Origin of the sequence: Polymorphobacter sp. PAMC 29334 (assembly GCF_019431245.1) — a bacterium.
GTDB lineage: Bacteria > Pseudomonadota > Alphaproteobacteria > Sphingomonadales > Sphingomonadaceae > Polymorphobacter_B > Polymorphobacter_B megasporae.
In genome coordinates, this window is the sequence record NZ_CP080242.1 from 458,828 (window position 1) to 689,513 (window position 230,686).

Annotated in this window: 191 protein-coding genes and 12 pseudogenes (2 of these 203 cut by a window edge); 101 read left to right on the forward strand and 102 right to left on the reverse strand. The window is 61.7% G+C overall.

What is annotated here, in order from left to right:
- On the reverse strand, positions 1 to 1,074 hold the 5' portion of the coding sequence (locus tag KZX46_RS02140; RefSeq protein WP_219773727.1) for a vanadium-dependent haloperoxidase. Its footprint begins 324 nt before the window's first position; the window shows 1,074 of its 1,398 coding nt (coding positions 1-1,074); the start codon lies at positions 1,072 to 1,074; its stop codon lies beyond the left edge, outside the window.
- A gap of 1,190 nt (positions 1,075 to 2,264) precedes the next feature.
- Between KZX46_RS02140 and KZX46_RS02145 the strand changes: the two genes are divergently transcribed.
- The 5 genes from KZX46_RS02145 (at position 2,265) to KZX46_RS02165 (ending at position 5,254) form a co-directional block, all read left to right on the forward strand.
- Positions 2,265 to 2,753 carry a type VI secretion system tube protein Hcp gene (locus KZX46_RS02145; RefSeq protein ID WP_219773728.1) on the forward strand — a complete coding sequence of 163 codons (489 nt, stop codon included), beginning with the start codon at positions 2,265 to 2,267 and terminating at the stop codon, positions 2,751 to 2,753.
- A gap of 146 nt (positions 2,754 to 2,899) precedes the next feature.
- Positions 2,900 to 3,352, forward strand: coding sequence for a hypothetical protein (locus KZX46_RS02150; protein ID WP_219773729.1), 453 nt, complete (start codon positions 2,900 to 2,902; stop codon positions 3,350 to 3,352).
- Between the two features lie 9 nt (positions 3,353 to 3,361).
- Positions 3,362 to 4,126 carry a hypothetical protein gene (locus KZX46_RS02155; RefSeq protein WP_219773730.1) on the forward strand — a complete coding sequence of 255 codons (765 nt, stop codon included), beginning with the start codon at positions 3,362 to 3,364 and terminating at the stop codon, positions 4,124 to 4,126.
- 205 nt (positions 4,127 to 4,331) lie between these two features.
- On the forward strand, positions 4,332 to 4,703 hold the full coding sequence (locus tag KZX46_RS02160; RefSeq protein ID WP_219773731.1) for a septal ring lytic transglycosylase RlpA family protein: 372 nt from the start codon (positions 4,332 to 4,334) through the stop codon (positions 4,701 to 4,703).
- Positions 4,700 to 5,254 carry a hypothetical protein gene (locus tag KZX46_RS02165; RefSeq protein WP_219773732.1) on the forward strand — a complete coding sequence of 185 codons (555 nt, stop codon included), beginning with the start codon at positions 4,700 to 4,702 and terminating at the stop codon, positions 5,252 to 5,254. The genes KZX46_RS02160 and KZX46_RS02165 overlap by 4 nt, the downstream gene beginning before the upstream one ends.
- Positions 5,255 to 5,298: 44 nt before the next feature.
- Here the strand turns inward: KZX46_RS02165 and KZX46_RS02170 are convergent, their stop codons facing one another.
- Both KZX46_RS02170 and KZX46_RS02175 read right to left on the reverse strand, forming a co-directional pair.
- Positions 5,299 to 5,787, reverse strand: a complete 489-nt coding sequence (locus KZX46_RS02170; protein ID WP_219773733.1) for a hypothetical protein — start codon at positions 5,785 to 5,787, stop codon at positions 5,299 to 5,301.
- Position 5,788: 1 nt separating this feature from the next.
- Positions 5,789 to 6,238, reverse strand: coding sequence for a hypothetical protein (locus KZX46_RS02175; protein WP_219773734.1), 450 nt, complete (start codon positions 6,236 to 6,238; stop codon positions 5,789 to 5,791).
- A gap of 180 nt (positions 6,239 to 6,418) precedes the next feature.
- Between KZX46_RS02175 and KZX46_RS02180 the strand changes: the two genes are divergently transcribed.
- A complete protein-coding gene (locus tag KZX46_RS02180) occupies positions 6,419 to 6,754 on the forward strand; it encodes a response regulator (RefSeq protein ID WP_219773735.1) in 336 nt (111 codons plus the stop codon).
- A gap of 129 nt (positions 6,755 to 6,883) precedes the next feature.
- Here KZX46_RS02180 and KZX46_RS23395 read toward each other — a convergent pair.
- Positions 6,884 to 7,087 (reverse strand): annotated as a pseudogene (locus tag KZX46_RS23395) (energy transducer TonB); the annotation flags it as partial.
- 436 nt (positions 7,088 to 7,523) lie between these two features.
- Here KZX46_RS23395 and KZX46_RS02190 point away from each other — a divergent pair.
- Entirely contained in the window at positions 7,524 to 8,258 is a 735-nt protein-coding gene (locus tag KZX46_RS02190) for a PEPxxWA-CTERM sorting domain-containing protein (protein ID WP_226895811.1), read from the forward strand.
- A 690-nt stretch (positions 8,259 to 8,948) separates the two neighbouring features.
- Positions 8,949 to 9,780: pseudogene (locus KZX46_RS02195) on the forward strand (IS110 family transposase); the annotation flags it as partial.
- Positions 9,781 to 10,299: 519 nt separating this feature from the next.
- Here the strand turns inward: KZX46_RS02195 and KZX46_RS02200 are convergent.
- Positions 10,300 to 10,800, reverse strand: coding sequence for a hypothetical protein (locus KZX46_RS02200; protein ID WP_226895812.1), 501 nt, complete (start codon positions 10,798 to 10,800; stop codon positions 10,300 to 10,302).
- Between the two features lie 253 nt (positions 10,801 to 11,053).
- Between KZX46_RS02200 and KZX46_RS02205 the strand changes: the two genes are divergently transcribed.
- A complete protein-coding gene (locus tag KZX46_RS02205) occupies positions 11,054 to 12,844 on the forward strand; it encodes an FAD-binding oxidoreductase (protein ID WP_219773737.1) in 1,791 nt (596 codons plus the stop codon).
- Positions 12,845 to 13,224: 380 nt separating this feature from the next.
- On the opposite strand, the gene KZX46_RS02210 is transcribed toward KZX46_RS02205, so the two are convergent.
- The 3 genes from KZX46_RS02210 to KZX46_RS02220 form a co-directional block, all read right to left on the reverse strand.
- Positions 13,225 to 14,124 carry a lysozyme inhibitor LprI family protein gene (locus KZX46_RS02210; RefSeq protein ID WP_216711514.1) on the reverse strand — a complete coding sequence of 300 codons (900 nt, stop codon included), beginning with the start codon at positions 14,122 to 14,124 and terminating at the stop codon, positions 13,225 to 13,227.
- Between the two features lie 91 nt (positions 14,125 to 14,215).
- Positions 14,216 to 14,392 (reverse strand): hypothetical protein, encoded by a 177-nt coding sequence (locus KZX46_RS02215; protein WP_216711515.1) that lies wholly within the window; start codon positions 14,390 to 14,392, stop codon positions 14,216 to 14,218.
- A 1,236-nt stretch (positions 14,393 to 15,628) separates the two neighbouring features.
- On the reverse strand, positions 15,629 to 15,892 hold the full coding sequence (locus KZX46_RS02220) for a hypothetical protein (protein WP_219773738.1): 264 nt from the start codon (positions 15,890 to 15,892) through the stop codon (positions 15,629 to 15,631).
- A gap of 964 nt (positions 15,893 to 16,856) precedes the next feature.
- Between KZX46_RS02220 and KZX46_RS02225 the strand changes: the two genes are divergently transcribed.
- The 10 genes and pseudogenes from KZX46_RS02225 (at position 16,857) to KZX46_RS02265 (ending at position 25,510) form a co-directional block, all read left to right on the forward strand.
- Positions 16,857 to 17,324 carry a response regulator transcription factor gene (locus tag KZX46_RS02225; RefSeq protein WP_219773739.1) on the forward strand — a complete coding sequence of 156 codons (468 nt, stop codon included), beginning with the start codon at positions 16,857 to 16,859 and terminating at the stop codon, positions 17,322 to 17,324.
- Between the two features lie 565 nt (positions 17,325 to 17,889).
- Positions 17,890 to 18,399: a spore coat U domain-containing protein gene (locus KZX46_RS02230; RefSeq protein WP_219773740.1), complete on the forward strand. Its 510-nt coding sequence runs from the start codon at positions 17,890 to 17,892 to the stop codon at positions 18,397 to 18,399.
- 26 nt (positions 18,400 to 18,425) lie between these two features.
- Positions 18,426 to 19,139: a molecular chaperone gene (locus KZX46_RS02235; protein ID WP_216711518.1), complete on the forward strand. Its 714-nt coding sequence runs from the start codon at positions 18,426 to 18,428 to the stop codon at positions 19,137 to 19,139.
- Positions 19,140 to 19,238: 99 nt separating this feature from the next.
- On the forward strand, positions 19,239 to 21,536 hold the full coding sequence (locus tag KZX46_RS02240; RefSeq protein WP_226895813.1) for a fimbria/pilus outer membrane usher protein: 2,298 nt from the start codon (positions 19,239 to 19,241) through the stop codon (positions 21,534 to 21,536).
- Entirely contained in the window at positions 21,533 to 21,820 is a 288-nt protein-coding gene (locus KZX46_RS02245; protein WP_216711520.1) for a hypothetical protein, read from the forward strand. Before KZX46_RS02240 ends, KZX46_RS02245 begins: the two co-directional genes overlap by 4 nt.
- Positions 21,711 to 22,688 (forward strand): spore coat U domain-containing protein, encoded by a 978-nt coding sequence (locus KZX46_RS22640; RefSeq protein ID WP_226895814.1) that lies wholly within the window; start codon positions 21,711 to 21,713, stop codon positions 22,686 to 22,688. The genes KZX46_RS02245 and KZX46_RS22640 overlap by 110 nt, the downstream gene beginning before the upstream one ends.
- Before the next feature lie 390 nt (positions 22,689 to 23,078).
- Positions 23,079 to 23,261 (forward strand): annotated as a pseudogene (locus KZX46_RS22645) (transposase); the annotation flags it as partial.
- Between the two features lie 55 nt (positions 23,262 to 23,316).
- The gene (locus tag KZX46_RS22650) at positions 23,317 to 23,484 is read left to right on the forward strand and encodes a hypothetical protein (RefSeq protein ID WP_226895918.1); all 168 of its coding nucleotides are present in this window, start codon (positions 23,317 to 23,319) and stop codon (positions 23,482 to 23,484) included.
- Between the two features lie 5 nt (positions 23,485 to 23,489).
- On the forward strand, positions 23,490 to 23,843 hold the full coding sequence (gene tnpB / locus KZX46_RS02260; protein ID WP_370647442.1) for an IS66 family insertion sequence element accessory protein TnpB: 354 nt from the start codon (positions 23,490 to 23,492) through the stop codon (positions 23,841 to 23,843).
- A gap of 81 nt (positions 23,844 to 23,924) precedes the next feature.
- Positions 23,925 to 25,510: pseudogene (locus KZX46_RS02265) on the forward strand (IS66 family transposase).
- A gap of 1,085 nt (positions 25,511 to 26,595) precedes the next feature.
- Here KZX46_RS02265 and KZX46_RS02270 read toward each other — a convergent pair.
- Both KZX46_RS02270 and KZX46_RS02275 read right to left on the reverse strand, forming a co-directional pair.
- Positions 26,596 to 27,534 carry a hypothetical protein gene (locus KZX46_RS02270; RefSeq protein ID WP_216711521.1) on the reverse strand — a complete coding sequence of 313 codons (939 nt, stop codon included), beginning with the start codon at positions 27,532 to 27,534 and terminating at the stop codon, positions 26,596 to 26,598.
- A 1,131-nt stretch (positions 27,535 to 28,665) separates the two neighbouring features.
- On the reverse strand, positions 28,666 to 29,814 hold the full coding sequence (locus KZX46_RS02275) for a GGDEF domain-containing protein (RefSeq protein WP_216711522.1): 1,149 nt from the start codon (positions 29,812 to 29,814) through the stop codon (positions 28,666 to 28,668).
- A gap of 443 nt (positions 29,815 to 30,257) precedes the next feature.
- Between KZX46_RS02275 and KZX46_RS02280 the strand changes: the two genes are divergently transcribed.
- Positions 30,258 to 30,857 carry a PEP-CTERM sorting domain-containing protein gene (locus KZX46_RS02280; protein ID WP_226895816.1) on the forward strand — a complete coding sequence of 200 codons (600 nt, stop codon included), beginning with the start codon at positions 30,258 to 30,260 and terminating at the stop codon, positions 30,855 to 30,857.
- Positions 30,858 to 31,127: 270 nt separating this feature from the next.
- Here the strand turns inward: KZX46_RS02280 and KZX46_RS02285 are convergent.
- Positions 31,128 to 32,187, reverse strand: a pseudogene (locus tag KZX46_RS02285) (IS630 family transposase).
- Positions 32,188 to 32,347: 160 nt separating this feature from the next.
- Between KZX46_RS02285 and KZX46_RS02290 the strand changes: the two are divergent.
- A protein-coding gene (locus KZX46_RS02290) for an IS5 family transposase (RefSeq protein WP_219773741.1) occupies positions 32,348 to 33,102 on the forward strand; the annotation gives its coding sequence in 2 pieces (ribosomal slippage) (positions 32,348 to 32,681 and positions 32,681 to 33,102; 756 coding nt in all).
- A gap of 395 nt (positions 33,103 to 33,497) precedes the next feature.
- On the opposite strand, the gene KZX46_RS02295 is transcribed toward KZX46_RS02290, so the two are convergent.
- Positions 33,498 to 35,495 carry a glycogen debranching protein gene (locus tag KZX46_RS02295; protein WP_219774238.1) on the reverse strand — a complete coding sequence of 666 codons (1,998 nt, stop codon included), beginning with the start codon at positions 35,493 to 35,495 and terminating at the stop codon, positions 33,498 to 33,500.
- A gap of 179 nt (positions 35,496 to 35,674) precedes the next feature.
- Complete coding sequence (locus KZX46_RS02300; RefSeq protein ID WP_219773742.1) at positions 35,675 to 35,986, reverse strand: hypothetical protein; 312 nt, start codon at positions 35,984 to 35,986, stop codon at positions 35,675 to 35,677.
- Here KZX46_RS02300 and KZX46_RS02305 point away from each other — a divergent pair.
- Positions 35,964 to 38,474, forward strand: coding sequence for a TonB-dependent receptor (locus KZX46_RS02305; protein ID WP_219773743.1), 2,511 nt, complete (start codon positions 35,964 to 35,966; stop codon positions 38,472 to 38,474). The two genes, KZX46_RS02300 and KZX46_RS02305, sit on opposite strands and share 23 nt — an antisense overlap.
- A gap of 35 nt (positions 38,475 to 38,509) precedes the next feature.
- The gene (locus tag KZX46_RS02310; protein ID WP_219773744.1) at positions 38,510 to 39,505 is read left to right on the forward strand and encodes an arabinan endo-1,5-alpha-L-arabinosidase; all 996 of its coding nucleotides are present in this window, start codon (positions 38,510 to 38,512) and stop codon (positions 39,503 to 39,505) included.
- 36 nt (positions 39,506 to 39,541) lie between these two features.
- Here the strand turns inward: KZX46_RS02310 and KZX46_RS02315 are convergent, their stop codons facing one another.
- From KZX46_RS02315 to KZX46_RS02335, 5 genes are all read right to left on the reverse strand, one after another.
- A complete protein-coding gene (locus KZX46_RS02315; protein WP_226895909.1) occupies positions 39,542 to 40,522 on the reverse strand; it encodes an arabinan endo-1,5-alpha-L-arabinosidase in 981 nt (326 codons plus the stop codon).
- A gap of 76 nt (positions 40,523 to 40,598) precedes the next feature.
- The gene (locus KZX46_RS02320; RefSeq protein WP_219773746.1) at positions 40,599 to 42,170 is read right to left on the reverse strand and encodes an alpha-N-arabinofuranosidase; all 1,572 of its coding nucleotides are present in this window, start codon (positions 42,168 to 42,170) and stop codon (positions 40,599 to 40,601) included.
- Positions 42,163 to 43,089 carry a Gfo/Idh/MocA family protein gene (locus tag KZX46_RS02325; RefSeq protein ID WP_219774239.1) on the reverse strand — a complete coding sequence of 309 codons (927 nt, stop codon included), beginning with the start codon at positions 43,087 to 43,089 and terminating at the stop codon, positions 42,163 to 42,165. Before KZX46_RS02325 ends, KZX46_RS02320 begins: the two co-directional genes overlap by 8 nt.
- Positions 43,089 to 44,084, reverse strand: coding sequence for an AraD1 family protein (araD1, locus tag KZX46_RS02330; RefSeq protein ID WP_219773747.1), 996 nt, complete (start codon positions 44,082 to 44,084; stop codon positions 43,089 to 43,091). Before araD1 ends, KZX46_RS02325 begins: the two co-directional genes overlap by 1 nt.
- Before the next feature lie 4 nt (positions 44,085 to 44,088).
- Positions 44,089 to 45,624, reverse strand: a complete 1,536-nt coding sequence (locus tag KZX46_RS02335) for an aldehyde dehydrogenase (NADP(+)) (protein WP_219774240.1) — start codon at positions 45,622 to 45,624, stop codon at positions 44,089 to 44,091.
- A gap of 220 nt (positions 45,625 to 45,844) precedes the next feature.
- Here KZX46_RS02335 and KZX46_RS02340 point away from each other — a divergent pair, with 220 nt between their 5' ends.
- Positions 45,845 to 46,573 carry a FadR/GntR family transcriptional regulator gene (locus tag KZX46_RS02340; RefSeq protein ID WP_219774241.1) on the forward strand — a complete coding sequence of 243 codons (729 nt, stop codon included), beginning with the start codon at positions 45,845 to 45,847 and terminating at the stop codon, positions 46,571 to 46,573.
- A 62-nt stretch (positions 46,574 to 46,635) separates the two neighbouring features.
- Here the strand turns inward: KZX46_RS02340 and KZX46_RS02345 are convergent, their stop codons facing one another.
- Positions 46,636 to 47,952, reverse strand: a complete 1,317-nt coding sequence (locus KZX46_RS02345; protein ID WP_219773748.1) for a sugar MFS transporter — start codon at positions 47,950 to 47,952, stop codon at positions 46,636 to 46,638.
- 131 nt (positions 47,953 to 48,083) lie between these two features.
- On the opposite strand from KZX46_RS02345, the gene KZX46_RS02350 reads away from it, so the two are divergent.
- The 3 genes from KZX46_RS02350 to KZX46_RS02360 all read left to right on the forward strand — a co-directional run bounded on the left by KZX46_RS02350 (position 48,084) and on the right by KZX46_RS02360 (position 52,637).
- Positions 48,084 to 49,244 (forward strand): aldose epimerase family protein, encoded by a 1,161-nt coding sequence (locus tag KZX46_RS02350; RefSeq protein WP_219773749.1) that lies wholly within the window; start codon positions 48,084 to 48,086, stop codon positions 49,242 to 49,244.
- Between the two features lie 14 nt (positions 49,245 to 49,258).
- Positions 49,259 to 51,055: an IlvD/Edd family dehydratase gene (locus KZX46_RS02355; RefSeq protein WP_219773750.1), complete on the forward strand. Its 1,797-nt coding sequence runs from the start codon at positions 49,259 to 49,261 to the stop codon at positions 51,053 to 51,055.
- Positions 51,056 to 51,206: 151 nt separating this feature from the next.
- Positions 51,207 to 52,637 (forward strand): family 43 glycosylhydrolase, encoded by a 1,431-nt coding sequence (locus tag KZX46_RS02360; protein WP_219774242.1) that lies wholly within the window; start codon positions 51,207 to 51,209, stop codon positions 52,635 to 52,637.
- A 757-nt stretch (positions 52,638 to 53,394) separates the two neighbouring features.
- Here KZX46_RS02360 and KZX46_RS02365 read toward each other — a convergent pair.
- From KZX46_RS02365 to KZX46_RS02375, 3 genes are all read right to left on the reverse strand, one after another.
- Positions 53,395 to 53,760, reverse strand: a complete 366-nt coding sequence (locus tag KZX46_RS02365; protein ID WP_219773751.1) for a hypothetical protein — start codon at positions 53,758 to 53,760, stop codon at positions 53,395 to 53,397.
- Position 53,761: 1 nt separating this feature from the next.
- Positions 53,762 to 54,403 carry a hypothetical protein gene (locus KZX46_RS02370; protein ID WP_219773752.1) on the reverse strand — a complete coding sequence of 214 codons (642 nt, stop codon included), beginning with the start codon at positions 54,401 to 54,403 and terminating at the stop codon, positions 53,762 to 53,764.
- A 713-nt stretch (positions 54,404 to 55,116) separates the two neighbouring features.
- Positions 55,117 to 56,364: a hypothetical protein gene (locus KZX46_RS02375; protein ID WP_219773753.1), complete on the reverse strand. Its 1,248-nt coding sequence runs from the start codon at positions 56,362 to 56,364 to the stop codon at positions 55,117 to 55,119.
- 636 nt (positions 56,365 to 57,000) lie between these two features.
- Here KZX46_RS02375 and KZX46_RS02380 point away from each other — a divergent pair.
- From KZX46_RS02380 to KZX46_RS02395, 4 genes are all read left to right on the forward strand, one after another.
- Entirely contained in the window at positions 57,001 to 57,237 is a 237-nt protein-coding gene (locus tag KZX46_RS02380; protein WP_219773754.1) for an antitoxin, read from the forward strand.
- Positions 57,234 to 57,632 (forward strand): type II toxin-antitoxin system VapC family toxin, encoded by a 399-nt coding sequence (locus KZX46_RS02385; RefSeq protein ID WP_219773755.1) that lies wholly within the window; start codon positions 57,234 to 57,236, stop codon positions 57,630 to 57,632. The genes KZX46_RS02380 and KZX46_RS02385 overlap by 4 nt, the downstream gene beginning before the upstream one ends.
- Positions 57,633 to 57,968: 336 nt before the next feature.
- Positions 57,969 to 58,226, forward strand: a complete 258-nt coding sequence (locus tag KZX46_RS02390) for a type II toxin-antitoxin system VapB family antitoxin (protein WP_219773756.1) — start codon at positions 57,969 to 57,971, stop codon at positions 58,224 to 58,226.
- A 126-nt stretch (positions 58,227 to 58,352) separates the two neighbouring features.
- Positions 58,353 to 58,610 carry a type II toxin-antitoxin system VapC family toxin gene (locus tag KZX46_RS02395; RefSeq protein ID WP_226895819.1) on the forward strand — a complete coding sequence of 86 codons (258 nt, stop codon included), beginning with the start codon at positions 58,353 to 58,355 and terminating at the stop codon, positions 58,608 to 58,610.
- A 132-nt stretch (positions 58,611 to 58,742) separates the two neighbouring features.
- On the opposite strand, the pseudogene KZX46_RS02400 reads toward KZX46_RS02395, so the two are convergent.
- A pseudogene (locus tag KZX46_RS02400) lies at positions 58,743 to 58,961 on the reverse strand (BrnA antitoxin family protein); the annotation flags it as partial.
- Between the two features lie 66 nt (positions 58,962 to 59,027).
- The gene (locus KZX46_RS02405; RefSeq protein ID WP_219773759.1) at positions 59,028 to 59,216 is read right to left on the reverse strand and encodes a BrnT family toxin; all 189 of its coding nucleotides are present in this window, start codon (positions 59,214 to 59,216) and stop codon (positions 59,028 to 59,030) included.
- Positions 59,217 to 59,358: 142 nt separating this feature from the next.
- Between KZX46_RS02405 and KZX46_RS02410 the strand changes: the two genes are divergently transcribed.
- Positions 59,359 to 59,817 carry a hypothetical protein gene (locus KZX46_RS02410; protein WP_219773760.1) on the forward strand — a complete coding sequence of 153 codons (459 nt, stop codon included), beginning with the start codon at positions 59,359 to 59,361 and terminating at the stop codon, positions 59,815 to 59,817.
- 225 nt (positions 59,818 to 60,042) lie between these two features.
- Here KZX46_RS02410 and KZX46_RS02415 read toward each other — a convergent pair whose 3' ends face one another.
- The 4 genes from KZX46_RS02415 to KZX46_RS02430 all read right to left on the reverse strand — a co-directional run bounded on the left by KZX46_RS02415 (position 60,043) and on the right by KZX46_RS02430 (position 63,893).
- On the reverse strand, positions 60,043 to 60,318 hold the full coding sequence (locus KZX46_RS02415; RefSeq protein WP_219773761.1) for a hypothetical protein: 276 nt from the start codon (positions 60,316 to 60,318) through the stop codon (positions 60,043 to 60,045).
- A gap of 300 nt (positions 60,319 to 60,618) precedes the next feature.
- Positions 60,619 to 61,017: a hypothetical protein gene (locus KZX46_RS02420; protein WP_219773762.1), complete on the reverse strand. Its 399-nt coding sequence runs from the start codon at positions 61,015 to 61,017 to the stop codon at positions 60,619 to 60,621.
- Between the two features lie 235 nt (positions 61,018 to 61,252).
- A complete protein-coding gene (locus tag KZX46_RS02425; RefSeq protein ID WP_226895820.1) occupies positions 61,253 to 61,999 on the reverse strand; it encodes an ERAP1-like C-terminal domain-containing protein in 747 nt (248 codons plus the stop codon).
- A gap of 202 nt (positions 62,000 to 62,201) precedes the next feature.
- Positions 62,202 to 63,893 carry a M1 family aminopeptidase gene (locus tag KZX46_RS02430; RefSeq protein WP_226895821.1) on the reverse strand — a complete coding sequence of 564 codons (1,692 nt, stop codon included), beginning with the start codon at positions 63,891 to 63,893 and terminating at the stop codon, positions 62,202 to 62,204.
- A 477-nt stretch (positions 63,894 to 64,370) separates the two neighbouring features.
- Between KZX46_RS02430 and KZX46_RS02435 the strand changes: the two genes are divergently transcribed.
- The 3 genes from KZX46_RS02435 to KZX46_RS02445 all read left to right on the forward strand — a co-directional run bounded on the left by KZX46_RS02435 (position 64,371) and on the right by KZX46_RS02445 (position 66,685).
- Positions 64,371 to 65,219 (forward strand): NmrA/HSCARG family protein, encoded by an 849-nt coding sequence (locus KZX46_RS02435; protein WP_219773764.1) that lies wholly within the window; start codon positions 64,371 to 64,373, stop codon positions 65,217 to 65,219.
- A gap of 88 nt (positions 65,220 to 65,307) precedes the next feature.
- On the forward strand, positions 65,308 to 65,748 hold the full coding sequence (locus KZX46_RS02440) for a pyridoxamine 5'-phosphate oxidase family protein (RefSeq protein ID WP_219773765.1): 441 nt from the start codon (positions 65,308 to 65,310) through the stop codon (positions 65,746 to 65,748).
- Positions 65,749 to 65,812: 64 nt separating this feature from the next.
- A complete protein-coding gene (locus KZX46_RS02445) occupies positions 65,813 to 66,685 on the forward strand; it encodes a LysR family transcriptional regulator (RefSeq protein ID WP_226895910.1) in 873 nt (290 codons plus the stop codon).
- A 205-nt stretch (positions 66,686 to 66,890) separates the two neighbouring features.
- Here the strand turns inward: KZX46_RS02445 and KZX46_RS02450 are convergent, their stop codons facing one another.
- Positions 66,891 to 67,592, reverse strand: a complete 702-nt coding sequence (locus KZX46_RS02450) for a PEPxxWA-CTERM sorting domain-containing protein (protein ID WP_216711574.1) — start codon at positions 67,590 to 67,592, stop codon at positions 66,891 to 66,893.
- A gap of 284 nt (positions 67,593 to 67,876) precedes the next feature.
- On the opposite strand from KZX46_RS02450, the gene KZX46_RS02455 reads away from it, so the two are divergent.
- Positions 67,877 to 70,252 carry a BTAD domain-containing putative transcriptional regulator gene (locus tag KZX46_RS02455; protein ID WP_219773766.1) on the forward strand — a complete coding sequence of 792 codons (2,376 nt, stop codon included), beginning with the start codon at positions 67,877 to 67,879 and terminating at the stop codon, positions 70,250 to 70,252.
- 1,077 nt (positions 70,253 to 71,329) lie between these two features.
- Here the strand turns inward: KZX46_RS02455 and KZX46_RS02460 are convergent.
- Entirely contained in the window at positions 71,330 to 72,205 is an 876-nt protein-coding gene (locus KZX46_RS02460; RefSeq protein ID WP_219773767.1) for a PEPxxWA-CTERM sorting domain-containing protein, read from the reverse strand.
- 378 nt (positions 72,206 to 72,583) lie between these two features.
- Here KZX46_RS02460 and KZX46_RS02465 point away from each other — a divergent pair, with 378 nt between their 5' ends.
- The gene (locus KZX46_RS02465; RefSeq protein WP_216711572.1) at positions 72,584 to 72,844 is read left to right on the forward strand and encodes a hypothetical protein; all 261 of its coding nucleotides are present in this window, start codon (positions 72,584 to 72,586) and stop codon (positions 72,842 to 72,844) included.
- Positions 72,845 to 73,066: 222 nt separating this feature from the next.
- On the opposite strand, the gene KZX46_RS02470 is transcribed toward KZX46_RS02465, so the two are convergent.
- The 3 genes from KZX46_RS02470 to KZX46_RS02480 form a co-directional block, all read right to left on the reverse strand.
- Entirely contained in the window at positions 73,067 to 74,902 is a 1,836-nt protein-coding gene (locus KZX46_RS02470) for a hypothetical protein (protein ID WP_216711571.1), read from the reverse strand.
- Positions 74,903 to 74,940: 38 nt separating this feature from the next.
- Positions 74,941 to 75,783, reverse strand: a complete 843-nt coding sequence (locus tag KZX46_RS22655; RefSeq protein WP_226895822.1) for a PEP-CTERM sorting domain-containing protein — start codon at positions 75,781 to 75,783, stop codon at positions 74,941 to 74,943.
- A 91-nt stretch (positions 75,784 to 75,874) separates the two neighbouring features.
- Complete coding sequence (locus KZX46_RS02480) at positions 75,875 to 76,126, reverse strand: hypothetical protein (RefSeq protein ID WP_216711569.1); 252 nt, start codon at positions 76,124 to 76,126, stop codon at positions 75,875 to 75,877.
- A gap of 267 nt (positions 76,127 to 76,393) precedes the next feature.
- Between KZX46_RS02480 and KZX46_RS02485 the strand changes: the two genes are divergently transcribed.
- The gene (locus KZX46_RS02485; protein ID WP_219773768.1) at positions 76,394 to 76,678 is read left to right on the forward strand and encodes a winged helix-turn-helix domain-containing protein; all 285 of its coding nucleotides are present in this window, start codon (positions 76,394 to 76,396) and stop codon (positions 76,676 to 76,678) included.
- Here KZX46_RS02485 and KZX46_RS02490 read toward each other — a convergent pair.
- The 3 genes and pseudogenes from KZX46_RS02490 to KZX46_RS23155 all read right to left on the reverse strand — a co-directional run bounded on the left by KZX46_RS02490 (position 76,650) and on the right by KZX46_RS23155 (position 78,923).
- Positions 76,650 to 77,474: pseudogene (locus KZX46_RS02490) on the reverse strand (IS5 family transposase). The gene KZX46_RS02485 and the pseudogene KZX46_RS02490 sit on opposite strands and share 29 nt — an antisense overlap.
- A 73-nt stretch (positions 77,475 to 77,547) precedes the next feature.
- Positions 77,548 to 78,504 carry a transposase gene (locus tag KZX46_RS02495; protein ID WP_255614717.1) on the reverse strand — a complete coding sequence of 319 codons (957 nt, stop codon included), beginning with the start codon at positions 78,502 to 78,504 and terminating at the stop codon, positions 77,548 to 77,550.
- The gene (locus KZX46_RS23155) at positions 78,453 to 78,923 is read right to left on the reverse strand and encodes a transposase (protein ID WP_370647422.1); all 471 of its coding nucleotides are present in this window, start codon (positions 78,921 to 78,923) and stop codon (positions 78,453 to 78,455) included. Before KZX46_RS23155 ends, KZX46_RS02495 begins: the two co-directional genes overlap by 52 nt.
- Positions 78,924 to 79,021: 98 nt before the next feature.
- Between KZX46_RS23155 and KZX46_RS02500 the strand changes: the two genes are divergently transcribed.
- The 4 genes from KZX46_RS02500 (at position 79,022) to KZX46_RS02515 (ending at position 82,393) form a co-directional block, all read left to right on the forward strand.
- A complete protein-coding gene (locus tag KZX46_RS02500) occupies positions 79,022 to 79,306 on the forward strand; it encodes a hypothetical protein (RefSeq protein WP_219773769.1) in 285 nt (94 codons plus the stop codon).
- A 301-nt stretch (positions 79,307 to 79,607) separates the two neighbouring features.
- On the forward strand, positions 79,608 to 80,969 hold the full coding sequence (locus KZX46_RS02505) for a tetratricopeptide repeat protein (RefSeq protein ID WP_219773770.1): 1,362 nt from the start codon (positions 79,608 to 79,610) through the stop codon (positions 80,967 to 80,969).
- A 181-nt stretch (positions 80,970 to 81,150) separates the two neighbouring features.
- The gene (locus KZX46_RS02510) at positions 81,151 to 81,483 is read left to right on the forward strand and encodes a hypothetical protein (RefSeq protein ID WP_216711566.1); all 333 of its coding nucleotides are present in this window, start codon (positions 81,151 to 81,153) and stop codon (positions 81,481 to 81,483) included.
- A 436-nt stretch (positions 81,484 to 81,919) separates the two neighbouring features.
- Positions 81,920 to 82,393, forward strand: a complete 474-nt coding sequence (locus KZX46_RS02515) for a hypothetical protein (protein ID WP_219773771.1) — start codon at positions 81,920 to 81,922, stop codon at positions 82,391 to 82,393.
- Positions 82,394 to 82,719: 326 nt separating this feature from the next.
- Here KZX46_RS02515 and KZX46_RS02520 read toward each other — a convergent pair whose 3' ends face one another.
- Genes KZX46_RS02520 through KZX46_RS02530 form a run of 3 tightly spaced genes read right to left on the reverse strand, consistent with a single transcriptional unit; the run spans position 82,720 to position 85,702 of the window.
- Complete coding sequence (locus KZX46_RS02520) at positions 82,720 to 83,967, reverse strand: adenosylmethionine--8-amino-7-oxononanoate transaminase (protein ID WP_219773772.1); 1,248 nt, start codon at positions 83,965 to 83,967, stop codon at positions 82,720 to 82,722.
- Entirely contained in the window at positions 83,964 to 84,584 is a 621-nt protein-coding gene (gene bioD / locus KZX46_RS02525; protein WP_216711563.1) for a dethiobiotin synthase, read from the reverse strand. The genes KZX46_RS02520 and bioD overlap by 4 nt, the downstream gene beginning before the upstream one ends.
- Complete coding sequence (locus KZX46_RS02530; protein WP_219773773.1) at positions 84,581 to 85,702, reverse strand: 8-amino-7-oxononanoate synthase; 1,122 nt, start codon at positions 85,700 to 85,702, stop codon at positions 84,581 to 84,583. The genes bioD and KZX46_RS02530 overlap by 4 nt, the downstream gene beginning before the upstream one ends.
- A gap of 493 nt (positions 85,703 to 86,195) precedes the next feature.
- Here KZX46_RS02530 and KZX46_RS02535 point away from each other — a divergent pair.
- The 5 genes and pseudogenes from KZX46_RS02535 to KZX46_RS02550 form a co-directional block, all read left to right on the forward strand.
- Positions 86,196 to 86,444 (forward strand): annotated as a pseudogene (locus KZX46_RS02535) (tyrosine-type recombinase/integrase); the annotation flags it as partial.
- A gap of 679 nt (positions 86,445 to 87,123) precedes the next feature.
- A complete protein-coding gene (locus KZX46_RS02540; RefSeq protein WP_219773774.1) occupies positions 87,124 to 88,995 on the forward strand; it encodes a hypothetical protein in 1,872 nt (623 codons plus the stop codon).
- 512 nt (positions 88,996 to 89,507) lie between these two features.
- A complete protein-coding gene (locus KZX46_RS23400) occupies positions 89,508 to 89,690 on the forward strand; it encodes a hypothetical protein (RefSeq protein ID WP_370647423.1) in 183 nt (60 codons plus the stop codon).
- Positions 89,691 to 90,114: 424 nt separating this feature from the next.
- A complete protein-coding gene (locus KZX46_RS22665; RefSeq protein ID WP_226895823.1) occupies positions 90,115 to 91,146 on the forward strand; it encodes a right-handed parallel beta-helix repeat-containing protein in 1,032 nt (343 codons plus the stop codon).
- Positions 91,147 to 91,612: 466 nt separating this feature from the next.
- A complete protein-coding gene (locus KZX46_RS02550) occupies positions 91,613 to 91,966 on the forward strand; it encodes a MarR family transcriptional regulator (protein ID WP_216711586.1) in 354 nt (117 codons plus the stop codon).
- Between the two features lie 156 nt (positions 91,967 to 92,122).
- On the opposite strand, the gene KZX46_RS23405 is transcribed toward KZX46_RS02550, so the two are convergent.
- Complete coding sequence (locus KZX46_RS23405) at positions 92,123 to 92,218, reverse strand: PEP-CTERM sorting domain-containing protein (RefSeq protein WP_226895911.1); 96 nt, start codon at positions 92,216 to 92,218, stop codon at positions 92,123 to 92,125.
- Between the two features lie 141 nt (positions 92,219 to 92,359).
- Positions 92,360 to 93,106: a Crp/Fnr family transcriptional regulator gene (locus KZX46_RS02560; protein WP_226895824.1), complete on the reverse strand. Its 747-nt coding sequence runs from the start codon at positions 93,104 to 93,106 to the stop codon at positions 92,360 to 92,362.
- 234 nt (positions 93,107 to 93,340) lie between these two features.
- Here KZX46_RS02560 and KZX46_RS02565 point away from each other — a divergent pair, with 234 nt between their 5' ends.
- From KZX46_RS02565 to KZX46_RS02595, 7 genes are all read left to right on the forward strand, one after another.
- The gene (locus KZX46_RS02565; RefSeq protein ID WP_219773775.1) at positions 93,341 to 93,829 is read left to right on the forward strand and encodes a YsnF/AvaK domain-containing protein; all 489 of its coding nucleotides are present in this window, start codon (positions 93,341 to 93,343) and stop codon (positions 93,827 to 93,829) included.
- Complete coding sequence (locus KZX46_RS02570) at positions 93,829 to 94,473, forward strand: OmpA family protein (protein ID WP_226895825.1); 645 nt, start codon at positions 93,829 to 93,831, stop codon at positions 94,471 to 94,473. The genes KZX46_RS02565 and KZX46_RS02570 overlap by 1 nt, the downstream gene beginning before the upstream one ends.
- A gap of 35 nt (positions 94,474 to 94,508) precedes the next feature.
- Positions 94,509 to 95,453: a DUF2382 domain-containing protein gene (locus KZX46_RS02575; RefSeq protein ID WP_219773776.1), complete on the forward strand. Its 945-nt coding sequence runs from the start codon at positions 94,509 to 94,511 to the stop codon at positions 95,451 to 95,453.
- 114 nt (positions 95,454 to 95,567) lie between these two features.
- Entirely contained in the window at positions 95,568 to 95,843 is a 276-nt protein-coding gene (locus KZX46_RS02580) for a hypothetical protein (protein WP_219773777.1), read from the forward strand.
- Positions 95,844 to 95,882: 39 nt separating this feature from the next.
- On the forward strand, positions 95,883 to 97,814 hold the full coding sequence (locus tag KZX46_RS02585) for an AI-2E family transporter (RefSeq protein WP_219773778.1): 1,932 nt from the start codon (positions 95,883 to 95,885) through the stop codon (positions 97,812 to 97,814).
- Positions 97,815 to 97,816: 2 nt separating this feature from the next.
- Positions 97,817 to 98,731 carry a YihY/virulence factor BrkB family protein gene (locus tag KZX46_RS02590; RefSeq protein ID WP_219773779.1) on the forward strand — a complete coding sequence of 305 codons (915 nt, stop codon included), beginning with the start codon at positions 97,817 to 97,819 and terminating at the stop codon, positions 98,729 to 98,731.
- A 202-nt stretch (positions 98,732 to 98,933) separates the two neighbouring features.
- A complete protein-coding gene (locus KZX46_RS02595; RefSeq protein WP_219773780.1) occupies positions 98,934 to 99,086 on the forward strand; it encodes a hypothetical protein in 153 nt (50 codons plus the stop codon).
- A 2,287-nt stretch (positions 99,087 to 101,373) separates the two neighbouring features.
- On the opposite strand, the gene KZX46_RS02600 is transcribed toward KZX46_RS02595, so the two are convergent.
- Positions 101,374 to 101,586 (reverse strand): hypothetical protein, encoded by a 213-nt coding sequence (locus KZX46_RS02600; protein WP_219773781.1) that lies wholly within the window; start codon positions 101,584 to 101,586, stop codon positions 101,374 to 101,376.
- Positions 101,587 to 101,921: 335 nt separating this feature from the next.
- Between KZX46_RS02600 and KZX46_RS02605 the strand changes: the two genes are divergently transcribed.
- The 3 genes from KZX46_RS02605 to KZX46_RS02615 all read left to right on the forward strand — a co-directional run bounded on the left by KZX46_RS02605 (position 101,922) and on the right by KZX46_RS02615 (position 103,335).
- Positions 101,922 to 102,125 (forward strand): hypothetical protein, encoded by a 204-nt coding sequence (locus KZX46_RS02605; RefSeq protein WP_216711663.1) that lies wholly within the window; start codon positions 101,922 to 101,924, stop codon positions 102,123 to 102,125.
- A gap of 568 nt (positions 102,126 to 102,693) precedes the next feature.
- A complete protein-coding gene (locus KZX46_RS02610; protein WP_226895826.1) occupies positions 102,694 to 103,005 on the forward strand; it encodes an SWIB/MDM2 domain-containing protein in 312 nt (103 codons plus the stop codon).
- Between the two features lie 177 nt (positions 103,006 to 103,182).
- A complete protein-coding gene (locus KZX46_RS02615; RefSeq protein ID WP_219773782.1) occupies positions 103,183 to 103,335 on the forward strand; it encodes a hypothetical protein in 153 nt (50 codons plus the stop codon).
- Here the strand turns inward: KZX46_RS02615 and KZX46_RS02620 are convergent.
- The 6 genes from KZX46_RS02620 to KZX46_RS02645 form a co-directional block, all read right to left on the reverse strand.
- Positions 103,323 to 104,036, reverse strand: a complete 714-nt coding sequence (locus tag KZX46_RS02620; RefSeq protein ID WP_219773783.1) for a Crp/Fnr family transcriptional regulator — start codon at positions 104,034 to 104,036, stop codon at positions 103,323 to 103,325. The genes KZX46_RS02615 and KZX46_RS02620 overlap by 13 nt on opposite strands.
- A gap of 224 nt (positions 104,037 to 104,260) precedes the next feature.
- Positions 104,261 to 105,382, reverse strand: a complete 1,122-nt coding sequence (locus KZX46_RS02625) for a glycosyltransferase (protein ID WP_219773784.1) — start codon at positions 105,380 to 105,382, stop codon at positions 104,261 to 104,263.
- A gap of 1,070 nt (positions 105,383 to 106,452) precedes the next feature.
- Positions 106,453 to 107,613, reverse strand: a complete 1,161-nt coding sequence (locus KZX46_RS02630; protein ID WP_219773785.1) for an alpha-hydroxy-acid oxidizing protein — start codon at positions 107,611 to 107,613, stop codon at positions 106,453 to 106,455.
- On the reverse strand, positions 107,610 to 108,617 hold the full coding sequence (locus KZX46_RS02635; RefSeq protein ID WP_219773786.1) for an NADPH:quinone oxidoreductase family protein: 1,008 nt from the start codon (positions 108,615 to 108,617) through the stop codon (positions 107,610 to 107,612). Before KZX46_RS02635 ends, KZX46_RS02630 begins: the two co-directional genes overlap by 4 nt.
- A gap of 17 nt (positions 108,618 to 108,634) precedes the next feature.
- Positions 108,635 to 110,560, reverse strand: coding sequence for an NAD(P)/FAD-dependent oxidoreductase (locus tag KZX46_RS02640; RefSeq protein WP_219773787.1), 1,926 nt, complete (start codon positions 110,558 to 110,560; stop codon positions 108,635 to 108,637).
- 23 nt (positions 110,561 to 110,583) lie between these two features.
- On the reverse strand, positions 110,584 to 111,480 hold the full coding sequence (locus tag KZX46_RS02645; protein ID WP_219773788.1) for an MBL fold metallo-hydrolase: 897 nt from the start codon (positions 111,478 to 111,480) through the stop codon (positions 110,584 to 110,586).
- 259 nt (positions 111,481 to 111,739) lie between these two features.
- Here KZX46_RS02645 and KZX46_RS02650 point away from each other — a divergent pair, with 259 nt between their 5' ends.
- Positions 111,740 to 114,046 (forward strand): TonB-dependent receptor, encoded by a 2,307-nt coding sequence (locus KZX46_RS02650; protein WP_219773789.1) that lies wholly within the window; start codon positions 111,740 to 111,742, stop codon positions 114,044 to 114,046.
- Positions 114,047 to 114,063: 17 nt separating this feature from the next.
- The gene (locus KZX46_RS02655) at positions 114,064 to 115,305 is read left to right on the forward strand and encodes a cytochrome P450 (protein ID WP_226895827.1); all 1,242 of its coding nucleotides are present in this window, start codon (positions 114,064 to 114,066) and stop codon (positions 115,303 to 115,305) included.
- 22 nt (positions 115,306 to 115,327) lie between these two features.
- Here the strand turns inward: KZX46_RS02655 and KZX46_RS02660 are convergent.
- The 3 genes and pseudogenes from KZX46_RS02660 to KZX46_RS02670 all read right to left on the reverse strand — a co-directional run bounded on the left by KZX46_RS02660 (position 115,328) and on the right by KZX46_RS02670 (position 118,921).
- Positions 115,328 to 116,955, reverse strand: a pseudogene (locus tag KZX46_RS02660) (AMP-binding protein).
- Between the two features lie 83 nt (positions 116,956 to 117,038).
- Positions 117,039 to 117,677: a TetR/AcrR family transcriptional regulator gene (locus KZX46_RS02665; protein WP_219773790.1), complete on the reverse strand. Its 639-nt coding sequence runs from the start codon at positions 117,675 to 117,677 to the stop codon at positions 117,039 to 117,041.
- 68 nt (positions 117,678 to 117,745) lie between these two features.
- Entirely contained in the window at positions 117,746 to 118,921 is a 1,176-nt protein-coding gene (locus KZX46_RS02670) for an iron-containing alcohol dehydrogenase (RefSeq protein WP_226895828.1), read from the reverse strand.
- Between the two features lie 150 nt (positions 118,922 to 119,071).
- On the opposite strand from KZX46_RS02670, the gene KZX46_RS02675 reads away from it, so the two are divergent.
- On the forward strand, positions 119,072 to 120,262 hold the full coding sequence (locus KZX46_RS02675; protein WP_219773791.1) for a serine hydrolase: 1,191 nt from the start codon (positions 119,072 to 119,074) through the stop codon (positions 120,260 to 120,262).
- 666 nt (positions 120,263 to 120,928) lie between these two features.
- On the opposite strand, the gene KZX46_RS02680 is transcribed toward KZX46_RS02675, so the two are convergent.
- Positions 120,929 to 121,525 (reverse strand): PEPxxWA-CTERM sorting domain-containing protein, encoded by a 597-nt coding sequence (locus KZX46_RS02680; RefSeq protein WP_219773792.1) that lies wholly within the window; start codon positions 121,523 to 121,525, stop codon positions 120,929 to 120,931.
- 267 nt (positions 121,526 to 121,792) lie between these two features.
- Between KZX46_RS02680 and KZX46_RS02685 the strand changes: the two genes are divergently transcribed.
- Together KZX46_RS02685 and KZX46_RS02690 are read left to right on the forward strand one after the other, a co-directional pair.
- Positions 121,793 to 122,452, forward strand: a complete 660-nt coding sequence (locus KZX46_RS02685; protein ID WP_219773793.1) for a PEPxxWA-CTERM sorting domain-containing protein — start codon at positions 121,793 to 121,795, stop codon at positions 122,450 to 122,452.
- A 1,289-nt stretch (positions 122,453 to 123,741) separates the two neighbouring features.
- Entirely contained in the window at positions 123,742 to 124,149 is a 408-nt protein-coding gene (locus KZX46_RS02690) for a hypothetical protein (protein WP_219773794.1), read from the forward strand.
- A gap of 671 nt (positions 124,150 to 124,820) precedes the next feature.
- Here the strand turns inward: KZX46_RS02690 and KZX46_RS02695 are convergent.
- The 7 genes from KZX46_RS02695 to KZX46_RS02725 form a co-directional block, all read right to left on the reverse strand.
- Positions 124,821 to 125,354: a PEPxxWA-CTERM sorting domain-containing protein gene (locus KZX46_RS02695; RefSeq protein WP_219773795.1), complete on the reverse strand. Its 534-nt coding sequence runs from the start codon at positions 125,352 to 125,354 to the stop codon at positions 124,821 to 124,823.
- A gap of 617 nt (positions 125,355 to 125,971) precedes the next feature.
- Positions 125,972 to 126,118, reverse strand: a complete 147-nt coding sequence (locus tag KZX46_RS02700) for a hypothetical protein (protein WP_219773796.1) — start codon at positions 126,116 to 126,118, stop codon at positions 125,972 to 125,974.
- 113 nt (positions 126,119 to 126,231) lie between these two features.
- On the reverse strand, positions 126,232 to 126,477 hold the full coding sequence (locus KZX46_RS02705) for a hypothetical protein (protein WP_219773797.1): 246 nt from the start codon (positions 126,475 to 126,477) through the stop codon (positions 126,232 to 126,234).
- Between the two features lie 685 nt (positions 126,478 to 127,162).
- A complete protein-coding gene (locus KZX46_RS02710; protein ID WP_219773798.1) occupies positions 127,163 to 127,849 on the reverse strand; it encodes a PEPxxWA-CTERM sorting domain-containing protein in 687 nt (228 codons plus the stop codon).
- Positions 127,850 to 128,235: 386 nt separating this feature from the next.
- The gene (locus KZX46_RS02715; RefSeq protein WP_219773799.1) at positions 128,236 to 128,466 is read right to left on the reverse strand and encodes a hypothetical protein; all 231 of its coding nucleotides are present in this window, start codon (positions 128,464 to 128,466) and stop codon (positions 128,236 to 128,238) included.
- The gene (locus tag KZX46_RS02720; RefSeq protein WP_219773800.1) at positions 128,456 to 129,775 is read right to left on the reverse strand and encodes a hypothetical protein; all 1,320 of its coding nucleotides are present in this window, start codon (positions 129,773 to 129,775) and stop codon (positions 128,456 to 128,458) included. The genes KZX46_RS02715 and KZX46_RS02720 overlap by 11 nt, the downstream gene beginning before the upstream one ends.
- 661 nt (positions 129,776 to 130,436) lie before the next feature.
- A complete protein-coding gene (locus KZX46_RS02725) occupies positions 130,437 to 131,324 on the reverse strand; it encodes a LysR family transcriptional regulator (RefSeq protein ID WP_219773801.1) in 888 nt (295 codons plus the stop codon).
- Positions 131,325 to 131,441: 117 nt separating this feature from the next.
- Here KZX46_RS02725 and KZX46_RS02730 point away from each other — a divergent pair, with 117 nt between their 5' ends.
- The 9 genes from KZX46_RS02730 (at position 131,442) to KZX46_RS02770 (ending at position 140,925) form a co-directional block, all read left to right on the forward strand.
- Positions 131,442 to 132,593 (forward strand): epoxide hydrolase family protein, encoded by a 1,152-nt coding sequence (locus KZX46_RS02730; protein WP_219773802.1) that lies wholly within the window; start codon positions 131,442 to 131,444, stop codon positions 132,591 to 132,593.
- Positions 132,590 to 133,489: an NmrA family NAD(P)-binding protein gene (locus KZX46_RS02735; protein WP_219773803.1), complete on the forward strand. Its 900-nt coding sequence runs from the start codon at positions 132,590 to 132,592 to the stop codon at positions 133,487 to 133,489. Before KZX46_RS02730 ends, KZX46_RS02735 begins: the two co-directional genes overlap by 4 nt.
- A 455-nt stretch (positions 133,490 to 133,944) precedes the next feature.
- The gene (locus KZX46_RS02740) at positions 133,945 to 134,622 is read left to right on the forward strand and encodes a PEPxxWA-CTERM sorting domain-containing protein (protein ID WP_226895829.1); all 678 of its coding nucleotides are present in this window, start codon (positions 133,945 to 133,947) and stop codon (positions 134,620 to 134,622) included.
- A 312-nt stretch (positions 134,623 to 134,934) separates the two neighbouring features.
- Positions 134,935 to 135,189: a hypothetical protein gene (locus tag KZX46_RS02745; protein ID WP_219773804.1), complete on the forward strand. Its 255-nt coding sequence runs from the start codon at positions 134,935 to 134,937 to the stop codon at positions 135,187 to 135,189.
- Positions 135,134 to 135,562 carry a PEPxxWA-CTERM sorting domain-containing protein gene (locus tag KZX46_RS02750; protein WP_219773805.1) on the forward strand — a complete coding sequence of 143 codons (429 nt, stop codon included), beginning with the start codon at positions 135,134 to 135,136 and terminating at the stop codon, positions 135,560 to 135,562. The genes KZX46_RS02745 and KZX46_RS02750 overlap by 56 nt, the downstream gene beginning before the upstream one ends.
- 102 nt (positions 135,563 to 135,664) lie before the next feature.
- Complete coding sequence (locus KZX46_RS02755; RefSeq protein WP_219773806.1) at positions 135,665 to 137,689, forward strand: hypothetical protein; 2,025 nt, start codon at positions 135,665 to 135,667, stop codon at positions 137,687 to 137,689.
- Positions 137,690 to 138,182: 493 nt separating this feature from the next.
- Positions 138,183 to 138,512, forward strand: coding sequence for a UrcA family protein (locus tag KZX46_RS02760; RefSeq protein WP_216711436.1), 330 nt, complete (start codon positions 138,183 to 138,185; stop codon positions 138,510 to 138,512).
- A gap of 135 nt (positions 138,513 to 138,647) precedes the next feature.
- On the forward strand, positions 138,648 to 139,001 hold the full coding sequence (locus KZX46_RS02765; RefSeq protein WP_216711435.1) for a hypothetical protein: 354 nt from the start codon (positions 138,648 to 138,650) through the stop codon (positions 138,999 to 139,001).
- A gap of 22 nt (positions 139,002 to 139,023) precedes the next feature.
- A complete protein-coding gene (locus KZX46_RS02770) occupies positions 139,024 to 140,925 on the forward strand; it encodes a YcaO-like family protein (protein ID WP_219773807.1) in 1,902 nt (633 codons plus the stop codon).
- Here the strand turns inward: KZX46_RS02770 and KZX46_RS02775 are convergent.
- Positions 140,885 to 142,480 carry a BTAD domain-containing putative transcriptional regulator gene (locus tag KZX46_RS02775; protein ID WP_226895912.1) on the reverse strand — a complete coding sequence of 532 codons (1,596 nt, stop codon included), beginning with the start codon at positions 142,478 to 142,480 and terminating at the stop codon, positions 140,885 to 140,887. The two genes, KZX46_RS02770 and KZX46_RS02775, sit on opposite strands and share 41 nt — an antisense overlap.
- On the opposite strand from KZX46_RS02775, the gene KZX46_RS22675 reads away from it, so the two are divergent.
- On the forward strand, positions 142,370 to 142,621 hold the full coding sequence (locus KZX46_RS22675; protein ID WP_226895919.1) for a hypothetical protein: 252 nt from the start codon (positions 142,370 to 142,372) through the stop codon (positions 142,619 to 142,621). The two genes, KZX46_RS02775 and KZX46_RS22675, sit on opposite strands and share 111 nt — an antisense overlap.
- A gap of 717 nt (positions 142,622 to 143,338) precedes the next feature.
- On the opposite strand, the gene KZX46_RS02780 is transcribed toward KZX46_RS22675, so the two are convergent.
- From KZX46_RS02780 to KZX46_RS02790, 3 genes are all read right to left on the reverse strand, one after another.
- Positions 143,339 to 143,812, reverse strand: coding sequence for a hypothetical protein (locus KZX46_RS02780; RefSeq protein WP_219773809.1), 474 nt, complete (start codon positions 143,810 to 143,812; stop codon positions 143,339 to 143,341).
- Positions 143,813 to 144,150: 338 nt separating this feature from the next.
- On the reverse strand, positions 144,151 to 144,399 hold the full coding sequence (locus KZX46_RS02785; protein ID WP_216711431.1) for a hypothetical protein: 249 nt from the start codon (positions 144,397 to 144,399) through the stop codon (positions 144,151 to 144,153).
- 95 nt (positions 144,400 to 144,494) lie between these two features.
- Positions 144,495 to 144,833 carry a hypothetical protein gene (locus KZX46_RS02790; RefSeq protein ID WP_219773810.1) on the reverse strand — a complete coding sequence of 113 codons (339 nt, stop codon included), beginning with the start codon at positions 144,831 to 144,833 and terminating at the stop codon, positions 144,495 to 144,497.
- A 962-nt stretch (positions 144,834 to 145,795) separates the two neighbouring features.
- On the opposite strand from KZX46_RS02790, the gene KZX46_RS02795 reads away from it, so the two are divergent.
- The 5 genes and pseudogenes from KZX46_RS02795 (at position 145,796) to KZX46_RS02815 (ending at position 150,679) form a co-directional block, all read left to right on the forward strand.
- Positions 145,796 to 146,530, forward strand: a complete 735-nt coding sequence (locus tag KZX46_RS02795) for a LytTR family DNA-binding domain-containing protein (RefSeq protein ID WP_219773811.1) — start codon at positions 145,796 to 145,798, stop codon at positions 146,528 to 146,530.
- A gap of 119 nt (positions 146,531 to 146,649) precedes the next feature.
- Entirely contained in the window at positions 146,650 to 147,804 is a 1,155-nt protein-coding gene (locus tag KZX46_RS02800; protein WP_219773812.1) for an acyl-CoA thioester hydrolase/BAAT C-terminal domain-containing protein, read from the forward strand.
- 333 nt (positions 147,805 to 148,137) lie between these two features.
- Positions 148,138 to 148,581, forward strand: a pseudogene (locus KZX46_RS02805) (IS110 family transposase); the annotation flags it as partial.
- A gap of 885 nt (positions 148,582 to 149,466) precedes the next feature.
- Complete coding sequence (locus KZX46_RS02810) at positions 149,467 to 149,691, forward strand: hypothetical protein (protein WP_219773813.1); 225 nt, start codon at positions 149,467 to 149,469, stop codon at positions 149,689 to 149,691.
- Entirely contained in the window at positions 149,684 to 150,679 is a 996-nt protein-coding gene (locus tag KZX46_RS02815; protein WP_219773814.1) for a diguanylate cyclase, read from the forward strand. Before KZX46_RS02810 ends, KZX46_RS02815 begins: the two co-directional genes overlap by 8 nt.
- 383 nt (positions 150,680 to 151,062) lie before the next feature.
- Here KZX46_RS02815 and KZX46_RS02820 read toward each other — a convergent pair whose 3' ends face one another.
- The 7 genes from KZX46_RS02820 to KZX46_RS02850 form a co-directional block, all read right to left on the reverse strand.
- Entirely contained in the window at positions 151,063 to 152,019 is a 957-nt protein-coding gene (locus KZX46_RS02820) for an alpha/beta fold hydrolase (RefSeq protein ID WP_219773815.1), read from the reverse strand.
- Positions 152,020 to 152,102: 83 nt separating this feature from the next.
- Positions 152,103 to 153,701 carry an amidase gene (locus KZX46_RS02825; RefSeq protein WP_219773816.1) on the reverse strand — a complete coding sequence of 533 codons (1,599 nt, stop codon included), beginning with the start codon at positions 153,699 to 153,701 and terminating at the stop codon, positions 152,103 to 152,105.
- A gap of 16 nt (positions 153,702 to 153,717) precedes the next feature.
- Positions 153,718 to 154,806, reverse strand: coding sequence for an alpha/beta fold hydrolase (locus KZX46_RS02830; RefSeq protein ID WP_219773817.1), 1,089 nt, complete (start codon positions 154,804 to 154,806; stop codon positions 153,718 to 153,720).
- A gap of 22 nt (positions 154,807 to 154,828) precedes the next feature.
- Positions 154,829 to 157,885 (reverse strand): TonB-dependent receptor domain-containing protein, encoded by a 3,057-nt coding sequence (locus KZX46_RS02835; RefSeq protein ID WP_219773818.1) that lies wholly within the window; start codon positions 157,883 to 157,885, stop codon positions 154,829 to 154,831.
- Between the two features lie 246 nt (positions 157,886 to 158,131).
- Positions 158,132 to 158,836, reverse strand: a complete 705-nt coding sequence (locus tag KZX46_RS02840) for a LuxR family transcriptional regulator (protein WP_219773819.1) — start codon at positions 158,834 to 158,836, stop codon at positions 158,132 to 158,134.
- A gap of 689 nt (positions 158,837 to 159,525) precedes the next feature.
- On the reverse strand, positions 159,526 to 162,726 hold the full coding sequence (locus KZX46_RS02845; protein WP_219773820.1) for an efflux RND transporter permease subunit: 3,201 nt from the start codon (positions 162,724 to 162,726) through the stop codon (positions 159,526 to 159,528).
- On the reverse strand, positions 162,723 to 164,039 hold the full coding sequence (locus KZX46_RS02850; RefSeq protein ID WP_226895830.1) for a TolC family protein: 1,317 nt from the start codon (positions 164,037 to 164,039) through the stop codon (positions 162,723 to 162,725). Before KZX46_RS02850 ends, KZX46_RS02845 begins: the two co-directional genes overlap by 4 nt.
- Before the next feature lie 131 nt (positions 164,040 to 164,170).
- Here KZX46_RS02850 and KZX46_RS02855 point away from each other — a divergent pair, with 131 nt between their 5' ends.
- The 4 genes from KZX46_RS02855 (at position 164,171) to KZX46_RS02870 (ending at position 167,605) form a co-directional block, all read left to right on the forward strand.
- Positions 164,171 to 164,848: a response regulator transcription factor gene (locus KZX46_RS02855; RefSeq protein WP_216711508.1), complete on the forward strand. Its 678-nt coding sequence runs from the start codon at positions 164,171 to 164,173 to the stop codon at positions 164,846 to 164,848.
- On the forward strand, positions 164,835 to 166,187 hold the full coding sequence (locus KZX46_RS02860) for a HAMP domain-containing sensor histidine kinase (protein ID WP_226895831.1): 1,353 nt from the start codon (positions 164,835 to 164,837) through the stop codon (positions 166,185 to 166,187). The genes KZX46_RS02855 and KZX46_RS02860 overlap by 14 nt, the downstream gene beginning before the upstream one ends.
- A 73-nt stretch (positions 166,188 to 166,260) precedes the next feature.
- On the forward strand, positions 166,261 to 166,800 hold the full coding sequence (locus KZX46_RS02865; RefSeq protein ID WP_219773822.1) for a phosphatase PAP2 family protein: 540 nt from the start codon (positions 166,261 to 166,263) through the stop codon (positions 166,798 to 166,800).
- 103 nt (positions 166,801 to 166,903) lie between these two features.
- Complete coding sequence (locus tag KZX46_RS02870; RefSeq protein ID WP_216711511.1) at positions 166,904 to 167,605, forward strand: VIT family protein; 702 nt, start codon at positions 166,904 to 166,906, stop codon at positions 167,603 to 167,605.
- 663 nt (positions 167,606 to 168,268) lie between these two features.
- On the opposite strand, the gene KZX46_RS02875 is transcribed toward KZX46_RS02870, so the two are convergent.
- The 7 genes from KZX46_RS02875 to KZX46_RS02905 all read right to left on the reverse strand — a co-directional run bounded on the left by KZX46_RS02875 (position 168,269) and on the right by KZX46_RS02905 (position 179,999).
- Positions 168,269 to 169,006 (reverse strand): ATP-grasp fold amidoligase family protein, encoded by a 738-nt coding sequence (locus KZX46_RS02875; protein ID WP_219773823.1) that lies wholly within the window; start codon positions 169,004 to 169,006, stop codon positions 168,269 to 168,271.
- Positions 169,007 to 169,220: 214 nt separating this feature from the next.
- Positions 169,221 to 169,748 carry a DUF3833 family protein gene (locus tag KZX46_RS02880; protein ID WP_219774251.1) on the reverse strand — a complete coding sequence of 176 codons (528 nt, stop codon included), beginning with the start codon at positions 169,746 to 169,748 and terminating at the stop codon, positions 169,221 to 169,223.
- A 955-nt stretch (positions 169,749 to 170,703) separates the two neighbouring features.
- Positions 170,704 to 173,808: an efflux RND transporter permease subunit gene (locus KZX46_RS02885; protein WP_226895832.1), complete on the reverse strand. Its 3,105-nt coding sequence runs from the start codon at positions 173,806 to 173,808 to the stop codon at positions 170,704 to 170,706.
- Positions 173,805 to 174,848, reverse strand: a complete 1,044-nt coding sequence (locus KZX46_RS02890) for an efflux RND transporter periplasmic adaptor subunit (protein ID WP_216711353.1) — start codon at positions 174,846 to 174,848, stop codon at positions 173,805 to 173,807. The genes KZX46_RS02885 and KZX46_RS02890 overlap by 4 nt, the downstream gene beginning before the upstream one ends.
- Complete coding sequence (locus KZX46_RS02895) at positions 174,845 to 176,206, reverse strand: TolC family protein (RefSeq protein ID WP_219773824.1); 1,362 nt, start codon at positions 176,204 to 176,206, stop codon at positions 174,845 to 174,847. Before KZX46_RS02895 ends, KZX46_RS02890 begins: the two co-directional genes overlap by 4 nt.
- A 23-nt stretch (positions 176,207 to 176,229) precedes the next feature.
- Positions 176,230 to 178,404, reverse strand: coding sequence for a TonB-dependent receptor (locus tag KZX46_RS02900; RefSeq protein WP_219773825.1), 2,175 nt, complete (start codon positions 178,402 to 178,404; stop codon positions 176,230 to 176,232).
- A gap of 218 nt (positions 178,405 to 178,622) precedes the next feature.
- Complete coding sequence (locus tag KZX46_RS02905) at positions 178,623 to 179,999, reverse strand: transposase (protein WP_219773826.1); 1,377 nt, start codon at positions 179,997 to 179,999, stop codon at positions 178,623 to 178,625.
- Positions 180,000 to 180,097: 98 nt separating this feature from the next.
- Between KZX46_RS02905 and KZX46_RS02910 the strand changes: the two genes are divergently transcribed.
- The gene (locus KZX46_RS02910) at positions 180,098 to 180,382 is read left to right on the forward strand and encodes a hypothetical protein (RefSeq protein WP_219773769.1); all 285 of its coding nucleotides are present in this window, start codon (positions 180,098 to 180,100) and stop codon (positions 180,380 to 180,382) included.
- Here KZX46_RS02910 and KZX46_RS02915 read toward each other — a convergent pair.
- The 3 genes from KZX46_RS02915 to KZX46_RS02925 form a co-directional block, all read right to left on the reverse strand.
- Positions 180,351 to 181,139 (reverse strand): TonB-dependent siderophore receptor, encoded by a 789-nt coding sequence (locus KZX46_RS02915; protein ID WP_219773827.1) that lies wholly within the window; start codon positions 181,137 to 181,139, stop codon positions 180,351 to 180,353. The genes KZX46_RS02910 and KZX46_RS02915 overlap by 32 nt on opposite strands.
- A gap of 62 nt (positions 181,140 to 181,201) precedes the next feature.
- Positions 181,202 to 182,206: a YncE family protein gene (locus KZX46_RS02920; protein WP_219773828.1), complete on the reverse strand. Its 1,005-nt coding sequence runs from the start codon at positions 182,204 to 182,206 to the stop codon at positions 181,202 to 181,204.
- A 17-nt stretch (positions 182,207 to 182,223) separates the two neighbouring features.
- On the reverse strand, positions 182,224 to 183,063 hold the full coding sequence (locus KZX46_RS02925; RefSeq protein ID WP_219773829.1) for a hypothetical protein: 840 nt from the start codon (positions 183,061 to 183,063) through the stop codon (positions 182,224 to 182,226).
- Between the two features lie 180 nt (positions 183,064 to 183,243).
- Here KZX46_RS02925 and KZX46_RS02930 point away from each other — a divergent pair, with 180 nt between their 5' ends.
- On the forward strand, positions 183,244 to 183,753 hold the full coding sequence (locus KZX46_RS02930; RefSeq protein WP_216711358.1) for a hypothetical protein: 510 nt from the start codon (positions 183,244 to 183,246) through the stop codon (positions 183,751 to 183,753).
- Here KZX46_RS02930 and KZX46_RS02935 read toward each other — a convergent pair.
- Both KZX46_RS02935 and KZX46_RS02940 read right to left on the reverse strand, forming a co-directional pair.
- A complete protein-coding gene (locus KZX46_RS02935) occupies positions 183,750 to 185,129 on the reverse strand; it encodes a HAMP domain-containing sensor histidine kinase (RefSeq protein ID WP_216711359.1) in 1,380 nt (459 codons plus the stop codon). The two genes, KZX46_RS02930 and KZX46_RS02935, sit on opposite strands and share 4 nt — an antisense overlap.
- Positions 185,126 to 185,791 carry a response regulator transcription factor gene (locus KZX46_RS02940; protein WP_216711360.1) on the reverse strand — a complete coding sequence of 222 codons (666 nt, stop codon included), beginning with the start codon at positions 185,789 to 185,791 and terminating at the stop codon, positions 185,126 to 185,128. Before KZX46_RS02940 ends, KZX46_RS02935 begins: the two co-directional genes overlap by 4 nt.
- A gap of 182 nt (positions 185,792 to 185,973) precedes the next feature.
- On the opposite strand from KZX46_RS02940, the gene KZX46_RS02945 reads away from it, so the two are divergent.
- Genes KZX46_RS02945 through KZX46_RS02960 form a run of 4 tightly spaced genes read left to right on the forward strand, consistent with a single transcriptional unit; the run spans position 185,974 to position 189,745 of the window.
- The gene (locus KZX46_RS02945) at positions 185,974 to 187,023 is read left to right on the forward strand and encodes a YncE family protein (protein ID WP_219773830.1); all 1,050 of its coding nucleotides are present in this window, start codon (positions 185,974 to 185,976) and stop codon (positions 187,021 to 187,023) included.
- Positions 187,024 to 187,038: 15 nt separating this feature from the next.
- The gene (locus tag KZX46_RS02950; RefSeq protein ID WP_226895833.1) at positions 187,039 to 188,367 is read left to right on the forward strand and encodes a 2-hydroxycarboxylate transporter family protein; all 1,329 of its coding nucleotides are present in this window, start codon (positions 187,039 to 187,041) and stop codon (positions 188,365 to 188,367) included.
- Positions 188,368 to 188,426: 59 nt separating this feature from the next.
- On the forward strand, positions 188,427 to 189,188 hold the full coding sequence (locus KZX46_RS02955; RefSeq protein WP_219773831.1) for a hypothetical protein: 762 nt from the start codon (positions 188,427 to 188,429) through the stop codon (positions 189,186 to 189,188).
- Positions 189,185 to 189,745, forward strand: a complete 561-nt coding sequence (locus KZX46_RS02960; protein ID WP_216711364.1) for a cytochrome b — start codon at positions 189,185 to 189,187, stop codon at positions 189,743 to 189,745. The genes KZX46_RS02955 and KZX46_RS02960 overlap by 4 nt, the downstream gene beginning before the upstream one ends.
- On the opposite strand, the gene KZX46_RS02965 is transcribed toward KZX46_RS02960, so the two are convergent.
- The 6 genes from KZX46_RS02965 to KZX46_RS02990 all read right to left on the reverse strand — a co-directional run bounded on the left by KZX46_RS02965 (position 189,742) and on the right by KZX46_RS02990 (position 200,490).
- Entirely contained in the window at positions 189,742 to 190,551 is an 810-nt protein-coding gene (locus tag KZX46_RS02965) for a class I SAM-dependent methyltransferase (protein ID WP_219773832.1), read from the reverse strand. The two genes, KZX46_RS02960 and KZX46_RS02965, sit on opposite strands and share 4 nt — an antisense overlap.
- A gap of 182 nt (positions 190,552 to 190,733) precedes the next feature.
- Positions 190,734 to 193,649, reverse strand: coding sequence for a TonB-dependent receptor domain-containing protein (locus KZX46_RS02970; RefSeq protein ID WP_219773833.1), 2,916 nt, complete (start codon positions 193,647 to 193,649; stop codon positions 190,734 to 190,736).
- A gap of 552 nt (positions 193,650 to 194,201) precedes the next feature.
- On the reverse strand, positions 194,202 to 196,913 hold the full coding sequence (locus tag KZX46_RS02975) for a hypothetical protein (RefSeq protein ID WP_219773834.1): 2,712 nt from the start codon (positions 196,911 to 196,913) through the stop codon (positions 194,202 to 194,204).
- Positions 196,907 to 198,193 (reverse strand): ATP citrate lyase citrate-binding domain-containing protein, encoded by a 1,287-nt coding sequence (locus KZX46_RS02980; RefSeq protein ID WP_219773835.1) that lies wholly within the window; start codon positions 198,191 to 198,193, stop codon positions 196,907 to 196,909. The genes KZX46_RS02975 and KZX46_RS02980 overlap by 7 nt, the downstream gene beginning before the upstream one ends.
- A gap of 241 nt (positions 198,194 to 198,434) precedes the next feature.
- Positions 198,435 to 199,817, reverse strand: coding sequence for a HAMP domain-containing sensor histidine kinase (locus tag KZX46_RS02985; protein ID WP_219773836.1), 1,383 nt, complete (start codon positions 199,815 to 199,817; stop codon positions 198,435 to 198,437).
- Position 199,818: 1 nt separating this feature from the next.
- The gene (locus KZX46_RS02990) at positions 199,819 to 200,490 is read right to left on the reverse strand and encodes a response regulator transcription factor (protein WP_219773837.1); all 672 of its coding nucleotides are present in this window, start codon (positions 200,488 to 200,490) and stop codon (positions 199,819 to 199,821) included.
- Positions 200,491 to 200,664: 174 nt separating this feature from the next.
- Here KZX46_RS02990 and KZX46_RS02995 point away from each other — a divergent pair, with 174 nt between their 5' ends.
- The 3 genes from KZX46_RS02995 (at position 200,665) to KZX46_RS03005 (ending at position 204,859) form a co-directional block, all read left to right on the forward strand.
- Complete coding sequence (locus tag KZX46_RS02995; protein WP_226895834.1) at positions 200,665 to 200,961, forward strand: peptidase M4; 297 nt, start codon at positions 200,665 to 200,667, stop codon at positions 200,959 to 200,961.
- Positions 200,962 to 201,161: 200 nt separating this feature from the next.
- Entirely contained in the window at positions 201,162 to 203,726 is a 2,565-nt protein-coding gene (locus tag KZX46_RS03000; RefSeq protein ID WP_219773838.1) for a TonB-dependent receptor, read from the forward strand.
- Positions 203,727 to 203,860: 134 nt separating this feature from the next.
- Positions 203,861 to 204,859, forward strand: a complete 999-nt coding sequence (locus KZX46_RS03005) for a YncE family protein (RefSeq protein WP_219773839.1) — start codon at positions 203,861 to 203,863, stop codon at positions 204,857 to 204,859.
- A gap of 280 nt (positions 204,860 to 205,139) precedes the next feature.
- Here the strand turns inward: KZX46_RS03005 and KZX46_RS03010 are convergent, their stop codons facing one another.
- Positions 205,140 to 206,222, reverse strand: coding sequence for an alkaline phosphatase family protein (locus KZX46_RS03010; protein WP_219773840.1), 1,083 nt, complete (start codon positions 206,220 to 206,222; stop codon positions 205,140 to 205,142).
- 768 nt (positions 206,223 to 206,990) lie between these two features.
- On the opposite strand from KZX46_RS03010, the gene KZX46_RS03015 reads away from it, so the two are divergent.
- A complete protein-coding gene (locus KZX46_RS03015; RefSeq protein WP_219774255.1) occupies positions 206,991 to 208,109 on the forward strand; it encodes a metallophosphoesterase in 1,119 nt (372 codons plus the stop codon).
- Between the two features lie 63 nt (positions 208,110 to 208,172).
- Here the strand turns inward: KZX46_RS03015 and KZX46_RS03020 are convergent, their stop codons facing one another.
- The 4 genes and pseudogenes from KZX46_RS03020 to KZX46_RS23160 all read right to left on the reverse strand — a co-directional run bounded on the left by KZX46_RS03020 (position 208,173) and on the right by KZX46_RS23160 (position 209,857).
- Positions 208,173 to 208,766, reverse strand: a complete 594-nt coding sequence (locus KZX46_RS03020; RefSeq protein WP_219773841.1) for a DUF3617 family protein — start codon at positions 208,764 to 208,766, stop codon at positions 208,173 to 208,175.
- Positions 208,767 to 208,911: 145 nt separating this feature from the next.
- Positions 208,912 to 209,283 (reverse strand): annotated as a pseudogene (locus KZX46_RS03025) (LysR substrate-binding domain-containing protein); the annotation flags it as partial.
- Entirely contained in the window at positions 209,205 to 209,504 is a 300-nt protein-coding gene (locus KZX46_RS23410) for a LysR family transcriptional regulator (protein WP_219773842.1), read from the reverse strand. The gene KZX46_RS23410 and the pseudogene KZX46_RS03025, both read right to left, overlap by 79 nt.
- A gap of 218 nt (positions 209,505 to 209,722) precedes the next feature.
- Complete coding sequence (locus KZX46_RS23160) at positions 209,723 to 209,857, reverse strand: hypothetical protein (protein ID WP_255614750.1); 135 nt, start codon at positions 209,855 to 209,857, stop codon at positions 209,723 to 209,725.
- Positions 209,858 to 210,911: 1,054 nt separating this feature from the next.
- Between KZX46_RS23160 and KZX46_RS03035 the strand changes: the two genes are divergently transcribed.
- Positions 210,912 to 211,370, forward strand: coding sequence for a hypothetical protein (locus tag KZX46_RS03035; protein WP_219773843.1), 459 nt, complete (start codon positions 210,912 to 210,914; stop codon positions 211,368 to 211,370).
- Positions 211,371 to 211,534: 164 nt separating this feature from the next.
- On the opposite strand, the gene KZX46_RS03040 is transcribed toward KZX46_RS03035, so the two are convergent.
- Complete coding sequence (locus tag KZX46_RS03040; RefSeq protein ID WP_216710773.1) at positions 211,535 to 212,038, reverse strand: ferritin-like domain-containing protein; 504 nt, start codon at positions 212,036 to 212,038, stop codon at positions 211,535 to 211,537.
- A gap of 1,322 nt (positions 212,039 to 213,360) precedes the next feature.
- On the opposite strand from KZX46_RS03040, the gene KZX46_RS03045 reads away from it, so the two are divergent.
- Positions 213,361 to 213,675: a hypothetical protein gene (locus tag KZX46_RS03045; RefSeq protein WP_219773844.1), complete on the forward strand. Its 315-nt coding sequence runs from the start codon at positions 213,361 to 213,363 to the stop codon at positions 213,673 to 213,675.
- 168 nt (positions 213,676 to 213,843) lie between these two features.
- On the opposite strand, the gene KZX46_RS03050 is transcribed toward KZX46_RS03045, so the two are convergent.
- Complete coding sequence (locus KZX46_RS03050; RefSeq protein WP_219773845.1) at positions 213,844 to 214,458, reverse strand: PEPxxWA-CTERM sorting domain-containing protein; 615 nt, start codon at positions 214,456 to 214,458, stop codon at positions 213,844 to 213,846.
- Between the two features lie 346 nt (positions 214,459 to 214,804).
- Between KZX46_RS03050 and KZX46_RS03055 the strand changes: the two genes are divergently transcribed.
- From KZX46_RS03055 to KZX46_RS03075, 5 genes are all read left to right on the forward strand, one after another.
- Positions 214,805 to 215,047 (forward strand): hypothetical protein, encoded by a 243-nt coding sequence (locus tag KZX46_RS03055; protein ID WP_219773846.1) that lies wholly within the window; start codon positions 214,805 to 214,807, stop codon positions 215,045 to 215,047.
- Positions 215,048 to 215,131: 84 nt separating this feature from the next.
- On the forward strand, positions 215,132 to 215,281 hold the full coding sequence (locus KZX46_RS03060) for a hypothetical protein (RefSeq protein WP_219773847.1): 150 nt from the start codon (positions 215,132 to 215,134) through the stop codon (positions 215,279 to 215,281).
- Entirely contained in the window at positions 215,253 to 215,405 is a 153-nt protein-coding gene (locus KZX46_RS03065) for a hypothetical protein (RefSeq protein WP_219773848.1), read from the forward strand. The genes KZX46_RS03060 and KZX46_RS03065 overlap by 29 nt, the downstream gene beginning before the upstream one ends.
- Before the next feature lie 506 nt (positions 215,406 to 215,911).
- A complete protein-coding gene (locus tag KZX46_RS03070) occupies positions 215,912 to 216,424 on the forward strand; it encodes a hypothetical protein (RefSeq protein WP_219773849.1) in 513 nt (170 codons plus the stop codon).
- Positions 216,425 to 216,583: 159 nt separating this feature from the next.
- Positions 216,584 to 217,840 (forward strand): diguanylate cyclase, encoded by a 1,257-nt coding sequence (locus KZX46_RS03075; protein WP_219773850.1) that lies wholly within the window; start codon positions 216,584 to 216,586, stop codon positions 217,838 to 217,840.
- A 271-nt stretch (positions 217,841 to 218,111) separates the two neighbouring features.
- Here KZX46_RS03075 and KZX46_RS03080 read toward each other — a convergent pair whose 3' ends face one another.
- Positions 218,112 to 218,684, reverse strand: a complete 573-nt coding sequence (locus KZX46_RS03080; protein ID WP_219773851.1) for a helix-turn-helix transcriptional regulator — start codon at positions 218,682 to 218,684, stop codon at positions 218,112 to 218,114.
- Positions 218,685 to 218,882: 198 nt separating this feature from the next.
- On the opposite strand from KZX46_RS03080, the gene KZX46_RS03085 reads away from it, so the two are divergent.
- The 3 genes from KZX46_RS03085 to KZX46_RS03095 all read left to right on the forward strand — a co-directional run bounded on the left by KZX46_RS03085 (position 218,883) and on the right by KZX46_RS03095 (position 222,228).
- A complete protein-coding gene (locus tag KZX46_RS03085) occupies positions 218,883 to 219,494 on the forward strand; it encodes a GntR family transcriptional regulator (protein WP_219773852.1) in 612 nt (203 codons plus the stop codon).
- Between the two features lie 296 nt (positions 219,495 to 219,790).
- On the forward strand, positions 219,791 to 220,486 hold the full coding sequence (locus KZX46_RS03090; RefSeq protein WP_219773853.1) for a lasso peptide biosynthesis B2 protein: 696 nt from the start codon (positions 219,791 to 219,793) through the stop codon (positions 220,484 to 220,486).
- Positions 220,486 to 222,228, forward strand: coding sequence for an asparagine synthase C-terminal domain-containing protein (locus KZX46_RS03095; RefSeq protein ID WP_219773854.1), 1,743 nt, complete (start codon positions 220,486 to 220,488; stop codon positions 222,226 to 222,228). Before KZX46_RS03090 ends, KZX46_RS03095 begins: the two co-directional genes overlap by 1 nt.
- Here the strand turns inward: KZX46_RS03095 and KZX46_RS03100 are convergent.
- The 6 genes and pseudogenes from KZX46_RS03100 to KZX46_RS03125 form a co-directional block, all read right to left on the reverse strand.
- Positions 222,191 to 224,629: a prolyl oligopeptidase family serine peptidase gene (locus KZX46_RS03100; RefSeq protein ID WP_219773855.1), complete on the reverse strand. Its 2,439-nt coding sequence runs from the start codon at positions 224,627 to 224,629 to the stop codon at positions 222,191 to 222,193. The genes KZX46_RS03095 and KZX46_RS03100 overlap by 38 nt on opposite strands.
- Positions 224,630 to 224,706: 77 nt before the next feature.
- Positions 224,707 to 225,672, reverse strand: a complete 966-nt coding sequence (locus KZX46_RS03105; protein WP_226895914.1) for a TonB-dependent receptor domain-containing protein — start codon at positions 225,670 to 225,672, stop codon at positions 224,707 to 224,709.
- A 1,256-nt stretch (positions 225,673 to 226,928) separates the two neighbouring features.
- Positions 226,929 to 227,783: pseudogene (locus KZX46_RS22680) on the reverse strand (TonB-dependent receptor plug domain-containing protein); the annotation flags it as partial.
- Positions 227,784 to 227,822: 39 nt separating this feature from the next.
- Positions 227,823 to 228,800, reverse strand: coding sequence for a FecR domain-containing protein (locus KZX46_RS03115; protein ID WP_219773858.1), 978 nt, complete (start codon positions 228,798 to 228,800; stop codon positions 227,823 to 227,825).
- Positions 228,801 to 228,812: 12 nt separating this feature from the next.
- Positions 228,813 to 229,373, reverse strand: a complete 561-nt coding sequence (locus KZX46_RS03120; RefSeq protein ID WP_216710758.1) for an RNA polymerase sigma factor — start codon at positions 229,371 to 229,373, stop codon at positions 228,813 to 228,815.
- A 367-nt stretch (positions 229,374 to 229,740) separates the two neighbouring features.
- Positions 229,741 to 230,686 carry the 3' portion of a HEPN domain-containing protein gene (locus tag KZX46_RS03125; protein WP_219773859.1) on the reverse strand. Its footprint extends 8 nt past the window's final position, so the window shows 946 of its 954 coding nt (coding positions 9-954); its start codon lies beyond the right edge, outside the window; it ends in the stop codon at positions 229,741 to 229,743.

Sequence of the window (230,686 nt, forward strand, 5' to 3'; positions counted from 1 at the left end):
CGCCGCGTTCGTTTCCGAAATCACGACCGGCGCGTCGGTCACCGGGTGCTTGGCTCCCTTCGCGAAAAGCGCCGCCATCGTCATCGAATCGTCGAGCCATGCTTTGAGCACCGTGATGCAGGCGCCCGCCACCGTCGCAAGGCCTGCGCCATACGCCGGATGGGGAGGCGACCCGGCGGTAAAAGCGATTGGCAGAAACAGGTTCTTGTTGCCAGTTTGCCGCGCGATCTGCGACGCCTCGCTATCGAACACCATATCGGGGAGGCCGTAGGCGCGTTTGACGGCACCCTGACCGTCACCGGCGTCATGCCCGAAATGTTGCATCTGCATCAAGCCGCCATAGGCTTCCGGCCGCAGGCGGCGATGGATCTCCCATTTCTGCCGCCAGACGACCGCCAGTGCCCGCCCGGCCACTTCGGAAACGCGGGTCAGCAGATCAGGCCCGCCGAACGTGCCGAACGGGACCTGTCGCTTATATCCCCCGTAGGGACTGCCGGGATCGAACGGGACCCCCCAATTGAGGCACAGCAACGTCGCATTGAAATACGCCTGGTGGAGCGCGTCCTTGTTCACGAATCGGGCGATGTCGCGCATGGTCGCTATTCGGCGCGGCCCGCCGGGTTGCTCGAGGCTTGGAATACCGACCGGCGGCGCGCTGACGAAATCATTATCCTTTGAATAGCCATGATAGACAGCGTCATAGCCGGTGTTTTGAGCTCTGATCCAGCTATCGTAATCGGTCAGGAAGTTCTGCCCGGCGGCGTAAGGCCGGACCTTCTGCTCGATAAGCTGTGCGCCGTAAGCGATATCGTGAAGAAAGAACTGGGATACGATCGGCCCCTGATCTTCGTCCTTGAGTCCGCAACGAAAAAGCGTTGACGCCTTGAGATCGAGGTTGCCGGCGGCATCCATCGGCAAATCTCTGCCGAGATGTAGACCGCCCGGTTCGTCGGCGGCAATAGCAATGTTGAACTGCTTGCGCATATCGGCGAGAGCAACGCCGAATTGCGGTGTCGCGCTGAGCCCCTGAAATGGGACATCGCGCAGCATTGCCATCCACTGCAGCTCGGTCATTTCGGCGGCGGTCGAGCTCGACAGCACCGAGGGAGCCGGCGGCATCGAATAGTCGCTTGGCGGTCCGGTAAGCTTGTCACTCGATCGGGCGGCCTGGGGATTGTTCAGCTTGTCGGCAGAGGTCGGCGCGTTCGCTATTCCGGGCGTAAACTGCGCCGGAATGACCGGACCACTCGCGACCGTTTCATAGTCGCCACCGGTAGAGGCCACCGTCGCGAAGCGCTTGTACGCCGCCGGTTCGACTTCGCCGTACTTGTTATGCGGGAGCGTCTTGTGGAAATTGCCGAAAGCAATAACGTGTGGACTACCCGCCCCGTCATACTCAAGCGTCGTGCCGAGTTGCTCGTCACCATTAGCATTCATTGTTTTAATCCCTAATAATAAGATGAAGCGCGAGACTTCTTATGTGGCAAAACATTGAACGCTATTCCTGAGAGCCTTCAACAACAACGACTTTACGGGCGGGGGTGTAACGCATCGTGAAAAATGCGTGAAACCGACGTCAAATTAAAGGATATTGCGAGATGTCGTTATAGGCTCCAATCCAAGATCTCCCTGCTATATCCCGCAACTGATTGAAGCTAGCCAGGAACTACAATCATCGGGGAAAACGGTCGGGACTTATTGTTGATCCTCCCGCTGGAACAATAATCGCCGATTACAATCACGCGTCTAGAGTTTTATGGGGCCCCGCGGCAAAAGCTCGGCGAGATGCAGCTATTGTGGGCATCTCATTTGAAAGCCGCCGCTCGACCGGCGGCCTTAGTTCGCCGTCCGGTTTCGGGGATCGCTCAAGCCGCCTTGGATGACCGCATGGGAGTCACGCCTGACGCAATCAGCCGGACCGATATTTCCGGTCTAGTTCAAGCCATCGCAAAGACTCGAAAGTGCCGAAGGTCTTAACGTCCCCGCCAAAGCCACCGCGGTCTTGCGTAAGATCCGTCTATTAGCGGAAGATTAGGCTATGAAGGCTTATTAATAAGCGATTTGACATTTGGCCTCGCTGATGTTCGCTTTGATTTGGTCAATCGGCGCGAGGTCGTGCCGCGGTGAGTGAGGGAAATGAGCAACTATTCGAAGATCATATTGATTCTGAACACTATTTTGCTCTCGATACTCTCGGTCACTTGACAGATCACATCGATACAAGCAGCGAGATGTTTTACGCTATAATCGCTTGGGAGATAAACATGCCGGTCTATTTGAAGCTTGGTGCGCTGCAGGGCGCGGTCACATCCGGCCCATACAAGGGCTGGATCGAGATCGACTCATACAGTTGGGGCTTTTCGGTCGCTGTGCAGACCACCGCCGGTGCCGCCGGCAACCGCGCGTCGTCGGGCAAGGTGACGCCGGGCGACGTTCATCTCGTGAAGCGCCAGGACGACACCACGACCCAGTTCATGCTGCAGTCGCTCGAAGGTAAGAATACGCCTGAAGCACAACTTGCGGTGACAATTCAGGCGTCGGAAGGCGCGGAGTCAAAGTACATCGAATACGTGATGAAGAATGTCATCTGCACATCCTTCACGACTTCCGGTCAGAGCTCGGGTGGTGAGCCGACGGAGAACATTGCGCTTAACTTTAGTCAGGTGACCTTTAACCAGTTCCTGCGGGACGATACCAACGCAGAACGGGCAGTGCGCGGCGGTTATGATTTTACGACCGCAAAGAAGATCTGATTATTTTGTGTTCGGATTGGGTGGCGACATCCGGTCTGGTGCACGCGCCAAGCACGCGTGTGCATCATTAGCGGCGGTAGCGATCCAAACTGATCCGTTCAGCCACCGATTTTTAACTGGCGCGCAAGCGGGAGCTGAACACAGCGATGGGCGATGTGAGGACGCAATTTCCGCGCCGACAGGTGATTGGCCTGTTGGACGTCGGATTTGGTATCGCGATACTCGTTGTCTGGCTGGGTACCTATAAGGCTGGGGGCACCCTTGCCATTGCATCTGCGACAGCTGATCGCCTTCTGACATCGCTCGCTGAGACAGCAAAATTCGTGCCGGTCGGGCTGGGGTCGGAGACGCCGGCGGACGGTACGACGGCCGGTACGTCACAGCGCGACTTTGTCGTCTCGGACATCGTATCGGCACGGCGCGCGGTGGTGGCAGCTTGCGCGAAGCAGGGACTGGCCGCGCCGTTGCCCAACGACGTGAAGCTCATGCCCGATATTGTGTGTCAGGGTCGCTGGCACGACCGTGATGCGACTGCCCATGTAAATGGTAGTTGCCGTTCCGACTGTCGAATCGCGCTCGAAACACATTTGATCAGATAGGAGTTCCGCATGTCGCCGCGCGCCGACCTGATGCCGACTGCGAGCGGATGGCGACGGTTAAGCTATACGAGCCGCGGCGGCTTCGTCGATTGGGGTCACGCCCAGCCCGGCGCGGTGCGCAAACTCAAGCGTCTGATGGACGGCGAGACTTCGGATTGGCTGTCTCTGAAAAAATTGCAGGTCACTTTGTCGGGCAGCCCTGCGTTCGTTCTCGATTTTGGTGAGGAGATGCGCAAGGGGTTCCTCACGGTCGGCAATGTTGCACAGTTCGTTGTCCGCCGACGCCTGGACGGACGAGCGAAGGAGGCGGTCGCGCTGGCGATATTCCAGAAGGCTTCACTTGGCTTTGAAGCGCTTCAAGCTTCCCCGCCGTTTAGGTGGGTATCCGATAAGGGCTTCAGCGGGGAGGACCTAGTGTCCGATCTGATCGGTTTTTACGGGGTTTACCGTGGTTTCAGCGACGAGCGGATGCGCCGGATTGCTGGGGAAGTCACAGTCGATGAGAGCCTTAAGGTTTGGGATGACCATTTGCCGAACGGAATCGGCGGTCTGAAGAATTATCGGTTTGCGCCGATCCTCTTTCCAATCGATCCTCACTTTGACACGAGCTGGCCAGCCGAGTTCAGCGGCATCCGGCCTGCCCGCCCCGGAGGCGACTGGATTGCGGTCAAAGACCGGTTTATCGACGGCATCCTCGTCAACCGCGGCCAGCCTCTGGCCGCATTAACCGATGGAATCGTGATGACGGTTCCGCCAGCCGTCGGTAGTCGCTGAAGTGCACAATAACACAGGCAGGTTTGCGGGCCTCCCCAGCAATCGTCGGCGCTTCGAGATAGGATTGCTGGCGATCGGTTGGGTATCGGCGATTAGGTTCGTGACACGCATGGCAAGCGGACCGTCGTGCAGTCGCAGGGTGGGTCGATGATCGGGCCTGCCCATTTCTGTCGGTCTCGTATGACGGTACAGAGGAGGAAGTGGTATGGGTGAAGGATTGCCATCGAGCGGTAAGGCCTCGACTTACTCGGATTTCTTTATCGGCAAGCAGACTTCGAGTGGCGAGACCTACGCGCACGCCGGGTTTACAGCGGCGCTTCTTCCACGTGCTCGCTGGTATGCGGTGCCGATGGGAACGCGGCTAAAGCTGACGCGAGAAAGCCGATCGATCGTCGTGAAGGTAAACGACCGCGGGGCGGGGGACGGAAGTATGGAGCGGGTTCTCGATCTGAGCCGTGCAGCTTACGCCTATCTGCTCAATCGCCCGGCGGATTCGATCACCGATGCAAATGCTAGCCTGATCACGCTCAGCGCGATCGAACAGGTACCCGCCACGACCGTACTGGGCCCAAAATGAGACGGATCATCCCGCTGGCGTCGATGCTGCTCATCCTCGCGAGTCCGAGCGCTGCATCGAGCATCTCTGCGCATTCTCCGGTACTCGCTGCAGCAGCCCTTCCGCTCGCCAACCTGACGGTGATCAACGGCGACGCATCGGGCAAAACCCGGTGGGTTGCGTGGGCTGAGCTCGGACCACGGCAGGCAGTGCGGCTGGCACTGGTCGATCGCGATGGTGCGCGGACGGTAGTGCGCGGGGCGATCGTTCACGCTGACGCGTATGAGCCCCTTCTGCGCGCCATTCCGCAATGGACTTATGGCGGGCACTCTCTTGTTGCTTTCACCGTTTCATACGGAGCCGGAGCGCAGCAAGTCGAATTGATTGCAGACGATAACGGCGCACCGCGAGTGTTTGCGAGCGAACTAGGTGCAGCGATCGGCTGGACGATCGCACCCACGGGCGCGCCAATACTCGTGATCTACACCCGTGTCGGGTCGGCACTACAGCCGCGATGCCGCGTGTGGCGAGAAAGTGGTGATCTCGCCGAGATTCCCTGTCCGCCGTTCTAATAACGCTGAAAGTCGTCGCTAAACCGCTTTGGCCCTGCGGCAGCTCAGTGATAGCGCCCGGTGCGAGCGTCGCGATGTTGCGATGGCAACGAATGCGGCGGCAACGCGCTCTCGCCTGCCTCGAAAAGCATTATTTTCTGCGGCACGCCGCTATCCCAGTGAGAAAACCGGACCTTGAGTCGTCCCGGACCTTCGACCGGAAATTGTTGTGGCAGCGTCCCCACCGCTTGCCCCGAGGCATCGCGAACAATCGGTAAAGGGATGCGTTTCTCAGGGTCTGCCGTTAGAATTTGAACTGCTGCCGGCCGGTCCAGCCGGACGATGTCGACGGTAACGGCCTTGCGCCCGGCGGGACCTGGCACAGAGCAACGCTCGGCAAAGGCCGCGAGCGGTATCCAGTTCGGGCCAAGTGCCCGGGCGACAGCCGGCGGAAGTCCGGTACACTGTCGAATGTCGAGCGCCACTGAATACGGTGCGGCGGCAGTAAGGAGTGCTGCGCCGAACACTGCAATTAACGACCGGCCGAGCTCCATTTCAGTCTCGGGTCCAGAAGGTCACGCGGGCCCAGTCCGGGCGCGACCAAGGATCGCGCACCGTCTTCTCGCCGCTGCTGTGCGCTCCAGGCCAACTGCTCGCCGCTCCCGAGGCTGATCGCGGGAAAGATCCTTCGCTGCTCGAGGGCAAAGGCGGACCAGGCATCACCATGACGACGTGGCCACTCCCGCTCTGCGAAGCGAGACCACCGACTACGACGACCCCGTGATTGGCAAGTTCGCCCGCCTGCTGCACGGTGACCTGATGCCAGCCGCTGTCCTTACTCTGCAGATGTGTCATCAAGGTGTTTGCTGTGCGGTAAGGCTCGTCTTGGCCAAGTGACCGAAGCATGGACCAGATCGAGTGGCTGCAGTCGTTCGGAAAGGCGCGGTAGCCGGCTGCTCCGGCGGCTGCAAGCTTTTTGGCCTTTTCCTTATCGTCGTCTCCCACTCTGTCGCTCCTGACCGCCGCAGCTCCAGTTTTAAGATGCGCCGCGTAACCGGACAAGCAACTTCTCTTTGTCGATTTCGACACTGACCGACGGCCCCCCGTCCGCGGGTATAAAATTGGCCGTGTACTCGGCCGATCCGGGAACCGAGCGTCCAAAGCCGCGGGTCGAAAAAGGTGTTTATGGTCGATGATGAGGTGATCGCCCGCCACGCCTTAGCCGACTATCTTCAGCAATGCGGCTATGCCGTGATTGCGGCGGCGTCGACTGAGGAAGCGATGACTGTACTGAACGCCCCGGATTATGTCGTCTCGGCCATGCTGTGTGCATTGCCGGCGATCGGTTCGCAAAATGGCCTTCGGCTATGCCGCTGGGTTCGTGACAACCATCCGACGATAAAAATCGACTGGCCGGCACCCTCGATGCAGCGGCTGAAGCTGCTGCCGAGTTTTGTGACGCCGGGCTGGGACTGGTTCGTCCCTATGACCCAGGCGCTATCGTCTAGCGGGTCCAACTGATGCGCGAGCGCCGCCGGCGGAGGCTCGCGGTAGTTTGATTGGCGCTCGTCGGCGGCGGCTCCGGCAGCTTTGTACTCGGAGGCAGCGCTTAGTTGCCGTTACCTGAATCTCACCGGTGGCTATCTGACCTCACCGCCACCGATTGACCAGTTGATTGGAACGGCATTTTAGAAGCTGCAAGCCACCCATTTTCTTGTGCGCAGGGCGAGGGTTGAGCTGGGTAAATGCTATCCAGCATGCTTCTTCGTCAAGGTCCGGCTGTCCGCTAGGTGCGGTGACCCGACAATCAGAGACATGACCATGCTGATTAATAACGATCTCGATCGTACTTACATTTTCCGTGGTTTGAACCGTTGCGACGCTACTTAGGTGTCGTTCAGGTCAGTGCGATCGCTGCTACCAAGACCGTCGTAAAGCTCACCGGTCCCCATCGCACAGACGCTTTATTGAACGAGGCGCAAGCTGATAGCTTAGCATGCTGTCGAACGTCCGCAATCCGACCTGATGATGCTAATGCCCGCGACATAATTGGAGTCGAGAGCCGCCCTCGGATTCTCAGCTACTCGAACGGCAGGTAAGCCGCGATGCATACCGGAAAGCCGCGAGTCCGCGTTCGGCCCCCAACAGGTGGAGCCATGGCTAAGCTACGGCCAGACACCATCACCGGGTTCTGTCGTCCGTCGCTCTAAGGACAGCAAATAACTAAACGCCGCATTTACAATTCTTAAGAATCAGTAGATGCTTAATTAAATCCAAACGGGGCATTCGCATGACCACATCAAAGTCGACCAGCCTTATCGCTTTTGCGGTTAGTGTGCTCGCCGTAGCCCTGCCGGCCAACGCAGCGATATACGATGCTGTGACAGGGTTTTCGTCGTCGAACGCAACGGGCGTTTTCAGTTATGGAACGGGCGTGACGGGGACGAGTTTCACGCCTCTCACAAATTACAGCGCGCCTTGCCAAGGCATGGTTTCAGGTCTTGGTTGCTGGCAGACTACGACGCCTGTCTTGCTCGTGCCCTTGGTCGGCAAGAATCTGACGGGCTCGACGCTTGATTTCTCCACCGTGGTGCTGCCGACGAATGTGTTGCTGGTACATCCCGGGCAGAGCACGGACTCGATCGTTCGGTTCACTGCACCCACGACCGGAAAGTATAACGTCAGCGGTTTCTTTGAACTGCTCGACACCCATCCTACTGGCGTGAATGCCATTATCGCGTTCGATAACACGGTAGTGTTCGACCAGATGCTGAGCGGGCCCGGAGCCTTGAGCCCTAGCACGCCTGGTGGCTTGGTCCCGTTCGGTGCCAACGGCATTCTTCTGCACGCCGGCGACTTCTTGGACTATGGCGTTAACAATGCGGGCAACTTCTATAACGACTCAACCGGGCTGTCGTTGACGTTCGCGGCGGTACCCGAGCCGGCATCTTGGGCGCTGATGATTGTCGGCTTTGGCCTGGTCGGCTTCTCCGCGCGTCGCCGGACCAACGCTGTCGCCGCCTAACGCTCAACGGCTGAAGCAAGCGAGAGGGCGTGAGCGATCTTCTCCCGCCCTTTTTCGTGCCCCGCTGGCTGCGGTAGACCCCGGATGCCAGAGCAAATTAAGCGCATTCGTATGCCAAGCTATCTGCTGCGTCCGCTATATAGAGGTCATCACCCAAAAGTCGTCAGTCCGCCACCGGCCCCCTTATGTCGGTGCCAGGCGCTGTCGCTGCCAGGGAGGGTGGCGGTGGGATAGCGGACGCTCGGCGGCGCATGTTAAGTGAACGGGGAGGAAGCCTAATGAAGCGAAACTTTGAGTTCGATCATTTCACCATTGTCCGTTGGGGTGACCGGCTCATCGATCTGCCCAACGCCTATGACCTTTAGTACTTTGGCACGGATATAATTGGTCGTGAGGTTACGCTGAGCTTCAGCCAGAATAGCTATGCCATCAATCCGAACAGCTTACCTTCAGGCGTTACGCTGATCTGTAGCGGCAACGTGCGCGTAGCCTTCAACAACCTGAGCGCGATTGCCGCGCCTCTGAACCATGAAGGCATCGAAATCGCCTACTTTGACCAGGACTGCGAATGGGACTCGTTCTTAGAAGAGCAAATGACCCGCGAGCAGGAGCCGCAGGGCCTACACATAAGCTTTGTCAACGGTTTTGCAGTCCGCATATTCTGTGAGAATGCGACGCTCATCACTATCGATGTGCCAAAGTGGAGGTGTCGACCATCACTCGAGGGAGGCATCCGTGTTGGACGTTAGCATCATCGGGCTAGATATTGCGAAGTATGTTTTTAGGCGCACGGCGCGGATGCGTCGGGCCAAGCGGTGTTTCGCAAGAAGATCAGTCGCCCCAAGTTATTAGCGTTCTTCGCCGGTCATGCGCGCTGCCGGGTCGTGCTGGAGGCGTGTGGCGGCGCGCATCACTGGGCGCGGGAGCTGCTCGAGCTGGGCCACGAAGTCCAGTTGATTGCGCCGGCCTATGTAAAACCGTTCGTGAAGCGCCAGAAGAACGATGCCGCCGATGCCGAGGCGATCTGCGAGGCGGCGCAGCGGCCGAGCATGCGGTTCGTACCGGTGAAGACGGAGGCGCAGCAGGCGGCAGCGATGGTGTTCCGTGGGCGAGATCTTCTGGTGCGGCAACGGACCCAGATCAGCAACGCTCTACGCGGCCACATGACTGAGTATGGCTGGATCGCACCCAAGGGCCTTGCTCATCTGGAGAAGCTGGTCGCGCTGCTGGCCGATCCACCGGCGGAGCCCGAGGGCGTGCGCTCGGTCTGCACGGTGCTGCTCGACAGCCTGGCGGTGCTCGACCGGCAGAACACGACGCTCGGCAGGAGATCATACGCCGGTCACGTGAGGATGCGGTGGCGCGCCGGCTGATGACGGTCCCCGGCATCGGTCCGATCACCGCAACCGCGATAGCGGCGCTTGCGCCACCGGCAGGGACGTTCGCCAAGGGGCGTGACTTTGCCGCCTGGGTTGGTCTCACGCCGCGTCAGCACTCAACCGGCGGCAAGCCAAAACTAGGCGAATCGATAAGGCTATAAATCACGTGGCCCCAGTGGACGTTTTAGAGTCCCCTCCCGAACGCAGCAATGTATCAGAGCCGGAGATGAGCGCGCACGCTCTACGGTTTAGGTCTGCAGGGAGCGGCCCCCGAGCCGGAATTTGATTGCAAATGACAGGCAGATGGCTTCACTCGCGATAGTGGAACTCGCTGCCGAGCGTTGGCGGTTCTCATTTTCGATGGGCGGTCCAGCGTATGGGCCAGGACGGGTCGAAGATCTAGCCGCGCAAGACATCAAAGCGTGCTGGATTATCTTGATGCCGGCCGTACACGAATGCGGAAAGCAACGCCGCGTCGTTTACAACGAATAAGTACGAGGTTGAACGCGCCTCCGCGGACGCGACTGATCGTGTGGCAGGAGTCTCAGATTCGGCCGTGATTCCGATGTGTCGGACGTCGGCTAAGCCGCGTCGGATCTCGAGAGCAGTTAGATCGCTACCGGCACCTCTCGTTTCGCACGCTTTGCCGCTTGGTAGCGCTGTTATAGTCCTACCCCTGCAGGTCGCTTGGCTCGCCAGTCGCGACCGATAGCAATAGCTGCCGCAATCCACAGGCCAGCCGCTGCCATTACACCGGAGATCTCGCCGCCAGCAGGGGCGCGCACAACGAGTCCCGCAAAACCAAAGGCGATCATCACCGCGCCCAAGACATAGAAGGGCGGAAACGCAGCAGCAAACGCGATCGGCAGAAAATGCAATCCAACGACGAGCGCCATCGCCGGCAGAAGAAATTCAGGCCGGTGCAGCATGATGACGATGTTTGATGCCATGAACAGACCGATACCCTCGCCAACGCTGCTCCAAATAATCGCGCGCTTCACCATTGCTGACGGCCTGATCCCGTCCCCCGACAAGCGAATAACGTAAGTCGCTATCGACCCGATGGCGGCGAACGTGAGGAACGGCGCGGTGAGAGCCAGACCGGCGACGTGCCATTCCCAAAACATCGTAAACGCAGCGAACGCTGCGCCGAAGAAGCTCATTATTAAGGCGCCCCAAGAACCCACTATCGCCTCTGCAGATCGACAGCTTAAGGTACGGCGGCATTACGAGGCGGTCGAGCGAAACCAACCGCCTTAACCGGGTAGCAGCGGCCTGATCTCCGTTTGAGGTCGACCCTCTATCGTTTTCCGGTTTCTATTTTACCCGCTTCATCGTCGCGGTATTGCTGACAGGTGGGTGCGTTCGGTACAGTGACATCGCTCTGGGCCAATCGGCAGCTTACGAGAGGCTGACATGATTAAGTTCGACAATTTTGCGCCCGACCGTCGCGGCGTGATCGCAGGGCTAGCTTTCACCGGCCTGTTAGGCTCTGCCGCCGCCGACGCAAGCGCGGCAACAATACCCTTCGCCCGCGTTCGACCCGGTGGTATCGGCTGGCCGACGGCGGCCGACTGGAACACACTCGGTGAGACGGTCGGCGGTCGCCTGTCGCCGGTCACGCTGCCGGTATTGGCTCAGGCCGAGGCAGCGAAGCTGCTCGCCAATCCGTTCTATATTCGCGATCAGGCCGGCCTCACCCAGTCCTCGGGCCGAATCGATGGCTGGCAGTCAGCCCCAAGCGCCTATGTCGTAAGGGTACGGAATGCCGCCGATGTCGCCGCGGCTGTAACGTTTGCCGCTCGGCACCGCCTGCGACTGGTCGTCAAAGGCGGTGGCCACAGCTATCTCGGCGGATCGAATGCCGCCGACTCGTTGCTTGTCTGGACCCGTGACATGGAGACGATTGAGCTCCACCACGCCTTCATACCCGCAGGCAGCGCTTCGACCGGTGTGCCGGCGGTCTCGGTTGGGGCCGGTGCGATCTGGCATGATGTCTACAACGCCGTGACGACGCGCGGCGGTCGGTACGTCCAAGGCGGCGGCTGCACGACGGTCGGCGTCGCCGGCTTGGTGCAGGGCGGCGGTTTTGGCAGTTTTTCCAAGACCTTCGGCATCGCCGCGGCCCACTTGCTCGAGGCCGAAATCGTTACCGCCGACGGCCAGGTTTGCACGGTTAACGCCGAACGCGACCCTGACCTGTTCTGGGCGCTCAAGGGCGGCGGCGGCGGGACCTGGGGCGTGGTCACCCGGCTAACTCTGCAAACACACGAGTTGCCGGCGACCTTCGGCCTCGTCCACTGGAATCTCAAGGCAACCTCTGACGACGCTTTCCGTAACCTGCTGGCGCGTTTCGTCGACCTATACGCCGACCATCTGTTCAATCCGCATTGGGGTGAGCAGGTGGGTCTGCGCCACGGCAACCGTATCGAGGTCCTCATGCTATTTCAGGGGCTCGACGAAGCAGCGGCGCGCACGGCGTGGCGCGACCTGACGGAGCACGTCGATGCCCGTCCGCACGACTACGTCGTTGAGGAGCCGCTGATCATCGGCGCGTTTCCGGCCAACCGCTTCTGGGACGGTGCGTTCGTCGCCCAGCACCTGCCCGGTGTTCTCGTCGTCGATGACCGGCCCGACGCCAAGCCCGGCAACTGGTGGTGGGCGGGCAACACCGAGGAGGTCGGGGCATTCTGGCACGGTTACGAATCCGCTTGGCTGCCAGCGTCGCTGCTGGATCAGGGTCAACGCGCGCAACTGGTCGACGCATGGTTCGCCGCCAGCCGACTCTGGTCGGTGACGCTCCACTTCAACAAGGGGCTGGCCGGTGCGCCGACTGCAGCGATCGCGGCGTCGCGCGAGACTGCGATGAACCCGCAAGTGCTCGACGCCTTTGCGCTTGCGATCGTGGCGATGGACGGGCCATCGGCTTATGATGGCTTACCCGCGCCCGATCTGGTCGAGGCGCGGGGCAACCTCGCCCAGATCAGGGCCGCTATGGCGGCACTACGAAAAGTGGCGCCCGACGCGGGCAGCTACCTATCGGAGAGCAACTTCGCCCTTGTCGATTGGCGAACCGCTTGCTGGGGACGGCATGCCGCCCGTCTCGACGCGGTAAAGGCGCGGTACGATCCCGATGGGTTGTTTGTGCTTCACCATGGCATCGGCAGCGAACTCTGGGGCAGTGATGGGTTTAGGCGCGTAGTCTGACGAATGCGACCAAGCGTCCAGTCTCGACAAGCGGTTCAGCGTCTCAAATAAACTGTGATCGAGGCTTCCGCGGTTTGAGGGGAGGCTCAACGAAGGTCCGCCCTTCAATCTTGTCATCGCGGAAGCTGCCAGACCGCTTTCGGCCCCCGTTTTGCCGTCGAGTGCCACCTGAACCAATGACCGTTTTTGGGTAGCGTGTTAGATCCAGTGCATGACCGGGTTTTGGGTCCTTGCTGCTTCGGACCCGCTGGCTTCGCGAGGTGAGCGGCAACATCGCTTTGGCTATTGTCGACGGCGAATAAATTGTTCTGACAGGAGCTGCTCTCCAGGCGTATTACGTCCTCATGACTTGAAACTGACGAGCTTGAACTCGTGTACAGTCACGGTTTGATTGCGTCTAGATCGCGTAGTCTTTCGCGATAGACGTCGGCAAGACACGCTTTATCAAGACACAGTTGCCGCGCATTTAGGAAAGTCGTTTCGCCATGATGCAGCGCTTCGACCGTCGCAGGGTCGACACTATCGTCCAGTGCTGCGAAGCGCGCAGCGAGCGTCCGATCGAGCGCAGCCAGGGTCGGGTCAGTACAAATCGATCTAGTTATCTCACCCTGGCCAGCATGGCACTGAAAACTTGGACTTTTCTGGGCTTCCATAAAGGCGCTCGGCGCTTGCGAGGGTTTCGATCGATCCGACCGCGGCGGCGGTAACGAGACCGTTGACGAAAGAGGGTCGCTTGATGGCTCGATCTGCCCGACGCTCGCGATAGTCCTCGGGGCGTTCTTCATAGCTCTGAGATGATCCGATCCGGGTTCGTTCGTGACCGGCTCAATATGCGCTACGATCGCCGGTGACGAATTTCCCGACGCTCTGGGAAAGATTCGAAATGTCGACTGCGCCACCATTGCTGGAGGTTGCCGATTGATCGATGCCACTATCTGCGCCTTGGGCTGGTGTTGAGGCGGCTTCGTTTCCCAGCCAAACGTGGCCGCCGCAGCGATCACAAGCAACCCGGTCCCGAACCACCAGACCCATTTCGCGCCGGGTCGCTTCAATTGAGCAGATCCCGATTCGGGAACAGCGGATAACGGTAGAGGCATCGAGCGCATTGGGTTGGCTGTATGATCATCGGCTCCCACCGATGGTGAAAAAACCAATTTGGGCGTCGCACCATGACGCGGTCCAACCAGGTCTAAATTAGTTTTCCGCGCGAAGCCTGGCGTCAACGTATCTCCGTAGCGTGCATCTGCCAGCTGTCTGCGCCAGTCGTCATCGTTGGACATTGAAGATCCACCTCAAGCTCGGACGGATTCCCATCGCTTGATTTCAGCTACGGTGCCGCACATGCGTTATCGGACTCACTGCCTGCAGTGGTTAGGGTCGAGCCGGCGTTGGAACCTGCTTGATCTTGGCGAGCGATGCTCGATTCAGTGCGGCGATCTCAGCGGATTGCGGCACGGGCGGCAGAACCCGTTTGTGGGCCTTCCGCGCATTGCTGGACCCCGCCGCCATCAATGTAATCGCGCCAACAAAAATCAGAAGGAGCTTCACGATCGCTATCCCTTGCCATACGATTTAGGTTAACAGTCTATTAACACATAATGTTGTTTCGCTCAAGTCCGCATCCTATCCTAAAGGACGACCCGGATAGCCATCCTCACTCGGCATGCTCAATACAAAACGCGCTATCGCTTGTCACAAATTGAAATAAAACGTAAAACTTTTTTCTAAATCGACCAGTTTCTAGTTGTTACTTGAGACGAATACGGCCCAACTCCTTTAGACGCCGTGTGTAAATGTCTTTCAAGCATGCGGTATCACCGCATGCTTGACGCAAATTTAAAAACCTTGTTTCTGCATGATGTATTATACGATTTTGATAATCGTTAAGTTTACCATCGAGTCTCGCAAAATCGAGCGCTAATTGATAATCCAAATGCGACAGCAAAGGTGTTGAACATATCGCATTAGTAATTACGCCATGTGAACGATTACAATCAAAACTCGCTCTGTACGCGGGCCTATTGGTCGACGAGACATCGCTTATATCTGTGAAAGGACCATTATTCGAATCCGGGCCGGCAGAAGGATCATATTCATTCAAAGAAACTCTTGAATATTGCCCCGATCCTATAAACGCGCCCTGATCTAGCCTCACTTCTGGCCTAGAAGTTGTCGGATTGGTATTGCGTGTTAAAATAGCCTGAGATTGACTAGCTACTGATAAGGCAAAAAGTAACATTGTAATCATTGGACTCACTTCCTACATGGACGGCTTCCTCTAGAACGAGACGGTTAACTTGTCGCAAGCTAGGCATCCGGTATCAAAACACCTTAATAATTAATCAATATAATTTCCGGCCTGATCCATTACGATCTCAGTGAGCGTTCGCTATGTCAATCCGACTTAAGATAGTCGAGCCTGAAGCTGTTTCTGATCAGCATGATATGGGAGCGATGAACTGCCAGCGCCGAGGTTCATGGCTGACTCCCCCCCAAGCAAAGCGATCCGAAAACGCCCCTGTTGTCACCGTTGATGACGGCGAGATCGTCGTACCTGGTCTTATCACGGTAGCGCCGTCGCTGAGTGCCGAGGCCGCGCGCACGCCGGCTATGGTATCCTGCTCGTGCGTCACTCTGCGCGAGGTTGGCCGTCTTGGCTCGGTTGTCGAAGCGAGATGCCCATAGGGCGCTGATATCTAGGTTCGGCCAGACCGTAGCCACCTTCGGTCAATTGCTCGAGATGGCCGCGGTGGCGAACGACGATCGAGTTTCGCGCCCGCTCGATTAAACTCTTTTTTCTAGCGCGATGAGCGCCGAGGTGATCCCGGCACGACGGACACGAAGCGTCATTCTAAGCGAATCGTGGGTGAGGTGAATGTTATTTCTGTCGAGCCGGTCCAGACACATTAGCAGCGAGGGGGCGATGCGCTGCTCGATCGTCTGCCCTGCGGCTGCAATCGAACTCGCTGACTGGATCGCCAGCGCCTGTACAAAATAGAGCAGATGCCGGCGCAGCGCGGTGGTGGCTTGAAGCGGATCGGTGAGCACGCTGACTGGGAGTTTAAAAGCCGCGCTTCCGTGATCTTGACATAGGCATTGTGCGGCGACTGGTCGAGCAAAGAACCGTCGCGGTTTCCGACATCCCTTCGCGGCCGACAATACCGACCTCGCACGCCTCGAAGTTGCGCGCGGGCGACGATCGAAACGATGCCGTCCTCAGGAAAGTAGACGTGCTCGATCATGTTTCCCTCTTCGTGCAACTGAAAGTGATGCGGTCAAGCGACGTGGATTAGGTGAGGGGCGAGGAGTTTGAAGTCGTCCGCGGAAATGCTCCACAACGGACTGTTGCGCACCGTTGCTCGGGACATATCCATCCATCATCACCTCGGAGATGCGTACGCTTGCGGACAAATAACTCTAGGGCTCCAACATTTAATACCGCGGTCAGCTCGATCGTAACGCAAGCAGCCGTCGCTCGTCGCTCATAAAGTCGATGCAAAAATGCGGCGCGCGCTCATGAACTTTGGATGCGGCGCGATATCTGCGGGACAACGCCCTAATGGATACGATGACCACTCTCGCGATATGACGTTCGAATTCTTTGAAGTTTCGAACGTCATGCTAGCATTGTCATATCACATTATCAGAGCATTGGCACCGCCAGTTCAAGGAACCAGCGGGACTCGCGGGTTACGCTGCCATCCGCAAGACGAGGTCAAGACACCGCTTACGACCAATCAGGTCGAGAGCGTACAAGACTTTCCGTGACGGTTGGAAAACGGCCCGAAATGGATCATCCAAAAAGTTACGCATCGCAACGCGTCCTAGGTCAACTTTCGACCGTAACTAGCGAAATCGAAAGTGAGATATGATGTCAGCCCGGTCGCCCAGCACGTCGCGTAGCATAGTTATTGCTCATCCCATTCCGCTCGTGGCGGAGGCGTTAGCGACGATCGCTACGAAAGCTGGATACGCTCTGGACAAGGCCTGTGGCGATGCGATGGGGACCGCGTTGGTCACGGCCGACCTCGCGATTGTCGCGGTACAGCTCGACGGGATTGCAGTCCTCCGCACACGTCGCGCGGCCGGCATTCCGACTGTTGTGATCGTCGACCATCCGACTATCGAGACGCTACTCGCTATAGTCGGGCTCGCCGCCGAGGGGCTGGTGTTGATGACCAGCCCAGCAGCAGCGGTTGCAGATTGCTTGACAGTAGTTGCTTCGGGCAAGCAATGGCTCGACTCCGAGGCAACGCGGCTAATCATCGACCGCGTTGCGCGTCCTGCCCCTCCAATTTTAACACGACGCGAGCGCGACGTTGCCAATCTTGTCGCCGCTGGTCAGCGTAATCGCACGATAGCCGAGCGGCTCAGCATTACCGAGGGCACCGTCAAGATGCACCTCCACAACGTCTACGGTAAGCTCGGCATCGAAAGCCGGACTCAGCTGGCGATGGAATTGCGCGTGTGCGGGGTATGATCGCACAGCTTGCTATTTAGGACTAGAGAGCCATCCACGTCCCCTCAGCTACTGCCGTTGTTGCAGCGTTGCAGCGTTACCGCACTGCTGGGCAAATTATCGGTTACGCAGCATGAAAACCGGCGTGGGCGATGATTGCCAGGTCGCAGGCGTGAACGGCTTGGCTTACTCGTGATGGTCAACCGCGCTTTGGGTCTTCTAGGCGTAAGAAGGTAGCTGATAAAAGGTCGGCTTTGCTGCATTCGACGTCTGGATGCGATCGGACCGCTATCGACCCCGTCTTAACCCCGGGGCGTCGTCGCCGAGGAGAGTATCATGCAGGGTACGGCTGGGCGTTTTTACGGGAAGCGAAGTCAAAAATAATAATATTCTGTATGTCTACCTTATGTGCAAAAGTGCACTGCTCAGCCCTAGGCATATTAAAGCAATTATAATATGTACTCAACCTTCGATACACTGGTCCAATATTTAATCATAAATTAAGATACAATTCTGTTGGTATGGCAAAAGATTGCTCCTACCGAATAAATGATATTGCTCAGTTGCTTAGATTAGGGACTATCAAATGATGTTGAAGGTTTGGCCGTGCTATTTTGACGCAGCGTTCAAGGCAATTTTGTCTGTGCTGGCCTTGGGTGCGGCAATGCCTGCGCTGGCCGCAACATCGACTGCCAGTTTTCAGGTCACGGCGACGGTCGCTGCGACATGTGTCATCAGTGCTACTAACCTTGCATTCGGGACTTATTCGGGGGTTCAATCCGACAGCACATCGACTCTGTCAGCGACGTGCACGAACACGACGCCGTATACCGTCGGCCTGAGCGTCGGAGCGGCGACCGGTGCGACCACGACCGCCCGGTCGATGACCGGCCCCGGGGCCGCGTTGTTGGGCTATGCGATGTATCGCGACAGCGCGCGGACGCTCAATTGGGGTGCTACGGCCGGAACCGATACGGTCGGCGGGACCGGCAGCGGTGCGGCGCAGACGTTGACCGTCTATGGACGGGTCGCCGGGAGTCAATACGTCGCTCCCGGTGCGTATACTGACACCATCACCGCAACGATCACCTTCTAGACATTCGAACCATGATGGGTCGGGCGATGAGAAGCGTCGCGGGTCTACTCGGTGCCTGCGCCGTGTTCAGCGGGGGCACGGCTTCGGCACAGGTGCTGAACGTCCTGCCGGTGACGATCGAGCTTGCCGCGGGACAGCGAGCGGCGGCGTTGACGATCATCAATGAGGGTGATGCGGAGGCATCGTTCCAATTGCGTAGCTTCCGGTGGACACAGGGCGAGGACGGTTCGGACGTTCTGGCACCATCGGATGAGATCTCGGTCAGCCCGCCGCTCGGCACCATCGCGCACGGCGCAAGTCAGGTCGTGCGCATCGTCCTGCGACAGGTGACGCCGGGGAGGGAAGGCACCTATCGGCTTCTGCTTGACCAGATCCCGGCGCCTGCTGCGCCGGGCACGGTGCGGATCGCGCTGCGGCTGTCGCTGCCTGTCTTCGCACCGCCCGTCGCCCGCGCGACCCCCGATCTGAAGTTCCACGTTGAACGATCTCACGATCAGATCTTCCTCGTCGCCGTCAATCACGGCGTGCGTCATGAGAAGCTGCGGGACATCACTCTAAAAACCGGCGATGGCACCGTGCTGGCGGTCGAGAAGAACGTTTCGCCTTACATCCTCGCCGGAGCAACGCGGCGCTGGCATGTCGGCAGCAAATCGATGAACGATCCGACGGTACAGCTGTCGGCACGCGGCGAACTCAACCAGATCACCGATCAATCGGTAACCGTCACGGCAACACCTTGAGCCGTGCAATGGCTTCCGATCGCCGCGCTCATGCTCGTATCGACAGGTCTCACCGGGGTGGATGCTGCAGCCGAGCAGCCGCTTCTGCTGGAGGTTCATGTGAACGGCCGTCCCTCAGCGCAGATCGGTGAGTTCATCCTGAGCGATGGACGCCTGTCCGCGCGACGCAGCGAACTCCGCGAACTCGGCATGACCTTCCCCGACCCGCAGACCCCTGGACAGAACGACTTGGTCGCGTTGTCGGGATTGCGCGGACTTGCGTTCCGCCTCGATCTGCCGAGGCAGGCGATCTACCTGACAGTCGATGACGCGTTGCTGACTCCGTCTGTCCTGCATGCCGGCGCCGAGGCGTCACGGAGCGGCGATGTCCAAAGCGGCACTGGGCTTGCCCTCGACTACGACTTGACGGGATCAATGGCGGGCGGACGCGCATCCGCGGCAGGCCGGGTCGATGTCCGCGCCTTTTCGCCGTGGGGCATCGGCAGCAGCGGGTTCCTGATCTACGCGAACAGCGACAGCAACGGTTCGGGTGGCGTCGCCGCGACGTCGGTCATCCGGCTCGACACCAGCTACACCTTCTCCGATGCCACCACCCTCCACCGCATCCGCGTCGGCGATTTCATCTCGGGCGGGCTGAGCTGGACGCGGCCGGTGCGGATGGCGGGGGTGCAATTCAGCATCGACTACGCGCTGCGGCCCGATCTCGTCACTTTCCCACTGCCGTCGGTGAGCGGTTCGGCGGCTGTGCCCTCGACGATAGACGTGCTGGTGAACGGCACACGGCTATTTTCGCGCGAAATTGAAGCCGGGCCGTTTACCGTTCCACAATTGCCCGTGGTGACCGGGGCGGGCACGATTTCGACGACGCTGACCAACGCGCTGGGACGGCAGGTCAGCACCACTCTGCCGTTCTACGCGACCTCGCTGCTGCTCGCCCCGGGCCTGCAGTCGGCGTCGGTCCAGGCAGGCGCGCTGCGGCGCAATTTCGGGCTGCGGAGCGACGATTACCGCCGTATGGCCGCGAGCTTCACCTACCGCCGAGGCCTGTCGGACCGGTTGACGATCGAGGCGAGTGGCGAGGGAACGGCGAAAGTCGCGATGGGCGGCGGCGGCGCGGTGCTCAACATCGACAACTTCGCCGTCGTGAACGCCGCCGCGGCGGCTAGCGGCAGCCCAGCCGGGGTCGGCTCGCAGGTCACGATTGGCATTCAGCGGGCGGGCCGCAAGCTCAACCTGAGCGGGTCGGCGACGGTCGCCAGCGCGCGTTTCCGCGATCTCGCCGCCGATGACGGCGATGCATCGCCGCGGCTGCAGATCAACGCCAATGCCGGTTGGACGCTGGGACGCTTCGGCGCAATCGGCGTCGCCTTCGTCGGTATCAAGCGTGATGCGCTGTCCGCCCGTGACGTCGTCGGGCCGGTCAAGACCGCTTTCATGCAGGCGCCGGTCTCCATGGAGAGCTTGATGTTCCTCCAGCCTGCGCAGAAGGCCTATGTCGCGTCGGCCAGCTATTCGGTGCAGGTGAAGCGCATATCCCTCTTTGCAACCGGTTTCCGCGACTTCGCCGGCATCGGCGGGAGCGGCGCTTTGCTCGGCATCGCCATGCCCCTCGGGCGGCGCAGCTCGGTCAGCATCGATTCGAGCATCAGCAATGGTAGTCGGATGCTTCAAGGCCAGGCGACGCAATCGGCTGTCGCGATCGGGGATTGGGGATATCAGGTCGTCGCGTCGCCGGCCAGCCCGCAGCGTGCCTTCGGTGAGATCCGATATAAGGCACCCTTCGCCGCGCTGGCGGCCGGCGCCGACTATAGCTCGAAACAGACGACGTTCCGCCTGGAAGCGCAGGGATCGGTGTCGATGCTCGATGGCAGCGTCTTTGCGTCGAACACAATTTACGACAGCTTCGCAGTCGTCGACACCAGCGGCCTCGCTGGGGTCCACGTCCGCAACGAGAACCGCGATGTCGGAACGACTGATCGTCACGGCCGCCTGCTCGTTCCCGAACTCCGTTCCTTCGATCTCAACCATCTGTCGATCGAGCCGAACGACGTTCCGCTCGATAGCGATCTCGACACCGCCGGCCGCTTGGTCCGCCCGCAGGACCGCTCGGGTGTCGTCGTCAGATTCCCGGTGAAGCCGAGCAATGCGGCGCTGCTGCGCATGGTCGCTGCCGACGGGAATCCGATCCCAATCGGCAGCACGGCACGGCTCGCGAACGGTGAAGCTGTTCCGGTCGGCTATGACGGCGAGGCTTTTTTGCCGGGCCTGTCGGCGCGAAACGATGTCCAGGTTGAACGCGCCGACGGCGGGCGCTGCGTTGTTCATTTCGAATATGCGCCCGTCGTCGGACAGGTGCCCGTTATCGGCCCGCTGCGTTGTATCGCCCAAACGCCGTGACGGCCGCCGCGATCAGATACGCCTTGCTTTATGGGTTGGCTACCGTTTGTGCTGTGCCATCGGCGGCGACAGAGTTGGGCCTTTCGACGACATTTAACGTTGGTGCAGTCGTCGTCGACCTTTGCTTGGTACCGAATGCGTATCGCGCGATTAAGGAGGTCGACAGCCGGGTCAATGCGCAGTGCGAAGGGCGACGGGCGGTGGCTTACGCCGAAGCACTGCCGGTCGCTGCTATCACGCGCACCGCGAACGGGGTGGTCACCGCGATCAGCCTCGAGTTTTAACGGCAAAGTGTGCGGCCTTCAGCCCTTGGCGCGAAAGCGCAGCGTTCTTTTTGTGCTTGTGCTTGTCCCTGCATTGGCTTTCGGGTGGCAGGTAGACGCCGCCTGCGTTCTCGACCAGCCGCCGAATATGACCCTCGGCCCGTATAGCGGAATGCAGGTTGATACAGGCTCGACCAATCTGACGGTCAATTGCACCGCCGGTTCGGCGAACTATACGGTCGGCCTTAGCGGCGGTAATAGCGGCGTCACTACTGCACGGACGATGAAATCGGGCACGGTGGCGCTCAACTACAGCCTGTCTCGCGACGCCGCGCGAACGCAGAACTGGGGTAATGTTGCGGGGACCGACACCTATGCCGGCAACGGTGCCACCGCTTCGGTATCCGTACCGATATACCCAAGGATTGCTGCAGGTCAGCTTGTCGCGCCGGGAACCTACACCGATACTGTGAGCACAGCATCGAAATCGTTCACTGTCAGTGCAACGATCCTACCTTCGTGCAGCATTTCTACGAGCGCGATGAGCTTCGGAATATATGCCGGAACGGTACTGGACTCGACATCGACCATCACGCTCACGTGCTCCAATACAACCTCATACACGGTCTCGCTCAACCAAGGTGTCGCGACAGGAGCAACAACGTCCGCCCGGCAAATGACCCGTTCCGGTGCTACTACGCTCAATTATACGCTGTCGTCGGACGCCGCCCGAACGGCAAACTGGGGAAATACCGCCGGTGGCGACACCGTGGCCGGGACCGGTAGTGGGAATTCTCAGACGCTGACTATCTACGGTCGTGTACCGGCTGGCCAGCGCGTTATGCCAGGTTCGTATGCAGATACGATAGTCGCAACGATTACGTATTAGAATGTCGTCGGGCTAGCCCGCTATTGGCATCAAACGCGTCGAAATAATTTGTTATAATCATCCGCTGGTCATAAATGATCGGGTCGAAGTTCTACGAAATACTGTCTACCGGTTGCACAAGACCTGCTAAACTAATTCACAAGACATAGCACTCGAGCGAGTGATTGGCGTCTATACAGCGCTGGATATCGCTGATCACCGGAAGCCGCCCGACGCTCCCGGCCCCCGGCGCCGCTCCGCAGCCTGATCTCCTAAATCGCTCCCCTGCCTGCTTTCGTAAGCGCTGTGCTGACCCCGCCTTGTTGACGACGTCATAACGCGCGAGTCCTGCTGGTCCCTGGGGCTGCCGGTGCTGATGCTATGATGATGTCATGTGACGATGCTAGCTCGATGGGCGGTCGTGCGGCGCGGATTGAGGTTTTCACCGGCACGAGGCGGCGGCGACCCTGGTCCGATGATGAGAAGGCGCGGATCGTTGCAGAGAGCTATGCCGGCGACGGCATCACCGTCTGTGACGTGGCGCGCCGCAACGGCATCTGCCCCAGCCAGCTGTTCACTTGGCGGCGGCAGTTGCGCCGTCCGGTGGAGAGCGCCGAACCGCTATTGTTTGTGCCGGCGATCGTCGAGCGTGAAGCCGCTCCGGCGCCGCTACCGGCACAGCGGCAGCAGCGTCGCCGATCAGCTCGCCGCGGCAGTAGCCCAGGTGAGCATGGACGGCATTTCGGTGCGGATCGGCCGGGGCGCTGACGCGACTCTGATCGCTGCTGTACTCGATGCGCTGAAGGGCAGCCATTGACGGCGCTGGGGCCAAGCGGTGCGACCCGCGTGCTGGTTGCCACGCGGCCGGTAGATTTTCGCAAGGGGATGGACGGGTTGGCGGCGCTGGTGACAGCCCAGCTCGGCGGCGATCCGTTCTCGGGTGTTGTCTATGTGTTTCGCGCCAAGAAGGCCGACCGGGTAAAGCTGGTCTGGTGGGACGGCACCGGCCTGTGCCTGATGGCCAAGAAGCTGGAAGCCGGCGCCTTTAGTTGGCCATCGGTGCATGACGGCATGATGCGAGTGACCGCCGCCCAGCTCGGCGCGTTGCTCGAAGGCCTGGACTGGCGCCGCGTGCATCAGGCAAGGCGCACGCGAGTACCGCAGATCGCGGGATAACGCGTTGTATCTGCGGTAGATTGACTCGGCTTTCCGGAAGTCCTCGACGCGCGTGCGCGCGCGTGATTCACTGCCCCTATCATGCTCGCCGCAGCTGATCTCCCCGACGATCCAGAGGTGCTCCGCGCCATGATCGTCGCCGCCAACGCCAGGACGGCGCTGCTTACGGCGGAGGTCGAGCGCATCAACGCCGACGTGGAGTTGAGGGCGATCGCCCAGGCCGAGGCCGATGGCGAGATCGCGCGGCTGAACAGCATCATCGCGGCCTTCATGCGCCACCGCTTCGGACCCCGTTCGGAGAAGCTCGACGACGACCAGTTCGAGCTGGTGCTCGAGGATCTCGGTATCGCCATCGCCAAGGTGGAAGCCAAGCTCGATGCCGCCAGTTCGGCCAAGGCGCGGGCCGAGAAGCAGCGCCGTACCAACCGCGGCCAGCTGCCCGCGCATCTCGAGCGCGTCGAGCAGCTGATCGACGTCGACAGCAAGCAGTGCGCCTGTTGCGGCGGCGACCTCCATGCCATCGGCGAGGACGTGGCCGAGCGTCTCGACAAGGTTCCGGCAAGCTTCCGTGTATTGGTAACGCGTCGCCCGCGCTATGCTTGCCGGTCGTGCGAAGGCGAGGTGGTGCAGGCGCCAGCACCGCCGCGGATCGTCGAAGGCGGGCTGCCGACCGACGCGCTGGTCGCCCAGGTGCTGGTCTCCAAGTACGCCGACCATCTGCCTCTCTACCGCCAGGCCCAGATCTACGCCCGTCAGGGCGTCAACCTCGACCGCTCGACGCTGGCCGACTGGACTGGCCGGGCTGCCTGGTGGCTGACCCGCTGCGCAACCACCTGCTCGCCGTTTTGAAGCGGGGACCACGGCTGTTCGCCGACGAGACGACGGCACCGGTGCTCGATCCGGGACGACGACGTACCAAGACCGGGCAGATCTGGGCGTATGCGCGGGACGACCGGCCATGGGGCAGCGCCGATCCGCCGGCAGTGGCATTCATCTACGCGCCCGACCGGAAGTCCGAGCGGCCACTGGCGCATCTCGCCGGATTTAGCGGCATCCTGCAGGTCGATGGCTATGCCGGTTACAACAAGCTCGGCCGCCGCAATGACGTGGCGCTGGCGTTCTGCTGGGCCCATGTGCGCCGCAAGTTCTTCGAGCTCGCCAAGGCCGACGCCTCACCAACAGCCACCGAGGCGCTGCAGCTGATCAAGGCACTCTACGCCGTCGAGGACGCGATCCGCGGTCAGTCGCCGGACATGCGCCGGTCGGTTCGTCAGGAACAGAGCCTGCCGATAATCATCGCCCTGCACCGGTTGCTGACCGCGCGGCTCGGCCTGGTCAGTGCCAAGAGCAAGCTCGCCGAAGCGATCCGCTACGCGACCACGCGCTGGACAGGCCTGACGCTGTTCGTCGACGACGGCCGCGTCGAGCTCGACAGCAACATCGTCGAGCGCGCCATCCGGCCTATTGCCCTCAATCGCAAGAATGCCCTGTTTGCCGGCTCCGACGATGGCGGCGAGAACTGGGCCGTCATCGCCAGCCTCATCGAGACTGCCAAGATCAATGCCGTCGATCCGCTCGCCTGGCTGACTGACACCCTCGAGCGCCTCGCCCGCGGCCACTCCAGCCAAAACCTCGATCAGCTCATGCCCTGGAACTTCCGCAGCTAAAGGGCCTCAAAACATCGCTTACCTGCTTTCGGCGGGACGAGAGTTAGCATACTCCGGTTTCGGAACAGAGGCGGAACGGATTGGCATCGGCGCTCTGCCCTTGGCTTCAACATTTATTTACGAACGTTGACAAATCGATGGCGATTATGGGCGCGCGATTTTATAGTGATACCGAATTTCCAGAAGCGAACGCGACGTTCCGACGGTCCTGCCCAGACAAGGGTCCAACAGTCGCCGGCAGGTAGCTCAACGATGCGGTGGATATGTCGGACTTCGATTTGGCGGACAGTCCCGGGCGCGCGATGCACCAGTTCGCTATTCCAGGCGCCACTCGATAGGGCGTGGAATACCTCCTCAACATAGCCGCCAGCCAGGATCTCGGTCTCAAAGCCCCATGGGTGATCGTGCGGATTGGCGCGCGGTGCCTTACGCCGGAAGTGATGAAGCGTCTGACCGTTGTTGAGGTGATATCTGATGAGTGACGGCGAAAGCCGCTCGACGCGGGTGATCTCAGTCCCGGCCGGGACGCGCTCTCGGGCGGCAGGAGCTACTCGCAGTCCCATCGCACCATATCGAGCTCCGGCCTCTGCATCGTAACGATTCGCGCCATATCAGACTTATGCAGCTTCGCCCCCTGCTTCAGCTTATCGCCAGCGTGGTGCACCTGAGCAGCTGGCAGGCGCGGTCGAACGCATTACCTTCCACGACACAGAGAATGGCTACTGCGTCCTTAGGGTCAAAAGCCCGTGGACATCGCCACTGCCATTTTGATTTGTAACCATCTGAAGTTATGCCGAAAACCTTTTACTGGCGGGTTTAGATAGGCGCCGCTCTGCCGCCTTTCTGCGGACATATCATTTGAGGATTACAAGCTCTTGCCTCAAATTTGGAGGGGGTCCCACTTTAACGCCGATTCGAAGGGCTGCTGTTTTCAAGGTGCGGTTCGTTCGAGATGGGGCGGGAGCTGCCAACAGACTCCCGTCAACGAATGTCAGCTTCCCAGGTCCGTTGCGGGAAGCGGTCAGTCCGTTAACGGCCGCATGTCTACCGCAAGCTCGAGATGCGGTTGTAGCGCAATATCTGCGTCAACCGCTGATCGCACATCCTGCCGCGGCCGCCGAGCGGCTCGCCATTTGCCATGCGACGTGGTCCTCGGCGGCCAGGGAAAACACGGAGCGCTGGGCAGCCTGCGTGACTGCGTCGGTCAGCGAGCGACAACGCCGCGCCTGCGCCCATGGGCTATTGTCGTCGGAGAGGATCGTAAAGTCGCTTGAGAACCCCGGGAGGTAGCGAACGGTGAACACGTCGCCGGGTCCTGGGTAACTCGTGGCGTTGTGGGGTGGGTAAACGTTGAAGTCGTCGTCTTCGAAGCTCGTCGCGGCCGTTCGCCCGTCGGAGCCCCGAAGCATGACGTGATAGCCGACCACGTCATGGCTATTATATTGGGTGCTCGTCGCATAGCTGCCGGTGACCGTCGCCGCGGCTACCGTCCCGAACCGATGCAGCAGGCGGTTAGCCAATGCGGTGCCGAACACCAGGTTGGCGACGAGCGCGGCGACCACCGGCAATCCCAGTGCGATGCGGTTTGGTTGCGAACGCACGCTACCGTTAGTGCGAGTGAGTATTACTCCGACTGCGATCGGACCGAATATGCCGGCGAAGAGCATGAAGAAGCCGTGGCGCAAAATCAGTAGCGTCAAGTGTAGCAGCAAGTCGGTCAGAGGCGATGCGCTTGCCGACGGATTCGCTGGTGGCTGCCAACCGATGTCCGGGTTCAGAGCGGATGCCCGCTCGTCGAGCGACACCCATTTTGCCGTGGTCCCGGGCGCTACCCAAGGCGGCGAGTTTACCGTCGCCCCTGCCGCCTTGAGTGCGAGCGCATCGAGCAAGTAGCGTGCCTCGAGTTGCCCTGGGTTGGAGAGTTCAGCCCCACGGGCATCGATCACCGCCAGGTCTGCGTCATGCCGGGCGACGATCACCAAAGCGCTCGACCTGATCAACGCATCGTCGCCGCCGCTCGTCATCGCGGTCGAAGCGCCGGTGTCGCCGCTGTGCGGCTGTCGATCGAGCTGACCCTGCGCAGTCTGTCGATCGGCAAGATGATAGAACGAAAGCGTCGCGAATCGTGGCGGCGCGTCAGCCGACCGGCCCTTTGGTCGCGCTTCCCACCGGCAGGTCGACATGCCCGCCGCGGGGTAGTTGCTCCAGCTGTCCAGCACTCCGCCGGTACCGGCAAACAGCAGCGGCTCGAGGTCGAGGTTGCTCAGTAGTTGGCACGCATCGGGATCCGGCCGCAGATCAGTCGGAGCAGGGGCTGCAGCGACGATCAGCAGCGCAAGACAAGCGGCCGAACACGGGGCTATCGTTGAGAATTTGACTTGTGCCATCGAGCGAGGGGTGCGGCGTAATGGCAAGGACATGGGACCACTGTGATGACGGTGTTATTCCCTACACACCAGCACCGACGATGGCTTGTCGTTTCGATAGGACGCTGAGAAATCTGGCCATTTTTCGTTGCCGCTCGGCGGATGATGGATAGCCGTGAAACGATATGAGGTGATCGGCAAAGATGAAATCGTACAACCTTATCGTGTACGCCATCCTGGTCCTTTACGCAATAATTTGCGGCAGTCTTGCGCCGGCCCAAATTGGTCCTTGGTGGGAGCTAGCTATCACGACTGCATATTTGGCCGCTGGGTGGTACGTTGCGGGACGCTACCCCGTTTCGGCAATCTGACGACGGTTGGCAGGTACCTCGAGGCCGGATTGGTCAGAGCAATATCCCCATCTTGAATCATCTCGGTCAGAAGGAGGGATGTGAAGACCTAGGTCATCGACCCGATCTCAAACACCGTGTCACCGTCGAGGGTTTGAGGCTTATCTTGAGCCGAGGCACCATAAGTGATTATCCGGCGACCGTGTTCGTCAACCTCGCCTACCACGATGCCCAGACCATGATGCTGGACGTCGATGCGATCCAGAAGGATTTGCCGAATTTCTAAATCCGGGGGTGTCGTCCAGACATCTGGAAGCATCACGGAAATTATCGTTGTGCCTGCGCACGAACAGGCCGACTGGTGGCAAGATTAAATAATAGGGCGAAAGTCAGCTTCAGCATCATCAACCCCGGAGCGGTGCTCGACAAGCTTTTTATCTCAAGCTGCTATCCGCACCTCAGAATCATACGCGGTGCTATCCACGATTGCGTCACACTGTTTGATTCCGCCGCCCCGCGCCTTGACGGCGCAAAGCGCCTGATCGGCGCTGGCGACAAGTTGGCTGAGATCGGATCCGTGCGTCGATGACAGCACGTAGCCGATGCTCGTCGCGATCTGGACGGTATGGCCCGCGATGCAGAACGGTTCGGCGATTGCTTTAGCGACGCGCGTCGCCAGCGCCTTGACCTCGTCTGCGTTCTTTGCCTCGGTCTGCACGATGACGAATTCGTCGCCGCCGATCCGTGCGGCAAAATCACACTCGCCGATACTGCCGAGCAGGCGATCGGCGACGGCCTTTAGCAAGGCGTCGCCAACCGGATGGCCGAAGCAATCGTTGACCGGCTTGAAGCGGTCGAGATCGAGACAATGAACGGCGATGATATCGGCACCCCCGGCCGCGTGCACGAATTCGTCGTAGCGCTCGCGGAGCGACAGCCGGTTGGGTAGACCGGTCAGGTGATCGCGGCGCGCGAGCAGCGAGAACGAGCGGCGCATGGTGATGTCTCCGGCCGCGCGCCGGTACCGCGCCGACATTGACTGGATTGCACCACCGACGAAGAGCGCGGTGAGCAATCCAAGCACCACGTGCGTGGCGTCGGGCGTCGACCACGTGACAATTATGGTCGGGACCGTGGCGACAAGTAGGCTGGGAACACTGATCCACGGTCGCAGTGACACGCCCGCGGCGACTCCGGCCCCGTAGCCGAACAGGAGGCCGATGATCGCTGCATTCGATGATCCCGGACCGGCCATCAGTGCGGCGGCGCAGAATGCGCCGAATATCCCGGCAAAAGCGAGGTAAGCGCCGCCGAAGCGCCGCTCGAGTGCCCGGGCGCGGTCGGTCGTCAGACGCGCGTCGGCCAATTGGCGGCGGTAACGCAAAAGCACCGCGATCCGAGCCAGAGCCGCCAAGGTGCCAAGTGACACCAGCGACGCCAGCACCGTGCTGCCGGTCTGAAACACGACCAGCGCGCCGATCGTCAGAAAGGATACCGCCATGATCGTCGTCGGCACGAGCGTCAGAAACAGACTGCGCACGAGATCGATATACGTGTCGTCGGGCAGCCTGAATTTAAATGTGGCCACGAGGAATACCAATGCGTTGACGGACAATACTCACGCACAGAAGCTAATATCGTGTGAAGGGCACCCTGTGCCAACAATGCCATTCGATCTCGAGCGCGGACTGGAGGCATCTGCCCAGACTGGCTAACTGCGCGGGATAAATGACGTCAGGCCCGCTGGGATCCCCAGGCCGACGCGAAATATGGCCCGAAGCACCGGGCCTCGCAGGCGCCAGAGCGCGGCAGCCTGCGTTTGCGATTCATTAGTACGGTAAAGGTGTAAAGAAATCCGACAGTATGATGACAAATCAATGCGATTGCCGCTTCCCCAACTAATGTCTCTGGATTAACCGCCTGTTATTCTTCAACTTGTTTTCTTTACGATGATGTTTAGGGCTCGCGGCCGCAATTGGCACGGAGCTTGCTCTGCCCCCCGAGAGCCAATGATGGTTCTGGAGAGACACGATGAGCCTAAAGTCCCTGATTGCCGGCGTGCTTGCTCTAGGCACTGCCACAGTGGCTGACGCCACCGTCATTCTCACGTCAAACTTTGACTCGCTCGCGCTTAGCACCGGCAGCTACACGACCGTGTCGTCGATCGAGGGTTGGACAAGCACGACAAACGGCATCGAAATCCAGAACCATGCTGCCGGAGCGCCGTTCTCAAGCCCGAACCTCGTCGAGCTCGATACCTTCGCCAACAGCTCGATGTTCCATACTCTCAGTGAGGGGACTTATCTCGTCAGCTATTACTACTCGCCGCGCCCGGCCATTGGCGCTGCCTCGAACGGGATCACGCTGTCGATCGGCTCGACCGCCCTCGACACTGTGACTGGCACCGGCGGCAGCGACACGATGTGGACGCTTCGCAGCGTCAAGTTCGCCACGACCGGCGGCGCGCTGACCTTCGCAGCGACCGGTACATCGGACTCACTCGGCGGCTATCTCGACAACATCACGATCGCTGCAGTGCCCGACGCATCGACGTGGATCCTCATGATCGCGGGCTTCGGGATGGTCGGAATCGCCGCGCGCCGCCGCGCGCTGCACACCGTGGTCGCCTGACCCGCGGATCAACCGCACCCAAGGAGCCGCGCTCGCGGCTCCTTGGGTGCGGCCGGCGCATCGACGGGCATTGCGCTGAACGAACAGCTACTTTCGGTGGCGCGAAATGCTCACCTGTGTTTCCGACCCTGGGGCCGCAGCCACCCTCGGATCCGCGACTTGTCGAACGGCAGCTATGCCGCGTTCGATGCCCGAAAGCTGACAGGTTGCAATCGGCTCCGATGCCGCCCCAGCACCGTGGCCGCGGCGAGTAATACCAAGACTCTTCGATCAGAACGCATGCGCCCACGTCCGCAGTCCGAGCGACATGATCTGCCATGGCTGATCGGTGAGACAGTTCCAAGCGAAGCAACAATGATCGAGGATGTCATCGTAGGATTTGAAGATGCAGTTCGACAGCCAGTTGTCGCGCATAAACTGCCAAACGTTTTCGACCGGGTTGAGCTTGGGGCATTTTGGCGGGAGCGGCAAGAGGGTGATATTGGCCGGAATGACCAGCGCCCTTGAGCCGTGCCAGCCCGCCTGATCGAGGAGAAGCACGGCATGGGCGCCGCATGACACGGCGGCCGCTATCTCCGCGAGATGCAGCGTCATCCCCTCAATAATGCAGCGTGGCAGGACCAGACCGGCGCCTTTGCCCTCGGCCGGGCAGATCGCGCCGTAGATATACGCCGACGTGGTGTGCTGGTCCTTGGGCGCCGATGGCCGGGTCCCGCGCTTGGCCCACCGGCGCGTGATGCCATTCTTCTGGCCGACCCGGGCCTCGTCTTGCCACCATAGTTCTATAAGTGTGCCGACTGGGAGCGTCGCTTCGATCGCTGCCAGCTGGGCGGGGAAGTCTTTTTAAAAACGTCGATGGCATCGGCCCCTTGCGCATGATGCCGGAGCCGGGCCGTCAGCTTGCGGTAGCCCATGGCGCGCAGATCACGGCTCAGGGTCTGCTTGCTCACCGACACGCCATAGTCGTCGAACAGCCACTGGATCAGGCCGACGATCCGCCAGCGCACGACCCCATGCGAGGCCGGGATCGGGCCTTGCTCGATGATCGCACTTAGCGCCTGCTTATGCTCGGGAGCAAGTACCGGGCGCGGACCACGCGCCTTGCCATCCAGCAAGCCATCAGGGACTGGGGCATTGAACCGCAAACCCAATCCCGAACCGACTGCAGACCAGCACCACCGACTCGCGCCGCTTCTTGCCGCGCACCGCCATCGTAAATCACCGCCAGCGCCAGCAACCGCGGAACCTCGTTCGCGTATCCGCTCAGTCGCGCCTGCCGCCGAAGACCAGCCCCGTCAAAGTCGTCCCGAAGCCCAACCGCCGATGCCACCGCAAACCTCCCACTGCATGCGATGTTGAATCAAATCTTGCCCTGCTTGGGGATCCCCCGCGTTGAGTCAGAGACAAAGGGATCTAGGCTCAGGACCTATTAAAGTGCTTGCGGAGACGGTGATCGGTTGATTCAATGGCGGCGCTGAGGAGGCGTCGTGATGAGTGATCTGATTTGGTTGTCCGAGGCGCAGATGCGTCGGATCGAGCCACATTTTCCGTTGTCGCACGGGGTGCCGCGGGTCGATGACCGCCGGGTCATCAGCGGGATCATCTTCGTGATCAGGAACGGCTTGCGCTGGCGGGATGCGCCTGCGGACTACGGTCCGCCCAAGACGGTCTACAACCGCTTCATCCGCTGGAGCCGGCTCGGCGTGTTCAACCGCATCTTTGCAGCGCTGGCGGCCAAAGGCGGCAAGCCTGACCAGTTGATGATCGACGCGACCCACCTGAAGGCGCACCGCACCGCTGCCAGCCTCCTCAAAAAGGGGCTCTTCCCCGATGTATCGGACGGACTAAGGGCGGCCTGAACTCGAAGCTGCACGCGGTCTGCGACGGCCAGGGCCGGCCGCTGGTCATGCTGCTCACCGAAGGGCAGACCAGCGACTACAAGGGCGCAGCGCTGATGCTCGACGCCCTGCCGAAAGCCAAGGCGATGCTCGGCGACCGGGGCTATGACGCCGACTGGTTCCGTGATGCACTGATCGCCAAGGGCATCGCTCCCTGCATCCCGTCAAAGGCCAACCGCAAAATCGCGATCCCCCACGACCGCGCCCTCTACCGCCAGCGGCACCGCATCGAGAACATGTTCGGCAGGCTCAAGGACTGGCGGCGCATCCACACCCGCTACGACCGCTGTGCCCACACCTTCTTCTCGGCAATCGCAATCGCCGCCACCGTCATCTTCTGGCTGTGATCAATGAGTCCTGAGCCTAGTATAATTTCGGACTTGGCTTTTCCGCAAGGGGAGCGAGGGCAACGACAGCGGCAGCGAACGTAAGCATGACACCGTTATACTCTGTTCGCCAATTTCTGTAATCGGGGCGGGAGCCGGCGCCGATCCGCGGCTCTTCGAATGGCAGTCATTCCGCGTCCCATGCCAAGAAGCCGACAGGCAGCCACCGGCCCTTATTAGTCAATGTTACACGAAGTTTTCTCCACCGAATAATTGGATACTCCCAAGTTCATAGCGCTGACGAGTCGTCAGTTGCCCGCTCAAGTCAAGTCTAGCCTTGCAGCTTGCGAACCGCGCAATTGCTCGAAGATACGCGTGCGGCGCGGCTGGTGATGAGGGCGAAGAGGTCCAGAATATTAAAACAGCTTTAACTCGACCAACCGGACCTGCTTGCCCGACTGCGGGCGAAGCACGACGCGCACTTGGCTAGTCTGGAGCGCCGGCCAGCGGATCGAAGTTACGCCGTTCGCAAGGGGCGTTGTCCCTGCGATGAGCGGGATCGCCCGCCACGCGCCGCCCCGCCAGAATTCGAGACGATAGCTCGCCGGAGCCGCAAACCGCCTGTCGTCGACAAAGAATGCGAGTTCCGCCGATCCGACCGCCATAACCCGCCCGAGGTCGACCGCGAACCACGCTTCCGTTGTTCCGGCTTCCACCTCCCAGCCGTTCGGACTCTCTCGGAAGAACATCACGCGACCGTCGACCGCATCGTGCACCATCTTCGGGGAGGCCTCGTTCGACACACTTGGCTTTGGGAACTGGCCTCGGATCAGTTCGACTGCGAGATCGACGGGTCGTGCGATCAAAACGGGCGCGCGGCGCGTCAACGGAATGGCGATCCGCGCCAGCCGCGGTGTCGATGCCTCCAGTGCGCCGTCGACATATACCGCCAGTCCGACCGTACCACCGAAGTGCTTGCCGCCTCGGTCGTAGGCCACCGTCACCAGATGCCCGTGATACGGCACGTCCTGCGCGATGAACCAGCTCATCGGTGCAAGGTCGCTGGCATCATCCGACGCAAGCGGGTCGATCTCCAGCACATCGTCCTCGCGCGGCCGGATCCCTACTACCCCGCCCAAGATAAGGTCTTCGAAGCCCGAGTGAAAATAATGGTGGCTACGCGCCAGCCCGACGATCGGCTTACCGGTGGCTGGGTCGTAGTCCTCCTCGATGTCGAGGCGGTCGCCTTGAAAATGTAGCCGCGCATACTGGCGCAGCAGTCGTAAATAGTCCGACCGGGTAACCCCGTGCTGTCGATAGTCACGGATCAAGTTGCCCATGGCGAGCAGCAGCTGTGTCGTCTGGAACGGCCAGACCGGACCGTTCCACTGGCATTCGCGCAACCCCGTCAGCTTGTCGTACCGATACTGGTGCATGTAATATTCGTAGCTTGGCTCGACCGTGCGAAGCCCGAACGGTGCACCAAGCTCGGATGGCGACAGGTGATGCCACGCCGCGCCGAAGCGCGCCTCGTCCGCCGGTAGCCCGAAGGTCCACGGCAGGTAACCGACGAGTTCGCGGCCGCGGATGGGATTCCATTCGTGGACTGTGTCGTTGTCGACCTTATAACGGTCGATGAAGTGGTCGAGAGCTGGACTCCAAAGCGATGCCTCGACATGTATCCGCAGGCTGGCCGCGCGGGCTGCAAACTCGGCGGCGGTCGCTTGATCGCCCGCAAGAGCCGACAGCTGCGAGATGGCCCGTGCATTGGCGAACATATAGGAATTGATCGAGGGCCGGAACGCTTGGCCTCCAGTAAAGCCGTCGAGTCCGCCCGAGGCGTCGATCGAGGCAATAGTATATTCGGTGGCGTCAAGCAGTGGCTCGATCCAATAAAGCTGCCGAGCAAAGTCGAAGCGTTCGTCCCACAATGCATAGGTCTGGCGCATCACAGTGAGGTGACTGGCGGCACCGGCAAGGTCGCCGTCAACGAGAAAGCGCGCGTAGGTCGCGTCGGCGATTGCCTCGCTGAAGTGGCGGTCGTTGCCGCCGCGCTCATAAAGGAAGTCGATATAGTCGTCGGCATACCGCCGGTTGCGCAGCCACCGACCCTCGTAGATGTGAAAGCCCGAAGCATCGTTGAGGCTGGCATACGGCTCGCGTTGCCAGCCAACATCGTCGAGGAACTCAGTGGTGATAAAGCCAATGGCTCCCAGATCGCGCTGGTGCGCGCGGTACACCGCCCAGCGGTAGTAATATACCGAATCAAGCGTGGTGTCGGACGAGGCGAAAAGCGGAATGTTGCCGCGGTACCACGCGGCATCGTTGCCAAAGTGGGCGATCAGCACCGATTCCTCGTCTAGTCTCGGGGACGACTGGCTGAAGGGTGCCGCGGCGATCGCGAACAGCGTCATCACGGCCAAGATTGTGGTGCGGATCCCGATCGTTAGAGTTTCCGCGCGCGTCAATCTGCTCACCTCCCGCGTGCCGCTTTCGGCATTCCGCCTTAGCATAGCGTGATAAATTAACATCACCCATCAATTTCTTGTCCGAGTAGTTATGACTTTCTACTTGTTCTTGCCCCTTGTGCGTTCTAGCTCCTGTCTAAGTAATAGCGTGCAAGCCGGTTGAACGGTGGCGCGGCCATGGGGAGATTTTGAATGATCGACAACCGGCTCATGAGGTCCGTTTCGACCTTGGCGATAGTGGTCGTCGCCACGGCCGCTACCTCTGCCGTCGCCCAAACCACTGGAAGCACCACCGATACGGCCCCCTCGACATCGGTCAGCGATGCTCCCGGCGCCACCAGTGGGCGCACTGACTCGACCGCTTCTGCCGCATCCGGAGACGATGATATTATCGTCACCGGTGTCCGTGCCAGTTTGAAGACCGCACAGGCGATCAAGCGCAATTCCACTCAGGTCGTCGACTCGATCGCGGCCGAAGACATCGGCAAGTTACCTGATAATACGGTGTCCGACGCCCTCCAGCGCGTCACCGGCATCCAGGTGACGCGTGCCAGCGGCGAGGCGACTTCGGTCCAGCTGCGCGGGTTGCCCGACATCGAATCCTACATAAACGGCCGGGAAATCTTCACCGGCACCGGTCGCGGCGTCGCCCTACAGGATATTCCCGCCGAACTGGTTGCGGGCGTCGACGTCTACAAGACCAGCACCCCGGACCAGATCGAGGGCGCCATCGCTGGCTCGATCGACATCCGCTTACGCCGTCCGTTCGACCTGCCGGGTTTGCAGGTCGCCGGCGGCGGGCGCGCCATCTATGGCGACCAGGCCAAGAAGTGGAGCTACATTGGAAGCGGCCTCGTCAGCAACCATTGGACGAGCAAAAGCGGCCAGGAGTTCGGCGTGCTCATCGGCGCGTCGTACAATCGCCGAAAGTATGAGGATCAGACTGCCTTCAACTTCGGATTTAACACGTTAACCAGTGCAGCCACTGGCAACGTCCCGTTGCTGATTCCCGATACCGTCGGCGGACAAGTCACCGATGGCGACCGCAAGCGCATCGGCGGCAATGTCTCGCTGCAGTGGAAGCCGACCCCGAACCTCGAGATCTATGCCGACGGCCTGTTCACCGGCTACCGGAACGACTTCGACACTGACTTCTTCGTTGGGCTGCCGAAGGCCGGCGACGTTGTCTCGACGACGGCACAGCCGGGCTCGGTTGGGTCGGAAACCGGTGTCGGCGTCGCCTCGACGATCACTACGCGCAACAATTTTACGATCAGCAGCGAGCAGACCTTCAAGCAGAAGACAGACGGTTATCAGGGCAACGTCGGCGCTCGCTGGCACCTTGGTGCAGCGACTGTGTCGACCGAATTTACGTATGATTACAGCAAAGTTCTGAGCCAGCAATTCGTCCTCGACACCGCTTATGTCGTTCCGCAGATCAATTACAACTTCAACGCTGGACGGACGCCCAGCCTCAACTTCAACGGTTTCGACTACACCAATCCGGCGGTGCTCAACCTCAACACATTATTCGATAATGCAAACGAGGCGACGAGCAAGCATTACGCCTGGCGCGGCGATGTAAATTATGACATCGGATCCGGGTTCCTGCGCAACTTCAAGGTCGGCGCGCGCTATTCGGACCGTAGCGGTAATTCGGCCGGCACCAACGGCACCGGTTTCCCGCTCGGCTTCCTGCCCGGCTCGCAATTTCCCGGTTTTTCGAAGAACTCCGCGAACAGCATCATCGACGGACGGCTCGGCGTTGATGACTTCGCGCTCGCCAGCAGCAGCTTCATCCGTAACAATATCGGCGAGCTGCGGACCATCGCCGGCCTGCCGCTTACCGGCCACGCATTCGATCCAGCCCAGTCGTTCAGCCTGAAGGAGCGCGTCTATGCGGTCTACGGCGAAGTCGGCTATGGCTTCGACGTTGGCTCGGTACCGATCTCGGGCGTCTTCGGCGTTCGCGCCGTTAACACCGTTACCGGGCTGCAGGCGGTTCAGGTCAACACCGACAACACCGGCGCGACGAGCTTGTCGCCAATCAACGGCCATCGCAACGACCTCGATCTGCTCCCGAGTTTCACGCTCAAGGCGCAATTGCTCGACAACGTCGTTGGGCGTGTCGTCGCTGGCAAGTCAATCCTACGTCCGCAGTTCGCGCAGCTCAACCCGGCGACCAGCCTGACCCAGCTCGGGATAACCGGCGGCGCATTCGGCAGCGGCAGCGGCGGTAATGCCAACCTCAGCCCGGTCAAGTCGAACAACCTCGACTTGACGCTCGAATGGTACTTCTCGAACACCGGCTCGATTACGGTCGGCGGTTTCTACAAGCGCCTCGACAACTACATCCAGACCTACGCGTCGGAGGAGACCTTCAACAATTCAGTAGGTCTGCCGCAGACATACCTGGTCGCGCGTCCGCGCAACGCCGGCAAGGGAACGCTGAAGGGCATCGAAGCTGGCTATCAGCAGTTCTTTGACTTCCTTCCAGGTCCGCTCGCCGGCTTTGGTGCGCAGGCGAATTTCACCCTTGCCGACGGCAAGGTCGCGGCACCACCGACTGCAACCGGCGCCTCTGGCGGCGACCAGGCGATCACCTCGACATCGAAGTACAGCTATAACCTCGTCGCGATCTACGAGAAGTACGGTTTCTCTGCGCGGCTCGCGTACAATTGGCGTTCGAAGTACGTTGATAGCTACTCGACTTCCTACGCCGGTGGCCGGATCGTCGTATCCCCGCTCAAGTATCTCGACTTCTCGGCGAGCTATGCGGTCACCGAGGCGATTACGCTTACCGTCGATGCGACCAACCTGCTCAAGGAAACCTACCACGATAACTTCGGGACGACGTCATACGAGCCGCGCGATACGCGTCAATACGACCGTACCTTCGGCGCGGGCGTTCGCGTTCGTTTCTAGTCGGGGGACTAAGGCGGGGGCGAACGGAGCCTGATATGACTTCGAAGATTGGCCTTTGGGCGATGATGGCAAGCAGCCTCATTGCGTGCGCCGCTTTTGCTGCCGAGCCCGAAATGCTGGGCAACGTCACCCCCGTCCACGATCCAGCGATCATCAAGGCCGGCGATACCTATTACGTCTTCTCGACGGGACAGGCCGCCGACGCAACCGGGGTGATCCCGATCCGGTCGTCGAAGGACCTCGTCAACTGGACTTTGAGCGGCAAGGTCTTCGACGCGATCCCGTCGTGGGCAACCGAGCAAATCCGCGGCGTAAAAGGGCTATGGGCTCCCGATATTTCGCAGATTGGTGCCACTTATCGGTTGTATTACAGCGCCTCGACGTTCGGCAGCAATCGTTCGGCGATCGGGCTGGCGACCGCAACGACGCTTGACCCGACAGCTCCCGGTTACGGCTGGAAGGATCAGGGCATCGTCGTCTCGTCCGACCGCAAGGACGACTATAACGCCATCGATCCGGCGCTGTTCGTCGATACGGACGGCAGCCAGTGGATGGTTTTCGGCAGCTTCTGGACCGGCATCAAGCTAGTCCGCATCGATCCCGCGACCGGCAAGGCCTCGACCACCGACCCGGCCGTCCACGCGCTCGCCCGCCGGGGCCGGCCTGACGCGATCGAGGCACCCTACCTCGTTCACCGCGGCGACTATTACTATCTGTTTGCCTCGTTCGATTTCTGCTGCAAAGGTGCGGCGAGTACCTATTACACCGCCGTCGGGCGGTCGAAGGCGGTCACTGGGCCATATGTCGACTACGTTGGCAAGCCGATGCTCGACGGGTTTGCGCAGATCGTCCTCCACGGCGACCTCGACAAGACCAAGCGCTGGAAGGGCCCGGGTGGCGGTACCGTCCTCCACGACGGTGACAAATGGTACATCGTGCACCACGCCTACGACGCCCAGAACAAGGGCATTCCGACACTGCAGGTGACACCGATCGGATGGACTGCAGACGGCTGGCCCGCACCGCGCTGAGGGTTCGCGCGCTTTAAAGCGTATGACCCAGCCGTCCTAGTAGTCCGCGACCGGCCAACCATCCGCACCCCAGTTCAGGGGCGCAATGCGCAGCGTTGGCGCGCCGTGGTTCTGCTTATCGTAGGCGTGATAGACGACATAGTCCGTGCCGTCGGCATCGTGCAGGAACCCCGGGTGACCGGGACCGCGGAAGCGCTCCTTCTCCTGCAGATCGGCGCGAAGGAAGATCGTGCCCTCGCCGTCGATCAGCTTGCTGCCGTCCTTGCCGACATACGGCCCGCGGATATCCCTCGAGCGGCCGACGACGGTGTAATAGGTGCTGTTCACGCCTTTGCAGCAGTAATCGTACGAGGCGAACAGGAAATAATAGCCGCCATGGTCGATTATGAACGGCGCCTCGACCGGGGCAGGGGCGTCGGCAGGCGCGTGGCGGCGGGCAATCGAGAAAGGCTTGGTGGCGGGATCGCGCGGCTTGCCAGTCTTGGGGTCGAGCGCGAACAGCTTGATGCCCGTCCAGAAGCTGCCAAGTGCCAGCCAGTGTTTGCCCTGACGATCGATAACATGGTTCGGGTCGATCGCGTTGAAGTCGTCGCTTTCCTTCGACATTAGGACCATGCCCTCGTCCTTCCAGCCGTAGCCGGGGGCCTTGGGATCGAGGGTCGGACTGGTAAACAGGCCGATCGCCGAGCGGTTCGAGCCGAAGGTCGAAACCGCATAGTACAGGTGGTAGCGGCCACCCCAGAACGAGATATCCGGAGCCCACATCTCCTTGGTGCCGGGTACCGCCGCGAGCGCCCAATCGGGGAGTTTCGTGAACAGCGGGGCCTGCGCAGTCCAGTTGACCAGGTTGGGCGAGGTCTTCGACGAAAGGTCTTGGCCCGCAGTCCCGGTGCCGAATACGTAGTAGGTGCCGCCCTCTCGGATCAGCACCGGGTCGTGCGTCGGTACGAGGTCGCCAGTCAGTCGGTCGTTGAGCTTTATCTGTGTAGACGCACTGCCGGTCCCGACCAGCAGCAGGGCGGCAAGCGCGCCCCGGACGAAGTTGCGGTTCGGCAAGCGGACTCTCCCTAATTATCGTCTGCCTGAGGTTAAGTCAGCGCAGGTCGAGCATCACCACCGACTTTGGCGGCAGCTTCACGGTCAACATGCCGTTCGCCAATCGAGCACCATCGAAAGCGACCGGTTTGACCGCCGCCGGCTGCTCGACACTATTGAGCGCGTTCATCGCAGGCGAAGTCAGGACCTGCCCCCCGACGCCGGTCGCGGCCGCACCGGCAATCGTTGCCGTAACCGTCACCTCTTTGTTCGGGTCGAGATTCGCCAGCCCGACATGAATCTTGCCGTTCGTGTCCCGCACTGCTGAAGCACTGACCGCCGCCATCGTCCACTTATCCTTGCCGTACCACGGTGACTTAAGCTCAATCGGTAGCACCGTCGCGCCCATCCACGGTTGGTACATGGCGAAAACATAATAGGTTGGGGTCAGCACCATTTTGTCGTCCTTGGTCAGGATCATTGCCTGCAGGACGTTCACCATTTGCGCGATCGCGGCCATTCTCACGCGGTCGGCATGGCGAGCGAAGATGTTGATGTTGATCGCTGCGACCAGCGCATCGCGCAGCGTGTTCTGCTGTTGCAGGAAGCCCGGGTTGGTCCCCGGCTCGCCCGAATACCAGGTTCCCCACTCGTCGACAGCCAGCCACGTCTTCTTTTGGGGATCGACCTTGTCCATCTCCGCCGCGTGCCTGGTAATAAGCTCGTCCATCCGCCCGGTCTCGGACAGCGTCTCGGCCCAGCCGGCCTCGTCAAACTGAGTGGCGGATGCGCGCGGCGGCCAATGGCCGGGGATCGTGTAATAGTGCAGTGATACGCCGTCGACTTGCTTGGCGGTCTCGCGTGCCATCACCGCGGTCCAGTTATAGTCGTCGGTGTTGGCACCGCTGGCGATCCTCAGGATCTTGGTGTCCGCAGGGGCCTTGATGAAGGTCGCATAGCGCCGCGTCAGATCGGCGGCATATTCGGGCCGCATGTTGCCGCCGCAGCCCCATAACTCGTTGCCGATGCCAAAGAACGGCACCTTCCATGGTGCCTTATGGCCGTTCTTGGCGCGTTCCTCAGCGAGCGTCCCGGCGGGGGAGGTCATATACTCGACCCACTCGGCCATCTCCTGCGGCGTGCCGCTCCCGACGTTGCCCGAGATATAGACGTCGGCACCGATCTGTTCGGCGAGGTCCATGAATTCGTGGGTACCGACGGTGTTCGGCTCGGTGACGCCGCCCCAATGGGTGTTGATCTTGACCGGGCGCTTGTTGCGGGGACCAATGCCTTCCCGCCAATGATACTCATCGGCGAAGCAGCCACCCGGCCAGCGGATCACCGGCACCTGCAGCGCGCGTAGGGCGCCGACGACGTCGTTGCGGAAGCCGCGCGTGTTGGGGATCTTCGAGTTCGACCCGACCCACAGCCCGCCATATATCCCGGTACCGAGATGTTCAGCGAACTGCCCGAAGATCTCGCGGTTGAAGATTGGACCGGGCTGGTCGGCGTGTACGGTCAGGTCGGCGGTTTCGCGGGTCTGCGCGGCGGCAGGAGCGCCGCGTAGGGTCGTCAGCGTGATCGCAAGCGCGATACGCAGAGCGAGCCTATTCACGCTGACATCAATCATCGAATGCCTCCACGATTTCGCGCGTGCCGCTCAGGAAGGCGTCGGCAACGAGGCGCAGCGGCGCGGTATCGACTTCGCTGCGGTGCTCGTGGACCAGCGTCGCGAAGCGCTCGTATAGCGCCGGATACTCGCGCTCCTCAAGTTGCTGGATACCGGTCGGCAGGGTCAGCACCGCGCCACCCGACGAAAGCTTGCAGATGCCGCAATCCGTGCCGACGGTGATGTCCCAATTCTGCGGACCAGTTTGGCGCCAGTCGAGGTCCATGGTAATCTCGGTTCCCGCGATATCGCGAAAGGCGAGGTCTGCGGCGATCGGCGCGGCGCGGTTGGCGGGCAGCGACAGCGTTGCGGACTTGAGGAAGATCAGGTGCGGCAAGATATGCGTGACGATCGATAGCGCATTGATGCCGGGATCGAAAACGCCGAGGCCACCCGCCTCCCAGATCCATGCCTGCCCCGGATGCCAGACCCTGACGTCTTCGCGCCAGACGATCGACACCGACTTAAGTTCGCGTCCGGCGAGCCACGATTTGGCCGGCTCGACACCGGGTGCGAAGCGCGAATGCCAGCTGGCGAACAGCGTCACGCCTGACGTCGCCGCAATTCTCTCGAGCGCCGTTACTTCCGCCAACGTTGCGCCGGGAGGCTTTTCGAGGAACACGTGCAGCCCTGCTGCGAGCGCCGTGGCTGCGAGGTCGTAGCGCACCTGCGGCGGAGTACAAAGCGCGACCGCGTCGATCAGCGGACCGTCGGCGAGCAACGCTTCTAGGGTCTTATAATGTGGAATTCCGGGTTCGCCGGGATGATGCGGGCTAACCGTCGCCGTCACAATCAGGTCGCCGTTCCCGGCGATCGCGGGCAGATGCTGGTCGCGGGCAATCTTGCCCATGCCGACAATCGCAATGCGGATCGGCGTGATCAAAGTATCGGGACCGCACCGCTAGCGTCGGCTTCGGCGACCGCGAGCCGGTTGCGCAGCGGAAGGGTGAATGGCGGCGCCTCGATCTCGAAGACGTCGCCCACCTGCGTCCGCACCCCGTCGGCGAACGACAATGTCGCGGTGCCGAAGAAGTGGACGTGGACGTCGCCCGGGCGGCGGAACAATGGGTATTTGAAGTGGTGCGCTTCGAGGTTGGCGATGCTGTGCGACATGTTCGCCTCGCCGCTGAGGAACGGCTTTTCCCACACAACCGCGCCGTCGCGGACGATGCGGCTAGTACCCGAAACGCTGGCAGGGGGCGGGCCGACGAGGAGTTCGGGACCGAGCGCCGCCGGGCGCAGCTTCGAATGCGCCAGCCATAGATAGTTATGCCGCTCGGTAACATGGTCGCTGAACTCGTTCGCCAGCGCGAGGCCGAGGCGGAACGGCGTGCCGTCGGGGCCGATCAGGTAGATGCCGGCAAGCTCGGGCTCCTCGCTGCCGTCCTGCGCGAACGCGGGCGAGGTCAGGTCCCCGCCCGGTCCGACGAGGGTCGTGCCGTCGCCCTTGAAGAACCATTCGGGCTGCTGCCCGGTCTCGCCGGGCGCGGGCTTGCCGCCCTCGACGCCTTCGAGGAACATCCGCATCGAATCGGTCTGGGTCGCCGCTGCCGCCGCCGCGCGGTGCATCTGGTCGCGCCCCTCAGCCGAACCGAGATGCGTCAGCCCGGTCCCGGTCATCAGCAGGTGCGCCGGGTCGTCATGGTCGATCGGGGCGAGCAGCTCCCCTGCCACGAGTGCGGCCACGATATCGACCGCCGCGCCGGTGCCGCACGTCGCGACCATCGCCGCGAGGTCGACCCCGGCGGCGATTGCCCGCGTCGCCAGTGCACGGACTGTTTCGACGCCGATGACGAATGCCGCACCGTCGTCAGTTGCGGCGATCACCGACCTGATGCCGTTGGCGCTGCGATGCTGGAGGAGGCGCAGCGTCATGCGTCTACGCCGCGATGCCGTCGATCAGCCGCGGGAACGCCATCGCGCCGTCGTCGCGCAACACCGCCGGAAGCAGCTCGGCGGCGAGGTTCTGGTAGCACACCGGGCGGAGGAAGCGGTCGATCGCGAGGCTGCCGACCGACGTCGTGCGGCCGTCGGAGGTCGCCGGGAAGGGCCCGCCGTGGACCATCGCGTGGGCAACTTCGACCCCGGTTGGCCAGCCATTGGCGAGGATTCGGCCTGCCTTGCGCTCCAAAACGGGCAAAAGGCGCGAGGCCATCGGCACGTCGTCGGCGTCCATCTGCAGCGTCGCGGTGAGCTGGCCCTCGGTCGTCGCGAGAACCTTCGCGAGTTCAGCCTCATCGGCACAGCGGACGACGAGCGATGCCGCGCCGAAGACCTCATGGCCGAGGCTTTCGTCGCTCAGGAAGTCGGGCGCACCCGTGGCGAACAGAGCCGCCCGCCCGCGGCTCGCGCCCTCACCGACCGCGCCCTGCGCGAGCGTCTCGACATTGTCGTGGGCGAGCAGGTGCGCGACGCCCTGCTCGTACGCGGCGTGGATGCCGGGGGTGAGCATCGTCGCCGCGCTCGCCGCCGCCATCGCCGTCCGCGCCGCCGCCTCGAATGCGTCGAGGCCGGGTCCGGGGATCGCCAGCACGAGGCCGGGGTTGGTGCAGAACTGCCCCGCGCCCATCGTCAGTGAACCGACGAACGCGGTGCCGAGCGCCGCGCCGCGCGCCGCAAGCGCCGCGGGGAACAGCACGACCGGATTGACGCTGCTCATCTCGGCATAGACCGGGATCGGCACGGTGCGGGCCTGTGCGAGACGGACGAGCGCGAGGCCGCCGGTCCGCGAGCCGGTGAAGCCGACCGCGGCGATGCGCGGGTCCTGAACGAGCGCGGTCCCGAGCGCGTTGCCGGGGCCGACGAGGTGACCGAACACGCCTTCGGGCAGGCCGCACGCGGCGACTGCGGCACGGATCGCGCCCGCGACCATCGCGCCGGTGCCCGGGTGCGCCGGGTGGCCCTTGACGACGACGGTGCAGCCGCTTGCGAGTGCCGACGCGGTGTCGCCGCCCGCAGTCGAGAAGGCGAGCGGGAAGTTGCTCGCGCCGAACACCGCGACGGGGCCGACCGGGATCATGCGGAGGCGCAGGTCGGGGCGCGGCAGCGGCGCGCGGTCGGGGAGCGCGGGGTCGATCCGCAGCCCGAGCCAACCGCCGCGCTCGACGACGCCGGCGAACAGCCGAAGCTGCCCGACGGTACGCCCGCGCTCGCCCTCGAGCCGGGCGCGCGGCAGGCCGCTTTCGAGCATCGCCTGGACGATCAGGTCGTCGCCCAATGCCTCGATCTCGGTGGCGATACGGCGAAGGAAAGCGGCACGCTCGGCGGTGCCGGTCTCGCGGTAGGCGTCGAACGCGGCGTCGGCGGCGGCGCAGGCAGCAGCGATGTCGGCGGGGCCATCGATCGCGTACTCGGCGCCCATGGCTTCACCGGTATCGGCAGCAATCGAACGAAAAACAGACGCCGAGGCCATCATCGCCACCCTAAATCGCGGTTACTTGGAATACTCGGACAATAGGGTTAGACATTGGCCAAGGCAAGATTGTCTTTTGGCCAACGCGCTGCGAGGCTGGCAAACTATTGGGGGCGGCGGAGGGAAAGTGGCGAAATTGACCGTCGATGCAGTGAGTGAAGCTATAGCCCGTGAAGGCGTCGGCAGCGATGCGACCAGTGGCGATACAGTCGCCGGCAGTGGAATTGCGAGCGGCGGCTACGGCCGCCAGCCCCGTGGTACCGGGCGGCGACTACACGGCGCGATCGCCCACAAGCTCGGCGTCGCTATTCTGTCGGGAGCGTATGCACCCGGCGACCGGCTTTCGGGCGAGGTTGCCTTCTCCGAGGAGCTCGACGTGTCGCGCAGCGCCTATCGCGAGGCCGTTCAGGTGCTAACTGCGAAAGGACTGGTCGAGAGCCGCCCCAAGGCCGGGACGCGCGTGCTGCCGCGCAACCGCTGGAATTTGCTCGATCCTGACGTCTTGGCGTGGGCCTTCATCGGCGACCCCGACCTGAATTTCATCCGCGGGCTGTTCGAACTCCGTGCCATCGTCGAGCCCGCCGCCTGCGCGCTAGCTGCCGAACGCCGTGACCGTGCCGATTTGAAGGCGATGAAGGACGCGCTGACCGCAATGTCGCGCCATACGCTCGCGAGCGAGGCGGGACGCGCCGCCGACCGCGACTTCCACCACGCCATTCTGGCCGCGACCCGCAACGACGCGCTGATCGTGCTAAGTTCGAGTATTGGCGCGGCGGTCAACTGGACGACCCAGTTCAAGCAGCGCGCGCGCGCCTTGCCCCGCAACCCGATTCCTGACCACCGCCGCGTCTACGATGCCATCGCAGCGCAAGACGGGGTCGCCGCCAGCGAGGCGATGCGAGTGCTTGTGGACCTGGCTCTCGAGGACACGAATCAATCTATGGAGCCATAAGCTTCAGGGCACTCGCGTTGGTGCTCGTTCGGGCCAGCATGACATTGAAGACGAAAGCCCTTTTACTCCACCGTTCGGTCGGGCAGCGCAGCCGTCACCCGCGCGCCCCACACCGCATAGAACAGCACATACAACTCGCACGCCGCCGTCAGCAGGAACGACGTCTGCAATCCATATGTATCCGCCAGCCACCCCTGCACGATAACCAGCGCGCCGCCCGCGATCGCCATGATCAGCAGTCCCGAGCCCTCCTCGGTCAGCGGGCCGAGGCCGCGGATGCCGAGGGTGAAGATCGTCGGGAACATGATCGAGTGGAACAGCCCGACCGAGATCAGCGCCCACATCGCGACGTGGCCGGTCGTGAACGTCGCGACGATCATCACGACGAAGGCCCCGGTGCTGGCGAAGGCGAGGACCTTTTCGGCGGGGATGGTCCGCATCACCGCGCTGCCGACGAGCCGCCCGACCATCATCCCGCCCCACAGCAGGAACAGGTAGTGCGACGCCTGCTCGTGGGTCAGGTTGCCGATCTCGGGCTGGCTGACGAAGTTGATGAACAGGTTGGCGACGCCGATCTCAGCAATCAGGTAGATGAAGATCGCCGGGATGCCGAAGACGAGGTTGCGGTGCGCCCACAGCGACTGGCCGCGCCGCGCTTCCTTGCCCGAGCGCTGGGTCGCGGTGCCCATCGCGGGGAGCGGGAAGCGCGCGATGACGACCGCGAGAACGACGAGGATGCCCGCGACGATGAGATACGGCAGGACCACCGCATGCGCGTCGGCGATCCGCTCAGCTTGGGTCAGCACTGCGGTGCTCCCCGCCGCGGCGGTGCCCGAAGTCGAGCGCCCGAGGATCAGGTAGCCGCCGAACAACGGGGCGAGCGTCGCCCCCGCCGAGTTGAACGCCTGCACCAGATTAAGCCGCGACGACGCGGTTTCGGGCGGGCCGACGACCGCGACATACGGGTTCGCCGCGACCTGGAGCAGCGTGATGCCGCTGGCGATGACGAACAGCGCGAACAGGGTCACGCCGTACGAGGGGATACGCGCGGCCGGAACCATGACGAGCGCCCCCGCCGCCATCATGCCGAGGCCGATGACCATCGCGTGCTGATAGCCGACGCGCTCGATCAGCTTGGCCGACGGGATCGAGGCGAAGAGATAGGCGATGAACCAGACGCTCTCGATCAGGGTCGTCTGGGTGTAATTGAGGTCGAACACGGCGCGCAGGTGCGGCAGCAGCGTGTTGTTGATGACGGTGATGAAGCCCCACATGAAGAACAGGCTGGCGAGCAATGTCAGGATCGGGCGGAAACTTGCTTGCGGCTTGCCGCCCGCGGCGGCCGACACTGTCTTTCCTGCTCGTGCCGGAAGTGCCATGCGCGTCCCTTTCCCAAGTCCTAATCGGCGTTTAATCGCGGCCGGATCATCTTGCCCTGTTTCTAATTGTCCGACTATATACCGGCAAGCGCAGCGTCAATGTTGAACGCTGGCACGACGATTGGGACGATATGCGAAGTTTGATCCGGACGCGCGCGGCACTCGCCTTCGGCCTCGGGGCCACGCTTAACCTGACGTTGGCATCAACCGCCGTTAATGCCGCCGAAGCACAACGCGCGGCTGCTGGGAGATTAGCCGACGGGACAAAGATCGAGCTGATCACGCTGAGCAACAGCCACGGCGTCGCCGCTCATATCCTGACCTATGGCGCGACGCTCCAGGGGTTGCTCGCGCCCGATCGCAACGGCAAGCTCGCCGACATCGTCCTCGGCTATGACGCGCTCGCATCGTACGTCGACCATCCGAATTACTTCGCGGTGACGGTCGGGCGTTACGCCAACCGGATCGCGGGCGGGCGCTTCGTCCTCGACGGCAAGACCTATCAGCTCCCGCTCAACGACAAGACCAACTCGCTCCACGGCGGCGGCAAGGGCTTCGACAAGGTCGCGTGGCACGTCGCCAGGATGACCAGCGGACCCGTCGCGAGCGTCGTCCTGACCCACCGCAGCCCCGACGGCGATTCGGGTTACCCGGGCAACCTCGACGTGACGACGACGTACGCGCTCGACGAGGCGGGGGCGCTGACGATCACCTTCGCCGCGACGACCGACAAGCCGACGATCGTCAACATGACCAACCACGGCATCTTCAACCTTGCGGGCGAAGGCGCGCCGCAGGGGACGTCGCAGCATGTCCTGACGATCCCGGCGTCGGCGATCACTCCGGTCAACGCGAGCCTGATCCCGACCGGCGCACTTATGTCCGTCGCGGGGACGGTGTTCGACTTCCGCAAGCCGCGCCTGATCGCCGAGGGACTGCGCGACGGGCATGACCAGCAGATGCGCTTCGGCCAGGGCTACGACCATAATTTCGCAATCGATGCCGGGCTGACCGCCGAGCCCAAGCTGCTGGCGCGGCTCCACGATCCGGCGTCGGGGCGGACGCTCGAGGTGCTGAGCACCGAGCCCGGGGTGCAATTCTACACCGGCAATTTCCTCGACGGCACCTTCGTCGGCAAGCACGGTCATCTGTACCGGATGGGCGACGGCATCGCGCTCGAGCCGCAGAAGTTTCCCGACGCGCCAAACCAGCCGGAGTTCGTTTCGGCGCGGGTCGATCCCGGCAAGCCTTATCGGCACGTCATGGTTTATCACCTCTCCGTCCAGCCCTGACCCGGAACCCGACGATGACTGATATGTCCGCCTCGAAGCTCCGCAGCCGCGCCTGGTTCGACAACCCCGCGAACGTCGACATGACCGCGCTGTATCTCGAGCGCTACCTGAACTTCGGTCTCAGCCTCGGGGAACTACGGTCGGGGAAGCCGATCATCGGCATCGCGCAGACCGGGTCGGACCTTAGCCCGTGCAACCGCCATCACCTCGTGCTTGCCGAGCGCGTCCGCGACGGCATCCGCGAAGCCGGCGGCATTCCGCTCGAGTTTCCGGTCCACCCGATCCAGGAAACCGGCAAGCGCCCGACCGCGGGGCTCGACCGCAATCTCGCCTACCTGGGGCTGGTCGAGGTGCTGTACGGCTATCCGCTCGACGGCGTCGTGCTGACGATCGGCTGCGACAAGACCACGCCGGCGTGCCTGATGGCGGCGGCGACGGTCAACATTCCTGCAATCGCGCTATCGGTCGGCCCGATGCTTAATGGCTGGCACAAGGGCGAGCGCACCGGCTCCGGCACCATCGTCTGGAAGGCGCGGCAACTACTTGCCACCGGCGAGATCGATGATGCCGGCTTCATCAAGCTGGTCGCCTCGTCGGCCCCGTCGACCGGCTATTGCAACACTATGGGCACCGCGACGACGATGAATTCGCTCGCCGAGGTGCTCGGCATGCAGCTGCCCGGTGCCGCCGCGATCCCGGCGCCGTACCGGGACCGACAGGAAATTTCTTATTATACCGGCAAGCGCATCGTCGAGATGGTCGCACAGGACCTTAAGCCCTCCGACATCCTGACGCGCGAGGCGTTCCTGAACGCCATCGTCGTCAACTCGGCGATCGGCGGCTCGACCAACGCGCCGATTCACCTCGCGGCAATCGCCCGTCACATTGGCGTCGAGCTACCGCTTTCGGACTGGCAAACCCACGGCCACAAGGTGCCACTGCTGGTCAATCTGCAGCCTGCGGGCGAATTCCTCGGCGAGGACTTCTACCGGGCCGGCGGCGTGCCCGCGGTCGTCGCCGAGCTGATGCGATCGGGTCTGATCCATGAAGGCGCGCCAACCGTGAACGGGAAGTCCATCGGCGACAATTGCCGCGACGCGGCGATCGAGGACGCGCGCGTCATTCGCACTGTCGCCGAGCCGCTGGTTGTCGACGCCGGCTTCATCGTGCTGCGCGGCAACCTGTTCGAAGCGGCGATCATGAAGACTAGCGTCATCGGCCCCGAGTTCCGCGACCGCTATCTGTCCGACCCGACCAATCCGATGGCGTTCGAGGGCCCCGCGGTCGTGTTCGACGGTCCCGAGGACTATCATCATCGCATCGACGACCCGGCGCTCGGCATCACCGCCAAGACCCTGTTGTTCATGCGCGGCGCCGGGCCGATCGGCTATCCGGGTGCTGCCGAGGTCGTCAACATGCGGCCACCTGTGTACCTCATCCGCGAAGGCATTCACGCACTGCCGTGCATCGGCGACGGCCGTCAGTCGGGGACCAGCGGATCGCCGTCGATCCTCAATGCATCGCCGGAAGCCGCGGCGAATGGCGGCCTTGCACTGCTGCACACGGGCGACCGTGTCCGAATTGACCTCGGCCGCGGCACCGCCGACGTGCTGATTTCGGATGAGGAGTTACACCAGCGCCGCAACGTCCTGATAGCGTCGGGGGGCTACGCATACCCAGACTCACAAACGCCGTGGCAGGAGATCCAGCGCGCCACTGTGGGCCAGCTCGACAAGGGCGCGATCCTCGAGGGGGCGGAGAAGTACCAGAAGATCGCCCAAACGATGGGGCTGCCGCGGGACAACCACTGAACGGAAGGTGACAGGTAAGGCATCTCCTCCCACTCGTGATCTTGTTGTGGGAGATGCCGAAGGGCGGATTGATCCCTTCCGAACCAGGCGAATGCCACCAACCACAACCGGCCGCAACGATCCGGCCAGCACTTAGGGAAGACCAATGACCATCAACCCGACCGCATCGCGCCGCACCGTCCTCGCTGGAATCGCGACCCTTGCCGGCAGTGCCGCGCTTCCCGCCGGCGCGGCCACGGTCGGGCCGGCCCCCGTCCCGTCGAACCCGCTCGTCCACCAGCGCGCCGACGCGCAAGTGTTCCGCAACGACGACGGATATTACTACATGACCGGATCGGTGCCCGAGTACGACCGGCTGGTACTCCGTCGCTCGCGCACGCTCGCCGGCCTCGCCACTGCGCCCGAGGCCATATTGTGGAGACATCTTTCCAGCGGCCCGCTGTCGGGTTTCGTCTGGGCCCCCGAGCTGCACAAGGTCGATGGGCGCTGGACCATGTACTTTGCCGCCGGCCCGAGCGGCGGCGGCGAGGATGTTTTCCGTATCCGAACGTGGGCGGTGGTCTGCGACGGATCCGATCCGATGACCGGTAAATGGACCCTGCTTGGACAGTTACAGACGCCGTGGGACAGCTTCAACCTCGATTCCACGAGCTTCGTGCACCAAGGCAAGCGATACCTGTGCTGGGCGCAGCGCGAGCCAGGCATCGACACCAACAGCAACCTGTACCTTGCGCCGCTCGCGACGCCGCTGACGTTCGCGGCCACACCGGTGCGGCTGTCGGTGCCGACGCTGCCGTGGGAAGTCCGCGGCTACAAGGTCAATGAGGCTCCCTCTTTCCTGGCGCACGGCAACCGAGTCTTCTTGAGCTATTCCGCCAGCGCCACCGACTCGCGCTATTGCCTCGGTCTCCTGACGGCCGATGCGAACGCCGACATTATGCAGGCGGCGTCATGGTCGAAATCACCAGAGCCGGTGTTCGAGACGTCGGCGGTCACGGGTGTCTACGGCCCGGGCCACAACAGCTTCACGGTGGACGAGCAGGGCGGCGACATCCTCGTCTACCATGGCCGCGATTACGATAAGATCACCGGAGATCCGTTGTTCGACCCGAACCGTCATACCCGCGTACAGCGTCTGTATTTCGATGCCGACGGCCGCCCCGATTTCGGAATCCCGGTGGGCAACGGTCCGATACCTTCTCGCCTGTCGCCCGCCGGCCAGCCCGCCGAGTTCCTGGTTCACCACGGAGATGCAGTAGCAATCGGTAAAGGAACAATTCCCGCAACCCAGTTCCGCCTGCTCCCCGGGCGCGACGCGGGCAGTGTAAGCCTGCAGCCGGTCGATGCGCCGGACTTCCGCGTAAGCTGGAGGGACGACTCGACGGTCGCCCTTGCCCGCGACGATGGCTCGCGGCAGTTCGCCACGAAGTCGAGCTTGACGCTTCACCCCGCGCTGCGCACGCCAGACGGCTACAGACTTATCCCGGTTGGCAAGCCCGGCGCGGTCGTCTCGCACGAGGGCGGCCGCGTGCTCATCGGTCCCGCAGGCGATAGAGCGAACACGATCTTTATCCTGAGCTGAGCTTTTTCAGGCACTAACCGTCCTCCAGCTTTCATACAGTTACATGGCGAGATGTACGTATGTCAGATATTGGAGAAATCCTAGAGTTTCGAGTGACAGTATATGGGTCCTTTCGTCAGCGAAAGTTGCTGAATGACCGTCTGCTATGCCGCATCTAGTGCCAGAACTGCCAGGCAGCTATCGGCCCCCGTCTTTATATAACGTGTCGTCGTTGCCTTCAGGGCAGGGACGGGTGGACAGCGGCGGTCTGCTTTTGATGCTGAAGAGGGTGTAAGCAGACGTTGCTGATCAGCGCTCAAGCGTTACGCACAATCCTGAACGCAATGTAGCCTGCCACAGCTATAGTAGCGCAAAGCAAGGCGACGGTGCCGGAGGTCAGGTACATATTCGAGACCAAAGCCCCCAACGTCCACCTTGTCGCAGGCGGCGGATTGGCTGCATCGATCAGAGAAGCGTGTGTCTAGATCGGAGTAATGCAAAACAAGAGCCCAGTCGAGACGATCACCCATATCGCAAGCTTCCACCACATACGATCATCCAACCACTTCCACTTTAAGAAGCGGCACGACGCCAGCAGCGTCCGCAACTGGGGCTTCCCGATATACCGAAGATAGTTGGGCTATGGTCCGCTTTTCCACATCCGACGCCCGAAAGCGGCCGGTCCGGTAACGGCCCTTAGCGAAACGAGATCTAAATGAGCGGCGACTTTCGGGGGTGGCCGGACGCGGCGGGGAGGGGGGTGGGTCTTGACGTAAGTCTACTCGATGATTGGGATAGAGCTTACTTTGCACATGCGGAGACGTTCGACCAATATGCGCCTTTTTAAGACAGCAGCCTGATGGATTTGACCCTTATGCAGCTGGATATTTGCCACTATCAGATGCATTCCTGTGTCGTCGATAGTGGCTTGTGTGCGATAGCGAGTTCCAAGTAATGCAAGCGCCTCATCAAGACGAGTATTGCTCGTCTTTGCATCCCCCTTACGTTGGGCAGCATCAGAGGCGACGAGTAGTTCCTGAGCGTGTTGAGGCTGACAAGCAGCTGCTGCTGTTGTGGGAAGTGCGGCTGCAATCGCTGTGCCAGAGCCGAAAAAAGCAAACATCAGACCAACCGTCATGGCCATTTTATCCCGGAGAGACACGTGTCAAAACTCCATCCATTCCTTGATAGTACGCCATATGATAGTTCGATGCCACAATCTGAGCTTCAACGCGGCTAGACTGCTGAAACGTTCTGCTTTTGGAGATTCCGCTCTGAATCCGCGCGTTTTGGTTGTCATTAAGCTTATTATAATCGACGGTTCTGGGCGTTTCAGCCGTAAGTAACAATGCGAATACGCGCGGCCCAGACTGAACGATCATAAGAATAAGTTGTTCGATTATCTGATAGGCAATGTCGCCACCGCTGAACGAGACGCCATTCATTGATCCCTCGGTGCGATCATAGGGATGAGTATGCAATGCGCCGACAAGAGTGAATTTCGCAGAGTCTTTTGCGAAGAGGTCGGGCGAAAAGCTGCCGGCGGTGCTGGCTAGGCCTCCGATGTTTTGGACGCTGAGGTGACCACTCGCATCGGCGAAGATCGCGCCCTGCTCTTTGGCGTGGCCTCCGGGATAACTGGCTGCACGTTGAACCTGGAAAATACGGTTGTTTACCGCTGAAAATCGGATGGTCCGCGGCGCCTCTCCTGGAGCCGCCAAGTTGGCGATGTCAGCGAGTACCGTCGGACCAATATGGTAGCTCCGAGAGGGATTAGGCGCGGTCATATATCAATCTTTCGCACGGAATGCCTTTTGTCTAGCCGATAATCCTGAAGCGCAACGATCTGGAGATTAAGCCGCTATCTCGCCGGGTGGATTTCCTACCAATTGACCCGGCGCGTCTGCTTCACCGCCTGTCACCCCCGAGAGTAGACGGACTGATCACCACCCTCCTGCGCCGTCTGCACCCGCCACGGGCTATTCAGTCGTCAACGCCCATAAGATGAACGGGCGTCCGGGGCTAGAGCACGACGTGGCCGCTGAAAGACCGAATGTGGGTCTTAACAGCGTACCGCGGTGCCTGAGCTAAGGTCCGCTTTGTCGGATTTAGCGGCCGGGAGCTGCCGGGCGGCTATCGGCCCCCGAGGCTGCGCCAGGACCGGCGCCGCCGCAGCGACGACCAAAGGGGGTGGACTCCGCACTGTCCGCTTTACGGGAATTTTAGTAGAAAAGCGGTTAATTAGAAGGCTACGATAGATGCTTTTTCTGCGTTGGCATTGTCTCGGCAGCGTTACCTCTGAGCTACCTTGAAGCGCGCGAAATAGCGTTTCGCAGCTCTGAAGCCGTCGACGCTGAACGACGTGGTGTTCGCGTGGCGGCAGATCGTGGAGAGTGGGACGAAGGTGGTTGAACGTTTCGGCTATTCGCGCGGAACTGCTCATCGCCAGGCCCTTTAATCGACAGGCGGTCGCTCGCCAATGCACTCGGTCGTTCGAAGACTACTCCTGCGTCTTCATCGTCAGGTACACTCCGTTCGCCACGCCAGCGAGCAGGAGAAGATTGGTATCGAAGCTCACCAGTCTGAGATTGGCGACGACGTTCCAGCAGAAGATCAGGCCAAGTATGACCGTCCAGGCGATGATCTGCAGGCGATGGAGCTGCACCTGCCCGCCCTGCCAGTTGCCGGCGATATCGTTCCAGAAATTCCGTGACGCAGCAACGGAACCTTTGGATGCGTCGACTACCGCAGCCGCCCCGGCAGTAGCGCCCGATATTCCAATCAGCACGAAGAGAGCAGCGGGGAAGACGTTCAGATACTCACCAGTGACAAGCCAGACGTAGATGTAGCCTGCCGTAGAGAGCATCAGCCAAAACGCCATCTGCACCAGAGCTAGGCTATACGCGTTCTTGTTGCTGACGCCATCTCGGAGAAGCGCGGTTTCATAGCTTAGCCCGCACAGGCCGATCAGCACGAAGACGATGCCCGCAAGGGCCAGCCACATCACTACCGGCTCGTAGAGGAGGAACGTGATCGGATGCTCCCGGCCATCCGTGCCGAGGGTCGTCGCAGTCGATGCCGCAGGTGCCGCTGCGTCGATGGGAGCAAGGCCGATCGTGATTGGCACACGGCCTTCGTGGGTCGGCTGCGCAAGAATGTCGCGCCAGAAGGTCGCAGCTGCACTGGTCGCATCCTCGTCAGGTTTGACGGTGAACGAGAGGGCTTGGGGAGCTTGCTGAGCCACGGCGTGGGCAGTCAGCGTCGATGGATGACCTTCGACAAAGAGCTTGTATTCGAATCCCTTCGTGAACTCTGTCAACGCCGATTGTGCGGACACGTAGTCTGAGCGCAACGCGGCTCGCTGGGCGAACGGGGCCAACGAGATCGCCGCTTCGGAGTCGACCACGGCCTTCCGCAGCTTTTGAAGTTGTGAATCGGCGACCACGTTCTGCACGATCACGCAGATCCGCTTGCTGAACTGCCACTGGACCGGATCGACGCCGATGATCTGGAATCGGTCCTGCTTAGAAGGCGTGGCCGCTACCGTGGTCGAACTTGGCAGATCGCAGTGGAGACTCTCGCGCCCAAAGTACCCGTTGACGCCGGTCACCAAGCAAGCCGCTAGCAGAAGCAGAATTCCGATGAGACCGATCTTGCCGCTCGGTCCGGCAAGCATCGTCATGAGCGTGTGTCCGAACGATGCACTCGTCGGTAACAGGTTGCCGACGCCGTTGCCGTTTGTCGCCATTGCAATTCCCCCTCGACTTAATTGAACCCTGCCCAAAAAAACCGGCCTAGTCATGCGCGATCTTTCGACTTCGATGAGACGTGAAATGATCGTGCAGGACGGTCGGACGAAGGAGATCCACTCGATTGCATGCCATCCCGAATGAGGCTCGACACGATTACGGTCGGGAGCAGCGCAATTCGGCTAACCAAGGCACAGTTTTTTTTGGCTAAGCCTATGTCGGCGTCGAGCCACAAGCCCGCCATTTTACCGGGTAACCATCTGAAGTTATGCCAAAGACCACTTTGACGATCGGGTGCCGATAGGGGCCGATCGAGCCCCTTCCGCGGACAGATCATTCGACGACAACAAATGGTTGCCTCAAATTTGGAGGGGTTCCACTTGAACGCCGATCCACCGAATGGACAAACGACAGGTTCCAAGGAGCGCCAAGCTCCTCGAGCATTTTGTTAAGGGGTGATCGTGTCGTTGGATCTATCTGACCGGAGGTCCGCTTTCCACGCCGAGTCGCTTTGAAGCTGCCGGTCCGCTTGCGGCCCCGTCCCAGCCAACATCGCTGATCGATGCGTAGGAGCGCACTGGTCTTTTGCCGCCGGACGCCATATATGTTTGATGCATACCACCGGGAGTAAAAGCATGGATACTGCCAAGCTGTTCTGGACCGGCCGCAGCCAAGCGGTGCGGTTGCCGCGCGCGTATCGGATCGACGGCGACGCCGTTCGTATCCGGCGGGCGGGGGCGGCGGTAGTGCTCGAGCCCTTGCCGGTCAGCTGGGCGTGGCTTGATGGCCTACAGCCGGTCGATGCCGACTTTTTTGAGGACGGCCGCGATCAGCCGCCGCCGCAGCCGCGAGCGGCGTTCGACGCGGCGTGACCTTCTTGCTCGACACCAACGCGGTCATTGCCGTGCTGCGCAATCCGGCAAGCACCGTCGCACTCCGGCTGCGCCGACAGTCGCCTGAGGATGTGGCAATATCGGTCGTGGTCCTTCACGAACTCTATTGGGGTGCCTACCGTTCGGCGCGGGTGGAGCACAACCTCGCGCAGGTCGATGTGCTAGCCTTCCCGGTGCTCGACCTTGATCTCGATGATGCGCGCGAGGCGGGGCGTCTCCGCGCCGAGCTGGCGGCGGTAGGTCTGCGGATCGGTGGCTACGATCTACTGATCGCCGGCCAGGCGCGCGCCCGGGGGCTTATTGTCGTCACCGCCAACACCCGCGAGTTCGAGCGCGTCGTGGGGCTAAATTTCGAGGATTGGGCGGCGGTTTGACGAAGCGCTGACTGACCTGGACGGTCAGAGTGCCTTGTCCGTTTTGGGCGAAGGGGCAGCGGCAAGAGCGAACTCAGATAGCTGAGGGTATCGACCTCCGTCTTCGCCACTGTGAATTTCCGATTTTTGAGCCCGACACCTGAAAGCCGCCGGGCAGAGATCGACCCCTTGTCGAGCCTTAAGGTCGGAAGGTTCAGCCGGGACGCTCCGCGAGCTCGGGTATTCCTTACATCGAGCTTCGAAGGTCGTAACTGCGAGCCTTCCAGAGACGAGGCTAGGCGCGCTTATGCGCCGTATGTATGTCATTTGAGCACATTTCTATATCGCGACCCCCTTATGGCGCTGAGTGTGAAAGATCGAGAAACCGATAGCCTCGCCCGCCAGGTGACGAGCATGACCGGTGAGACGCTGACTGAAGCGGTGCGCGGTGCTCTTCGGCTGCGGTTGCGCGATGAGCAGCTCAAACGCGGCGAGCGGCCTTGGGACGACCAGGCAATTGACGCGATCCTCGAGCGGTTCAACGCGCTTCCTTTACTCGATCAGCGATTTGACGATGAGATCCTGGGCTACGACGAACACGGCCTGTCGTCCTGATGGTGATCGACAGCGCGGCGTTGATGGCGATCCTCTGCCACGAGCCGGAAGAGCAGACCTTTCGGAACGCTATCAAGCTGGCTTCGAGTCGACTGCTTAGTGCCTCAACGCGCGTCGAGATCGGTATTGTCGCTTAGCCGTGCGGGAGAGGCTGGGCTCGAGCAATTACAGGCTTTGCTAGACACGCTGAAGATTGAGACCGTGCCGGTCTCGGCCAACCACGCCAGCCTTGCAATCGACGCCTTCCGACGCTTTGGCAAGGGACGGCATTCAGCGGGCCTCAACTTCGGCGATTGCTTCTTATATGCGCTCGCCAAGGCAACAGGCGAGCCAGTGTTATTCAAGGGCGAGGTCTTTTCACACACTGACATTGAGCAGGTCTAAACAAGCAGCAGCTATGCCGCATTCGCACCGACAAGCGGTCAGTCCGTGAACGGCCCCCAAGGTGACAGGCTGTCCGCAGGGGCGGCGAAGGTGTCTTTTCTCGGCTCCGCCGTGGCGACGCGTCGCGAGAGCTCAGCGGTCCTCGCGTGCGATGCGCTCAAGCGCATCGACGACGCGTGTTTGCAACCCCGCACCGCCCTGCTTGAAATGCTCGATCACCTCGCGCGGAAGGCGAAACGAAACACGCTGCCGCTCGGACGTCCGCGGCCGTCCGGGCTTACGCTTAAGCGCCGCCGCTAGCGCCGGAAATGCCTCGAGCGGCTTGGCCCGAGCCAAATCTTCTTCGGTCCATTCCGGATCATCAGCATCGGCAGGTCGGGCTTGGGCAAGGCAATCAGATGGCGGGCAACCCTACCATCAGACATGACCGCGGTACGCCTTCAAGTGCGGGCGGCGAAAGCTGATGCCGCGAACTGTCCCGTTACGCAGCGTTGCGGCGAGGCAGCGCGGTACTCCGTCGAGCGTCCCGTAAATTCGATAAAGCGGTTCGTCGAACCGCCGAACTTCGACCACCGCGACGATGTCCAAGTCGTCAGCGCGCGCCAAATACGAAAGTCCGTCTCGGAACTCCTGCAGAGAGAGCTAGCTCTTTGCGAAGACCCATGTGATCGGCGTTGGAGAGGCGGTAGCTGACCGCGGGCGAAGAAGGTGATAGAGGACGTGTCGCTTCGTCCTAGGAGTATGGCGCATGAAGACCTTGGCTCTTGCCCTCGCGCTACTCGCGGTAGCGTCACCTTCCGCCGCGCAAGAGGCTCCCCGGCCTCGGCATCGCCTGACACCGGAGGACGCGGCCCGTTTGCTGGCGAACCCCGCAGCGCAGAACCTAATCGCGCAGAAGATCGCGTCGCTCGCGAGCATCGTTCTTGACATCAAGGTCGGGCCGCTTGCGGCGTTGGCAGACCCGCGCGACGATGTCCGCCCCGAAGACACGCTGTACTCGATCGAGCGACGCCACGACCCCGATCTTGACCGACATCTTTACGAGAGGTCACATCGCGCCGTCGCTACTGCCGGTGCGGTAGCTGGCGGCGCGGTGACGGAGGAGGCCGAGTTGCGCCGCACGGCTGCCCGTCTGCGCGCCGCGCTCGCCCCGTTAGTCGATGCGGCTGAGGCGCCCAAATCTCGCCAGCAAAGACCCGGCTACTAGATAGAAAGGATCTAAGAGGACCCCGCCGCACAATAGCGGCAAGTTTTGTAGATCTGAACGAACGGCTAGTTTGGAAAAGGGGCTAGAGCGCCTCGATTGTCGATTTCTGGGTGACCTCTGCGCACAGAGGTGGCTGAACAATGGTCTGCTGACCGCGCCCGCTCGTCCGGGAGCCGCCAGGCAACTACCGGCCGCCCGTTGCGGTAACCTCCCCCGATCGCCGGGTCAGCGGCCCCAGACGTGATGGACGTCTCCAATAGTTCCGGTCGCGTCGTCGACCTTAACCCACGTCTGGGCTCCGATGCCGGCGTTGCGAACCCGCCAGACGAGCCGATCGCCGTCAGCCCGGACCGTCGCCATCTCCAATGGCCGACCGACCTGCCGTACGTGCGGCGCGGTGGCAGCCAGTGCCACCGCGTCTTGCGCAGTGAGCCGGGTCGGCGGCGGCCGCTCAGCCGTGCCGAGCAGGCGGCCGAGCCAGTTGCGGCCATCGGCTCTCATCACCGCCCGCCTCCGGCCTGCGCCGGTGACGCGGCCTGGGACATTGGCGTCGCGTTCTGTTGGGGCTGGGCCGGCATCGCCCCAGCCTTGTAATATAGTTCCATGGCAATGCCGAGCATGAAGCCGGACGCGATCAGCCCGGCTCCCTCCGGGATCACCCCCGTGCCGCCCCCACGCGGCTAGGGTGGGGTCGGAGCCTGCCCGTCGCCAGAACATAGGCGTTCTTTACTGGGAAGCGCAGCGATGAAAGCAACTTCGCCCAACCGTTGACTCGGACCTGCGCCACGGTTTCGGCCAGCGTCACTTCGAGATATCGAAAGAGCGATGATCCAGAACAGCTGCCAGTGCGCTTCTCGGCCTGGAAATTGTGGCGAGGTGATCAGCGGTGCCGTCAAGGTCCGTCGCCGTTTTCGCGTAATTGGTGTCCCGCCCGAACTCGTAAAGCTGGTCGATACCGCTGAATACCGCAAGGCCTCTCGAAAAGACGCCGACGACCGCCACGAAGAAATCGATGATCTCGCCAACGGCGAAGCCATGGCGGACCACCCATGCGATCAGCACGCCGGCCATGATCGCCAGCGACTTCGGCTCGATGAGGGCGCGCAACTGAGCAGCGATTGCCGGACCGATCTTTCCAACCGTTCCTTCCAGCATCTCCCCGAGGCGCTGCTCGAACGTCATCGCGCTCACGTCAGCCATCGACATCGCTCCCGTCGTAACCACATCAAGCGCAGCGGTGTGACAAGTTCGAGCGCAGTGATTCTTGCAGCTCAGCGGATTCAGGATGAATGAATGGCGACCTGTCGGCGGCGACTGACGTCGTGCTCTGCGTCGGTTCGACGGCAGCTATTTAAACCTTATTTGCAAAAGCCGTCAGACGGCTTCTGGCCCGTGATCACCTCGGGGAAGGTTCAATAAGAGATCTGGGTACAGGCTAGGCGTTGCCGCTCCGAATTCGCGCTGTCAGCGCCAGTTCGTCGCGCGCAATAAGCACTTTGCGGCGAACATCCAACGGCAGCGAGCGCTGATCGGTGAGGAAGCGGTCGACCACGGCCAGTGCCGCATCGTCCACCTGGCCGCCGATGAAGGCGTCGATCCACGCGGGCAGGAAAAAAATCCGGCGGTGCTGACGAATCCACTCGAGCCGGTCCAGCGCTGGACGGAGGAACGGCAGGGTGAGCGTCGCCTGGTCGACCGAATTAAAGTCGACAAGGCTTTCGCTGGCCCACGCTTCGTTAAGGGCCGCATCGTCGAGGTAGCGGTTGAAATACTCAGCCTTGGTCGCGACTACCGGCGTTGCAGCGCGGGCGATGAACGCGTCCTTCGCCTTCTCCGTCGTCTGGTCGAGCACTTGCTCGGCGTCGAGAAGCGCGGTCGCGTCGGGAGCGCCGATCGCGATCAATCGCCGGACGATCGCCCAGCGGGTTGGTTGGCGGATTGCCGCGCCGACGAACATCGTGCGCCCGGCGAGAAGCGCGCGCAGGCGGTCCAAGGCCAACGGCGCGCGCGCTGTCGCAACAAGTCGATCGAGCGCGTCCTTGCGTAGGCCGTAGCCGAGACGCACGTCATCGCTGCGCGTGAGCAGTGAAGCCTCCCAGCGGTCGCGCAGCGCCGCTGCCTTTGCATCCGGAAGGTAGAGGTCGAGGGCAATCGCGCCCCGCGCCAGAATCGTCCGCGACACCTGCTCGTCGGATTAACCCGGGAGATGGTCCAAAAGGACGGCGAGATAGCGATCCGGAGCGAAACGCACGTCGCGGACCGTGTCCCATAGCGCATTCCATAGCATCGCACGAAGGAGCGTATTCTTTACCTCAGCGACATGGGCAACGATCCAATCGACGGTGCGATCGTCGGGTAGGAAGAGGCCGTAGCCCTGGTCGCCGTCATTGGCCCAGACATAGTCCGGCGCCGGGAGGCCGGTTGCCCCGGCTACTGCGGCCGTCCGCCCCTTGAACGCGGCATCGAACACGACGTCGGCGCGGTCGTGATAGCCCAGCCGGACGCGGACCTTTATCGGCCATGCACCGCCCGGTTCGCCGGGAAGCGACCGTGCGGGCCGCTGGGTGAGCATCAGCGAGGCGATCCGGCTCCGCCAGCGCCAGTCGCGTGTCGACGCGGGGGAGGCCAGCACGCAGCATGTACGCCTGCCCGAATGCTCCAAGGTCGGCCCCCGATGCCTCGCCAATTGCGCCGAGCAGATCCTGCCACGTCGCGCTGCCATAAGCGTGGCGCGTCAGAAAGAGGTGCAGTCCGCGCTGGAACCCGTCCTCACCCGCCAGGAAGGCGAGCTGTTTGATGACCGCCGGCGCCTTGTTGTAGACGATCGGGCCGTAATTGCTCTTTGCGGCGTCGAGATTATCGAGCGGTTGCCACAGCGCCTGCGTGCCGCTGGTCGCGTCGGCGCGGTAAGCGGGGGTTTTGACGGACAGCAGGAACGTCGTCCAGGCGTTGCTATCGGGCTGAAGCTCGTCCTGGATGCGCGCGGCCATATAGGTCGCAAAGCCCTCCTTTAGCCACAGGTCGTCAAACCAGCGCATAGTGACAAAGTCGCCGAACCACTGGTGGCTGATCTCGTGATAGATTGTCGCGTCGCGGTTCAACCGCTGCGGTAAAGTTGGCGGCTCGCGGAAGACAAAACGGTCCTCGTTGTAGAACACCGCGCCGACATGCTCCATTCCGCCGAACGGAAAGGCAGGAGCGAGCAGCAGATCGAGCTTGGCGAACGGGTAGGGGACGTCGAACCATTCGGCGAGCCAACGGACGGCGGCGCGGTTGGTGGCGATCTGAGCGTCAGCGTCGACTTCGCCGCGGCGCGAGGCGCGGGCATAGAGGGCAATCGGCTGATCACCGACTGGCTCCGAGGTCCAATGCGCCCATGGTCCAGCGGCGAAGGCGGCAAGATAGGTCGAGATCGGCTCCGTCTCAGCGAAGCGCCAGCGGGTGGCACCCGCGACCGGGTCCTTCGCCGCCAGTGCGCCGTTTGCGAGGATCGTCCATCCGAGCGGAGCCGTGATTGCCCAGCGGAACCGCGCTTTGAGGTCGGGCTGGTCGAAGCACGGGAACAGCAGGTTCGCATCTGACGGCACCAAAAGCGTGTAGAGGTAGGTCTGCCCGTCCTTCTCGTCACGGAAGCGGATGATCGCCGCACCCGCCGCGGCAATCGGTGTCTCGAAACGGGTCGAGATCTCGTTTGTGCCGGACTTCAACAGGCGCTCAGGGAGAACGAGGTGGCCTTGCGTACGCCCGTCGACTGCTATCTTCCGGCCGTTGACGTGTAAGTCGGCAAGCACCGGTCCGCGGAAGTCGAGCACGAGGTCGCCGCTTTCTGCGACGCGATCGAAGCCGATGGTGACCGCGCCGGCTGCTTTCTCCCCACCTGTGAGGTCGAGCGACAGTTCGTAGTGCAAGCCCGAGATTTGCCCGACCCGGCGGCGCGCCAGCGCGAGCGGAATGCCCGCCGATACGCTTTCGTCAGGCGCCGCAGTCACCACCCGCGCGTGCGCCGCGAACCAGCCGAGAGGGGGGAGCAGCAGTACGGAGCGCAGCAGCCCGCGTCGGTCGGTCGGAGATTGCAAGACGGCCCTTTCAAACAGTGCAGCCACGACCCTAAACCAGCGGATGCCTGTCACAAGCGGCTAGTGTCGCAACCTATCAATGAATAAGTGGCGGCACTTCCCCGTTACGCGCGACCCTTGCGGATCACAAAGCGGCAGCAGCGTGTTGATAAACCAAGGCCCTGCAGAGCAGGGCGCCCTTGGCGCGCGTATGGCTGATGCTGCGTCCAAGCGGCACACCGGGCACACGCCTGTCTTGCAGAAAACATCACAGCGGCCGCCTGAACCAAGGTCGGCTCGGCTGCGGTCGATACCCGAAAGCGGACCGGCAACTATCGGCCCCATTGGGTCGGCCACCTTGGGATCAGCCCCAACTCTGTGATGAACGGTCGAACAACCAAGCCCTCGTTCCAAATGCGGTACGTATCGTCCCGACTCCGACCGCTACTCTTCTACCTCCATATCGCCATCTCGTAACCAGGATCTGGAGTAAGAACTATGTCGCAATCTTTTCTGGTAATTGGCGCTACCGGCAATCAAGGCGGTGCCGTGATAAACGCGCTTTTACGCGACGGCGGGGACTGGAACCTTAAGGCCCTAGTGCGCAATCCTAGCTCGAAACGCGCGCAAGCTCTAGGCCGACGCGGGGTCGAATTGGTCCGAGCCGACCTCGATGACGCGGGATCGGTGAACCAGGCTCTTGCCGGGGTCTACGGCGTCTATAGTGTGCAAAGTCCGGAGGCGGGCGGACCCGAGCGTGAAGAAAAGCAAGGCATCATGGTGGCGGACGCTGCCAAGGCAGCGGGTGTCGCCCACTTTGTGTATTCGTCAGTCGCCGGTGCGGACCGCCGGTCGGGCGTGCCGCATTTCGAGAGCAAGTGGCAGGTTGAGCAGCATATTGCGGCGATCGGCTTGCCGGCGACGATCATCCGTCCGACGTTGTTCATGGATAATTTCGCCACGTTCAAGTTCCGCCTCGTCATGCTTGCGATGCTGCGATCATTCGTGCCCGAGAACCAGAGGACGCAGATGGTGGCGGTGCGCGACATCGGCATGCTCACAGCGAAAGCGTTCGCTGAGCCCAAGCGCTTCGTCGGTCGCGCCATCGAACTGGCAGGTGATGCCGTGACGCGTGGCGAACTGGTACGATTGCTGCGTCATCACGGCATCAAACCGGCTCCTTCGATGAATATACCAGGCTGGATGCGGGGACAGGTACCCGAGGAATATCAGCTGATGATGAATTGGATCGCCGGAAAGGGGTTTGAGGCAGACATCTCCCAACTCAACGCTGAGTTTCCGTTCCTCACAAGCGTCGATCGTTGGGCGCAAAATCCCGAATTCTAATTTGACGGACCAACAGCACAGATCAATTCGTTGCGGGGAGACGATTGGCGCGCATGGCTTATATCACTGCAAACAGAGGACTTCCGAGATGGCCGATTACACGATGACCGAGCTTTCGAAGAAAATGCGCGAGATCGATTTCGCGATGCTGTTCACTAAGTCGGAAGGCGGTGAACTCGCAGGCCGACCAATGAGCAATAACGGCAAAGTCGAGTATCAAGGCGACAGCTACTTTTTCGCGTATGACTCGACGCGGACGGCGCAGGATATCGGCCGCGAGCCCAAGGTCGGCCTGTCCTACCAGGGCTCGGGGGGCCTGCTGGGAAAGCCGCCGATCTTCATCTCGATCGAAGGGGATGCCTCGCTGATCCGCGATAAGCAGGCCTTCGCGTCGCGGTGGTCGAAGGACCTTGAGCGCTGGTTTCCCGAGGGTATTAATACGCCGGGTCTCGTCATGATCAAGGTAAGCGCGACACGGATCCACTACTGGGACGGATCGGACGAGGGTGAGTTGGCGATGGAAGATTGATCAGTGATGCTCACGACGAACGATTGGCGTCACGGGAGCATCTGCGCTGCTCGATCCCGCTGACCTGAAGGCGTTCCTTCGCGTCGTGGAAACCGGCAGCCTGTCGGCTGCGGCGCGGTCGCTCGCTGCGCCTAAGTCGTCGATCAGTCGATCTGTGGCGCGCCTTGAGTCTGCGGTCGGAACTGTCCTCGTCGAGCGATCGGTGCGGGGTCTTCGGCCAACCGATGCGGGCATCCTTTTTGCGGTGCATGCCGACCGTATCCTCGCGGAAATTGATGGAGCGCACGCAGCGCTAGACGAGCTCGTCGGCGCGCCGCGGGGAACGCTGAGAATTAATGCCGCGGTGACATTTGCCGCCGGTCTTATCGCGCCGATGTTGCCCGCTTTCCTCGCACGCTACCCCGACGTGCGCGTCGTGCTCGAGACCGAAAACCGCATCATCGATCTCGCGCGTGAAGACGCCGATATCGCGATCAGGATCGGCCCGCTGGAAAACTCCGATCTGCGGGTACGGAGCCTGGGTCCGATCGAGCTCTGGTCCTGCGCAAGTCCTTCCTACCTTGCCAAGAACGGTCAACCGACCTCGGTCGCCGATCTCGTCGGTCACCGATTGTTCGGCTGGTTCGACGGGCCGAGTGAATGGACGTTCACCGGCCCCAACGGGCAACTCGAAACTGTTCAGGTTCCGACAGGGACTGTCGTTCCCGAGCCGATCGTCTTTCAGGCGCTGCTGGTCGGAGGCGCGGGCATCGGGCGGCTGCCGGACTTCCTAGCGCGCGGCTTGATCGAGAGTGGGCAACTACTGCGCATATTGCCCGGGTTCGGTTCGGAAACGACCGCGGCGCACGCGTTATATCCGAACCACCGGAGTCTATCGACCAAGGTCCGTGTTTTTATCGACGAGCTGATCAACTTCATTGGGCAGCAGACTGACTGATGAAACCCTGCTGTCGGGATGAACAAAGAACGTGCCCGCCAGATCCCGACCAAGACCAAACCGCTCGATACCGGCCGAGGCGCCGGTTGCAGGCTCAGCCAAGGTAGAGACTGGAGTGCGGCATCAGTATCCAGCCTAGAGCATCCGGCGTGCGCGCCAAAGCAATCAGCGTGTGCGTGGTAATCATCTGTCCGAACGTGCTTATCTATTGCGCGACGTAGGTCCTTCGGCGTAGCGCCCCGCCCGCGAGGCCGAAGCCGCCGATCATCAGCGCCCACGTCGTCGGTTCGGGCACCGCAGCCGTCGTTGCCGACGAAGCGTCGAAGTTACCCACCGCAAGGGTCTTCCCGAATGGATCGCCGCCGATCGATTTTCCAAGGAAAAAATCATAGCCGCCATTGCCGCTGCCGAGATCGAAGCCGCCGAAGGCATCGGCGATCGGATCGGCGTCAAGGCTGTAGCCGGCGGCGTTGATGAAAATGTTGCCGACGCCGGCGAAGGCGCCATTGAGTATCTCGACGATCGGATAGTTTCCTCCGCCAAGGTCGCAACCGGGCCCGCAGTCGCCTTCGGGATTGCCGTAGCTTTGGGCATCGAACTTGGTGAAGCTGGTCGATCCGAGCTTAATCCTGAGCGAGGCCTTGGGATCGTCGGACAGGCTCGCGGTCAGGACGCTTGAGAAGCCGAGGCCGGTACCGTCGTTGACCGATTGAGTGTGGTCGACGAGCTTGCTCGTGTCGTAACGAGCCTCGAAGGTGATCGGCGTATTGACGCCGAACGCCGCCGCCGTCCCCGGATTGATCGCAAGGATATGTCCGGAAAAGTCCACTTTGACGTAGTTCGCTTGCGCTGCCGACGCGGCGAAGGCGATGGGCAATACTGCTAGACCCAGTCTTGAAAAACGCATGACCATCTCCCTTGCGGTGCCCACGCTTCGTCGCGCGGGCCCATGAACTGAACGGAACGGACAGGACGAAAACGGGATAGTGGCGCGGCGTCAGGACAAGCGCGGGGACAGCGTCATTCCACGGTCAAAGAATCGTCAAATCGGCTAAAAAAGATGAGATGGCGGCCGCGGCACAGCTTAGTTACGCGGGAAAGATGCCCGCGAAGGCGTTTGCGCCGACGATCGCAGTCGGACCAATCTAGATGTGATAAGCCATCCAACTAGCCGCGGCCGAGAGGAGCATGGTGGACCAGGATAGTGGCGCGGGCTCGGTCTGTGAGGTGCCGTCGTACGATATACGGCTGTTCGGGACTTTCACGATCGTCGCTGCGAACGGCGAACCGGTTACGCCAGGCGCACGCAAGGCGCGGGCGTTGCTCGCCTATCTAATATTAACGGGCGAGCCGGTCCCGCGCGAGTGGATCGCCGCCCTTTTGTGGAGTGACCGGGGCGACGAGCAGGCGCGCGCCAGCCTGCGACAGACCCTGTACGAGATGCGGGCATTTGTTTCGGGCGAGTGTCCACCGATGGCGGCGTTCGACCGGACGCGGATCTGGCTCGTCGCTGGCAGCGTCATGACCGATCTCGACCGAATGCGGCTGCTCGGAACAACCGGGGAGGCATCTGCGCTGGTGGCGATCGTCGGCGATCAGCCGCGCGACCTTTTGATCGATCTCGACGGCGTCGATGCGGCATTCGACGACTGGCTCGTCGTCGAGCGCGTCCGTCGGCGTGACGAACGGCGTCGGATCCTCCTGGCGATGGGTGAGCGCGCACTCGCCGGCAGCGACGCGGCGGTGGCGCTCCATCTGGGCAACTGCCTTCTTGCGATCGACCCGATCGACGAGGCCGGAGCGCGACTGGCAATGACGGCGCACCATCGTTCCGGCGACCGTGACGGGACCCGTCAGACCTTCGCGCGGCTCGAAATGGCGCTGCGCGACGACATCGGCATGGCACCGTCGGAAGAAACTGTCGCGATGCACCGGGATCTGATGTCGGCACCGCCGGCGCGTCCTCCCGACAAGCCGGCGGCCCCGTCGTCCCGCCACAGCGTCGACGACGTCACCGGCGTCGAAGCGGCGCGTAAATTCACTGCGCCGGCGGCGCGGCGACCGTATTTGCGGCGGGCGACGGTGGCCGTGACCGTCGCCGGCGTGATCGCCGCTGCCGTCGGCCTCTGGGTCTGGCCGTCGAGCGGAGCGGAGCAGCGCATGCTCCTCGTTGAGCCGCTTCGTGTCGCGCCCGGCGACGGCACCGCACAGACATTGAAGGAGGGGCTGTCGACCGACCTCGCCCGCATGATCGTCGGGAACGACGCGACTTTGACCGTGGTCGACGCCGGTGACCAGCAGAGCGCTACACGGACCCGCTTCGCGGTTTTTGGAAACGCCCAGAGCAGCAATGGCGTCCTCCACGCCAACATCAAGCTCGTCGGCGACCATGATGCGATCCTATGGTCGAACAGCTTTTCGCGGCCGATCGGCGACGTCGACGCACTCCGCGAACAAATGGCCGCGGCAGTCGCCGATGTGACCTTATGTGCTTTGGGCCGCCACGATCCCGGTGCCCTCGACCTTGAGACGATGCGTCTGTTCCTTGGTGCCTGCGAGCAAAAACATGGAGACTGGGAGGTATCGGTCAAGTTGCTCAAGCAGGCGGTTACGCGAAAACCTGATTTCGCGCACGGCTGGGCGATGCTGGCCGCAGCAACCGCGTCGGTCGCCGACGAGAGCGACGACGCCATGGCAGCGAAGCTTCGGGAACAGGCGGGCCTCTACGCAACAAGGGCGCTGGCGCTCAACCGCAACGAGCCCGAAGCGTATTATGCCCGCGCCGAGATCCTGCCGGGGCTCGTGAACTGGCACCGTCGCATGCAAATTCTAGCGGCAGGCCATGCCGTCGATCCGACCAATTCGGTCGTGAACAGTACGATTGCCGGGAACCTCGCTCTCGTTGGTCGCCTGCACGAGGCCGTCGACTATGCTCGTTCGGCCGTCCAGTTCGATCCGTTCAATCCGCGTGAGCTCGCGTGGCTGGTTGAACTACTTGCCGACGATGGGCAACTTTACGCATCGGCGGCGGTCGCGCAACAGGCCGGGCAGCGATTTCCGCTGAACCGCTTCATCCTGCGCAGTGAGTTCATCGCCGCCGCTCTGGTCGGCGACCCCCGCCGCGCCCGCGCCCTGCTTGCCGACGAACTCTCACTTGGCCTCGAGATGGACAGCGCGGCGAACTGGAACCAGTTTATCGCTGCCCGCATCGATCCGGCGCCCGCCCGGCTCGACGATGCGGTTCGGTCAATCGTTGCCAGCGCATCCGACCCGCAGCACGGCGGGCTTGGATCGGTCGTGAAGCTTGGCGTTCTCCAACAGGTCGCCGCAGGCTACGAGCTTATCGCGCGAACGAGCCTAGACAGCCACACGGAGGTCGACACCGATCAGCTCTTTATCCCGACGATGGCGGCGTTCCGCGCAGATCCCCGCTTCATGGACCTTGCCGTGCGCGTAAAGCTGGTCGCGATTTGGCTCGAGAGCGGGCATTGGCCCGATTTCTGCGACAGGTCGCTTTCGTATGATTGCAGGATGGCAGCGCAAAAGGCTTTCGCGCACGGTGGATGAACAAATCATTGTGGCGCCTCAGGCCGACTCCCGACATCAGGCTGCATCACACTTAAATCACGCAAATGAACGTGAGAACGGCGGTTGAGTGGGAGCGCCAAATGTCGTTTTCGGGTCTCGCAGTCTTACGGAGTGAGCTTCATGAAAGTCCGCTTTCGCAGCTGCTCGCGCAAAGCCGTCGGACCGCGTTCGGCCCTGGTGCCCCATTGGCGTCGTCGCTGCCTCCAGGATTGAGAAAGAGTAGATTGCGGTCCGGCAACTCCGCTTGGGTCAGGATGCGACCGTTTTGTTCGACACGCCCGCAATGAACCTCATGCGTGCTGGGCTTGCGGGGTAAGCGGACGACGGGGCGCTGGACTGTACTCTTCCGGAAGCGGTGCTCGGCGGCTGCGCCCTGTGCCATCCGGGGGGGAGCGGTGATGACGGGCTGCAACTAAAGTCGAGTAGCGTACAAAGGAAGAGTCGTGATATCGCGCAGATTGTAGCAAAGTCGGCGCTGCGTTACGGCTGCAATTCAGCCAAGTGCAGGATCATCGGCATCGCTTTAGGATGGACTGTTCCGACAGGTTTGTTCGGTGCCGTCGCAAGGACTGCACACCCGTTCGCTTTCCAATAAGCGCCATACGGCAGTAAGCGTTTGCGACATTTGAAGGACGATCGGGAAGCGGGCGCAAGGCGACCGCCGCGCCAAATCATTACGCTGCCGCATAGATCGCCTCCGCAACGATTGATGCTTTTCAATGCGGCCGCGGTGCGGCGCGGATCAACGGGAGGCGTACATGATCGATGAACGCTTGCTTCGGCGTCGGGCGGACGAGCACCGTGGCCGCGCTCTTCAAGCGTAAAAAAAGCAAGTGGCAAAGACGCACAGAGAGTCTGCCCAGCAGTATGCCGCCCGCGCGGATCATCTGAAGGCCGGCGTCACGCCAACTGGATCGATGGCCTAGAATACCAATCGCCGCGTTCTGCAAAACGGCCGAGCGCCCCGCGGTCTACTTGGATCGGCATAGCCTGGTGCCAGGCGAGGCGGGACGGCCAAGTAAGGCCGTCCCATACAACATGATTGAGGATGGTCATTTAAGCCGCGACGGTAGTCGGGCGACGGCGGCGTACGCTTAGGCCCACGAAACCGAAGCCCGCGACCATCATGGCCCATGTGGCTGGCTCAGGTACGCCACCGACCGGCGGCGTGACGACGATGTTGCTTGTGTCGACGTTGAAATAGAGCCCCGCGCCGGTAACGTTGCGATCGACGTAGAACAGTGTGAAGTTATGCACGCCGGCAGCGAGGACCGATGTCGTCACAGGAGCCGCTGAAACGCCGTGGATCCCACCCTCTTGAGCGATGACATTGCGGTCGAGCGCAAGGAAGGCGTCGTCGTCAGCGCCGAAGCTGAAAGTGACCGATTCGGGCGCAGTCAGGTTAAACTGACCCGAAATCGTTGCGCCCTGAAATCCATGGGAATCGTCAGTTCCGGTTCCGTTGTTTGGATAGAAATTATAGTTCGCGAACGGGCTCGTGACGGTCGCGGTGCCGGTATAGGTAACATGGCTATTCAGACCCGGGCTCCACCACGTGATCTGGCCGTCTGGCGTGGTGTCGTGGATAAACGGAGCCGCTGAGGCCGCGTTATAGACCGGCAGGCCGAGTGCGCCCAACGTCGGCTTGACTTCGTCATAGTAGGTCGGCGTGCAGCAGCCGATCGTGTTGAAATCGGGGTCGCCGCTGCCGCCGCCATAGGTTCCTGCAATCGTATAGTAGTTGATAGTGAATGTGTTAGCAGCCAGCGCCGGCGCGGCGACCGTCGCGGCTAAACAACATAATCCAAGCGAGATTGACTTTAGCATGCTGACACCCCTCCATCCTTCAAAGCGACCAAGCGCGACGTTGCGCGATATCGTCATGATTAATGAATGATTTCCGTGCGTCCGTCCTCCTGCATTAGCAGGCATGAACCGGCATTTACCTGCATTGCGACGTCGGCTCGGGGCGATAAGCTTCCAAGCGTCGCGACGCCGGATCTGGGCAGAGCGTCCGACGTCAGCTTATCCCAGATGAAATCCGAGAAGAGGTGAGGCGGCTTTCGGGCCCCCTTATTGCTGGTTAAGGCACAAGAGAGCCGCGCCGGTGCGGTTTGCCGCCAGCGTGCTTTTGGCATAGCTAATTGAATAAGCATCCGGTTGAGGACGTCCGACGGTGAAAAGCGCAACGCGCATGCTGGTTGTCGCGGTCACTGCGGCCTTACTGGCCGGCTACGGTAAGAAGGAGCCCTCGTCCGGTGCCTTGAGGAATTCGGGTCGATTTACGGGCATAGGTGTATTCGCTCCGCGATGGCTGTGGGCGAAGATGAACATGCTCGAGCCAAGTCGGACGCCGCTGATGCAAGGATCGAGAATGATGAAGACGTGATCGTCGTCCTCTACAGCGACACCGGAGAGGTGCGCCAGTGCGGCGACCACAGTGGCGACTGCGTTGGAATGGATCCTTGGAGCGGGGCGAAGGCACAAGGAACGCTGCCAGCTCGATTGACGAAGCACGCTTCCGACGCTGCGGTTCAGGATCAGACCACCACGGTTGAAACCTTAAAGTAGCGCCATAGCTGTGTGACGCCACATTAAGACCCGCGGAAGCGTTCAGCTTCCATGTGCCGGGGAACGACTGCGGGAGATTGAATGCGGCACGGCATCGCGGTCTGCGACGGCAGCTATCTCCCTTATGACTGCCCAAAGCGGATTCGCGACTATCGGCCCCTTTCGGGCCAAGAGCATAAGCCAAGTCTTATCGATAGCTCCAGCCTCTCCCAGTTCGTTAAGCTAACGATCGACGCGATGGCCCACCATTGGTCGAAGACGGGGTGTAACTTTGGCTGTCGTGCTCGTGGCGATTGATTGAAACAGGTCGAACGCTGCCGCGGCGGGCAGCGTGCCATAGGTGCCATTGATGCTCGACTCAGCTGTACCCCCGTTCCAGGCGAGGCCGGGGGGCTTGGCGAACTGCGCCATAGTCGCCGTTCGCGCTGAATAATGGAGCGTTCCCGCGCCGCCGGTCAGGGTCACGCTTTCGCTGTTGCCGGGTCCGACTAGGTCGACCTCATAGGCCGCGATCGGGCAGATGTTGCCGGCGGCGACACCGAGGTCGCGGGCGAGATCCCATGTTACCTTGCCCTTCTGCGCGCCGGTCGGGTCGGTGGCAATAAAGGTCGCGCCGGTGACGCGCTCGTCGGTATCGGTGGCGAGCTGGATTGTAAGGTTCCAGCCGGCTGCGACCCCGCCCGGCACGGCGCACAACTTCGTCGTCTTGTTGACGAAAAAGCTCAGTCCGCCGCCTACGGTCGTCGGCGGCGAGGCGATGTTCCAGCTATTGATCCAGCAGTTGAGGTTGGTGCCGTCGTAGTCGATTATATACTGTTGCCACACTGCCGCCTGTCCGTTCAGGGCATAGGCGTTGAACTGGAGCGAATAGCCGAACACCTGCGATGCGCCGATCTGCGGCAAGCCGTTGGCGCTGTACGCAAGCGCGCTAGACACTGATAACGTCACCTGTGGCGACTGGATCGGCCGGCCGTGGTTGTGGAGCAGGTAGTTCGTCGAGCTGCCCAGGGTGCCGGTGGTCGGCGCGATCCCTGTCACCGCCGTGGGACCGCCCTGGAAGGCGACAACCAGCCGACCATCGGTGCTCCGCGTCGCGGCGACCGCACTCGCGACGAACCCTGCCGCGACGCCGGTCCACGGCCCGTTGACTGCCGTTTGCCAGTTGCCATAGGCATTACCGTCCATGCCGATGTAAAAGAGTTCGAGCCGTCCGTCCTGGTCCATGCATAGAGAAAGCTGCTGCGCTTGGCCGCCAAAGTTCGACTCGCCGTTCCAGCCGCCGCCGGCGCTGACCTGCCAATTGTGATAGATTCCGTCGTTTGTGCCGATATAGAAGATCTCGAGCCGGCCATCGGCATTTCGTATCGCTGTCACGTCCTTGCCGAAGCCGCCGAGCCCGGCCGCAGTTGCGCCCGACCCGCCACCGCCCCAGTCACTTCCGTTGGGCGACGTCTGCCAGTTGTGGTAGAGACCGCGGTCCATCCCGACGTAAATCAGTTCAAGCCGGCCGTCGGCGTTGGCCAGCAGGGTCAGCCGCCGGGCTTTGCCGCGAAACGCCGCCCCATCCCACGGACCGTTGCTTGGGGCGCGTTCCCAATTGTGATAAATATTGACGTCAAGGCCGATATAGAACAGCTCGAGTCGGCCATCGGCATTGGCCGCGAGCGCAACCTCCTTTGCCGACGCTCCGGTCAGCCAGGCGCCCGGCCAGTTATCCGATCCAGCATTATCCGGCCAATTATGATAAATGCGATTGTCCATACCGACGTAGAAGAATTCGAGGCGGCCATCGCTATTGCGCGCGACCGCAAGTTGGCGTGCGGTGATATTGAGCGCCTTACGAGCAGACCACCCCGACGTCGCTGACGCCGATGTCTGCGACCAGTGATAGACTTGGAAATCGCCCGCAATTACAAACAGTTCAAGCCGCCCGTCGGCATTGGCCGCGAGAGCGACCTGCTGGACGATGTTAAGGTCAGCCCCGACGTCGAGCACCTCGCTCGGCCCCCAGCCATTGTTCACTGCCGTTTGATAACGGTAATACACTCCGTCGGTCATGCCGCGCTCCTGACGAATAAATCCGAGCCGAGTAATCTCTAGAGCTTGCTAGCCCGCCAATTAAAAAGCTCTCGACCACGCTTACGCCGGAGCGTTAGCCCAACGCCGCCAAAACCGGCGAGAAGAAGAAGCCACATAGAAGGCTCCGGAACTGCGCCGACGGAAGCACGGTTACCGACACCGTCACTGATCTCCAACTTCACATTTGGATGTAATGCCTGATAGGCCGGGTCGATATAGATATAGGGATCGGCAAATGCGATAGACGAAGACGTGAAGTGGGGATACCCAAAAGAAGCGGCTGTTGTCGCCAAGATGATCTCGCCAGACGACTCACCAGCTATGAAGGCGGTATGAAAGATTCCATCGATCGACTGGCTGCTGGGATTTGGGTACCCGCCACCAGCACCTACGCGAAAATCGCCGTTATCTATCATTCCATAAAATGTATTTTGAAAAAAGCTGATCAAAGCTGTGCTAGCCGGAGAGTCACCTGTCCCCGGAGCGGGAAGCACACGTGACGCACCAATAGCGTACAAGATGTCGACTGGTACAGTCGATGTTGCGCCAACAACGTCGTAGTAATAAGCTAAACCATTTTCCGCTTCGGAACTAATACCATCCTCTAGCTTTGCTACAGAAGAAGCGCTGCTTTCGAGTCTCGCCGAAGAAGTGCTTGTTACCGCTGTCGCGGATGCGCCATTGAGACTGTAGTATAAAGTTGTGTTAAGTGCACTACTTTTGAGATAAATAGGCTCCGCAGATGAATCAATAATTAGGAGCGTGGTAGCAACCGCCGGTGGCGGGGCCGCTTGTCCGGGCGATCCAATTGCCCCTGAAATAAAGAACAGAAACAATAATTGATCAATTCGCATAATCATCAACCTGTAAAACTCTGTGATGGTCTGAACGGCAAATCGTAATAAAGCTATAATCCGAACCTTGGGTATAGGCGTCTGACGTTGCTTGAAGTCATGGCCCGCACGCGACGTTTTCCAGCCTTGCGCAGATCTGCGAGGTGCCGGGGCCGAAACTCAGCTGCAATATTATCAGCAGTAGCATAGCCGCAGCCGATGCCAGCTGCATCGCCAACCAGACGTGGTGGCGTGGAACGACAGGTTCATCCATCAGGCCCCCCGTTAATACCGCCTCGCCTGACTCCGGCGAGGTGCCACAGTTGCGATCGGAGCGGATGCCGATGCACCCTAAATCTTCAGCTGTCATAGCGAACCCCTTGGTCGGCACAGAGGATCGACCGCGGGTCGGCGAGGTAGGCAAATCAATCCTTCTCAAAAGTCATTAATTGTCACATATACAACTACTTGCGGTATAGAGCGCATTCAATCTGCGAATTCAGGCGCGTTTGCTTTTCACTGGAGGGGCACGATCTTTGCGATCGAACAGTGCTCGTTTATGGTGTTGCTCATCCAAATTTGCCGCTATTCAGACGTGCCGTTCTTTCCGGAGTGATCCTCCATGGATGTTTCGATTATGGACGACAGCTTCTATCGGTGGGGGCGCTTCACGCTAGACCCCGGTCGCCGTTCGCTTTGTTGCGACGGCGAGACTGTCAAAGTCAGTGAGCGGCTCTTTGATGTCCTTCATTATCTTGTCGCGAACTGCGAGCGCGTTGTGGGCCGGACCGACTTGCTCGAGGCGGTGTGGGCCGGCCGGATCGTTGATGACAATAATGTCAGCCAAGCCATTTTTGAATTGCGCAAAATTCTAAGAGTCCGTTTGAGAATGCTCACGGGTGCACGATCCGTCGTAGCATGAGGCTGCCGAGGGCGACGTGGACCATGGCTTCGGAGACGTCGATCCGCTGTTCGTAATCCCGCACGAGGCGCTTCCATCGTGTCATTTAGCCAAAGGTGCGCTCGACGACCCACCGCCGCTGCAGCACTTTGAAGCCGGGCTCCTTGTCGGTGCGGCGGATGATCTCGAGGACGAAGTCCTGGTAGATGGCCGCGTCCATCAACTTGGTGCGGTCATAGGCGCCATCGGCGAACAGGTGCTTGAGCCAGGGCCACCGCTTGCGGATCGCGGCAACGATCGCCTGCGCGCCGGCGCTGTCGGAGATGTCCGCCGTCGTCAGGTTGATCATCAATAGCCGCCCGTCGGTGTCCACGGCGATGTGACGCTTGCGGCCGAGGACCTTCTTGCCGGCGTCGAACCCACGGCTTTGCGCTGCCGGAGCCTTGATCGACTGACTGTCGATCACTGCTGCACTCGGGCTTTGCTCACGACCCTCGCGTGCCCGGTCCAGCATCAGCGTGACGTCGTGGAGCGTGCGAAACAACAGCCGCCGCACAAGCCGCCGAAACCACCAATAGACCGTCTGCCATGGCGGAAAGTCGTTCGGCAGCATCCGCCAGCCCCCACCCGTCCGAGCAAGATAACGCAAGGCGTCAAGCACCGCGCGAAGATCCGTCGTCGGCTTACGCCCTCGTTTTGGCGCGGGTGGCAGAAACGGCTGGATAAACCGCCACTCCTCGTCCGTCAGATCGGTCGGGTAGCGCTTCGCTCGCTGCTCAAATCCAGCCATCCGGCCACGGCTCGCTCGGGTCCACATCCCAAGCTTGAATCACAACCGCGCCACCCCTTCAAGCCATTCTCAAACGGTCTCTTAGCTCGACTTTGTACGTTTATGTGGCGAAGCAGAGTGCCTCTGCCATACGCACAAGGCGCGATGCTGGGATATTGTGGATTTCCCGGTCGGACGGGGAGCGTTGATTAATGTCGCCGACCCACAGCGCCATGCGCACGGCGCCGATGGCATCGCTGAACGTGAGACTGGTTTTTTGATACCAGGCGGCAGCGTACGGGGTGGATTTGCTGTTGAGCAATTCGCCGGCCCATAGGGTGACGAGGCTGTAAAGGCCAAGGAGCGCCGGCGTCGTTCGAGCGATGGCGTTATCGGACCATTGTCGCTGTGTCTCGACGCCAAGGTGGGCGCGGGTTTCGGCAAAGGTGACCTCGATCTGCCAGCGGCGGACGAACAGGGCGATGATCTGTGCCGCATCGAAGCTCACGTCCGTGCTGAAGAAGGCTTGGGGTGCGCGCCGGTTATCGGGATCGCGCACCAGCACCCATCGCACTGGCAGTACCGGCGTCCCGGGACGATACCACAGCGCAGTGCCGGTGGTGATGTCGAGGGCTTTGCCTTCAGCCTGACCGTACCAGGCGGAGACAATGATCCTGCTCCACACTGTTGCCGGATCACTGAGCAGGGATTTGAGCTTGGGCAGCGCCTTTCCCTTTTGTGCTGGACGGCCTGGGGTATTGCCTGTCCGCGCGGGCGGCGGCGCGAACAGGCTGGCGTCGAGCCTCAGCCGGCTGATCAGGGTTGCCCGTCGGGTGATGGCGTGGGCTAGTTCGTGCACAGCAAAGCTGCTGTCCCCGACGAAGATGATGCGCCTGTCGGGCAGCCAGCGGCACAGTTGCAGCGCGCCCTGCCGGGCCCAATCGGTCAGCACCTTGTGACGTCGTCCGGCCTGCAGATCGGCGCGTTCGGATGGCGCCAACAAGGTCAAGACCGGCAGGGCTTTCATCAAGCGTGTCCACGGCACTGGGGTAAGCACCATGAAGCTGAGCCAGCGCAAGCCGCTCGCCTTGACGAAGTGGCCATGGCTAGAGCGCACTGGATCCCGGTAAATGCCCCGGGCGCTGATCTTGCGCCCCAGCGGCGTTCGATCGTATCGTCAAGTCCCACAACAATGGGCCCGTCGGGAACAAGATGCCCGATCACCATCGCGAGGATGTGTTTGGCAACGGCGCGCGGGCACCAGCGCGCGCGACTGAGGATCTGGTGGTAACTTGCGAAGTTGGCGGCTTCGGCGCGCCCGGTCATCCGCAGGCAGGAGGTAACGGTTCGCTTGCCGGTGGCCAGCAACGCCCCCATGGCCAATACCAGCAGGTGTTCCCAGCTCGGAGCGGTAAAGCATTGGCGTAGAGGGCCCAGCCAGTCGCGCAGGATTTGCGGAACGGGGTCGCCAATAGCGGGTCTGGGATGGTGCAGCATCCCCTGCTTCGAATCCCGCTGCAAACTGGTTGCAATGCAAGTGCGCTGCGGCGGATTGACTCGGGCAACGCTTGCACAGCACCGGCTATGACTGACCCATGGACAGGAACGACATCGCGGCCCGCATCGAGGCGTTTGACGCTGCCAGTGGCGGCGGCGTGGGTTGGTATCAGGACAAAGGTGCCTTCTGCCTCTATCTCCTGACAACCGAAGCCCCGATCGCCCGCTTGAAGCCGACCGGTAACGGCGACGACGTCCGGATCAACTACTGGTCACACCGGCGCAAATGGGAGGACATCGACGACATGGGCGGATGCGTTCTGCCCATCGATCAGGCCCTCGATCATATCGCTAACAATGGCCTGTTCTGGACCTGGACCTGACCAAAAATCGTACAAAGTCGAGCTAAGGGCCGGCGGCGGCTCCGATCGCAGCATCGTTACAATTCCCGGCAAAGGATTCCGGTTCGTCGAGGCGGTGACCGCCGGCCCGAGGTCCGGACGCGGGCTAGTGGATCCAGAAAGATCGACGCGACGTGTCTGGCGGCGCGATTATCTATCGCTCGGCGCCGCGCTTCTGGCGCTGGTAGTGGTTGGGCTTAGCCTCGCGATCTGGATAGCTCGCCCACCGATACCAACCGGTCGCCCGCTAGCCGATCGAGTTTTTTCTCCCCCGGCATATTCTGTGGCTGTGCTCGGGTTCGATAACTTAAGCGGTGAACCGGCCCAATCCTATCTTTCGGACGGCCTTTCCGAGCAGCTTATTGACTCACTGACGCAAGTCCAGCGGCTGCGTGTTGCAGCGCGCGTCTCGGCCTTCTCATTCCGTGGGGGCCACGCCACCATTGATCAGATCGCCCATGCCCTCAACGTCGGTGTCGTCCTGGCCGGGAGCGTGCACCGCATCGGCAACCGGGTAGCGGTCACCGCGCAACTGACGAACGCCCTGACCGGGTTCAACATTTGGTCCAGGACTTATGACCGCGACCAGAAGGAGATCATGACCGTCCAGTCCGACATCGCATTAGCGGTAGTGCGGTCGATGCAGCTTCCCACGTCTGAAGCCGATCAAATTAAGCTGGCTCTCGGCGGAACGAGCAACTCGGCGGCTTACGACGCATATTTGCGCGGCATGAATTATCGGCGCAACGCGCACATCTTGCGCGACTATAAGGCGGCTCTGGCCGAATTCGATCGTGCGCTAGCGATCGATCCAGGCTTTGCGCTAGCCTATGCTAAGAGAGCTATCACTTTGGTTGCGGTACAAGCGCTGGGTGCGAACAGCACGCTGGCGGAGCAGCATTTGATTCAAACCGCTCGGACAGCGGCGGACCGTGCGGTCGCGCTGGCGCCGATGTCGGGGGCGGCGCATTCCGCGCGCGGAGCAGTCCTGGGCCATCTCATGCTCGACAAGCTGGGCGCCTTCGATGAGCAAGCGAAGGCCATAGCCCTAGCCCCTGGTAACGCCAGCATTGAAAGCAACTATGCATCCGCGGCTTTAGCGCTCGGCCATGTCGACGAGGCTGTGGCAGCGGCTCGCAGAGCGGCTGATCTCGACCCGCTTGATCCCAATTTCTGGGGGCAGATGGGGCAGATTCTCTATGAGGGTCACCGCTACCACGAGGCGTTGGAGGCCTTGGACCGCGAACGTGCGGTAGCTGGTGCCTTGCCGCTGCGCCATCGCGTCCTGCAAGCTCTGGTCCTTTTGATGTCAGGCCAAGCGCAGGCCGCACGGACGATGTGTGCTTCAGGCAGTGACTGGCAAGAAAACCAGCTCCTCGCATTGGCCGATCAGGCGCTTGGGCACCAGGCAGCGGCAGAGGCCGACCTGGCGAAGGTGCGCGCAGCGTTGGGAAACGACGCCGCTTCCAACTACGCAGAGATTTATGCGCAATGGGGCAGGAAGGCCGAGGCGCTTCACTGGTTTGACAGGGCGGTTCGGTCGCGGAGTCCAGGATTACTTGATGTCCGTCTGGACCCGCTGCTCGACCCAATACGTGACGAGCCGCAGTTCAAGGCGAGCCTGGCGCGACTTGATCAAGGTTGAGATATATCGCTGGTGGTTGGTCGGGGGCCGCCCGGTCGACTGGGCCAGTGGTCGAGCGTCCGGCAGCGTTCTCGCGTCCGACCGCCGGAACCGGACTGTCGCCTTTCGGCCCCTAGGGCGTCCAAGAGGAATTGGAGCCGCGGCAGCGGCGACTGAGGGGCGGCCAAGCGATCAGCAGCTCTTGGTACAACTTGCTAGAGAGCGGACCGACCGCAATCAGCCTGTAGAAGAGAATGTAGCGATGAGGGCGTGTACGAATCATATCGTCTCGACCGTGCTGTGTGCATTGCCGACGGTCGGTTCGCAAAACGGCTTTGCTCTATGCCACTGGGTTCGTGACAACAATCCGACGATAGCAATCGCGCCAGCCGGCACACTCGATGTCGCGCCTGAAATGGCCGCCGAGTGTTATGACGCCGGGCCGCGACTGGTTCGTCCCTACGACCCCGGCGTTATCGTCGAGCAAGTCCAACTGATGCGCGAGCGCGGCCGGCAGAAGCTCGCGCTAAGCTGATCGGCGCTTATCCGGGCCGGCTCGACGACGGTGTCGCTGACCGAAGTCTCTGCTCCTCAGCGACCACGATACGAGGGTCGAGGCCTAACCTAAAGCCCGCTTTTTGACGATTGGTCGCCCTCAAGCTGCTAAGCAGCACCCGGCCAGTCCCGTCAATTCGATCCGGCACCTGCTGTCGCGACAAACTTCCGTCTATCACAGCCACAACACTCTCACGACGATTTATCGACATCCCCATGATTACGCACGTCAGCCGCATCGCCAGCACACAGCTTACATCGGCTCACAGGTCCTTTGAGCGAGTTCCCAACGAGCCGTTCAGCACATAAAATGCAAGCCGCTTGTGACGTGGGGTCGATTGCTCTCGACCAGCGTTTTGTCACTTTACCACAGGTTAGGGACTTGATCGACTGATCGCTTCGGGCAATTATGCTACATGCGGGTTTTAGATGATCAGGATTACAAAGATTATCGGATCAAGGTGACTGAAGTTTATGCTGAGCAAATGCGAGCTCTGATCGGCTATCAGGCTGACTTGGCCAAATGGATTTTTGCTACTTTAATCTTGATAAATTCGGGCGCGTTGGCCGGAATAGTTTCGTCTTCGCGGATCGTTGATGGCGCGGCGCGCATAGGCGCACCATGGTTTATTGCCGGAATTGGGACAGCGCTCGCTTCCGGGTTCATATCGTGGCTGAATACAACGATCGCGATCGGCATCTACGGCAAGATCGTATCGCCGGCCGCCATATTTGACAGAGCATCACAGCCGGAATTTAAGAAATATCGCACGCTATCGGTTCCGGCGCTGGCTTGCTGTGCGATTGTGGCGGGTCTTGTTTCGGTAGCTTGCGCAGGCGTCGGAGCAGAGGACGTTATGAGCTTCGAGTTAAAAGCACCGATCGGGTAGCTTTGCCGCGTATCATACGCCGAGGCGGGGTAAGTGCCCGATCACTGACCGTTATTGTGTCTCCGTCGAACCCGGTGCTGGGTGCCAGCGCGATGCTAATAACCAATGTTCTACATACTCGACAGTAGATTAATAGGCCGGCTACGGCGAGCTGACTGTCTAGAGACCAACATTCCACTTACGACTCCCGAAGGTTCGTCTGGTGCATCGGCGGGCGCTTCAAGGACTACCAACGTTCGCGGCCCTTCAGCTAAACGTGGATATCTTTAGCACTGTTCGGTTGACGGCACGATCGGCAGCGCGAGCGCCCAAAAACGGATGGTTCTTCACATTGAGGCTATGGCTTCTGCGATGCTGTCGTAGACGAGGTCGAGATCTTCGTCCGAGATGCAGTACGGCGGCATGACGTAGACGGTGTTACCAAGTGGCCTCAGCAGCACGTCGCGTTCCCGAAAGAAAGACATCAGGCGCGGCGCAAGAGTAGACAGGTATCCGTTGCTATCCCCGATTTCGATCGCCGTGACGGTGCCGAGCTGGCGTCCATTAATCGCGCCGGGCTGCGACTGAAGCATAATGAGCCCCTTAGACTGGCGCCGCGCAAGATCGGCGACGCGTTCCAGCACCGGCTCTTCCCGCCAAATCGCGAGGTTGGCGTTCGCGGCGGCGCAGGCGATCGGGTTGGCAGTATAGCTTGACGAGTGGAAGAACATGCTCGACCGGTCGGTGCCGTAGTGAGCGGCGAAGATAGGCTCGATCGCCATCGTCACCGCTAGTGGGACGGCGCCCCCTGTCAAGCCCTTCGATAGGCAAAGGATATCGGGCACGATCTTTGCTTGCTCGCAGGCCAGCAACGTGCCGGTTCGTCCCCACGCCGTCATCACTTCGTCGGCGATAAACAACACGCCGTGCTGCGCACAGATGCGACGCATCTCGGAAAGCGTTGCCGCCGAATAGACCAGCATGCCTCCGGCACCGAGCAGCAGAGGCTCGATGATCAACGCTGCCGCTCCCTCGCGACAGGCCTGATCGAGCGCGTCCAACGTCGTTTGCTCGCCGCCCACGGTCGGGAAAGGGATAGTCTCCACGTCGAACAGGAGCGGTGCGTAGGCGCGGTTAAAGACGCCGCGCGCACCGACCGACATCGCGCCGATCGTGTCGCCATGATAGCCGTGCTCGAGCACAAGGATGCGATGCCGAGGTTCGCCGCGGTTCAACCAATAGCCCAGCGCCATCTTCAGCGCGACTTCAACGCTGGTCGAACCCGAGTCGGAGAAGAAGACACGCGTAAGAGCCGGCGGCATTATCGCGCGTAGTCCGGCTGCCAGCGTCTCTGCTGGTTTGTGCGTCCACCCCGCGAAGATGATCTGATCGAGGTTACCGACCTGTTCGGCGATCGCGGCGGCGATGCGTGGGTGGGCATGGCCGTGGGTCGTCACCCACCAGGATGAGATCGCATCAACGATCCGCCGGCCATCGGCGGTAAAAAGCGCGGCGCCTTGGGCGCGCTCGACCAACGGGATCGGCTCGGCGAGGCCGTGCTGCGTGAAGGGGTGCCATATCGAGGATCCGCTCAACGGAAATCCTCCAGTCTGAAGTTGGCATGGAACGCTGCCCGTAAGCTGGTCGCCGTCAGCGGGGTAAGGCGCGGGAGCCGGCCCAGGCGCCTGACTTTGCCAAGTTCGACGACGATCGCTTCGCTGTCTTCGTTTGGATTGCCGACGAATGCGATACCGAGGATCGGTACGGCGCGGGCGCGCAGGGCTTCGATGGACAACATGCTATGGTTGATTGTGCCTAGTCCAGTACGCGCAACGATCACGACTGGATGGCCCCAATGGGCGAACAGGTCGGCATAGAGCAACCGCCGCGTGACCGGCACCAGCACGCCACCGGCCCCTTCGACCACCAGCGTCTCGCGCGTAAGTGAAGGCGTTAGAAGGTCAGGATTAATCTCGATACCGTCGAGCTCGGCGGCGCGGTGCGGCGAACAAGGCGTCGTCAGGCGATAGGCCTCAGGCAAGATATGTCGTTGCGGCACCCCGAGTGAAGCAACGGTTGAGGCATCGCTGCCGTCGTCCAACCCGGCCTGGATCGGCTTCCAGTACACAGCACTCAGCGCTGTGGTAAGAGCGGCGGCGAAGACAGTCTTGCCGACGTCGGTGTCGGTGCCGGTTACGACGATCGTGGTCACAAATGCTCCTGCAGGGCGGTCACGAGCGCCGCAATCGACGCCTCGTCGACGTTGAGCGTGAACGACAGTCGCAGCCGCGCGGAACCGGGCGGGACGGTGGGCGGACGAACGCCACGCACATCGAATCCTGTCGCCTGCAACGCGGCGGCAATCTCCATCGTCCGGCGGTCGTCACCGATGACCACTGGTTGGATCGGCGATCCTGACACGGGCATCCCGATGCGGCACCACTCGCGCGCCGCTGAGTGGAGAAGCGCGTGAAGCCGGTCTCGGCGCTCTGGCTCATCGCGCAGGCAGCGCAGCGCGTCGCGGACCACGGCCGCGATTAGCGGCGACGGCGCGGTCGAGAAAATAAAGCCTCGACCTCGATTGATCAGGAAGTCGCGCACCGTGGCTGGCGCGAGGATTAGGGCCCCTTCGCACCCCAACGCCTTTCCGCACGTGCGTAGCACGACGACATTGGCTCCCCCGTCGAGATCCGCGGCTAAGCCGCGACCATCAGGGCCGAACACGCCGGTGGCATGCGCTTCGTCGATCAGAAGCATTGCGCCTTCCCGTTCGGCGAGCAAGGCAGCGTCGGTTAGCGGCGCGCGGTCGCCGTCCATGCTGTACAGGCTCTCCATCGCGAGCCATGGCGTTCCCGATCCACCACGATTGCGCCACGCGGCAATCACGTCGGCAGCAGCGTCCACGTCGTTGTGTGCAAAGGCCCTTGTCTCCGCTCGGCCAAGTCGCATTCCTTCATGCGCGCTCGCGTGGATTAGCTCGTCATAGACGACGAGATCGCCGCGCTGCGGCAACGTCGAGAAGAGCAAGGCGTTCGCACCGTAACCGGACCCCACGAAAAGAGCGGCTTCGGATCCAAAGAATTGGGCGGCTTCTTCCTCAAGCATCTCATGCTCTTCGCAGTTGCCGCGCAGCAGGCGCGATCCTCCCGAGCCGGTGGGAACTCCGCGCGCCAAGGCCGCAATGACCGCGTCTCGCAGACGGCTAGATGCCGCCAGTCCCAAATAATCGTTCGATGAGAAGTCTAAACCGGACCGGGGCGTCAGAGACCGACGTCGACCCATTGCGGAAAGCTGCGTCAGTCCGTCCACCAAAATATCAAGTGCGCCCATTCGCCCGTGCTAGCGCCAGCGTCGCCGCTTGCCGAGAGGCATTCGGTCGCTACACCGACCATATAAAAGCCTCGACGTGAACCGGCATCGTGTCATCAGGTCGCCGTGGTAATTGGAGCAGTTATGCCATTTCCGTGACAAGCCGTGTGAACTCCGCGCACTAAGCCCAAGATTAAGCGATGGCGTTCCGTCCCTCCCCATCCCGAGATCGCCCATAGCGGCTTATCTTTATGTCCGCCTTTTGTTCGCTTCGAGGAGAAGAAGAACCATCAACACGTCCAACAATCTTGATGAAGATCGAGTTTGACCGGAACCCGCAAGACTTCTCCGTAAGTGATTATGATTTAACATTCTTCGGCCCGTGCAGAGAGACCGTAATTGGACGATTAACAGTCTTCCCGATAGCGGTTTGCGGTAAAAATTAGGGGTCACGCGGTAAGGCAGCGGGTCTTTGAGTTGAGTTTTTCTGCTGGATCATCGACGCCGCGCCAGGCATGTCCGGACTGCGGGATATGCCGGAACGCCTCGGCAAAGGGCAAGCGAGTGGGTGGCGGCCGTTGGCTTGCCCCGGCTGGACTACGGCATGCACTCACTCAGGCGGACAAAGGCGGCGCTGGTGTACAAGCGTACCGGCAATCTCCGCGCCGTTCAGATGCTCCTCGGGCATACCAAGATCGCGACGACCGTTCGCTATCTTGGAGTCGACCTCGAGGATGCGCTCGCGCTCTCCGAGGCCACCGATCGCGACCTTATCGCGCGCGCCTGCCGTGCGAGCCGCGCACTCTCTTCGGTCATCGCGCCGCGGCCGTAGCGACCACGCTCTCAGCATCCGATCAAGTAGGGTTCCCGTGAGTTAAATCGTCCTCGATTAGCGGAGCGGCGGCGAACGGCCGCTTTCCTGCATTGAACATCTAAGAGCGGACACGCAGAAATCCCTCGCGCTCTGGCCAAACCGCAGCGCCTGAATGAAGGTCCGGTCTTGCGAGGCGCTTGGCAGCCTAGAATGTCGAATTGTGGGTCTTCAAATCAGCGCGCCGCGCGCTCGCCCACCTGTGGCCACCACTCCGACGCGCGACGCCCTGTTTCAATCACCATCATTTAGGCAAGCGGGGCATGCAACCTCCTTCGAACTCGAACACGCCCCACCGGACGAAATCGCTCCCGCCCCGGATCGTGATACGCGAATTTGGCTATCGTCCGCGAGCTAGCTAAGGGCGCTCTACGAGTGGCACGATCGAGCAGCCCAATGCTCAGCGCGTTGTCGCAATCCTGCACGACGAGGGGGGCATGCATAAACGCCGCCCGATTGCTCCTCTGCCGACTACGGCGTTTCGGACAAGTTACAAATTTGATAACGTCATCGCGACGATTGTAAGGCACCCACCTTTCCATATGCCATAGCAATCAGAGGAGGGACGGCGATGGCGGGCGAGGCGGCGAGCAGCGCGGCACCGGACAGTGGTTACACCGCGGTCGTGTACTTCCACGGCATCGGCCAGCAGCGACGCTTTGAAGAAACCAGCCGCCTGATCGACAGCCTCGACCGGTACCTCGCCGGTTGTTTCTCACGCGGCCAGCCCCGCGGTATGTTGATGGGGATCAAGCCGCAGCTGCGACCCGGAATCGCCGATCCGAGCGATGTTTTCACCCATATCGTCACCGTCTTTTCGCCCGACCGCAGTGGCCGCACCGAGCTTTCCTCCGTCCGCTTCCACGAGGTCTATTGGGCCCCGATCATGGCGGGCGAGCGCTCGCCACTGGGCGTCGTGCGCTGGCTCGGCCGCCAATTGACGCGTCCGCTCGGGACGGTGCGGTCACCTTGGCGCGAACGGCAACGCCTCCGCCGATCGGCGTTGGCCGCACTCTACGAGGACAAAGCGCACTGGCCGCGAGGCATCCTTGAGCAGGATTTCACGACCTTGGTGCAGCGCTACGACGACTTCGAATCACCTCAGGCACTTCGCGCCTTCGCGGAGGGCACCTTCGCGCAATTCAATTTCTATCTCGAACAGCGATGCGCCGGCGACATCGAGGCCATTGGCCGTCATCTAGCTTTGGCAAGGGCTTGGCGCCGGGCCTATCTGGCAACGGAGGCGCGCAACGCAGCGCTGCTCGCGTCGCTGGCTCTTGCTCTCGCTTTGCTCGCTGGCGGCGCGGTCGCGCTTGTCCTTGTGCTCCTGCAGCGCTTCACGGCGGTGACCGCGGGCAGCTCGCTGGCGCAGCTCGCTGCAGCCGCACCACCGACGCTGACGACTGCAGCCAGCTTGGCGCTGACGCTGGCGGGACTGTTCGGCATCGGCGGCTTCCTGACCGGATACGTCGGCGACATCGAGGCTTGGGCGACCTATGAGGAAACTGACGAAAAGTTCGAGAAGCGGGCGAAGGTCATTGCGCTCGGCGCCAAGGTCTTCGGCCAGGTGTTGGGCGACGAAAATTGCCGCCGAGTTGTCGTCGTCGCCCACAGCCTCGGCACGACGATCGCCCATGACACGCTGCTGTCGCTCGTTCGGACCAACCGTGTCTCCAACCCCCAGGACCCGATCAAGGGGCCGGTGCCGCTAACCAAGATCGAGCATCTCGTCACGCTCGGCAGCCCGATCGACAAGATCGAGTATTTCTTCGAGAGCTACCGTTCGCCCTTCCATCGCTATCGCCGGGTCGTCGAGGAATTGCGCGGCGACATCAGCACCGCGCCATTTACCCGGATGCGCAAGCCGTTCCTCCACTGGATCAACTTCTGGGACGACGGCGATCCGGTCAGCGGCGCACTGCATTCGCCGACCGGCAAACTGGGGTTCGTCCAGCGGGTCGACAATGTCCATGTCGCCAACCGGCCATTTCCCAGCCCTGGCGCCTCGCATTCCGGATACTTTTTCAACCGCGACGTCATCGCGACGCTGTTCGACGTCATCTACCACCGCGCCGCGAGCTTCCGCGCGCTGCCACCGCGACCCCGCCAGGATCCCGACTGGTCGAGCGCGTTCATCGGACCCGCGATCGATGCACCAGGCGCCCGGCGACTATGGACGCTCATGGCGATCGCGCTGCCGTGGTTGGCGCTAAGTGCGGTGATCGTGCAGCTGAGCCTGTCGCACGGTGCTGCCATAGCATGGGTGCCGTTCGGGATCACCGTAACGATTATCGGCGTGGCGGCCCTTACGCTTGGCAGGCGCGAGCCTCGTCACGCGCTGGAGACCGCACCGATCGTCACCACCTCGGTCGGGGCATCTGAAGCCATCTCACGGGACGCCAAGAGCTTCGAGCCGTTGCGCAGCGAAGACGCGGACATATAGCTATTATATAATCCACGGCCCAGGCGAGCTCTCGCTGCGCGCTCAAATTTGCTGAATGAAGGACCGCTTTGGGTCTTTGCGTAGGTCGGGCTGAGCGTCCAAAATTGGGGCTTCCGGACATACCGAGGTCCATGGAACAATAGCCCGCTTTGCCACGTCGAACGCCCGTATGCCGCCAGGCGGCGACCGGCCCCGACGCAGCGCCGCTACCAACTGCCGGTTTTGGGGGTCACTAAGCTGCCTTGAATGACTGCATCGGGGTTCGGCGGCCTTATCTGTGGGGCCAAGCTTCTGCTGGTTTCCCGCGTCGCTAACCTAAAAGTCAGTGATCATCCGTGTAACCGACGTCTCGGACAGCTTGCCGAGCCCCCCCCGCAATAAAACGCTTGGATGTGCTTCATGGCTCGCGAACGCATCGATGATCTCGAGGTACTGCTAACCGTAACGCGCGAAGGCAGCTTCACCCGCGCGGCCCCCAAGCTGGGGTATCGAAGTCGGCGCTCGGTGAGACAGTGCGGGCGCCTGAAAAGCACGTTGGCCTGCGTCTTCTCGTCAGGACAACACGCAGCGTTTCCCCGACCACCGTCGGCGCGCGCTGCCTTGCGCGACGCGGAGGGCGATTTTGCGAGGACGGTCGTGCGCGTTACGCTCAATTCGGGGAATTCATTTCTGGCGGACGGGAACCTGTTTGGTGAGCGACAGTGCTTTTGAACTGCAAATCGGCGGGTGATTTAATGCTGCCGAGGCAAAGATCAGTCAGCGACCTGCCGCTATCGTCATAGGTGCAGGGCATAATATCAGGCATAATCATCACACTATCATTAGTGTGAGGGTCGGTAAGGCACTTTAAGAGGGGCGAATTCGGGATTAGCACATATATCGCAACAACTTGTCGCGTCGCTCAGAGGTATTATCGGACCGAGCCCAATGCCGCGCCACTTCACACAGATTTAAGCTGTTGTCCCTAAAGACTTACTTGAGTTTGTAAGTGTGGAGTTGCGTATTATGATTAAGCTTGTTAAGCATGCGGTACTATGTGCGCTGGCTGTCACGACGTCGGCAGACGCAAAAATCCTTTATGCGACATCTTCGACCATAATGAGCATCTGGAAGACGGCGGTGAGCGGCGACACCATCCGGCTGTCGGGGACGTTTGCCGGCACCACGTCGCTCCAGAACAAGACCGCCACGAAGGCGATCACGATCGATGCAACGAAAGCGACCTTCATCGGGACGCTCAAGTTTCAGTCGGTCAATAATATCAAGGTCGTCGGTGGACGGTACGACTCGACGGGCGGTCCGACGGCGTACGGTCGAGGGATCGTCGTCTACAAAAGCAGCAACCTTTCCTTTGACAAGCTCACCGTGGTGGCAAGCGGCACCGACGGCGAAACCGGAGTCGGGCTGGAGGGCGTCACCAATGCAAGTGTGACGAACTCGACCTTCACCAACGTCGGCGTCGGTGTCGGCGTCACCGGATCGAGCTACATCACGCTGACCGGTAACAAGGTCGTCGGCGCGACGAAGGACGGCTACGACGCGTACAACGACCATAATGTGGTCATCGCCAACAATAGCTGCAGCGGCAGCAAGCCGCAGGCGGGCGCGCACCCTGATTGCGTCCAGCTTGCCAGCACCGGCGGACTGCCTGTCCAGTCGGACATCAAGGTCATCGATAATATCGCGACCGGCATGACCCAGGGATTCACCTCATTCTTGGGGTCCGCGACGGGTAGCCTGCGCATCACCATGACGGGAAACATCATCAACGGCCTGATGTCGCAGGGCGTCGCCTGCTATGGCTGCGTCGATAGCTTCATCACCAACAACTTCCTGTCGTCGCAGCCCGGTGCCCCCCACTTCGTCAACTTGAATGTCATTGGCGGGTCGAACAACGTCGTGTCCGGCAATACCTTTGGCTCGCTGAACACGTCGTCGGTCCTGCCGACCGACTATGCTTCGGCTTACTTCCGGCTCACCGGCACGACCTACAAGCCGACCTTCGCCGACTTTTCGTCGATCGGCGCGACGGCGAGTATGGAGCGGATCGGTGCGACGATCCCCGAACCCGCCGAATGGGCGCTGCTAATCGCCGGCTTCGGCCTTGTCGGGTTTGCCGCCAGGCGCGCATCGCCTCGCGCTGTTGCTTGAGTACTTTTGCCGCTGCCCCTCGTGGTCGGCGGCAATTATTCACGTTCTTTGAGACGAGTGCGGAACGACCGATCGAAAACAAACCCAGCCCGACTTAATCTTCGAACTGGTCTTGTCGTTCGAAGGGTCAACGAATTCGATCGATCAGTTGCAGCAGACATCTTTATTCGCATGACGGAATATGGCTGGGCGGTGCACATCGTCTCGCTGACCGAACGCATGACGTCCACGAACGGCGTTACCGGCAAGTGGCAGAAGCGCTTGGCGTCAGCGGCCTCTGTTGGCCGCGTCGAGGCGGCGCCACGACCCGGAGGCTTCGAGCCGTAACCAGACGTTAAGGGTGCCCTAGACCGAAAGAAATCGTTACGCCGCCGCCCTATTTGGTCTAGAGAGGTGTGCTATGATTGACCCAGCCCGCATTACCTGCGCGTCCGAAATTGCTGTCGGCGAAACGATGTCGGCGTGGATGGGAACGCTGATCAACTATGTGCATTCAGGTCAGCCCGATCTAACCAATCGCCAGATGGCGGTGCTGATGATAGTTTATTTTCTCCCGGCACCGCACACTGTGCGCGGTCTCGCGGCGCAGTTGCGGGTTTGTAAGCCGGTCGTAACCCGGGTACTCAATAAACTTGGAGCACTGGGTTTCTTACGACGGCAGAAAGACCTCTCCGATCTTAGAAGCATATTTGTTGAGCGAACGCCGCAGGGACGCGCGTTTATTGAGGACCTCATTAAATTGTGGGATCCTGGTTACAATCTGGAGGTCAGAGCCGAAAGCTTGAGAGTCGTGTCAGAACGGCGCGATACGGGACGTTGACTCAACCCCGCCGCGAATTGACCGGAGGAAGCAGTTGGGGCATCCCACGGCCCCTGACGCATCCATATTACCCCGGATCGTTTCCAAAATAGGGGAGCACCCTGCGGTGCGCCCCTGTTGTCTGCCCAGCGATGATGCTTAACTGGCGACCACGCTTCAGCGGCGGCGCGCGCAATAACCGACCAGGCCGAAGCCCGCGACCATCAGGAACATCAAAGCTGGCTCGGAAACGGTCGCGAGTGCAAAGGTTATGCTGCTGCCGACACCTGCCGGTCAATGTCGGCTCCGCGAAGCGAGTAACCGATATGCGTTAATGTCTACAGGTCCTATTACAGAGTGGGTGTTCGGTTCGACCACAACCCGCTGTGTATTGTTCTAGCACCTTTGCCACCGCTAATCGTCGCACTCTGAACTCAAAACATTGCTTAACAGCTTTTCGACCTCGGCATGGATGATCTCGTAACAGTCGCAAGCGATGCTCAGCAGCCGATCGCGATCGACGACGGTAATCTTGCCTCGACGATGTTCGACAATGCCTTCAGCCTGAAGATCACGCGCAACTTTTGAAATCGCGTTTCGCTTGACCCCGAGCATGGCGGCCAGGAATTCCTGTGTCATCGGCAGGCGATCGCCGTCGGTGCGATCGTGCGTAAGGAGGATCCAGCGCGCACACCGTCGCCGCACATCGTGAAGAGCGTTGCACGCGACAGACTGCAATGTCGTCCGGGTGAGAACGTCTCGGTACCGTGATACTGCCGAGCAGAACCGAACGCTATCGTCGACCATGTCCTCGAACGCCGCCGCGGTGACCCTCTGCGCCGAACCCGGCAGTTGCACCTGAAAACGGGTGAATGCGGTATCGACGAACCCGCTGGCACTCATGCCCGCAGCGCCCTCGCAGCCGATTGCGGCGGTTTCAGCGCAGCGTCCATCAGGCATGACGACAATCAGGGAGATGATGCCGGCGGTCGGGAGATAGACATGCTCGAGGCGTTGGCCGGGCTCATACAGCACCTGCCCGAGCTCGAGAGGAACAGTGGTCATCCACTGTGCTAATGCGGGTTGATCCTCGGCAAGCACGCGGGACAGAAGGTAGTTGGTGTCGGGCCAGGCGTCGTGGGCTGGCAGTTGCATGGCCATGAGAAAGCTCTTTCGCTCGCGCCGCAGAACCAACCCTGTTCGGTACCGGACGCAGACTCTGAGAGACCATACGACTTCCGGGAAAATCGTGGCGAAAATACGAATTGCCGCGGGAACCACGTCACGATCGCATCGTTAAGCGCACTGTCAGATACATAACGAGCTCTGGCGACGCTGCTTTCGGCGTTGGCCTCGAGGAGAGGCGCTCGTTTTCAGATCACTCTGGAGCCAGCAATGGTCGTATCGGCAAGTACCCAGTTTGGGGATGGCGGCGAGTTACCGAGCGCCGATCCCGCCTGTGATGGTCTTGCGGTTACGACAAGTGTCGATTGCACGCCGCAGCCGCAGGACGGAATTATCCAGCTTGTCGAAGAGACAGTGCGCATCGACAAGCGCAAGGTCGAAACCGGCAAGGTTCGGGTGCGCACCGTCGTCGACGAGGAGCCGGTCGTCGTCCGCGCCACCCTGTCGGGCAATTACGTCACCGTCGACCGCATCCCGGTCAACCGCGTCGTCGATGCTGCACCGCCGCCGCGTGAAGTCGATGGCGTCATGATTATCTCGGTCGTCGAAGAGCGCATTCGCGTTGTCCGCGAGCTTGTTCTCATCGAGGAGGTCCATATGCGCGATGTGCAGACCTCCGAGCCGTTCGAGCAAACCGTAATGCGCCGCGTCATGCGTGCCGAGATTGAACGTGAACACATCGCTCGGGAGATAAATTAATGGCCAACGACCGCAACAATACCGACGGCGCCCCGCCGAGCCACGTCCATATCGAAAAGGGCAAGCCGGTCAACTGGCTGGCATGGATGGCGCTCGGCCTTGGCTTGCTGGCGCTGTTGTGGGCGCTGACACGCCACCGGGACACCCCGATCTCGACCGAGACCGTTTCGACGACCACCACATCGCCCGTCGCGGCAGTCGGTTCAACTGTTGATCCGACCCCTAGCTCAACTGTTGGGGCGACTACGACCGCGTCTGTTAGTACCCTTGGTGCCTATCTTGCCGGTAACGAAGCGGCACCGCGCACCTTCGCCTTCGATACGATCCACTTCGCGACGTCGTCGAGCGAGCTGACCGCACCGGACAGGTCGACGGTCGATGATGTCGCTGGCGTGCTCGGCAAGTACCAACAGACGAACATCAAGATCGTCGGGTACGCAGATGCCCGTGGCGCCGCTGATGCCAACCAGAAGCTTGGTCTCGACCGTGCGAACGCGGTCAAGGCTGCCTTGGTCGGCAAGGGCATAGCCGCCGGTCGTATCGGTACCGGCAGCGGCGGAGCCGCCGACCCGGTGAACACCAATGCGACGTCGTCCGGCCAGGCGGAGAACCGCCGCACCGAGCTCGTCGTCGTCAACCGCTAACTTCGTTCCACCCCAGCCCAGTAGAAGGACATATCATGTCACGTACAATTACCGCACTGTTCGACACCCGTGCCGATGCCGAAGCCGCAAAGAACCGGCTTGAAGCTGCCTCGCTCGAGGTGAGCCATGTCGATATTACCGACAAGACGAGCACTGGCTACACCGATAACCTTGGCACCGGCACGACGTCGCCCGAATCGCAGGGGTTCTGGGCATCGCTCAAGGGCGCGTTCAGCCCAGGCGAGGACCGCCATGTCTATGAGGAAGGCGTCCGCCGCGGTGGCGCGTTGCTGACCGCGACCGTCCACGACAACGACACCGACAAGGCCGTCGACATTCTCGACAACGCCAACTCGGTCGATATCGACGGCCGCGCCAATGACTGGAAGCAGTCGGGCTGGGTCGCCCCGGTTGCGGCTTCCGGCATGGCCGCCGCGCCGATTGCAGGCAATCGGACCACAGGCGCGAACGAAGAAATGATTCCGGTCGTCGAAGAAACGCTGCGGGTCGGCAAGCGGGAAGTCGAGCGCGGTGGTGTCCGAGTCCGCTCGTACATCGTCGAAACGCCGGTCAGCGAGCAGGTCACGCTCCGCGACGAGCATGTGTCAGTCGAGCGTCGTCCGGTCAGCGGCGGCGCGGTCCCGGCCGATGCCTTTCGTGAGCGGACCATCGAAATGACCGAGACCGACGAGGAGGCGGTCGTTGCCAAGGACGCGCGGGTGGTCGAGGAAGTCGTCGTTCGCAAGACGGCCGAAGACCGGACCGAGACGATCAGCGACACCGTGCGTCGGACCGAGGTCGAGGTCGACAACGTCGCCGGCACCGACACGACGCGTGGCGCGATGACCGGGTCAACGACGGCCGGTGTCGGCCTTGGCGACAAGATCGCCGGCCTGGCCAAGGAGGGGGCCGGCAAGATGACCGGCAACGACGAGCTCGAGCGACGCGGCGAAGTCCAGCAAGGCAAGACCGCTATTTAGCTTTTACCATCGAAGGGGAGCACTTCACCGATGAAGTGCTCCCCTTTCATGTCGTTTAGGACGCAGGCAGACAGCCTCATTTCAATTTCATTCTGGTTTCTGCTCGGGTGGTGTTTGGCTTCGATCGACAGCGAGATCGTCAGCAGGTCTGGGGAGGGGCTGCTGCTTGATATCGTTTTCGAAATCGTCGGCGCGGGCCTGACGGTTTCCTGTTTTGCTGGTGCGCGCCGCGCCGGTCAGCGGCTTCGACCTCTATTGGCTTTTCATCACCGTAATCGCCGCGATCGTTATCTTGATCGCAAATCAAGCGGTCGCGGGTGCGCGAGCACAATTTTACGCGTCGTATGGGGCCATCGATCTTACGACCGGCGGCAACCAGCCGGACAATAGTGTTAGCATTACTCTAGTAACCGAAGTGGAGAGGCGAGCTTGCCAACACCTGCATCGCCTGTCCCGGCACTGCCACCGGTTGAGCCGCCTGCGTCCCCCGATGTTGCAAAGGCGCTGACCACCTTCGTCCTGTCTGTCACGATCCTCTACTTTGGGAAAGAGGTGCTGGTGCCGGTGACGCTGGCGCTCTTGCTCGCGTTCGTTCTCGCGCCGCTTGTAAACCTGCTCCGTCGCCTGCACCTTGGGCGCGTTCCGGCTGCTCTGCTCGCGGCAACGCTGGCGCTCGGCCTGGTTCTCGCGATCGGGACGGTGATCGGAACGCAGATTGCGCAGTTGACCACCGACCTGCCGAGCTATGCAGCGACGGTCGAATCCAAGGTCAACCGCGTCAAGGCCTACACGCTCGGTCGAGTGTCCGAGCTCACCGACAAGATCGGATCGCAAACCAAGGCACCTGCGCCAACAGTCACATCGACATCGGCGGGAGCCAGCACGACGGCGCCCGTAGCAGCGCCCACGGAAACGACCGGCTACACGCCGCTCGATCTTGTTCGTCGGTACCTGTCGCCGGTTCTGTCACCGTTGGCGACGTTCGGCGTCGTATTTATCGTCGCAATTTTTGCGTTGCTCCAGCGAGAGGATTTGCGCGACCGAATGATCCGCCTCGCCGGCTCGAATGATCTTCACGGGACGACCGTCGCGATCGACGACGGTGCCCAGCGCCTGCGCCGTTATTTTCTGACTCAGTTGTCGATCAATGCGCTGTTCGGTGTGGTGATCGGCATCGGCCTACTCGTGATCGGTGTCCCCAACCCGGTCCTCTGGGGCATCCTCTCGGCGCTGCTCCGCTTCGTGCCGTATGTCGGATCGCTGATTGCGGCCGTACTGCCAGTAACGTTGGCGGCAGCGGTCGAACCGGGCTGGTCGATGAGCCTGTGGACACTCGCGCTTTACGTTATCGTCGAGGGCGTGACCGGTCAGGCGATCGAGCCGATGGTGTATGGGCGGAGCACCGGCCTGTCGCCATTTTCCGTTGTCGTCGCGGCTATCTTCTGGTCGTGGCTGTGGGGGCCGATCGGCCTGATCCTGTCGACGCCGCTGACGCTGTGCCTCGTCGTCGTGGGACGCCACGTGCGGCGGCTCGAGTTCCTTGACGTTCTTCTCGGCGATCAGCCTGCGCTGACGCCGGTTGAAAGCTTCTACCAAAGGATACTCGCCGGCGACGCCGACGAGGTTCGCGACCAGGCCGAACGGCTCCTCAAGGACCGTTCGCTGTCGAGCTATTACGATGATGTCGCCTTGAAGGGATTGCAGCTCGCGGCGATCGATGCGCAGCGCGGCAATCTTCGGCCCGACCAGCTCTTTCATATCCAGTCGACGATCATTGCCGTGGTAGACGATCTCGAAGGCTTTCCCGACCGTCAGCCCCCCGCCACGGTCCCCGAACGATCCGTCGTGTCGCCGCCCGCCGAAGCTTCAATCAGCGTCGCGGCCGATACACTCCGGATCGAAGACCTGCATGCGGAAACGCTACCGTCGGCGTGGCGCCAGGAAGGCGCAGTGTTGTGCGTCGCGGGGCGGGGGCCGCTCGACGAAGCAGCCGCAGCGATGTTGAAACAGCTGCTCGACAAGCATGGCATAGGTGCCCGCGTCGTGCCGTATGCGGCGGTTGCCCGCGAAGCCATTCGCAGCTTCACCGCCGGCGATGCGAGAATGATCTGCATCTCGTATCTCGAGCTTAGTGGCGAGCCGTCCCACCTGCGCTATCTCATCGAGCGACTGCACCAGCGGATGCCCGGCCTTCAAGTCGTCGTTGGCATGTGGCCGGAGGGGGAGACCATACTCAAGGACACGGTAATGCGCCGCAGTATAGGGGCTAACGATTATACCTCTACGCTCGGTGCTGCGGTGGCGGCGTGCTTTGCGGCCGCGCGCGCAACTGCGGTGCCATCGCTCAGCGGCGGTGTTTGAGCATGGTCAAGCCCACTGCTGCGACGCCGGTAAATGCCGATCAGACAGTCGCGCTTCGCCTCACTGGCTGGGGCCGCACCCTTATCCAAGTCTACAAGGGGTCGGCGAAGGACAACCTCGGACTGATCTCGGCCGGCGTTGCCTACTATGGCTTCCTGACCCTGATCCCGGCGCTCGGTGCCTTAGTGCTGACGTACGGCCTGATCACCGATCCGGGCGAGGTCGCCACACAAATGCGGGCGATCGTACAACACGTGCCGGCGGACGCCGCCAAGCTGATCGACGCGCAACTGACCGGTATCGTCACAACCGCAACTGGCAAGAAGGGGCTGGGACTAGCGATCGCACTGCTGCTCGCAATCTATGGCGCAATGAAGGGTGCCGGCGCTGTCGTCACCGCCTTGAACGTCGCCTACGAAGTGCCGGAAGAACGCAGCTTCGTGCGGACGACGCTCGTCAACGTAGCCGTAACCGTTGGAGCAATCCTGGTCGCGGTGGTGGGCCTGGCGTCGGGTTCGGTGTTCGCCGCGCTTGGTCATTCGGCAGCAGGTCTTTCGCCTGTGGCGGTAATGCTCATCAAGCTCGTCTCGTGGGCCGTTACCGCCGCTATCGCCGTGACGGCAATCGCTTTGTTATATCGGTTTGCGCCGGCCCGTCGGGAACCGCGGTGGCAGTGGGTCACGCCGGGATCGCTTTTAGCTATGTTCGGGTTTCTCGTCGTTACCTTCGGCTTCGGTCTCTATGCGAAGCATTTCGGTCACTACGGAGCGACTTATGGTTCGCTGAGCGCAGTTGTTATTCTTCTGCTCTGGCTCTACCTGTCCGCCTACGTCCTGCTACTCGGTGCGGAACTGAACGCTGAGCTCGAAGGTCAAAGCGCAGCGGAGCAATCGGAGATCAGCGATAAGGTCTCTTGAGACGACTATCAAGCAAGCATCGCAGAAAACCGAATCGTGAATTGGATTCATTGATCTGGATATTGGAAGCATCGTTCCGGCATTTTCTCAATCAGGCGGCATCGGCCCTGCGGCACGCAATGCTGATGCAAGTCGGGCAGATACGCAGAACATCACGCGCGGCGCGCTGGAGCATATTGCTCAGGGCGGGAACATCGAGACGATGGTTGAGGCCGTTGCCCAAAAAGTCGACGTAGATCCGTCTCTGGTTAACCAGATGCTGCCGCATATACTGCCGTTTATCGAAAGCCAAGTGAGCGAAAGGGCGGCGCTTGAGCAACGGGTGGCGGCCTTCTGGGCATGTTGGAAAGCCTGAACGGTCGTCTTGGGCCGTAGCTTTACGTTGGATCGGCATGCTGCCACGTTTATTCGATCGCCTCGACAACTCAGCGATCGCGAAACGGCAGCTATCCCGAGTTCCATGTCGAACAGCCGACAGGCAGTTTTCGGCCCCGTATCAGCGCTTCGGCACCGTTAGTTTACTAATCCCGGTCGGGCCGGCCGCGCGGTAAATCCGCTCTATACAGTCGTCTTTTCGATGCAGCGAGCAAGCGACGAGCGGGAAATCGACGTGCGCGATAGACTTTGAGCGTGGCATGCTCGTCGGCGATCGGATACGCCCAATCGGCGGAGACGAGTGAAGGAGCGGCGGCGCAATTGGCAAGTCTGAAGTCGGACCTGCCAGCCCAGTCGTTGCCAGCCAGCTCGCCGTCGAGCCGGACATAGAGTCTGTCGAGATCGGCGCGGGCACGCTCGACACAGTAGGCGTCGCGGTATTTCTCCGGGTGTAGCGAGTCACCATCACTCACCATAATCACGTTGATGATGTTTCGGGCGCTCGGACCAGCATTGGCGTCTTGACCGCCGCAGCGGGATCGGTGGGTATCAATTTCATCGGTCCAAGATGAAACTCTCGAAATACTCGATGATCGCCGTAGCCTCGAACACCGTGGCATCACCACCTACCCTGCCTTGCCGACAGAGAAGTCGCGATCGGCGACGCGTATTTCTCAAGAGGAACGCCAGTAACCTAAGTTGACAACAAGTTAACAATGGCACAGCTTGCTTAAGGCGCTTCGTCACTGCCTTCGAGAGTGGTGGACGCTGCGACGTCCGCTGGCCCTGATCCCACACCCATCAGAGCCAGCGGACTAGCTGACCACCGGCGGCCTCGTTTCAATGACCAGTGGACCGTGCAAAGTCGGATGGTAGTGGGGTTATGGCCCGGCCTTATCGAAACCGCCGCCGAGCAGATCGAACCGCCCCAGCAGCCGGAACTTGCACGCCGGCGCCGCGCAGTCCGGCACAGAGACCAGAGCCAGCTGGTATCGCGCTGCCCCTCGACTTCGCCATGCCTCTCGCTCTCGTCACAAGTTCCATCGGAGGTGAGCCGGGCTTTCAGCGCACCACTGACCGCGTGGATTGCCTGAAGCTCGGGACGAAGCCTTCTGGAATGCCGAGCACGCCGCTTGGCAGCGATGCCGCATAGTGTTTGATATCCGATGCATTCAATAAGCCACCGATCTCATAGTCAGCGAGCGTCAGCGTGAGTGGTGGGTAGCTTGCCTCCCCAACCTGATACGCATCGTACGCGGGGTTAGGTTTACTCGATCGTATGCGGTCGACAGCGCCTCGGCAGTCGCGAACGGCAGCATGGCACGATCCCAGGCCGCGCGGTCCCGCATGCCCGTGGCGACGCCGGAAGCGCAGTGATGGCGGGCGGGCCGTGCCGCGGAGTAGCCGTGCACCGCGCGGCAGATGATGACGGGCTCGAAAAGGCCACCCGCTAAGGGCAGCGGCAACGCCTTCCGTGGCGAGGCCGCACCGCGACAGCTGCAGGCACAGCAAGTTGATTGCCTGCCGTAAAAAGCGCGAGGTTGCTCTTTTCACCCCCGTCACCGTCTTTGACGAACTCGCGCACGCTCTCGACGGTATCGATGGTCGCATGGGAAAGCGCGTGCAGGTAGCCCAATGCAGTGCCGGTGCCATCGAGACAGTCAAAAAGCGGCAGGGTTGGCACCTCGGAGCTGCAGCAGCCGGTCGGCCCATTGCTGCAAGGTCTCGGCATCGCACTTGGTTAGCGGCAAGCGCCAGCTTAGTGTCACGTCAGCCATGATCGTTTTTTTTGAACGGTTGCGGTCAGGGCTGGCGAAAAGGTGCGAACTTCCTTCCGATCCGCAATTGTGCTATCACAATTCTGATGGCGTCGCAAGAAAGTCTGGTCTCATGGACACGTGGCCCGGTTCCGACAGGGAAGGGGACACCCGTGATGGTCAGGATAGGCGCTGATCAACTTGCAGCGCTCGACAAGTGGATCGCTTCACACCCGGATACCCCGACGCGGCCTGAGGCGGTAAGACGGCTCATGAAGCGTGCGTCGGCAAGCGAGAATAATCTTGGCTGACCTCAAGCCGGCTTTGCTACCACGGGCTTTCGACTTAGCGGCCAATTCTAAATGCGTAACCGTAGAAGAGATCAAGCGACAACTGAGGAAAGAAGGCTACGACGGTGTAGTCATGAACTTCACGGGCGGTTCGCTGTCCCGACAGCTGCGAAAGATTATATTGGCGCGTTAGATATGGCGTCCACGATGCCCGATTCATTCAGCCCGACATGATCCGTGGCATGAAAATGCTTCCGTCGCTCAGCACGCAAGTTGAAACGAAACCGACGCCTTCAGTAAGCGCAGTGGTCATGTGCCACTTTGAAAGCGCCCGGTGCGTATTTCGCGCCTCCAACGTCATCGTGGTGTCGATGTGTCCTAGATGCATCGAGGCGTGCTGAACATGATAGTCGAAACGATTCTGAAGCATCATGTTGTCCCCCCGCAATATTAACGGCTGCTGAGGATATGACCCAATCGCAGACAAGGTTATTTAGAGGTTAATGGGACTGTCCGGCGGGCGTGTTTGCTTGCTTGATGTACCCGCGTTGATCGGCGGTCGCTGACGAGCGCACGGCTGAATATCGATCGATAGCGCTAGCACTGCTGCGTTAGAAATCCGTCGTGGCTTCGTACATCTATCGTTTTGGAGATCATCGATTCGATCGCCAGCGCGACTTGATGGCATGTCAGGCGATCTGCAGATCGATCATACACTGTTGCTTTTGCTCGCCGAGAAGAGCCTTGATCTGGGTTGCGGGGAGGGGCATGGATATCCTGGACTTTGATGCGGACGAGGCTGTTGGTGCGGCATCATACCTGATTGCGAATGAAGCGATCTCGATGTTCGACGACGCTGCTACCGCATGCGAATGCGGCGACAGAGCTGCTGAGCGTCGAGCGCGCGATCGGCACTTCCACCTCGTGCTCGCCCATTCAAGATTGCTGAGAGACAAGCTGATTCTTCAGTGAAAGCTGCTTGACCTCCTACCAGACGAGATTCAACCGCGTGCTTGGTTCGGCAATCTGCGATAGTTCGATGTCGAGAAGCGCGTCAAAAACCCACCGCGTACTACGCATATGTTCTGGCGGCTGGCCAGACCGCTCCACGATCTCGACGTCGGTTATTGCGGTGCGGTAAGACGCCAATGCGAAATAGTGGACTGAGCCAACATCGCAAGAACGGAGATATTGCTCCTTCAACGGAGCAAAACCGACCGCAGAGGGGGAGGGGGTGCTTGCCTACCTGAGTACCAACAAAATGCAGAAGCCTGGTGCGTACGGCCGAGATCCAATCTTTCCCGGCTATATCGCTGATTGAATAGATGCCCGCTCTCATCATGCGATGTTTGATGAGCCGGAAGGCGACTAACGGTGCTGTGATGAGCTGCCGAGACAGCCGTCAGCTCTGCTGCCTGACGGTTATCGTTCGCCTCGACGGCTCCAAGCTAGAATCATGCTTACCGACAGGTGGGCGGAGCTTGACCAGTATCGCCGTTGACCGAAGATTGTATAAGCCCAGCAGCGAGGAAAGACCAGTATGGCAGACGGAACTGCAAAGAATATGGTCAAGAAGGTTAAGGCGGCGACTACGGGCGCGGCATTGCCGAAGGGTGGGGGACTGAGCACGCCGGTGATGCCGTCGCCACAGCTGGCTGCTATCGTCGGCGACAATCCGCTTACGCGCAGCGAAATCGTCAGCCTGATGTGGGTCTATATCAAGGAACATAAGCTGCAGGATGCCGCTGATCGCCGCCAGATTAACGCCGATGCCAAGCTCGAGCCAATCTTTGGCAAAGCGCGCGTCGGCATGTTCGAACTGAGCAAGCTGATTTCCGACCATGTGAAATAGCCGCACGGTGGCATTGATCGAACCTGCTGCTTTTTGACGATTGCCTCGAACAGCTTTGCAGTCTGGCATCTGGCAGCTATTTCGCAATAAACGTCTGAGAGCTGCCAAACAAAGATTGGCCCCATTTTCTGTAAGCGGTCGGGGTAGTGAAAAGTTGGCTTTGGGATGGCGTCGGACATGACCATCAACGATCAGCGGGATGCCCATAATCGGAATGCCACGATGAGCGACCGGCGAGATAAAGCTGGCGGCTCGCCCCGCCGCTCCGGCGATCGCGCGCGCCTTGCTGCGGGCATGGGTGGTGCAACGCGCTCTTATCAGGCGGCTTGAACGCCGATCAGCCGGACGTATTCACGTTCGGGCAGGCCGTAGCCGCTCGCGCACAGACGGAGGAGGCGGGGGCGGTTGGCGATCGCGATGTGCGATCGCCGAGCAATAATCGCGCCGGTCTTTGCGAGGTTGCTAACCGCGACTGTGACGCTTGCGCGGCGGACGCCGAGCATGATCGAGAGCGCCTCATGGGTCAAACCGATGTTGCTGTCGCCGACACGGTCGCCACACATCAGGATCCAGCGTGCAAGGCGTTTGTCGATCGCGTAGCGCGCATACGCGATCGCCGACGTCGCCACCTGAATGGTAAAGACCTGGACGTAGGCGAGGAATAGCGCCCTCGCTGCAGGGTGGTGCGCCATCACCGCGCGAACAGCGCTGGCCTCGACGCGGATTGCTGATCCAACAACCTGCACCATGACGCGGAGCGCGCTGCAATCGTCACCAAGGACGACCGGCAGGTTCACGATTCCCTCGCGCCCGATCATCCCAACCTCGGCTTCGCCGCCCTCGGCATCGAGCGCAATAATCGATACAAGGCCGCTCGTTGGAAACCAGCAGAACTCGATCTTCTCCCCCGCAGTCGCGAGATTGACGCCGAGCGCCAGCGGTTGTTCGACGGCGCGGACCATGATTTCGCGGTACGCCACCACGTCGAGGCGCGTGAGAAGATCATTGGCGACAGAGGACTGCGCGATCATTATTCGTTCCCATGGAGCGGGAAGCTCGATCGTCGACTCGGCGGCTACGGCAGCCGGCACATCCCCACCCCGAGGCTTATATCACAAATTGTTGGTAAGCGTACGCTTCCGCAAGGAAACTGACACTGCGCTCAGAAGGACTGCGGCGCCCAGACCGCTGTCGTCATGAGGCTCAGCCACCACTTTACGACATCGCCTCCTGCACGATTGCGAGCAGTGGCGCGCTAAGCCTTATGGGTTTGATCTGCGTCGAGAAGCTCGCGGCTCAATTCCACGTGGCGGCGGATGTATCTATCCGCATTTAATCCGCTTGAAATGAGGTGCGCTTGAGCGCGGTCGGCCATCGCGGCTGCTGCGACAGGGTCGCTTGCCACCGCCCGTACGGCGGAGCAAAGCGCAGCGGCATCGCCGACTGGCACGTATCGAATTTCCGCGTCGCCGAAATAGTCGCGAAGACCGCCAGTGTCGGTCGCGACGACCGGCACACCCATCAATACCGCTTCTTCGATGACCGTTATTCCGCTCGCATGGTAGTTCGCCTTCAAGGGGACGCACACGAGCGTAGCTCGCGCCATCTCCTGGTGTAGGCTCGTATTGGTTCGCAGAACGGCGATTTTGACGTTTGGCATCGCGTTCGCAAGGCGACGATTGATCGAGCCCGAAAAAATGGCAATCTCGATTTCGGTGCAAGTCTTTGCCGCAGCGATCAAAGTTGCCCAATCGCGATGTCGATCATTGCCGATTGCGAGCACGCGGATGGGAGTGTTCGAGCGTACCTTGGTGGCGAGCGCGACCTCCGAAGCAATACCGAACGGAATGCGCTCCACCCGTTTCTTGGGGAATAGAGCCCGTGCAATTGCGAGATTATCTTCCGAATGAACTGTCAGCACAGTTAACCGCTGAATGAGCCGTCGAAATAATGCCCGTCGGATTGAGCTCAAGCCGGCCCAGCGATCGAACAACCAAATCGCTTGCCCGAGGATGAGCGGTCCATCGCCGACTACAGCGGCGACGCCAAGAAACTGCGACTCGGTGTGCGTCCAAATGATGTCCGCCTGTCGCATCGCGTGTCGTTGCCGCCACGCATGAACTAGATCGAAACCTGTAATGACACGTAATCCGAGCCGAATGAATCGGCTCAGATAGTTTTCACGATGTGATTGGGAGAATGTGACGGTGCATCCCATAGCTATAGCGCGGCCATAACCGTAAGGGGTAAAATCGTTGATCCCAACCAATGTCCCTGCGGCGCGCGCAGCGACCCACTGTAGGGCATCCTTGTCCCGGGCAAGATGAACGAACACTCGGATATACGGGGTTTCCTCGCGCTGCTGGGGCTTGATCATGCTAAGATCACGTAAATTCAAACCAACTCTCACACATGTACCTAAACATGCCGACCATTCCTGACGTCGACCAAGCTCTTCACCGATACGATTATAACTTAATGGAAGGGTTTGGAAGTTCGAAATAGCCGCCTAAATCGCCTGACAGCCTCACACTTATCGAAGTGTGATGCTTTTGGTGCTGGCTAGCGTGACGTCGTGTAGCGCGCGTTACTTGGTCCTGCAGGTCGTCCTCCCACGAAGCCACCGCGGAACAGTCCGCCTTCCCAAGCCCGGACGTCTGCTATGAAGGTGGCGTGCTCCACCCCGGGGGAGACACCCTGCTGGACAAACACGAAACCCGGGTTCGTTTCTCGCGCCTTTCGATACTCTTGGTGCGTCGCAGATAGAGATGAGACCGCAGACATAAAACCGTAGTCCTTCCCAGCATCTGGGCAAGCATGTCTGATCTCCGCAGCCCCTGCAGAGAGTCGATCTGCGGCGAGTTAGGCTGAGCGCCGAAGTCCTCGACCATAATGAAATCATGGCACGGGGTGATCACGACACGCCGAGCTGCTGCGCGCTCGGCTCGAAACCGGAGATGAGGCAGCTGATGAAAATCTCGCATGAGGCAAGATCAAGCGGGAGAGGCCGATTGTCCATGATCCATGCGGCGGCGGCTTGCCGGTCAGAGATGCTGCTGAGCCGCGGCACAGACGACTGATGGTGGAGCATGATTATTCTGCGGTCGTGCTTAGATATCGTAAGCGAACGCGGATTCGGGAAACTTATGTTGGCAGGTACTCAACGGCGCACCGCGTCGAAACATTCTTCGCTTTCCAAACCCGTGTCATACGAAGACCGTCAAAAAATTGGATCTGAGCCTTATGAAGCCGTAGCGAGCAAATCCCTTCTGACCTGTGTGCGAGAACGAAGCACGCATTCTAGCGCGTGCTTTTGTGTCCGTGATTACGTCCTACCAGGGAAGACATAGTCTTTGACGTCCCACCTCGCCGCCGCGGTCAAGCCCGCGTGGTTTTGGTGTTGGTTCGGGGGCAAGCCAAACGTCGCGTTCGATAAGTGACTTCACGTTAGGTTCTGAGCAGTGAAGTGTTCCGCAAATCCTTGATTGTCGGGTAGCCGTCAACCGCCATCAGTAGATCGGCCTCCGCAAGCACGGAGCGCAAGACGTGGACGATGCCCGCCGTGCCATCCAAGGCCAGCCCGTAGGCGTACGGTCGCCCGATACCGACGGCAGTCGCGCCCGCCACCAGCGCCTTGACGACATCGGTGCCCGAGCGGATCCCTGAATCGAACAGCACCGGGATGTTCTGAGAGGCGGCGACAACCGCCGGCAGCATGTCGATCGCCGCTAATCCGCCATTTGCCTGCCGGCCGCCGTGGTTCGAGCAATAGATACCGTCAACACCACCGTCGATCGCGCGTTTGGCATCGTCCGGGTGGCAAATGCCCTTCAGGATGAGCGGCAGCTTGGTCAGCGAGCGCAGCCACGGCAGATCATCCCAGGTTAGCGGCAGGCCGAATGTCTGCGCCCAGGCTCCAACAGCGGCGGCACCGTCCTCCTCCGGCGGCAGCTTCAGCGACGCGCGGAAAACGGGATCAGAAAAGTAGTTCGCCAGGGCGTGGCCGCGGAGTTGCGGAAAATTCGATTCGTTGAGGTCCTGCGGCCGCCAGCCGGTAAGCCAGGTGTCGAGCGTCACGACGATGCCTTTGAAGCCGGCCGCCTCGGCACGGTTCACGAGGCTTTCGGCCAGCGCACGGTCCTTGGGCGTATAGAGCTGGAACAGGCCCGGCGTGTCTCCGAACTCTGCGGCGACGGCCTCCATCGGATCATTCATCAACGTCGAGGCGACCATCGGTACGCCGGTCTGGGCAGCGGCGCGGGCGGTCGCGATGTCGCCGTGGCCGTCCTGCGCGCACAGGCCGATGACCCCGATCGGGCTCATGAAGATCGGCGTCGGCAGGTGCATTCCAAATATGTCGACCGACATGTCACGGACCGAGCAGTCGACCATCATTCGCGGCACGATACCGAGCCGCTGGAACGCCGATGCATTGTGGTCCTGCGTGAACTCGTCGCCGCAGCCGCCCTGCACATAGGTCAGCGTCGCCGGCGGCAGCGCCATCGCGGCGCGCTTGATCAGGTTGGCGTAATCGACCGGCAGGCGTGGCTTCACGCCGCGCAAACCGCCGAAATAAATCTCATTCTGGTAATCGCCGGGGTGCGTCATGGGCGGTCGATCTCCGTGGGCGGTGGCTCGTGGCCGGACTTTAGCACCGGCTTGCCCAGTCCGGTGCCGCCAAATGCGAAGCTCAGCGCGGCCTTGTGGTCCGACCAGTCGAAGCAGCGTCCGACAACGGGAACGATCTCCCCGCGCGCTAGCCAGTCGCCTATTTGAGCGAGGTGCGCCGCGGCGTGGTCGGGTTCGAGCTGCATAAATTGGCGCTCGTCGACACCGACCAGCGCCGCACCCTTCATCAGGCTGAGATTGACCGGTAGCGCCGGAATCGGGCCGCCGACAAAGCCGACAACCAGATGCCGCCCGCCCCAGCCGAGCGAGCGGAACGCCGCCTCGAGTAACGGCCCGCAGACGGGGTCGAGCACGACCCCGAGCGGCCGCCCGCCGAGCGCCGCCTTGAGCCGATCGCGCCAGCCATCGACGATGGTATCGATCGCGGCTTCGGCACCGTGGGCAACGGCGAACGCGCGCTTCTCGGGGGTCGAGCCGACCGCGATAATTTGAGCGCCGAGCGCCCTGCCGACCTGGATCGCGGCAAGCCCGACGCCACCCGCTGCGCCAAACACCAGCAACGTCTCTCCGGCGCGGATTTGCGCCCGGTCGCGCAAGGCGTGAATTGCTGTCAGGTAGTTGAGCGGGACGACCGCGCCCTGCTCGAAACTGACAGCGTGAGGTAGCTTTACCGTCAAAGCCGCGCGGGCGATCGCATACTCGGCAAACCCGCGCGTCACCATCGCCATAACACGGTCGCCGACCCGCCAGCCGCCGACTTCCTCCCCGATGGCGTCGACCGTTCCTGCAACGTCGACACCCGGGACGTGCGGCAACGCTGGTTTGACCTGATAGCGGCCGAGCGCGACCAACGCGTCGACATAGCCGATGCCGACGGCGGCGATCTTGATCCTCAACTCGCGCGCCTTGGGCTGTGGGAGATCGATCTCGACCTCCGCGTAGTCGTCGAGGTTGTCGAGGCGGTCGGCCTGGATGGCGCGCAAATCGGATCCCCTAAGCGTTACGCGAACCGGTATTCGGATGGGTCGAAGACCGACGTCATGCGCCAGTAGTCGACCAGCCGATAGGGCAGGACCGCGAACACCCGCCCGGCAGGATTGCGGTACCAGTTGTTCAAGCCCTTGTGCGTCCAGACCATGCCGTCGTGAAGTTGGTCGACCTCCTCGACGAAGGCGTCGTGGACGGGGGCGCGAACATCGATGCTGTGCTTGCCGCTTTCGATAACCTCGCGCAGGCAGTTCATGATGTAGCGGACCTGGCATTCGACCATGAAGATCGCGTTGCCGCCGTGCGCCAGCCCGGTGTTGGGACCGAGCAGAATGAAATAGTTCGGAAACTCCGGGACCAGTGTGCCGAGATAGGCGGTCGCGTCGTCGGGCTTCCAGACCTCGTGCAGGTTGATGCCGTGGCGGCCCTTGATGATCATCGGCCACAGCATTTTGCTGGCTTGGAAGCCGGTCGCGTAGACAATCGCATCGACTGACGTGAGCGTGCCGTCGGCTGTGACGATACCTTCGGGCGTGATCTCGGCGATCTTGTCGGTGACGAGAGCGACGTTCGGCCGTTTCAGCATCTTGTACCAGTCGTTGTCGATCAGGATGCGCTTGCCGTACGGCGGATAGTCTGGGATCACCTTCGCCAGCAGTGGCGAGTCGGCGCCGAGCTCGCTGCGGATGTGCCGCTCCATGAAGTCACGATGGCGATCGTTCTTCTGGTTGATTGAGCGCGTCGGGTTCTGCCATTCCGGGTCGACCTTGAGCGCGGAATGCAGCCCGTCGGCAAAGCCCCAGAACAGCTGGAAGCGATACCAGCGCCCGTAATACGGGATGTTGGCAAGCGCCCATTTCTTGCCGTCGGCGACCTCGCCGAAATAGTTCGGGTTGGGCACTACCCAGTGCGGCGAGCGCTGGAAGATGGTCAACTCCGCGACATCGGGCGCGATCGTCGGGCCGACCTGGTGGCCGGACGCGCCGGTGCCGATCATGGCGATGCGCTTGCCGCGCCAGTCGAACGCCGGGTCCCATTGCGCGGTGTGCAGCGCCGTTCCGGCAAAGCTGTCGCGACCCGGGATGTCGGGCAGCTTGGGGCGGTTGAGGATGCCGACCGCCGACATGATGGCGTTGGCTTTGAGCGCGTACTCACTGCCGTCGGCGCGGCGCGCGGTGACGGCCCAGGTCTGGGTCGCGTCATCGAACGTGCAGGCGGTGACCTCGGTGCCGAGATGGGTCCGCCGACGCAGGTCGTGCTTGTCGGCAACCCCCTCGAAATACTGCCACAGCTCATCGCGCTTGGCGTAGAAGTGCGACCAGTCGTGGTTCGGCTCGAAGGAATACGAGTAGAAGTGGTTCGGCGTGTCAACGCCGCAGCCGGGGTAGCTGTTCTCGAACCAGGTGCCGCTCACCGTAGCGTTCTTCTCGATGATGGTGAACGGGATGCCGGCTTGCTGGAGCCGGATCGCGGCACACATGCCCGACATACCAGCACCGATGACGACGACGTGGAAGGCGTCGAGCACGGCGTCGCCGGGGCGGTCGCGCCAGACCAGACCGCGCGGGTCGACGGCGGCGGGCTCAAGATCCTCGCGCATCATCGCGACATAGTCCTCGCCGACCGGCTCTCCGGCGGCGGTGTTCAGCATGTCGACGAGCAACTGGCCGCCCGGGATCGGCGGCAACGGGCGCGGATTGCGGGCGTAGTCCATCAGCACGTCGAACAGCCCGGCGCGGATCTCGGCGCGCAGCGGCTCAGGCATGGTCTCGTGATAGCTCATCGGGCCGGCGATATGCGGGCGGGCGCGGTCGAGCCACGAGGCATCTCTGGTCAACTGGACCAGCACCAGCATCAGCGTCGCCGCGTCCGCCGCTTCGAGCGCGGCGCGCAACTGCTCGGGCTGAGAGGCGAGCGTATCGAGATTGTGGTTGGTCATTTGTGCGGGTTATCCATGCGGAGTCAGGCGAACGCCGGGAGGGCGCGAAAGTCGTTGCCGGTCGCCGCAATGCGGACCGCGTGATCGCCCGCAAAGTGTGCCGGGATCAAGATCGCCTGCTCGGCAGCGGCGCGGGCAAGGACATGGCGGCGAGCGGCGCGGGCCTGCACGGCGTCCTCGCAGAAGATGCTGTTCCACTCCGGATTGAGGATTTGCAACGGGTGGTGGAGGACATCGCCGACGAACATCGCGCTGTCGCCGCCGCTGACGATGGTCATGGTCTGGCAGCCGGGCGTATGGCCTGGATTGGCGTCGAGGCGCACGCCGTCGGCGATCTCCATGCTGCCGGTGACGATCTCGGCAAGGCCACGATCGAGGATCGGCCGGACGCTGTCCTCGAAAAATCCGGCGTTGACCGCCTCCCCGATCATCTCGGGGAATTTGTCGCGGTTGCTCGGGTCCAAGTATTCGACGTCGGGGGCGGGGAAGACGTAGCGCGCGTTGGCGAAGGTCGGCACCCAGGCGTCGCCGTCGAGCCGGGTGTTCCAGCCGACGTGGTCAACATGAAGGTGCGAGCAGACGACGAGGTCGATGTCGTCAGCGCCGAAGCCGGTCGCGGCCAGCCGGTCTAGGAAGTCGGTATCGAGGTTGGCGAACACCGGGATGCCGGGGCGGACCTTATGGTTACCACAGCCGGTATCGAACAGAATGACCTTGTCGCCGGCCGCGATCACCCAGCTCTGGATGCGGGCCTGGATCGCGTCGGTCTTGTGATCGAGATAGGCTTCGCCAACGCCGTCGCGGGTTTCGGCATAGCGGTCGGCGTCGAATCCGGTGAACAGCAATTCTGGCGTCAGGAATTCGCCACGCCACTCCTCGACGCGGTGGACGCGCATCTTGCCGACAGAAAAACTCTCCATGCTCTCCTCCGTCCCAAGCGACGACGACCCTGACCGAGTCTCTATTTACGCTACTGCGGAGTAGTTATCGATAAGTGTCTTGGCGTCAAGACGGCACGCCGTGACCGCATGCTGCCGCGACTAAATCCGCGAAACTCTTGGTGCAGTGCAGCATTATCGAAGCGCCAATGCGGTACGCTTTAACGGTTGCGTCTTCCTGGCAATCAGCCATATTTACGCAGCGGTAGATAAAACATCGCCGCGATTTGGGGAGTTCGACATGCTCGTATCGACAGTTGGCAGGGTCAACCGGCAATCGCCGAGTGCCCGCCGGGCCCACTGCCGCTTTCTTGCGAGCACAATTCTCGTTGTCGTACCGGGTGTTGCACTCGCCCAGGCAGAACCGGCCGCGGCGCCAACCGGCACATCCGCAACCCCCAGCCTGCCGAACACGACGACGGCTCCGCCGACGGCCGCACCGAACGGCGTTGCCGACATCGTCGTCACGGCGACTCGGAGCTCCGAATCGCTATCGAAAGTCGCCGCCTCGGTCACTGCGATCTCCGGTGACGCAATCGGCGCGGGCGGCATCAAGGACATCGGCTCGTTGTCGTCGGCGGTGCCGAACCTCTCGGTCGGCGACCAGTTCGGCGTCAACCGCACCTTCATCCGCGGCATCGGCCTGACCAGCATCGACCTCGGGGCCGATGGCGCGGTCGCCTTCCTGCAGGACGGCGCCATTATCGCGCGGCCAGCCGCGCAGCTTGCCGGCTTCTACGACATCGACCGTGTCGAGGTGCTGCGCGGGCCGCAGGGCACGCTATATGGCCGCGGTGCCACGGCGGGCGCGATCAACCTGATCACCAAGCGCCCGACCGAGGAACTCAGCGGCTACGCCAACGCGAGCTACGGCAATTACAACGCCGTGACGCTTGAGGGCGGCGTCGGCGGGCCGATCGTCGGCGACAAGATCATGGTCCGTGTTTCCGGCAAGTACGACCGCCGCGACGGCTATGGGAAGAACCTGTTCACGGGCAACGACGTCGACAATCGCAATGCCTATGCGATCCGCGCCAGCGTCCTCGTCAAGCCGTTCGAAGATTTCGAGATACTCGTGTCAGGCGAGCATTTTCACGAACACGACAACGACTATGCTTTCCACTACTTCGGCCCGACGATCGCGCCGGACAATCCGCTCGGCGCGGTGTTCGGCGGCAACACCCTCATCAGCTATTCCGCCAAGCAAGGCGTTGCCCCGAATTTCCGCAAGATCTATTCGGATCAAGATGCCCTCAACCGCCGTAACGGCAACAGCGTCACGGCAACGATCGACTGGCGACCGGACAACTGGGACGTCAAATCGATCACCTCGTACCACGACTTCTCGCGCTTCAATCGCGACGATCTCGACGTCACCAACGTCCAGGCGTTCGGGCAGAACAACTATACCGAGAAGAGCAAGACTGTCAGTCAGGAATTCCTCGGCACATACAAGACCGCGCGGTTCGATGCCCTATTCGGCGCGACCTATTTCCACGAGCAGCTGTTCGGCGAAGTGCGGGTGCCGCTGACCAACTTGGGCGTTTTGCTCGGGCTGCCGGCGAACGCCCTCAATGACCAATTCTACCTGCAGAGCGGCACTGTCGATATCGACGCCTATGGCATTTATGGACAGGGCAGCTACTTGGTCACCGACGAGCTGAAGATCACCGCGGGCGCGCGCTACAGCTACGAGAAACGGACTGGGGTGGGCAGTTTTCAGTTCCTCAATTTCGTCCCGACCGACAAGTCTAAGGGCTGGGGAGCGGTCACGCCGACAGTCCAGGCAAGTTACCAGCTGACCGATCAGACGTTGCTTTATGCGTCGGTGACGCGCGGCTTCAAGTCGGGCGTCATCAACGTCGGCTCCGAGAACGCTGTCATCAACCCGGAATATGCGTGGGGCTATGAGGCGGGCGTCAAGTCGTCGGCCTTCGACAACCGGCTGGCGGGCAGCCTCGCCGCTTTCTACATCGACTACAGCAACCTGCAGGTCGGCTTCGTCGGTGCGGACAGCGTCGTCACCACGGTCAACGCTGCGTCCGCGCGTAATTACGGCCTCGAACTCGAATTGCGCGCCCGCCCGACGCAGGGCCTGAGCCTGGAGCTGTTCGCGACTTACCTCGACGCGAGGTACACGAACTTCACCACCGGCGATTATCGGCAGGGCTTCGCGCTGGTCAATCTGAAGGGTAACCGCCTGTCGAACGCGCCGGAATTCACCGTCCGCGGCGGCGCGAACTACGACATCCCGCTGGGCGACGCCGGCAAGATCAACATCCGCGGCGACGTCAACTGGCAGGACCGGGTGTACTTCACCGAGTTCAACAACGCCGACGCCACGCAGGCACCCTATGCCACCGTCAACGCCGGGGTCCGCTACACCACCGCCAGCGGACGCTGGTCGCTCGACCTCTGGGGCCGCAATCTCACCGATCACTTCATCATCACCAATAACATTGTTTCGGCGCCGCTGTATTCGAGCGTCCGCGTCGGCTCCCTCGCCCCGCCCCGAACCTACGGGGTGACGGCGAGCGTAAATTTCTGACGGCCGCGACGTCGACTGTGGGCGAAGCCCCGAACTTTTCGTTCGATCCAACCGATCCCAGGCTGCTGGCCGATCCGTATCCGGTATTCAACTGGCTGCGCGACAACGACCCAGTGCACTGGTCCGACGGAGGCTACTGGGTCGTCACCCGCTACGACGACGTGCGTGGCGTCCTCATGGACCGCGAGCATTTCGGCCAAGGCGACTTCATCAAAAACATCCAGCTGTTCTACGGCCCCGATTTCGACGTGCTTGCCCACGCATCGTACCGCTGGCTGTCGGAGGTGTTTGTCTTCCAGGACCCGCCCCGGCACACGCGGCTGCGTGGCCTCGTCACCCAGGCGCTGACTGCCAAGCGAGTCGCGGCGATGCGCCCGCGCGTCCAGGCGATCTGCAACCGCCTGATCGACGGTGTCGAAGCGAGCGGCGGCATGGAAGCGATCCACGATTTCGCCTACCGGCTGCCGACATTGGTGATGTGCGACATGCTCGGGATCACCGAGGACGAGGCGTCCGACACCTTGCTGTCGCAACTCAACCTGGCGATCGCCGAGTCCTTCCTCGTGTTCGGCATGGAAGCGCTGCCGCCCGCGATCCTTGCACGCGCCGATCGACAGATGGAGTTTCTCGAGAATTTCTTCCAGTCAATCTTCGATCGGCGGCGCATCGAGCCGCGCGACGACGTCGCGACCGGGCTGCTGAACGCCCGCGAAGGCACCTCGGCGCTGACCAACCGTGAGATGGTGACGGTCGCCATCGCGCTGTTCGGCGCCGGGTTCGAGACCACCGCGCACATGATCGGCAACGGCCTGCTGACGCTCCAACGGCACCCTGCCGAGTGGTCGCGGCTGGTCGCCCAGCCCGAACTCGCGCGCGCCGCGACCGAGGAAATCCTGCGCTACGAAAGCTCGCTGGTCGCCACCTACCGGACCGCGCTGAGCGATACGTCGGTCGGCGGCAAGGCGGTGACGCAGGGCCAGCGTGTGCTCTGCATCGTCGCCGCCGGCAATCATGACCCCGCGGTGTTCGATGCCCCGGAGCGCTTCGATATCGCGCGCGGCGGTGCCAAGCACTTGTCTTTCGGCGGTGGCATCCACTTTTGCGTCGGCGCCGAACTCGCGCGGTTGGAAGGCGAGATCGCGCTCGAAACCATCACGCGCCGGTTGCCGAACATGATCGTCGACAGCGCCGTACCTGCCTGGCGCGACGGGCTGCTGTTCCGCGGGCTCAACCGCCTCGACGCGCGCTGGGCACGCTAGACACCGCAACGCGCCCCGGACACTATAGCCGCTCGCGCTTGAGGCTGATGCCGGCGCTCTCACGGTCCCAGGTGTCGATGGTGATGCCGGCGATGCGTAGCTCGGCCTTAACGACCTTGGCGGACGCGGTCTTGGGCAGTTCCTCGAGGATGCGGATGTAGCGCGGGATCATGAAGTACGGCATCCGCGCCGATAGGAAGTGGGTCAGCGCGACGCAGTCGACGGTGCAGCCCGGCACCGCCGCGATCACCGCCATGACCTCGTCTTCAGAAAATTCGCTCGGCACGCCGATGACCGCGGCTTCGCGGACGTCGGGATGGGCGACGATCTCGCTCTCGACCTCGAAGCTGGAGATGTTTTCGCCACGCCGCCGGATGGCGTCCTTCACCCGGTCGACGAAGTAGAAATAGCCTTCGGCGTCACAGCGGAAGGCGTCACCGGTGTGGAACCAGCCGTTGCGCCACGCGATCGCCGTCGCCTCCGGTTTTTATAGTAACCGCTATTCATCGCCCACGGCCGGTCGGTCCGTACCAGCATCTCACCGACCGCGCCTACGGGCACCTCGCAGTCGTTGCCGTCGACCAGCCGGACTTCGACGCCGGGCCGGACCCTGCCGCAGGTGCCGGGCTTGACCGGGTTGGGCCCCGAGACGATCGGCGACGACACCTCGGTCATGTTGAAGATCGTATAGACGTCGATGCCGAAGCGCTGGTGGAACGGCCCCGCCGCCTCGGTCAGCGGCACCATGAACGCGGTGCGGACCTTGTGCACGCGGTCATGCGGCGACGGCGGTGCCTTCATCAGGAAGGTCGCCATGACGCCGAGCAGGAACATGGCGGTACAGTCGGTACGCCGCACGAAATCCCAGAAGCGGTCGGTCGAATAGCTCTCCATCAGTGCGATCGAGCCGCCGCGGGCCAGCATAACGAACGGGATGCCCATGCCGCCGAAGTGGAAGATCGGCATGTTGACCAGGAAGCGGTCGGCGGCGTGCACGAAATGCCACGCCTCCGGGCCGGCGTTGGTGAATAGGTGCAGGTACGACGACAACACGCCCTTCGATGGCCCAGTTGTGCCCGAGGTGTAGATGATCGACTGATTGTGCCACGGCTCAATAGGTTGGCTGAGCGGTGCGAGATCGGCCTCAACGCCGCTAAGGTCGGTATAGTCGACAGTGGTGAAGCGAGCGGGAGCAGTGTGGCCACCGATAACGATGACGGTGTCGATCAACGAGGCGTCGCAGCCGTCGAGCCGCTCCAGCAGTCCGGCGTGGGCGACGAGCAGCGTTGCATCGGAATTGCGCAGCACGTGCTCGAGCAGATTGCCCCGATAGGCGGTGTTGAACGGCACGAATACCGCGCCGAGGTAGTTGATCGCGTAGAAGATAAGCAGCGCGTCGCGGCTATTGGGTAGCCACACCGCGACGTGATCGCCCTGCTTTACCCCGAGCCGCTGCAGCCCGACCGCGACGCCGATGACGCGGCGGCGGAGTTCGGCGTAGGTCCAGTGGCTATCGTCCTCGAACACGACATACTGCTGGTCGGGGCGGTCGGCGGCCCAATGGTCGAGCAGGTAGCGCAGCACGCAGGTGGTGCGGGCGGGAACGCGCGCATCGGCATGACCTGCTGGTTGATCGCTGGTCCGATCCATCATCCGCCCCATCCGTAGATTATTCTACTTGTCGCAGAACAATCTACTGGTGCGTCGCATCGCGTGCAAACGCTTTCGGGCCTTCAACGCGCTGATTTGGGCTGTGGCGCGACGATCCGCATGACGACCTTGATCGCGTCCATCACCACCTCGGTTGCCGACCAGCGACCGCCGTCGTGGTACCAGTTGGCGATCCAGCTGAGCAGGCCGCTGATCCAAATCGCGGTGCGCGACGCATCCTCGAACTCGAACTCACCGAGCTTCTTGCCCTTGTCGAGCAGTTGCCCGAGCTGGCGGTCGAACTCGTGCCGCAGATTTCGGATACGACGCGCATCGTCGGGGTCGAGGCTCTTTTCCTCGCGCTGGTAGACGCTGATGTACTTCTGGTTCTCGATGATGATACGCGCCACCCGTTCGACCACCATCTTAAGTTGCTCGGTCGCGCCGCCGTCGATCGCCAGCGCATCTTCCAGCGCGGTCAGCGAAAGTTGGATTCCGGTCTGGCAGATCTCCGACAGCAGTTCACTCTTGTTCCGGTAGTAGGAATAAATGAACGGCTTGGTAACGTGCAGCTGCTCGGCCACCGCGTCGAGCGTCGTCGCCTCATAACCGTTGGCGAAGAACAGGTGGCTGGCTTCCTCGACGATGCGGCGGCGCTTATAGGCCGCGACCTCGTTCTTCAACTGCGTCGGCTTGCGCGCCGGCGTCACATTCTCAACCACCCGGCTTTACCCCAGCTTGTTCGCTATCGCGCCAGCAATAGCGACTGGTTCCAGCGAGCGATACCGCCTCACCCAAGCGCCGTGCGCAGGATCTCCATAACGTCTTCGGCCTTGGTGACCGGGCGCGGATTGGTCCGCCCCCAGATGTCGGCGAGCGTGTAGTCGGCGATAAGCGGCAGTTGATTTTCGGAGACCCCGACTTCGCCCAGTGAGCGCGGCATGCCGAGACCGCGGATTAGCTTGTCGAGCAGCACCGACGCCGGCTGAGACGCATCGCCGAGGCAGGCGCTGATCCGCACCTGCCGGTGGCCGACGACGCTGGCATTCCAGGCCTGCACGAACGGCGCCATGACGCACGAGGTGTAGCCGTGCGGCACGTCGCAGGTACCCCCGAGCACATGGCCGATGGCGTGGCTCGCACCCATCGGCACGCCGGCGATGATCGGGATCATCGATTGCCATGCCCCGACCTGGCACTTCAGCCGCGCCTCGAGATCGGCGGGGTCGGCCTTGACCCGGGGCAGCCCGCCGGCGAGCAGGCGCAGTGCGCTGTCGGCGATGCCGTCGCAGTAATCGTTGGATTGGAGCGAGGCGAGAGTCTCGGTCGCATGGTCGACGGCACGGACACCGGTCGACAGCCACAGCCACTCGGGCGTGTGCAGCGTGATCGCCGGGTCGAGCACGACGCTGACCGGTACCGTCATGCGTTGCTCGTAACCCTGCTTCTGCTTGATCGTCTCGTCGGTGGCACCGGACAGCGAGTTGAACTCGCCGCCGGACAGGGTCGTCGGCACGCAGATGACGCGCACGTCGGGCGCCTCGAAAACCGGCGAGATCACCGTGCCGTCCACCTCGACGCGGGTCCTGAATGCGTACAAGCCCTCGGCGGTGGTGACATTATGCTTGAGCAGAATGGTGATGATCTTGCCGGCATCGGTAACCGAGCCGCCGCCGACCGTGACGATCAGGTCCGCGTTCGCGGTGCGCGCGGCGTTGGCGGCAGCCAGAACGTCGCCGCGCGGGGCGTGCGGCTGGATGCCGTCGTGGGTTGCGGCGTGGCGGCTGCCGAGCGCCGCTTCGATGCGCCGGATTTCATCGGTGTTGCGGTTGAGCGAAACGCCCGACAAGATAAAGACACGCTCTGCGCCAAGCCGCTCCGCCTCGGCGGCAATTGCCGTGGCGGCGGGCTGGCCCAAGGTGACGCGCTCGGTTGCGGTCAAGACGATCGTCGAAGCAGTGACCAACGTGAAACTCCCCGGAATCGGCCTCGTTGATCGAGTGCCGTTGATACTGGAGAGTAGCCAATTTATGAACCCGGTCAACCGACGACGAGGTTTGCAGTGGCGTTAATCCGCGCGGCTCGTAAGCTCGACGAAAATAAGATGGGAGGCACGATGACCGGCTCTGCAATCGACGAGGATCTTGGTGCGGCTGGCCGCCTGCAGGGCCGCTGTGCGCCCGGGTTCGAGGCCGTCCTCGACGCCTTCCGTGCCAATTTCACCGAGCGCCGTGAGGTCGGGGCGACAGTCTGCGTGATGCGGCACGGCGAGACATTGGTCGACCTGTGGGGCGGCATCGCCGACCTGAAGACTGGCAAGGCCTGGGAGCAGGACACCGTCTCCATCGTGTTCTCGTGCACCAAGGGCGCGACCGCGCTGTGCGCCCACATGATCGCCGATGCCGGCAAGTTCGCCTACCACGATAAGGTCACGACGCTGTGGCCCGCGTTCGGCCAGGGCGGCAAGAGCGAGACAACCATCGAGATGATGCTGTCGCACACCTCGCCGGTGCCGCACCTCCGCGATCCAATCCGCCCCGGCGGCCTCGCGGACTGGGACTATATGGTCGAGCGTGTCGCGGCCGAGGACGCGCACTGGGAACCCGGCACACGGCAGGGCTACCACGGCCTGACGTTTGCCTGGACCGTCGGCAACATCGTCCGCCTCGCGGCCGGCGAGCCAATGGCTGAATACTTCCGCCGCAATGTCGCCGAGCCGCTCGGGCTCGACTTCCACATCGGGCTGCCCGAGCATCATGACCACCGGGTTGCCTCGCTGGTCGCCGCCGATCCGGCCGAGGTCAATTTCAAGTCGAAGTTCTTCCAGTCGGTGCAGCAATCGCCGGGTAGCCTGCCGCAACTGTTCCTGACTAACAACGGCGGCGCTGATTTCAACTCGCGTACCATTCGGGGCGCCGAGATCGGCAGTGCCAACGGCATCACCAATGCACGCGGGCTGGCGGGGATGTACGCGCCGCTTGCTAACGGCGGCGGTGGGTTGGTAACCCCCGCAACCGTTGAGCGCATGAGGCGCGTCACGGCGGCGACGCTCGACGATGCCGTATTGCGCCAGCCCGCTCGCTTCGGGCTCGGCTACATGGCGAGCATGGATAATCGCGAGGGCGGCGGCGACAGTGTCATCCTCGGCGAGACGGCATTCGGTCATGTCGGCATGGGCGGCAGCATCGGCTTCGCTGACCCCATTCGTGGCTTGAGCTTTGGCTACACGATGAACCGCATGGGCGGAGGTATACTTCTTAACGAGCGGGGGCAGTCGTTAGTCGACGCTATATATTCACTGACGTAGATATCGACCCAATTAAGCCACCGACAGTAATTGCAGCTGGCAGTCGAAGGGCGAGCCCGCCCGGTCGTGGTCGGATCCTCCCAAGTCGCTTCTTGGCCGTGATTGGGACCCCGTGCCCGTGCCCGTGCTCGATGAGGTGATCCAACGCGGACCGACCGCTACCGACCAATTTAAGCCGAATCAGCGGTAACGAGCAAACTTCGCTATCGAGAACCTACCCAGATGCATTGAATGTCCGTTTCCAAATCAACACAGCGTGCAACGCGGGCTGAAGCGAAGTCCGCTATCGATACGATCGCCTCTAAGCGGTCAGTCAGACGACGGCCCCCTTGAAGACGACGCCGCGAGACATCAATCGTATAATGTTAAGGCGTCTATTTCATTGGCGGCAGATTAAAGGCCACAATCTTGGTGAAATTGATTGCAGATCCCCCCCGAGTACGCGACAAGCCAGCCAGATAGGAGCGTAGTCGCTAATTACGTATTTTAGCCTCGCTTCCTAATCTCGAGATTGATCGATAACACAAGTCCGGCGCCGCGGCCGATATGCAAACAAGGCAGAGTGTAGAGAGTATAGATCCGGGTCGAAGTGCTTGATTACAACTAACCGCTTGCTGTAGACGGTAAGGGGGACATGACTGAACCGCGCCCCCCAATGACTGAACGTCAGGTTACGACCGTCAGTGGCTTGCGGGCGCGTCGGGCTACACCAACCAGGCCAAAGCCAGCGATCATCATCGCCCACGATGCCGGCTCCGGCACCGAACCTCCGACGACCAAATTATCGATGCGCGCATAGCTGTTCAGCGTATCGTTGGCAGTTTCACCGGGTAGGAAACTGAAGGCAACGCTGGTGACACCGGCCATGCCAAGTGTGTAGGTCTTTAAAGCGCTTGTCATCGGAATTGCCAGCGCGGTGGGCGTGCCGCCGTCAAAGGCAACCCGTAGAGTTCCACCGAACGTGTCATTATTGACGTTGCCCAGTTCGAGCGATGTAAAATTAAAAGTGCCGCCGCCATCCTTGGTCAAGGTGTAGACCGGCCCTTTGTAATTGAAGGTCAACGTACCATCGTTGGCGTATGTACTATATGCCCAGCCGTCCGACTGTGGGAACTCAAACCCGGTGCCGGTAAGCGTGAAGCCTTTCTCCGAGTAGGTCGGGCCAAACAGCATATTTTGCGGCGCCGAATTGAAATCAATCGTGGCGGCAGTGGCGGCGGCAGGCATCGCGGCGATAGCGATGAGGAGGATCAAACGGCTCATATGCAACTCCCTTTTTATCTCCCCGCCATCTCACAATCCACCCATTTTCCGACTGTCTGATAGCCCCAAAGGTTAGGGCTCATTAATATTTGCTTCATCTAGTTCGAGTGGATCTATCGAAAGGTCACAAGATGCGCCTGATCACTCATCGCGATTGAAGACTCATTAGGCGTCGTGTGCGTTAAAACTGTCGGAATTCTTTACACTTATTACGAGGTCATTAAAACCGAGTCAGCCTTAACAATGCCTTAAGATCTGGCACGAAGTTTGCTTGGTTCAGCTTGGGGTATCATCCCCACCATTATAAAGAGGTGTGTTATGCGTAAATATCTCGCCACCACCGCACTGCTCGTCTTTGCCGGCAGCGCCAATGCCATGACCCTGGTTTCATCGACCAATGGTCCTGACATGGGTCCGGCTGCCAACCAGCACATTATCGCGGACTTCAGCTCCGCCGCTGGATTGACCGGGTCGTATACACTTGCGACCGGCTCTGTTTCGAGTCAATATGCTGCGCCACTCGGCGACTCGACGCAGTATCTGGCGGTCCTTGCTGGTCAAGTCGCTTCCTTGGCGATTTCGCCCGCTGTGAAGACGTTGAGCTTCTATTGGGGCTCAATCGACAATTATAATACAGTGAAGTTCTTCTCCGGCGGCACCGAGGTCGGATCGTTCACCGGTACCCAGGTTCCACCGGCTCCCGCTGACGGTAGTCAGGGCAATCCCCTGAACAACCGCCGGGTGTTTTTCAGCTTCGATGGTGCCAAGGTTGATTCGGTGCAGTTTAGCTCGTCTCAGAACGCCTTCGAGCTCGACAACGTCGCTGCTGCGGTTCCCGAACCAGCGACCTGGGCGCTCCTAACCGTCGGATTTGGACTTGTTGGCGCATCGGTTCGCCGTCGTCACTCGACTGTCGTCGCTGCATAGACAAATACGGTTGCGATCCAGCCGGGTCGCAACCGTACTGCGTTCGCCCTTACGCTCGCGAACTTGATATGCGCGTGGCCGTCGATCAGATATCGTAGCCGCTGATCATTGCGCCTTGAGGGCGTCACGATCGTTGTAGTAAACGCCCGCGCCATTAACTGAACATTCCAACACTATCAGTCGGTATCTGCCTTTCGTAATTTGTAATAACAACAAGCTAGTCAGCTGTGAGCTTGTTTTATCATTCAGAAGCAACGGCATTGTCGTAGCCCTGGATGAACGAAAAGCAAAAGGATTTGACTGGTCTGCTGTCGAAGGGTGCATCTTATCCTTTTGAACACAGATCATCTTCTCAGAAACGGGTTTAGTTGAGCAGTCTTATCGTAATCGCGATATTAATTAGTGGTCATGCGCAAGCTGAAGTGAACCTGACTTCAAGCTATCCAGACATGGGGTTGAGATGGCGCTATAACGAGATCCGATCCGAGACGGTGATCTATCCCGCCACTGGTCTTGTTTTGAATGTAAACGGGCTCGTTCAAGTAAATGACGCCTCGCTGATGTACGGGTCAGCACCCAAAGCAAGCTTCTATTGTAGTCGTTCATACGGCTTAATCACCGATATAATATGTGAACCGCCACGGCTTTCGAGGCTGGATTATCGGCCCCGAGGCTGGCGCGGCCCTGAACACTTCTGACCAAAATCTTCGAAGATCAGGGCACATCATGAGAGCCCGGTTGTACGCGAGGATTTTCTCCTGAATTTGAGGTCGGCCGTCAATGTCCGAAGATGACGACTGGCGAAGAGAATTTGTGGATGCACGGTATGGGGATTCGCTGACGCCAGGGTTTGCTCAATAATCCGTTACGATCGCAGACTAACGCGTCATCGCCCGCCATCAGAATCGGTATTGATACCATTGGTAGGGATGGTTGATCGTGAGGCGTACTCAGGGCAAGCTGTGCCAACCCTCAGTGCACCTCGATTCGCTTTCCCTGAAGCGTATTCTCTCCGATTAGAAACACTCGGTGCCGGATGGAACCGGTGGTTAGCCGTCGGTTTGCTCGTCACTGCTATGCTGGTAGAGATCGGCTGGTCAACTTGGCGATCCACGCTCTAGCCGACGTCTCAGATAGCGGCGTCGATACAGCAGCGGCATCCCGCAGTTGGAACATCATCCGCAAATGGAGCCAAATCATTAGTGAAGCAGACCGCGGGAATCTTACTCCCGCAGATTGTAAGTCAGACTGGGCAGGTTGACGGCAATCACTCGATTGATCGATCGACAATGACGACAAAGGCTATAGCGGATGTTGCGATAGGCGAGCAATTCAAGCGGCCGACTAACGTTCGTGTACAGCCGGTGTCGTTACCGCCTCCGCGATCGCACCGGTCGACACCCTCACAAGCGCTGAGTGCTCTGATTCAAGCTCATAAAACTCCAAGTTTTCAGTGCCGTTCCGGCCAAGGCGAAACAACCAGCTCGATTTGCTCGGACGAGTCTCTGGCGGCACTTGACCGAAAGCTGGCGGCCCGCTTTGCAACTCTGGATAATAGTGTCGATCCAGCGACAATTGAAGCGCTGCACTATGGTGAAACGACCTTTCTCAACGAACGACAGATGTGTTCAGAAAAGGCTTGTCTTGCTAAGGCGTATCGCGACCGACCGGATGACTTAGAAGAGGTTAAACCATGATCTTACTTGAATTATTCAAAATCGCGCTATCGAGAGAGTCGATCGATTACCAAGAGCCGACTTTTAAAGCTCGTCGTTTGCCGCCGTATTCGAAGATCTAAGGGATGGTGCTCACTCATGGTGCCACATCGACATTTCAAAAGTCTGCTCCCCTTTCGCGGCTGACAAAGATGGGCGTCGAGCCATACCCCAAACGTTGCGACGATACGCTATCAAAGTCATGTCTAAAGCCGCCATTATTGGAGGACACATTTGGCTCCGATTGTGATCCTCTCCGGGGGGATAACATTTAGGGATTGCAATGGCCTGCCGCGTATGGAGCCGAGTTCTGCTTAGCAGCCGGTTCACACTCCACCGAAGTCATTTCATCATGGCGAATGTTAACCAAGCCATCTGCGCTTAATCCAAACCGAAGAGTAGGAAAGGGCTTAAACCGGAGTGTGAAGCTATGGCGGGGATGCTTTGAAGTGGTCGATTTGACGTATAGACGTAGTTGAACAAAGGACCGCTTACCGCGAGCGATCGTCTGGAAGCGACTGGACCGGAACCCGCCCGAGATTGCTCAGGATCATAGGCTCCTCGTCGCCGAGACCGATCGAAACAACCTTGAGATCCGGCTTGCTAGCCGCGGTCGAACTCCACGCGATTGTGGCCACCGCAAATCGCAGAGCTTAAACCTCGTGATACGTCCTGACGGCATGGCTTCCCCTGCGAGACCGCAACGCCATGCCAATACCACTAAATCCGACAATCATCAGGCCCCAAGCAGCTGGTTCGGGAACCGTGCCTTGAGCCTGAGAGATGCTGAGGTTGGCATTGCCGAAGAACGGATTGATCAGGGTGAACGAGCCAGTCGCGAAGACCGGTGCGCTGGGCGAGCCGGTGAACAGCGTTGGCGCTATAAATTGTGTGAATCCCAAATTAGGAGCCGTGACGCTGAGGATGGAGAAAAGACCATTACCAAAGCTGATGGTGGACGCAGTTCCGCGGGTCCCGCCATATATGCCGACCACATCTCGAAACCCAAACTGATCCGAGCCCAGAAATGTACTGAAGAAGTCAGGAGTAGGGTTCGAGTCGAGCTGGAATATCGCCGTGCCTGATGGACCAGAAAGATCGAATGCAAGCGGCACAGCGCCAGCAGACACCGATATGCCGTAAGCTACTATCGCCGTACCAACCGTGAAAAGCGACTTGACGCTCATGGTTTACATCCTTCAGCTACGTGTTCCGCGCTGCAAACGTGCGTCATGCTACATCTCAACGACTGCGGGAAAATATACGAAGCGGTAAGGTTGATAAATACACCGTTGGTTAACGAAATAAAGAAAAGAATAAGCCGAGACGAACCGGCCTCGAACTGAACTGATGATGCTCGAGTATGTCCGCCGTAGAATCGCCGGATCGCGATCAATGACGCCGCGTAGATCCGCAGCACAAACATGGCCGACATCAATCGCGACGCATCCTGGTGCGAAGCAGGGCAGTACCCTTTAGGGCTCACGAGAATTGATCGCCGACTATTTAGCACTTCGAGGTTGAAAGCCGCCATGTGGCTTTCGGATTCCTTGGCGAACACCGGTTTCGGAACGAACATTGTTGGTCATGGGTCAGAGTATGCGGTCTAACTCCACGATCGTGTATCGGGCGATGGTATCGCTCGGGTCATCGCAGCGTTGTCAACCTGCAGTAGGTCCAGAAGACCTTGGCTTCTGATCCGTCGGAAAGGGCAATGCAGAGCTATGCGTTATCGGACTGGCATCGACGTCAGCAGTTTGAACAATCAAAAATATAAGTGGGATTATAGCTGCAGCACGCATCCCTAACGACCTTGTGGCGATTGAGCGGGTGACGAAGCGTTCGACACTGGTGGCACCAGCCAGTCGTACGCGTTCTTGATTTTGGTATCGTAATTCAACGTGCACAATATGCCGCTGGAAAGACAGGTCTTGCGTGCGATGTCGGTCATTGCTCGGTCCTACCTAACGACCGGTTGCGGCCCGATGTGCCGCCATGACCGATTTGAGCTTCCGAGCCGACGCGGCGTTCTAGCCCTGTATAACGAAGGTCCGCTTACGGCGATTAGTCGCCCGAAAGCTGCCAGACGGCGATCGGCCCCAACGCCGTAATGCGCTCTGGGGCATGGTCCCGTGCGTCGGCGATAGCCGCTGCTTCCGCACGTCGAAGGGCTGCATGGAGATCCTGTGAGCCGAGGTTTTTTACGGCAACGTCGATCGCACCTGCTCGGGCGGCGATTTCTACGACCGTGCCGGCAGTATCCACAGCTACGACGCGCAGCATCACTGGTAATTCGGCGATATAACCCATAACGGCGCCCCCGAATGACATCTGGGGGGTATCGTCGCTCTTGCAGGTGGCGTCCCGCGGCTCGCGATGCGTTAGCTCGCCTGTCGCCGCATCGTCGGCAACGCCAAGCTGATTTGCCATCGCTAAATTAGTGGCGACCTGCTTCCAGACTAGATCTCGCGCTCCTGCGTCCGATGTTGGCCGTCCCCGCGGACGGTAAAGCTGAGGATGGCGACGTCTGGCGGCGTCTTATCAACAGCGTGCCCGATAATCGCGATTCGCGAAGGTGCGACAGCGCTTACCGACGCGATAGAATTACTCATCGCGATGGCAAACCACAGCATATCCGTCCCTAAATTCAGTTCGAACAGTTAGACTGCGCTAGCTTTTCTATGACCTAATCGGGCAACGCAGCTTTTTGCGAGAAGCTACCCTCCAAATCCTGGTTTCCTATACGGAGCCAAAGAGCAAGTTGACCAAGCGACCGCTTTAGCAAGCGGCCGTCTGCCCGACACGGCTAGCTATGGGAGGGAGCTGTCGGCAGCCTTATCCGCCGGCGAATGGCAGCTTTGCTGCATTCGCCACCGTAAAGCGGCCAGGCGGCATACGTCTCCACAAGCTTGTTGGTCTGGCGCCCACCAATTCATGGCGGGCACACGCCGTCCCACGCTGATAGGTGCCGGACATCCTCATATTCGGCACGTATTTAGGTCACAACGACCTTATTCCGGTAGCGCGCAGAAACACCGACGAGGCCAAAGCCGAGAACCATCAGCGCCCACGATGCCGGTTCAGGCACTCCTGGCGCCACGGTCGCGATGGTGAACGACGCACCAATTGTCACCGGTCCGGCGATCGTGGCACGTGGCGTCAGGCCCACATTGTTCTGGCCGCAAACTGCGACACCGGTGCAGCTGGTTGTGGTGAATTGAAAATCGAAGCCCCCGCCAGCTACGAAGTTACCACCGGCAACCAGCGGGATAGCGTATATTTGGCCGGGCGTATCAAGGAAGAGTGTGACCGTCGTCGTAGGATCGAGAAAAGTATAAAAAAACTGATTGACGTTGGCCGGGTTTGACTGTGCGCGCGGAGCGGCGGGACCACCCTCGGTCGTGTCTGGTCCGGCATAGCTCGTGACGAAAGAATACGTACCGCTGTTAAAGCCGGGGTCGCCGCCACTGATTGCGCCCGAGAAGGTGAACGTTGACGTCGTTCCATCGTAGCTGCTTGATCCTTGCCCGACCTTGAAGCTTCCGATGCCGGGAGCGACCGGACCTTGTCCATAGAGAGTCAGGCTCTGGCTTCCGGCACCGAGGGCAACCGAGGTAGCATTTGCTTGAACGGCAACGGCTGCAATCGTGGCGGCGATCGCAATCTTCAGAACGTCGACCATTGTAGACCCCACTATTTGCTCGAGAGACGTTAACCAATATGCAATTTTTGTGCCAAAAACCCACGCGACCATCAATGCTCGACAAGTCCATGATTTCAACAGATTACAGCAATTCGGGTATCCCATGTCGACACTCATCGACTGGGATCAGCTCTAAAGGTGTCGGAATACTTTACAATCGAGTTGATCTAGATGTGTGGTATCTTCCCGGAACCGACGCAGCACCCGCACGATTTACTGTTCGCCGTTTGAAGATATCGTGGAGAACCGCCAACGACAGACGGTTTGAATTGAAGGTCTGCTTTCCGCAGCCGTTGGCGCTATAGCTGCCAGGCGGCAATCCGCCTCGTCCTGAACGACGTCCGGCAACGTTGCCGGTAACGCGCTTAGTATGCGCTAAAGCGCGCGCGCTGGAGCACAGGTGAGCCATCAGCCATGGTGCCGACAATCACATGCGTGGCGCCGGCAGGCAACTTGCCGTTATCCGGGGGAAGAACCGCACTGCCGTTTCGAACCTGCGCCAAGACGAAGGCTCGCTTTTCATCGTCGTCAGGGACGATGACATCGCCGGATCCCAAAGGGTGACCGGGAGGCAGGCGACGCTGATCAGTGGTCACACAGTCCGCAATCGAAGAGGATACGTTCTAGGCGGTGGTTGCCACCCGAACTGACGACGCGGTGCGTCTTCAGTCGCTTCTGATGATCGAGCACAGTATGCACCGTTGGCCTGTACTCCACGCGACCACGCGTGAACAGGTCGTCGACGAAATGCTGCGCGGCGTCCGCGCCCGTCGGAGCCGCGATCGGTTGCGCGTTATTTGAAGCCGCTGCGGCGATGAAGGCCCTGTGCTGGCCGGGAGCATCGACAAACAAGAGGCCTTCCAGCCCATAATGCTCGGCTTTAAGTGCAATCTGCGGCAAGGTGCCCGGCACAGCGGCCATGCTTTCCGCCATCGCCGCTGGCGCGCTCGCGACGAGACTTAATGTGGTCGACGAATGGAGCGACAGGATTTGGCGCCGGACGAACACTGCCTTGAGAGCAGATGGGTAATCTTCGTCGGCGCTTTTTGAGGCCAGGACCATTTGCGCCGCCACCTGCGCGTACCAGTCCGATACCACGGAAGCGGCCTTTATTGCGATCGCGAGGATCGAGCCCATTTCGTTGGAGACGGCCAACAGCATCGCTTCCGTCGGCGGAGAAGCGCCAGCCTTGATTTGCAGCATGGCGCCCAGGATTTCAAAGAAGGCACCGGTAAATACGCGGGAGAACGAGTGTGGTTCGGAAGAGAGCTGCGAGGCAGGACCGGAACTCGGCAGGCTGGAGGGGACCCTGTAAGTAAAGGAGTTCGCCGCATTGCGCAGACAGTCGACTTCGACGGCATCGGGCATCTGTGCCCGGATCGCAGCACCTAGCTGTTCAGCAAGGCGCGAAAGTCTGGATGCCTGCGCAAGCTTGCCGCCGGTGGTCGATAAAATGTCCGAGCGCAGAGACTGAAGCTGGAGGGCGGACAGTATCGCGCTCATGTCGCCGAAGGATTCGTGGAAGGCCGCGACCTCTTGGCTCGCGGCACCCCACAACTGCGGCTTGAACGAGTCGAGGATGGCGTGGCCCATCTCGTGACAGATCACGTCGGGACTTTCGCCGCTGTAGACGGTGCCGGACGGCGAAGGCCCATGAAAGAAGTTCAGAGCCTTGCGATCGTAATAGGCGTTCAGGTCTTGGCCCTCGTCGAGCAGAACTGGAAGTGTCTTGCCCAATTCCCACGCCGTCAGGGGGACGACTACCGCCCAGAAGTCCGCTCCTCGCCTGAGGGCTTCCGCCGCTGTCCAATAGCGAAACTCCTTGGTATTCTGCGCGTAGGTCGCTGCTGGGGGCGCGGGTTTCGAGAAGCGAAAGGCTAATGGCGTATGTGCGATGTCGGGCACGGGCCGTGGGCCGAGCACACCCGATCCTGGATCGTCTTCCCAAGCAACGACGGTCCCGCCCGAGGTCGGAGAAGATTTGGGAGGCTTCCTGGGACGGACGGCGGATCCAGGCGAATTTCCGGTCTTCGATCCAGCTTTCCGTGCCATCCGAGTCGCCCCCTGCTTCCCGCAACAACTATGACACTCGACCTTAGTCGAGGCAAGTCATTCGGTATCGTCGAGGCGTAAGCGAGCCAGCCGTTGTTGACTGGTTCCCAGATGCGGTCCATTTCTGGAACGAATTCACAGCGTTCAAAATCGACAAGTTGTCCAACGACGAATTGCGCACTACTCTCGCAGCGACCGCATGCTGCTATTGGGCACATACGCTGCCGATCGCAAGCTTACAAATTGCCGCGAATGAAGATCCCATACGTCGTGGCCATTGGCCATGTCGCCGAACAACGTCCAACGCAACGGTCGCGGCCGCAAGGTTGACATGGAGATTGATGCGACGCTGCAGGCTCAAGGCGGGGTGGCAGATCGTCGATCTGAAGCGAGTATTCCTGTAAGCAGGCCCATGTCTGCGTTCGACGTTGTTGCTCCAGAAAGATGATGGGCGGCTTGCGGCGCCGAAGCTCGATGAGGAATCTGGCAAGAAGGACAAGCACGAGGACTCGTCTTACCCTTGACCGCCCGACAGATGCCCGATCAAAGCATCGATGAAAGCCCGGACCTTCGCGGAAAGGCTGCGATGGCTCGTGTAGAGTGCGTTCACCTCCAACGTGTCTCCAGTGGTCTCGGGGAACAGCCGCATCAGATCGCCCGTGGCGACCGCCCGCCGCGCGATGAAGTCCGGCAGCCGGCCGATACCGCCGCCGGCGATCAACATTGCTTCGAGGGCAATCGAGTCGGACACGGCATGCGCGGCGCTAAATTTGAAGTGTTCGACGTCGCCTGACGATCGGCGAAACGACCAGGTTTCTTGGCGATCGGCGTAACCGATCATCGTGTGTCGACGAAGGTCGGCGACGCTCGCCGGTATCCCATATGCCGCAAGATAGCCGGGACTGGCGCAGGTCCACGCCTCGGTGGCCAGCAGATGCCGGGCGATGAGGTCGCTGTCGGGGAGGGTGCCGACGCGGATCACAAGATCTGCCGGTTCGACTGGCATGTCGATGATGCGATTCTCGACATCGAGGATGACCCGGATTTCGGGATAGCGCGCAAGAAAGTCCGGCAGCATCGGCGCGACGAGTGCGACCACGAAGGTGAACGGTGCGCTGATCCGTAGCGTTCCGCGGGGAATACCGGTGAAGTTGTCGAGCGCGGTTCCCGCCTCGTCGACGTCGGCGAGGATCCGCGTGGCGTAGGGATGAAAGAGCATTCCTGCATCGGTCAGTCGCAGATGCCGGGTCGAGCGATCAATTAGTAAGGCGCCGATGTCGGCCTCAAGCCGCGTCAGCGCTCGGCTGACGGTCGACTTCGGCAGACCAAGCGACCGTGCCGCACCGGAAACGCTGCCGATTTCGGCGGTACGCGCAAACGCGCGGAGATCGTTCAGTTCCATCGCGTTCCCGTTTCGCAACACCCTATCGCAGTTTGACGGTCTAATCCGGAGGGCTGGAACGCGCTAGATCGATGAAACGCAGCGCGATGAGATGCTGCTCAGCTTGGAGATAAGTTTATGTCCGTTGCCGTCGAACCGTTTCATTTGTCGATACCCGAGGACCAACTCAGCGACCTGCGCCGGCGACTGGACGCCACGCGCTGGCCTGATCGCGAAACCGTCACCGACACGCGGCAGGGCCCGAACCTCGAGAAGCTCCGGGCGCTCATCGATTATTGGCGCAACGACTATGACTGGCGGCGCTGCGAACGAATGCTCAATGGCCTTGGCCAGCATCGCACTGTGATCGACGGGCTTGGCCTTCATTTCCTGCACATTCGTTCGCCCGAGCCCGGCGCATTACCGCTGATCATGACGCATGGATGGCCGGGGTCGGTGCTCGAGTTTCACAAGGTGATCGGACCGCTTACGGATCCGGCGGCTTACGACGGCGATCCCAAGGATGCGTTTCACCTTGTGATCCCGACGCTCCCCGGATTTGGCTTTTCGGATAAGCCAGCCGAGCCGGGCTGGGGCATTCCGCGGATCGCCGATGCCTGGGCGACTTTGATGGATCGGCTAGGCTATGATCGTTGGGTGGCGCAGGGTGGCGACTGGGGCGCGGCGGTGACGACCGCGATTGGCTACAAGGCACCGCAAGGCTGCGTTGGCATCCACCTCAACTTCGTAATGTACCAACCCACCCCGGACGAAACGGCCGGTGCCACACCGGCGGAGCAGGCCATGCTCGATAGCATGGCCTATTATCAGAACGTGCTGTCGGGCTATGCGCAGCTGCAGGGTACGCGGCCCCAGACGATCGGCTACGCGCTCGCGGATTCGCCCATCGGGCAGGCGGCGTGGATCTACGCCATGCTGCAGGACGTCTCGGACAGTGACGGGAATGCCGAAAAGGCGTTTACGTACGACGAGATTCTGGACGACATCATGCTGTATTGGCTGCCCGACGCGGGCGCGTCGTCCGCGCGCCTCTACTGGGAAGGTCAGTCGTCTATAGCCAATCCGCCTTCCGCGCCAATACGGACACGTGCGGCGATCAGCATGTTCCCCAAGGAACTCGTTCGGCTGTCGCGGCGCTGGGCAGAGACGCGGTTCGCCAATCTGGTGCACTTCAACGAACTCGATCGTGGCGGCCATTTCGCGGCGCTTGAACAACCGGCGCTGTTCGTCGACGAGATTAGGACTGGTTTTCGGGAGATGCGCGCATGAGCAATATTGGACCGATCGTTCTTGCTGGCGCCACGGGCGACCTCGGTAAGCGCATCGCCGTCGCCATGGGCCGGCGACATATGGCCTTCCGTGTGCTGATCCGGTCCGAGACGCCGGCAAAAGCGCGGGCTGACTTGCAGGCGACGGGCGCGGACCTCGTAGTGGTCGATTATAACGATGCCGCAGCGTTGCGCCGCGCCTGCGAGGGCGCGTCTTGTATCGTCTCCGCGCTAAACGGGCTGGAGCCGGTGATGATCGAGACGCAAGGAAACCTGCTCGACGCGGCGGTAGCGACGGGCGTCCCGCGCTTCATTCCATCCGATTATTCGCTCGACTTCACGAAGACCAAGCCGGGCGGCAATCGTAACCTCGATCTGCGCCGTCGGTTCATGGCGCAGATCGATACGCGGCCGATTAGCGCAACCTCGGTTCTCAACGGCGCGTTCGCCGACCTGCTGACCTGGCAAGCGCCGATCGTGCTCCACAAACAACGCAAGATTCTTTACTGGGGGACTGCAGACCAGAAGCTCGACTTCACCGCGAAGAACGATGTTGCGGATTATGTTGCCGCGGCGACACTGGACGAGACAACGCCGCGGATCCTGCGGATCGCTGGCACCACCGTGAGCCCGCGCGAACTTGCGGACATCATGACAAGTTTGACGGGGCATAAGTTTGGCTTGTGGCGTGCCGGCGGGATCGGTTTGCTGAGCATCGTGATCGGCGTCGCAAGGACATTAAGCCCGAGCAATAGGGCCATATTCCCGGTGTGGCAGGGGATGCAATATCTCCGCGATATGTCCAGTGGGCGCGGCCAGCTCGAGCCGCTCGATAATGACCGCTATGGTGTCAGAAGCTGGAAAACAGCCAGGGATGTTTTGGGAATGACGAACTAGGCATCAGCGCGCCCCGCATTCAAGCATGCTCAGCTTTCCTACGGCTCGCTCCGCCCGGCAGATCGGGTGTTTCCATGTGTTGGAACTTGGGGCGAATTTGCGACCTGAGCATATGACAGTTAGGCTGCGAAGCGCGCGGAACGCCGACAGGCTGTGAACGGCCCCATCGTTTCCCCTTTCCGCGTCGACCCAGACCAACGTTTTTGGCAAACACCCGCTCGCTGCTGCTGTCGGCGCGCTTACCGGCTGCCGCTCGTTCTAACGTCTATGGACATGTCGGAAGACGACCAAGCACCGGCCCGACCTTAGGACGGACTTTGCGCTCGATGGCTCTTCCCCGTCAAAAATGCGTCAGCAGCGCTCTGACGCCGTGTTTGACGCGCAACAAGCCAGTCACATCGTTAACTATATCGCCGTGGGCGGTTAGCCGCGCCAAGCAACTACAGGGGAATGCTATGCTCCGCGTCGCCATTATCACCTCGATCGCTGCAGCGCTGCTGGCTACTGCCTCCGCGCACGCCACGAACTTCACTGAGACGGCCGACTTCTCGGATGATCCGGATCGTCCGACGCTCCTCGGGGATCTGACACGCGGCACCAATCTAATTAGCGGCGTGATCGACACGTTCGGTTCTCGCGTTGGCCCGCATGGCGAACGCACGCACCAGGACATGGATTATGTGACGTTTATCGTTCCCACCGGCGAACGTCTGACAAAATTTGTGGTCGGTCCGGGGACATCGATTATAACGGACCCGCGGATCGATAGCATGTTCCTTGGATTGGCATCGGGCGCCGATGTTTCGGTCAATCCCTCGTTCACTTCGGCGGCAGGTCTGCTGGGTTGGACGCTCGTGACCCAGGCCCAGGTCGGGACCGACATATTGCCTGCCATCGGCAAAGCCACGGCACCCGGCTTTCCGGTCCCAGGTGCGACTACCTTCAATGGGCCGCTTGGCGCGGGTACCTACTCTCTTTGGCTCTACGACGGCGACGAAGGCGCGTCGTACAGCTTCAACGCCGTTACTGCAGCGGTCCCCGAGCCAGCTACATGGGCAATGATGATAATCGGGTTTGGCGTGGTCGGTCTCGGTATGCGCCACCGTTCCACACGATCGATAAATTTTACCTAATGCTCTTCGAAGCCGATCCGTGTCCGACAGTCCTAATGACAATGGTTTTATAGACAAAGCTCAAGGTGGCCGCTCCGCCGGAGACGTTTATATACCGTATAATCGATCATTAGGTAACTTCTGATACTAGATTTATGACAGCGCTATGCGATTTTTTCTGGTTTCTTGACCTGTCCAGCTGAGTATTCACCGTCCTAACATTCGCAGGAGCTTTTCATGGTAGGTAATTGTTTGGGAATCGCAGCGCTTCTTGCGACGCTTGTCGCGTCGCGGGCGCAGGCAAATTATGTGAACGTTACCTATAGCGGCATTGTGAGCGCGGTCGATGTATATGACGGCGACGACGGCACTACATTTTCGCTGGGCGACCGCGTTTCATATTCGGCGACGTTCGATCCGAAAAAGCTGATGGACTACACGAGCACAACCAACGCGACCGTCGCCAAATTCTATGGCTCGTCTGCGGTCCAGTTCACGAGCGTCAAGGCCACTAGCCTGTCCGACGATCCCTATGCGTCTCTCGATCACCGTCGGCAACACGGTGTTCTCGAAGTTCAATCAGATTAATTACGGAACGCCGACCAGTGACACTACTGTGGACTTGGGTTCAGGAAATTTTCCGATAATCGAGTATTTGAACGGATCATTCGCCGGGATTGGAGGCGTATTTCATATCAGACATGGCATTACCATTTACACTGATCCAATTGCTGCTGCAAACGGTGCCTTTCAAGACCGTTTGGGCCTCGATCACGATTTCGAACTCGATGATCGGACAAGCGATGGGCAGGGGAATCTTTTTGGCAAACCGATCTTTGCGAATGTCGCTTCGGTGGTCGAGCCCACGTCCTGGTCGATGATGGTTGGCGGTTTCGGCCTCGTCGGTGCCACAATTCGGCGTCGTAAAAGCGCGACAGATGTGCGTTTGACAGCCCGATAGCGTGGATGGTGCGCCGCGGCCCCATTCATGGGCGGCGGATTCACGCGTCGATCTCTCGATGATTCCGCTGTAAGTCGGTGCGTCGAGGGGGCGTGCCGCGAGATGTTCCAAAGTCCGCCGGGCAAAATTCTTACCGTCGAGACGGTCGGGGCTCTCAAGCTGATGACCGCCGACGGATGCGACGTCACCCCACGCGGGCGGAAGGCGCGGGCGCTGATCCTCTATCTGCTGCGCAAGCCCGGTCATATCGAGGCACGAAAAGTCTTGATCACCCTGTTGTGGGGGGACCGTGGCGACGAGCAGGCGCGACAGAGCCTTCGTCAGACTCTCTATGAACTTCGCCCCCTAATGGGAACTGCTCATCCGCTAGTTGCCGCGGATCGTGTCTCAGTCTGGCTGGATACAAGCTGTTTGGCGGTCGCATCGCAGAATTGCTCGGGCGCGACCGCTGCGTCCGTGACTTCAACTGATCTCGACGGAATTTCGCCGGGGTTTGATCGCTGGCTGGTTAGCGAGCGACAAAGCCAATCGCATGTCGAGGCCACCAAGGACGATCGCGCACGCATTGCGCCGATCACGGTTGCGTCATCCGCACTTAGCCCGCTCACCGCCGCTCGCCGGTGGCGGGTGGCCTTCCCACTGGCGGCATCGCTTGCCGCCCTCGTATCGATCGCGCTCGTCCACTCGCGCTCGGACGCACCGGAGGACCATCGTCGTCTTATTGTTGTCCAGCCTCTCCGTGTCACACCGGGCGATTTGCCTGCACGTCGCCTGTCACAAGATCTAGCGAGCGATCTATCTCGCGCCGTGCTCGGTCATGACGGCGCACTGGAATTTGCCGACGACCGCATCGCTTCGCGAAGGGCGGCGTTCAGTGTAAGCGGTAATGTCGCGAGCGGCGGCGGTGATTTGCATGCGGTCGTTGTGGTCAGCGATAGCACCGATAACGCTATACTTTGGTCGCATGATTATACAGCGCCGCTTGCCGATATGGCGGGTTTCAGACAGCAAGTGAGCACCAATGTAGCGGCGGTTCTCGTTTGTGCGCTCGGTACTCGTGGTGTCCCCGAGGCGGTCGATGCGCGAGCGACCGCCCTCTATCTGGAAGCGTGCAATCTCCACAGCGGCGACCAAAGTCAGGTTGCATTTTTGCTCCGTCAGGTGACCGCGCGCGTGCCGCAGTTTGCGGGTGCGTGGGCAGACCTCGCAATCAGTCTGGCCTATGCGCGCGAAGATGCCGGCCCCGCTAATGCCGAAGCGATGCGGCGCGAGGCCGAAGGCGCAGCGCGGCGCGCGCTTGCGATCGACCCGCACGAGGGGAATGCCTATTACGCGCAAGCGCTTCTATTGCCCGGCATCGAGCATTGGATACCACGGGAGAAACTTATTGAGGCTGGGCTCAAGGTCGAGCCGGATAATGCGCAGCTCTATAACCGCTATGCGATCGATCTGGGCGCAATTGGCCGCGTCCAAGATAGCATCGCCGCCAATCAACGCGCTGTTGCGCTCGATCCGCTTTTCCCGGGCAAAACCGCACGACTCGTACGCGCGCTTGCCAACGCAGGTGAACTCGATGCGGCCAACGAAGCGATAAATCATATGCGAGAAACGTGGCCGGACGACGCCAACACCTGGCATGCTCGGTTCGCCACCGCGGCACGCTTTGGTGATCCGCGCGAAGCTTTAGCAATGCTCAACGATCGAAACGAGACTGTCGGCAACAAGGATGACATGGCGTCGTGGCGGACTTTCCTCCGAGCGAGAGCGTCGCCGACGCAGGCCAACATCGATTATGCCGTCGCCGCTCTCGTGGAAGAAAGGCGTCGCGGATTTACAAGCGATGTTCAACTCGTCAGTGACTTCGCACTCCTAGGAAGGCCGGCGACAGCGCTCGATATTGCGCTGCAGATGCCGCCTCAGCAGGAAAGTGATTTCTGGTTCAGGAAGATCCTGCAGTCTGTCCGTGCAGATCCTCGCTTCATGAGAGTTGTTCAGAGGCAGGGACTGCTTGCGATCTGGCGAACTACGAATTTATGGCCCGATTTCTGTCGCGATGGTTCAGTGCCCTATGATTGCCGTCAAACCGCTGAACGATTTTCCTGGGAACGATCTCACGCGGCAGCATGAATTTTCAGAGATTCCCTCCAGCGCGCTGCCTTGTTCCATGTCCACCACGGCGTCTGGACAACCAAATGGAGATTCCGACCTTTTGGCGCATAGAGACTAACGAAGCGGCATAAAAGCACCGGACGCTCCAGAGCCGTTCATTCGCACGGCGCGAGCCGCGGGGATACGAGATATAAGAAGGTGGTAAGGTCAACGACGAGACGAGCCGACTTGGGGGGCTGCCGGGAGGGCAGTGTCGGCAGCTGAGCGCAAGCCGTCGAGTCTTTATAATAAAGACGTGTAAAAGTCCCCGATATCGGACAATCGCTGTGCTTGTGTTTGAATGCATTGTCGCTTGCACTGTCCGCTCTTGGCCGTGCTCGCTGTCATTTCACGAACTTTTCACGCGAAGCGGCCCGCGCATTAACGGCCGCCTCACGCTCTGGCCGGCATGACCACTTCACGGGCAGGCAGCGAAGCGTGGCCGGCAACATATAATTAAAAGGATCATTCAATGCGTAACTCGGCTCTCTTCTCGCTCGCATTTCTGGCGTCGGCTCCGTCGCTCGCCGCAGGACCGCTGACGGGATCCGTCCCGATCCAGCATGTCAGCTACGCCGACCTCAACCTCGCATCCAATGCCGGCCAAGCGACTCTGCAGCATCGTGTCGCCCGCGCGATCGACGTGGTGTGTGGAGAAACCTACGGCGCGCCCCTATCGGTCGAGGCGACGACCAAAACGTGCAAGCGGCAGGCCCTGGTCTCGACCGCTCGTCAGATGACGGTGGCAGTGGCGAATGCAACGACCCAGACAGGCCGCGAAACGCAGATTGCAATCCGCTGACGCTGCTGGATGATGGACGTCGCGACCAATATCGCGACGTCCATCATGTGCAATCGGCTTATCGTTTACAGTCGTTCATGATATCAGACATCTGGTTGCAGCTCGATCTGACCGGATCCAACTCAAGGATGACTGATGGCGGACACTCCAAAAACTGAGCAAGCAGGCGATAACGCCGCGAGATATTTCGTGGTCGAGCTCAAGTCGGGAAGCGAACCCTCGTACGCGGTCTGCGAACGGATCGCGACCTTCTCGCCCGGACGCGACGGCATTCCCCCCGGCCTCGTCGAGCAGAGCATCGCCGCGCGGACACTGCGCGCGACGACACTGTTGGCGGAAGGGGGCGGGGCTGAACTGGCCCGCATGCTTTTGCCTACCGTCGTCTACGCCGGTCAAACCGGCCGCTCCGGTTTCGCGCAAGGTGGGCCCGGTGGCCTGGGCGGCGACGTAAATTTCAACGTCAACTTCGAGAATAACCCACAAAAATGACGGCGCGGCGGCAATCTTCGCCGTGAACGCCTGGCTGGCGCCAAGCGGTCAGCGACGCGCGAGACCGCTGTCGGAGACACTCGGCGTGGCGCGGCAGGCGGCGGCAGTTGCCGGCGTGTCGCGCCTCGCCGACGTATCCGGGCTCGTGCCCTTGGGCATTCCAGTTTACCAGGCAGTGCGGCCGATGGCGCGATTGCTGTCGGTCTCGCAAGGCAAGGGCCTATCGCGCATGGCAGCGATGGTCTCGGCGCTGCTCGAAGCAGTCGAGATCGATACAGCGGAGCGACTGGGCGCGCCGCCAGCAACCGCGGCCCTCGATGCGCTCGACGATGCGACGATCGACCTATGGTCGTCGGCGCCGCGAAGGGCCTACGGCACCCGGCTGGATCCGAGCCTCCCGCGCGCCTGGCTCGAGGGTCGCGACCTTCTCAGTGACCGACGCGCCCTGCTGCCTTGGGACCTGCTGTCCCTGGACATTTGCCGTCCGATATTGCCGGATATTCGGCCCGCCTCGGTCGGATTGGCGACCGGCAATAATATCATCGAGGCAACGGTCGGCGCGGTCGGCGAATTGGTCGAACACGACCTTCATGCCGCCCTGCGCCATCTCGCGCCGCGAGAAATGCGCGCGTGCCAGCTCGATCTTGCGAGCGTCGACGACCCTATATGTGCGGCCTTGCTGCGGCGGATTGTATCGCGCCGTTTTTCACTCAGGATATGGAGTATGGGGCAGGACGCGAACATCGCCGCGTTTCGCTGTACGATCTCCGAAGCTTTACCAACTGGGGCATGCTTACCGCCGACCGCCGGCACCGGTTGCCACCCCGACCGCACTATTGCGCTGATCCGCGCCGTGCTTGAGGCCGTCCAGTCGCGGGTCACTATGGTTGCAGGCTCGCGCGAAGACCTCACGATTGCGCATTACCTCAACGGTCCGGAAAAATCACTCCAGCTTGTTTTCGGCACGTTGGCGTTCGGACCCGGGCCACTGGCATGGTCGGATATCCCGCATCTCGCAACGGGCGGGGCAGCTGAAGACCTTGACCATTTGCTGGCGGTCGCCGCTTCGCGTTCGACGCTTCCCCTTGTGCTCTACATGCATACGCCGCCGCATCCCGACCTTGTCATTGTTCACGCGCTCGCCCCGGGGCTCGAGGACATCGAACGGCAGGCATCGGACGGAGTTTCCGAGACGTTGCAGCGCGGTCGGCGTCCGGCACGTGTTCGGATACGCTCGCATCGGCCCTTGTTGTTTATTGGACCGAGCCTGCCGCCCGAAGGGGTGCCCGACACGATTGAGGTCCGGCCGCCGCTGAGTTGCGGCGATATCGCAGCGCTTCTTGTCGATCCGCCGCCGGCGGTCGGCATCGTCGACGGCTGCTTCGAAACCGCGCCGACGGTATGGCACAAGGAAATTCTCGACCTGATCGCGCTCGGAGTGCCGGTTTTGGGCGGCGCCAGCCTTGGCGCGATCCGCGCGGCCGAGCTCGACCGGCATGGCATGATCGGGGTCGGCACGATCTACGCCGCGTATAGAGACAGGATGATCCAGCGTGACGATGCCGTCATGCTGAGCCACGGCCCCGCCGAAATCGGCTATCCACATCTGACGATCGCGCTCGTCGACGCCGAGGCGGCCCTTCTTGAGCTCGACCTGCCATGCAAGGAACGGCGGCAACTGCAACGTATTATCCGGACGATGTCGTTCGCCGAGCGAAGCTGGTCGCGTTGCTTCGACGTGTTTCATGCGCGTACCCGACAGCCAGTTTCAATCGATCGAGCGGTGCTGACGACGATACCGTCGTTGAAACAGGCCGATGCACGGCTGCTCATTGCCGAACTAGGCGATGCTCGTCGTCACGCGGCGCGTCCGCGCCCGCCGCTCACCGGGTTGTACGCAGATTTGCTGGCCACGTTGCGCTGAGCATCGCTTCCAGTCCGTTGCGAAGCCGTTCCGCGTGCTCCGCTAGCTTGAACGGTAGCGTATCCCTCGCCCAATCTAGCGCGCCGCTGAGCGTTAATTCACGCTCCGTCTGCCATGCGTCATGAAACAGCGTGGTGAATTCGACGAGCAAGACCTCGCGTTCAGCCTGCTCGAAGGCAGGCAGATATGCCGCATTGGCGAGCCGGGCGGCGAGATACATCAGGCCCCGCTCGCCGCAGACCTCAAAATGCTCCTCGGCGGCTTGCGCATCGCCCTTGAGCATCAACAATACGGCATGGTCGGCGTGGTAATGCGCCGGGGCAGCGGGATTGAGGGCAAAGGCACGCTGCATGTATCGTTCGGCATCTTCGAGCTCCCCTAAGATACAAAGACCGGCGGCGCATTCGTTCATGCTGTCAGCGTGGTTGAGCATCTGCGTGATGGCCTTGCGAAAGCCGCGATCTGCACGAGGCCAGTTCCGGGACCGCAGGTAGCACCATGAGAGGCGCAACAGCAACCGGCCGTCGCTCGGTTCATAGGCGGTGGCGCGGCGCGCCAGATCGAGCGCTCGGGCACGGAACGCGGCGACATCGTGGCCAGCAATCTTCTGCCAAAAATCGGTATTGTACATCCTTGCAAGCCAGATCGTCGCGTGAACGTGGCGCGGATTGCGCTCCACGATCTCTTCGAGCATCGCGGCCGCCGCCTGGATTTCCGGCAGGGTCCGATCGAAGCTCATCAACCGTCGTGCCTTGGCGAAAAGAATGATGTCGTCGGCACCAGCATAGGCGGCGAGTTCGGGCATGGACGTGATATCGGACTCGATCGCCGGGAGAATCGAGCCGACTGCTTTCGCGACGACGTCATCGATCGCCGAAGATAGATCGGTTTGCTCGACGCTCAGTTGGTCCGACCAGACGATGATGCCTGTTGCGATATTGCCAAGCTGCAGGTTGAGGCGGATCTGCGCGCCGATCAGCCTAATTTTTCCCGTAAGAACATAAGCAGCCAGCGCGTCTGCGACCGTATCTTTCACGCTTGCGACGTCAGCCGCCAAGGCGACGACGCGAATTTCACGATACGGCGCGAGCGCGGTACGGATATCGTCGGTGAGAACCCCGGCGATGTCGTGCGACACCCGGTCGTCGGTGATCGTCTCGATTGGGCTGACCAAAACCGTTGGCAACACAGCACTCGCGGAGGGTGCGGCGACCACGGGGCCGACCGGGGCAGGAGTTCCCGTGGTCGACAGCCGCTCGAACATCGTCTGCGTCTCGGTCGACGGGTCGACCCCGAACTCCTTGGTCAATCCGTCACAGAGGCGACGATACCGCCGATGCAGCGACGCGATATCTCCCGCCGCATGATCGGCCGAGAAGCCAAGGCGGGCGATTGCTTCGTTCCAGGGGTCGAGCCGGTCGAGTGATCGGAGAATCTCCTGAATATGCATCGGGGCCGCGCGCCCGATCATGTCGGGCAGCCCTGCGCATACGGCGACGACGACGCGCTCGGGCTGCCGGACGCGTTCGACCGCGAGCCATTCGTCAAAGGCCATCGATACTTCGGACAGATCGGCGAGAAAGGTTTCGCCGACCCCGGCGATATGATGGGCAAGGGCAACCGCATCGCGCTTCTCGGTCGCGGCGAGTATGGCATCGACATCGCTGACGACGAGATTCGCGCCGAAGGCGATTGATTCGCGCGAAACGACGATCGCGTCCGCGATCCGGGGGCTCGCGCGCAACTCGGCAAGCATCTGCCGCAGGCTGCCCCGCGCCTGTTCAGTGCCGCGATCGCTCCACAGCAGATCGGCGGCACGGTCGCGCGACACCAGACGATTGGGAACCACGGCAAGATAGGCGAGGATCGCCTTTGCCTTGCGCCCGCGCAGTCGGACATGATCGGACCCAGCTTCGACCCGGAAATCTCCGAGGAGGCCCAAGTAAAGCATTGGGGCAGGCGCATCGTTGGCAAGATGTGACATACTTGAAGCGCCCAGTGTGCCTCGGTCATGTCAAAGGCCCCGCTGAACACTGTGCGTTTCGGGTTTTTTAGGCAAGAGTATTGATCGCCTCTCCGGCGCGCGGTCACCAAGGCCGTCATCCCGAACAATTCACGCCGGCTATAAAGTAGATTCGAACCAGGTTCAGAGATGTCGATACGCTCCATCGGTCGGACGTTGTCGCCTCCTTAACGTCTTGAAATTTCTGTTGTTTTACATGGTAGTCGTCAAACGAGCGTGAAACGAACGTGTAACAACCGCTTCAATGGAGTTCGGGGTTTCGGTGGGTTACATTGACGCTCAGAAATCGGGTGCAGAACCATTTTAACACGGTGGCGGGATACCGCTGTGGATGATGAGGGGTGAGGCGGCGGGGCGGGGCGTTTCGATTGTTCCCGTCTCCCCGCTGGTTTACTTCGCCGGCGCTCGCATGGCGAGCTGGCTGAGGGTGTCCTGCTCGAGCGATGCATTGTTCTGTGCGGCGCTGGCAAGCGCGAGCGCCCGGTGCTGCTCGAACTTGTATGCGGCCGCCCCCGTCGCGCCCGCGGGCGAAATAATCAGGTTCATCGCAATTGTTGTCGATGCCGGGAAGCCCGAAGGCAGCGGCGGCAGCACGCCGGCCCCATGAAGCGTCTTTTCCGCCGCCTTCTGCAGGCCGCGGACGCCACGAACGAACTGGATATCGGTTGCCTTGCCGTCGCTGCCGCGGACAAAACGCATGACAATTGATCCGGCGTCCGGGCCATTAGCATCGGGCGCGACGGCGACCGCGTTCACGCGCGTGTTGACCGTCGCAACCCAATCCGACAATTCGCTCGCCTCGGCCGTTGCGGCGGCGCCGAAGAGAACGGCGGCAATGGTCGCGTTGATAAAGCAGGATTGCATGATAGGCTCCGTGTTCGGTTGGCCGGGAAATCCGGATCCGATACGACAGGGCTATCGTTTCGACGTGAAGCGATCGGGGAACGCAGCGTTAATCGAGCGTCAAATGTGCGCGATGCCATGATTAGCTGCTCGTGTTCGTAGACCCGGTCGGTTGGGCGGAATGATGAGCTTCTTCAGGTAAGCGCCGCTGGTCGGCTCGAACAAGTCGTCGCCGGGCCGCACGCTGCGATCAGGCGCGGCTAGATCGAGGCTGGCTCCCCACTTTCAGAAAGCAGCTCATTGTGATTTGCTGGCACGCGGGCGTGCTCCATAACTGTGCACTTCGCAAATGCCCGATCTTAATCGTTGTAATTATTGCCGCTCCGGATAGCCTCGGCCGCCGTGACCAACATTGCGTCCGTCTCTGGTCCGTTCGACTCGCCAATCAGCGACTCAACAATCCCCGCGCATCGCTCGCGTTCAGCCTTCATCCCTGCAATCGTTGCCGCGAGCTCGGCGGGCCAAGCTTGAGCGACCCTCTCGGAGATCGGCAGCGCACCGATCGCAACCGCTGACTTGCGCCGGGCAACAAGCGCTGCGGCTCTCAACGCCGTCTCATCGTGGTTAGACATGGCAGCTCCTATAGAAATTGCGCCGAAGCGTAATCGCGCTCCGATGGAATGCATAACGCCGCCCGTCTTTCTCACCCCGTGTTACGACAATGGCCCGGCCCCTCGATGATCTTACCGAGCAATCCAACAAGGACGATCTGCGCATCCAACGTGTCGAGTGCCGTCACGATCTTGTTGTCGCGATTTTGCGCATCCTCACCCTCTTTCATCGGCGCGGCTGGCAGACTGACTGGCATGGGGCGCACCTTGAATTGCGATGGTTGAAGTGTGGATCGAAGCTGCTGACTTTGTCGCCGGTCTCTTATAAGCGCCTCGTTGGCCGGCAGCAGGGGAAGCGCCGCGGACATCTTGCCCTGTTCAAACGGCATGACGCGCGGGGCTGCGGCCACCGCCACCCGCGTGTCGGCCAATTAGTGTAACTGCGCGACCGATATATGTGCGGGAGCGCAAGCGGCTCGTCGATCAGTGAGAAGTTGACGGGTGACGCGGAGCGTTGATCAGCACGGAGCGACGAGCCGGTCTTTGGGGTTCTGATGTCGAGATCTGATTGCTCGATTGTGGTCGCCTTGCGTCGGCAGCCACGGTTAGCGTGATTTGCGCGACGCGTTTGGTCGTTGCGAGCGAACGTCGGCCACTGGCCGGACCATTGCGAGGATCGGTTCACCAACGCGATCGCGCGGGACCGCTCCACCGGTACTCACACCGTCTGACTTTAAGGCGTAGACCTTCGGTGCGCATGCCGCGGCACCGACCAACGCCGCTAGGATCAAGATTCGGGACATGGCTCACCTTGCTCAGTGTAGCCGCACAACCCTTCCCCGACATCATCATCGAGCAGCGATCGAACCGGCGCAAGGAGTCTTCGACGAATTTCGTTACGGTTTTATGGAGATACGCGTTGCGGCGGACGCCGGGCGTTGGGGGCGTGGCGGAAGCATGCAATTTGACGCCGGATTGTCGAACGATTTCGTCGGTCCATCAAGCCGACGATGCCGTATGGTGAAGCGACGGCGTCGCAATGAACAACGACCTCGCACCCTCCCCACACCGTTCGCAGACCCAAATTCTGCAATACGGGTTCATCCTGCATTTGACATCTCGAAGCGGACAGGCAGCAATCGGCCGTGATTCCAAGGATTCATCGGACGCGGAAGTTAGACGAGTATAACGTTCCCCCCAGCCGGTGCATCACAGACGCTTTGCTCAGAAAATAGGAGACCATGCAGCACCTAGAGCTCGAGCGCCTGATGATCACGCAGTCGACCGGAAAAGGGAGTTAGGTTAGACCGTTGTCATGGCGAAGAGTTTCTGGTCCTCAGCAAGACACCCGCTGCCACCTCCGAGTGTGCCTGCGCTATGGGGCAGCGGTTCAATGCTCCTTTGGGCGCTTTACGCTTTCGTCTTCATCGAAACCTCCGGCGACACTATCGGCGCTGCCGCCTGGGACGCCGCCGCGAACGTGCTGCCTGTCGCCGTACTCGCCGCAGGGGTCCATTCACTGCTCAAGGCGCATGTCATGCCGTGCGTCGTTCCGGTACAAGTCGCCGCGCACGCCGGGTTAGCGATCGCCTTCGCAACGACATGGTACGCGCTCATCCTCGTCATGCTTGCCTTCTTCGGCGGCGTGCGCGGCCACGGCTTTACGGTCTCAGGGTTCTCCGGACCGGCGTTTACGTGGCAGGTGTTCCAGGGCTTGGTGCTCTACGCGACGATCGCAGCCACATGTTACGCGACGCGCGGTGGGCGTGAGGCCGCAACGGTGACGATCGTTGCTGCGCCGCCGCTTGAGCGCTACCTGACCCGCACCGGCGACGAGATCGTGCCAATCAATGTCCGCGAGATCGTCAGCATCACGGGCGCACAGGACTACGCCGAAGTCGCGACGATCGGCGGCCGCCACCTCGTCCGCATGAGCTTGGCCGAGTTCGAGCGCCGCCTCGATCCTACGCGCTTCGTCCGTCTTCACCGCTCGACGATCGTCAACTTCGACCACTTTGCGCGGGCCGAGCTCGCCGGCGGCGGGCGGATGCTCGCGCATATGGTGAACGGCGATGTTATCCAGGTCAGCCGCGCGGGAGCACAGACGCTGCGTGCGCTCATCGTATAGCGCGTCCGTTCGTTGCCGCAGCCGGCCGCCGAACGAGCTGAAGTGTCGATTGGCGGCTTTTCTGCCCGAGCGTGGAGATAACGCGTCACTCGTGCGACCTCACTTGCTGGAGGTCGCCCGTGCGTTTTGTCTTGATCCTGTCTTGTCTGTTTGCCGGAGCCGCGCATGCGGCACCCCGATTGATTGTCCCGGCCGACCTTAGTGTCCCAGCGCCGTCCCCGGTGATTGTCTACGACGCGACACCGGGGGTGGCGGTGACAATCACCACCGAACGCCTCAACCGCGATGGGACGAAAGCGTACGTCGGCCGCGCGGAGTTCATCGCCGATCGCATGGGGCGGGTCGACACCGGCACGGCTGCGGCGCGCAGCGGTACGTACACTGGCGTAGACCCGCTGGGTTTGTTCTGGTCAGCCGCGGAGACCCCGTCGATAGGCAAGGATCTCGTGCGCGGTGAGGTCCGCGTAACCGCCACCGCAGAGGCGACGACGACGACCGCTCTTACGCGGTCTGCACCTGATCCGGCGACTCTGCTGTCCTCGCGCGACACGCCGTTCTTCGGCGCAGTCTGGGTCCGTCCACGATCTGCAGGTCGGCACCCAGTCGTGATCGTTCTTGGCGGCTCCGAAGGCGGCAGCTCGACGGCGCGGGAATGCGCGCCGCTGTTCGCCGCGCGAGGATATGCGACGCTGGGCCTGCCCTACTACGATCCCGGCTACGATCCGACCGACCGGATCGAAGGTCTCCCGCATACCTTCACCGATATTCCGGTTGACCGCCTCGCACAGGTCCGCGCCTGGCTCGCGACGCAGCCTGATGCCGACGCCAGTTCGATCGCGCTGTGGGGAGTGTCGAAAGGAGCCGAGTTCGCGCTCATTGCCGCGAGCCGCTTTGATTGGATACGCGCTGTCGTCGCGGTCGTGCCGACCGATGTCGTCTGGGAAGGCTGGGGTGCTTCCGGGCCGCCGACAGCGTCGTTCTCCTTCGATGCCAAGCCGCTCGCATTTCAGCCGTACGCCGGCATGGACGCCCAATTAGCCAAGGCGGCAAAGGGTGAGGTGATGGACCTGCGCCGTGTCCACCTTGCCGGGCGCGCAGCGTACCCCGATCGGCTCGCCGCCGCGCGGATCCCGATCGAGCGCTTCCATGGGGCGCTGCTGCTTGTCGCCGGTGGTGCCGACCAGATCTGGCCTTCGGCTGAGATGGCTGTGAATATCGTGGCCGCGCGGCGTAGCGTGGGAGCCGACCGAGTTGATCACCGCGGCGAGAGCTAACCACTTCCTCAGCTCGCCAGGAACCGAGCCCGTGGCAGACGCGATGACGCTCGGTGCCGACGGCTCGACGATCGCGCACACGCGTGCCGCCGCCTGGAGGGCGACGTTTGATCTGTTGGGACGCGATCTTCTTCCCGACGAACTCGGAAAGCCCAAGCGCAAAACATCACATCGAAATCTAGTACGAAAGTCGCTCGAGCTATGTCAGCTCTCTGAGCTTGTGGACGGTAAGCGGACAGGTGGCAACGGATGCGGTGAACGGCTCTCCTACCGACCTGCGGTATAAGTCGCGGATTGAGCCGGAAGGAGAGCGATCATGACGAAGGCAATGCGGTGACGATCGGGCTGGATATCGCAAGGTCGGTGTTCCAGGTGAATGGGGTCGATGGGGCAGGGCAGGTAGTTGTTCGCCAGCGGCTGACGCGAGGTCGGATGCTGGGGTTATTCGAGCAGCTGGCACCGTGCGTAATCGGAGACGAGGCGGGCAGCAGCTCGCATTATTGGGCGCGCGAGCTGATCGCGCGGGGACACGATGTGAAGCTGATGCCGGCGCAGTACGTGAAGCCGTACGTCAAGCGCGGCAAGAACGATGCGGCCGATGCCGAAGCGATCTGCGAGGCGGTAACGCGGCCGACGATGCGCTTCGTTGCAGTGAAGACACCCGAGCAGCAAAGCGTGATGATGCTCCACCGGGTGCGGCTGATGCTGAGCCGCCAGCGGACGCAGGTATCGAACGCGATGCGGGCGCATCTGGCGGAGTTCGGCATTGTTGCCGCCATTTGGGCGCGGCGGCACCGAGCAGCTCCTGACGCTGCTGGCGGACCCGAACGATGCGCGCGTCCCGCCCGACGCCCGGCTGTGCCTTGAGATGCTGGCGGAGGACACAGGAATAGGCGCACGCACCGACGCGCCGACGAGGTAGGGAAGGGCGGACACGAGTTAATGCACCAAGCCGGTCGATACCGCCGGATCAGAAAAATCCATTGGGGCCGTGGCACATTCGAGTGCGAGTTACCGATCGGGACCTGAGACGCGCGAATGGCATTATGGCCCGCGGCCACACGATTAGGCCGCACTACAGGTCGAACACATGGCCGCACCGATCAACGAACGTGCTGAAGCTTAAGAAAGCCCTTGCCAACGGAGAGCCGTCCACACACGGCCCCTTTGATGTGCCACCTTGGGGGATCAGCCTTCTACTGTGTCGAATGAACTGCAGAACGACCAGCCCTCGTTCCAGATGCTGCACGCATCGGAAATGGCCGACCCTCGCTCGAATAACCGGCCATGACTCGTTACGTGGTGAGCTGATTTGCTCGATCGAAGGTCCGCTGCCGACGTTGGCCGCTCAAGAGCTATCAGATCCAGGCGGTTCTTTGGCTAGTCCGCTCCGTGCTTGACGTTGGCCAAGGGCCGACTCGCACTGATCCTTTATACTACATTCGTGCGGCTCGACAGTCCGTCGTTGATCAGCAGATTTCTGGCAACTGGATTTCGACATGTATACGTCGTTAGCGAGAACGGATCGCGCAGCACTCTGACAAATAGTGGCATTGAAATTAACAAATCAGCTAATCGTAAAACTTAACTGATGAGTAAGGATCATCATTGCTGGGGTGGTAATACGATATCCTATACTAAGGAAGAATGTTAGTAGCCGAAATGGATCTTGACAATTTTTCGGCAGACGATCCTGAATTGCCACCCGAATTGCGGGCCAGCGTTCAGCGGCATCAGAAGCATCTGGGCGTGCTTGTCGTCAGCCTGCGCGCCGCCGGAATCGACGAAGGAACGATTGAAGCCAGTGTGCGGCAGCTTGTCGAAAGCTATGGCGAAGAGCTGACCGTCGCCATGCGCGCTTTTGTCCTGGGACGGCCGAATGCTTGATTCGTTTTTACGCGACGAAGCCGGGCGCATTGCGGCCGTCGATCGCTTAGCGGTTCTGGACACTCCGCCCGAGGTGCCGTTTGAAAAAATCGTCGACCTGATGCGGACGATTTTGAATGTGCCGATAGCCACGGTCACGCTGGTTGATCGTGATCGCCAGTGGTTTCTGGCGCGTCGCGGCATTGCTGCGCAGGAGACACCGCGAGCAATTTCATTCTGCACTCACACCATTCAGCAGCGCGATCCATTGCTCGTGCCCGACGCCCATCTCGATCCACGCTTTATGGACAATCCCCTTGTGCAAGGCGATCCGCGTATTCGCAGCTATGCCGGTGTGCCGCTGCGGACCGCGGAGGGATATAATGTCGGGGCTCTGTGCGCGATCGATACACGACCGCGAACCTTCAGTGACGCCGAGGTCAACATCCTGGTGAACTTTGCCAACATCGTGACCGATGAACTCGAATTGCGTTTGATCGCCCAGCGAGATCATTTGACCGGCGCTCTGACGCGGCGGGGATTTGTCGAGCAGGCTGCCGAGGAGCTCGCCGCTTACACGCGCCATGGTCGTCCCGGTGCGCTGATCATGCTCGACGTCGATCATTTCAAGACGGTGAACGACAGCCATGGACATGCGGCCGGTGATCAAGTGCTCCGCCAGCTCGCCGAGCTCTGCAGCTCGGTCATGCGTCCGAACGATGCTTTTGGCCGGCTCGGCGGTGAGGAATTTGCACTGCTTCTCCCTGATGCAGCCCCAGCGGAAGCCTCTGCCGTTGCAGAGCGCTTTCGCGAAATGATCGAAGTGTATCCATTCGAAATTGGCGCGGGTCGGACATTGAAGGTCACGGTCAGCCTTGGCGTAGCCTCGCTCGACTTGTCGACCACGAGTGTCGATTGCTGGCTCGCTGCCGCAGACGCCTTGCTCTATCGAGCGAAGCAAACTGGCCGTAATCGGTATTGTACCGATGCATTGGTCGAAAATGTTTAGGCGAGTATCGAGCCAACCGGCCTGATTCGAGTGCTACTGATTATCTAGCTCTCCCTCGGTCTTCGTCGTAGCTTCGCGAGCGCATCGCCGCTGTTTATGAGTACGCACATCGGTATAGGCGGGGCAATAAAGTGATCGGATCTCGGTTTGAGAGAAATGCCGTTCTGCCGCCGAATATCCAGCTTTGGGTCATCACCGCGCGCAGCGCGAGCTCGACGACGGTCGACTTTATAAAGCCGGTTGCCCGAGTGCCGTCAGGCAGCAAGCGGGCCTGACACTCGCCAGGTGTCTAACGGGCTCGGCTCCCCATAACTATTGAACGGTGTGATAAGTAATCAAGTAGAGACCGCGCACAGCGTATCGAGTTATCGCCTCGCTTGCAATCATTGCGACAGAAAGTCAGAAACACGCTTAAAGTATTCTTCCGGTTCTTCGTAAGAAGGTAGATGGCCACTATGCTCAAAGATACGCAGTTGAGCTCCCGGAATGGCATGGGCCATGCGCCAAGCTGTGATCGGTGCGACGTTCATATCGAAGCGGCCAGTTAAGATCAGCGTTGGCACTTTTATGTTATGAAGCTGCGAGGTGAGGTCGACGTTTTGCGTTGCGGCACTCATTTTCTCATTTACGCTGGCGTCGAGGCCCAAGTCGTGAAAACTCGCTAGATACTGGTCAGCCTTCTCGGGGCTGTAGAAGCACTCGCGAATATGCACGCGAAAGGCGCGGTTTTGGGATGTCCTGCCGTCTGGTATACTTTTGCGGTTGGTCGCTTCTTGATTCTCAAAGTCAGGAAAAACATCTGGTAGCGGATGGACTATGGCTTTCCAGCCGGGAAGTCCGTCGCTGACGATCAGGTGTTGAACATGGGTCGGATACGCAAGGGTGTAGGCCAGCACAATCAGGCCGCCGAACGAATCGCCCAGGAGATCGATTCTCTCTGCTCGGAGCGATATCCGCAGGGCTTCCAGATCGGCAACTTGCGCGTCCAACGTTTGCGGCGCGTTCATCGCCACTCGCGTCGAGCGGCCATTGCCGCGCTGGTCGTAGAACACGACCTTTCGATGTTTCGACAATCGCGTCCAGAGATCGTTCCGAACCATGTATGCGTGGGTCAACCCGGGTCCGCCATTGACCGCAACCACGGGGGGCAACGTGAGATCGTTACCTTCCGTTTCATAGGCAAGGTCGACGGCGGGCGTATGAACCATGCCAGCCACTGTGGTTTGCGCGGCGGCCGTGTTAGAGCAACCGATCAGCAGCATCGATACGACTGGGGTACGCCAGAATACAATCAGCGTCCGCGCGGAAATACGCCAAGTCAAACATGAAAATCGCAGCATCTTTTCACCTTTGCAGTCCGGTCATGCTCGTTTCAGCAGGTGGTGGATTGCGTTTAGACTCGCCAAGGGAGATTAAAGTCCAACTACATCTCGCTCGCCGCTCGATTTAATGCCTTGATGCCGTAATCGATCGTCGACAGATAGCGCGGCGGTTGTCGCGCGCTTGCCGCCTGCTCATAGGCATAGCCGTAGCAGAGCAGCGCCGCATCGCTCCACGCCATCCCGATGAACGACAGCCCAACCGGCAGGCCGTTCGCCAGCCCCATCGGCACGGTCAGATGCGGATAGCCCGCGACCGCTGGCGGCGACCCTGCGCCGCCGCCGGCGAAGTGATCGCCAAGCACCGGATCGATCAGCCACGCCGGCCCGAGCGTCGGCGCGACGAGGACCGAAACCTTGTTGTCGGCGAGCAATTTGTCGATCCCCTCGGGCCCCGCGAGGCGGTGCGCCTCGGCCTCGGCCTTGAGGTAGGCGGGGTCGGCGAGGCCCTTGGTCTGCTCGGCGATCTCGAACAATTCCTGCCCGAACAGCGGCATTTCGGTCGCGGCGTGCGCGGTGTTGAAGGCGATCAGGTCGGCGAGCGTCCGGCTCGGCACGTCGGCAGCCTTGGTCGAGGCGAGGTAGGTCGCCATGTCGGCCTTTAGCTCGGTCATCAGCACGATCTGCTCGAGGCGGCCGATCTCGCCGTCCTTGTCGTGCGGCGGCTTGGTGATCTCGACGAGCACCGCGCCCGCCTGCTTCAACTTCGCCAGCGCCGCGTCGAAGGCGACGTCGGTCGCCGGGTGGAAGCCGGCGGCATAGCGCAACACGCCGACGCGGACGCCCTTGAGCGCGTCGGGGCGCAGCCCGCTCGCGAAGTCGGTGCCGATCGCGTCGGCGCGCGCAGTGGCGGGGTCGGCGGGATCGCTCCCCGCCATCGCACCGAACAGCAAGGCCGTGTCGGTGACAGTCCGCGCCATCGGACCGGGCGTGTCCTGGCTGTGGCTGATCGGGACGACATAGGTCCGCGAGATCGCGCCGACGGTCGGCTTCAATCCGACGAGCCCGTTTATCGCCGCCGGGCACGTCACCGAGCCGTCGGTCTCGGTCCCGACCGTCGCGGCGGCGAGGCTCGCGGCGCCGGCCGCGCCCGATCCCGCGCTCGATCCGCAGGTGTTGCGGTCGAAGGCGTAGGGGTTGCGCGCCTGTCCGCCGACTGCGCTCCACCCGCTGATCGAATGCGTCGAGCGGATGTTCGCCCATTCGGACAGGTTGGTCTTGCCGAGGATGATCGCCCCGCCCGCACGCAGCTTCGCCACCAGCGGCGCGTCGCGGCCGGGCATGTTCTTCGCCAGCGCGAGCGACCCCGCCGTCGTCGGCATCGGATCGGCGCTTTCGATGTTGTCCTTGATCAGGATCGGCACCCCGGCGAGCGGACCCCGCGGCTTGCCCGATCGCCGCGCCGCGTCGGCGGCCTGCGCCTGGCTCGCGGCGAGCGGGTTGAGCGCGATGACGGCGTGCAGCTTGGGATTGAGCGCGGCGATCCGCGCGCGGTACAGCCGGACGAGCTCGACCGAGGTGACCTTGCCCGCGGCGAGGTCGGCCTTGATCTGGACGATCGACTTCTCGGCGACGTCGTACGCCGCGGCGGGCAGGGCGGCGGCGAGCATGACGCCGCCGGCGATGAGCGAGTGCAATTTCATAGCGGCTCTCCGGGACTCACTTGGCGGCGAGGAAAGCCGCAATCTTGTCGTTGAGGAATTTGCCATCGGCGGGGTTGCTCGCCGCGCCGGCGGTATGGCCCCATAGTGACGGGATCGGCATCAGGGTGACGTGCGGGATGAACTGCGCCTCGTAGTGCGCGTCACCGACCGGGAAATACATGTCGGTTTCGGACGGCATGTACAGCAACGGCACTTTGATTGAGGCCAGCGCGCGCTTGGTGTCGCCGTTGAAGCCCGGGGTCGTCCCGACGTCGTGCTTTTCCCACGTCCGCATCTGGAGGATCAGGTCGTTGGCGTCGGCCCCTGGGATGAAGTCCTGATGGAAACCCTCGTAGACGTCGTCAAAGGTCGTGCCGGGCTTCGAATACGACCGCCACAGCTCGTCGCGCCACCACTGTGGCGAGAATAGCCACGCCGCCCAGACCGCGCCGAACGCCTTGAGCCCCGCGCGCGGCGGTTCCTTATAGTCACCCTTGGCGAACACCGGGTCGGTCTCGATCGCGGCGATTTCGCTGCGCAGCCGGACGATGCCGGCCGGCCATGCCCTCGCGGTCGCCGAGGTGACGACGATGCGGTCGGCGAAGTCGGGATGGCTGACCGCCCACTGGAACGCCTGCTCGCCGCCCATCGAAAAGCCGATCACCGCGCGGAGGTGGGCGAGGTGGAAGGTCTCGCCGAGCAGGCGGTGGACTGCCTCGACGTTGTCGCGGATCGTGGCGACCGGGAAGTGCGGGCCGTGGAACGGCTCGGGGGTGTTGCTCGGCGACGATGACTTGCCGTTGCCGAAAAGCTCGGTCGCGACGATGAAATACTTCGCCGGGTCGAGCGCCTTGTCGGACCCGATCAGCCATTCGTAGCCGTGCGCGTCGGCCATGTAGTGCGACGGCAGCAGGATGGCGTTGTCGCGCGCGGCGTTGAGCGTGCCGTAGGTCGCGTACATCACCCGCGCCTCAGGCAGAATTGCGCCGTTCTCAAGCTTGAAGTCGTGGATGACGAAGGCGCGGCGGTCGCCGTCCTTCGCCGCCGCAGCGCCGGGGGGAAGCGCTGCGGCGACGAAGAGGAATGCGATGAAGGCCCTGATCATGCCCCCCTCCAAGTACCGCGGATCACACCTTGACCTTGATTTTGAACGCAAAGAATTGCCCCAGATAGTCGTATGACCCGAGTGCGGCGTTCGAACTGAGCGAGATCGCATAAGCGGGCGGGGCGGTGTTGAAGACGTTGTTGACGACCAGCTGCGCGGTGACGTTCTTGGTGATGTCGTAGCCGAGCGAGCCGTTGAACACGGTGTACGCCTTTGCCGTCAGTATCTCCTGCGACTTCGCCGGCAGCGTCACGTCGGACGAGCCGCTGCTCAGGTGCCGCGCTTGAAGATAGACGTTGAACGGCCCGCGCGTATAGCGCCCCGACACGTTCAAACGCACCTTCGGATCGCCGATATTGCCGCGCGTCGGCGTCGTCACGCCAAGGATCGTGAAGTCGTGGCGGTTGGTGTAGAAGCCGCTGATATCGAAAGTCAGCGTGCCGTAGTCGTTGCCTTCGGGCATGCCCAGCCAGCGGATCACCGGCAGGCTGCCGACGCCGAAGGTGTAGGTCATGTCGAGTTGTGCGCCGTTGAACCCCTGCGCGCCGGCGTTGACCAGCGGCGTGCTGAAGCTCGTGACCTGTCCGCCCGCGTCGCGCTGAAACAGGTTGCAGAAGCTATTGGGGAAGCTCGACGTGTCGTAGCACGCGTTCATCACCTGCGTCAGCGACAGGCTGGTGATCGGGTCCTTCAACTGGATGTCGATCCAGTCGAGCGCGAGCGTCAGCCCGGGAATGAAGCGCGGGCGGGTGACGAAGCCCGCGGTCCACGCATCGGCGCGCTCGTTAAGCAGTTTCGGATTGCCGCCGGTCGTGCCGAGGACCGAGGCGTTGACGACGTTCGACTTGAACGTCGCAAGATTGGCCCCGAGCGTCTTGAACACCGCGGCGCAGTTCGCCTGCCGCTCGGGCTTGCTGCTGATGAAGTTCGGATCGCACGGGTCCTGCGCGAACGACTGGGTGTTGGTCGTCGGCAGGAACAGCTCGCCGATCGAGGGTGCGCGGACCGAGTGGGTGAAGTTGCCGCGGAACTCGATATCGCGGATCGGCGAGAACTTGCCGCCGATCGTGTAGACGTTCGACACCCCGGCGTAGCTGTTGTCTATCCGGCGGAACGAGCCGTCGATTTCGGCCGAATGGATGAACTTCCAGCCCATGTCGGGCGAGACGACCGGGATGTTGACCTCGGTGTAGACCTCACGCGACTTGTAGCTGCCCGCGACGTCGCTCGTGGCGGCGGCCCGCCCGAGACCCGCGGCGGCGAACGCGTCGACGTTGTAGCTGCCGCCCTCCTCGCGATATTCGAAGCCCGCCGCCAGCTGCACCGGTCCGGCCCAGATATCGAACGGCGAGCCGTTGGCATTGATCTGGAAATCGCGCTGCGTGAGGATCGACATCGCGAGGTCCTGCGCGGTGACATAGGCGCGCGCGGCGGCGCTCGGCGCACCCGCACCGAACAGGTTGAGCGGCTGGCAGCCGGTAACCGAGGTCGGCTGGCCGCCACCGCCCGCGGGCACCGCCGGCGGGGTGAGCGTCACGGCGCAGACGATGCGTCCGGTCGCGGGGTCCTTGACGACGTCGATCGCGTTTAGAAAATTCGTCTCGTTGATGTCGTAGTAGGTCAACCGGCTTTCGGAATGGCCGTAGTTGAACGCGGTATCCCAGTTGATCTTCCGCCCGCCGAGCTCGAAGTCGCCCTTGATCCCGGCGACGACGCGGTACGTCGTCGAATCGTTGGTCGTCGACTGCGGCGAGATATCGAGGTTGGCGCGCGAAACGTAGAAGGTGCTTGCGCCTGCAGCGTTGAGCACCGCCGCCGCCTGCGGGCTGAGGAAGGGATTGTCGGTGGTGAACTTGATCGGCGCCGCGCCCTTTTGCCCGGCGAAGAACGCCGACTGGTACGATGGCTGCGCCGCACCGAGTATCGCGGTCGACTGGGCGAACTCGGTCTCGAAATACGCTTTGACATGGTCGGTGACGTCGTAATGCCCGATCGAGCCGATCAGCAGGCGGTGGTTCGGCGCGACGAACTGCGACTGGCCGGCAAGGTTGTCGGCGTCGCCGCCCGATCCGAACACCAGCCCGTTGTTCTGGATGCCGAGGTTGACCGGCTGGAGCGTCCCGTCGGGGGCGAAGGCGACGACCTGCCCGGCGGCATTGTGGATCGCGTTCGGGTACGCAGGGCTCCCTGAGTTGGCGAGTCCGGCATTGATCGCCGGAATGCCGCCGGGGAAGATGCTCGGTACTGTCGCGTTGGCGACGTAGCACGCGTTGAAGCCGCGCGCGGTGCACGCGTCGGACGGCTGGAAGGTCGCGTACGGCAGGAAGTTCGGGCGGTTGAGGTAGGTCAGCCCGTCCTGGTTCTGATACTCGATCGTCGCGGTGATGTTGCCGCGGTCGTCGGCGAAGTTGCTCCCGGCGAGGCCGCGGACGACGTACGACGTGCCGTCGCCGTAGCGCGTGACGCCGTCCTGCGCCTCGACCTGGAGCCCCTGGAATTTGTCCTTGAGGATGACGTTGACCGTCCCCGCGATCGCGTCGGCGCCATAGATTGGCGCGCCGCCGACCGACAGCACCTCGATATGGTCGATCAGCCCGACCGGGATGGTGTTGAGGTCGACCTCCTGCCCCGGAGGCGCGCCGCCGAAGGTGCCCCCGACCGTCGGCGCATTGCCCGAGACGAAGCGCCGTCCGTTGACGAGGACCAATGTCCGCTGCGCGCCGAGATTGTACAGGTTGACGAATTGCTGGCCGATGTTGGTCGCCGACTGCTGCCCGGTGTTGTTCGACCCCGGGGTGCCGAACGCCGACAGCTCGTTGAGCGCGTCGGCGGCGTTCAGGAACGCGCGGTCGTCGAGCAGCTTGCCGCTGATCGTCTGCGCGGGCTGGAGCGTATCGAAGCCCGCGCGCGGGATGCGCGAGCCCGTCACGACGATATCCCCAACCGCAGCGCCGGTATCGTCGGCCGCCGCGACCGTCGTCGAAGTCGCCGTCTGGGCGAGCGCAGGGGCACCCAGCACGGCGAGGGCGATACCCGCCGAGGCTAGAAGCCGTGAATGCACTATCTTTGATCGAGCCATCGTCGTCCCCTTCGTCAAATCCTCCGTCCCGGACGGTTCCGGGCGGCCCGCTCTCCCAAGGACGCGTCCTTCCGCTGGCGCTGCAATTATGCTCGTCCGCACGGCTCGTTGGCCTCGCGTCGACTGCATGCGTCACGGCGTATTTTGCGGACCGTTCCGGCCCTTGTTGCTCCCCAATTTCGACCTGAAGGTTATGGGTGCGGGATCGCTTACCCTACCCCCACGTTTAGGGGGGCGGGGCTCGGTCTAGTCGAGGTAGGACAGGCTATGCCCGCGCGTCACGGCGTGCGCGCGGCTTGTCGCCTTGAGCTTGATGAACAGGCTGTGGACGTGTTCCTTGACGGTATCGACCGACAGTCCGAGCGTATCGGCGATCTGGCGATTGCCCAGCCCGCGCGCGATCCATTCAAGGCATTCGCTTTCGCGCCGCGACAGCAGCTTGTCGCGCGGCTCGGGGGAGGTCGGCTCGAGCCGCGCGTGAAGGCGGTGGCCGATCAGAAACAGCACCTGCATCGCCCGATCGAGATCATCGGCGGTGTGCTCGCTCGCGCTGAAGAAATTGATCGACGCGCATCGGCCCTGCGGCATGCGGATGCGGAAGGCGATGCCGGTCCGCATGCCCTGCGCGAGGAACCAGCGCAGCATCGCGGTGTCGCTCGCCGACAGCCGCCGGTCGGGCGAGATCGACAGCCGCGACCCGTCATTCTCCCAGACGATCGGCGTGTTGGCGACGACGATCTCGCCGCGCGCCACCATCCGCCGCATCGGGTCCTGATTGACCCGGTCGAGATACTCGCTGCGGTAGCGGTCGGTCAGGCCCGATCCCGTCAGCCGCCACGGCGGATCAATCACGCCGTCGGGTTCATCGATCCCATAGATGCACTTGTCGAAGCCGATGCCCCTGGCACTCGCAAGCATATCCGCCGCGTCGGACGGCATTTGCGCGATCATCACCGACCCGGACCATGCCGGAACTTTTCATACCGCGCGCAATCGCCTGCTATTTTATCCATCGCGACCCCTGACGAAGATGATCGTCAAGCGCCGATGTTGTTAAGCCAATGATCATAATTGTCGCACGTCGCAAAGGCGAAACTTGTGACAATTCAGCCACGCATCGCCGCTCGCCATTGCCAGCGGAACGATCGGCCCTCGACCGATCAGATGTCTAAATGGAAGAATGAAATAGGGCTGACAGTCAGGATCCACCGGGCGGTGCGCTAGAGCGCCACCTACGTTTCGGTTGGAACAATGAGCCAAAGCATCTCTGACTTCGCATTCGTGGCGACATCCGCGTCGGCAAGGGCCTTGAGCATATGCTGCAAGCTGCCAAACGGTGAGCCGCGGCAAGGCTTCGCGGACTGGAGGCGGTCATGATGGCAAGAGGGCGCCTGAATCCAGCCATGCGACCGAGATGACCGAACGACTGCTTTTGACCAACCATCATTTGCCGCTGAACGTTTGATCTTGGGTCTTAGGGATCCCGCAGCCAGTTTGATGGATGTCTGCTTTCACGTTCCGTTTGCCCGAAGCGGTCGGGCCTGGAGTCGACCCAGATTTGCGCACTAGCGGCGTTCGACCAACCTCTCAAGCGCCTCAGGCGTTATATTATCCAGTCGTCGCAAGGCCCGCGCGCCAGCCTATTCGGCTGGTTGCAGACTCGGATGGTCGTGCCGCGCCGGCTCGGCTTTCGCGGCGGGTCTTTCGGCTCGACGCTCCATCCAACGATAGAGCGCCGGCAGCAGAAGCAACGTGAGCAACGTCGAGGTGATGACCCCGCCAATCACGACGGTCGCCAGCGGACGCTGAACCTCGGCCCCCGGGCCGGTCGCGATCGCCATTGGGACGAAGCCGAGGCTCGCTACCAAGGCGGTCGCGAGCACTGGGCGCAGCCGGTCGAGCGACCCTTCGTGAACCGCATCGTCGAGCGACTTGCCGTCTGAACGCAGCATGTTGATATGGCTGAGCATGACCAACCCGTTGAGCATTGCGATCCCGAGCAGCGCGATAAAGCCGATCGCGGCGGTGATGCTGAACGGCATGCCGCGCAACGCCAAAGCATAGATGCCACCTGTCACGGCGAGTGGGATGCCGGTGAAGACGATGATTGCCTGACGCGCGCTGCCGAGCGCGAAGCAGACGAGGACGAAGATAAAGGCGAGCGCGGCGGGAACCACGATCGTAAGGCGCGTGCGCGCGGTCTCGAGGTTGCGGAACTGGCCCTGGAACTCGACGTGGTAGCCCTTGGGCAGCTTGACCTGCTTGGCGATCGCCTGTTGCGCCTCGGTGACGAAGCTCTCGACGTCGCGGTCACCGATCCCGACCATCAGCGCCGCGCGACGGCTCGAATTGTCGCGCATGATCGGGTCGACGGTCTTGATGGTCTTGATTGTCGCGATCCGCCCGAGCGAGACGAGGCCGTCGGTGCCGACGCGGATAGGCAGGTCGAGGATCGCGGTGTCGCTCGCCCGCTCGAGCTCGGTCATGCGGACGACGACGTCGTGGCGGTGGCCTTCTTCGAGGATCGACCCCGTCGTCCGGCCGGCGAGCGCGGTGGAAACCGCGCGGTTCGCCGCCGCCAGCGTCAGATTGTAGCGAGCAAGCGCGGCGCGATCGATCTCGAGTTCGAGCGTGCTGGTGCGGCCGTGTGATTCAGGCTCGACGCTGCCAACGCCCTTGGTCGCCTTAAGCACTTTGGCGATCTGCGCGGTCAGTTTTTCGAGCGTGTCATAGTCTTCGCCGAAGATCTTGACCGAGACGTCCGACCGCGTGCCCTGGAGCATCTCGTTGAAGCGCATCTCGATCGGCTGGGCGAATTCGAAGGTCTGGCCGGGAACCTGCTTGTCGAGCACGTCCTCAATGCCCTTGATCAATGCCGGCTTGTCATTCGGCTGGCCGTCACCCTTGGGCCAGTCGGCCTCGGGCTTGTAGAAGATGTAGAGGTCGTTCTCGTTCGGCGGCATCGGGTCGGTCGCGACCTCGCTCGTGCCGATGCGCGAGAAGGTGCTCGTCACCTGCGGGAAGCGCCGCATGATCGCGCGCTCGCTGGCAATCTCCATCGCCAGCGACTTGTCGAGGCTGGTGCCAACCGGCTTGTAGACCATCGTCGTGATCGACCCTTCGTCGAGCTTGGGGACGAACTCGGCGCCGAGACCGGAAAACAGTGCGAACGCCCCGACGGCGAGGGCCAGCGAGACGATCGAAACCAGGAGCGTTCGTGCCAAAGCGAAGTCGAGTGCCGGACGGTATAGCTTCGTCGCCCGGCGGACGATCCAGCTGTCGCGGTCCTCATGCCCCGCCTTGCCCGACGGGCGCAGGAACCATGCGGTCAACATCGGCACGAGCGTCAGCGCGATTGCCAGTGCGCCGACGAGCGCGAGCATCACCGCGATTGCCATCGGGTGGAAGGTCTTGCCCTCGACCCCGGTCAGCGACAGCACGGGCACGTAGACAAGAGTGATGATCGCGACCCCGAACACCATCGGCCCGGCGACCTGGCGTGCGGCGTCGACCACCGCGACGCGACGTTCCTCGGGATCGAGGTCGCTGCACTTGTCGGCCCGACGAACCGTCATCATCCGCAACGAGTTTTCGACGATGACGATCGCGCCGTCGACGATCATCCCGAAATCGAGCGCGCCGAGGCTCATCAGATTGCCCGACACGCCGCCGATCCGCATCCCGCCGATGGCGAACAGGAACGCGGTCGGGATGACGAGCGCGACGAGGAGCGCGGCGCGCCAGTTCCCTAGGACGACGAACAGGACGACGCAGACGAAGATTGCGCCTTCGGAAAGGTTCTTCTCGACCGTGCCGATCGTCTTGTCGACGAGCGTCGCGCGACTGTATTCGACGGTCAGCGTCATGCCCGGCGGCAGCGACGCGCGGATGCCGGGGATCGCCGCCGAAACGCGCATCGCGACCGCGCGGCTGTTCTCGCCGATGAGCATCATAACGGTGCCGAGCACCGCCTGATGCCCGTTCATCGTCGCCGCACCGGTGCGAATGCGCGAACCGATATCGACCTTGGCGAGGTCGCCAACGGTCAGCGGCAGGACCCCGGCGGCGAACTTGACCGGCAGCCGGGCGATGTCGTCGACGCTTTGGACCTTGCCGGTCGTCCGGATCGTCAGGCGTTCGGGGCCGCGCGTGACTGCGCCGCCGCCCGAATCCTCGACGTTCTGGCTGATGACGTCAGCGAGATCGCCAAAGGTCATCCCCGCTGCGGCGAGGCGTTCGGGGCGCGGCTGAATGAGGAATTGTGCTTCGAGCCCGCCGTTGCTGTTGATCTCGGCGACACCCCTGACGCCGCGCAGGGCGATTTTGACGATATATTCCTGCGCCTCGTACAGGTCCATCAGCGCTTGCTGCGGGTCGGCGGGCTTGGCCTTCGCGCCTGGTGCCCAATCGAGCGTATAGTAGAAGATCTCGCCGAGCCCGGGCGAAATCGGCGCGAGCGTTGGCTGCGCGTCGGGCGGGAGCATCGCTGCTGTCTGCTGGAGCCGTTCCGACACCAGCGTCCGCGCGCGGACATCGTCGGTGCCGTCCTCGAACTCGAGCGTAAGCTGCGAGAGGCCGAACTTGGTGATCGACCGCATTTCGGTCAGTCCGGGGACGCCCATCATTGCGCGTTCGAGCGGGATGGTGACGCGCTGCTCGACCGCTTCGGGCGCAATCGCGGCGACCGGCGTGTTCACCTGGACCTGGACCCCGGTGATGTCGGGCACCGCTTCGATCGGCAACGTGTAGAGGGCATAGCCCCCGGCGGCCAGGAGCAGCGCGAGCAGCAATAGCACGACGCCGCGCTGGCGCGTCGACCAATCGACCAGTGTGCCTATCACCGAGCGTCGCCGGTCGTGTTGCCGGTGAGGACATCGACCTGCAGCCTGGCCGCGAGCGCCTCGCGCCGCGTGTCGAGGATGGCCGTCTCCGCATCGAGATACTGGCGCTGCGCATCGAGATAGACGGTCGCCGTCACCGCGCCGAGGCGGTAGCTGCGTTCAGCAAGGTCGGCCATCTCGCGGAAACGCGCGGCGCTGTTGGCCGGGAGCCGGGTAAGGCTTGCGCTCCGCGCGCGGTAGATTGCCGCCTGATCGAACAGGCTCCGCTCGACAGTCCGTACCTGCGCGAACAGTGACGACTCTGCCTGCGCGACGCGGCCCTGTTCGATAGCGACGTCGGTGGCCTGGCGGTTCCACACGGGCAGCGGCATGGTGACGTGGATGCCGGCGAAGCGATCAGTCGTTCCTGCGGTCTCTTGCCGGTAATAAGGCCCGACGCTGACCAGTCCGGCGCGCGATCGCCGCGCCAGCGAAACTTTGAGGCCTTGCTGGTCGAGTTCGGCTTGCAGGCTGCGAATTTCGAAATTGCGCGTCTGCGCCTGCTCGACCAGCACCGCTGGCGGCGGCAGCGCGGGCAAGTCGAGCGGCGGGGTGATCAGGCGAATGCGCGATGCGAACGGCGTCCCGCGAAGCTGATTGAGCTCATACAGCGCGGAGTTGTAATCCGCGATCGCGGTTTCGGCCTGCCGCCGCGCGATCAGTGCCCCGGCCTCGAGGATGCGCGCGGCGATCAAAGGCGACGGCCCTGCGATGTCGCGTTGCACGGTCACCGCGGCGACGCCTTCGATCCGGGTCGCGACGGCGTTGGCCGCATCGACCTTCGCCGATGCGGTGAACAGCGTGTAGGCGAGCGTCCGCGCGCGCGCCGCCAGCGTCGCGGTGTATTGCTGGTAGCCGAGTACGGCGATGTCGATCTGGCGGTCGGCGATGGCCCGGCGCAGCGCGATCCGGCCGTTGAATTCGAGCGGCTGGACGATCGACACCTGATAGGCCGGCCCCGGGCCCAGGGTGCCGCCGCCGTTCCCGCCGCCGGACGGTAGAACACCGCTGGTCGTCTTCTCACCGAACTCGACGATCAACTCGGGATCGGCCAGCCGACCCGCCGCCGTGCGCCCGATCCGTGCAGCAGCCAGTTCGCGTTCATAGAACTGCCGCTCGGCGTTGTTGGCGACGACGTCGTCGACCAGCCGGTCGATGCTAACCGCGCCGTCGGTATCAGCAGAGGCAGCGGCCGCAGGAAATATTGCGACGGTCAGCCCTACGGCGCACATCATTCTTACGCCGGTCCGAAGGACCATGGCGGCGGTCCGCATCAAATTATGCTCCCGAAAGTTTGGCCGCCGGTGCTAGCAACCGTCATTCGGCGCGGTCGACTAAATCCGGGTTCAGAGTCTGAAATGCTATTCAGTTGACGGTCCGGGAGGCGGACTGCGAACAGGACATCGTGACGCATATCCTACTCATCGAGGACGATGCTGGAACCGCGCACGAGATTACTCTCGAGCTCACCGGCAACGGCTACGGCGTGACCCATCGGGCGACTGCGGCCGAGGGCTTAGCCGCCGCCCTGGACGATACCGTCGACCTGCTTATTGTCGACCGCCAGCTTCCCGACGGTGAGGGGCTGGAGCTGATCGCCCGGTTGCGGAGCCAGGGACGGCGCACGCCCGCGCTCGTCCTTAGCGCGCTCGGCAGCCTCGACGACCGCGTCCGCGGATTGCGCGCGGGCGGCGACGATTACCTGCCGAAGCCATTCGCGCTGGTTGAACTCGTCGCGCGCATCGAGGCATTGCTGCGGCGGCCGAACGAGACGCGCGATACGCGATTAATCGTCGGTCCACTCGACCTCGATCTGCTCGCGGGAACTGCGACGCGCTCGGGGCGGCGGCTTGAGTTGCTGCCCCGAGAACTGAAGCTACTTGACTATCTCATCCGCCGCCCCGACCGGATTGTGACGCGATCCATGCTCCTTCGCGACGTCTGGGGCTATACCTTCGAGCCGAACAGCAATGTCGTCGATGTCCATATCGGCCGCTTGCGCCGCAAGGTTGACGGAGATGGCGAGCCACAGCTAATCCGCAACGTGCGCGGCCAAGGATATGTTTTCAATGTCGTCGCTTAGTCCACGGGCGCTCGCGACGTTGCGCTGGGGCGGGGCGATTGCGGCGATGCTGGTTGGGCAGTCGTTGATTACCGCCACGCTGTTCTGGCTCCTCGCAGCCGGGGGTCACCAGCGCGCGGTCGAACGCATCTTCGCGGTCGATTGCCGCCGCCTCGCCGCACTCACGCCGCCCAAGCGCCGGACGGAGGTGCGTGCGATGCTGGCCCGCGACATTCACCGTGATCGCTTCATCGGCCTGTTCACGCCGAGCGGCGCGCCGATTGAGGGCAACGTTGCGCGGCTTCCCGTCACAGCGACCGGCACGGCGTCGGTCATTGCTACCGTGGAGCCGACCGAATTGCCCGGCAAGGACAGCGACGTCGCTCGGCTCGCCGTCTGCGCGATGCCCAACGGGACGCGACTGCTGACCGGCGTCGACCTCGACGATGCCGAGGAGGCGCTGCGCGTCGTTGAGCGGTCGCTGATGTTCGGCCTTCTCCCCGGCCTTCTCCTCGCGGTCGGCTTCGGCCTCGTCGCTGGGCGGCGCGCGGCGAAGCAGGTCGATGCGGTGCGATCCTTGACCGAGCACATCGTCGCCGGCCATCTCCACCAGCGGCTCGCGGTTGAGGCACACCCCGACAGCTTCGGGGTGTTATGCGCGCATATCAATGCGATGCTCGACCGCGTGCAGTCTCTGGTCGCCGATGTTCGCGGCGTCGGCGATGACATCGCGCATCAATTGCGGACACCGCTGACCCGGCTGCGCGCCCGTATCGAGCGCAGCCTGCGCGAAGCGACCGACCCGACCGCGTTCGCCATGGCGGGTGATGCCGCCCTTGCTGAAATCGACCAGTTACTTGGGATCGTCGCCGCGTTGCTGCGTATCCGCGAACTCGCAGACCACGCTCGTCGCAGCCGCTTCGCCCCGGTCGACCTGGCGCGTCTGGTGGAGGATGCGTGCGATCTCTACCGGCCGATCGCCGAGGATCGCGGCATCGACCTGGTCTGCGATATCGAACCGGTGATCGCGGTCGATGGCGATGCGAGCCTGTTGATCGAGGCGGTCGCCAACCTCCTCGACAATGCGATGAAGTTCGGACCAGCCGGCGGGCGCGTGGTGCTGTCGCTGCATCAGGAGGGGGACGTCCCCGTCATTACTGTCACCGACGACGGCCCGGGAGTGCCCGCCGCTGAGCGGTCGCTCGTCACCCAGCGTTTCTACCGCGGCGCACACGATTATGCGGGGGCGGGTCTCGGTCTCAGCCTCGTCAAGGCGATCGGCGACCTCCACGGCTTCACGCTGCGCTTTGCTGGGCAGGGCAGTGCGGTGGCCCTAGTGGGGCCTGGAGGCGAATTCTGAACCCGAATTTATATTGGCCCGGTTCGAATGGGCGCTAGGCGTGCGGCCTTGCCTGCTCGTCCCGGGAGTTATCATGCCGCGCCTTGTCGACCTTTGTGCCGCCCTCGCCATTGCAGCAGCGACGGCCGCCCCCGCCGCGGCGAGTGACAAGTTCTGGCACGGCTTCGCCAACGTTGGCGAGATTGGCATCCCGCTCGCGGCCGGCGGCATCTCGCTTTTCGAAAACGATCGCGCCGGACTGATCGAACTCGCGGAGACCGGAGCGTTGACGGTCGCCGCCACTGAGGCGCTCAAGTACTCGGTCAAGGAACAGCGCCCGAATGGCGGCGAGCATTCGTTTCCCTCGGCGCATACCTCGATCGCCTTTGCCGGTGCCGGCTACCTTGACGTGCGCTACGGCTGGAGGGTCGGGCTGCCGTTCGAAGCCCTCGCGGCCGTCGTCGGCTTCGCCCGTGTCCATACGCGCGACCACCATTGGTACGATGCGGTTGCCGGCGCGGCGATCGGCGAGGGCTCGGCGCATCTGTTTACTCGCCATCTGAACCGGACCACACGCCTAACCGCCTACGGCGACAGCAGTGGCGGTGGATTGCAGTTCGCAACACGGTTTTAGTACTTTGGATCGGCTCTTTGGACAAAAGCTAGTTGCGGGCAGTTGCGACGCCTATCGGTGCCGACGTCGACCCACGTTCGACGGCGATAAGTGAATCGTTTCCATGACCTCGTCTCCAGCCCAAGAGCAGCATCTCATTACTCGCATTGGTTGGCTGCGCGCCGCCGTACTCGGCGCAAACGACGGCATCCTGTCGACCGCGAGCGTAATCGTCGGCGTCGCCGCCGCCAAGCCAGGAGCCCACACCATCCTCCTCGCGGGCATTGCCGCGCTGACCGCCGGCGCGATGTCGATGGCAGCCGGCGAATATGTTTCGGTCAGCAGCCAGGCCGATACCGAGGCCGCCGACCTCGCCCGCGAAGCCGAGGAGCAGCGCGTCGACCCGCGCGGCGAGGCGCGTGAACTCGCCGCGATTTACATCAAGCGCGGCCTGAGTTCGACCTTGGCGAAAGAGGTCGCGGCCGCGCTGATGGCGAAGGACGCGCTCGGGGCGCATGCACGCGACGAGCTTGGGATCACAGAGGTATCGGCAGCCAACCCGGTCCAGGCGGCACTGGCAAGCGCGGCATCGTTCGTGTCGGGCGGTATCTGCCCAGTGCTGACCGTCCTTTTGGCGCCAGCATCGACGCTTCTTTACGCGGTGGTCGCGGTCGCGCTGGTCTTGCTTGCGGTGCTCGGCGGGGCGGGAGCGAAGACTGGCGGTGCGAAGCTCGCCCCGGCGGTTATCCGCGTCGTATTCTGGGGAGCGCTGGCGATGGCGGTGACAGCAGGGGTCGGTCGGCTATTCGGGGTCGCGGCGGGCTGAGCGGCGCAGCACGAGCAGGATTATGAAATGTGAGATGTGAAAGAGGAGTCACGACCTCATCATGGCTCGGAGCGCATCTGCAAATCAGCAGCACGGAGCATCCAAATCTTTGCTCACATCGCATGGAGTGTTTCGTCGCAGATGATGTTTTTCGGAAGCGCCGGACGACACTGGTCGTTCAACGCCTGAACCGAAACAATTTCAGCGAAACGTGCAGCCGCTGCTCAATGCCAAGGCTGCATCTCAGTCTGAGCGTACGGGCCGTTTATTCGCTCGACATGAGTTTTCCGACGCGCCTCTATACGGTCAGTCAGCCAAGCACAGGACGCTGCGATTACCGTCGGTGATCCACGCCGCAACTAGACCTTTCAATTCAGGCACGGAGGTAGCATGACCAGTACGAAGTCATTCATTGCCGGCGCAGCTAGCATCGGCGTGCTTGCCGCGATTGCGCTCGGCACGACAGCCTTGGCGCAGCCAGCGAGTCCTCCCACATAGGTTGCGCAATTCGCGCATCAGGCGACCGGCGTGTCCTTGACTTCCGATGGCCGTCGCTTCGTCAACTTTAACATTTCCACAGGTCGCATCAAAATCACATTTCCCGTATGTTGCGGCGTCCTGGATCTACCCGGTCTCCTTGGCGAGACTATTGGGTCGTATTCACTACTGATATTCAACGAGAGACTGATCTTTGCGAACTGCCGACCACCAGGCACCCATAGCCTCGTTAAGCGATGCTGGTTCGAGCGGCTCGAGACCGGACCCTGGATAAAACGTCAGTTCGCCGAACAGCGGATGTCCGTCGATTTCGTAAAAATCCGCGCGTACGAAATCGAAATCGCGGCCCAGCTCCTCTGCTGCTACGATCATTTGAGGAAGCGATACAGGGGGCACCGGATCCAGCTCGGCGACCGGTTGGGAGACACGATGCCATTCAAGATCGAAAACGATCCATCGGTGGTTTGTGGCTCGATCGAGATGAACTTGGACGTATCGCACTCGGCCACCAAAGACGAACAGCTTGTAGTCGAGCGGCAGAGTAAAACCTTTCCCGAGGAAGGGTTCGACGAGCAGACCAAGTTCGATCTCCCCGTAGAGCCACTCATCGAGCCAGCGCCCATAGCGACCGGCCATCCATCGCCGCGACCGACGAAGCGCGGTACGATAATCGGCGTCGTTGTGCACGACGCATACATGTCCGCAACCGTGCCGCGACTTGACCACGAAGGGCATCTGCCACGCCGCTTCACGCGGAAGGCGAACGCCGCGCCATAGGGTCGGGACAAGCCATCGATCACCGATCCGCTCGCCGACCCTCGCTTTTGCCAGTACTTTGTCCGCGAGCAGCGGCAGACGAGGGTCGCGGTCAGACAGCTTTCTGCACTGTATATGTTCCGTCATTAGCTCCGGAGCATCGAGTTTCGCAAGTCGACGATGACGCCAAAGGTACGTCGTTTGAACCCTTAGTCGGCGAAGGCGAGGTGCGATACACTTCAGCAGAGCTCTTACTGCGCGCACATATTTTCCATGATCGAGACGAACGAGGCATCCTTCAGCCTCCAGAGAATAAGAAGCACGACGGGAGCTCTGCGTTTCACGTGGCCGCCGGAGATCATCAAGAGGGTCGCCGGAAGATTGTCTCGTCGAGACTGGCGACGGGGACGCCAAGTTTCCTGACGACCATACGGTTGCGAGCGACCTGTCCGCCGGGCTGGAGGTATAGAAACTGCTCCGCTTGCAAACCGCCTCGCATAGCGAAGCTGAGGTGCAACTGATTGCCTGTACCATCCCCGGAAACCGGACCCTTCGCATCGCTCAGTGTCCCTGAGTAGCGACCCGCTGCGACACGATAAAGATGCCAGGTGCGTCGAGTTGCAGCCTTGTCACCAACGCGCACTGTCTGCTCGAGGCGGAGCGAACCGTCGACCTCAACCACCCCATGGCCTTCGACAAGCGTTGGCTTACTCCCCGAAAAGGCTACAGCAAGACTTCCGTGACCCTGTGTTGGACCGGCGAAAAATGCGATCGGGTCGAACGTCGGCACCGGTGCCTGATAACGTGTCATATGCCCCGAAGGAACGCACGCCACAGCGATCAATGCGGGTGCCAAAGCGGCCAGCACGGTCCCGCACCGGCGAAGCATCAGCTTAGTTGACCGGAACACTGGGACTGGCGCCAGCGGAAACCAAATTACCGTTATTGAGATCAGCTAAAATGTCCGAAAAGGTCCGCACCAGCTGAATCATCTCACGGGTTGCCACTGATATTTTGTCGATCGCATACTGCTCTTCCTGTACATGTCAAATGTCGTCGAGGCGCTCTCGTTGGATGCGTCGATCTCCCGCCCGATCTTGTCGCCGCCAAGGCGATCATATTGCTCAAACCACCGGATGACGTGCTCACAATCGACCAACCCGCCACGAAACTCGGAGACAGGCTTGAGCGCGCAATCCCGCCGGCGCAGCCGACCGACGAGGCAGCCCATCAATCTGTATCGTCTCAAGCAGCCTTGGTAAATTTATCATAATCGCCGCCGTAGTGTTCAACTCGCGTTCCACTGGTAAGTGCTGCGACGAACGTGCGGCCTGCAAAAGGGTTGTCTAAACTCGCTTTCAGGATTGACATCGCGGTCTGGACAGTAGGCGACGCCGCGCCCCTCAGTGGACCGTGGCTCAAGCCATGCACCCGGCGATCGCCCTCACAAGGCACGACCTAATCTAGGGGCCATTACCGCCGGGCTGACGCTCAGGCTGCTCCATCTCGGCGTGTATTATGCCGTGATCATCATCGGCGGTTGCTGACTATCGCCGTCGCCTCCGTGATCGCGGTTCTGGGGCGACGCATCTTAATTGGTCTCAGCCGCTGGCGCGCGCGCGGGCGGCCGCGCCTCGGCTGGTCCGCTGCTTGCGCTGTGGCGGGTCGTCTGCTGTCCCGACGGCGCTGACCGCGGCGTGGCTGACGCTGACCATACGCGTCCCGACCGACGCCCTTACGCCTGCCTTCGCCCATATGGCGGCCGTGTCCGCATCGTCATTCGCGTCAATGACCACGCCGACCCGATTGCGCTCAGGGCGCTCATCCTCGGGGCTGCTGACGGCCTACGACGTCCGCGTCTTGCTGGCGGACTTTATCGGCCGATCGCGGCCAAGAAGCAGCAGGATTGCCGGCAGCAGAACAACGATCAACGCCGCACCCACGCCGAGGCCGAAAATGATCGCGGTCGCTAATGGCTTCTGCAAACCCGCGCCTCGCCCAAGACCGAGCGCGAGGGGCAGCAGGGTCAGGATGGCGATCAGCGCCGACATCACAATCGGGCGTAAGCGCGCCCGGCCGGCGGCGAGGAGCACTGGCCCTGTGATTGCCTCATTGGTATCGATCTCAGCGAGGAAAAAGATCGCGAGTTCGGTCAGCATGCCGATGACCATTGTCAGCCCCATCAGAGCCGAGATGTCGAGTTCGATGCCGGTCAGCCACAGCCCGCCGAGCACCGCACAGGCGGAGAGCAGAACGGTCGCGATGACCGCGACGGTAAACACCCAGCGTTCGAACAGGAAGGTCAAGAGCAGCGCCGACAGCAACAGCGCCGCAGCGAAGACTCCCGCAAGATCGGTGAACGACTGCTGCTGTTGCGCGTACAGCCCGCCATATTCAACGCGGATGCCGGCGGGGAGGTGAAGGCTGGCGACCTTGGCCTTGACCGCCTTGATCGCGCTGCCGAGGTCGCGGTTCTCAAGCCGCGCCGTTACCGGGATGAACGGAGCGAGGTCCTCGCGCGTGATCTGGCGTTGACCGGCGGCGATGCCGATCTTGGCGATCCGGCCGAGCGTGACCGTCCGCCCGTCGGTCGCGCGAAGCGGCAGCGCGGCGAGCGCGTCGGTCCGCTGACGCAGGTCGCGCGGCAGCCGGACGCGGACGTCGATGACCTCTTCGCCCGACCGGACCTGCGTCGCGATGCTGCCCTCGATCTCGGCGGTGACCTGCTTGGTCACCGCGTCGGGATCGAGCCCGGCGAGCGACGCCGCACCCCTGTCGACCTCGATCGTGATCGCGTCGCCGGCGACGCGCAGGCCGTTGTTGACCTCGACGACGCCGGAAATTTTGGCGATGCTGCTGGCAACATTTTCCGCCGACTTGGCGAGTTGCTCGGCATCGTCGCCAAACAGCTTGACCTCGATCGGCTGGGGGACCGCCGTCAGGTCGCCGATCAGGTCTTCCATCAACTGCGCGGTTTCGACCTGGAGACCGGGAACCTGTGCCGCGACCTTGGCGGCGATCTCGCTCATCACCTCCTCGATGTTGCGACGGCTGCCGCTGTTGAGGCGGATGAAGAAGTCGCCTTCGTCGGGTTCGGTCAACCCGCCACCGAGCTGGACGCCGGTGCGGCGCGAGTAACTCGCGACTTCGGGCGTCGCCTGGACGATCGCCTCGACCTGGCGCAGCAGACGGTCGGTATCGCTCAGCGCGGCACCAGGCTTGGCTTTATAGTCGAGGATGAAGCCGCCTTCGTCCATCTTCGGCATAAACCCCGACTGGACATGGAGCCATGAGAACGCACCGATCCCGGCTAGCACCAGTGCTGTGATGGCGACGAACAGCCCCGGGCGGCGCAGCAGGCGTGCCGTGCCCTCGGCGTAGCGCCGAGTCATCCCGCCGGTGAATCGCTCGGCACGCTCGGCGGCTTCGGCATCCTTGACCGTGAGCCAGCCATCGGCGACGAGCGGCAAGGCGTAGCGCGCGTAGACGAGGCTGACGCCGAGCGCCGCGACCATCGTCACGGCAAGTGCTTTGAAGAAGCCGCCGGTGACGCCGCTGATAAAGGCGAGCGGCAGGAAGACGACGATTGTTGCCAGCGTCGAACCGATCAGCGGACGTCCCATCTCGCGTGCGGCGGCGAGCATCGATGGCCGTTCGGCGGCGGCCTTACCGTCGGGACCGTGCGCCTCCTGCAGGCGGCGCATCAGATGCTCGAGCATGACGACCGCGTCATCGACGACGAGGCCGACCGCCGCCGCCATTCCGCCGAGCGTCATCATGTTGAAGCTCATGCCGAGCGCGAGCAACGCGAGGCAGGTCGCCGCGAGCACCGCCGGCAACAGCGTTGCGGTAATCACCATCAGCCGCCAGCTGCGCAGGAAGGCGAACAGGACCAAGCCCGCCAGCACCGCGCCGAGCAGGATCGCGTCGCGCACCGACGTCGCGGCGTCGCTGACCAGCTCGGACTGATCGTAGAACGGGCTGACCTTGACGTCGGTCGGCAGCCCCGCGCTGCGCAATTTGTCCTGTATTGCTGCGACCAGCGCGATCGCGTCGGCAGTCGGCGTCTGGCGGACGTTGATCAGAACGGCGTCGGTGCCGTCGGCCGTCACTCGGGTAAAGGCGGGGGCCGATGCGCGCCGGACGGTCGCGACCTGGCCAAGGGTGACGATGCCGGCACCGCCGGTCGTCCCGGCTTTGATCGGCACGGCGGCGATGTCGGCCTCGGTGACGACGCGGTTCTCGACGAGGGTGAGGTAGAGCCGGTGGCGATCCTCTATCCGCCCGACCGCGGCGACGCTGTTCGACGCGCCGAGCGCCGCGGCAAGGTCGGCGCTGGTCAGGCCGATCGCGCCGAGGCGCGCGGGGTCGGCCTCGACCTCGATCTCGGGGGTGCCGCCGCCAAGAACATCGACGCCGGCGACGCCCGGCACCGTCGACAGCAGCGGCCGGAGCCGAAGCCGGGCAAGCTGCTGCAGCTCGACCCCGCTGCGCCGGTCCGAGATTAACGAGAGGCCATAGACCGGAAAGATCGTCGGGTCGGAACGCCGAACGCTGAAGCGCGTGCCGGCGGGCAGGTCGGGCAGGATTGTCGCCAGCGCGCCCTGGGTCGCCAAAGTCCCGGCGACCATGTCGTCGCCCCACGCGAAGGTTAGGGAGATTTCCGCAGTGCCGCGGCTCGTCGTCGAGCGAATCTGCGTGACGCCGGGTATCTGGCGCAGCGCGATCTCGGCCAGACGGGTGACCGATGCCGCCATCTGCGCGATGTCGCGGTCGCCGGCATCGATCGAGACGACGACGCGCGGATAGTCGATATGCGGAAACAGCGTCACTGGCAGCTTCGACGCCGCAAGCAGTCCGGCGAGCGTGACTAGCGCGACGAGGAGCCATATCGACCGCGCGTGGCGGCGCAGCGCGGGCAGGGGTGTTACTGACGGCAGCAAAGTCACTTACCGGCGTCCCTGACCTTCATACCGTCGTCGAGCGCCGTGCCGCCGGCGACAACGACACGCTCGCCCGGCGCGACGCCGCTGGCAATCGCGATCCTGTCCCCCGCCGAGCTGCCGGGAACGACGTTGCGCGACCGTGCCACGCCCTCCTTGACGACGAAAACATAGCTCCGACCGCCGTCGTCGAGCAGGGCAGCGTAGGGTACGACAACGCTCGCGGTCGGGCCGCCGCCGACCGGCAGCACCGCCCCCAGTGCTTCCCCCGGGCCAACCCGGCTTCCGGCAGAGAAGCGCGCGAAGACCGAGGCGAGCCGCGTCGTCGTGTCGGCCTGCGGGTCGACGCCGACGACGACTCCTGCAACCGGCGGACCGCCGCCGAGCCGAGTGATCTGGAGCGGCTGGCCGGGACGAACCTGCGCCGCGAGCGACGGATCGATGCCGAACCGGGCGCGTGCCTCACCTCTTGTCGCGATCGTTGCGACCGCGACCCCGGCGGCGATGATATCGCCCGGGCGAGCGGTCAGCGCCTGAACCGTGCCGTCGGCGGGCGCACGGATCGTCAGCGACGCGGCACGCGCGGCGGCGGCCGACGTCGTCGCAGCGGCGGCAGCGGCGGCGGTTCGCGCCGTCTCGACATCGGCGTCGCTCATCAGTCCGTCGGCACGGAGCCGCTTGGCGCGCGCGAGGGCAAGGTTGGCAGCGGACGCATCGCTCGCCGCCTTCGCCGCGTCGAGCCGCGTCGTCGGTGTCGGGGTGAGGACGGCGATGAGCTGACCAGCGTGGACGGCAGTCCCCGACGGCGCGGCGATCTGCACCAGACGCGCCTCGACAAGGGTCGCCAGCGCTCGCTCCGAACCGGCCCCAGCTTCCGCCACGCCGTACAGGGCGACCGTCTGCGCCGCACTTCCCGGAGTGGCAACCGCGGTTCGAACCGTCGCGACGGGATCCGCTGGCTTCTCAGTGGCGTCGGGCGCCGACGAGCAAGCTGTCAGCAGCAACAGCAGCGCCGTCTCGCCCGCCAAAGGCGTCAGCCGGATCATCGGGTCCATCCTTCACTGAGGGTGCCAGTCGACAGTTCAAGGGCGATCGTCTGCTCGGCGATCGATTGGTCGAGGACAATGAGCGCCAGTGCACGGTCGCGCACCGCCTGCGTCGCCGTTTCGCCGGTCGCACGCGCGAGATCGCCGCGGTTACCAGCGCGGACCGTCGCCTCGGCATAGCGCTGCAATGGCGGTAGCGCTTCGGCGAGGGCGGTCCGCTGCCGGCGTGCGGTCGCGATGTTATTGACCGCATCGACGATGTCGGCACGCGCCGCGAACAACCGCGCCGCATATTCGACCTTGAGCTGCGCCCGGGTCGCGCTGGCGACGGCGATACCGCCGCGATTACGGTTCCACAGCGGCAGCGTGAAGCCAACCTGTGGCCCGAGGGTATAATTCGCGGCGGTATCCTTCACTCCAGACAGGGTCAGCGACAGGGTCGGAAACTGCAGCAGGACCTGCTTGTGCGTCTCGGCCTCCTGCGCCTGATAGCCCGCCCGCAACGCCGCAAGGTCGAGACGCCGGTCGAGCGCGAGCGCGACGAGTGTATCGGCTTCCGGGATGGGGGGTGGGGCCGGCGGCGCGGCGATGATCAGGCGCGAGGTCGGCGGCAGGCCGAGCTGCTTGTTGAGGTCGCCTCGCGCCGCGACGAGCGCGCTTTCGGCCGTGCGCGCCTTGTCGCTGGCGTCAATCGCCGCTTGCCGCCGGATGTCGAGCTCGGCTCCCCCTAGGTCGCCGCGTCCCGCTGCACGGAGCGCTGTGTCGAGCAGCTTCGCCGCTTGTTCCGCGCTCGCGCGGGACAGCTCGGCGGCGTCGGTGAGCGCGACGATCCGCACGCCGAGCAGCCGCGCCTGACCCGCCGCCTGCCATTCCGCCCACGCCATGTCGAGGCGGACCTGGCGCTTGCTCGCGTCACCGGCTTCGCGGATAACCCGGCTCAAACGCAGCTGGTTGAGGTCGAAGCCGAGCTGCGCGGCGAGGCCGTTGAACGGGTCGGGTCCGGACAGTCGCTGGTCATAGCCGAACTGCGTCGTCGGATCGGGCAGCAGCCGGGCGGAAAATGCCTGCGCGTCGCTGACCCCGGTCTTCGCCCGCAGCGCCTTGAGCTCGGGGCTTTCGAGCACCGTGATCACCGCAAGCGCATTGAGCGTCAGCGGTGTCGATAGGTCAATCGGTTGCGCCGCGAGGAATGGACGGTCGATCGACTGCGCGGCGACCGACAGACCAGCGGTATCGGGCGCCGCGAACAGCTCCGATGCCGTCCGCGGCGGATCGGGCCGATAATGCGCGCAGCCGCTGGCTGTCACGGCGAGGACGATGGCAACGAGGCGGGGCGAGGCCGACCGAAAGAAGAGCATTTTATCCAGGCGGCCTTGTCGCGTCAGAACTTCACCGAGGCCTGGACATAGACCAGACGCCCGATCGGAGAATAGGTCGAAACGTCGGCGGTATTGTCGGTGTAGGCGGCGCTCGGCGTGAACACGCTGGTCGACACCGGCGGCATGCGGTTGAATACGTCGTTCGCCCCCGCAGCGATCGAGAACCCGCTTGGGTGACCGTCACGATCCCTGACCGAATAAGCGACACGCAAGTCGAACGCGGTATAGGGCTTGATTCGCCCGGCGAACGACGTCGCCGGAGTTTTTGCCGCGTTGGTTTCGTAAGTAATGCCGCCGACCCCGAGATCGGTAACCGCCGAGACATAGGTGTTGCCGAGGACTACGTCGAAATTGCCGAGCGACCAGTCGAGCGTGGTGTACGAGCGGAACCGCGGCAATATGCCTTGGACCCCCGTCCCGCCATTGGTCGCGGTGCCGGCGTATTCATAGAACTTCTGCGACGGGATGACCTGGAACTTGTAGTTGAGAAAATAGGCGATCGCCGAATTGACCTCGAAGCTGCCGAGGCGGTTTGTCGGCACCAAATAGTCGATCGCGGCGTTGATGGTTCGCACGCGAATGCCGCCGAGGTTGGTGAAGCGGTCGATCGCATAGACGTTGTTGTAATTTGCCGGATCGGCGGCGAGGTAGGCGCGCAGGTCGCCTGGGTTGACGAACGGCATCGCCCCCGGTTGTCCCGGGAAATTGCCCTTTGCGATGTTCCCCGCAAACTGCGAAGCCGCGCCGTTCTGGTTGACGTCGAGGAAAATGTTGCTGAAACCTATACCGCCGGGAAAGCCGTTTTCCTTGACGAAGCTATAGTCGGCCTCGATGCGGAGCCTGGGCACGAAGGTCGGTTTGAACACCGCGCCGATCGAATAGGTCTGCGCCTTGGCCGGTTTCAGGTTGGGATTGACGCCGTCCTGCACCGGCGACAGGCCTGCCGCGAGACCCGGGAACGCTGCCGGGATGATGCCGGGACCCGCGAGGCGGTTATTGACCGGTCCGTACTCTTGATACAGCGGCGGCGCGGTAAACGACCGCGAATAGGTGCCGCGCAGCGTCAGGCTCTTGTCGAACGGCTGCCAGAAGAAGCCGATCTTGGGTACCGTCGAACCGCCTGCATCGCTATAATGTTCGTAGCGCACCGCGCCGATGAGGTCGAATTCGCGCAGGCCGGGAAAGCTGAAATTATCGCCGGCGATCGGCACGCGCGCTTCGCCAAAGACCGAGGTGATCGTACGACCGCCGGGCGTCTTCGATCCGGCCGCGCTCGTCGAGCACACCACCGGGAACGGGTCGGCAGACTGACCGCCCGTCCATGTGGACGCATTCGGCGTCAGCGTCCCGCCGTCGTTGCAATAATTTGGATCGGTGTGAACGTACCCGTTGCGGTCGGTGGTGCCGGTAAGCGACTCTTTGCGCGTCCCGCCGCCGATCGCAACGGCGACCTTTCCGCCCGGCAGGGCAAACGGGCTGCCGGTGATCTTGGCGTCGAACGAGTCGAGATAACTCGATGCGTGGAGTTGTTCGGTGCCGTATATCGCCGCCAACGCCGCAGCGTTCGGCGTCCGCGACAGCGGATCGAGGGCCGGGATGATGACGAACGGACTTGCTAATGAGAAGAACGAATAGACCTGGCTGTACGCACCCCCGGGCGTCGGCACGCCGGCAGCATTATATCCGCCCGCGATCGCTCGCGCGACGTTCGGTGCGTAGATGACATTGGTCTGGCGCTGGTCGAGGACGTTGGCACTGTGGACGTACGCCGCTTCGTAGTTCCACGACGGCCCGATAAACTCAAGCTTGCCCTTGAACCCGGCGGTGATGCGCAGGCTGTCGTTACGATTGTAATAACGCTTCGGCAGCGTCGGCACACCGAAGGTCACACCGGCGAGCGAACCAGTGACTGGGTCGAATGGCGATCCCTGCGGCAGCGTCACGCCGACGGTCACCGGCCGGAATTGGGTGAAGCTTTTGTTCTCCGCAATCTGCGCGTCGCCGAAGAAGACGATCGCATCGTCGACGATGTTCGCCGTCACGCTCGCAGCAAGCGCCTTCTGCTTCTGTTGCAGCAGAATCGTCTGAAGACGCGACAGGTCGTAGGTGCCGCCGATCCCGGTGCCGGCAATGCCGATATTGCTTCGGGCGGTCGAAGGGGTGGTCTGCGGCGACACCGTGGTGGGCGTGTTGACGTAGGTGCCGTTGGCGACCAGCGCGGCGAAGTTCGATGCCGTTGCCGCGGGGCCGGTCGGGTTAGTCTGCGACGGGCTGGTGAGGCCCGGGGCAAGAACGCCGAACAGGCCTCCCGTGACGACCGAGCCCGGGACCGCGGTCGACGTGCTGTAGAACGGGGACGTGAATGAACGCTGGTTCTGATCTCGACTTTGTACGTTTATGTGGCGAAGCAGAGTGCCTCTGCCATACGCACAAGGCGCGATGCTGGGATATTGTGGATTTCCCGGTCGGACGGGGAGCGTTGATTAATGTCGCCGACCCACAGCGCCATGCGCACGGCGCCGATGGCATCGCTGAACGTGAGACTGGTTTTTTGATACCAGGCGGCAGCGTACGGGGTGGATTTGCTGTTGAGCAATTCGCCGGCCCATAGGGTGACGAGGCTGTAAAGGCCAAGGAGCGCCGGCGTCGTTCGAGCGATGGCGTTATCGGACCATTGTCGCTGTGTCTCGACGCCAAGGTGGGCGCGGGTTTCGGCAAAGGTGACCTCGATCTGCCAGCGGCGGACGAACAGGGCGATGATCTGTGCCGCATCGAAGCTCACGTCCGTGCTGAAGAAGGCTTGGGGTGCGCGCCGGTTATCGGGATCGCGCACCAGCACCCATCGCACTGGCAGTACCGGCGTCCCGGGACGATACCACAGCGCAGTGCCGGTGGTGATGTCGAGGGCTTTGCCTTCAGCCTGACCGTACCAGGCGGAGACAATGATCCTGCTCCACACTGTTGCCGGATCACTGAGCAGGGATTTGAGCTTGGGCAGCGCCTTTCCCTTTTGTGCTGGACGGCCTGGGGTATTGCCTGTCCGCGCGGGCGGCGGCGCGAACAGGCTGGCGTCGAGCCTCAGCCGGCTGATCAGGGTTGCCCGTCGGGTGATGGCGTGGGCTAGTTCGTGCACAGCAAAGCTGCTGTCCCCGACGAAGATGATGCGCCTGTCGGGCAGCCAGCGGCACAGTTGCAGCGCGCCCTGCCGGGCCCAATCGGTCAGCACCTTGTGACGTCGTCCGGCCTGCAGATCGGCGCGTTCGGATGGCGCCAACAAGGTCAAGACCGGCAGGGCTTTCATCAAGCGTGTCCACGGCACTGGGGTAAGCACCATGAAGCTGAGCCAGCGCAAGCCGCTCGCCTTGACGAAGTGGCCATGGCTAGAGCGCACTGGATCCCGGTAAATGCCCCGGGCGCTGATCTTGCGCCCCCAGCGGCGTTCGATCGTATCGTCAAGTCCCACAACAATGGGCCCGTCGGGAACAAGATGCCCGATCACCATCGCGAGGATGTGTTTGGCAACGGCGCGCGGGCACCAGCGCGCGCGACTGAGGATCTGGTGGTAACTTGCGAAGTTGGCGGCTTCGGCGCGCCCGGTCATCCGCAGGCAGGAGGTAACGGTTCGCTTGCCGGTGGCCAGCAACGCCCCCATGGCCAATACCAGCAGGTGTTCCCAGCTCGGAGCGGTAAAGCATTGGCGTAGAGGGCCCAGCCAGTCGCGCAGGATTTGCGGAACGGGGTCGCCAATAGCGGGTCTGGGATGGTGCAGCATCCCCTGCTTCGAATCCCGCTGCAAACTGGTTGCAATGCAAGTGCGCTGCGGCGGATTGACTCGGGCAACGCTTGCACAGCACCGGCTATGACTGACCCATGGACAGGAACGACATCGCGGCCCGCATCGAGGCGTTTGACGCTGCCAGTGGCGGCGGCGTGGGTTGGTATCAGGACAAAGGTGCCTTCTGCCTCTATCTCCTGACAACCGAAGCCCCGATCGCCCGCTTGAAGCCGACCGGTAACGGCGACGACGTCCGGATCAACTACTGGTCACACCGGCGCAAATGGGAGGACATCGACGACATGGGCGGATGCGTTCTGCCCATCGATCAGGCCCTCGATCATATCGCTAACAATGGCCTGTTCTGGACCTGGACCTGACCAAAAATCGTACAAAGTCGAGCTGATAGAGCGGATCGGAATTGACGATACTGCCCGACAGGGTGACGTTCAAACCCTTCGCGAAATTGTGGCCGATCGTGAAGCTCAGGCTATTTTCGCGGTATCCGCCCTGCGCGAAGCCGTAGCGGCCATCGATCTGCGCGCCCTCGTAGTCGCTCTTGAGAATGAAGTTGATGACGCCGCCGACTGCATCCGAGCCGTACGTGGCGGACGCGCCGTCAGTCAGTACCTCGACGCGCTCGATCGCGCCGGCCGGGATCTGCGAGAGGTCGACGAACACCTTGCCGCCGAGCCCAGCAATCGCGTTGACCGCAGCGCGGCGGCCGTTGATCAAGACCAATGTATCGAGATTCCGGAGTTGCGCCTGACTGCCGCCGGCGGTGTTCTGGTTGGTGTTATTGGCATTGCTGTTGCCCGCGTTCGACCGGCCGGCGAAGGACGGGATCTGCTTGCGAACGAGTTCGAGGACGTTGTTGTTCACGCCGCCTTTGGCAATCGCGTCGGCGCCGATGATGCTCACCGGGACCGCAACCTGATCGGGCGTCGTCGGCAGTGCCGAGCCGGTGACGATGATCTCGGGTGCGTCGTCGGGATCGGCGTTGGCCGGGGTGAGTGCCACCGCTCCAATGGGAGTCGGTCCGGCCTGTGCGATCGCGGCGCTGGCGATCGTCAGTGCTGCGATCGCGGCGGTCGACCGGAGAATGGTTCTTGCCGTCAGTCTGGTATCGATAATCATGGTTGGTGCCTCCCCTGGGTGCCGGCGGGCCTTCTGGTGCCCTGCCGGCGATCGTATTTCGTCTAGCGCGGCGCGACGTCGTAGCGGAGGACCTTGGCCATCGCCTTCGTCTCGCCCGGCGATGCGGCAACCCACAAGTGATGGCGAATTGGATCGAGGATCGCCGTCTTCGCGCCGGCCATGCTTAGAATCTTGGCTGCCTCGTGGTATTTGTCAGCGCTGTCCTGCTCGATGACGGTGATGTACCCTTCGCCGCCGGTGGCATAGATGCGGCGGTTTGCGGCATCCCACGTCACCTGGTCGGTCTTGCCCGGCGCGTCGAACGTCGCGACCGTCGCACCGGTGTCGACGTTGATGACGACGAGCTTGCCAGGCTTGCGGCTGACGATGAAAAGCCGGTGGGTCGTCGCGTCATAGGCGGCGCATGCGTTCTGCTCGGCGACAGTGAACGGCCACGTCGCGGCGATCGTGCCCGCCTTCATATCGACGACCGCGATCGCGTTTTTGTCGGTGACGTTGATCCACAGCTTGGACCCGATCGCCATCGCCTCGACGTGGTCGGCGTCGAAGTGGACCGACTTGAAGACCTTGCCGGCGACCGGATCGATCTCGATGAGCCGGCTGTCGGGAAGCGGCACATCCTTGCCGCCGGTGACGACCCAGAGGTGCCCGCTGGCGGGGTCGAAACCGGTCGAATCCGCGCCCTTCGGCAGCGGATAGGTTCGCTTCGTCTTGAGGGTCGTCGCGTCGAGCACCGGCGACGGCTTGTCGCCGTCGATAACCAGCAGCTCGTTCGCCGCTGGCATATAATGGAGCGAGTGCGGCGTACCGAAGCCCTTCAGCCGCGTCTTGACCTTGCCGCTGTTCAGGTCAAGCGCCTCGAGTTCGGCGCTCTCTTCGCCAGCGAGAAACAGTGTCCTGTCCTTCTCATCGATCGCGAAGTGATCGAAGTCGCCGGTATACCCCGGAAGATCGGTACTGCCGGACAGCTGAAGTGGCGCGGCGGCAAGCGCGGGCGCGGCAAACGCGAGCAGGGCGGCACCGGAAAACAGGGAACGCAGGGTCATCGTCATCTCCGGCAAAATCACTTGGTGGGGGCGAACAGCGCGGCGCTGCTCGGGATTGCGGCGGCGACCTCGTCGCGGATCGCGAGGCCCTTCCGGTGGATCGCTTCTCTGTCGTCGCCGACCTTGAACGGGAAAACGAGCCCAAGCGCGCCGATCCGGTGGCCCTTGGCGTCATTCAGCGGCAATTCGGTCTCGAACCGGTCGTTGTCGCCACCGACCTCAAGATTGGTCGACCCCTTGTCGATTACGCGCAGGTCGTCCTCGTCCGCCGCCTTGCCGAAGCGGCCGATGTTCGAGCCGATAATGACGTTGTGCTTGCCGGCGGGCGGCGTCGCGTGGATCATCATCACGAGAAGTTCGGGATGTTTGGCGATCGTCTTGGTCGCCAGCGTCTGGGCATAGGTATCCGGACCAAAGGCAGAATCGAACGGCCACGGGTCGGCGGCGTTCTTCGCGCTCAGCGTCGCCTTGGCAAGCTCGGTCTGGACCGCCACTGCGGTCGCCGCATTCGCCGCTCCCGTGAAGACGATCTCGATTGTGCCAAGCCGGTGACCCGAATTGCTGTTGAACGCCTCGCGCACGGTGGATCCCGTCACCGCGTCGGCCGCCGGTGCCGGGACCGCGGTCATGACCGTCGTACGGTCGGCGGTCGAACCGAGGACGAGCATGCCGTCGCCTTTCTCGCGCTTGCCGATGACGGTAATCGCGACGATCTCGGGGTGGCGGGCTTTCGCTGCGACGATCTGATGCTGGACATAGGTCTGGCCGTTGACGACCGGGGGCGTCTCGTCGTCGGCGAGCACCGCTGCGGGCATAAGCCCTGCGACGATAGCCGCGATCATCAGTTGGATACGCATTTTATCAAGTCTCCCCACGCGCCGTGCTCCACAGCTTATGCGGCTGGTAGTGACGACCGAAGCTGACGCCTGTCTTGCACCAACTTAAATTGCTGTTCAGGCAACCAAGTTGTCACGACAGGTTGGCTTCAGCTTCGCAGTCTAGACGCAACTTAAAGCAACGACTTTGGGAGTGACGTCATGCGACGAGGATTGGCGATCGGCGCGGTGCTGCTGCTGGCGGCAGCGAGCGCCTCGGCTGAAGGCGCGAAAAACTGGACGCCGCCAAAGTTCACGACCTATGCCCAGACGCTCGCCGACGCGACAATGCGCGAGCATCCCGAACTGCTCAGCATGACCTTTCACGGCGTGCCGCCCGGGCTCGCCAAAGTCTATACGATGTTTGCCGGGTCGTACCCGGACCGCATCGGCAATCCCGACGATCCCGATGACGTCGACGTTATCGTCAAGGGCATCACGGTCGTCGATCCGCGCTGGCACCGGACTAAGGACGCGACACCAAAATTCGTCGTTCAACTCCCGCTGCGCGACCTTGCCGGTGAGAATGTCGGCTTGATCGTCTACGCTTTCCGTGTTCCGGTCTCGTCAAACGCGGGCGAGCGCGAATATTACGTCAAAGCGCTCGATCTTCGCGATGCGCTCGCTACGCATATTCCCACGTATGCGGCACTGTTCGATCGGGCGCGCTAGACCTGTATTACGGTGTCGAGTGCCGTGTCGACGCGCGGCAGTTCTACGATGATGGCGAGGCCCCGAAGCCCGCTTGCCGGCTCGGCCCAAATCCGGCCGCCGTGGAGACGAACGATACTGCGCGAGATGGCGAGCCCGAGGCCGGCTCCACGCGGGGCGTCCGACCCGGCAAGGCGAACGAAGCGCTCGAACATCCGGTCGCGTTCGGCTCCGGCGACGCCGGGTCCATCGTCCTCGACGCTGACACGCCAGAGGGAGCCGACAAACCCGGCCTCGAGGCGAACCCTGCCGCCAGTCGGCGTCGCCTTGAGCGCATTGGTGACGACATTGAGCAGCACCTGCCGCAGCCATACCGGCTCGAGCGCGATAAGTCCGGCATCGCCCTTCGAGCAGTCGAACCGATGGCCCGAGTCTTCGGCGAGGACCTCGGCATCGTGCGCGAAGCTGTCGATCAATCCGCACGGATCAGCGGTCTGAAGGTCGAAAGCGATCGCATCGGCGTCCGCGCGCGACAGGAACAGCATCTGGTCGATAAAGCGGTTCAATCGCGCGATCTCCTCGATCTGCTCGATTGCGGCTTCGGCGTGGGTCGTCGCACCGTCCTGAAGGATCGCTTCGGCATGGAGGCGCAGCAGCGACAACGGGGTCTTGAGCTCGTGACTGACCTCCTCGCTGAAGCGGCGCATCTGGAGGAAGGCACTCTCGAGCCGATCAAAGGTCCGGTTGAGGAGTTCGGCAAGGTCAGAAATCTCGTCGCGGACGTCGCCGACCGGGATGCGTTCGCCGAGGTTGTCGGAGCGGATCCGGTCGGCCGTCTCGCGAATCGCGCGGATCGGACGCAGTACGAGCCGGCTGAGGCCGAGGCCTATCGCGATGCTCGCCACTAGCATGACCGCGATCAGCGCGACGCTGGTGATGGCATAGGCACGCAAGGACGCATCGACGGTCTGCGCGGAGGTGGCGACGGTGACATCGTACGGCGGAAGCAGGAATTCACTAACGCGAAGCGAGCCAAGCGCTGGGGTGCTGGCATCGAAGCGTCGCTGACCCTTGACGTCGGGAATGCGCTGGCCATGCAGGTTCGACGAGTTGAACAGGAAATCGTTCTTCCGGGGGTTTTGTATGCTGATGAAAAAAAGCACCGATTCGTAAGGATTTATTCCCGCCAGCCGCGTCTCGAGGACCTCGGGATCGACCGTCGCGTAATCGTCGCCGATGTGCGCCTTCAATTGGCGAAACTCGGCGGCATTCAGCTGATCGAGGCCGTGGATCAGCTGGGTGTTGAGCAGCACGCCGCCGATGGCGCTGAGGCCGGCGAAACTAAGCGTCGCGGCGACGGCGTACCAGAAGGTCAGGCGGGCGCCGATGCTCCTCACAGCAGCTGGTAGCCGATGCCGCGCACAGTTTTGAATATTGGGGCCGCGGTGACTGCGCCGATCTTAGCGCGCAATCGGCTCATGTAGACATCGAGCAAGTTGGTATCGACGTCGAAATGCGAGTCCCAGATCTTCTCGGCGATCAGCGACCGCGTGAGCACCCGACCGGCGTTCTGGACGAAGATCGTCATTAGCGCATACTCGCGTGCAGTAAGATCGAGCTGTTTGCCGTCGACGCGTATGACGTGGGCGAGAAGGTCGAGCGTAATGCCGTTATGCTCGTAAACCGTCTGCTTGCGCGCCGCCTGCCGCCGCAGCAGCGCGCGGATGCGCGCGAGCAGTTCATCCATGCCAAAGGGCTTCGGCAGATAATCGTCGGCACCAAGATCGAGCCCGGCGACACGATCCTGGCGGCTATCGCGCGCGCTGAGAATTAGGACCGGCTCTACGAATCCCGCGGCACGCCAGTCGCGGATGAGATCGAGCCCGTCGCCGTCGGGCAGGCCAAGGTCGAGAATGACGAGATCATACGCTGTCTCGACGAGGGCGTCCGAGGCCGCGGCGCACGTCGTCACCCAGCGGACGATGTGCGCATGCTGGGCGAGGCCGTGCTGGAGGAAGCGCCCCAGCCGCTCCTCGTCCTCGACAACCATCAGTTTCATGCGATCTCCCCACGTGCGCGTTGGGCGCGCTTCTCGCGTGCGAGGATCGGCACCCCCGAGCGCGCCGTCAACCGTGTTGCCGTTCCTGAACAGCTCGTCAGGATGGCGTTAGGCTGCCGTCAGGAAGCGCGCCGAAAAAGCGTAGGCAAGCGGTAAAGGCCGCAGTCATGGGGGAGGCAAGTGTGCGCCTGAAGTTCGGCATCATCGCCATAGGCTTGATCAGCGCGAATCTTTCGGCGGCACCGGCGTCGCCGGTCTACGGCCTGCAGTCCGAGGTCAGGCTGAAGGGCGCAGCGCCAGCGTGGGATTATGTTGCCTTCGAGGCGGCGCGCAACCGGCTTTTCCTTGGCAGGCGCAAGGACGGGGTCACCGTTGTCGATGCGGCTAGCGGACATGTGGTGGGCGCGATCGCCAACAGCGCCGGTGCGAACTTTGCGCTGCCGGTGCCCGGCCTCGGCCGCGGCTACACCGCCAACGAGGATGGTTCGACGACCGTGTTCGCCCTCGATTCGCTGGCGACGATCGCCCGCATCAAACTCGGCGAGAGCGTTGATGCGGCCTTCTTCGACCCGGTGACGAAGCTGGTCGCGTTTACTGACGGCGATCACCACCGGCTCATATTGTTCGACCCCGCGACCAATGCGCCTGCCGGGGCAATCGCCATGCCCGCCGAGGAACTCGAGGGCTCGGCGGCAGCCGGGGACGGCAGCCTCTGGGTCAACGAGCGCGATAAAGACCGCATCGCGCATGTCGACCTCGTGCACCGCAAGCTCGTTGCCGATTTCCCACTACCCGGCTGCACCCAGCCGACCGGCCTGGCATATGATCCGTTGACCGCACGATTATTTGTCGGCTGCAAGGGTACGGCCCCGATCCTTGCCGTCGTCGATGCCACAACCGGTAGCATCGTAGCCCGGCTTCCGATCGGCCGCGGCAACGACGGCGTTGCCTGGGACGCGAAACGCAGACGAATTTTTACCGCGAACGGAATCGATGGCAATGTCGTGATGATCGACCAAGGCGGACCTGACACCTACCGCTTTGCGGGGGCGTTCACGACGCGACCCATTGCCCGAACGCTGGCGGAGGATCCTGCCACGGGTCGGATCTTTACCATGACCGCATCGGGCATCGTCGACTCCTCAAAGCCGCGCAATCTCAAGGCCGGCGCTTTCTATCCGAACCGCTATCTCGACGATACGTTCGTCCTGCTGACGTACGCGCCGCAATGACGGGGGATCGCTGACGTGCCGGAAGAAATACAGAATGATGCCGCGCCGGTGATTCCATTGCCGCGCCGTCATTTGATCGATTGGTCGATCGGCATCGTCCCGATTCCAGTTGCTGTTGCGATCGTTGCCATCATCAGTGTCTACGTCGCAAAGGGTTCGGTCCCGGCAGATTTAACGACTGCGATCGCGGTTCTCGCGCTCGGCGGCTTCGCCTGCGCTGAAATCGGCAAACGGCTCCCCGGATTGCGTCGAATCGGCGCTGCAGCGATCCTCGCGACATTCATCCCGTCCTTTCTCGTCTACATCCACGCCATTCCGAAGCCGCTCGAAAAAGCGATCAAGACGTTCACCGACCAAAGCAATTTCCTGTACCTCTTCATTGCTGCGATCATCGTTGGCTCGATCCTCGGCATGGACCGGCGGGTCCTGATCGGCGGCTTCGTCAAAATCTTCGTGCCGATCTTCACCGGCTCAATCGTCGCCGTCGTTGCCGGCTGCCTTACCGGTATGGCGCTTGGCATCGACCTGCCGACGGTCGCATTCAAGATCGTTGTCCCCGTTCTCGCTGGCGGCATTGGCGAGGGCGCGATCCCGCTGTCGATCGGCTATGCCGCAATACATGGCGGCGACCAGGGTGTGCTGCTTGCCCAAATCCTCCCGGCGGTGATGTTCGGCAGCCTGACCGCGATACTTCTGGCCGGGGGGCTGAACTTGCTCGGCCGCCGCCGACCAAACCTCACCGGTAATGGGACGCTGCAGCCCGGCGAAATCGACGTGCCGCTCGACTCTCCAGATGCAGCACGCTTCATTCCCGATCTGCCGACGATCGGCGCCGCGCTGGTGCTGGCGATGACCCTCTACATGACCGGCGCATTGGTTCAGAAGCTGACCGATTTTCCGGGACCGGTGACGATGCTGTTCCTCACGGTGATGCTCAAGCTCGCGGGCTTCGTTTCGCCGCGCCTCGAGCAGGGCGCGTACCGCAATTATCAGTTTGCCGCGACACTGCTGACCTATCCGCTGTTGTTTGCGATCGGTGTGTCGAAGACGCCGTGGGACAAGCTGATCAGCGCGTTCAACGCTCCCGAACTAATCACGATCGTCGTCACCGTCGTTTCGCTTACCGTAACCGGCTTCGTCGTCGGTCGGCTCGTCAACATCTTCCCGGTCGAGGCCGGGATCATCGCAGCGTGCCGAGCGAGTCAGGGCGGCACCGGCGATGTCGCGATCCTCAGCGCATGTGACCGCATGCAGTTGATGCCATTTGCCCAGGTTGCGACACGGATTGGCGGTGCGCTGACCGTCACTCTGGCGCTAGCGGCATTCGCTCGCTTTGGCGGGTAGCGCGACGTGACCCGGCAAAAGACTCTGTTGGAGACTGAACAATGCGGATGATCCGGCGATTGACCATTATTCTGCTCGCACTTTTGGGTTTGACGGCATCGTCGGCACTAGCAGCGTCGGTCGACCCGGCTGTCGCGCGCGGCAAAGTCGTCCTCTACGTTTCAAATATGACGAAGCTGGAGAAAGCGCGCGCCGCCGCGCCGCTCGACCCGAAACGCGTTGCCACGCTCGAGACTTGGCGGCGCAACGACACCGCGCTCGTCACGTGGCTCATAGGGCTCGGTTTCGGCGTCCGACAAGTCGACGAGAGCGCGCCGCCGGCGACGACGCACGGTGCCGACCTGATCATTGTTTCCGAGAGCATCGATGCACTTGAGGTCGCTAACAAATATCGGGCGACACCAATCCCTCTCATCACCTTCGAGAACGATATCCTCGGCGACCTGGCGATGGCGGGACAGAAGAACCACCGTGACTACGGCACCGACGACGACCAGCGCTTCGTCGACATCGTCAATGCGCCGCACCCGCTGGCCGCCGGCCTCGCCGCGGGCATCCAGAACGTTTTGAACGACGAGCATTTCAAGATGAACTGGGGAAAGCCCGGGCTTGGCGCGACGACGATCGCGACCCTGCGCGGTGAACCCGACAAGGCGGCGATCTTCGCCTACGAGCGCGGCGCGACGATGAATGGCGAGGCACTCGCGCCTGCGCGCCGGGTCAGCTTCTTCCTCTGGCAGGACACGTTCGAGGCCCTGCGACCCGAGGGTCTTGCGCTGCTCCGCGCCGCCGTCCTCTGGGCGGCGACCCCTCCGTCATGATCCGCTGGTCGGGACCGCCGCGGGATCCGGTCGAACGGTACGACCGGCGGACGATTGCCGCGCATTGGCTCGTCGCTGCGCTCGTCATCGGCCAATGGGCCAGTGGTCGGACGATCGACTGGTTTCCCAAGGGGGCGCCGCGGATTGATGCACGCTCGGTCCACCTCGTTCTCGGCACGCTGCTCACGGCCGCCCTGATCTACCGCCTTTACTGGCGCTTGGGGCGAGGACGTCGCTTCCCGGTCGATGCGGGTTCGATCGATGGCCGGGTGGCAGCGGTGATGCAGGCGGCGCTCTACGCGACGCTGGTCGTTGTCGTTGGACTGGGCCTATGGAACGAAGCGTTACGCGGCGATTCGCTGTTCAATGTCATCAGCCTTCCGAAGTTTGGCGCGTATGCCAAGGAGGCTCGCCACCTCCTGTCGAACCAGGTGACAACGTGGCACAGCCTCGCCGCAAATCTTCTCCTGATTCTCGCCGGGCTGCACGCGGCCGCGGCACTCGTCCATCACTATGTCCTACGCGACGGAACGCTGCAGCGCATGTTGCAACGCTAGCGCGGATCGGCGCTCGAAATGTACGACGAAGACAGGACGACGTTCGGCACGTTACCCCCGAACTCGTGTTCGGCTAAAGTCTCGATGCCGTCGAGCAGGCGCGCGCGAACGTCATCATCGAGCCGGCGAACGAACGAATAGGTTGCATAAAGCGCCCGGATCGCGGCAGCGGAAATAACGCGCTCCTGACGGATGACGACATGCTCTGTCCTGCCAAAGCCCACTTTCGTCAGTGTCGTGCGCCAAAAATCAACGTCGAGAGAGCCGTGTCCGTCGATCGTTTGCATCGGCGGAAATTGGATGCCCGCAAGCAGGGGCATAGCCGCGAACGCAAAGGCATCGCCGTGATGCGGATTGCGATAGCTGTTCCACCACATCGCCCAGGTGCCCCCGGGGGTCAGCGCCGCATGGACCTTGGCGAGCGATGGCGGGATGTCGAGCCAATGGAACGAGGCGGCGGCGCACCCGACGTCGAACGAGGCATCGCGTAGTTTGGCATCTTCAAACGACGCATTGATGACGACGAGGGCGTCGTCGCCGCCGGTGAACGACGGCAGTTGCCGGGCCAACTCAGCGTCCGGCTCGATCGCGACGAGCCGGGCGACGCCACGCCTGAGCAGCTCGCGAGTGACAAGACCGGTTCCAGGACCAACTTCGAATACGGCCCGGTTCGTGAGCCCGCCCGTCCGGGTTTCGACCGCGTCGTAGAGTTCCGCCGGATAGCCCAGGCGCGCCGCGTCGTAACCCTGCGCGTCATGCCCGAACAGGGCCCGGCCTTCCTCTCGCGCAATAGTTGATCCGGTCATAGGAACTCCTGTGGCCGCGCCATCGCTGGCGAACGTATTCTGCCAGCGATCACCATCGGAACTTCGCTTTCGCCGACACGAAGACCGTCCGGCCGGCATGATACCCCGCTGCGGTCGCCCGAAAGCCGAATAGCCTACCTCGCGTGTTAGCCGGTCGGGGGGCGCAAATGTGAAACATCACTCTAAAGCTTAACCTTGGCCGACAGGAAGAAGGTCCGGCCAATAACGTCGTAGGTTGCAGCATCGGTCCGCAGTTCGAGCGTGCTGATGAATGGCGGCTGACGGTCGCCGATGTTCACGATGCCAGCGCTCAGCGTTAGCGTCTTGTTAATCGTATAATGGACATCGGCGTCGAAATAACTGATCGACGGCACCGGCTGAGCGGGCGCATCGAGGTTGGCCATTGGCCCGATATAACGCCAGCGGACGGTGCCGACGAAGGGCCCATTCTGGTAGGTGAGGTAGCTGTTCGCCTTCCACCGCGGGTGCGAATAGAGGTTTTCTCCGTCCGACGTGACAAACGTGTCGCTGATCGCGCCGGCATAGCGTGTTGGCGCGGTGCCGTCGGCCGGGGTCACGGTATACTTGCTTAGATATGTGGCGATCGACCCGACCTGCAGCGCCCCAGACGAGTGCGACAGCCCGACCTGATCGAGGTCGAACCGGTAGTCGAGCTGGAAATCGATGCCGGCGACGTCGAACTTATTGAAATTGAACACACCGGATGTCAGCAGGGAGATCTGGCCGCTGTTCGCGTCGCGAACAATACGCTGGCAGAAGGCATTGCTCGCGGCAAATCCGGGATTGGCGATACCGCCGTAGCAATTAGCGAGGATCTGCCCCGACGACAGGCTGGAGATCGCCCCCGAGACGGTCAGGTTGTAATAGTCGATCGACAGGTTCAGCCCGTGCACCGGGCTGAGCACCGTGCCAACAGACCATGTGCGCGCGGTTTCAGGCCGGAGCAGGCTGTTACCGCCGGTCTGCACGGGCACGGTGACGTTGGCGCCTCCAAACGAATAGCTCGCCGATCCGGCTGCAGTCGACTGGGCGGCACACAGCGCCTGGACCTTGCCGCCGTTGGCTCCGGTGCGATAGCTGCTGAGAATGTCGCACGGATCGCCGCCGTTCAGGCTCTGGTTGCTAATCGACACACCGTTATAGAGGTCGGCAAGGCTTGGCGCGCGGAAGGCAAAGGCATAGCCTCCGCGAAGTCGCAAGCCCTTTACGACTGTCCAGCTAAGATCCGCCTTCCAAGTGCTCTTGGCGGCAAAGCTGTTGTATTTCGAGTAGCGATAACCGAGGTCGAGCGACAGATCTTGGGCGAAATGCTGGTCCGACACGAAGGGCAGCAACAACTCGCCGAACAATTCCTTAGCGTCCTGGGTGCCGTGGGCCGGCGTCGCCGTGCCGTAGGACAGGGTATCGCCAGATATGAATAGCGAGTCAGGCTGATAATCGAACGACGACCGGCGGTAGTCGGCCCCGACCGCAATCTTGGCCTCGCCGCCCGGCAGAGTGAACAGTGGTCCCTCAAGCGACAGCTCGATATCGGTTGCGTCGAGCGAGCTCGTCGTATTGTCGGTGCGTCCGGCATAGGCCAAGCACGCACTGCTGACCGGCTGTAGGCCGAACGGGTTGTAGGTGCAGCCGCCGACACCTTCGTTCGCGAACACGTTGTTGATTGCCGAGATGCTGATGTCGCCACTCGCCTTGCTGGCATATGTACTGCGCCCAAACGAGCCGTAAACGTCGAAGGTGAACCGGGTCCCTGGGATGTCGCCCTTGACGCCGGCAAGCGCCTGCCAAACGTCATAGTTGAAGGTCTGGACCCGGTTGCCCCAGCCGAACAGCAGCTTTGATACGCCGACCTGAGAACCCGGAGGCGCGACGCCGCCATAGGCCGAATTAATCAACGACAGAAGCGCCGGGTTCGACTGAATGAACTGGTTTCGGACTGGGACGTAGAGTTCGATCGTGTTGTTCGTCTTCGTGCTGCCAGGGCTGGTCTGGTCGAGCGAATGCGACTCGGCGAAGTTGAACTGACCGTAGATGGTCAGGTGGTCGGTAAGCTTATAGTCGGCGCTGCCGAAGGCGTTGTAGCGGATTAGCGGCGTCTGGACAGCGAAGTAGTTGCCCAGGATTACGCCCGCCTGAGTGCAGCTCGGCGAAATCTGCGCGCCGACGACGCTGCCAACGCCCTTGTAGTTCTGGACGCAGCCGAGGCTCGAGGGAACGACCGAGGTGAAGACGGTGCCGTCGGTATTAATGCCGATTGCACCCTTGTAGGGGCCGCTGCCTGGGTATGGCGTGGTCCCGGAATAGCTCGCCAGCACCGCGTTGACCGCGGCGATGCTCGGTGCGGTCGCGCCGGTGCCAAAGCCGCCCGCGTAGATGATCCCCTCCGGCGGCCGGGCGAGGAAACGCACCGCTGGCTGGGTGAAGAATGTCCGCTGCGACCCGTTGACGGCATCGCGCCTGCCGTATTCGAACGCGATCATCGCATGGCCGCGCCCCTCATCGAAGTTGCCGCCGAGGATGCCGCTGACCTGTGCCGTCGCGCCGTCACCACGCGTCGAGGCCCCGCCCTGGGCATTCAATTCGAAGCCGGTAAAGCGGCGGCGCAGCTTGAAATTTGCAACACCCGCGATTGCGTCGGAGCCATAGGCAGCCGAGGCACCGCCAGTGATGACTTCGACATTCTCGATCAGAGATACTGGGATGGTGTTAAGATCGATCGCTCCGTCGGGCGTTGACGGGACCAGCCGATGCCCGTCAAGCAGCACCAGCGATCGGTTGCGTCCGATGCCGCGAAGATCGCTGTACGACGCGCCACCGCCAAAGCCGACGCTGCCTTGAACATCGCCGACCTCGGCTGCGCCCTGTGCCGCCTCGAACTGCGGCATTTGTCCGATGACGCGGTCAAGCGACGGCTGCCCGGTGGCAGCGATAGCGGCGCTGCCGATGGTGAAGATCGGACTCTCGGCACTATAGTCGCGGCGGGAAATTCGAGATCCCGTAATGACGATGGCGTCTGTGTTGCCGCTATCGGTCACGGCGTTGGCCGGCGTACCACCGACCGCTGGAGCGACGGGCACTGGGTTGGCTTGAGCACCAACACGGGTGGGCATTGCTGCGAGGCTGAGAAGGGCTATTCCGATGGCTAGACTGCTAACATTCTCGCAGATTTGATCGGCGCTCGCGCGATGGAGAATGGACATGCGCGCGGTTGAGCGCGGTGCGGCGTTCAGCATGAGACATCCCCCTAGGCCGGCGTCATTATCGCGCCGTTGATCTAAGATCAGTAGTCCCGAAACCTGAAGCGAACCTGACAAGCGCGGCGGAATCGACGGCTTCATAGCGCTGGGATCGCTCGCAATTAGAGGTTCCGCCTTTTTACATATCACGCCGAGGCGGCTATTGCGTAAGCAACTCGACGCGATTGCATGTAGTCCCCGCCAATAGATTTTTGTCTCAACTACAGACTAGGACAAAATTGGTCTGCGTCACTGGTCCGGCGGCACTCGACGGATGGTCGGCATGCAATTTATACCAACATGGTCGGACGAGGCGTTTGCAGCGATGTTGCCCAAATAACGTGGGTCCGCCTTTCTCCCGACGACTCCCTAAGAAAACTTTCGACGATATGCTTACGCGACGAAGCTCACAGCTTCTTGCGGCGTCCGCATATCCATGTTGCGGCCGCGGTTCAGGTGATCGTCGATCTCGGCGATGGCACCGATCATGCGGCCGTAGAGAAAGACGTTGAAGGCTGCGACCTCGAGCCGGTGCTCGTCGACTCGACCCGCGACGTAATCCTGCCAGAAGATCGCCAGTAGCAACGCGGCGATGACGCCGTCGATGTTGACGCAGAACACGGTATCGGATGCGCCGACGTCGTGGAGGGCTTGGACGAGTACGCCATAAAAGTCGTGGAAGACGTTGTACTCGCCCTGCCGAGCCAGATACTCGGCGATGAAGCGCTCGCGCGGATCGTGGTTGACCAGCTCGCCGCGAAATACCGGGTGATGGACGCCAGGCAGCGCGCCGGGACCGCCGGCCCCCGTTTCCCGCGCGGCGCGGCGTTGACGCCGGTAGTCCTTGGCAAAGTCGAGCGCCATTGCGCGCAGGTCGAGGCCGTGCGCGCGGTCACCCGGGTCGGTCAGACTGCTGTCGCGGAAGCGGTCAAGCAAAAAGACGATGCCTTCGAAGCCGTTGCCGCCGTGGCTGAAGCCCGTATGGGTGAGGAAGCCGATGACCGCCTTGTTGAGGTGCACCCGGCGCGGCGTCTGCGGGCCGTCGGCCGATACCGCCCCCTTCGCACCCTGTGCCGAGATCGCGCCGGGGCCGTTCGAGACGAGTAGACCGATAAGAACCTCAAGCGCGTTCCCTGCACCGGCGGCGGGCTTTCCGGTCAGTGCAAGGAATAGGTTGTCGGCCATCGACCAACTGCCCAAACGGTCGGCGTGAAGGATCCCGAATAGGGTCGCCGCACCATGCTCGTCGGCGCAGATCGACGCGCCGATCATTACTCCGTAAAGCCGCAGGTACCATGGAAGTGTCTCGGCGGTTAGCCGCGAGATCCGCTTATGCATCAGCGGCCCCCAAGCCAGCGTCGTCGCGATTGCCGCCAGAACTGCGTCGCGCGAAGGTGGCTCGCCGAGCCCCGCGATGAATTGCACGAACGCCGACGTCGCATCGCGCTTGGCAATCGCCATTAGCATGGCGGCGGCGCGCGGGTCGCTCGCTTCATCGGCTTCGGCGACGAACCGGGCTCGGTCTGCGGCACTCATCCGGATCGTGGACACGTCAATCGAAGTGTCCCATGCATCGCGCACCCCTGCCGCCACGAATGCATCGATCAGCAGACGAGTACAGTCGAGCGCTCGTTCAACTCGCGCCGGGCCGATGAGCGCGGCCGCAGCGGCCATCACGGTGTTGGGCGAGTTTCCGGCGCGCCGTGCAGCCTCGGCCGCAAACAGCGCCGGGTCGCCCGCGAGTTCCATCTCAGCCCCGATCGCGATGTCGAGGAGCGTCTGGTCGGCTGTGGTGACGAGTTCGTGGGTCAGCGGCAGCGCAAAGACGGCGCTGAGCGGCTGAAGAGCAAGGTCGAGAATCGAGTGGCGATGGACGCTTGTCACCTGCGTCGCTGCGTCCATCTGACTCGCGCCAGACATGTCCTTCATGTTCTGGCGCGGAATGACCGCACCGACCTGACGCGCTATCGCCGCAAGTTGCTCGTCGTAAGGAGCCGGCGCTGCGACCGGCGGCAGTGCGAGGTCGGCGGGCAGCGCGATGCCCTGGTCGTTCGCGATCCACGGCTTCAGCGACAGGTCTCCCCGCGCCGCGAAGTCGGGGCCGATGCCGTTCAGTTTCATCACCGCCGTCAGCGCGGCGGGAATATCGGCGATATTGGTGACAACCGCCCCGCGCGCGCTGACGGCCGGGGTCTCGGGGGTAAATAGGCTCTCGACCCCAAACAGGTTCATCAGCCACCGTTCCTTCGCCTCGGCGCTGTCGCCGGTTCCCGCCATCGCACCGGCATGGCCGACGGCGCGGGTCAGCCGCGATTTCCAGCGTCCGACGACGCAGACCACCGCCGGTTTCGACAAGTCGAGGTCGCGCTCGTAGTAGCCGCCGGGCTCAACGTACAGCACCGCCGCCCTCGACCGCTCATCGCAGTTGAAGGCGTAGGCGAAGTCGCGCGCGCCATAATGAATGTAGACGTCTTTGCCTGACGAGATCAGCGTCGTTGTCCCCCAGCCGAAGGTCGCGAGATACTGCGCAATCGTCGTCGTGAAACCGCCCGAGTTAGAGAAAATCGCGACCGACCCCTTGAGCAGCGATTCGGCCGGTGCGTCGCCGCCCAACGCACCGCCGATCCGGACGCGGTTCCACGAGTCCGCCATGCCGAGACAGTTGCCGCCGAAGATGTCGACTCCTGCGCTTTGGCCAAGCGCCCGGACTTCGCGCGCGTCGTGAACCGAGATTTTCTCGGTGACGATGACGATCTTCATCAGCGCGCGGTTGACGCGGATCAATTCGGCGACGCCGTCGCGAACGCCGGATGGCGGCAAATAGACGACTCCGGTGTTGAAGACGTGCCCGGCATCCAGCCCTTCGCGGACGTTGTTGAATACGGGAATGTCGCCGATTGCGGTTGCCAGCTTCTGCCCGGACCGGCCCGGCGAGGTGCCGAACGCGACATTGCCGCCCGAAAAGACATGACAGACCGGCGTTACCTGGCGCGATTCACCCCCGAGAATGTTTAGTACGCAGACCTGATCGGCGCGCGTGGCAACGTCGGCGAGCGAACCGATTCCGAGGAAATAGGGAAACTCCGCGATGCCGCGCGTCAACATCTGACCGGCTTCGCCAAGCGCATCGCCTGCGCGACTGCCTCTCGGCCGCCGCCGCGCATCCACGTGTCGACCTTTCGGGCGTAAAGCACCACCTCCGACATTGCGCTGTCGAAACCGAATTGGCGGTATGGTACCCCGAGGCTGTCGCATGTCTCCGCCAGCGCGCCCATGCCGCGGACGAGGTTTGGGCCGCCGCGGGCAACGACGACATACAACGGCGTCGACCCGTGCTGACTGAAGTGTTCGCGCAGCGCATCGCCCATTGCACGGAAGGTCTCGTAGATGTCGGTATTGTTCGATTTGCCGCCAACGATGAACAGGACGTTCGACTGCTTCAGCCAGTGGCGGTAGCAAATGGCCGCAACCTGCTTCATTTTCTCGTATGGCGGATTGCCTCCAAAGTCGGTCGAGATAATCGCGGCATCCCCGAGCATTTCAGTGACCAGCGAATTCGCCCCGCCGCCAAACGTCGGCGCGAGGATGGTGCCGTGCGGATTTAGAACGAACACGTCGGACTGTCCTTGATGTGTCCGCAACGTGTTGACCTCTCGCTCGAATGCAGAGGCGTCATCCGCGAACAGGTGCGCGGGGAGGTCGAGCCGCTCCCAGCGATGATCGTCACGATCGAAGCCGCATTTGAAGTCGCACGCGACCGGGGTCAGCCGTCCGTCGCGCCCGCGCTGCATCCGGATCGGGTTCACCTCAAGGGCGGTCATGCCGTAGTGGTGAACGAGCTCCCACAGCTTAGGCAGGTGCTGGACCAACGGCGAGATGAGTTCACGCGGGGCACCGATGTCAGTCAGCGCATTGGCGACGACGAACGCCTTCAGGCCCGTCAGCGCGTCGAACGGCACGGTCGCGACCTGACTTGGCGAAAGATCTTCGATATCGACACCCCCAAGGTGGGTTAGCGTCATCGTCGGCGCACGGTAGATCGTGGAGTCCGAGATCGAGAAATAGATTTCGTGCGTCGCAGGCACGCCTCCTTCGAAGGTCACGCCATTCGCTTTGACTAACGAATCGCCATGCCGATGCTGAGCGAAGAAGAGTCGCTCTTTTTCTGCCAAGGCGGAAGCGAGGTCGACTGCGCGGCCGACCAAGCCTGCCTTCCCTTTTTTTCCGACGGCACCCCGGAAGATCGGCTTAATAAATATGGACCCGTGTCGGTCGATCAGGGCTTGGATTGCGTCATCAGACGCGTCGGCACCGATCACTTCGGCGGTCGGAAAATTGACGTAACGAAGTAGCCTGGCCCCTTGATGCATCCCTGCAAGCTGCATAGCGCTTTACCTCGTAGGCTCTTTCACGAGCCGTAGAAGAAAGGTTTTGCTTGCGTTTCCTGACACCAACCTGTCGCCGAGCAGGTCCAATCTCTGATTGATCGGAATAGTCACCGCGGATGGGGCGTCTGTGACGTCGCCAAGGCGACAAGGATGGCTGCATCGATGATCGGGATCATTTGCCAGAAGCCCGCTTAACTTGTTTGGCATATCATTGGTGGGGTTAGCCTGTTCTTCTGCATCATATGTAAGGTTGCGCGCGACCGTTCTCGCCATGGGGGAGCCGGAACTCGACGCGAAGTCCGGGGTAGTTGTCCGTCAGTCGCAATGTTGCGCCATGAACCGAGGCTACTGCCGCAACGAGCGCGAGTCCGAGTCCCGACCCCGGCGCACCTCGGCTGTCGTCGAGCCGGTAAAAGCGCTTCAGCACGTGCTCGCGTGCGGCCTCGGGAATCCCCGGACCATTGTCTGCCACCGATAGCACGATGCCATCATCGCGACGTTGCAGCGTGACCGCGATTTGGCAACCGGCGGGAGTATGGAAGATTGCGTTTTCAATCAGGTTGGTCAGTGCCTGAACAAGCATTTCTGGATCGGCGCGACCGTGAATGCCCGGTTCGATCGCACTTACAAGAATGTGTCGCGCGTCGTCGGTAACTGGGCGATAGATATCGACCAGGTGCAGCAAGCAGTCGCTCAGATTGGCTTCGACGACCCGGCTCCGCGCACTGCCCGCTTCCAAAGAACTAATGCGCAGCAACGTGCGAAAGACACCCAGAATTTCGTCGGTCTGTGCAATGGCCGCGTCGATTTGGGTTTCGGTCGCTTCGTCCGGATTATCTTTTAGCGTTTCGAGGCGGTGCCGGAGTCGGGTCAATGGCGTGCGAAGATCGTGCGCAATGTCAGTCGAAATCTGCCGCATACCTTCGAGCAGAGCCTCGATCCGTTCGAGCATGCGGTTGAGATTGGCCGAGAGATGATCAAACTCGAGGCTCATGCCGATCGCCGGCAAGCGTTCGGTCCAATTTCCTTGCATGATGTGCTCAACCGACTGATTGACACGGCCAAGACGACGCAAGAAAACTGTCCCGATGGCGAAGCCTCCCACGAGCGCCAACAGGATTATGCCGACACCAAAGAGGACGCTTGACCCACGGAGTCGCTGACGGAGTTCATCCAAATCGGAATTATCGCTCGCGACGACGAGAATAGCGCCGTCCGGGAGCTTGACGCCCAAGGCCCTGAGTTGAACCGCCTCTACCGTACCCGCACGATCAGGATTGGAGTTCTTCACGAATATCTGATGCCACCCGGTTGCAGCGGTCGACGCGGGTAGGCTGCCCGCAAGGAGGTGTCCGGAGCGATCGATCAGGCCATATCTCAGGTCATGTTCGCGCACTGCATTTTCGCGGCGAACCACCGACTCAATCGCCTGTGTGCGTCCGGCGTCGCGATCCTCATCGACAAGGATGGCCACTTCGGCTGCCACGCTGTCGTCGGCGACTTCGGTCGCATATCGATAGACCGTCCGATCCACGACAACCAGCAATGCGACCGTACCAATCGCGAACACTGTCGCCATCAACAGTGAGAACCGGAACGCACCGCTGCGGAGCGGACTCATTCTAAGCATCCAGCCGGTAGCCCGCACCGCGGATGGTGTGGATCAGGTCGCGGTCGAACCCACGGTGCACTTTCGCACGTAACCGGCTTATATGGCTCTCGATCAGGTTCGTGCCCGGGTCAAAGTGAAACGACCAAACATTCTCGAGCAGCATCGTTCGAGTAACGATCTCGCCGACATGCTGCATCAGATATTCAAGTAGCTTATATTCCTGTTGCTGCAGATCGATTGGGATATTGGCCCGCGTCACGGTCCGCTTGAGCAGATCGACTTCGAGATCCCCGGCGATCAGCCGGGTAACGATATTAGCCATCGGCGGCCGCCGCCCAAGCGCAGCTACCCGGGCCAGGAGCTCCGAACCGGCGAAGGGTTTGATGAGGTAGTCATCGGCCCCGGTTTCCAATCCTTCGACCCGGTCATCGACGCTGTCCATTGCCGTCAAAAACAGTGCCGGCGTCCGGATGCCCGCGCTGCGGAGCGCCTTCAGCACTCCAAGACCGGTGATTCCTGGGACCATTCGGTCGAGAATGAGAACAGCATACGTGTCGCTGGTACCAAGGAAAACGGCGTCCGGGCCATTGGCGCACTCATCGACGATGTGGCCAGCCGCGCGCAGCAGCCGCGCGACATGCTCCCGCACTTCGCAGTCGTCCTCAAGGAGCAGGAGTTTCATCGTATGACCCTGTCGCGTCTGAGCAAGCCGGCTAGCGCTGAAAGCGAAAAATGCGAAGCATAGACAATTTGGCAATTCCTAACCTTGGCTTGAGCGTGGCCGACCCCGGTGGCGTCTATCACGTCATCAGGGCACTCCGCCTCGACGGGAACAACTACGCGTATCTTTGTCTATTTGACGACAGCCGCCACGCTGGCCAACTCCGCCGTGGTCGCCGCGCCGATCGCGATCAAGTTGAAGGGGGACAAGCTTGCACCGATCGCTAGTGTGACGCTCGCAAGTGCGCGGACAAGCGCCCTCGCCGCGCGTCCGGATGTCATCACTGCTCAGGAACTGGAGAAAGAGGCGCGAGGGCGCGGCCTGCGGTATTCGTTCGATATCAAGAGCAAGGGCAAGACTTTCGAAGTCGGGATCGACACACGTACCAGCAAGCTCCTCGAAAATAAGCCGGACGGTCCGAACGCCGATTGATCGCGCGGGCGCCGCTGGCTCATCCACAAAGGAGAATACTCGTGTCGGCTGAGCGAGGAAGCATTGGGAATTCCCAATCTGTCTGTCATCGATACGTCGCTGAACCGCAACTTCACCGTCATTTGCCGGCCGCAGAAGGCCGCGTCCGGCGAATAACGTCAGCGTTTCAGAGGTGATAAATGTCTTCAAGGCTTACCAAGATGACATTGCTGAGCTCGGCGACGCTCATCGCGAGCTCGGCGTTTGCCGACGCGGTGCCGGCCGATTCGGTCCCCAGCGAAATTGTCGTCACGGCCCCACGGCTAGCACAGGACGCGCTGACCCGGCAAAAAGAGGCGTCCGTCATCGTCAACGTCCAATCGATCGAGACGATCAAAAAGTACCCCGACTTCAACGCAGCAGAGGCTCTTGGGCGTATTCCAGGCCTGTCGTTGTCATCCGACACCGGCGAAGGACGCTTCGTCAACATCCGCGGCATCGATGCCAACCTTAACGGCGCTACGTATGGCGGGGTCGTCCTCCTAAATACCTTTGCAGCCGGCACCGCCGCGTCCGGATCGGGCCGCGCGGTTGAATTCGATACAATTCCGACCGGGGCGATAGACGGTATCGTTGTTTATAAGACATTGTCGCCCGATCGCGAGGCCGAGGGCCTCGGTGGTCAAATCGAGCTTTCGCCACGGACGGCGCGCAACATCACCAAGCCGTTCTTCGAGGGAGAACTCAGCGCGGGTTACGAGCCGCTCCACGAACACGGCGGGCCATACAGCGCAAGCTTCGCCACCGGGGCGAAGTTTGGCGACTTCTCGTTTGTCATCAACGGCTCACGCAAGGACGACCGCCGCGCAGTGGATGACAATGAGCCAAGCTACGCCAACGACGGGGCAACCGGGACCGATCTGGTCCTTGGCCGGACTGATCTGCGGCGGTACGACTATAGCCGCCGCCGGTTCGGCTATGGCGGCGAGGTCGATTACGCTCCGAACAGTGATCATCGGTATTTCGCGCGGCTCGACATCGCCGGCTACGTCGAGCGGCAACTCAAGAACCACTTGTACGTCAATTTCGACGGAAGTCCGTCGGCAATCGACAAGAACGGCTACGTCGTCGATGGCTTCCAGCCACAGGTCGATATCGTCAACGCGCAGGAGACTCACCGCAATACGGTCGCGGCAGTCGGCGGCGAGGACCGGTTCGGCGATCTGAAGATCGACTATCGCGCCGCCTACTCGCGCGCCACCTTCGTTCAAAACTACTATAATGAAGCACGCTTCTATGGACAGGACAGCTACTTCGGCCGGTATAATAATATCGCCAATCCCGAAAAATTCTCGTACCAGTTGTTCAAGGACGCCGCGCTGACCGTGCCGTTCGACGGGACCGACGCTACTCAATATGGAGGCGCGACCAATCACGCCGCAGGCTTGACCGCCTTCGGCGAAAACGATGCCGACCGCGAATATAGTGGCAATTTCAACGCACGTTACCCTCTGACGCTGTTCGGCGGCACGGGCGAGATTAAGGCAGGCTTCGGCATCCGCCGCCGCGATAAGGTCGTCAACGACTTTGGTGGCCGTGGCAGCACGACGATCAACCTATCGACCATTGAGGCGAGCGTCGGGCCGAAGGAAGCCTATTATTTCGGCCCCGGCCTCGTCGCGCCGGTGGCGAACTATGCCGCGATTCAGACGCTTGTACGCGGTGCGATCCCAACCCTTACACCGTCGATCGGGCGCGACTTCCGCGACAACGAGAACATCACTGCCGGTTATGTAATGTACACGGTCGACTATGGCAAACTCAACGCGCTAGCGGGTGTCCGTGTCGAAGCAACCAGCGCGACCTATGGGAATTTCCTGACGGCAACCGATGCAGCGGGTAATTCATCGACCAGTTTTGTCACCGCGAATAAGTCGTACACAAACTTTTTCCCAACAGTGCAGCTCAAATATGTCTTCCAGCCGGAACTCCAGCTCCGCGCGACTTATTCAACCGGCATCGCGCGGCCTGGGTTCAGCCAGGCGGGAGGGTTTGCCGGGGTCGACTTCACGGCGTCACCGCGGCCGGTTTTTACAGCAGGTAACCCTAATTTGAAGCCGACGACCGGTAATAATTTCGATGTCGATCTCGAATATTATCTGCCAAACGACGGCGTTATCCAGGTCGGCGTATTTGACAAAGAGTTCAAGAACTATATCTTCCGCAATGTGCTGAAGAATGTCAGCAATCCCATTTTTCTTGGGCAGAATGGCGATTTCGCGACCTTCAGTAACGAGAACGCCCGCGCACGCGGTGTCGAGATCGCCTACCAGCAAAAATTCACCTTCCTTCCTGGTCTGCTCGGCGGTCTTGGGGCCGAGGGTAATCTGACGTACGTCGATTCGCGGTTCCTTGAATACGGGGCCGTCATCAGCGGCACGCACAGGGATCAGTACGGACGCCTCCCGGGAACCTCGAAGTGGACGTGGAACGTCGCGGGCTTTTACGAGCGCGGCCCGGTTAACGTCAGGATGTCGGCACAATATGTCGGGGCGAGTCTGTTCTCACTCAACGGGGATCAATCGCTCGACACGATCCAGTCGGGACGTCTGTCCGCAGACTTGACCGCGAGCTTCGAGGTGGCAAAGAACTATGTTGTGTTCTTCGGAGCCCGGAACCTGCTCGACACGCCGCTGCGCTACACCGACGGCAACAACAACGCCCGCACACAACAGGTCGAGTATTATGGCCAGACGTATGAAGCGGGTTTCCGCTTCAAGTTCTGATTCGAAATGTCAATCCGGCCATGGTACTATGATCCTTGTCCATCCGAGTTTTTTGTCCGTTCAGCTTTTTGACAGTCAAGGCTGGTGGCTTAAGCTTCCGTATCCCCGCCTAAACATCCGCTAGAGGAACCCGTATGCGTCGTTGTTTTATCGTCGCCGCCGCAATGTTGTTTGTTGCCCAGTCGGCACTCGCCGCCGAATCCGGCATGACAGTTATCAAGCGGATCGCGGCTTCCGACGGCGGCTGGGATTATGTCAACGTCAGCGCCGACGGCAAGATGCTGCTCGTGTCGCGCTCGGACGGTGTGATGACGATCGATCTCGCGACCGGGGCGGTCAATCCGCACCTCGTCGCGGCGCAGCGCACGCATGGTGCTGTGACGGTGCCAGGCAGCACGATCGGGATGGTGACAAGCACGACCAGCGGCGGCGCCTTGCTCTTCGACGCCGGCTCGGGAGTGATCGTCGCCGATATCAAGACCGGGTCGAAGCCCGATGCCGCCGCCTATGACCCGGCGACAGGCATGCTGCTGGTCATGGACAACGCCGGCGGCGGCATCGCCTTGATCGATCCAAAGACGAAGACGCTCGCTGGCAAGATCCCGGTCGCGGGTGCTCTTGAATCGGCTGCGGTGGACGGCAAGGGCACGCTCTACGTCAACGTTGAGGACAAGGGCGAGCTGGCGGTGATCGACGTCGCGCGGAAGGCCGTCGTTCGCATGATCCAGCTCACCGGCTGCGAAGACCCAGGCGGGCTCGCGCTGACCAAGCAGGGCTATCTGATCTCCGCGTGCGCCAATGGCCACGCCAAGGTGGTCGAGGCGAAATCGGGCCGTTTGCTTGCTGACATCGTCATCGGGTCGCGGCCCGATGCAGTGATCTACGACGGCCCACGCGACCGTGCCTACGTTCCAACTGGCGGCGATGGCGCGCTGACCGTCATCGATACGACGGGCGTGCCAAGCGGCGTCGGGGTCGTGTCGACGCAGAAAGGGTCACGCACCGGTGCCGCCGACCCGGCGACTGGCAATATCTATTTGCCCGGCGCGCGATTTGCGCCCGCCGAGGCGGGACAGCGACCGAAGGCGATCCCGGGGTCGTTCGAAGTGCTGGTCGTCAGCCGATCGTCGTAACCGATTTAAAATCCGGATATCGCTTTTACTGGGTCCGGCTATAGTCCCGCTACGCCGATGCGACAGCGCCCATCTTGTCCAATTGAAACGGTGTACCGCCACGGGCAGGCGTGTGGCGGCCCTTAGCCCCGTTTCCGCGTGCAGGAACTCGCCGTTTCCACAAGCCCCTCGTACGCAGTCCACGCAACGCGCTCTCCAACCGTCTGTACCGATCGGGGTCGGAGCTGGATACCTGTCCGCCTTCGAGGTCATCACCTCAGCTCGGGAGCCGCGCTCTTATCTAGCGTTTGGCTACGTCGACGGCGAACAGCGGGGTCATTGGCACGACTCCCGCGGCGGTGTCCGCCGCATGGCCGAGATAGGCGGGCAAGCGGAATGCGTCCTCAAGTGTCCGCAGCAGAGAGTAATGGCTGTACGGCGTCGAGTCAGAAACGCTGCGAGGACCATGGTTGGTGATCACCACCATCGGGATGTGGCCGCCACCAAAGTTAGAGATCGCGCCTGGCGTCACGCCACAGCAGCCTTCGCGGGTGCGACCTGCACCTTCATCGAAACCAATTATAATTGCGACGTTCTCACGCGACGTCCAGGACTTGGTCGCCTGCAGCGCGGCTACAAGCTGACCAGCTTCCGTGTCACCGCGGCGGATTAGGCCAGCGAGGTCATGGGATCCGTCGCAGTCGGCAGGGACGCCGTCGCCGTGCAGTCCGTGCATCTCGTTGCATTGGTTCGGCACGATAAGAGCGAAGGCCGGGAGGCGATCAGCAGCAATATCCATCTCCAGCTGATCGAAGCCGACAATGTGGCGGGCGCGCTGCGGGTCCGCCTGAACACTCGCGAAGTTGATAAACCCTGAGTGCTTGGAGGCATAAAGCGCTGCAGTTTTCAAGCCGTTGGTCGCCGTCGGGTCGCCAGCCGTGACGACCGTCGAGCCGGGTGCCGGCAGGGTTTCGTAATAGCCTTTCCAGTCGCGTCCGCTCGCTTCCAGCTGCGTGCCAAGATGCGGCTGGCGAATGGTATGGTCGACGTAGCCTGGTCCGGTTGATCCGGCGCATTTGGGATCGTCGGAGGGACCCGGCCTGCAATAGAATGCATCGTCGTCATGGATGCCATAGGTGTCGCCTCCCAACAGCGCGACGTAATTTGCCTCGCTCGGATGGACTTCGGCATAGAACTGGGTGGCAGTGCCATAGGTAGCCGCCAGACGCGAAATATTGGGCGCGGCGTTCTCGTCCATGATCTGCTTGTAGTCCTTGTTCTCCTCGATGATGACGTACACGTGATCGTAGCTGGGAACCGCACGATCTATTATGGTGGCACCGGCGGCGGCCGCAATCACAGCGGCAATTATCGAAATGATCATACTCGGCTCCGTCCTAATTAAATCCGTGCTCACCACCAGTAATAACGTGTCATCATTATGGGCGGGGGTGCGAAAGGGTCCATACCGCTTTCTACCCAATGACGCGGGAGGCAAGCGAGCGTCCGCTACTAAATCAGGAGCCGCCATCGGATCCGCAATTATTTGAACGGCAGCTATGATGCGTTCCAAGCCCAAAAGCTACCAGGTAGGTACCGGCCCCAATTTCAACTTGTAAGCAGCACCTGAATCCAACATCCGGTTACAGACACTGCTCATGCCGCCTTAGATCATTGGATCTGTGTCGTGTCGAAGGCAACCTTAGAGATAGGCGGCAACCGAAATTTGAACGGGCGGGGCCGCGGCCCCGCCCGTCCGTCGTTCCTCGTCGCTAGGATCAAGCGGTCGCATACCCTCTGCGGCGGCCTTTGTGCCGACAAGCCCGAACCCGGCGATCATCATCAGCCAGCTGGCGGCTCGGGAACGGCAGCCGTATTGATTTCCGAATTCCACGTCGACCAGCGCGAAGGCGGGGCTGAACGTAGTCTGGGACAACTGGCTTGCAAAAATGGCTCACGGGGTCGCTGTTGCGCCCTGATTTGCCAGGGCGCCTGCGCCGGAGCTTCCTATTCATCATCAACGGTTTGATCCGCGGTTGGCCACTCCCACGCGGCGGCATCAAGCGCTCGAACTTAGAGGCGTGTGCTGCGCCAGTCCCATACAGTAGGGCGTGCCGTGGCACCGGAGCCGCCAACCGATTGGAGACTAGAGATCTTCCACCTTATCTTCGCCGTGCCCAGCTTCCTTGTTATCGCCAGGTGGCTCTTGCCGCTCGGGTTACCTTTGTGGGGCAAGACAGCTTTGGGGGCGTTGCTGATCGGCGCGTCGCAGTATCACCTGGGGTGTCGGCTCTCGTCGGGATCGATGTTCGCGCCCGAGTTTCCGAGGCCGGTCGTCATCCTGTTCAACTGGGCGTTCGGCGCGATCCTGCTGCTCGCTGCTCTTCAACTCATGCTCGATTTCGGCACGCTGGTGGTGATTCTGGTGCTCGGCAAGATCGTCGTTGAGCCCGAAGGCCTGCGCTATGCGATAGCCGGCCTCGCCGCAGTGCTCGCCGCGATCGGTGTCGCCGCAGCGCTGCGGGTGCCGCCGCTGAAGGACGTGGAGATCGTCGTCCACGGCCTGCCGACGCAGTTCGACGGCTATCGGCTGATCCAGTTGACAGACCTTCACATCAGCCGCCTATACCCCGCGCGTTGGGTCCGCGCGGTGGTCGAGCGCGCGAACGCCGCCGGTGCCGACCTGATCGTCGTGACCGGCGACTTCATCGACGGATCAGTCGCGATGCGCCGCGCCGACGTCGAACCGCTCCGCCAGCTCCATGCGCCGGACGGCATCTATGCGATTCCCGGCAACCACGAATACTTCTTCGATTATCCCGCGTGGATGCGCCACCTGGGCGCGTTGGGGTTCCGCATGTTGCCGAACGCTCATGCGGTTCTCTCCCGCGACGGTGCCGATCTCGTTCTCGCTGGCGTCACCGACCTGTCGGCACCCGCGGCGGGACAGGCCGGGCCGGATCTCGACCTCGCGCTGGCAGGCGCCCGTCGAGACGTACCGGTGCTGCTCCTCGACCACCAGCCGAAGAACGCCCGGGACGCTGCAGCGCTGGGTGTTGCGATCCAGTTGTCCGGTCACACCCACGGCGGCATGATCCGCGGCCTCGACCAGATCGTGGCGCGCGCCAATGGCGGCTTCGTATCTGGACGCTACGACGTCGGCGGCATGACGCTCTACGTCAGCAACGGTACGGCCCTGTGGCCGGGTTTTGCGCTGCGCCTCGGCGTGCCGTCCGAGCTGACGCGGATCACCTTGCGCGCTGGCCGCTAGTTCGCAGGGTGCATCGAAGTAGCTGACGGGAAACCAGCGTCGCATGGTTGCGCGACGACATGCTCACCGACCCGTGCCCCCGGCCGGACATGAGCCGACGCGGCGGCCGCTGTCGCGACCGCGGAAGCTGACCGTCATGTCGCCGGACTGTGCCTCGCCCGCGAAGCTGAAGTCATAGCCATTCGCGCCATACGTACCTGAGCCGTCGACGCGGAGGGCAGGGTAGCGGCTGTCCTTGCACTCGCCGGCTGCCGTAATATTCCCGTCCGCCATCGCAACGCGGGAAAAGCGGCACTGGACGGCGTTACTGGCGAGCAGAAAGCTCCGCGGATCCGCCAGATCCGAAGCCGAATAGCACGCCCGATAGGGGGGAGGGGACGGCAGCACGCTTTGCGCCTGGTCGGCTATGAACGAGGAGCCGTTAACCTCATCGATCACATAAACGACAGTATGCTCCCAGAGTCCGGGCATCGGCACGGGCGCCGACGCTGCGGCCAGCAGGACTGGCAACAGGACTACGAGAGGAGTGATGCGACGCATGATTATCTCAATTCGCAAACTGGTGTCATGACCTGCCGCATCGGAACTGAACGAACAACCGAAGTTGAGAGCAGTGTACCAGAGGCGGCATGTCGGATCGTGGGTCTTCTCAACCACAGCTGGCTTAACAGACGTCAGCTTTCGCGATCTCGTCGCCTGGAAGCGGTCAGTCTCCCAAAGCCCCCGAAGCTTCATGAGGATTCGGGCGAGAGGGGCAACCACGAGGACCCCTCGCATCCCTGACCGCCCGACAGATGCCCGATCAAAGCATCGATGAAAGCCCGGACTTCGCGGAAAGGCTGCGATGGCTAGTGTAGAGTGCGTGCCCCTCCAACGTGTCTCCAGTGGTCTCGGGGAACAGCCACATCAGATCGCCCGTGGCGACCGCCCGCCGCGCGATGAAGTCTGGCAGCCGGCTGAGATCGCCGCCGGCGATCAACATTGCTTCGAGGGCAATCGAGTCGGACACGGCATGCGCGGCGCTAAATTTGAAGTGTTCGACGTCGCCTGACGATCGGCGATACGACCAGGTTTCTTGGCGATCGGCGTAACCGTTTATCGTGTGTCGACAAAGGTCGGCGACGCTCGCCGGTATCCCATATGCCGCGAGATAGCCGGGGCTGGCGCAGGTCCACGCCTCGGTGGCCGCGTGGCGTAGGGATGAAAGAGCATTCCCGCATCGGTCAGTCGCAGATGCCGGGTCGAACGATCAATTAATAAGGCGCCGATGTCGGCTTCAAGCCGCGTCAGCGCTCGGCTGACGGTCGACTTCGGCAGACCAAGCGACCGTGCCGCACCGGAAACGCTGCCGATTTCGGCGGTACGCGCAGATGCGCCGACGTCGTTCAGTTCCATCGCGTTCCCGTTTCGCAACACCCTATCGCAGTTCGACAGTCTAATCCGGAGGGATGGAACGCGCTAGATCGATGAAACGCAGCGCGATGAGATGCTGCTCAGCCTAGAGATAAGTTTATGTCCGTTTGCCGCGACGCTTGCGCAAGAATAGGCAGAAACGGTCCAGTCGGTCTTCGAGATGTCGCTGATCATGCTCGACATCGACAACTTCAAGGAAATTAAACGACGCTTTCGGTCATCAGGTGGGCGACGACTGCCAGCGAGCGGTCGGATGAGCAACCGAAGCCGGCGTCGACAACCCCGTTCATGTAGTCGCGCGGTACGGCGGCGAAGAGCTTGCGATCGTCCTGCAACGGTCGTCGTCAAGCACCGCGATAATCTGCGCCGAGGGCAGGAATGTTGATCGCCGAAAGAACCGGATGACGCGTTACGCTCTCGCTCGCGAGCACCAGTTCCGCAAAACGTTGTTACGACATGGTAACCATTTTCATTTCGGAACCCGAACGTGAAAAAACCGTTCTGTTGGACGGTCAATAAGCTGCCGTGTCCGTCGCTTACTGCACGTCCGCTCATGACTACCGATAATGCGCCGCCGCGCCAGTTGCTTACCGCGCGGCGGCGCCCCGCCTTAACACAAATGGCGAGCCGCCGCGCAGGTGCCCCCTCAACTTAGCGCGACGGCTCTAACGGTCGAGGCCGATAACAAATAGTACACACTCAGCATCTTTATGCAATGATGGACGAGCCGCACGCGGGGGGGTGCGTGCGGCTCTAGCGACAGGACATGATTGGGGGGGCGTCCCGTCGCTGACTAAAATGTAGCGGCGCTTCCCTGCGCGTACCATAGCGTCGACACGGTTATTATTTCGATCACTGTAAGTGGCAGACGCGGCATTGGCGGTCGCGGAATCGCATGACCTTTAGTCGTTTAAGCGGGGCCGGGGCGTCGACTGTAGGGTCGCCATCCGTCTGTAGAAGCGTCAGGTTTCGACTTTTGCAACTTGCTAGATCAGGCGTGACGGTGCTCGCTCAGCGGAGTGGGCACCGGCAGACTTCCGGTCGCGACATTCTGGCAACAGGCCGCTGCTTTGGCTCTGATCGTTGTGACCATGTCTGGCATCAGCAGCGAAAGCGCCGGTCGAGTTTCCTGACCGTACCTTCGTGCTATCGGCCGATCGGGTGATCGCCCGACACTGTCGCGGACGGGGTCGGTTTACCGTCCTCCTTTAACCAGGCGATCGGCGCCATGCCACGCATAAGGTGGCGCTGTTCACCGCGCTGTCGAGAGAGTATCAGGTATGCGACTGCGACCGCCGCAGCGTCGGGCGAAGCTAGGCTGCGTCGGTACCGCGCACGGCGGCTGATCTGGCGGCGGACCCCTTCGACACGCTCGACGCCGCCGCCGTCATGGGTCCCTATATTTTGTTTGGCTCCTTGATGGGCGACCGGTTAGTCCGGCCGTATGCCGCGTCGCGCACTGTCGCCGGTTTTATCGCGAGCAATCAGCCCGGAACAGCTCGCGGATGGCACATGCGGGCCTATCATCTCATGTCGCCGTCGCAGCTTGATATGGATGCGGCATGGATAGCCGGAGATAACAACGAGCTTATCGACGCCAACGGTCTCAGCCGAACGATCGATAAGGTCGCAGCGCCAGCGATCCTCTACGTTTTCATGATTTCTACCGAGTGGTATCAGTCCAAGGCGACAGTGGTGTGTGGACCGGTCTATCGTGCCTTCTTCGCGACATCGCGCGACCCGGCTCGAGCCGGACGAGGTGGCCAGTTTCGCGTCCATAATGGCGACCGCGACCTCTACGTCAAGAATCTTTGGATATTGTCGTGGCCAGCGGTGAAACCGCCGTAGCATCGGCAACTAAAGCGCGCTGCGCATTAAACTAAATCTGGCCGGATTGCTAAAATTGGCGAGCGGACTACGGACCGTGACTGTCGACACCTGGGTCATTTCGGCTCAGGTGCTGCAAACGTCGCCGATCGGGCCGGGCGAATAATCGCCCGGCCCTCGGTATTTCAGACTTCGACCGCTTCAACATTGACAGCCGACTCAGCGAGCTCGCTCATCATGTCGTCGCCCCGGTGCATATCCGCTACAGCGGCCTCGAGCTTGTCCACGTCATCGTTAAGCTTAAGTGCCTTCGCGAATGCGGCGACCGTGCCAAAGCCGGTGATGCCATAGTGCGTCATACGCTGGTACTGAGCGATGATCGCGGCATCCAAGACCGGACCTGACTTCGGCGCATCCTCGACGGTGTGCTTGAGCGCCTCGGCGGCAAGACCCTCCATCCCCTTGCAGTGCTCCTTCTTGGGCTTCTCGCCTTGCCCCTCGATAAGCGCTTTCAGCACGTCTGTGTGCTTGGCGATGCCGTCCTGCGACGCTTGAAGCATATCCTTCAGCTTGGGATCAGTCGCGTGCTTGGCTATTTTCTTAAGTGCCTTAGCCATCTGGTCGTTCGCTGACCACAGATCTGCTAACTCGTCTACGTAGAGCTCTTGCAGCGTTTCAATCTTTGCCATAGTCCATCTCCTCGTTGGTCGTGCAACACCCAGCCCAACGGCCGAGCAGGTATAATCGCTCCTTACCTCCAAAGATTGAGTTTGCACGCTCGCGAGACTTAGCGTGACACTCGTCTTCCAATGCCGTTTCGCTCAGGCGGCTCATCCCCAACCCCCGACCTTGTCGGGGGCCAAGATCATCTACGTCGCCACGGCGATCTATTACGTCCGACGCTATCTTGCTGCGGCAGAAGGCGCTTCGGACGCTTGCTTTTCACTCGCCTGAATAATTGCCATCCCGGACCTTATTGATTTCGCACCGGCTTCCATCCTATAAAGTACATGATGAGAACACTCGCGCCAAAGGAGTCGCGCCATAGTTGTTGTCAAAGGAATTTTCTTGACGGGCCTTGCAACCGTCATCACGAGCCTGTCGGCGCTTCTCTAAGCGTTTACGCGTCCGATGTGTCGACCGCCATGTGTCCCACGTGGGTGATCGCCCAGAATGTCTCGGTGTACACGACGCTCCGTTGATCGAGAGCGGCATCCCGAGCACGACGCGCCGAGCGGGTGTGTCGGGCTGCACTCCGCTGAGCGCTTTATGCGCGTGCTCACGATGCTACCTGTTTTATGGTCGGGCAGCGGCCACGCTATATCCGGGAATATCTGCAAGGGTCGCATTCAGTTACAGCGCTGCACGAGACCATCGCTGGTTTCATGTCGGTTTTAAAAATTCACGATTCAACTAAACTATGGAGATAGCCGACGCGAGCCAATGCACCACAGGCTGTCTGCAATATCGATCGCCCGCATCAATTTACTATCGGTGCCTGTGTAGCGGTCTTGCTGGGGTCGATTGCCGGCGGGCTGTGTCCCTTAGCAATCCACATATTTATCACAAAAGTCGCGAGTGCGAGGACCACCACGGACGTCAAACCGACAACCCATCGCCTGCTCATCATACGGCTTTCTAATCTGCGTCCGGACGTCCAATGTCTTCGCCCGAAGTTCGACATTCACTTTGGGTATTCCTGGCGCTTGAGCCACGCCGGTTAGAGCAGCACGGTTATACATGCTAAACGGCAGCTGGCGACAAGTCCGTTTCGCTGCGGCGAATGCCCTCACCATAGACATTACGAACGCAGTGCGTTGCGCCGGATCTCAGCGGTCTTCAGTGTGGCATTCGTGTCGAGCCATCCCCCTCTCCCGCTGCACTACTGCTGAAGGGTTGGGGTCGACACTGCTTCGCGTATACAAAGGGTCGGGCAAAGCCAATCTTGGACTGATCTCCGCCGGGGTCGCCTATCGCGGGTTTCTGAAGTTGATTTCCGCCCGGCGTGCTTATGCTGACCTATGACCTCGTCACCGATCCCAACGCGATCGCGACCCAGATGCCTGCGATCGTGCAGCACGTGCCCGCCGACGCGGCCAAGTTGATTGACGAGCAGATGAATACTGTCGTCATCGCCGCGACGGGGAAGAAAGGGCTCGCGCCGGAGCTTGTACTGGTCCTGTACGGTGCAATGAAGGGCGCCGGCGCGGTCGCTATCGCGCTTCATGTTACATACAATGTTACCGAGGATCGCAGCTTCATTCGCTCGACGCTGATCAACGCCGCCGTGACGATCGGCGCGGTCTTGGTCGCAGGTAACACTTAAGCGTCGGAATCAGCATTCGATGCGCTCGGCCATTCCGCCGCCGGGCTATCGGCTTTCTTGTCCGGCAGCAATCTCTCTGGGTCGTCCGCGTTTGCAAGTCCAGAAACGCTTTCCCTCGTGAAACAAAAATGTCGGGCCGCAGCAACGCCGCTGCGGCCCGACGATTGATTAAGCGGCAACGACGGCCGGATTGCGGCGCCGCGCGGCGGCACCGACGAGCCCGAAACCGGCAACAAGCATGACCCACGATGCGGGTTCGGGGACTGCGCCCGCGATGGTGTCGAGTTCAAACGAGTTGCTCGAAGACGCAAAGTTTACGCGGTCGATGGCAGCGCCGTCGAAGGCGAAGCTGACGCGACGGTTGTTCGTCGGCGAGCCCTGGCTACCATCGGCCGGGGCTGCGGGAACCTGGCCGCCAGTGAAAGATGCGACAAGGGCCGATCCCGAGAAAAAACTGACAGTATTGTAGTTGTCAATCGAGCCCCAGTAGAAGCTCAGGGCCTTGACCGCAGGCGAGATCGCCAGTGAGGCAATCTGGCCGCCGAGGACTGTCAGATACTGGGTCGTGTCGCCAAGCGGCGCGGCGTATTGGCCGCTCAATGAGCCCGTGGTCAGCTGATAACCGCCACCGAGCCCGGCAGCCGTATCGAAGTTGGTGATCAGGCGTTGGCCAGCCGGAACACCGGCGTCAGGGCCATTGGTGGACGACGCGATCGTCATTGCACCTGCCGGTATAGCGGCGAACATGGCGAGGATCGTGGTGGTGTGAAACAGGCTACGCATACAGACCCCTTCTGGAATTAATAATTCGGTAAGGACTCCTTAAACTCTCTCCACTCAGAGACAAGCTAATGAGTAGTTAACGCATTCGCTGATCGCGAACTTGTCAATGGGCGGGTGGGACCGCCGGAATGATCACACTGCTGCTCAGGTTTCGAAGCGCAGACGATTATGTCCGTAGAGCATCGGTGAAGCGGTCGGGCGGTCGTCAGCAATCAGATGCGCATGTGAGCACCAGGCTTGAATCGATCGAAGACCGAGACGGGTGAGCGGAAGGCGAATTTGTCAGGACAAATAGCGGCAGCATCTCCAGAAATAGTGACGGCGACGGGTGATCGCAGATGGCGCATTGAGGCCTAAGGTAAACGACGTTTCATGTATCGCATCGACCCGCGCGACGGTCTCCTACACGCTAACACTGCTGTTCATCCTTGCCCTTGATGCGGTGCTGATCACGGTGAAATCGCTCGCCGTCGCCGGATCGCGGCGGCTTAGCGCGCTGCAGTCGATCGTCATGGTGCTGAGCGGCGCGGCGATCAATTTGTTTAGGCTATCCGATGAGGGCGAGCGTGAGGCCGCCGACGCTAAGTAGGCGGAGGTCAGGGCGCGACTGGGGACGATCGACGCGGTCCTCGTCGACATCGACCATTTCGATGCCACCGGCGAAGACCCGACGATGATCGAGGCGCTACGCCGCCGCCACGGCGGCCGGCGCAAGGACTATGCCGTTACCGCCGACGACGCGGTCAAGGGCAACCCGGTCGCGCAGCTCCAGGCTCGACTGATCGAGGCCGAGCGTGGCGCATCGCCACGCCTATCGCGCTGATGCGATTACCGACGACGCCCGCCGCCGGATCGAACGCGAGCTCGACCCCGACGATGCGCGCAACCCGCACGCGCTCGAGAACGCGACCAGCGATCGTCTCGCCGCGCCCAAATCCGGGAGCTGATCGATCTGTAACGCAAGTCTTCGCCGCTCGCGTGAAAGGCCGACACCATGATGTCTGGTACCTTTGAGACCAGAATGGCTGGCGGCACCAATTTGAGTTTGGGTAGCAACATCGATGCATGTCTTCGACGCGCTTGATACCGACCCAGATGGTGCGTGCCTGCAACGATTGCGAAGCCCTCACGATATGAGAATCCTGAATTACTGTGCCAAAGTCTGGGTCAGAATGTACAAGACCGATCCGAGCCGAATTGGTCGGCAATCAAAATCATATCCGAGTTGCTGCCGATCGTAACGGAGACGGGATATTATATATTGCTCGCGCCGGCCGTCTCGACGTTCCGCCTAGGTGTCAGTGGTGACACTTTACCGAAAGTCGTGGGTAAAGTGTCACCAGCGACACATCATTGTCAGTTGGTCGCAAATCCGACTCGTCGTGACTCAAACGGGATTCACTTCGGCGCGATAAGCGCCCTTCGTCCCGTGAGAACATTACGGGGACGCCTTATGGAAATCGCAAACACGACACGGATGATCGACGTATGTGATATTCTTCTAAAATTGTCGGTCACTTCGGCGCGCCCGAGATACGCTTTCCTCGTACTCACTCTGATCTCGGAAGCGGCAGATGCCGCTGGCCGGGCAGGGCCGTTGGTTGTCGACGGCAATCATGAGCGCTTGCTTCGAGATTGGCTCAGCGATGCACTATCCCCGCTTGTGCGAAGCGAGCGGAGGAATCTCTTGAGGCAACGTATTATTGCGCGCCTTGCGGCAGATTTGCCGGAAGATCCGATCATCGCCGAAGCCATCGTGTCGGCTGCGGTCGACGACCAGGTTCGCGCGTCGAGTAAGACCAACATCAGCCGTGCTGTCGGCGATCTCCTTCGAGCTGGCCTGGTGCGCCGCCACTATGCGGGTTGGCGGACCAATCATCAAAATCGCGGTGGCCGGCGATCGGCCGTGTATACCGTCGAAGCCGGAACGCTCGCCGCGCTCCGTCGACGTTCGATGTTAATCTAAGAACTACAGGCGGTATCACGCCAGCGTTATGCACGATTCCGCACGACGGCGCGTCGCAGGCAAGCTATCGAGCGAAAGCACCCGCGAGGTTCAGCTTATTTCTAACGAAACATCGGCGGACGATCTGCCTCATCTGGTCGGTCGTGAGCATCGCATTTGATGCCTCAAGCTTTGCTTCCGCTGATCATGAACGCCCTCGTTGCGGCGATGTTCGTCGCAAGCTTTCTGACGATTGCTTATTTAAATCCAGCTGCAGCAAAAGCGCGTTGGCTGGCGCTCAGCTACGCCTTTGGTGCCCTCACGCCGGTCTCTGAACTGGCGATTTTGCACGGAGCTTGGGGTGAGCCGCTGACGATGATTTCGTCGGGCAGCCTTCTTATTGGGCTCGTCGTCATGTCGCCAGCACTCTCGCTTTTCTACGGCAAGCGACCAATGTTGATTGTTGCGACTTCGATCATTGTGGCGGGGTTATCGTACCGGTGGCTGACGTGGGACGCGACGCGCGGATCGTTCTGGAATGAGATGGCCTTCCAGGTGTTTTTTGCGTTGGCATCAGGCCTTTGCGCCATCACCGTCAGACGGCACGCGCCTCGGTCAGCACTGAACACTGTTTTGTTCGGCATTTTCGTGCTGACGAGCTTACATTTCCTCATAAAGCCGTTCGCAGCTAGCCATTTTGGCACCGGGTCAACGAAGCAGGCTTACGCCGGATCGCTCTATGCGGTGATTTCGCAAATGACCACTGGCGTCCTGTTGATCGCGGGTGGGCTGATTTTGCTCATCACCGTTCTGCAGTCGGTCGTTCAGGCCAATCATGCTCTGGCCCACTCGGATCCGCTGACTGGCCTTCCCAACCGACGCGCGCTCCAGAAGTCGTTCGAGATGATAAAGTTGCAGCGGAGGGGCTCGGAAACGCCTGTATCGATTGCCATCGTCGACATCGACAACTTCAAGAGGATCAACGATCGGCTGGGACACGATGTCGGTGATGACGTCTTGCGCGCGGTGGCGACGTTATTGGATCACAACCGACCCGCGATCGCCAGCGTGGCCCGTATTGGCGGTGAGGAATTCGCGCTCGTCCTCCCCGAGCAGAACGAGCAGGGCGCGTTCCTCATATGCGATGCTCTCCGGCTGCTGATCGCCGAAATTCGAATGCCCGGCGTGCCGCAAATCACGGTAAGCATCGGCGTTACGCAGGCGCTACACGACGAGTTGTTGACCGACAGTCTCCGATGCGCGGATCGGGCATTGTACCAAGCAAAGCGAGCCGGACGGAACCGGTGCGAGCTCGCTGGACAACGTGTAATTACACCGCTGGGAACCGAGAACGGACTGAATAATCATACCAACGGCCCGCATCAAAGCGGCCTTGCTCGATCACCGCTTCAGTTAAATCTGGGTAATGATATCTGAAAGGTTTTGTCGGCTATACTGACGCGATTGCGACCGATGCCGATCTGCTCTTCCGGCGTATATATTAGCGTCGAAAAGGGACGCTCTCCTCCTCTGCGCAATCTTAAGAAATATTGGACAAGCTGCTGTAATAGGCGACGCGCACGGCATCGATCGGGGTTTATCAACATGTTGATGGGCGTACAACGACATGGATCTGATCAGTTTAGATGGGGTCCTGCTTCGACAATCAATAGTATCGTCATACGATGATGACGCCCGTCGCGCGAGCTTATCCAGCCTGGCGCCGCCGCAACAAAGCGGACAATGGGACCGAACCTGCCATCCGTTCAGACCGCTGGCTCAACCACGTCTCGGCGAAGATGTCGCGTTTGCGGAAATGTTCGACCAGTTCGCGCGTGGCCCGGGTGAAGGTCGCGATCAACGCTCCCGTTTCCAGGTATCCAATGTCGGGGCCTAGTTCATCGGCGAGTTCGTCGACGACCATCATCATGATCGTCATCAGTTTATTGTCGGCGCACCAAGTCGCGAACTCAGGCCGCCCAAGTGGCAGGACAGCGATCAAGGCGACCGGGTCCGAATTCGTCGCCTTGGCAAAGCTGGCGATGCGCTCGAATGTCAATGGTCCATGGCCGGCCTCGAATCGCTCATAGGTTCGTAGCGGGAGTGCCATCGCCCTAGCGACCTCGCTCGCTCGCATCCGACGCTTGCTGCGGATCGCGCGCATGGCCGCCGACAGCAGGATCGTGTGGTCGCGATTGGTGGAAAATAAATCCATTGCATTAATCTCTCTGGTGAGACCCTTCGATATAGACGACATGATCGAGATCGTTGCGCAAGCCAAAGTAGCCCGCTCCGCCGCGCGAGGGATTTAGCCCGTTCTACGGCGGCGGACAGTGCGACGTTCCGCGAGATTATTTGGGCACCAGGTGTCGCGATCGCGTCAGAAAGTGGCGGGAGCGAAATTTCCGCCGAATATAGCTGGCGTATCCCAGCCGGTTGCTCGCCCGGTCACCGCCGGCTCTCGGTCGGCGGAGGATATATGGCGAAATACAAGACTGAAACGACGCCGCGGTTCCGGGTTTTCTCGTTCCTCGCGCAAGCGCTTGCCGAGGGCGTATTTCGCCCCGGCGAATTTATCCGGATCGCGGACGTTGCGCGTGATCTTGGCCTGAGCGGCACGCCGGTTCGCGAGGCGCTCTGTCGCCTAGCCGGTGCCCGGCTCGTCGAAGACCGCCAACGCGAAGGCTTTTGCCTCGTGCGGCTGACCCGCGACGAGGTTGCGGCCGCCTATGATCTCGAAGCGCATGTCTACAACCGCATCATCGACGGTCTTGAGGCCGAACAGCTCCCTGATGTCCCGACGTCCCCGGGCCGGGACTCCACAGGGGTGGGGCCACCGATCGCCTTTCAGATCCTGCAGCAGATGACGGCCAATGCGCTACTGCGGGCGCAAGCAATCGATCTCGGCGCCCGTCTCGCCCCGTATCGGCGGCATGAGACCGACGTCATCGCCGACGCTCGCGCCGACACGCTGCGTCTTGATCAAGCGGTTACGATTGGCGACTGGCAAGGCGTCCGGATTGCCCTCAAGCAATATGTCGACCGGCGCGTCGCAGCGGCGCACCGTCTGCAGGATGCCGGATCGCGCTGAGGCGGTACCACGTTGTCGAAACCTCATCAGATATAGTTTGGATATAGGTTGGGAAGGTTGCTTTCTGACTAGGCCGCAATGAGGCGGCAGTTACACGGAGAAGGCAAATGACAAAGAAGGGAAAGGTCCGGCTGACCCGGATTGGCTCGCTCAAGCGCGATACGCGCGCGAGTTTCGTCGGTGATCTCGCCGAAGGTGTGATCCGCTATCAGCAGCCGTAACGCGCCGGTGCCGGTCGCGCGCGACCGGCACCGTTTGCCGCAGATTGCCGCCCGGACCGACTGGACCAATCGAGCATGACTGAAATCAGTGCTGCCGGAATTTTCGCGGTCCGCCTCGGCGACGATGTGGTCTTTCTCGACGTTGCGACCGATACATATTCGTGCGTCCTCAGTGAGACGGATGACGCCCGCGGCAGCGGGCCTTTTGACTCTCTCACCCCGGATCAGATTGCCGGGCTCGTCACTGAAGGGCTGCTTACCGATGCGGCCGACTTGCCTGGTCAGGATGCGGTCGCCATCCTGAATCGTCGCCGATGGTGTGATTTACCCGCGCCGAGCCGGCGACGGCCGCTTGGCATCGGGGACTGGCTTACCTTCGCGCGCGCGCAGGGCTCGGCCGCGCGACTTTTACGCGGCGACAGTCTAGCGCCTGCCCTCGCTGCTGCTGAGCGGCTCGCGGCTGCGCCCTCTCGCCAAGCGGGGATGAGCGGCAACTCGAGCACGTCGATCGCCAAGATTGCATCAGCGGTTGCACGCTTCGACGCGATGGCGATCTGGCTGCCGCAAAGAGCCGCGTGTGTCGCGCATGCCCTCGCGCTGATGCATTTTCTGTGGCTGGAAGGCATTGCAACCGATTGGATCTTCGGCGTCCACCTATATCCTTTTCGGGCGCATTGCTGGCTGGCAGCGGGCGAGCATGTCGTCGGAGATGCAAGCCACCGGGTCCTCGCCTTCGCGCCGATCATGGCCGTTTCTTCCAGGCGTCGGTGATGGACTTTGCGGCGGCATATTGGCCATTTGACGACCCCGCCGGCGCGGCGGTCGGCGTGCGCTTGCGGATTGCCCGACCGCCGGGGTGGCGCATAGTCGTCGATCTCCCTGGTGCTTTTGTCGCGGTCGATGACGACTTGGCGCGCAACAGGATTGGCGTGCCGCTCGACGACGGCCGGGGTGTGATCATCGGCCAACTGTTCGACCGCGCGGCCACGGAGGCGGGTACGGTGGCCACCGTCGATCCAAGCGCCTGGCGGGGCACCGACGCCATTGCAATCGGGCAAAAACTCCTGCGTCAGGCCTGGGGTGCCTATGTCGTCATCGTTCCCGGCCTCGGCCATGCAACGCTCGACATCGTTCGCGACCCGCTCGGGGCGCAGGACTGTGTGACGTGGCAGGCGGGACCGGTCCGGCTTGTCGCGTCGGGAGCGGCGTATCCTGCCGACATCGCCCCACCGTCGCCACTGGCGATCGACTGGGCGACTGTCGCGCTGCAGCTCACCGTGCCGGTGCGCGTCAGCGAGGCGGTCGCGCTTACTGCTATGGTCGCGGTTGAACCAGGGAGCCTCTGTCAGATCGCTGACGGCCGGATCAGGCAGCGGTCGCTTTGGCGCCCCGCAGACTATTGTTCGCCGCTCCAGCTCCCGACACCTGCTGCCCTCGAACAAATGATCGATGCCTGCGTCGCCGCATGGGCAAGCAGTTATATGAGACCGGTTGCCGAACTTTCAGGCGGGCTCGACTCATCGATTGTCGCCAGCGCACTCCAGCAATGTCCGACGAAGCCCGTCCATTGGTTTACGTATTTCGGGGAGGCGCCCGAGGCTGACGAACGAAGCTTTGCCCGAGCGACGGCATTGCGGCTCGATCTCGCGTTGACCGAAGTTGCGCGGTCAACACGCGCGCTCGTTTCGTCCGACTTCGAATCTCTGGCCGCGGGTTTGCGGCCCGGGATGGCAGGCATGGACATCCATCACGACCGGGACCTCGCTGAACGCGCAGACGATGTCGGTGCCGATGCGATCTTCACCGGGCAGGGCGGCGACGCTGTATTCTTCCAGATGCCGACGGCGGCCGTCGCCGCCGACATACTCGCGAGCGGTGCGTCGCCGATAGCCTTTGCCCGCGCGGCGATCCGCGCTGCGCATTGGACGCGATCGAGCGTGTGGTCGGTCGCGGCGTTGGCGCTCGCGCGCCGGTTTCCGTTCCCGCCGCCGCGACCGGCGTCGTTCGTCCGCTGTGCGCCGGGCGATCATCATTTGTGGTTCGACGGCTGCGAAAGCGTACCGCCGGCGAAGCGGCTGCAGATCTTCGGCTTGGCCAACAGTCGTGTGTACTTCGGTACGAGCCTACGCTCCCGGCGATGCGATCTCGTACATCCGCTGCTGTCGCAGCCGCTGGTCGAGCTCGTTCTTGCGACCCCGATCGCGCATCTGACCGGCGGCGATCGCGACCGCCGTCTCGCCCGTGACGCGTTCGCCGGGCGGCTCCCTCCGAGCGTGACCGGTCGGCACGGCAAAGGCGATCTCACCGCTTATTACGGCCGACTGGTCGCGCGCAGTCGCCAGTTCCTGCAAGAATATTTATGCGAGGGACACCTCGCCGTGGCGGGATTGATTGACCGTCGCCGGCTTAAGTCGACGCTCGAGCCCGACAATCTTGCAACCTGTGATGCCTATACCGAGATTTTGAGCGCCGCGCTTATCGAATCTTGGCTTCGAATGCGTCGTCATGATTAGGCATGTCGACGGGGTGCCCGGGACCAAGTGTGGTGTCGAACCATGCGAAGATCCGCGTGTAGAGATCGCGGAGATTTGCGGGGCTGGCGACGACATGGCCTTCTCCCCAATAACTGGCCAGCACCACGTCCTTGTCCTGCCGGAACAGCGCCGAAAATAATTCTTCTGCCTGACCGAGCGCGGCGATGTCCTGATCGCCCTGAAGCAAGAGGACCGGAGCCTTGATCGTCTTGACCGCGAATATCGGACTGTTGGCAACGTAGATCGAGGGATTGACCCACGGCGGCACGCCGAGACGTGCCTGACCGGTCTCCGACCAGCCCGCCATCGTTGTTACCGAAAGGCCATCTTCGGGATGAACCCGCCGTGACGGCAGGAATGTGCCGTACGCGCTGATGAAGTCGTAAAGGCCTCCAGACGCAACGATCGACCCAAAGCGCTCCGTCTGCGCGGCGATCGCAATTGCCGCGGAAGCGCCGAAGCTGTGACCCCAAATTGCGACCCTCGACCCGTCGATATCGTCACGCTGATCGACTTGGTCGAGGAGCGCGAGGACAGCCCTCGTCAGGGCCGCGGCCTGAAGACCGCCGCCCTGAGCACGCGGAAGGCTCGGCAGCAGGACAGCATAGCCCCGACCGGCCAGGACCTGCGCACTGATGCTATCAAGCGGCGCACCGGTTGCCTGATCGCGCGGCGGCAGCGGGCCGAACTCGCGCCCGGGATAGGGGACGACAACCAACGGATATCGTTCCCCCGGTCGGTGGTCAGCCGGCAGGATGAGCCAGCTTGTCAGAGTCTGCCCGTCGGATCCGACACTGACGATCGGTGCCATTCGAGCGCTTTCGACCGACGCGAGATGCACGTTGATTGCTGCAAGCTGGACCGGCGCAAGGTCGGCGCGCGCGAGGAAAAGACGCGACGTTCCGTGCGGGTCGATCTGCTCTATGATCGCCATCGCACGGTGAGGCACGCGAGCGATAGCCGAAGCGCCCACGAGATCAATCTCCAGTGCAGACTCGGGTCGCCCGGGGAAATGAATGATCAGGCCGCCCGACGTCGTCGACCATTCAACAAGCGCATCGAGTTGACTTGGCATGGCGCGCCCCCGTTCGCCGAGCTCGCTTGCCTGGCCGCCGACAATGCGCCCGCCAGGGCGCGACCGCAGGACGGTCAATCGCCGGCTGCGTCCGACCCGAACCAGCTGGTCGCCGTCACGCACGATGATCCCGCCGGGCTCCACTGCGGCGAGCGCCGGCGATACATGCGCGAGCCCCGCGGTGAGCGCCGTCGCGTGCCCATGCTCAAGTGCAAACCAGTCATCGCGCGGTGCGCTCCCGGCCATCGTTGGACGAGCATAGACGACCACCGTTTCCCCGTTCCAGCCCGCATGAATCACCGGCGCAAAGTCAGGGGGGCCGGTCACGACCGGCATAACCGAAGCGCCTCCAGGACGAACAGATTTACCTGTTGTGGCGTCGATCGACACCACGCTGCCCGTGTCCCATGCTGCTCCGTTGCCCCGCGAAAACGCAAGGAGACGACGGCCTCTTGGCGACCAGCTCAGCAGCGACCCGGCATAATCGCAGGACGTGCAGGCCGTGACCATTCGTGATCCGTCCGCATCGACAAGTACAAGGCGTCGCCGCCGTGTCGCCGTACCGACGCCCAGCGCAAGGGTAGTCGGCGCGATGTCGTCGTCGGCGAGTATGACCGCGATCCGACCGGTGGCTGCGGCTTCGAAATCTAAAATTGCGCCCTCGACAATCGTTTGGGTGGAGCCGCGGTCGACGTCGATTGCGACGAGCCGCAGCGCCGACGTCCGCGGCGTGACTGCGCGAAAGCGACCGCTTCCGACGGTAGTGACCGTGACCGCTTGGCCGGTTGCGGCATGCTCCCAGAGCAGCGGCAGGTCATGCTTCGTTTGCCACCCGGCGCGCAGGTAGACCGGTAAATTCCCAGCGGGGTAAATGATTGCTGCGAGACGCGTCTCCGACAGCCATTGTACCGCGCGGCCCTCGCCGGGCAGGCCGGGCGTCAGTCCCAGCCAGCGCGTTGCCGTGGTCGTCAAATCGACCACCCCGAGTTCCCAGGCGCGCCCGCGGAGCCGAGCGACCGCGAGATGACGTCCGCCAGGCGAAAAGGCGAGCGCGACATAGCCGGTCGCCAAGTCAGCGGTCAGCAGCGGTCGAGCTGCCGTAGGCGCGTCGAGATCGACCACCAAAAGCGAGCCGAGCGTCAGCCCCTTATGGGTCTCAAGGTCGAACCGCGGTGCAGTCCCGGCTGCCCGGCGGCGCTCAATGACGAGCCACCGCCCCGTCGGATCGGGCAGGACTTGGGAAAATTGCTCGACGCGGAGAAGATCGTCGACAACGAACGGCCTTGCTAGGGCGGATGGAGCCAAGACAAGCGAGATCAGCACCCATGTCCACACGGCACTTACCCGGCGGCCGCCGCGTGTGGCCCAATCCGGCGATATGCTCACCATTTCTTGGTAATCTGAAGCGACACGAACCGACCGAGCGCATCGGCATTGGCGGCGTCGTAACCGACCCCCGCCGCGGTGTTGACGAACGGTGGGCTTTGATCGGTAAGGTTCTGCACATTGAGTGCGACGGCGATACCGTGCAGCGCGCCGGTCACGCGTTGCGGCGCATAGCGCAGTTGCAGGTCGAACGTTGCCCAGGCAGCAACTGTGCGACCGCCGAGATCGTGATACGCGTTGGCAAAGTTCACGCCAAGCCCTGCACCGACATCCCCTCGCGTCCAATCGCTGCTTAGCCGGCCACGAAGTGCGAGGGGTTTGCCCGCGAGGTTGACGTTGTTCAGACCCGGCGCGGTCGGGGTCAGCTGTTCTCGATAATCGAAAAGGTTCGTTCCGGTTGCTGCGAGATCGAATTGGCTCCGCCCCGACGATACGGTGTACGCGACCGTCCAGTCGATGCCGTCGACGAGCGTGCTGGCGGTATTGACGTAGCGCGCGTCGACGATCGCGCCGATCGTCGACGGCGCATAACTACCATGGATGATCGACGCGGGGTCATTGATCAGGGCGGTAACGCGCGCGAGATCGGCGGCGCTGGTGGTCGGCGACACGATTGTGACGAACGGTACCAGCGCCGGATTGATGAGCGCGTCGGCAAGGTCGTCGAGGGCCGGCCGTCCGATGCGTGAGCGGAAGCTGGTCCGGAACCATGTCGCGCTCATCCGCACGCCGGGCAGCTTGGACGGCGTCAGGTCGATGCCGGCGGTCCATGAATCGGCTCGTTCGGGCCTGAGTTGCGGATTCCCGCCGGCAAGCAGGATCACCGCAGCCTGCCCGGTCGCGGACGACAGCACCGTCCCGCTGATCCGCTCGGCGGTCGTCGTCTGGCGCAGATTCGGTGCGCGAAACGAGGTGCCGAAGCTCGCGCGAAGCTGCGCCCCCGGTGCTGGCGTCCAGACGATCCCGACCTTGGATTCTCCGTCGCACCAAAGTCGCTGTAATTTTCGACGCGTCCGGCAAGGGTCAGGTCGAGCCGGCTCAGTCCCGGCAGCGCCGTGCTCGGGGCGACCAGTGGAACTCTGAGCTCGGCAAAGGCGGCTTCGACGGTACGGGCCGACCGATTTGGCAAGGTGATCGACGGACTATCGGTGAACAGCAGAACCGCGCCGCTCGTGGTGAAGGCTTCGCGTCGGACATTGATCCCGAGCGCGAGCTTGACGGTGCCACCCGGCAGGTCGACGAGCGGGCCGTCAGCATCGACGTTGTAAGTCGTTACCCGGCTCAGACTATCGAACGCCTGATAGCCGCTGCCGACAAAAGAGAGAATTGCTGCGCTGTTGACCGCTCCGTCGCCGAACGGATTGAAAAAACCGTCGCTTGCGGTGCTGTATGACGCGCCAGCCGGAACCGGTGCCGATCCCAGCGCTTCGGCGAGCGATTGGGTGTTGACGATATTGCCAACACGGTTCCGCTCAAGCTGTTGGGCGAAAGCCAAATACGGGCGAACTTTCCATTGATGCCCGAGGCTGACTTCGGCACCCCCGGTGATCCCGATTGTCGCTGCGCTGCCCGTCGTCCGCGACGGGCCAAGTTCGCGGGCAAACGAGTATGCGATCAGGTCATACGGCTGGCCATTGGGCGAAACGAAGAAAGGGTTGGCCGGCGTCGCCACGATGACCGCAGGCGACCCCGTGCCACGAACTGCGAAGCTACGATACGAATAGCGGCCGTCGAGCGATAGGGTAACGCCATCGCCGATGGTCTGAACGACGCGCGCATAGAGGCTGTGGCGATCTTGGCTCGGCAGGAGATCGGTATTGAGCCGTTGGTTCTCGAGATTGACGGTACCGGCGACAAAAGCGCCCGGCGTGAGCATCGTCCCGGTCTGACCAGGCGGAATGGCATAGGCCGGGCCGAAGCTGCCCGTGCCCGGGTCCAAGGCGAGAATATTTCCGGGCTGGCTGTAGAATTGGCGATGATCGGTGCCGCCGAGCGAGCGCAGATCGGCACTTTGCGCATAGGCGCGGGCGGACGAGGCGAGCGCGTCGCGATGATAATATTCGTAGGCGACGAGCGCTGACCCGGTGGGCCAGGTCGTTCCCAGCGTTTGTCCGGCTTGAAGCTCACGGGTGCCGCCGTGCGTGACCATCCCGGTCTCGACGCGGGTGTCGGCCCCCTCGTAGCGATCCTTCAAGATGATGTTGACGACACCACCGGCCGCGTCGGACCCGTAGATTGCCGATGCGCCGTCGAGCAGAATTTCAACGCGGTCGACCACCGACGCCGGTATGCTGGAAATGTCGCCGAACTCGCCCAGCGTTCCGGAGCCCGCGAGGCGGCGGCCGTTGACGAGCACAAGCGTGGCGCCGGCGCCCAGGCCCCGAAGATTAACACCAGTCGCGAGGCTCGCGTTGGTTCCCGAGCCGTCTGCAAGTGTCAACGCGCTTTGTTCACTGGCCGCCCCGCTAAAATTCGCGGGCAACGTCGCGAACGCTTCGGCGAGCGTGGCCCGGCCAAGCCGGTCGAGGTCGGTCCGGGAGATGATCGTGACCGGTGATGCGCTGGAATCGCTACCACGAATATGCGATCCGGTGACGATGATATCGGCGGCAGTCGGCTCGGCAGGCGAAGACGCTTGGCTTGGATTTGCGGCGCGTCTTGACGGTATCGCCAAATACGGTCGCCGGGTCTCCGAGGGTGGAGCCCGATCGAGGACGACGACATTTCCGTGAATGTTGCGAAAGACGATTGCGGTTTCAGCAAGCAGACGCCGCAGCGCATCGTCCGGTGTAAAAACCCCATTCAAGGCAGCGACGCTTTTGCCCGCGACAAGGGGACTACGGTAGAGCAACTGGCGATGGGTCTGCCGGGCGTAGTCCTGCAGTGCACGGTCGAGCGACCCGGAAGCGATGTGCACCGCGATGGTCGTGGTCTCCCCGGCGGCGGCGGCGTTTGATGCGGTTGTTATTGCCACCGCAAAAAGCCCGACGCCGATTGATCCTGTGATGCTCAAATGTTTTCCCCGCGTTGCATCGCGGGCACGTTGCGTGCTGGCGATAAGCAGGAAACGCATCAGCCCCCAGTCAACCCTAAGCCGCTGTGAAACTCTGCTTCAGGTGGTTGAAGTCAAGGTGATGCTACCGTCTGCGTCCTTCACGGCGTGCAATGGAAAAAGTTCGGTGACGGCACCGAGAAACCCGTCGACATCGCCGATCTCGAAACGCCCATCGACCTCAGCGTCCCTGAGGCCCGACGCCTCGAGCCGGATTTTGCGGACGGTGTACCGGTTCATCTCGGCGATGGCGACCGCGAGCGGTGTCTGGTGGAAGACGAGGTGCCCACTCAGCCAATTCATCACCATCTCGATGTCGACATGTCGTGGCGTGTCGTAAGGCACCCGCCCCAGCGTGATTGCTTCACCGGGGTTGAGGAAAACCGCAGGCCGGGCCTCGGCGTCTGGACCGTCGTAGATCCGAACTCTGCCATCGGTGAGGACAACGCGCGTTTCGTTGTCCCGGCGATCGACGTCGAACCGGGTTCCGGTTGCGACGATGCGGCCGCGGTTCGTTCGAACGATAAAGGGTAGCGACGGATCATGCGCGACCTCAAAATAGGCTTCGCCGCGCTCGAGTTCGAGTTGCCGACGCGTCGTATCGACTCGCGCAATCAAGCTGCTATCGGAATTGATGTGAACGCGCGATCCATCGGCCAGCCGGATGAGTTTCTGCTCCCCGACGGCAGTTGCGTATGTTGTCGGGCGGTCAAGGGCAATAAATAGGCCAGCGACCGCCAGCGACGCGACGAGTCCGCCGCTCCAAGCATAAGCTTTTATCGTATCGGCGATGCCACGTTTGCCGCCGCGCGCGAGCGCCGCGCGCGTGGCCTCCGCAATATCGCGGTCTGCGCCGAAGTCCGCTGCTCGACTCCACGCCGACTCGACTTGGTGATAAGCGTGGGCGTTTCGCGGGTCGCGTCGCCACTGGGCGAACGTCTCGAGTGTTTCGGTGTCGATGACGCGGCCGTTAAGCCGAGCCGCCCAGTTGGCGGCTTCGCGCGCGATGCGCTCTGTATCATCCGGGCGGTCAGTCATGGCGACAGTCGCCTAGTCCTTGAGGTGCCGGGCGCAAAGGGCCAACGCCTTGCTCAGCCGCCATTCTACAGTTTTAACCGAAATTGCGAAATGAGCGGCGATATCGTCGTTGCTCATCGAGGTGAAACGGCTGAGCATGAAGACGTCGCGACAGGTCTGTGGCAGGCCAAGAACGATTTTCTTTAACAGCACGTCTGCTTCTTGTGTCGCGGCCGTCGACAGGCGGGCGTCGATGTCATCCCCGTCGCTATCGAGCGACGCGGGCCACCCGCGCACGACGGTCCGACGCATGTGATCGCGGGCGAGGTTCACGGCGATCTGACGCAGGAGCGCACGTGGATGGCGGGAGATGTCGTCGGACGTGTAGCGACCGACGCGGACATACGTATCTTGCACGAGATCTTCGGCATCCGCAGCGAAGCTGCCGAGTGTCCGACGCAACACGCCGGTCAGCCACGCCGCGTGCCGTCGGTACAGCACATCAAGCGACCCGCCCGACATATCGGAGGTCTTTTCCAAGCCAAGCGTTGTATCCGCGTGGGACAGTCCAGGAAGATTAGGTCCGATCGGCATCTTGCCTCCCTCAGGCGACGCAGCTGGATTCCACCGCGCTGGCGGATAAGCTCGTGTCAGGGGAGTGCGCGACCTCGGACGACAACCGCGCAAAACGGCGGGCGCATCGATGGGGTGCGGCCATCCGGCCAGAAGGACGGATGCGTGTGACGCCTGGCTTCGGGATTACTCCCTGCAGAATACCCGGAAAGGGGATGCTGGTCGTCGAATTCTGCGGTGACACCGGGAAATTGGCAAGCCACAAAATCCGTCTTCATCAGATGATGGTCCGATGACGCAGACGGTATCAGCTACGATCAGTTCGAGCGTCATTTGGCACTCGGCGATGTTTGGCTGGCCTATCTCGGCCGACGTTCTGTTTCAATTATCAACAGGCAACGGCTGCTGCGGCACCTCTTGAAGGCGATGCGACCGCGGCTTCGAGCGCCGCAATCCGGTCAACGCAAACGGCATGGACTGCTTGGCCAAGTGCTTCGACGCATTTGCCGAGCCACTCGAGCTCGGCCGCGTCGATCCTATAGTGCTTGGAATAACGCGCCTTGACGTAGGCGTCCTTGAGCTTCTCGAACATCGCCCGGTGCTGGCGGCTCTCGCGCGGCCATGCCGCAATGAGCCGTGCGTCGAGCCGCTCGGCCTGCGAGCGCAGGAAGGCAATATTGTGAACGTGCGGCGTGTAGAAGGTCAGCACAAGGAGGACGCAGTGGTAGAGGCGCTCGGTGGTTTGGTGAAGATCGAACGCTGCATCTTTCAAGAGATGCTCTTGCATCGCAAACTTGGCGAGTTTTTGTCGGCTCATCGCCGCCGGTAGCCACTCCTCGAGATATTCCTTCGCCAGGCAAAGCGCCTGCTCGGGCGTCTTCGGCTTTGGCGTGTGCAGGTCGGTGTCGTCGGCCTGGTAGACGGCGATGCCGTCCTTCGCCACGTCCATGAAGAAGTAGCGCCCGTGGGCGAGCCCGTCGTTCACTTCCTGCAGAGTGTGGACGATGAAGTTGACCGGGGTCCGCAGAGTCTGCGTGATCGACAGCTCTCGGATCAACCGTTCCTCGGCATCGGCCCAGTACGCCACCCGGTCGGTCAGCTCGCCCTGGTTGACGATGATCAGCAGGTCGTAGTCCGACTGATAGCCCTTGGCGGTATGCGGCTCGTCGACCCAACCACCGCGCGCATAGCTGCCGTAAAGAACGACCTTGAGGATCTTGCCCGCCGCTCGCTTGCCGGTGGCATTCGCCTGCGCCAATCCGAACTCTTGGAACAGGATCGCGACAACGCGCTCGAGCTCGCGCTGCTTCGCCGCCGGCAGGTGATCGAGGTTG

What these genes read in the sequence shown, in the direction of transcription:
- KZX46_RS02145 (WP_219773728.1), top strand. Translation starts at nt 2,265, where the DNA reads ATGCCGGTCTATTTGAAGCTTGGTGCGCTGCAGGGCGCGGTCACATCC.
- KZX46_RS02150 (WP_219773729.1), top strand. Translation starts at nt 2,900, where the DNA reads ATGGGCGATGTGAGGACGCAATTTCCGCGCCGACAGGTGATTGGCCTG.
- KZX46_RS02155 (WP_219773730.1), top strand. Translation starts at nt 3,362, where the DNA reads ATGTCGCCGCGCGCCGACCTGATGCCGACTGCGAGCGGATGGCGACGG.
- KZX46_RS02160 (WP_219773731.1), top strand. Translation starts at nt 4,332, where the DNA reads ATGGGTGAAGGATTGCCATCGAGCGGTAAGGCCTCGACTTACTCGGAT.
- KZX46_RS02165 (WP_219773732.1), top strand. Translation starts at nt 4,700, where the DNA reads ATGAGACGGATCATCCCGCTGGCGTCGATGCTGCTCATCCTCGCGAGT.
- KZX46_RS02170 (WP_219773733.1), bottom strand. Translation starts at nt 5,787, where the DNA reads ATGGAGCTCGGCCGGTCGTTAATTGCAGTGTTCGGCGCAGCACTCCTT.
- KZX46_RS02180 (WP_219773735.1), top strand. Translation starts at nt 6,419, where the DNA reads ATGGTCGATGATGAGGTGATCGCCCGCCACGCCTTAGCCGACTATCTT.
- KZX46_RS02190 (WP_226895811.1), top strand. Translation starts at nt 7,524, where the DNA reads ATGACCACATCAAAGTCGACCAGCCTTATCGCTTTTGCGGTTAGTGTG.
- KZX46_RS02200 (WP_226895812.1), bottom strand. Translation starts at nt 10,800, where the DNA reads ATGAGCTTCTTCGGCGCAGCGTTCGCTGCGTTTACGATGTTTTGGGAA.
- KZX46_RS02205 (WP_219773737.1), top strand. Translation starts at nt 11,054, where the DNA reads ATGATTAAGTTCGACAATTTTGCGCCCGACCGTCGCGGCGTGATCGCA.
- KZX46_RS02210 (WP_216711514.1), bottom strand. Translation starts at nt 14,124, where the DNA reads ATGTCCAACGATGACGACTGGCGCAGACAGCTGGCAGATGCACGCTAC.
- KZX46_RS02230 (WP_219773740.1), top strand. Translation starts at nt 17,890, where the DNA reads ATGATGTTGAAGGTTTGGCCGTGCTATTTTGACGCAGCGTTCAAGGCA.
- KZX46_RS02235 (WP_216711518.1), top strand. Translation starts at nt 18,426, where the DNA reads ATGAGAAGCGTCGCGGGTCTACTCGGTGCCTGCGCCGTGTTCAGCGGG.
- KZX46_RS22640 (WP_226895814.1), top strand. Translation starts at nt 21,711, where the DNA reads ATGCGCAGTGCGAAGGGCGACGGGCGGTGGCTTACGCCGAAGCACTGC.
- KZX46_RS02270 (WP_216711521.1), bottom strand. Translation starts at nt 27,534, where the DNA reads ATGACGAGCGGCGGCGACGATGCGTTGATCAGGTCGAGCGCTTTGGTG.
- KZX46_RS02280 (WP_226895816.1), top strand. Translation starts at nt 30,258, where the DNA reads ATGAGCCTAAAGTCCCTGATTGCCGGCGTGCTTGCTCTAGGCACTGCC.
- KZX46_RS02295 (WP_219774238.1), bottom strand. Translation starts at nt 35,495, where the DNA reads ATGACGCTGTTCGCGATCGCCGCGGCACCCTTCAGCCAGTCGTCCCCG.
- KZX46_RS02310 (WP_219773744.1), top strand. Translation starts at nt 38,510, where the DNA reads ATGACTTCGAAGATTGGCCTTTGGGCGATGATGGCAAGCAGCCTCATT.
- KZX46_RS02320 (WP_219773746.1), bottom strand. Translation starts at nt 42,170, where the DNA reads ATGATTGATGTCAGCGTGAATAGGCTCGCTCTGCGTATCGCGCTTGCG.
- araD1 (WP_219773747.1), bottom strand. Translation starts at nt 44,084, where the DNA reads ATGACGCTGCGCCTCCTCCAGCATCGCAGCGCCAACGGCATCAGGTCG.
- KZX46_RS02335 (WP_219774240.1), bottom strand. Translation starts at nt 45,624, where the DNA reads ATGATGGCCTCGGCGTCTGTTTTTCGTTCGATTGCTGCCGATACCGGT.
- KZX46_RS02345 (WP_219773748.1), bottom strand. Translation starts at nt 47,952, where the DNA reads ATGGCACTTCCGGCACGAGCAGGAAAGACAGTGTCGGCCGCCGCGGGC.
- KZX46_RS02350 (WP_219773749.1), top strand. Translation starts at nt 48,084, where the DNA reads ATGCGAAGTTTGATCCGGACGCGCGCGGCACTCGCCTTCGGCCTCGGG.
- KZX46_RS02355 (WP_219773750.1), top strand. Translation starts at nt 49,259, where the DNA reads ATGACTGATATGTCCGCCTCGAAGCTCCGCAGCCGCGCCTGGTTCGAC.
- KZX46_RS02365 (WP_219773751.1), bottom strand. Translation starts at nt 53,760, where the DNA reads ATGGCCATGACGGTTGGTCTGATGTTTGCTTTTTTCGGCTCTGGCACA.
- KZX46_RS02370 (WP_219773752.1), bottom strand. Translation starts at nt 54,403, where the DNA reads ATGACCGCGCCTAATCCCTCTCGGAGCTACCATATTGGTCCGACGGTA.
- KZX46_RS02375 (WP_219773753.1), bottom strand. Translation starts at nt 56,364, where the DNA reads ATGGCGACAAACGGCAACGGCGTCGGCAACCTGTTACCGACGAGTGCA.
- KZX46_RS02380 (WP_219773754.1), top strand. Translation starts at nt 57,001, where the DNA reads ATGGATACTGCCAAGCTGTTCTGGACCGGCCGCAGCCAAGCGGTGCGG.
- KZX46_RS02390 (WP_219773756.1), top strand. Translation starts at nt 57,969, where the DNA reads ATGGCGCTGAGTGTGAAAGATCGAGAAACCGATAGCCTCGCCCGCCAG.
- KZX46_RS02410 (WP_219773760.1), top strand. Translation starts at nt 59,359, where the DNA reads ATGAAGACCTTGGCTCTTGCCCTCGCGCTACTCGCGGTAGCGTCACCT.
- KZX46_RS02415 (WP_219773761.1), bottom strand. Translation starts at nt 60,318, where the DNA reads ATGAGAGCCGATGGCCGCAACTGGCTCGGCCGCCTGCTCGGCACGGCT.
- KZX46_RS02420 (WP_219773762.1), bottom strand. Translation starts at nt 61,017, where the DNA reads ATGGCTGACGTGAGCGCGATGACGTTCGAGCAGCGCCTCGGGGAGATG.
- KZX46_RS02435 (WP_219773764.1), top strand. Translation starts at nt 64,371, where the DNA reads ATGTCGCAATCTTTTCTGGTAATTGGCGCTACCGGCAATCAAGGCGGT.
- KZX46_RS02440 (WP_219773765.1), top strand. Translation starts at nt 65,308, where the DNA reads ATGGCCGATTACACGATGACCGAGCTTTCGAAGAAAATGCGCGAGATC.
- KZX46_RS02450 (WP_216711574.1), bottom strand. Translation starts at nt 67,592, where the DNA reads ATGCGTTTTTCAAGACTGGGTCTAGCAGTATTGCCCATCGCCTTCGCC.
- KZX46_RS02460 (WP_219773767.1), bottom strand. Translation starts at nt 72,205, where the DNA reads ATGCCTGCTAATGCAGGAGGACGGACGCACGGAAATCATTCATTAATC.
- KZX46_RS02465 (WP_216711572.1), top strand. Translation starts at nt 72,584, where the DNA reads ATGGCTGTGGGCGAAGATGAACATGCTCGAGCCAAGTCGGACGCCGCT.
- KZX46_RS02470 (WP_216711571.1), bottom strand. Translation starts at nt 74,902, where the DNA reads ATGACCGACGGAGTGTATTACCGTTATCAAACGGCAGTGAACAATGGC.
- KZX46_RS22655 (WP_226895822.1), bottom strand. Translation starts at nt 75,783, where the DNA reads ATGATTATGCGAATTGATCAATTATTGTTTCTGTTCTTTATTTCAGGG.
- KZX46_RS02480 (WP_216711569.1), bottom strand. Translation starts at nt 76,126, where the DNA reads ATGACAGCTGAAGATTTAGGGTGCATCGGCATCCGCTCCGATCGCAAC.
- KZX46_RS02485 (WP_219773768.1), top strand. Translation starts at nt 76,394, where the DNA reads ATGGACGACAGCTTCTATCGGTGGGGGCGCTTCACGCTAGACCCCGGT.
- KZX46_RS23155 (WP_370647422.1), bottom strand. Translation starts at nt 78,923, where the DNA reads ATGCTGCACCATCCCAGACCCGCTATTGGCGACCCCGTTCCGCAAATC.
- KZX46_RS02500 (WP_219773769.1), top strand. Translation starts at nt 79,022, where the DNA reads ATGGACAGGAACGACATCGCGGCCCGCATCGAGGCGTTTGACGCTGCC.
- KZX46_RS02515 (WP_219773771.1), top strand. Translation starts at nt 81,920, where the DNA reads ATGCGGGTTTTAGATGATCAGGATTACAAAGATTATCGGATCAAGGTG.
- KZX46_RS02530 (WP_219773773.1), bottom strand. Translation starts at nt 85,702, where the DNA reads ATGGGCGCACTTGATATTTTGGTGGACGGACTGACGCAGCTTTCCGCA.
- KZX46_RS02540 (WP_219773774.1), top strand. Translation starts at nt 87,124, where the DNA reads ATGGCGGGCGAGGCGGCGAGCAGCGCGGCACCGGACAGTGGTTACACC.
- KZX46_RS02550 (WP_216711586.1), top strand. Translation starts at nt 91,613, where the DNA reads ATGGGAACGCTGATCAACTATGTGCATTCAGGTCAGCCCGATCTAACC.
- KZX46_RS02560 (WP_226895824.1), bottom strand. Translation starts at nt 93,106, where the DNA reads ATGGCCATGCAACTGCCAGCCCACGACGCCTGGCCCGACACCAACTAC.
- KZX46_RS02565 (WP_219773775.1), top strand. Translation starts at nt 93,341, where the DNA reads ATGGTCGTATCGGCAAGTACCCAGTTTGGGGATGGCGGCGAGTTACCG.
- KZX46_RS02570 (WP_226895825.1), top strand. Translation starts at nt 93,829, where the DNA reads ATGGCCAACGACCGCAACAATACCGACGGCGCCCCGCCGAGCCACGTC.
- KZX46_RS02575 (WP_219773776.1), top strand. Translation starts at nt 94,509, where the DNA reads ATGTCACGTACAATTACCGCACTGTTCGACACCCGTGCCGATGCCGAA.
- KZX46_RS02590 (WP_219773779.1), top strand. Translation starts at nt 97,817, where the DNA reads ATGGTCAAGCCCACTGCTGCGACGCCGGTAAATGCCGATCAGACAGTC.
- KZX46_RS02595 (WP_219773780.1), top strand. Translation starts at nt 98,934, where the DNA reads ATGGTTGAGGCCGTTGCCCAAAAAGTCGACGTAGATCCGTCTCTGGTT.
- KZX46_RS02600 (WP_219773781.1), bottom strand. Translation starts at nt 101,586, where the DNA reads ATGATGCTTCAGAATCGTTTCGACTATCATGTTCAGCACGCCTCGATG.
- KZX46_RS02605 (WP_216711663.1), top strand. Translation starts at nt 101,922, where the DNA reads ATGGATATCCTGGACTTTGATGCGGACGAGGCTGTTGGTGCGGCATCA.
- KZX46_RS02610 (WP_226895826.1), top strand. Translation starts at nt 102,694, where the DNA reads ATGGCAGACGGAACTGCAAAGAATATGGTCAAGAAGGTTAAGGCGGCG.
- KZX46_RS02615 (WP_219773782.1), top strand. Translation starts at nt 103,183, where the DNA reads ATGACCATCAACGATCAGCGGGATGCCCATAATCGGAATGCCACGATG.
- KZX46_RS02620 (WP_219773783.1), bottom strand. Translation starts at nt 104,036, where the DNA reads ATGATCGCGCAGTCCTCTGTCGCCAATGATCTTCTCACGCGCCTCGAC.
- KZX46_RS02625 (WP_219773784.1), bottom strand. Translation starts at nt 105,382, where the DNA reads ATGATCAAGCCCCAGCAGCGCGAGGAAACCCCGTATATCCGAGTGTTC.
- KZX46_RS02630 (WP_219773785.1), bottom strand. Translation starts at nt 107,613, where the DNA reads ATGACGCACCCCGGCGATTACCAGAATGAGATTTATTTCGGCGGTTTG.
- KZX46_RS02640 (WP_219773787.1), bottom strand. Translation starts at nt 110,560, where the DNA reads ATGACCAACCACAATCTCGATACGCTCGCCTCTCAGCCCGAGCAGTTG.
- KZX46_RS02645 (WP_219773788.1), bottom strand. Translation starts at nt 111,480, where the DNA reads ATGGAGAGTTTTTCTGTCGGCAAGATGCGCGTCCACCGCGTCGAGGAG.
- KZX46_RS02650 (WP_219773789.1), top strand. Translation starts at nt 111,740, where the DNA reads ATGCTCGTATCGACAGTTGGCAGGGTCAACCGGCAATCGCCGAGTGCC.
- KZX46_RS02675 (WP_219773791.1), top strand. Translation starts at nt 119,072, where the DNA reads ATGACCGGCTCTGCAATCGACGAGGATCTTGGTGCGGCTGGCCGCCTG.
- KZX46_RS02680 (WP_219773792.1), bottom strand. Translation starts at nt 121,525, where the DNA reads ATGAGCCGTTTGATCCTCCTCATCGCTATCGCCGCGATGCCTGCCGCC.
- KZX46_RS02690 (WP_219773794.1), top strand. Translation starts at nt 123,742, where the DNA reads ATGACGACAAAGGCTATAGCGGATGTTGCGATAGGCGAGCAATTCAAG.
- KZX46_RS02695 (WP_219773795.1), bottom strand. Translation starts at nt 125,354, where the DNA reads ATGAGCGTCAAGTCGCTTTTCACGGTTGGTACGGCGATAGTAGCTTAC.
- KZX46_RS02700 (WP_219773796.1), bottom strand. Translation starts at nt 126,118, where the DNA reads ATGACCGACATCGCACGCAAGACCTGTCTTTCCAGCGGCATATTGTGC.
- KZX46_RS02705 (WP_219773797.1), bottom strand. Translation starts at nt 126,477, where the DNA reads ATGGGTTATATCGCCGAATTACCAGTGATGCTGCGCGTCGTAGCTGTG.
- KZX46_RS02710 (WP_219773798.1), bottom strand. Translation starts at nt 127,849, where the DNA reads ATGGTCGACGTTCTGAAGATTGCGATCGCCGCCACGATTGCAGCCGTT.
- KZX46_RS02725 (WP_219773801.1), bottom strand. Translation starts at nt 131,324, where the DNA reads ATGGAACTGAACGATCTCCGCGCGTTTGCGCGTACCGCCGAAATCGGC.
- KZX46_RS02730 (WP_219773802.1), top strand. Translation starts at nt 131,442, where the DNA reads ATGTCCGTTGCCGTCGAACCGTTTCATTTGTCGATACCCGAGGACCAA.
- KZX46_RS02735 (WP_219773803.1), top strand. Translation starts at nt 132,590, where the DNA reads ATGAGCAATATTGGACCGATCGTTCTTGCTGGCGCCACGGGCGACCTC.
- KZX46_RS02740 (WP_226895829.1), top strand. Translation starts at nt 133,945, where the DNA reads ATGCTCCGCGTCGCCATTATCACCTCGATCGCTGCAGCGCTGCTGGCT.
- KZX46_RS02750 (WP_219773805.1), top strand. Translation starts at nt 135,134, where the DNA reads ATGCGTCTCTCGATCACCGTCGGCAACACGGTGTTCTCGAAGTTCAAT.
- KZX46_RS02755 (WP_219773806.1), top strand. Translation starts at nt 135,665, where the DNA reads ATGTTCCAAAGTCCGCCGGGCAAAATTCTTACCGTCGAGACGGTCGGG.
- KZX46_RS02760 (WP_216711436.1), top strand. Translation starts at nt 138,183, where the DNA reads ATGCGTAACTCGGCTCTCTTCTCGCTCGCATTTCTGGCGTCGGCTCCG.
- KZX46_RS02765 (WP_216711435.1), top strand. Translation starts at nt 138,648, where the DNA reads ATGGCGGACACTCCAAAAACTGAGCAAGCAGGCGATAACGCCGCGAGA.
- KZX46_RS22675 (WP_226895919.1), top strand. Translation starts at nt 142,370, where the DNA reads ATGCATCGGGGCCGCGCGCCCGATCATGTCGGGCAGCCCTGCGCATAC.
- KZX46_RS02775 (WP_226895912.1), bottom strand. Translation starts at nt 142,480, where the DNA reads ATGGCCTTTGACGAATGGCTCGCGGTCGAACGCGTCCGGCAGCCCGAG.
- KZX46_RS02780 (WP_219773809.1), bottom strand. Translation starts at nt 143,812, where the DNA reads ATGCAATCCTGCTTTATCAACGCGACCATTGCCGCCGTTCTCTTCGGC.
- KZX46_RS02795 (WP_219773811.1), top strand. Translation starts at nt 145,796, where the DNA reads ATGCTCCTTTGGGCGCTTTACGCTTTCGTCTTCATCGAAACCTCCGGC.
- KZX46_RS02810 (WP_219773813.1), top strand. Translation starts at nt 149,467, where the DNA reads ATGGATCTTGACAATTTTTCGGCAGACGATCCTGAATTGCCACCCGAA.
- KZX46_RS02815 (WP_219773814.1), top strand. Translation starts at nt 149,684, where the DNA reads ATGCTTGATTCGTTTTTACGCGACGAAGCCGGGCGCATTGCGGCCGTC.
- KZX46_RS02820 (WP_219773815.1), bottom strand. Translation starts at nt 152,019, where the DNA reads ATGCTGCGATTTTCATGTTTGACTTGGCGTATTTCCGCGCGGACGCTG.
- KZX46_RS02825 (WP_219773816.1), bottom strand. Translation starts at nt 153,701, where the DNA reads ATGAAATTGCACTCGCTCATCGCCGGCGGCGTCATGCTCGCCGCCGCC.
- KZX46_RS02830 (WP_219773817.1), bottom strand. Translation starts at nt 154,806, where the DNA reads ATGATCAGGGCCTTCATCGCATTCCTCTTCGTCGCCGCAGCGCTTCCC.
- KZX46_RS02835 (WP_219773818.1), bottom strand. Translation starts at nt 157,885, where the DNA reads ATGGCTCGATCAAAGATAGTGCATTCACGGCTTCTAGCCTCGGCGGGT.
- KZX46_RS02840 (WP_219773819.1), bottom strand. Translation starts at nt 158,836, where the DNA reads ATGATCGCGCAAATGCCGTCCGACGCGGCGGATATGCTTGCGAGTGCC.
- KZX46_RS02850 (WP_226895830.1), bottom strand. Translation starts at nt 164,039, where the DNA reads ATGCGGACCGCCGCCATGGTCCTTCGGACCGGCGTAAGAATGATGTGC.
- KZX46_RS02860 (WP_226895831.1), top strand. Translation starts at nt 164,835, where the DNA reads ATGTCGTCGCTTAGTCCACGGGCGCTCGCGACGTTGCGCTGGGGCGGG.
- KZX46_RS02865 (WP_219773822.1), top strand. Translation starts at nt 166,261, where the DNA reads ATGCCGCGCCTTGTCGACCTTTGTGCCGCCCTCGCCATTGCAGCAGCG.
- KZX46_RS02870 (WP_216711511.1), top strand. Translation starts at nt 166,904, where the DNA reads ATGACCTCGTCTCCAGCCCAAGAGCAGCATCTCATTACTCGCATTGGT.
- KZX46_RS02875 (WP_219773823.1), bottom strand. Translation starts at nt 169,006, where the DNA reads ATGACGGAACATATACAGTGCAGAAAGCTGTCTGACCGCGACCCTCGT.
- KZX46_RS02880 (WP_219774251.1), bottom strand. Translation starts at nt 169,748, where the DNA reads ATGCTTCGCCGGTGCGGGACCGTGCTGGCCGCTTTGGCACCCGCATTG.
- KZX46_RS02890 (WP_216711353.1), bottom strand. Translation starts at nt 174,848, where the DNA reads ATGATCCGGCTGACGCCTTTGGCGGGCGAGACGGCGCTGCTGTTGCTG.
- KZX46_RS02895 (WP_219773824.1), bottom strand. Translation starts at nt 176,206, where the DNA reads ATGCTCTTCTTTCGGTCGGCCTCGCCCCGCCTCGTTGCCATCGTCCTC.
- KZX46_RS02905 (WP_219773826.1), bottom strand. Translation starts at nt 179,999, where the DNA reads ATGCTGCACCATCCCAGACCCGCTATTGGCGACCCCGTTCCGCAAATC.
- KZX46_RS02910 (WP_219773769.1), top strand. Translation starts at nt 180,098, where the DNA reads ATGGACAGGAACGACATCGCGGCCCGCATCGAGGCGTTTGACGCTGCC.
- KZX46_RS02915 (WP_219773827.1), bottom strand. Translation starts at nt 181,139, where the DNA reads ATGATTATCGATACCAGACTGACGGCAAGAACCATTCTCCGGTCGACC.
- KZX46_RS02920 (WP_219773828.1), bottom strand. Translation starts at nt 182,206, where the DNA reads ATGACCCTGCGTTCCCTGTTTTCCGGTGCCGCCCTGCTCGCGTTTGCC.
- KZX46_RS02925 (WP_219773829.1), bottom strand. Translation starts at nt 183,063, where the DNA reads ATGCGTATCCAACTGATGATCGCGGCTATCGTCGCAGGGCTTATGCCC.
- KZX46_RS02930 (WP_216711358.1), top strand. Translation starts at nt 183,244, where the DNA reads ATGCGACGAGGATTGGCGATCGGCGCGGTGCTGCTGCTGGCGGCAGCG.
- KZX46_RS02940 (WP_216711360.1), bottom strand. Translation starts at nt 185,791, where the DNA reads ATGAAACTGATGGTTGTCGAGGACGAGGAGCGGCTGGGGCGCTTCCTC.
- KZX46_RS02960 (WP_216711364.1), top strand. Translation starts at nt 189,185, where the DNA reads ATGATCCGCTGGTCGGGACCGCCGCGGGATCCGGTCGAACGGTACGAC.
- KZX46_RS02965 (WP_219773832.1), bottom strand. Translation starts at nt 190,551, where the DNA reads ATGACCGGATCAACTATTGCGCGAGAGGAAGGCCGGGCCCTGTTCGGG.
- KZX46_RS02975 (WP_219773834.1), bottom strand. Translation starts at nt 196,913, where the DNA reads ATGTTGACGCGCGGCATCGCGGAGTTTCCCTATTTCCTCGGAATCGGT.
- KZX46_RS02980 (WP_219773835.1), bottom strand. Translation starts at nt 198,193, where the DNA reads ATGCAGCTTGCAGGGATGCATCAAGGGGCCAGGCTACTTCGTTACGTC.
- KZX46_RS02985 (WP_219773836.1), bottom strand. Translation starts at nt 199,817, where the DNA reads ATGAGTCCGCTCCGCAGCGGTGCGTTCCGGTTCTCACTGTTGATGGCG.
- KZX46_RS02990 (WP_219773837.1), bottom strand. Translation starts at nt 200,490, where the DNA reads ATGAAACTCCTGCTCCTTGAGGACGACTGCGAAGTGCGGGAGCATGTC.
- KZX46_RS03000 (WP_219773838.1), top strand. Translation starts at nt 201,162, where the DNA reads ATGACATTGCTGAGCTCGGCGACGCTCATCGCGAGCTCGGCGTTTGCC.
- KZX46_RS03005 (WP_219773839.1), top strand. Translation starts at nt 203,861, where the DNA reads ATGCGTCGTTGTTTTATCGTCGCCGCCGCAATGTTGTTTGTTGCCCAG.
- KZX46_RS03010 (WP_219773840.1), bottom strand. Translation starts at nt 206,222, where the DNA reads ATGATCATTTCGATAATTGCCGCTGTGATTGCGGCCGCCGCCGGTGCC.
- KZX46_RS23410 (WP_219773842.1), bottom strand. Translation starts at nt 209,504, where the DNA reads ATGGAACTGAACGACGTCGGCGCATCTGCGCGTACCGCCGAAATCGGC.
- KZX46_RS03035 (WP_219773843.1), top strand. Translation starts at nt 210,912, where the DNA reads ATGGGTCCCTATATTTTGTTTGGCTCCTTGATGGGCGACCGGTTAGTC.
- KZX46_RS03040 (WP_216710773.1), bottom strand. Translation starts at nt 212,038, where the DNA reads ATGGCAAAGATTGAAACGCTGCAAGAGCTCTACGTAGACGAGTTAGCA.
- KZX46_RS03045 (WP_219773844.1), top strand. Translation starts at nt 213,361, where the DNA reads ATGCTGACCTATGACCTCGTCACCGATCCCAACGCGATCGCGACCCAG.
- KZX46_RS03050 (WP_219773845.1), bottom strand. Translation starts at nt 214,458, where the DNA reads ATGCGTAGCCTGTTTCACACCACCACGATCCTCGCCATGTTCGCCGCT.
- KZX46_RS03060 (WP_219773847.1), top strand. Translation starts at nt 215,132, where the DNA reads ATGATCGAGGCGCTACGCCGCCGCCACGGCGGCCGGCGCAAGGACTAT.
- KZX46_RS03070 (WP_219773849.1), top strand. Translation starts at nt 215,912, where the DNA reads ATGGAAATCGCAAACACGACACGGATGATCGACGTATGTGATATTCTT.
- KZX46_RS03075 (WP_219773850.1), top strand. Translation starts at nt 216,584, where the DNA reads ATGCCTCAAGCTTTGCTTCCGCTGATCATGAACGCCCTCGTTGCGGCG.
- KZX46_RS03085 (WP_219773852.1), top strand. Translation starts at nt 218,883, where the DNA reads ATGGCGAAATACAAGACTGAAACGACGCCGCGGTTCCGGGTTTTCTCG.
- KZX46_RS03090 (WP_219773853.1), top strand. Translation starts at nt 219,791, where the DNA reads ATGACTGAAATCAGTGCTGCCGGAATTTTCGCGGTCCGCCTCGGCGAC.
- KZX46_RS03095 (WP_219773854.1), top strand. Translation starts at nt 220,486, where the DNA reads ATGGACTTTGCGGCGGCATATTGGCCATTTGACGACCCCGCCGGCGCG.
- KZX46_RS03115 (WP_219773858.1), bottom strand. Translation starts at nt 228,800, where the DNA reads ATGACTGACCGCCCGGATGATACAGAGCGCATCGCGCGCGAAGCCGCC.
- KZX46_RS03120 (WP_216710758.1), bottom strand. Translation starts at nt 229,373, where the DNA reads ATGCCGATCGGACCTAATCTTCCTGGACTGTCCCACGCGGATACAACG.